This window comes from Paenibacillus sp. FSL W8-0919 (genome assembly GCF_038003785.1).
Taxonomy (GTDB): Bacteria; Bacillota; Bacilli; order Paenibacillales; family Paenibacillaceae; genus Paenibacillus_AQ; species Paenibacillus_AQ lactis.
This window is the reverse complement of sequence record NZ_JBBOPV010000001.1, coordinates 3,775,534-4,006,219: the sequence shown is the minus strand read 5'-3', so window position 1 is coordinate 4,006,219 and position 230,686 is coordinate 3,775,534. Positions and strand designations below refer to the sequence as shown.

At 52.6% G+C, this 230,686-nt stretch carries 199 protein-coding genes, 1 tRNA gene, 2 pseudogenes and 2 riboswitches (1 of these 204 cut by a window edge); of the genes and pseudogenes, 50 read left to right on the top strand and 152 right to left on the bottom strand.

Features of this window, described 5'->3' with window-relative positions; translation table 11 throughout:
* Positions 1–198 precede the first annotated feature (198 nt).
* Positions 199–1,365 carry a hypothetical protein gene (locus tag NST44_RS18245; protein WP_251537574.1) on the top strand — a complete coding sequence of 389 codons (1,167 nt, stop codon included), beginning with the start codon at positions 199–201 and terminating at the stop codon, positions 1,363–1,365.
* Positions 1,366–1,782: 417 nt separating this feature from the next.
* Here the strand turns inward: NST44_RS18245 and NST44_RS18240 are convergent, their stop codons facing one another.
* From NST44_RS18240 to NST44_RS18170, 15 genes are all read right to left on the bottom strand, one after another.
* Positions 1,783–2,328, bottom strand: coding sequence for a DUF1697 domain-containing protein (locus tag NST44_RS18240; RefSeq protein ID WP_251537575.1), 546 nt, complete (start codon positions 2,326–2,328; stop codon positions 1,783–1,785).
* A gap of 343 nt (positions 2,329–2,671) precedes the next feature.
* Positions 2,672–4,072, bottom strand: coding sequence for a protoporphyrinogen oxidase (locus NST44_RS18235; protein ID WP_210095211.1), 1,401 nt, complete (start codon positions 4,070–4,072; stop codon positions 2,672–2,674).
* Between the two features lie 471 nt (positions 4,073–4,543).
* Entirely contained in the window at positions 4,544–5,983 is a 1,440-nt protein-coding gene (locus NST44_RS18230) for an extracellular solute-binding protein (protein ID WP_210095212.1), read from the bottom strand.
* A 90-nt stretch (positions 5,984–6,073) separates the two neighbouring features.
* Positions 6,074–7,129, bottom strand: a complete 1,056-nt coding sequence (locus tag NST44_RS18225; protein ID WP_028407158.1) for an alpha/beta hydrolase family protein — start codon at positions 7,127–7,129, stop codon at positions 6,074–6,076.
* Positions 7,130–7,135: 6 nt separating this feature from the next.
* Positions 7,136–9,037, bottom strand: a complete 1,902-nt coding sequence (locus NST44_RS18220; RefSeq protein WP_340900333.1) for a hypothetical protein — start codon at positions 9,035–9,037, stop codon at positions 7,136–7,138.
* Positions 9,024–10,286, bottom strand: coding sequence for a DegT/DnrJ/EryC1/StrS family aminotransferase (locus NST44_RS18215; protein ID WP_028407160.1), 1,263 nt, complete (start codon positions 10,284–10,286; stop codon positions 9,024–9,026). The genes NST44_RS18220 and NST44_RS18215 overlap by 14 nt, the downstream gene beginning before the upstream one ends.
* A 17-nt stretch (positions 10,287–10,303) precedes the next feature.
* A complete protein-coding gene (locus tag NST44_RS18210) occupies positions 10,304–12,022 on the bottom strand; it encodes a hypothetical protein (protein WP_340901449.1) in 1,719 nt (572 codons plus the stop codon).
* 124 nt (positions 12,023–12,146) lie between these two features.
* Complete coding sequence (locus NST44_RS18205) at positions 12,147–13,748, bottom strand: extracellular solute-binding protein (RefSeq protein ID WP_340900330.1); 1,602 nt, start codon at positions 13,746–13,748, stop codon at positions 12,147–12,149.
* Between the two features lie 94 nt (positions 13,749–13,842).
* On the bottom strand, positions 13,843–14,718 hold the full coding sequence (locus tag NST44_RS18200; protein WP_007128386.1) for a carbohydrate ABC transporter permease: 876 nt from the start codon (positions 14,716–14,718) through the stop codon (positions 13,843–13,845).
* 34 nt (positions 14,719–14,752) lie between these two features.
* The gene (locus tag NST44_RS18195) at positions 14,753–15,724 is read right to left on the bottom strand and encodes an ABC transporter permease (protein WP_445669835.1); all 972 of its coding nucleotides are present in this window, start codon (positions 15,722–15,724) and stop codon (positions 14,753–14,755) included.
* Positions 15,672–18,305: a heparinase II/III domain-containing protein gene (locus tag NST44_RS18190; protein WP_340900326.1), complete on the bottom strand. Its 2,634-nt coding sequence runs from the start codon at positions 18,303–18,305 to the stop codon at positions 15,672–15,674. Before NST44_RS18190 ends, NST44_RS18195 begins: the two co-directional genes overlap by 53 nt.
* A 299-nt stretch (positions 18,306–18,604) precedes the next feature.
* Positions 18,605–19,741 (bottom strand): NAD(P)/FAD-dependent oxidoreductase, encoded by a 1,137-nt coding sequence (locus NST44_RS18185; protein ID WP_340900325.1) that lies wholly within the window; start codon positions 19,739–19,741, stop codon positions 18,605–18,607.
* A gap of 97 nt (positions 19,742–19,838) precedes the next feature.
* Positions 19,839–20,588: a GTP pyrophosphokinase gene (locus tag NST44_RS18180; RefSeq protein ID WP_007128391.1), complete on the bottom strand. Its 750-nt coding sequence runs from the start codon at positions 20,586–20,588 to the stop codon at positions 19,839–19,841.
* Between the two features lie 267 nt (positions 20,589–20,855).
* Positions 20,856–21,764: an EamA family transporter gene (locus tag NST44_RS18175; protein WP_007128392.1), complete on the bottom strand. Its 909-nt coding sequence runs from the start codon at positions 21,762–21,764 to the stop codon at positions 20,856–20,858.
* A 173-nt stretch (positions 21,765–21,937) separates the two neighbouring features.
* The gene (locus tag NST44_RS18170) at positions 21,938–23,683 is read right to left on the bottom strand and encodes an RNA polymerase sigma factor (RefSeq protein WP_007128393.1); all 1,746 of its coding nucleotides are present in this window, start codon (positions 23,681–23,683) and stop codon (positions 21,938–21,940) included.
* A gap of 352 nt (positions 23,684–24,035) precedes the next feature.
* On the opposite strand from NST44_RS18170, the pseudogene NST44_RS18165 reads away from it, so the two are divergent.
* The 6 genes and pseudogenes from NST44_RS18165 (at position 24,036) to NST44_RS18140 (ending at position 29,670) form a co-directional block, all read left to right on the top strand.
* Positions 24,036–26,154, top strand: a pseudogene (locus NST44_RS18165) (MMPL family transporter).
* 22 nt (positions 26,155–26,176) lie between these two features.
* The gene (locus NST44_RS18160; protein ID WP_213616585.1) at positions 26,177–26,848 is read left to right on the top strand and encodes a response regulator transcription factor; all 672 of its coding nucleotides are present in this window, start codon (positions 26,177–26,179) and stop codon (positions 26,846–26,848) included.
* Positions 26,845–28,233, top strand: a complete 1,389-nt coding sequence (locus tag NST44_RS18155) for a sensor histidine kinase (RefSeq protein ID WP_213616587.1) — start codon at positions 26,845–26,847, stop codon at positions 28,231–28,233. Before NST44_RS18160 ends, NST44_RS18155 begins: the two co-directional genes overlap by 4 nt.
* 4 nt (positions 28,234–28,237) lie before the next feature.
* On the top strand, positions 28,238–28,633 hold the full coding sequence (locus NST44_RS18150; RefSeq protein WP_213616589.1) for a hypothetical protein: 396 nt from the start codon (positions 28,238–28,240) through the stop codon (positions 28,631–28,633).
* A gap of 175 nt (positions 28,634–28,808) precedes the next feature.
* A complete protein-coding gene (locus tag NST44_RS18145; protein WP_007128398.1) occupies positions 28,809–29,387 on the top strand; it encodes a thymidine kinase in 579 nt (192 codons plus the stop codon).
* Positions 29,388–29,457: 70 nt separating this feature from the next.
* A complete protein-coding gene (locus NST44_RS18140) occupies positions 29,458–29,670 on the top strand; it encodes a hypothetical protein (RefSeq protein ID WP_028407171.1) in 213 nt (70 codons plus the stop codon).
* A 67-nt stretch (positions 29,671–29,737) separates the two neighbouring features.
* On the opposite strand, the gene NST44_RS18135 is transcribed toward NST44_RS18140, so the two are convergent.
* Complete coding sequence (locus NST44_RS18135) at positions 29,738–30,604, bottom strand: YitT family protein (RefSeq protein ID WP_007128400.1); 867 nt, start codon at positions 30,602–30,604, stop codon at positions 29,738–29,740.
* A gap of 358 nt (positions 30,605–30,962) precedes the next feature.
* Between NST44_RS18135 and NST44_RS18130 the strand changes: the two genes are divergently transcribed.
* Both NST44_RS18130 and NST44_RS18125 read left to right on the top strand, forming a co-directional pair.
* Positions 30,963–31,940, top strand: a complete 978-nt coding sequence (locus NST44_RS18130) for a type II CAAX endopeptidase family protein (protein ID WP_213616591.1) — start codon at positions 30,963–30,965, stop codon at positions 31,938–31,940.
* A gap of 335 nt (positions 31,941–32,275) precedes the next feature.
* Entirely contained in the window at positions 32,276–32,893 is a 618-nt protein-coding gene (locus NST44_RS18125; RefSeq protein WP_213616593.1) for a TVP38/TMEM64 family protein, read from the top strand.
* Positions 32,894–33,096: 203 nt separating this feature from the next.
* Here NST44_RS18125 and NST44_RS18120 read toward each other — a convergent pair whose 3' ends face one another.
* From NST44_RS18120 to NST44_RS18085, 8 genes are all read right to left on the bottom strand, one after another.
* Entirely contained in the window at positions 33,097–33,624 is a 528-nt protein-coding gene (locus NST44_RS18120; RefSeq protein WP_213616595.1) for a DUF402 domain-containing protein, read from the bottom strand.
* Positions 33,625–33,631: 7 nt separating this feature from the next.
* Complete coding sequence (locus tag NST44_RS18115; RefSeq protein WP_213616597.1) at positions 33,632–34,591, bottom strand: GNAT family N-acetyltransferase; 960 nt, start codon at positions 34,589–34,591, stop codon at positions 33,632–33,634.
* 286 nt (positions 34,592–34,877) lie between these two features.
* Positions 34,878–35,279, bottom strand: a complete 402-nt coding sequence (mnhG, locus tag NST44_RS18110; protein WP_040738260.1) for a monovalent cation/H(+) antiporter subunit G — start codon at positions 35,277–35,279, stop codon at positions 34,878–34,880.
* Between the two features lie 4 nt (positions 35,280–35,283).
* A complete protein-coding gene (locus tag NST44_RS18105; protein ID WP_007128406.1) occupies positions 35,284–35,556 on the bottom strand; it encodes a Na(+)/H(+) antiporter subunit F1 in 273 nt (90 codons plus the stop codon).
* Positions 35,553–36,032 carry a Na+/H+ antiporter subunit E gene (locus NST44_RS18100; protein WP_007128407.1) on the bottom strand — a complete coding sequence of 160 codons (480 nt, stop codon included), beginning with the start codon at positions 36,030–36,032 and terminating at the stop codon, positions 35,553–35,555. Before NST44_RS18100 ends, NST44_RS18105 begins: the two co-directional genes overlap by 4 nt.
* Positions 36,033–36,037: 5 nt before the next feature.
* On the bottom strand, positions 36,038–37,519 hold the full coding sequence (locus tag NST44_RS18095) for a Na+/H+ antiporter subunit D (RefSeq protein WP_213616599.1): 1,482 nt from the start codon (positions 37,517–37,519) through the stop codon (positions 36,038–36,040).
* Positions 37,512–37,850 carry a Na(+)/H(+) antiporter subunit C gene (locus NST44_RS18090; RefSeq protein WP_007128409.1) on the bottom strand — a complete coding sequence of 113 codons (339 nt, stop codon included), beginning with the start codon at positions 37,848–37,850 and terminating at the stop codon, positions 37,512–37,514. The genes NST44_RS18095 and NST44_RS18090 overlap by 8 nt, the downstream gene beginning before the upstream one ends.
* A gap of 2 nt (positions 37,851–37,852) precedes the next feature.
* Complete coding sequence (locus NST44_RS18085) at positions 37,853–40,714, bottom strand: Na+/H+ antiporter subunit A (protein ID WP_213616601.1); 2,862 nt, start codon at positions 40,712–40,714, stop codon at positions 37,853–37,855.
* Between the two features lie 245 nt (positions 40,715–40,959).
* On the opposite strand from NST44_RS18085, the gene NST44_RS18080 reads away from it, so the two are divergent.
* The gene (locus NST44_RS18080; protein ID WP_213616603.1) at positions 40,960–41,205 is read left to right on the top strand and encodes a hypothetical protein; all 246 of its coding nucleotides are present in this window, start codon (positions 40,960–40,962) and stop codon (positions 41,203–41,205) included.
* Positions 41,206–41,236: 31 nt separating this feature from the next.
* On the opposite strand, the gene NST44_RS18075 is transcribed toward NST44_RS18080, so the two are convergent.
* From NST44_RS18075 to NST44_RS18065, 3 genes are all read right to left on the bottom strand, one after another.
* Complete coding sequence (locus NST44_RS18075; RefSeq protein ID WP_028407180.1) at positions 41,237–41,863, bottom strand: DedA family protein; 627 nt, start codon at positions 41,861–41,863, stop codon at positions 41,237–41,239.
* Positions 41,864–41,988: 125 nt separating this feature from the next.
* Positions 41,989–42,264, bottom strand: coding sequence for a hypothetical protein (locus NST44_RS18070; protein WP_007128413.1), 276 nt, complete (start codon positions 42,262–42,264; stop codon positions 41,989–41,991).
* 27 nt (positions 42,265–42,291) lie between these two features.
* Complete coding sequence (locus NST44_RS18065) at positions 42,292–42,498, bottom strand: hypothetical protein (RefSeq protein WP_007128414.1); 207 nt, start codon at positions 42,496–42,498, stop codon at positions 42,292–42,294.
* A gap of 310 nt (positions 42,499–42,808) precedes the next feature.
* On the opposite strand from NST44_RS18065, the gene NST44_RS18060 reads away from it, so the two are divergent.
* The 4 genes from NST44_RS18060 to NST44_RS18045 all read left to right on the top strand — a co-directional run bounded on the left by NST44_RS18060 (position 42,809) and on the right by NST44_RS18045 (position 46,442).
* The gene (locus tag NST44_RS18060; RefSeq protein ID WP_007128415.1) at positions 42,809–43,219 is read left to right on the top strand and encodes a VOC family protein; all 411 of its coding nucleotides are present in this window, start codon (positions 42,809–42,811) and stop codon (positions 43,217–43,219) included.
* Positions 43,220–43,499: 280 nt separating this feature from the next.
* Positions 43,500–44,540, top strand: coding sequence for a hypothetical protein (locus NST44_RS18055; RefSeq protein ID WP_213616606.1), 1,041 nt, complete (start codon positions 43,500–43,502; stop codon positions 44,538–44,540).
* 281 nt (positions 44,541–44,821) lie between these two features.
* A complete protein-coding gene (locus NST44_RS18050) occupies positions 44,822–45,397 on the top strand; it encodes a sigma-70 family RNA polymerase sigma factor (RefSeq protein WP_007128417.1) in 576 nt (191 codons plus the stop codon).
* Positions 45,387–46,442 carry a hypothetical protein gene (locus tag NST44_RS18045; RefSeq protein ID WP_208604278.1) on the top strand — a complete coding sequence of 352 codons (1,056 nt, stop codon included), beginning with the start codon at positions 45,387–45,389 and terminating at the stop codon, positions 46,440–46,442. Before NST44_RS18050 ends, NST44_RS18045 begins: the two co-directional genes overlap by 11 nt.
* 120 nt (positions 46,443–46,562) lie before the next feature.
* On the opposite strand, the gene NST44_RS18040 is transcribed toward NST44_RS18045, so the two are convergent.
* From NST44_RS18040 to NST44_RS18000, 9 genes are all read right to left on the bottom strand, one after another.
* A complete protein-coding gene (locus NST44_RS18040; RefSeq protein WP_007128419.1) occupies positions 46,563–47,219 on the bottom strand; it encodes a GAP family protein in 657 nt (218 codons plus the stop codon).
* On the bottom strand, positions 47,216–47,992 hold the full coding sequence (locus NST44_RS18035) for a MerR family transcriptional regulator (protein ID WP_007128420.1): 777 nt from the start codon (positions 47,990–47,992) through the stop codon (positions 47,216–47,218). The genes NST44_RS18040 and NST44_RS18035 overlap by 4 nt, the downstream gene beginning before the upstream one ends.
* Before the next feature lie 374 nt (positions 47,993–48,366).
* A complete protein-coding gene (locus tag NST44_RS18030; protein ID WP_007128422.1) occupies positions 48,367–48,843 on the bottom strand; it encodes a hypothetical protein in 477 nt (158 codons plus the stop codon).
* Between the two features lie 249 nt (positions 48,844–49,092).
* Positions 49,093–50,115: a hypothetical protein gene (locus NST44_RS18025; protein ID WP_007128423.1), complete on the bottom strand. Its 1,023-nt coding sequence runs from the start codon at positions 50,113–50,115 to the stop codon at positions 49,093–49,095.
* Complete coding sequence (locus NST44_RS18020) at positions 50,112–50,468, bottom strand: PadR family transcriptional regulator (RefSeq protein ID WP_007128424.1); 357 nt, start codon at positions 50,466–50,468, stop codon at positions 50,112–50,114. The genes NST44_RS18025 and NST44_RS18020 overlap by 4 nt, the downstream gene beginning before the upstream one ends.
* Positions 50,469–50,746: 278 nt before the next feature.
* Entirely contained in the window at positions 50,747–51,784 is a 1,038-nt protein-coding gene (locus NST44_RS18015) for an NADH:flavin oxidoreductase/NADH oxidase (RefSeq protein WP_340900310.1), read from the bottom strand.
* A gap of 105 nt (positions 51,785–51,889) precedes the next feature.
* Complete coding sequence (locus tag NST44_RS18010) at positions 51,890–52,324, bottom strand: MarR family winged helix-turn-helix transcriptional regulator (RefSeq protein WP_007128426.1); 435 nt, start codon at positions 52,322–52,324, stop codon at positions 51,890–51,892.
* Between the two features lie 302 nt (positions 52,325–52,626).
* Positions 52,627–53,427 (bottom strand): Cof-type HAD-IIB family hydrolase, encoded by an 801-nt coding sequence (locus NST44_RS18005; RefSeq protein WP_213616608.1) that lies wholly within the window; start codon positions 53,425–53,427, stop codon positions 52,627–52,629.
* Positions 53,428–53,699: 272 nt separating this feature from the next.
* Complete coding sequence (locus NST44_RS18000) at positions 53,700–54,548, bottom strand: bifunctional 5,10-methylenetetrahydrofolate dehydrogenase/5,10-methenyltetrahydrofolate cyclohydrolase (RefSeq protein ID WP_007128428.1); 849 nt, start codon at positions 54,546–54,548, stop codon at positions 53,700–53,702.
* Positions 54,549–54,619: 71 nt separating this feature from the next.
* Positions 54,620–54,699, bottom strand: a riboswitch (ZMP/ZTP riboswitch).
* A gap of 149 nt (positions 54,700–54,848) precedes the next feature.
* Here NST44_RS18000 and NST44_RS17995 point away from each other — a divergent pair.
* From NST44_RS17995 to NST44_RS17975, 5 genes are all read left to right on the top strand, one after another.
* Complete coding sequence (locus tag NST44_RS17995; RefSeq protein ID WP_007128429.1) at positions 54,849–55,859, top strand: permease; 1,011 nt, start codon at positions 54,849–54,851, stop codon at positions 55,857–55,859.
* A 31-nt stretch (positions 55,860–55,890) separates the two neighbouring features.
* The gene (locus NST44_RS17990) at positions 55,891–56,841 is read left to right on the top strand and encodes a TIGR03943 family putative permease subunit (protein WP_007128430.1); all 951 of its coding nucleotides are present in this window, start codon (positions 55,891–55,893) and stop codon (positions 56,839–56,841) included.
* A 15-nt stretch (positions 56,842–56,856) separates the two neighbouring features.
* On the top strand, positions 56,857–58,050 hold the full coding sequence (locus NST44_RS17985) for a CobW family GTP-binding protein (protein WP_007128431.1): 1,194 nt from the start codon (positions 56,857–56,859) through the stop codon (positions 58,048–58,050).
* A gap of 398 nt (positions 58,051–58,448) precedes the next feature.
* On the top strand, positions 58,449–59,000 hold the full coding sequence (locus NST44_RS17980; RefSeq protein WP_007128432.1) for an AAA family ATPase: 552 nt from the start codon (positions 58,449–58,451) through the stop codon (positions 58,998–59,000).
* A 257-nt stretch (positions 59,001–59,257) separates the two neighbouring features.
* Positions 59,258–60,385 (top strand): hypothetical protein, encoded by a 1,128-nt coding sequence (locus NST44_RS17975; protein ID WP_007128433.1) that lies wholly within the window; start codon positions 59,258–59,260, stop codon positions 60,383–60,385.
* Between the two features lie 92 nt (positions 60,386–60,477).
* Here NST44_RS17975 and NST44_RS17970 read toward each other — a convergent pair whose 3' ends face one another.
* From NST44_RS17970 to NST44_RS17915, 12 genes are all read right to left on the bottom strand, one after another.
* Positions 60,478–60,927: a macro domain-containing protein gene (locus tag NST44_RS17970; RefSeq protein ID WP_340900305.1), complete on the bottom strand. Its 450-nt coding sequence runs from the start codon at positions 60,925–60,927 to the stop codon at positions 60,478–60,480.
* A 328-nt stretch (positions 60,928–61,255) separates the two neighbouring features.
* Positions 61,256–62,272 (bottom strand): ABC transporter substrate-binding protein, encoded by a 1,017-nt coding sequence (locus NST44_RS17965; protein WP_213616612.1) that lies wholly within the window; start codon positions 62,270–62,272, stop codon positions 61,256–61,258.
* 146 nt (positions 62,273–62,418) lie between these two features.
* Positions 62,419–63,387 carry an ABC transporter permease gene (locus NST44_RS17960; RefSeq protein WP_007128436.1) on the bottom strand — a complete coding sequence of 323 codons (969 nt, stop codon included), beginning with the start codon at positions 63,385–63,387 and terminating at the stop codon, positions 62,419–62,421.
* Positions 63,388–63,430: 43 nt separating this feature from the next.
* Positions 63,431–64,930 carry a sugar ABC transporter ATP-binding protein gene (locus tag NST44_RS17955; RefSeq protein ID WP_213616614.1) on the bottom strand — a complete coding sequence of 500 codons (1,500 nt, stop codon included), beginning with the start codon at positions 64,928–64,930 and terminating at the stop codon, positions 63,431–63,433.
* Between the two features lie 144 nt (positions 64,931–65,074).
* On the bottom strand, positions 65,075–66,058 hold the full coding sequence (locus tag NST44_RS17950; protein WP_213616616.1) for a substrate-binding domain-containing protein: 984 nt from the start codon (positions 66,056–66,058) through the stop codon (positions 65,075–65,077).
* Positions 66,055–67,851, bottom strand: a complete 1,797-nt coding sequence (locus NST44_RS17945; RefSeq protein ID WP_340900303.1) for a cache domain-containing sensor histidine kinase — start codon at positions 67,849–67,851, stop codon at positions 66,055–66,057. The genes NST44_RS17950 and NST44_RS17945 overlap by 4 nt, the downstream gene beginning before the upstream one ends.
* Positions 67,848–69,467, bottom strand: coding sequence for a response regulator transcription factor (locus NST44_RS17940; protein WP_213616618.1), 1,620 nt, complete (start codon positions 69,465–69,467; stop codon positions 67,848–67,850). Before NST44_RS17940 ends, NST44_RS17945 begins: the two co-directional genes overlap by 4 nt.
* A 118-nt stretch (positions 69,468–69,585) precedes the next feature.
* The gene (locus NST44_RS17935; protein ID WP_007128441.1) at positions 69,586–70,128 is read right to left on the bottom strand and encodes an NADPH-dependent FMN reductase; all 543 of its coding nucleotides are present in this window, start codon (positions 70,126–70,128) and stop codon (positions 69,586–69,588) included.
* 103 nt (positions 70,129–70,231) lie between these two features.
* On the bottom strand, positions 70,232–71,944 hold the full coding sequence (locus tag NST44_RS17930; protein ID WP_007128442.1) for a hypothetical protein: 1,713 nt from the start codon (positions 71,942–71,944) through the stop codon (positions 70,232–70,234).
* Positions 71,941–72,501 (bottom strand): NADPH-dependent FMN reductase, encoded by a 561-nt coding sequence (locus tag NST44_RS17925; RefSeq protein WP_007128443.1) that lies wholly within the window; start codon positions 72,499–72,501, stop codon positions 71,941–71,943. Before NST44_RS17925 ends, NST44_RS17930 begins: the two co-directional genes overlap by 4 nt.
* Positions 72,502–72,687: 186 nt before the next feature.
* Positions 72,688–73,356, bottom strand: coding sequence for a response regulator (locus NST44_RS17920; protein ID WP_007128444.1), 669 nt, complete (start codon positions 73,354–73,356; stop codon positions 72,688–72,690).
* Positions 73,353–75,050 (bottom strand): GAF domain-containing sensor histidine kinase, encoded by a 1,698-nt coding sequence (locus NST44_RS17915; RefSeq protein WP_007128445.1) that lies wholly within the window; start codon positions 75,048–75,050, stop codon positions 73,353–73,355. Before NST44_RS17915 ends, NST44_RS17920 begins: the two co-directional genes overlap by 4 nt.
* A 421-nt stretch (positions 75,051–75,471) precedes the next feature.
* Here NST44_RS17915 and NST44_RS17910 point away from each other — a divergent pair, with 421 nt between their 5' ends.
* A complete protein-coding gene (locus NST44_RS17910; protein ID WP_007128446.1) occupies positions 75,472–75,759 on the top strand; it encodes a CD3324 family protein in 288 nt (95 codons plus the stop codon).
* Between the two features lie 413 nt (positions 75,760–76,172).
* Here NST44_RS17910 and NST44_RS17905 read toward each other — a convergent pair whose 3' ends face one another.
* The 9 genes from NST44_RS17905 to NST44_RS17865 all read right to left on the bottom strand — a co-directional run bounded on the left by NST44_RS17905 (position 76,173) and on the right by NST44_RS17865 (position 92,191).
* On the bottom strand, positions 76,173–80,405 hold the full coding sequence (locus NST44_RS17905) for a glycoside hydrolase family 2 protein (protein ID WP_210095448.1): 4,233 nt from the start codon (positions 80,403–80,405) through the stop codon (positions 76,173–76,175).
* Positions 80,398–80,958 (bottom strand): hypothetical protein, encoded by a 561-nt coding sequence (locus NST44_RS17900; protein WP_244869272.1) that lies wholly within the window; start codon positions 80,956–80,958, stop codon positions 80,398–80,400. Before NST44_RS17900 ends, NST44_RS17905 begins: the two co-directional genes overlap by 8 nt.
* Positions 80,955–81,077: a hypothetical protein gene (locus NST44_RS17895; RefSeq protein ID WP_007128450.1), complete on the bottom strand. Its 123-nt coding sequence runs from the start codon at positions 81,075–81,077 to the stop codon at positions 80,955–80,957. Before NST44_RS17895 ends, NST44_RS17900 begins: the two co-directional genes overlap by 4 nt.
* Before the next feature lie 127 nt (positions 81,078–81,204).
* The gene (locus NST44_RS17890; RefSeq protein ID WP_244869273.1) at positions 81,205–84,981 is read right to left on the bottom strand and encodes an Ig-like domain-containing protein; all 3,777 of its coding nucleotides are present in this window, start codon (positions 84,979–84,981) and stop codon (positions 81,205–81,207) included.
* A gap of 126 nt (positions 84,982–85,107) precedes the next feature.
* The gene (locus tag NST44_RS17885) at positions 85,108–86,634 is read right to left on the bottom strand and encodes an ABC transporter substrate-binding protein (protein ID WP_213616622.1); all 1,527 of its coding nucleotides are present in this window, start codon (positions 86,632–86,634) and stop codon (positions 85,108–85,110) included.
* Positions 86,635–86,670: 36 nt separating this feature from the next.
* Entirely contained in the window at positions 86,671–87,555 is an 885-nt protein-coding gene (locus NST44_RS17880) for a carbohydrate ABC transporter permease (protein ID WP_213616624.1), read from the bottom strand.
* Positions 87,556–87,573: 18 nt separating this feature from the next.
* On the bottom strand, positions 87,574–88,593 hold the full coding sequence (locus NST44_RS17875) for an ABC transporter permease (protein ID WP_007128454.1): 1,020 nt from the start codon (positions 88,591–88,593) through the stop codon (positions 87,574–87,576).
* A 320-nt stretch (positions 88,594–88,913) separates the two neighbouring features.
* Positions 88,914–91,223 (bottom strand): helix-turn-helix domain-containing protein, encoded by a 2,310-nt coding sequence (locus NST44_RS17870; protein ID WP_213616626.1) that lies wholly within the window; start codon positions 91,221–91,223, stop codon positions 88,914–88,916.
* Positions 91,224–91,258: 35 nt separating this feature from the next.
* Complete coding sequence (locus NST44_RS17865; RefSeq protein ID WP_213616628.1) at positions 91,259–92,191, bottom strand: AraC family transcriptional regulator; 933 nt, start codon at positions 92,189–92,191, stop codon at positions 91,259–91,261.
* Positions 92,192–92,328: 137 nt separating this feature from the next.
* Between NST44_RS17865 and NST44_RS17860 the strand changes: the two genes are divergently transcribed.
* The gene (locus NST44_RS17860; RefSeq protein WP_213616630.1) at positions 92,329–94,314 is read left to right on the top strand and encodes an alpha-amylase family protein; all 1,986 of its coding nucleotides are present in this window, start codon (positions 92,329–92,331) and stop codon (positions 94,312–94,314) included.
* A 272-nt stretch (positions 94,315–94,586) separates the two neighbouring features.
* Here NST44_RS17860 and NST44_RS17855 read toward each other — a convergent pair whose 3' ends face one another.
* The 8 genes from NST44_RS17855 to NST44_RS17820 all read right to left on the bottom strand — a co-directional run bounded on the left by NST44_RS17855 (position 94,587) and on the right by NST44_RS17820 (position 105,185).
* On the bottom strand, positions 94,587–97,418 hold the full coding sequence (locus tag NST44_RS17855; protein ID WP_007128458.1) for a beta-galactosidase: 2,832 nt from the start codon (positions 97,416–97,418) through the stop codon (positions 94,587–94,589).
* 159 nt (positions 97,419–97,577) lie between these two features.
* Positions 97,578–98,474, bottom strand: a complete 897-nt coding sequence (locus NST44_RS17850) for a carbohydrate ABC transporter permease (RefSeq protein WP_213616632.1) — start codon at positions 98,472–98,474, stop codon at positions 97,578–97,580.
* Positions 98,461–99,423 (bottom strand): carbohydrate ABC transporter permease, encoded by a 963-nt coding sequence (locus NST44_RS17845; protein ID WP_213616633.1) that lies wholly within the window; start codon positions 99,421–99,423, stop codon positions 98,461–98,463. Before NST44_RS17845 ends, NST44_RS17850 begins: the two co-directional genes overlap by 14 nt.
* A 25-nt stretch (positions 99,424–99,448) precedes the next feature.
* Positions 99,449–100,738, bottom strand: a complete 1,290-nt coding sequence (locus tag NST44_RS17840) for an ABC transporter substrate-binding protein (protein WP_340900293.1) — start codon at positions 100,736–100,738, stop codon at positions 99,449–99,451.
* Between the two features lie 224 nt (positions 100,739–100,962).
* Complete coding sequence (locus tag NST44_RS17835) at positions 100,963–101,988, bottom strand: LacI family DNA-binding transcriptional regulator (RefSeq protein WP_007128462.1); 1,026 nt, start codon at positions 101,986–101,988, stop codon at positions 100,963–100,965.
* Between the two features lie 349 nt (positions 101,989–102,337).
* Complete coding sequence (locus NST44_RS17830) at positions 102,338–102,871, bottom strand: hypothetical protein (RefSeq protein ID WP_213616637.1); 534 nt, start codon at positions 102,869–102,871, stop codon at positions 102,338–102,340.
* A gap of 37 nt (positions 102,872–102,908) precedes the next feature.
* On the bottom strand, positions 102,909–104,387 hold the full coding sequence (locus NST44_RS17825; protein WP_213616639.1) for an amidase family protein: 1,479 nt from the start codon (positions 104,385–104,387) through the stop codon (positions 102,909–102,911).
* A 384-nt stretch (positions 104,388–104,771) separates the two neighbouring features.
* Positions 104,772–105,185, bottom strand: coding sequence for a DUF4183 domain-containing protein (locus NST44_RS17820; RefSeq protein ID WP_007128465.1), 414 nt, complete (start codon positions 105,183–105,185; stop codon positions 104,772–104,774).
* A 425-nt stretch (positions 105,186–105,610) separates the two neighbouring features.
* On the opposite strand from NST44_RS17820, the gene NST44_RS17815 reads away from it, so the two are divergent.
* Together NST44_RS17815 and NST44_RS17810 are read left to right on the top strand one after the other, a co-directional pair.
* Complete coding sequence (locus NST44_RS17815; protein ID WP_213616641.1) at positions 105,611–105,748, top strand: hypothetical protein; 138 nt, start codon at positions 105,611–105,613, stop codon at positions 105,746–105,748.
* Positions 105,749–105,849: 101 nt separating this feature from the next.
* Positions 105,850–106,215 carry a DUF4183 domain-containing protein gene (locus tag NST44_RS17810; protein WP_213616643.1) on the top strand — a complete coding sequence of 122 codons (366 nt, stop codon included), beginning with the start codon at positions 105,850–105,852 and terminating at the stop codon, positions 106,213–106,215.
* Positions 106,216–106,311: 96 nt separating this feature from the next.
* Here the strand turns inward: NST44_RS17810 and fucU are convergent, their stop codons facing one another.
* From fucU to NST44_RS17790, 4 genes are all read right to left on the bottom strand, one after another.
* Complete coding sequence (fucU, locus tag NST44_RS17805; protein WP_028407222.1) at positions 106,312–106,743, bottom strand: L-fucose mutarotase; 432 nt, start codon at positions 106,741–106,743, stop codon at positions 106,312–106,314.
* Positions 106,744–106,817: 74 nt separating this feature from the next.
* Positions 106,818–108,332, bottom strand: coding sequence for a rhamnulokinase (locus NST44_RS17800; protein WP_007128469.1), 1,515 nt, complete (start codon positions 108,330–108,332; stop codon positions 106,818–106,820).
* A 62-nt stretch (positions 108,333–108,394) separates the two neighbouring features.
* On the bottom strand, positions 108,395–109,054 hold the full coding sequence (locus tag NST44_RS17795; protein WP_007128470.1) for a class II aldolase/adducin family protein: 660 nt from the start codon (positions 109,052–109,054) through the stop codon (positions 108,395–108,397).
* 29 nt (positions 109,055–109,083) lie between these two features.
* Complete coding sequence (locus NST44_RS17790) at positions 109,084–110,877, bottom strand: L-fucose isomerase (protein ID WP_144878402.1); 1,794 nt, start codon at positions 110,875–110,877, stop codon at positions 109,084–109,086.
* Positions 110,878–111,078: 201 nt separating this feature from the next.
* Between NST44_RS17790 and NST44_RS17785 the strand changes: the two genes are divergently transcribed.
* Complete coding sequence (locus NST44_RS17785) at positions 111,079–111,945, top strand: AraC family transcriptional regulator (RefSeq protein WP_007128472.1); 867 nt, start codon at positions 111,079–111,081, stop codon at positions 111,943–111,945.
* Between the two features lie 219 nt (positions 111,946–112,164).
* Here the strand turns inward: NST44_RS17785 and NST44_RS17780 are convergent, their stop codons facing one another.
* A complete protein-coding gene (locus NST44_RS17780; RefSeq protein ID WP_007128473.1) occupies positions 112,165–112,554 on the bottom strand; it encodes a 2Fe-2S iron-sulfur cluster-binding protein in 390 nt (129 codons plus the stop codon).
* A gap of 234 nt (positions 112,555–112,788) precedes the next feature.
* On the opposite strand from NST44_RS17780, the gene NST44_RS17775 reads away from it, so the two are divergent.
* The gene (locus NST44_RS17775; protein WP_251537639.1) at positions 112,789–114,048 is read left to right on the top strand and encodes a stalk domain-containing protein; all 1,260 of its coding nucleotides are present in this window, start codon (positions 112,789–112,791) and stop codon (positions 114,046–114,048) included.
* A 342-nt stretch (positions 114,049–114,390) separates the two neighbouring features.
* On the opposite strand, the gene NST44_RS17770 is transcribed toward NST44_RS17775, so the two are convergent.
* Together NST44_RS17770 and NST44_RS17765 are read right to left on the bottom strand one after the other, a co-directional pair.
* Positions 114,391–114,867, bottom strand: coding sequence for a C40 family peptidase (locus NST44_RS17770; RefSeq protein WP_007128475.1), 477 nt, complete (start codon positions 114,865–114,867; stop codon positions 114,391–114,393).
* Positions 114,868–114,870: 3 nt separating this feature from the next.
* A riboswitch (cyclic di-AMP (ydaO/yuaA leader) is annotated at positions 114,871–115,004 on the bottom strand.
* Between the two features lie 371 nt (positions 115,005–115,375).
* On the bottom strand, positions 115,376–116,944 hold the full coding sequence (locus NST44_RS17765) for a glycoside hydrolase family 28 protein (protein ID WP_213616647.1): 1,569 nt from the start codon (positions 116,942–116,944) through the stop codon (positions 115,376–115,378).
* Positions 116,945–117,185: 241 nt separating this feature from the next.
* Between NST44_RS17765 and NST44_RS17760 the strand changes: the two genes are divergently transcribed.
* Complete coding sequence (locus tag NST44_RS17760) at positions 117,186–118,028, top strand: helix-turn-helix domain-containing protein (RefSeq protein WP_213616649.1); 843 nt, start codon at positions 117,186–117,188, stop codon at positions 118,026–118,028.
* Positions 118,029–118,091: 63 nt separating this feature from the next.
* Here NST44_RS17760 and NST44_RS17755 read toward each other — a convergent pair whose 3' ends face one another.
* Positions 118,092–119,675 carry a glycoside hydrolase family 43 protein gene (locus NST44_RS17755; RefSeq protein WP_373872064.1) on the bottom strand — a complete coding sequence of 528 codons (1,584 nt, stop codon included), beginning with the start codon at positions 119,673–119,675 and terminating at the stop codon, positions 118,092–118,094.
* Positions 119,676–119,688: 13 nt separating this feature from the next.
* Positions 119,689–120,801 carry a glycoside hydrolase family 88/105 protein gene (locus NST44_RS17750; protein ID WP_213616653.1) on the bottom strand — a complete coding sequence of 371 codons (1,113 nt, stop codon included), beginning with the start codon at positions 120,799–120,801 and terminating at the stop codon, positions 119,689–119,691.
* A 309-nt stretch (positions 120,802–121,110) separates the two neighbouring features.
* On the opposite strand from NST44_RS17750, the gene NST44_RS17745 reads away from it, so the two are divergent.
* On the top strand, positions 121,111–122,538 hold the full coding sequence (locus tag NST44_RS17745; protein ID WP_340900283.1) for a serine hydrolase domain-containing protein: 1,428 nt from the start codon (positions 121,111–121,113) through the stop codon (positions 122,536–122,538).
* Positions 122,539–122,922: 384 nt separating this feature from the next.
* Here NST44_RS17745 and NST44_RS17740 read toward each other — a convergent pair whose 3' ends face one another.
* From NST44_RS17740 to NST44_RS17725, 4 genes are all read right to left on the bottom strand, one after another.
* Positions 122,923–123,630 carry a hypothetical protein gene (locus NST44_RS17740; protein WP_245256164.1) on the bottom strand — a complete coding sequence of 236 codons (708 nt, stop codon included), beginning with the start codon at positions 123,628–123,630 and terminating at the stop codon, positions 122,923–122,925.
* Between the two features lie 134 nt (positions 123,631–123,764).
* Positions 123,765–124,781 (bottom strand): zinc-binding alcohol dehydrogenase family protein, encoded by a 1,017-nt coding sequence (locus tag NST44_RS17735; protein WP_210095452.1) that lies wholly within the window; start codon positions 124,779–124,781, stop codon positions 123,765–123,767.
* A 14-nt stretch (positions 124,782–124,795) separates the two neighbouring features.
* A complete protein-coding gene (locus NST44_RS17730) occupies positions 124,796–125,740 on the bottom strand; it encodes an aldo/keto reductase (RefSeq protein WP_210095453.1) in 945 nt (314 codons plus the stop codon).
* A 111-nt stretch (positions 125,741–125,851) separates the two neighbouring features.
* Positions 125,852–126,682 carry an amidohydrolase family protein gene (locus NST44_RS17725; protein ID WP_210095454.1) on the bottom strand — a complete coding sequence of 277 codons (831 nt, stop codon included), beginning with the start codon at positions 126,680–126,682 and terminating at the stop codon, positions 125,852–125,854.
* Positions 126,683–126,821: 139 nt separating this feature from the next.
* Here NST44_RS17725 and NST44_RS17720 point away from each other — a divergent pair, with 139 nt between their 5' ends.
* From NST44_RS17720 to NST44_RS17710, 3 genes are all read left to right on the top strand, one after another.
* The gene (locus NST44_RS17720; RefSeq protein ID WP_340900276.1) at positions 126,822–127,697 is read left to right on the top strand and encodes an AraC family transcriptional regulator; all 876 of its coding nucleotides are present in this window, start codon (positions 126,822–126,824) and stop codon (positions 127,695–127,697) included.
* Between the two features lie 250 nt (positions 127,698–127,947).
* Positions 127,948–128,475 carry a hypothetical protein gene (locus tag NST44_RS17715; protein ID WP_028407236.1) on the top strand — a complete coding sequence of 176 codons (528 nt, stop codon included), beginning with the start codon at positions 127,948–127,950 and terminating at the stop codon, positions 128,473–128,475.
* The gene (locus tag NST44_RS17710; RefSeq protein WP_167324088.1) at positions 128,453–128,605 is read left to right on the top strand and encodes a hypothetical protein; all 153 of its coding nucleotides are present in this window, start codon (positions 128,453–128,455) and stop codon (positions 128,603–128,605) included. Before NST44_RS17715 ends, NST44_RS17710 begins: the two co-directional genes overlap by 23 nt.
* A gap of 299 nt (positions 128,606–128,904) precedes the next feature.
* Here the strand turns inward: NST44_RS17710 and NST44_RS17705 are convergent, their stop codons facing one another.
* From NST44_RS17705 to NST44_RS17655, 11 genes are all read right to left on the bottom strand, one after another.
* Positions 128,905–129,858, bottom strand: a complete 954-nt coding sequence (locus NST44_RS17705; RefSeq protein ID WP_007128488.1) for an ROK family protein — start codon at positions 129,856–129,858, stop codon at positions 128,905–128,907.
* Positions 129,859–129,894: 36 nt separating this feature from the next.
* Complete coding sequence (locus tag NST44_RS17700; RefSeq protein WP_007128489.1) at positions 129,895–130,581, bottom strand: copper homeostasis protein CutC; 687 nt, start codon at positions 130,579–130,581, stop codon at positions 129,895–129,897.
* A 5-nt stretch (positions 130,582–130,586) separates the two neighbouring features.
* Positions 130,587–132,065 (bottom strand): M17 family metallopeptidase, encoded by a 1,479-nt coding sequence (locus NST44_RS17695; RefSeq protein ID WP_210095456.1) that lies wholly within the window; start codon positions 132,063–132,065, stop codon positions 130,587–130,589.
* A 50-nt stretch (positions 132,066–132,115) separates the two neighbouring features.
* A complete protein-coding gene (locus NST44_RS17690; RefSeq protein ID WP_007128491.1) occupies positions 132,116–133,105 on the bottom strand; it encodes an ABC transporter ATP-binding protein in 990 nt (329 codons plus the stop codon).
* Positions 133,102–134,106 (bottom strand): ABC transporter ATP-binding protein, encoded by a 1,005-nt coding sequence (locus tag NST44_RS17685; protein ID WP_007128492.1) that lies wholly within the window; start codon positions 134,104–134,106, stop codon positions 133,102–133,104. The genes NST44_RS17690 and NST44_RS17685 overlap by 4 nt, the downstream gene beginning before the upstream one ends.
* A 12-nt stretch (positions 134,107–134,118) precedes the next feature.
* The gene (locus tag NST44_RS17680) at positions 134,119–135,033 is read right to left on the bottom strand and encodes an ABC transporter permease (RefSeq protein ID WP_007128493.1); all 915 of its coding nucleotides are present in this window, start codon (positions 135,031–135,033) and stop codon (positions 134,119–134,121) included.
* Positions 135,034–135,045: 12 nt separating this feature from the next.
* Positions 135,046–135,972 carry an ABC transporter permease subunit gene (locus NST44_RS17675; protein WP_007128494.1) on the bottom strand — a complete coding sequence of 309 codons (927 nt, stop codon included), beginning with the start codon at positions 135,970–135,972 and terminating at the stop codon, positions 135,046–135,048.
* A gap of 113 nt (positions 135,973–136,085) precedes the next feature.
* A complete protein-coding gene (locus NST44_RS17670) occupies positions 136,086–137,678 on the bottom strand; it encodes a glutathione ABC transporter substrate-binding protein (RefSeq protein ID WP_007128495.1) in 1,593 nt (530 codons plus the stop codon).
* 118 nt (positions 137,679–137,796) lie between these two features.
* The gene (locus tag NST44_RS17665) at positions 137,797–138,801 is read right to left on the bottom strand and encodes an asparaginase (protein WP_210095457.1); all 1,005 of its coding nucleotides are present in this window, start codon (positions 138,799–138,801) and stop codon (positions 137,797–137,799) included.
* Positions 138,802–138,828: 27 nt separating this feature from the next.
* Positions 138,829–139,986, bottom strand: a complete 1,158-nt coding sequence (locus NST44_RS17660; protein ID WP_210095458.1) for an ROK family transcriptional regulator — start codon at positions 139,984–139,986, stop codon at positions 138,829–138,831.
* 1,787 nt (positions 139,987–141,773) lie between these two features.
* A complete protein-coding gene (locus tag NST44_RS17655) occupies positions 141,774–142,010 on the bottom strand; it encodes an indolepyruvate ferredoxin oxidoreductase subunit alpha (protein WP_007128499.1) in 237 nt (78 codons plus the stop codon).
* A 285-nt stretch (positions 142,011–142,295) separates the two neighbouring features.
* Between NST44_RS17655 and NST44_RS17650 the strand changes: the two genes are divergently transcribed.
* Positions 142,296–142,943 carry a helix-turn-helix transcriptional regulator gene (locus NST44_RS17650; protein WP_007128500.1) on the top strand — a complete coding sequence of 216 codons (648 nt, stop codon included), beginning with the start codon at positions 142,296–142,298 and terminating at the stop codon, positions 142,941–142,943.
* Between the two features lie 163 nt (positions 142,944–143,106).
* Here the strand turns inward: NST44_RS17650 and NST44_RS17645 are convergent, their stop codons facing one another.
* Together NST44_RS17645 and NST44_RS17640 are read right to left on the bottom strand one after the other, a co-directional pair.
* Entirely contained in the window at positions 143,107–144,207 is a 1,101-nt protein-coding gene (locus NST44_RS17645; protein WP_007128501.1) for a PQQ-dependent sugar dehydrogenase, read from the bottom strand.
* Between the two features lie 18 nt (positions 144,208–144,225).
* Positions 144,226–145,737: a UDP-N-acetylmuramoyl-L-alanyl-D-glutamate--2,6-diaminopimelate ligase gene (locus NST44_RS17640; protein ID WP_007128502.1), complete on the bottom strand. Its 1,512-nt coding sequence runs from the start codon at positions 145,735–145,737 to the stop codon at positions 144,226–144,228.
* Positions 145,738–145,978: 241 nt separating this feature from the next.
* Here NST44_RS17640 and NST44_RS17635 point away from each other — a divergent pair, with 241 nt between their 5' ends.
* A complete protein-coding gene (locus NST44_RS17635) occupies positions 145,979–146,833 on the top strand; it encodes an SDR family oxidoreductase (RefSeq protein ID WP_340900267.1) in 855 nt (284 codons plus the stop codon).
* Between the two features lie 210 nt (positions 146,834–147,043).
* Positions 147,044–147,844 carry an N-acetylmuramoyl-L-alanine amidase gene (locus NST44_RS17630; protein ID WP_007128504.1) on the top strand — a complete coding sequence of 267 codons (801 nt, stop codon included), beginning with the start codon at positions 147,044–147,046 and terminating at the stop codon, positions 147,842–147,844.
* 168 nt (positions 147,845–148,012) lie between these two features.
* Here the strand turns inward: NST44_RS17630 and NST44_RS17625 are convergent, their stop codons facing one another.
* From NST44_RS17625 to NST44_RS17580, 10 genes are all read right to left on the bottom strand, one after another.
* Positions 148,013–148,759 (bottom strand): LutC/YkgG family protein, encoded by a 747-nt coding sequence (locus NST44_RS17625; protein WP_007128505.1) that lies wholly within the window; start codon positions 148,757–148,759, stop codon positions 148,013–148,015.
* Positions 148,756–150,264 carry a LutB/LldF family L-lactate oxidation iron-sulfur protein gene (locus NST44_RS17620; RefSeq protein WP_007128506.1) on the bottom strand — a complete coding sequence of 503 codons (1,509 nt, stop codon included), beginning with the start codon at positions 150,262–150,264 and terminating at the stop codon, positions 148,756–148,758. Before NST44_RS17620 ends, NST44_RS17625 begins: the two co-directional genes overlap by 4 nt.
* Entirely contained in the window at positions 150,251–150,988 is a 738-nt protein-coding gene (locus NST44_RS17615) for a (Fe-S)-binding protein (protein ID WP_007128507.1), read from the bottom strand. Before NST44_RS17615 ends, NST44_RS17620 begins: the two co-directional genes overlap by 14 nt.
* A gap of 126 nt (positions 150,989–151,114) precedes the next feature.
* The gene (locus NST44_RS17610; protein ID WP_007128508.1) at positions 151,115–151,891 is read right to left on the bottom strand and encodes a DeoR/GlpR family DNA-binding transcription regulator; all 777 of its coding nucleotides are present in this window, start codon (positions 151,889–151,891) and stop codon (positions 151,115–151,117) included.
* Between the two features lie 19 nt (positions 151,892–151,910).
* Positions 151,911–153,392, bottom strand: coding sequence for a rhamnulokinase (locus tag NST44_RS17605; RefSeq protein WP_210095460.1), 1,482 nt, complete (start codon positions 153,390–153,392; stop codon positions 151,911–151,913).
* Between the two features lie 113 nt (positions 153,393–153,505).
* Positions 153,506–154,762, bottom strand: a complete 1,257-nt coding sequence (rhaA, locus tag NST44_RS17600) for an L-rhamnose isomerase (RefSeq protein ID WP_340900262.1) — start codon at positions 154,760–154,762, stop codon at positions 153,506–153,508.
* Between the two features lie 125 nt (positions 154,763–154,887).
* Entirely contained in the window at positions 154,888–156,957 is a 2,070-nt protein-coding gene (locus tag NST44_RS17595; protein WP_007128511.1) for a bifunctional rhamnulose-1-phosphate aldolase/short-chain dehydrogenase, read from the bottom strand.
* Between the two features lie 346 nt (positions 156,958–157,303).
* The gene (locus NST44_RS17590; protein ID WP_028407249.1) at positions 157,304–157,636 is read right to left on the bottom strand and encodes a DUF4176 domain-containing protein; all 333 of its coding nucleotides are present in this window, start codon (positions 157,634–157,636) and stop codon (positions 157,304–157,306) included.
* Between the two features lie 29 nt (positions 157,637–157,665).
* On the bottom strand, positions 157,666–157,866 hold the full coding sequence (locus tag NST44_RS17585; RefSeq protein ID WP_007128513.1) for a hypothetical protein: 201 nt from the start codon (positions 157,864–157,866) through the stop codon (positions 157,666–157,668).
* Positions 157,867–157,883: 17 nt separating this feature from the next.
* Positions 157,884–158,768, bottom strand: a complete 885-nt coding sequence (locus NST44_RS17580) for a WXG100 family type VII secretion target (protein WP_007128514.1) — start codon at positions 158,766–158,768, stop codon at positions 157,884–157,886.
* A 530-nt stretch (positions 158,769–159,298) separates the two neighbouring features.
* Here NST44_RS17580 and NST44_RS17575 point away from each other — a divergent pair.
* Positions 159,299–160,189: a hypothetical protein gene (locus NST44_RS17575; protein ID WP_007128515.1), complete on the top strand. Its 891-nt coding sequence runs from the start codon at positions 159,299–159,301 to the stop codon at positions 160,187–160,189.
* A gap of 114 nt (positions 160,190–160,303) precedes the next feature.
* On the opposite strand, the gene NST44_RS17570 is transcribed toward NST44_RS17575, so the two are convergent.
* From NST44_RS17570 to NST44_RS17550, 5 genes are all read right to left on the bottom strand, one after another.
* Entirely contained in the window at positions 160,304–160,633 is a 330-nt protein-coding gene (locus tag NST44_RS17570) for a hypothetical protein (RefSeq protein ID WP_007128516.1), read from the bottom strand.
* Between the two features lie 104 nt (positions 160,634–160,737).
* Positions 160,738–161,823, bottom strand: coding sequence for a peroxiredoxin family protein (locus NST44_RS17565; RefSeq protein WP_007128517.1), 1,086 nt, complete (start codon positions 161,821–161,823; stop codon positions 160,738–160,740).
* 430 nt (positions 161,824–162,253) lie between these two features.
* Positions 162,254–162,772, bottom strand: a complete 519-nt coding sequence (locus NST44_RS17560) for a GNAT family N-acetyltransferase (RefSeq protein WP_007128518.1) — start codon at positions 162,770–162,772, stop codon at positions 162,254–162,256.
* A 361-nt stretch (positions 162,773–163,133) separates the two neighbouring features.
* Complete coding sequence (locus NST44_RS17555) at positions 163,134–164,342, bottom strand: IS4 family transposase (RefSeq protein ID WP_213617303.1); 1,209 nt, start codon at positions 164,340–164,342, stop codon at positions 163,134–163,136.
* Between the two features lie 1,499 nt (positions 164,343–165,841).
* Complete coding sequence (locus NST44_RS17550; RefSeq protein WP_007128519.1) at positions 165,842–166,021, bottom strand: small acid-soluble spore protein H; 180 nt, start codon at positions 166,019–166,021, stop codon at positions 165,842–165,844.
* Between the two features lie 180 nt (positions 166,022–166,201).
* On the opposite strand from NST44_RS17550, the gene NST44_RS17545 reads away from it, so the two are divergent.
* Together NST44_RS17545 and NST44_RS17540 are read left to right on the top strand one after the other, a co-directional pair.
* Positions 166,202–168,046 carry a DUF2334 domain-containing protein gene (locus NST44_RS17545; RefSeq protein ID WP_007128520.1) on the top strand — a complete coding sequence of 615 codons (1,845 nt, stop codon included), beginning with the start codon at positions 166,202–166,204 and terminating at the stop codon, positions 168,044–168,046.
* Between the two features lie 127 nt (positions 168,047–168,173).
* The gene (locus NST44_RS17540; RefSeq protein WP_007128521.1) at positions 168,174–168,833 is read left to right on the top strand and encodes a pentapeptide repeat-containing protein; all 660 of its coding nucleotides are present in this window, start codon (positions 168,174–168,176) and stop codon (positions 168,831–168,833) included.
* 257 nt (positions 168,834–169,090) lie between these two features.
* Here the strand turns inward: NST44_RS17540 and NST44_RS17535 are convergent, their stop codons facing one another.
* The 4 genes from NST44_RS17535 to NST44_RS17520 form a co-directional block, all read right to left on the bottom strand.
* Complete coding sequence (locus NST44_RS17535; RefSeq protein ID WP_007128522.1) at positions 169,091–170,197, bottom strand: Gfo/Idh/MocA family protein; 1,107 nt, start codon at positions 170,195–170,197, stop codon at positions 169,091–169,093.
* A 23-nt stretch (positions 170,198–170,220) separates the two neighbouring features.
* The gene (locus NST44_RS17530) at positions 170,221–170,952 is read right to left on the bottom strand and encodes a ThuA domain-containing protein (protein ID WP_007128523.1); all 732 of its coding nucleotides are present in this window, start codon (positions 170,950–170,952) and stop codon (positions 170,221–170,223) included.
* 195 nt (positions 170,953–171,147) lie between these two features.
* Complete coding sequence (locus NST44_RS17525; RefSeq protein ID WP_007128524.1) at positions 171,148–172,308, bottom strand: Gfo/Idh/MocA family protein; 1,161 nt, start codon at positions 172,306–172,308, stop codon at positions 171,148–171,150.
* A 24-nt stretch (positions 172,309–172,332) separates the two neighbouring features.
* Positions 172,333–173,379 carry a LacI family DNA-binding transcriptional regulator gene (locus NST44_RS17520; protein WP_040738151.1) on the bottom strand — a complete coding sequence of 349 codons (1,047 nt, stop codon included), beginning with the start codon at positions 173,377–173,379 and terminating at the stop codon, positions 172,333–172,335.
* A 315-nt stretch (positions 173,380–173,694) separates the two neighbouring features.
* On the opposite strand from NST44_RS17520, the gene NST44_RS17515 reads away from it, so the two are divergent.
* Complete coding sequence (locus tag NST44_RS17515) at positions 173,695–174,948, top strand: MFS transporter (protein WP_028407261.1); 1,254 nt, start codon at positions 173,695–173,697, stop codon at positions 174,946–174,948.
* 138 nt (positions 174,949–175,086) lie between these two features.
* Here the strand turns inward: NST44_RS17515 and NST44_RS17510 are convergent, their stop codons facing one another.
* Complete coding sequence (locus NST44_RS17510) at positions 175,087–176,850, bottom strand: glycoside hydrolase family 35 protein (protein ID WP_007128527.1); 1,764 nt, start codon at positions 176,848–176,850, stop codon at positions 175,087–175,089.
* A 192-nt stretch (positions 176,851–177,042) separates the two neighbouring features.
* Here NST44_RS17510 and NST44_RS17505 point away from each other — a divergent pair, with 192 nt between their 5' ends.
* Together NST44_RS17505 and NST44_RS17500 are read left to right on the top strand one after the other, a co-directional pair.
* Entirely contained in the window at positions 177,043–177,957 is a 915-nt protein-coding gene (locus NST44_RS17505) for an AraC family transcriptional regulator (RefSeq protein ID WP_007128528.1), read from the top strand.
* Between the two features lie 321 nt (positions 177,958–178,278).
* Entirely contained in the window at positions 178,279–178,665 is a 387-nt protein-coding gene (locus NST44_RS17500) for a DoxX family protein (protein ID WP_007128529.1), read from the top strand.
* Here the strand turns inward: NST44_RS17500 and NST44_RS17495 are convergent.
* From NST44_RS17495 to NST44_RS17465, 7 genes are all read right to left on the bottom strand, one after another.
* On the bottom strand, positions 178,662–178,862 hold the full coding sequence (locus tag NST44_RS17495) for a hypothetical protein (RefSeq protein WP_210095062.1): 201 nt from the start codon (positions 178,860–178,862) through the stop codon (positions 178,662–178,664). The genes NST44_RS17500 and NST44_RS17495 overlap by 4 nt on opposite strands.
* Before the next feature lie 20 nt (positions 178,863–178,882).
* Positions 178,883–180,118 carry an MFS transporter gene (locus tag NST44_RS17490; RefSeq protein WP_007128530.1) on the bottom strand — a complete coding sequence of 412 codons (1,236 nt, stop codon included), beginning with the start codon at positions 180,116–180,118 and terminating at the stop codon, positions 178,883–178,885.
* Positions 180,119–180,285: 167 nt separating this feature from the next.
* Positions 180,286–180,561, bottom strand: a complete 276-nt coding sequence (locus tag NST44_RS17485) for a DUF6171 family protein (RefSeq protein ID WP_007128531.1) — start codon at positions 180,559–180,561, stop codon at positions 180,286–180,288.
* 5 nt (positions 180,562–180,566) lie between these two features.
* Complete coding sequence (locus NST44_RS17480) at positions 180,567–182,060, bottom strand: alpha-N-arabinofuranosidase (protein WP_007128532.1); 1,494 nt, start codon at positions 182,058–182,060, stop codon at positions 180,567–180,569.
* 204 nt (positions 182,061–182,264) lie between these two features.
* Positions 182,265–183,011: an amino acid ABC transporter ATP-binding protein gene (locus NST44_RS17475; protein ID WP_007128533.1), complete on the bottom strand. Its 747-nt coding sequence runs from the start codon at positions 183,009–183,011 to the stop codon at positions 182,265–182,267.
* Positions 183,012–183,025: 14 nt separating this feature from the next.
* A complete protein-coding gene (locus NST44_RS17470) occupies positions 183,026–183,685 on the bottom strand; it encodes an amino acid ABC transporter permease (RefSeq protein WP_007128534.1) in 660 nt (219 codons plus the stop codon).
* 144 nt (positions 183,686–183,829) lie between these two features.
* Positions 183,830–184,597 (bottom strand): amino acid ABC transporter substrate-binding protein, encoded by a 768-nt coding sequence (locus tag NST44_RS17465; protein ID WP_007128535.1) that lies wholly within the window; start codon positions 184,595–184,597, stop codon positions 183,830–183,832.
* 281 nt (positions 184,598–184,878) lie between these two features.
* Here NST44_RS17465 and NST44_RS17460 point away from each other — a divergent pair, with 281 nt between their 5' ends.
* Complete coding sequence (locus NST44_RS17460; protein ID WP_007128536.1) at positions 184,879–185,628, top strand: hypothetical protein; 750 nt, start codon at positions 184,879–184,881, stop codon at positions 185,626–185,628.
* A 293-nt stretch (positions 185,629–185,921) separates the two neighbouring features.
* Positions 185,922–186,950: an LCP family protein gene (locus NST44_RS17455; RefSeq protein ID WP_210095063.1), complete on the top strand. Its 1,029-nt coding sequence runs from the start codon at positions 185,922–185,924 to the stop codon at positions 186,948–186,950.
* 84 nt (positions 186,951–187,034) lie between these two features.
* Here NST44_RS17455 and NST44_RS17450 read toward each other — a convergent pair whose 3' ends face one another.
* The 10 genes and pseudogenes from NST44_RS17450 to NST44_RS17405 form a co-directional block, all read right to left on the bottom strand.
* Entirely contained in the window at positions 187,035–187,550 is a 516-nt protein-coding gene (locus NST44_RS17450) for a hypothetical protein (RefSeq protein ID WP_040738154.1), read from the bottom strand.
* 280 nt (positions 187,551–187,830) lie between these two features.
* Positions 187,831–188,760, bottom strand: coding sequence for a manganese-dependent inorganic pyrophosphatase (locus tag NST44_RS17445; RefSeq protein WP_028406260.1), 930 nt, complete (start codon positions 188,758–188,760; stop codon positions 187,831–187,833).
* Positions 188,761–188,885: 125 nt separating this feature from the next.
* Positions 188,886–189,908, bottom strand: a complete 1,023-nt coding sequence (locus NST44_RS17440; RefSeq protein ID WP_210095064.1) for a UDP-N-acetylmuramate dehydrogenase — start codon at positions 189,906–189,908, stop codon at positions 188,886–188,888.
* A 197-nt stretch (positions 189,909–190,105) separates the two neighbouring features.
* Positions 190,106–191,044, bottom strand: a pseudogene (rpoD, locus tag NST44_RS17435) (RNA polymerase sigma factor RpoD); the annotation flags it as partial.
* A gap of 369 nt (positions 191,045–191,413) precedes the next feature.
* Complete coding sequence (gene nagZ, locus NST44_RS17430; protein WP_340900234.1) at positions 191,414–192,778, bottom strand: beta-N-acetylhexosaminidase; 1,365 nt, start codon at positions 192,776–192,778, stop codon at positions 191,414–191,416.
* Positions 192,779–192,865: 87 nt separating this feature from the next.
* Entirely contained in the window at positions 192,866–193,021 is a 156-nt protein-coding gene (locus NST44_RS17425) for a hypothetical protein (protein WP_186311147.1), read from the bottom strand.
* Between the two features lie 320 nt (positions 193,022–193,341).
* On the bottom strand, positions 193,342–194,184 hold the full coding sequence (locus NST44_RS17420) for a DegV family protein (RefSeq protein WP_007128544.1): 843 nt from the start codon (positions 194,182–194,184) through the stop codon (positions 193,342–193,344).
* 182 nt (positions 194,185–194,366) lie between these two features.
* Positions 194,367–194,729: a GIY-YIG nuclease family protein gene (locus tag NST44_RS17415; protein WP_007128545.1), complete on the bottom strand. Its 363-nt coding sequence runs from the start codon at positions 194,727–194,729 to the stop codon at positions 194,367–194,369.
* Positions 194,730–194,873: 144 nt separating this feature from the next.
* Complete coding sequence (locus NST44_RS17410; protein WP_007128546.1) at positions 194,874–195,629, bottom strand: DUF2087 domain-containing protein; 756 nt, start codon at positions 195,627–195,629, stop codon at positions 194,874–194,876.
* A gap of 269 nt (positions 195,630–195,898) precedes the next feature.
* The gene (locus NST44_RS17405) at positions 195,899–197,218 is read right to left on the bottom strand and encodes a sulfatase-like hydrolase/transferase (RefSeq protein ID WP_340900232.1); all 1,320 of its coding nucleotides are present in this window, start codon (positions 197,216–197,218) and stop codon (positions 195,899–195,901) included.
* Between the two features lie 156 nt (positions 197,219–197,374).
* Between NST44_RS17405 and NST44_RS17400 the strand changes: the two genes are divergently transcribed.
* Together NST44_RS17400 and NST44_RS17395 are read left to right on the top strand one after the other, a co-directional pair.
* Positions 197,375–198,256 (top strand): AraC family transcriptional regulator, encoded by an 882-nt coding sequence (locus tag NST44_RS17400; RefSeq protein WP_340900231.1) that lies wholly within the window; start codon positions 197,375–197,377, stop codon positions 198,254–198,256.
* 293 nt (positions 198,257–198,549) lie between these two features.
* Positions 198,550–199,896, top strand: a complete 1,347-nt coding sequence (locus NST44_RS17395) for an MFS transporter (RefSeq protein WP_144869262.1) — start codon at positions 198,550–198,552, stop codon at positions 199,894–199,896.
* Here NST44_RS17395 and NST44_RS17390 read toward each other — a convergent pair.
* The 4 genes from NST44_RS17390 to NST44_RS17375 form a co-directional block, all read right to left on the bottom strand.
* Entirely contained in the window at positions 199,886–200,563 is a 678-nt protein-coding gene (locus tag NST44_RS17390; protein ID WP_210095072.1) for a DUF4166 domain-containing protein, read from the bottom strand. The genes NST44_RS17395 and NST44_RS17390 overlap by 11 nt on opposite strands.
* Entirely contained in the window at positions 200,547–201,509 is a 963-nt protein-coding gene (locus tag NST44_RS17385) for a DoxX-like family protein (protein ID WP_210095073.1), read from the bottom strand. Before NST44_RS17385 ends, NST44_RS17390 begins: the two co-directional genes overlap by 17 nt.
* A gap of 215 nt (positions 201,510–201,724) precedes the next feature.
* Positions 201,725–202,357 carry a response regulator transcription factor gene (locus NST44_RS17380; RefSeq protein ID WP_340900229.1) on the bottom strand — a complete coding sequence of 211 codons (633 nt, stop codon included), beginning with the start codon at positions 202,355–202,357 and terminating at the stop codon, positions 201,725–201,727.
* Positions 202,354–203,724, bottom strand: a complete 1,371-nt coding sequence (locus NST44_RS17375; RefSeq protein ID WP_340900228.1) for a sensor histidine kinase — start codon at positions 203,722–203,724, stop codon at positions 202,354–202,356. The genes NST44_RS17380 and NST44_RS17375 overlap by 4 nt, the downstream gene beginning before the upstream one ends.
* 161 nt (positions 203,725–203,885) lie before the next feature.
* Here NST44_RS17375 and NST44_RS17370 point away from each other — a divergent pair, with 161 nt between their 5' ends.
* From NST44_RS17370 to NST44_RS17360, 3 genes are read left to right on the top strand one after another with little or no spacing between them, the layout of a single operon-like run.
* Positions 203,886–204,599, top strand: coding sequence for a polyphosphate polymerase domain-containing protein (locus NST44_RS17370; protein ID WP_007128554.1), 714 nt, complete (start codon positions 203,886–203,888; stop codon positions 204,597–204,599).
* Between the two features lie 3 nt (positions 204,600–204,602).
* Positions 204,603–205,301 (top strand): DUF4956 domain-containing protein, encoded by a 699-nt coding sequence (locus NST44_RS17365; RefSeq protein ID WP_007128555.1) that lies wholly within the window; start codon positions 204,603–204,605, stop codon positions 205,299–205,301.
* An 18-nt stretch (positions 205,302–205,319) separates the two neighbouring features.
* On the top strand, positions 205,320–207,467 hold the full coding sequence (locus NST44_RS17360) for a CotH kinase family protein (RefSeq protein ID WP_340900226.1): 2,148 nt from the start codon (positions 205,320–205,322) through the stop codon (positions 207,465–207,467).
* A gap of 81 nt (positions 207,468–207,548) precedes the next feature.
* Here the strand turns inward: NST44_RS17360 and NST44_RS17355 are convergent, their stop codons facing one another.
* From NST44_RS17355 to NST44_RS17320, 8 genes are all read right to left on the bottom strand, one after another.
* Positions 207,549–207,872 (bottom strand): hypothetical protein, encoded by a 324-nt coding sequence (locus tag NST44_RS17355; protein WP_251537280.1) that lies wholly within the window; start codon positions 207,870–207,872, stop codon positions 207,549–207,551.
* A gap of 175 nt (positions 207,873–208,047) precedes the next feature.
* Positions 208,048–208,701, bottom strand: coding sequence for a TVP38/TMEM64 family protein (locus NST44_RS17350; protein WP_007128558.1), 654 nt, complete (start codon positions 208,699–208,701; stop codon positions 208,048–208,050).
* 119 nt (positions 208,702–208,820) lie between these two features.
* Positions 208,821–209,282 (bottom strand): DinB family protein, encoded by a 462-nt coding sequence (locus tag NST44_RS17345; RefSeq protein WP_210095077.1) that lies wholly within the window; start codon positions 209,280–209,282, stop codon positions 208,821–208,823.
* Positions 209,275–209,871, bottom strand: coding sequence for a DUF4269 domain-containing protein (locus NST44_RS17340; RefSeq protein ID WP_007128560.1), 597 nt, complete (start codon positions 209,869–209,871; stop codon positions 209,275–209,277). Before NST44_RS17340 ends, NST44_RS17345 begins: the two co-directional genes overlap by 8 nt.
* 131 nt (positions 209,872–210,002) lie before the next feature.
* Positions 210,003–210,809: a GNAT family N-acetyltransferase gene (locus NST44_RS17335; RefSeq protein WP_007128561.1), complete on the bottom strand. Its 807-nt coding sequence runs from the start codon at positions 210,807–210,809 to the stop codon at positions 210,003–210,005.
* Between the two features lie 95 nt (positions 210,810–210,904).
* On the bottom strand, positions 210,905–211,618 hold the full coding sequence (locus NST44_RS17330) for a DsbA family oxidoreductase (RefSeq protein ID WP_007128562.1): 714 nt from the start codon (positions 211,616–211,618) through the stop codon (positions 210,905–210,907).
* A gap of 143 nt (positions 211,619–211,761) precedes the next feature.
* A complete protein-coding gene (locus tag NST44_RS17325) occupies positions 211,762–212,022 on the bottom strand; it encodes a YqkE family protein (RefSeq protein ID WP_007128563.1) in 261 nt (86 codons plus the stop codon).
* A gap of 118 nt (positions 212,023–212,140) precedes the next feature.
* Positions 212,141–212,213 (bottom strand) — tRNA-His (locus tag NST44_RS17320).
* A 289-nt stretch (positions 212,214–212,502) separates the two neighbouring features.
* Between NST44_RS17320 and NST44_RS17315 the strand changes: the two genes are divergently transcribed.
* Positions 212,503–213,351 carry an alpha/beta hydrolase family protein gene (locus NST44_RS17315; protein WP_213616978.1) on the top strand — a complete coding sequence of 283 codons (849 nt, stop codon included), beginning with the start codon at positions 212,503–212,505 and terminating at the stop codon, positions 213,349–213,351.
* 52 nt (positions 213,352–213,403) lie between these two features.
* On the opposite strand, the gene NST44_RS17310 is transcribed toward NST44_RS17315, so the two are convergent.
* Positions 213,404–213,859, bottom strand: coding sequence for a RidA family protein (locus NST44_RS17310; protein WP_007128565.1), 456 nt, complete (start codon positions 213,857–213,859; stop codon positions 213,404–213,406).
* 247 nt (positions 213,860–214,106) lie between these two features.
* Between NST44_RS17310 and NST44_RS17305 the strand changes: the two genes are divergently transcribed.
* Positions 214,107–215,090, top strand: coding sequence for an iron-hydroxamate ABC transporter substrate-binding protein (locus NST44_RS17305; protein ID WP_007128566.1), 984 nt, complete (start codon positions 214,107–214,109; stop codon positions 215,088–215,090).
* Positions 215,091–215,315: 225 nt separating this feature from the next.
* Complete coding sequence (locus NST44_RS17300; RefSeq protein WP_007128567.1) at positions 215,316–215,552, top strand: WGxxGxxG family protein; 237 nt, start codon at positions 215,316–215,318, stop codon at positions 215,550–215,552.
* Between the two features lie 237 nt (positions 215,553–215,789).
* On the opposite strand, the gene NST44_RS17295 is transcribed toward NST44_RS17300, so the two are convergent.
* The 6 genes from NST44_RS17295 to NST44_RS17270 all read right to left on the bottom strand — a co-directional run bounded on the left by NST44_RS17295 (position 215,790) and on the right by NST44_RS17270 (position 223,350).
* Positions 215,790–217,397 (bottom strand): S-layer homology domain-containing protein, encoded by a 1,608-nt coding sequence (locus tag NST44_RS17295; protein WP_007128568.1) that lies wholly within the window; start codon positions 217,395–217,397, stop codon positions 215,790–215,792.
* A gap of 105 nt (positions 217,398–217,502) precedes the next feature.
* Complete coding sequence (gene pulA, locus NST44_RS17290) at positions 217,503–219,455, bottom strand: type I pullulanase (protein ID WP_007128569.1); 1,953 nt, start codon at positions 219,453–219,455, stop codon at positions 217,503–217,505.
* A 12-nt stretch (positions 219,456–219,467) separates the two neighbouring features.
* Entirely contained in the window at positions 219,468–220,769 is a 1,302-nt protein-coding gene (locus tag NST44_RS17285; protein WP_210095078.1) for a DUF4129 domain-containing protein, read from the bottom strand.
* Positions 220,766–221,875 carry a DUF58 domain-containing protein gene (locus tag NST44_RS17280; protein WP_210095079.1) on the bottom strand — a complete coding sequence of 370 codons (1,110 nt, stop codon included), beginning with the start codon at positions 221,873–221,875 and terminating at the stop codon, positions 220,766–220,768. Before NST44_RS17280 ends, NST44_RS17285 begins: the two co-directional genes overlap by 4 nt.
* Before the next feature lie 12 nt (positions 221,876–221,887).
* Positions 221,888–222,868, bottom strand: coding sequence for an AAA family ATPase (locus NST44_RS17275; protein WP_007128572.1), 981 nt, complete (start codon positions 222,866–222,868; stop codon positions 221,888–221,890).
* Positions 222,869–222,981: 113 nt separating this feature from the next.
* A complete protein-coding gene (locus tag NST44_RS17270; RefSeq protein WP_007128573.1) occupies positions 222,982–223,350 on the bottom strand; it encodes an antibiotic biosynthesis monooxygenase family protein in 369 nt (122 codons plus the stop codon).
* A gap of 151 nt (positions 223,351–223,501) precedes the next feature.
* Between NST44_RS17270 and NST44_RS17265 the strand changes: the two genes are divergently transcribed.
* Positions 223,502–223,804: a hypothetical protein gene (locus tag NST44_RS17265; protein WP_028406288.1), complete on the top strand. Its 303-nt coding sequence runs from the start codon at positions 223,502–223,504 to the stop codon at positions 223,802–223,804.
* Positions 223,805–223,904: 100 nt separating this feature from the next.
* On the opposite strand, the gene NST44_RS17260 is transcribed toward NST44_RS17265, so the two are convergent.
* From NST44_RS17260 to NST44_RS17240, 5 genes are all read right to left on the bottom strand, one after another.
* Positions 223,905–224,843, bottom strand: a complete 939-nt coding sequence (locus NST44_RS17260; RefSeq protein WP_210095080.1) for an NAD(P)/FAD-dependent oxidoreductase — start codon at positions 224,841–224,843, stop codon at positions 223,905–223,907.
* A 275-nt stretch (positions 224,844–225,118) separates the two neighbouring features.
* The gene (gene chrA / locus NST44_RS17255) at positions 225,119–226,348 is read right to left on the bottom strand and encodes a chromate efflux transporter (RefSeq protein WP_210095081.1); all 1,230 of its coding nucleotides are present in this window, start codon (positions 226,346–226,348) and stop codon (positions 225,119–225,121) included.
* A gap of 378 nt (positions 226,349–226,726) precedes the next feature.
* Positions 226,727–227,947, bottom strand: coding sequence for a CynX/NimT family MFS transporter (locus tag NST44_RS17250; RefSeq protein ID WP_340900220.1), 1,221 nt, complete (start codon positions 227,945–227,947; stop codon positions 226,727–226,729).
* A gap of 164 nt (positions 227,948–228,111) precedes the next feature.
* Complete coding sequence (locus NST44_RS17245) at positions 228,112–229,485, bottom strand: helix-turn-helix transcriptional regulator (protein WP_340900218.1); 1,374 nt, start codon at positions 229,483–229,485, stop codon at positions 228,112–228,114.
* Positions 229,486–229,631: 146 nt separating this feature from the next.
* Positions 229,632–230,686 carry the 3' portion of a helix-turn-helix domain-containing protein gene (locus NST44_RS17240; RefSeq protein WP_210095084.1) on the bottom strand. The gene runs 325 nt beyond the window's last position, so 1,055 of the gene's 1,380 nt are visible here — the last part of the coding sequence; its start codon lies off the right edge, out of view; its stop codon occupies positions 229,632–229,634.

The window sequence follows — 230,686 nt, the reverse complement described above, 5'->3', positions numbered from 1 at the left end:
TAGTTTTTCCGACTACTGTTAAGGGAGTGTTAAAGTATTTCTCGCGTTATATCGAAATTGTCTCATGCTAAATACATAAATTTCCCAAAGCTGCCTAACTATTGATCTGGTTTAGGTGTTTATATTTATAACTTAATTCCAAAACTACTTATTTTTTTGGAATAAGCCCCGTTCAATAAATACTAGGTGGGTGAATCCATGAAAAAATCCATTCTGCTTTCCATAGGAATAGCAGCTGCTCTGGGAGCAAGCACTTCCATTTATGCTTATAGCGCCGTAGAGCAATCGCTTGAAACCAAGGTACAGGATAGCAGCATATCTGAGACGATACCGGCTGAAATGGAGAGTAACGTTATAGAAAATACTTCCACTGCAAACGAACTTCCTGCACCGCTTAAGCCGGTTACTGTGAATATTGAGCATAGCTCATATGAAGACCTGCATATCCCTTTAGATTTGGCAGATCGAGCAATGTTTCACACCAATCGAATCACCTCGAGCAATCCTATTAAGGAATTGGTATTGGCTCGTGCAACGGATTGGGGCACAAATAATGAAATTCAAGTAATCTATGCTCTTGAAAGTGGGTCGGAAGTTCGGTTACTTCAAGCAGATCTTTCTCCAAATGTGTCTATTGACTATTTTAAAAATTTGAGCATTTACGATCCAACTGAACTGTCCGTCATTGATATCCATGGTTTCCAAGCTGTCATTGAGGATGGAAGCCCAAGAAAAACAGTCCACCTTGTAACGAATGAACACGTATATATCGTAGTTTCCGTTTACGAGGATGTGTCTCTGGAGTACTTGATTGAAGTAGCGAAAGAAATTAAGGTCACAGAAGACAATACGATACATCAAAATAAAGAAATTACCGCGACAAACGGTCAAGAAACAGTTGTTCCGCCAGATCCGGACGTGCAAGACAACAGGGTTGACCTTTCTCAGCTTCCAGAAGGTGTTGATGTGCGTATTCCTGAATCGTTTAAAGACACTGCTCCTGCAGATCTAAGTTCTGCACAGACCAGTGACACTCCTGATATGAAACAACTTACTCCTATCACTGCTCATAAAGTTGGTCCTGGCGAGTTTCATTTCTTCGCAAGATACCAATCGTTAAATGGTGCTGAGATTGTTGTAAATCAGGTGCCTATCAAGGGAAATACCATTGAAACCATACAGGGCTTCTATAAAGAACCGACAGAAGTTACCGATATCAATGGTCATACCGTTGTATATTTGGATGGTGAACATAGAAAAGCCGCACATTTATTGATGAACGATCATCTGTTCAATGTCTCTGCTACTATTGGAGATCTTGATGATCTAATGAATGTGCTCAAACAAATCCAAGAGTTTCAATAGTGAACCACCAGCCATCAATTTCGATTCCTTCAACCGTTCAACCCGTTCCGTATACACGCAAAAAAAGATCCTGCGACAATATGTGCAGGATCTTTATGTGGGAAGCGGTCAATATTCCTTAATTACTATGCAGCTACTTTCCAACTGCTAGGGTGCCTTGCCTGAGAAGTAACGAAGAAATCTCGCTCTTCTTCTCCTTTTACGAGTGTTCATGGCGAATCAACTTCCTTTCGGAATGACATTTCTGTTCTTCCGTCCGTCGATTGACATTTCCACTTCCCACTTGTTATAAATGTACCCGCTCCACCAGGAATGAATCAGGTCTATTCAATTTTTTTGACAATGCGACATGCCTAAATAAGAGATATTCAGTGCATCTGGTCACGCAAAGCGATCATCTCAAACTCCGGACATCCATTAAGGCTTCATCGCTGCCGCCAGCTGTGCCAGCTTGTTCGTTGTCTTCCAATTGCGCATCGTAACCGGCACGCTCAGCTTCTGCAGCTGATTGGTCAGCTTCGAATCTCTGGCGCTTTTCTTAATGCTGCCTATACAACGGATCGTTTCTTCCTCGTTCGCAGCTGCAACGAGCTTGTCCACTTCTTCCTGCGAAGGGACATCCGGCAGCATTCCTACATAAAAGCTGACGAAAGCCGAAGCTTCATCCGCTTCCTGTATCATCGCTTCCGAGAAAGGACAGCTCCGAATGATGTCCTCCATTTCCTCCCCTGTTCGAAATATGACCGAAATGGAGTAACCGAAGGCCTCGCGGATTCCATTCTCAAATAATTCCTTCAGCTGGGTCTTAGATTTGGGCGATTCAAACAATACATTACCGCTCTGCATATACGTCTGGACACGGGACAGACCGAGGCCCTCGAGCAGCGTTTTTAAATCGGCCATTTTGATTTTATGGTGTCCGCCGACGTTGATACCCCTCAGCAGTGCAATATAGATCGTCACTTGAAGCACTTCCTTTCGTGCAAGGCTGCAAAACTAGTTCGTATCGATGCTATTTTCCAGACTTCATTTGCTTTAACCATATTATAGATTTTATCCGCTCGATGTACACGCTTTTCGGGATCTGCTAATGTGATGTCCGACCGAGCCAATTCACTGATTATGGTAATAAACGTATCTAGCAGCCAAAAGGTTAGCTATGAGGGGAAAATTAGTCTGACGATAAATTTGAAGTTGATGCTCAAGCCTTCTTACTAACCAAGCTCAACCTGTACTTACATAAAAAAAGCCCCAGCGAACGATTTCTCACTGGGGTGTAAGAGCATGATGCTTGTGTCTAAAGATATTAACCTCGAAACGAGTCCTCCACCCGTTCCATAATTAGACCAGCCGTGCGCTCCCCGTTCGCAATGCAATCCGGGATGCCGACGCCGTAGTACGAACATCCGGCCAGCAGCACGTTAGGGTAATGCCTTGCCATTGCTTCCTCCAGCGACTTAACCACATGGCGGTGCTTCAAGTGATAGTTCGGCATATTACCCTGCCATTTGGTGACCTCGCATGTAACCGGGCTCGCATCAATCCCTAGGCTCCGCTTGATATCGTCTAATGCGACCTGCTTCAACTCGTCCTCGGACATGCGGATCAGTTCGTCGTAATGGAGACTGGAGCTCTTGTAGAACAGCCGCATCAGCAGGCGCTTTTGGCTTGAGGTATGCTCCCATTTCCGGCTCGTCCACGTGCAGGCATCGCATTTCAGATCCGTATCCTTAGCCGTAATAAAACCCGTCCCGTCATAAGGAAGCTCATTGTCTTCAATATCAAATCCGAGGTAAACGCTAATCAGCGACTTAGTAAGCAGCTGATCAAATTCTTCAGCCAGCTTCGGCTCCGGCAGCAGTTCTTTTGCCGACGAGCCCAGCGTGGCAAGTACAACGTAATCCGCCTCCAGATTCTGACCGTCCGCCAGAGAAACGGTATAGCCGCTCCCTTTCTTCTCCAGCTTCGATGCCTGAACGCCTTTAAGGATTTGCGCATCGGAAAGATGCGTTTCCAGTGCATCTATGATTTCGGAAGCTCCATTCTTAAAGGAAAGGAACTTCTTGCCGGAGCCTAAGTATTTGTGGCGATTTTCAGCCAGTCCTCCCATGATGCTTCCATAGGTATTTTTGTATTCCAGCAAATACGGGAAGGTTGAAGCGATCGTCAAGTCATGCAGCTCCCCGGAGTACACACCCGATATCACGGGAGCAATCTGGTTACGAACAAGCTCCTTGCCAAGAAACGCCTCCAAAAACTGTCCGAGCGAATCGTCCTTGCTGAAGGTCTCGTTCGGCATATAATAGTCCTTAAGAGCCTCTACCTTTCCCTCGGCGGACACAAGCTCGCTCTCGGCCAAGGACTTCAGGCTAAGCGGTATACCGAACACACTTTCATCCGGGATCTTCTTCAATCCCTTATTCGTATAAATAAACGACGTTCCCGTGGCATTGTATACCACTCGATCCGTCAAGCCGAGCTCTTCGAGGAGCGGAGCTACATTGGTTTTGCGGGCTACGATGGAATCCGCGCCGGTCTCCATAATAAATTCACCGTCATGGACCGTACGGATTTTGCCCCCCAGCGTATCGCCGGCCTCGACCAGCACCAGCTTCATGTCACGGCCGGCATGCTGCAGCTTTTTCTTCAAATAATATAATGTGGACAGACCGGTAATACCTCCGCCTATAACTACGGTAGTTGTCACTGAAATACACCTCGAAATATGTAAAGTTGAAATCGTTACCCCTGTCTCGCTTTGCTTCCACTTTCCCATTGTATCCAATTCACTAGTATATCATAGGAAATACCGGACGGACCTCGTGTATTCCCTCAATTGTGTGAACAGTTTGCCGGTCCCCATGCCCCTTATATCCCAGAAAAATACAAAAACTCCGCGAGGTCTCTCGCAGAGCTTTGTAAAGCGGGAAGCGGTTTTCCATCTCACGCAATATTAAAATTGCTACTCAAGGTGTTCCTTGGGAACGATTCAGGCGTGGCCTTCCTCATTCCCTACTCTGTTGTCCATGGGTATCAACATCCTTTCGGTTAGCTGACAATACGTCATGTTATCCGTCTGGTGATGATCAATTCCACTCCCCACTTAGGATATATATACCCGCGTGATCTATAATGAAACATTCACAGCGAATTCATAGTATGCCCGTAATTAGGTCATTCATGGTTTAACGGCGGATGCCTCAAGCCGCTCATTAAACAGGGACTCCATTCGGCTGCAGGTATCCGCAGGTGTCTCCATTCCCGCCCACAGCAGATTCAGCTCATCAAATAGCAATTCGATTTCGGACTGCGTCAAATTGAGCGTATGCAGCGGATAGGCATGTGGCAGCACATCCAGGTAGCAGTTGTAATGCTCGGGATGAATGGCCGGGTCAAGCAGTGCATCGTCCTCCGCAGCGGACCGAAGGACAGGAATCGTGCATCCGTATTGCTTGATCAGCCGCTGCCCCTCATCGCCTGTCATATAATCGACCAGCTTCTCGGCTACCTGCCGATGGCTGCTGCGCGCATTGATCGCAAGCCCCCCGCCGAGCAGAAGCGTAGCCGGCTGCTTGCCTCGCGGAAGCTCCATCACGTCCCAAGCGATGGAATGATCGCGGAACTCGTTCATGAAGTAATACGTCGACATGATCATGGCCACCCGTTCCTTCATGAAGAGTCCCTCCGCCAAATGACTGCTGCCATGCGCGTAGATCGGCGAAACATGCTCCTTATACATCAGGGACAGGCAATACTCCAATGCTTGAATGTTATTCTCATTCGCCATCGTGCTGCGGCTGCGGTCGCTCTTCATGATTTGTCCATTATTCTGGAGCAGGAAGACGGGCCAGCGGTTGGACGAGGCGGAGAAGCAGAAGCCGTAATGCTCCACCATCCCGTCCTCATCCGGTGCCTTCGTGCACAGCTTCGCCACGCGGAGCAGGTCGTCCCAGCTCTCGAGCGGCTGGTATTCCTTGATCCCGTATTTCTCGAAAATCGACCGGTTAAAGCAGATGACGACAGGCGAGAAGATGAATGGCGCCGCCAGCATCTGCTCCCCTTGCTGGAACAGCGGGAAAACTTCCGGATAGCTGACTCCTTCCTCAAGCAGATGAGGGGGAATATAGCCGGTCAGAAGGTCGGTACGGCGGCTCTCTACCCATTCTCTGGAGTGCATTTCGGACATGACGAATACGTCCGGTCCCTGCTCCTCATCCATCGAATGAATAAGCGTGCGGGTATAGTTCTCCTCCGAATACAGCATCAGCTCCACCTTAACGAACGGGTATTTCTTCTCGAAGGATGCAATGATTCGTTTCACGATTTCAATCTCATAGGAAGTGGAGAACCAGGCCAGCTTAATAACGACCGACGTTCGGTCCTCGTCCGGAAGCTTGACGCGATTGCCCTTGCCGGCAATCTTCTCGATTAGCCCCTCATGGACAAGCTCATCAAGCGCCTTACGGATGGAGACCCTGCTCATTTCGTATTTCTGGCTCAATGTGTTCTCCGGTAAAATAAACTCTCCCGGCGCAAGTGTCCCGCTTACGATCTCATTCCTGAGATCCTGCAAGAAACGCTCATAGCGTTCATGAAATTCATTTCTTCTACGTAACAATATATACCGCTCCTATACATGTCTATGAATATCAGTATAACATGCATGACATAAGGATTCCAATCATTGTCATTTCAGACTTGCAGCTCCTTAAATCAGCAAATGAGCGTCAAGAAAACGGTATGCTCTTTCACGTAGATCCGGCGGGAAATCATGTCCTTCCGTCCCCAGCCAGCATTCGAAATCAGCCTCGCGGCCCAAACCGCGGTATAGCTTCATGAGCTCGGCAAGCCCGAGCGTGTTGTCCAGCCAATGCGGGAAAATGGCATCTCTCATGCCGCACCACATAAACATCGGCACCGGAGCAGCCAGTGCTGCGATCTCATGCCATTCAAACGGCGGGTCCCCTTGCTTCATCACCTCGGTGAGGCCGGCAAAATGCGAGAACCAATCCCGCTGCCCCCATCGGTTCGGTTCCGGATCTCCTTGAAACATGGAGAAGCCGCAGCTGGAGGCAACCGCCCGGATCCGCGAATCCATGCCTGCCAGAAACCAGCCGTTATATCCGCCGAGGGAATGGCCAATAACACCGATCCGGTCGGGACGAACAAGCTTCATGGATGCGAGCACATCCACGCCCCGGATATGATCGGCCAGCATTTTGCCGACAACCGACCACGAAGGAAACCGTTTATAGAACGGAGCCGTTTGAAAGGGTCCTTCGCCCTCGTAGATTCTCTCGCCGAATGTTATGGAATCGGGAGCTAGCACGATATAGCCTCGAGACGCAAGCTCCAATCCGTACCTGCGATTGTCCCTTCCCGACGCAAGGGCAACATCCGACTTCCCGACTTCGGTCGTCGGATGCAGCGCCAGCACAGCCGGCCGCGGGGCGGAAGCGGTCACGCTGCGGGGAAGCAGAAGGTACGCGTGCACCAGATCCCGGTCCTTGGTTTCATACCGGATATACTGACAATAATGATCCTCTTCTTCCTTCTCGCTTAGTACCGTATATGCGCTCTCACCTAACACTTCGCTATCATACATATTCTCAAGCGGCGCATCGCCGAGCGTGCGCATCCAGACGGACTGAATTTGCTTCCGCTTAGCCTCCCAATCCGATTTTGTCGCCCCGCCGTCCAGCAGTGGAGCGACCTTGCTTACATCATGAAGCCCTTTATTTGATAATCGCTGAATCTCATTCATGGCAGCTTACACCTCCTTCTTCCAATGGAATCGCCACAGCTCGGCTCCGGCGCCGTAATAAATATCGTTTCCGATACGGGCAAGCCCACAGGTTGCCGGCTCGGGCAAAGCCGCAATGCGAACAGGCTCGTCGGACCCGGCAGTAATCATGAATAGGGTGCGGCTAAGCAGTCCTATAACAATCGGCATGCCGTTGCGGGAAGACTCCATCATGCCGTTTCGGACGACGGACCCCCACGGGGATAGATCATACAGGCTTACAACCTTACCTTGCTTAACATCGAAACGGAACAAGATACTGTCCGAGGTGATCCCGTACACATCTCCTCCCTGACCGGAGCACAATCCCGAAATTTCTCGGGCGCCGGCTATCGGCACCCAGGTTCCGGTAACGGAACGGGACGCCCAGTCCCAGGCATACAGGACCGCTTCCTTGGCCGAGGTCTGCCCCCCGCCCGGTGTCTCGATGCTGGTCCCCCCGATGACGCCCCATCGAGGGAGTACCGTTAGCGAAACCGTGCTCTGCTCGGGGATCACTTGCTCATGCCCCAGCATCGTGACGCTTTCTTCCTCCACGTTCACGATGCCCAGACCCCCGCCGACCGCTCCATAACCAGGAAACCCGCCGTACAAGACGTGAATGCCATCGTTCAAGGAAACCGCGCAGCGCGGACGATGAACTCGGTTGTCAGCATAGATCAGTCTGGGATTTCTCAAGCCTGGCGAAACCATATCGGTTCCTGGTGAAGCTGGCTGTCTAACCCCCTCCCAATCGCGGGACGTGTCTATTACATGGATCAGCCCGCCGGCATAAGCGGCTCCGATGATTTTGGAGCCTTGGGAAGCGTAAGCGGCAATATTGCCTCCGCCCCCCTTTTGAATCATGTCCGGGCCAAAGTTCATGATTCGGCGGCGGCCCGGTTCAAATCGATAGAAATGCAGCGGATGATTGGAGGTGCCGTACAGATTGCCATCCGGCCCGGCGAAGATCGGCGACAGCTCCGCGGCATTGCCTTCATGATGCAGCGGGATCTCCGATCGCGTGCCATCCGCGTGCTGAATGGAGATTCGCATCTCAGACAGCTCCCAGGACAGCAGGCTCCGGCCATTTCTCAGGTCCTGATGCACCTTTCGGTAACCTTCCCCGCGATACAGCGAAGGAGATACCGAAGCTTCAGGAATTGGACGTTCTTGGCCGTCCTCGATGATGTACCAATTCTCTGCGGCGGCAGCCGACGGATGTGAAGAATTCGGAATCCGGGCATACACCCTTCCGTCTTGCCCCCGGTGTACCTGTGCACTGCCCGGGGCCGCGTTCCCGTTCACCGTAATCGTCTTCACTTCGCCGCTGTCCGCATGAACGGCGGCAACCGCTGGAGAGGATGTGCCCAGTCCCGCATAGATCCATCCATCGCTTCCGGCAGCCAGCGTCATCGCATATGTCCGGTCGGAATCAAGCCGGGCAATGACCCGGCATTCTTGCATTGCAGCATCCATGCCCAGCAAATAGCTGCCCGGATACGTCGTGGCGTAGACCGTCCCGCGCTCATCTTCCGCGAATGCAAAACCCGCGTGTTCCTCACCTGACGGCGCTTCAAACCGGGCTATGTATTCAGATTTGAAGGGGTCAAGCACATACAAGCACATTCCGGCTCCCGTACAAAACAAGCCGCTCCTCGTGCTCATTGCCGCAAAAGGATACTCCCGGCACAAATCCGGAAACGGCAGCTGGCGGCAGCTGCCGTTATCCGGATCCACGATGAGCAAATAACCTCTTGCGGCAATGACGACGCGCTCTTCCCCGTTTTCGTTTCGGCATACCGCCGCCGACCGTGTTTCGTCGGCACGGACCGGATAGCCGAGGGACTCAAAGGGCTTCGTATCCGAATGCTCACTACTCTTCAACATGGCTGACCCGCCCCTTACTCTGCGTGCTGTATGCGCTCGCGACCTTTAAGACGCCCATCCCGATGTCGCGGATATCCTCATCCGAATAAAACTCGCTGATCGGAATTTGCACCGCCGTCTCCAGAATGCTCTCCGCAACGGGGCACAGGCCCTGTTCATAGGAAGTTTCCGTTAGATCAAACGGGAAGCTGCTCCCCAGATAAGCTTGCCGATTCTGAAAGAGCGGCTGCATATAGCACACCTGCGGAATATAGCCTGCCCGGTTCGGAATGCCTTCCGCTTCCAGCGCCATGCAAAATTGCTCTCTCGTGCAAGACAGCTCGTTCAGCTCCAGTCGAAACATATAAAACCAATACGTGCATTCGTCATCCGGCCGAACCTCGGGAATACGTATTCCCGGCGCGGTGGCCAGCATTTGATTCAAGCGGTCTCCAATCACCTTCCGCCTTTCGCAAATCCACGGAAGCTTGCGGACTTGGGCGATCCCGACAGCCCCTTGAAGCTCGGTCATCCGGTAATTCGGTGCAATGTACTTCGTTCCCCGGTCAAGCTGAGTGCCGAGTCGGCGATAGTTCTTGTCCGCAAAGGCATGCGTGGTCTCATAATCCGCTTCATTCCCTGAATTTACAACCACAATGCCTCCATCGCCGGTTGAAATATGCTTGAAGTCATTGGTGCTGAAACAGCCGTAATCGCCGATGGTTCCCGTTAGCCGTCCTTTATATTTTGTCAAATAGGCTTGGGCGCAGTCTTCAATCACCTTCAGACCGTATCGCTCGGCAATCTCCATGATCGGGTCCATATCGCACGGATTGCCCGCTAGATGAACGACAAGGATCGCCTTCGTCCTCGGCGTGATCCGCGACTCCACCGATTTCGGATCCAGATTGTAGGTGTGCGGCTCCAAATCGGCAAACACCGGGATCGCGTTCTGATACAGGATGCCGATCAAGCTGCCTTGATCCGTGATCGGGCTTGTGATCACTTCATCGCCTACCGAGATGCCGGCCGCTCCAAGCGCAACATGCAGTGCCGCCGTTCCGGATGAAGTCGCAACGCTGTACTTGACTCCATACAATTGATTGAAATCCGCCAGAAACTGTTTGACCTTTTGGCCGAAATGATAAAATAACGTATTTTGCTCAAGAGCCTCAAGCAGCTGCTCTGCTTCCTCCGCACCGAACCGCTTGCCCGAGGCAAACGGCGTGGATTTGGTTTTCGGCCCCCCGTCCAGCGCCAGTGGTTCCATGCTGTCCATCCCTCCTTTTACCGCGTCCGCTCGGCAGCGCCCTTGATCATTCCGCTCCATTCCGGGCAAGGGAGCCCATAGCGATCGCGCTTCGAATCTTCTTCTACATCCGAATATGAATGTCGGTAATATCGGATGACCGCTCCTTCCGGCAGATTGCCGGCCTCCAAGGCTCCGCTTGCATCCACGGAAAATCTCGCGTTCCGTCTGGCTTGCTCCCAGCTTGTTATTTCGGCACAGGTCCAAAACGTGTATCCCAGGTTCTTCGCTTGACCGACAACAGCCCGAAAGGCTTCCCGCACACCCTCGATGCGATGAATATGCTGCTGGTGAAACAGAAAGTGCGCAACGCCGCGCACGCCCTTGACAGCTTGAAGGAACGGCTCAATAACCGACATGTCCGGAAGCATTGGATGCTCCAGGTCCTGCGTCAAAAATCCGATTTGCAGCACATCATACAGCCGGTTGCGTTCATCCGCCCATGCGATCGGATAGTACGGCTGCGCCGTGCCGAACGGAAAGCCGACATTTCCTTTTTTGCTAGGACCCCGGGTTTGATCGGCCTGAATCCCCTCGGCCTCGCACCAACGGAACAATTCTCCCCAGCCCTCAAAGCGGGTGTAATGGTTCTTATTCGATACGATATCCGCTCCGCTTGCCTGTCGCAAATGCTGAAGCTGACGGGAGAATTCCTCCTGGGACCATATGCCGCCCTCCGCTTCAAGGGCGTTGAAGTGAAATGCCAGCTCATGCCCAGCAACGGCGATCATGTCGTACATTTCCCTGGAATATCCGGGTTCGATCATGCACCAAGTGGAACGGACGCCGCATTCCCTCAAAAGCTCCAGCGTCGTTCTTGCAGCCTCTTCGGAATTGAAGTCGCTGTCATGGGAGATCATCGCAACCTGCTCGATCCCGCGCGGCCAATAATCTAGAAACGGCAGGGTGAGCCCGAGACCCGCTGCTTCCCTCATCAGCTCGTGAACGATCACCTCGCGCCATAGGTCTCCATAAGGAATCGGAAAGTAAGGAATATTCGAATCGGTCTTGACCCGATCCTCCTTCCAGTCGACTTCCATGCCGTCATCCGCCTTCAAGATTCCCTCGTCTATGCCCCCGGTTCCATCCTCGGCAGGAATGCCGTCTTGATACACAGGCCCTCTTCCTTGCTGAAGATAAACGATCGTGCTCGGGATATCCACATTCCAGCGAATGAGCTTGCCGGTACCGACCCGAAAGGCCAAACAGGCTGCACCCAGCTCGCTCCCGGCTTTCCCCAAGCGGAGTTTTCCTTGAGCTTCTGTAAGAGGCGATGCAGTCTGCTCATGCCCGGCTAACGGCTTCCAAGGCTGGCTGCATAGTGCCCGCAGTAGCTTTCCTTGAAGGACCGCTTCCATCCCTTCGACCTCCGCATACACCGCTTCGCGGCAGCTGACTTCGACGCACCCCATCCTCGAAGCCAAACGGTTCAAGCCCCCGTAGGCGATCACGACGGCTCCCTCTTCCGCCCACTTCAGCAGACGGTCCAAATCCTCTTCTTGCTCGCCAGCAAGCACGTTCACGATAATATCAGGGCGGTATGCGCTCAATTGCTCCGCTTGATCGAATAACCGATACGGTATGCCGGCATGTGACAGAATTTCTTCGATATAGAGCTGAAATATATTTTGACCATGCTTCCAATGATATTCTGCTGCATTACGGTTACACCACAACCCGATTTTTACTGCCTGCATGCTCAATGCTGCCTACTCCCTTCTCAGCCGCCCTGGCGATTGAATACGTCTGCTCTCGCCAGCCTTCTTCGCGTGAGGACAGACGTATTCTGCAGGGACAAACTCTTAACGTTTCTCCTGGGCTTTATTTAAAAAGCGCCTTCGGGTCTTTCTCCGTAATGCCTGCATTATACTCGGCGATGATATCGGCTCCGCCTTTGCTCAGATATTCCTGAACAAGCTGATCCCATTCGGATACCGGACGCGTGCCGGCAATCATCTTCACCTGCTCATCCATGACGTATTTTTTAAGCTCTGCGCCTTTGGCATTGTCCGTAGCGGATTCCAGGCCGGTGATCGGGTTCGCATACAGCTTGATTTCCTTATACATCGCTTCGATGGACTCAACCAGATCGGACAATTGCTTCGTCTGATAGGTGATCGAGTAGTCGTTGTCGAAATCCTGCGGCGCCCATGCCGTATTGTCCACAAAATAAGTGGATGGCGCGAGTCCGTCGGATGCGAAGTTTTCCTTGTTTACCGGCACGCCGTCTTTCATCTCGTAGCCGACGCCGATTTTTCCGGACCACCAGTCGAAGTCTGCATTGCTCTCGTTCCGGCTGTCCTCCGGGTAGAAGGTGCGGCCGAAATCAATCATCGTAAGAATCCGCTTCAGCTTCTCCGGCTCGGACGCCAGCTTGGCGCTTAGCAGAGTAATGCCGTTAAATCCTGCACCCGAGGTAAGTCCTTGATTACCGTATGCATCTTTGAACGGTCCAAGGCTTACAAACTGTGCGTCCGGATGGATGGCCAGCAGTCCGTCCATATACTCCTGGGACATGCCGCGCGGCGTTCCGATGAAGATGCCCGCCTTGCCGGAATAGAACTCTTTATTCGTATCCGCCCAGTTCAGAATGGCGTAGTCTTTGGTCATCGCACCCGCTTTATACAGCTCGGACAGCATCGTGATAAATTCCTTCCGGCCGTTGCCGATCATTCCCGGAATATAATTGCCCGCTTCATCCTGATGATACCAGGCGTCCGGGTCCCAATACGGACCTTGGTTGAAGTTCGGGTTAATATCCTGACCGATGGCCAAACCGTACGTATCCTTCTTGCCGTTGCCGTCCGGATCGTTATTCGTGAATGCGATCGCGACCTCCTTCAATTGCTCGTAGTTGGTTGGAACCTCAAGGCCCAGCTTATCGAGCCAATCCTTGCGGATGACCGTAACGACCTGGTATTTCGGGGCATATTGCGGGATCGCGTAGATTTTCCCGTCGACCCTCACCGCATCCCATATAAAATCCGGAACCAGCTTCAGCGTCGGATATTCCTGGATATACGGTTCGATGTCAAGAAATGCACCCTGCTTGGCAAATTTGTTGTAGCGGTTCTTCACATCCGCCGACATCAATCCGATCATATCCGGTATTTTGCCTGATGCGAAGGTGGCGTTGATCTTCTCGTCAAACGCGGTATTCGGCACAAACGTCGGCTCATACTTGACATTGAATCTTTCGTTGATCATCGTCAGCCCCGGGCTGGATGACGGCGGCGGATCCCCATAGCGGTAATCGATTGCCGTAACGGTATAGGTCTGTTTCGCTTCGCCCTCGGTTGGTGCCTTTCCTCCTTCCTGCGGCTGTTCTGCACTCTTCGGTCCCGGACTGCTCTGACCGCAGGCGGCCAGGCTGACCGAGAGAAGTGCAGCCATCATCATGGTAATCATGCGCTTTTTCGACATTTACGTTCCCCCATTTTGGTTATGATTTTGGAGCTTGCGCCCCAGTTATGATGATCTCAGCGACAGCCCAGCTTCTTGCAGCAGCCCTGAGTTCTCACCCTTTAACAGCACCAAGCATGACACCCTTGGCAAAATGCTTCTGCAAGAATGGATACACGATGAGAATAGGCAGCGTAGCCATTAGAATCGCCGCCATCTGGATCGTCTCCGGAGGCGGAGGCTGGGCGGCAAACATGTTATCTCCTCCAAGCGTGCCGGTTGTCTCTCCCACCACCACGATCTGCCGAAGCACGACCTGGATGGTCCACTTCGAGGAATCATTGATGTACAGAATCGGAGCAAAGTAGTTGTTCCAATGGGTCACCGCGTAGAACAAGCTGAAGGCGGCCAGCGCCGGCTTGGACAGCGGAAGGATGATTTTATAGAAAATCTGCAGATCATTGGCACCGTCTACAATCCCGGCCTCAATCATTTCGCCCGGTATGTTAAGGAAAAATTGCCGGATGACGATCAGATTGAACGGAGCGATCGCGACAGGCAGAATTAAGGACCAGATCGAATCCAGCAGTCCCGTTGCCTGCACAACCAAATAAGTAGGGATCATCCCCGCCGAGAACAAGAGCGAGAACACCACCATAAACATGACGCTCCGCTGGCCGATGATCGGTCTTGACAAGGCGTAGGCCATCGTGCTGGTAAAGAACAAATTGACCAGCGTGCCAAGCACGGTTACAAGCGAGGTGGTCCATAGCGCCTGACGAAACGTGCGGGAGCTCCAGATGTACTCATACGCATCGGTCGTCCAGTTCGACGGCCATAACAGCAGCCGGCTTCCTAGGAAATCCTCATAGGACGAGAAGGAAACCGAGAATAAATATAAAAACGGAAACAGCATCAGCGCTGAAATCAGCAGCAGCAAACCGATATTCACCGAGTTGAACAAGCGTTCGGCGATGGATTTTTGATTCAAGGGTGTTTCTCCTTTCTGTGGGCTTCACAACGGATCAATAGACGCCCTGCTCGCCAAAGCGCTTGGATAATTTGTTCGCGCTCATGACCAGGATCAGCCCGACCAGCCCTTTAAACACGCCGACGGCGGTTGAGAAGCTGTAATCGGATTGTTGAATTCCCTTAAAGTACACATAGGTATCCAGCGTATTTCCGATATGCATATTGAATGCGTTCAGCTGGAGGAAGACCTGCTCGAACCCTACTTCTAGGACGTCCCCGAGCCGGATAATCAGCATGATGATGATCGTGCTTCGGATCGCCGGCAGCGTAATATGCCAGATTTGGCGGAACCGGCTTGCGCCGTCCATTACGGCAGCTTCATACAACGCCGGATTTACGCCGCTTAGTGCGGCAAGGAAGATGATCGTTCCCCATCCCGCTTCCTTCCAGATCACCTCTAAAATCAGAAACGGACGGAAATACTGCGGCTCGGTCAGAAAGCCGATCGTCTGCTGGGAGCCGAATGCTTCCCGCAGCAGGTCGTTAACCAGGCCCTCATTTCGGAAAAAGATCGTCACGATCCCAACCACAACGACCCACGAGAGGAAATGAGGCATGTATACCACCGACTGCATCACCCGTTTCAACAGCGGGTTCGCCACCTCGTTCAGCATGATTGCCAGGATGATCGGCGCAGGGAAAGCGAATATAATTTGCAGAAATGAAATGATCAGCGTATTCCAGATCACCTGAACGACTTCCGAGCTTTCGAATATGCGGCGGAAGTTATCGAGGCCGGTCCAAGGACTGTCGACGATGCCCATGAAGGGGCTGTAATCTTTAAATGCAATGGTGATGCCCAGCATCGGAACATACCGATAGACGATAAAATACAACAATCCCGGGAGCAGAAGCAGGTAGAGATAGCGGTCCTTCCACATTCGCGCACGAATCCGCTTGCCTCGGCTTGCCTTAGTCGCGGTCGGTTTTTTTCCTGGTTCCGTGCCCTGTACGAGCGTTTCCATTGGTTTCACCCCTTTCCTCGGCTGGAATGATCCATCCCTGTTTCAAATCCAGATCATGCTTACCGGGAGGAACGATCAGGTTTAGCCGAATACCGGACCAATCCAGGCACAATTCGCAGGACGCATCTCGCGAATTCCCGTTATAAACAGCCCCTCTCAAACTTCCGGTATCCAAATATAGGCTTAAAGGTTCTTCGGAACGGTAGCGGATTCCCGGGCCTGCAAAGCGTGTCGCACAGGACAGATCAAGTCTGCCGGAATTGCCGGAATCTAGAGGATCCTGCCCCATCATGCTTGAATTCAATCGTACGGCAGAACCACTGAATGAATAGCCTTCGTAATCCATCGTTTCTGTTGTATCGCAAAACATCATGTAATCCCTTCGCTCCCCTTCTTCTAGTACGGTAAAGCCGATTCCGCTAATACCGCTTGTTGTCACATGGTCTACGGTGATGTTCCTTGCATCGCCGGACTGCGGGATCAGCAACGTAACGAAACGAATGCTGCTCCCTGATGATGCTTTAACGCTGATAAAAGGTCCGTAGCTTTCCGCCCCCGGATAGTCCCGGACGGAAACCTGATGATGATCCGGAGCCAGAAACAGCAGCCGAACCGAAGCTTCATCCCCACGAATCATCAGGCTGGACTTCTCTACTGATTCTCCCGGACTGATCAGGGAATGATCAGGCCCGTAAATGGATGAAGTTGTGTGGAATAACAGCTCCGCCTCATCCCCTTCCCGGTTCAGCTCAGCATCGTCGACGATGACATAATAAGACGCGTCGATATGATACAGCGTCCGGCGATACGATCTTAGGCTTTCCCCATAACTTGCCGAAGCGTCCCCGCTTACGACTTCGAAGCAAGGGAACAGCGAACTGTCGCAAATGTACCCGCCGCCGAGCGATTGCTGCCCCTGTCCATTGACAAGCAGCGAATTATGCCCGATCGTGCCTGTTGTATAATCCGCTCTCGGGCCCGGCACATAGTCCTGATAGCCCGGGCCCGTCAGAAGCCATTCGCCGCCGACATTCAGCATGATCTGGTTCTGATCCCTATGATTGTGATCCTTGGCCGACGGGCTTGAGGTAAAGCATAAGAGGTGATCGCCTCTCCCCCAACCCGATCGCAGCGCAGCCCAGCCGACCGGCTGGAACACGGCGGAGACGGCTCCTTGGTAATAAGCTTCCGGATTGATTGAAAGCGTTTCCTCTTTAAGATATAAAAGTGCAGCCGGATGCTCCGCCTCATACCTTCGCATATACCAGCCCGCTGCAGGATGGGCATGATGCGAGGCCGTCATAGCCATGACATATGCGATATCCAGCTTGTAGAACGAATCCGAGAAGTTTGGAAACGTATTCACAACCGGGGATAAAAAATGCAGCAAACGCTCCGGCAGCTCTTCCGCCAAATAAGGATGATTGACCAGATCGGCATTTCCCGTCATTCTTCGGTACAGATCAGCCGCCATCCATACGTGCCTTGCAGCTACTTGATCATATAAAAAGCCTTCCGTTTCCCCCGAATTCAGCTTGAAATCCAAGTAACCCGTCAAATAATCAAGTGAAGCCTGCAAATATTTGGCTGCATACGGAACTTCATCCGCGATCGCTGCCGCTCCGAACATCATGGCAACATGCTTGGCGGCCACGATGTTATGCCGATCCCGGTTTCCGATATCCATGGCTAACGGCTGCAATCCTTTACTTAGGATGGATCCCCTTATATGGAGCCTTTCCTCTTCCGTAAGCATGCCGCGGATGGCGTCATAAGCAGCGGATACGCCGATCAGAAAGTGAGCATTGCTGAGATTGCCCTCGGCGCCCCGATGATCGAACTCATACCATTTTCCGTAAGAAGCCAATGCGAGCAAATAACGTCTTGCCTTCTCGGCATATTCGGTCATGCCCGTGATGATATAAACGGTTGATAACACGACAAGCCGTTCCTCGATTGCCCGAGCGTACATCGTCCAGTAAGGAAAGTCGGTGTAGCCCTCCGGATCTGCTGTCGGCTCCGGTTCCTCCAGCGGCAGCGATACATGCCACTCTTGGGAGATCGAAGGATAATGGACCGTAAAACCCGTCTCGTTCAAATAATCGGCTGCCCGCTCTAAGTAGCTGTGCCACAGCTTCGGGTATTGGATGGCTGACGCCGAATCGGGCTTAGCACCATCCCCTGCTGTTTCCTCCTTACCTCTAATCTGCCGACGGAATGCTTCAGCCTCTTCCCGAAGGAATAAAATTCGCGGGCTCCGGATTGTTATTCTATGTATGGGCTCGGAAGGCGGTATAACCGTAACACGCCAGCAGACGGCAGGGAATCGTTTATCACCAAAGTCCACCTTAACCTCTGCATCGCCTGGCTCCATCGCGCTCAGCGTCAACCCGTCCGCCTGAAGCACCTGTGACGGCTCACAGGTAACGATGCCCGCCGGGGTGCAGCCTTGCATGACGCTGCCGGAAGGATCGATGAACCTGAACGCCAGCGTATGGGTCTCGCCGGTCTCGAGGAGCGGAACTCTAATCATCTCTACCCGGTACAAATCAATAACGCCCCTCTCTTGATTCTTCACCATGTTCATCGCTTTATTGATCGGTCTCGTTGATCAGGCTTCATGCTGTCTTGATCAAGCTTGATATGGCTATCGCTAAATATACATGTATTTTACTTGTATTTATTAAATGCTGTCAATTTAAATTTTTCTTTTTCGTTAAACCTATTTGCTTAATCCTCAGCCAAGTTGAAGGTGCCGGTGTATGAACGCATGAAAAAGGGACTGTCCACAGTAGAAATCCAATCCATTTCTACTTCGGGACAACCCCTATCAGAGCTGACAGACACGCCAGTATTTATGGAATCATCATCGTTTCATCGCTATCCATCTTCGGTCTCATCCATCGCCTTCCGCACATCAGAATCCTGAATATCGATATCGATCGGCAGCCCCAGCGCCAGCTTTGCCAATTGGCTCCCGATAAAAGGCCCCATCGTCAAACCGGATGCTCCAAGCCCATTGGCGGTTAATAGACCCTCCCAGCCGGGAACAGCTCCGATCACCGGAAGAAAGCCCGGCGTGAATGGGCGAAAACCGACTCTTACCTCTTGGAAGGTGCTGTCGGCCAAGCCAGGCGCCAGCTCCAGCCCTTTATTCAGAATTTCCTGCATTCCGGCGGCGGTCACCCTGGTATCGTATCCCTCTACATCATTCTCGTGAGTCGCTCCGATGACGATCTTCTGCTGATCGAAAGCGAGCAAATATTGGTCAGAAGGCGGCATGACTACTGGCCAATGGCTTGTATCTTGCTGATTCTGAAGCTGCAGATGCATGATTTGCGCTTTTTGATAATGTACCTTAAAACGAATGCCTAAAGGCTTCAGCAGCTGATCCGCCCATGCGCCTGCACATACCACGACTTTGTCGGCAAGGAAGCTTTGCCCTTCGACAACAGCCCCGGTGACGCGTCCCGATTGATATTGCAGCCTCGCATCCCCGTTAATCAAAACCGCGCCGTTTCGCTGCGCCGATCGGAGCAGCGCATCTCGGAGTGCACGGCCATCTACCCGTGCGGCGCCGCTGATATGTACCGATTGATAGCCTTCTGCCAGCAGTGGAAATGCATCATGGGTTTGCTTTTCGTTTAGCCGGGTAATTTCACCAATCTCCGGTGCATCCGCTTTACGGCGTTGTGCACGCTCCTCCATCGCGGTGATTTTCTCCTGGTTATGATGGATGCTAATCGCACCAACTTGGGCATAGCCCGTCTCGGTCTCCCCCTCCCCGGTAAGCTCTTTGATCAAACCGGGGTAGAAGCGCGCGCCGGCCTTGGCCAGCCGGTACCATGCCTGATTGCGCCTTTGCGACAGCCAGGGGCAGATAATGCCTGCAGCTGCGTCGGTGGCTTGTCCTACATCTTTACGGTCAATGACAAGCACCTCTGCTCCTTGCTTGCCTAACGCGTAGGCTGTCGAGGCTCCGACGATTCCCGATCCAATGACGATGACTTTCTTCATGGTTACATCCTTTCAGAATCTGTCTATTAAAAAGCCGCGAACTTCGCGGCTTATCTTTGCATGTATTCGATTATACACGGTGAAGATTCACCTAGACTCAAGCTTCTTCACCCTCCGAGAAAATCTCCAGCAGCCCGGCCGGCAGCTGATACTTGTGGTTGTTGATCTGAATGCTCTTTAGCTCCTCCAGCAAGGAGTCTTCATCGTGCATATCCTTGATGGCTTGAACCTCACGGTTCAGCCGCTCCATCTGATGGTCCAGCGCATTAGCTGTATCCGCCGCGGCTTTCAGCTCCTCAAGGAGCCGCTGTGGGACCGACTTATTATATTTATAGAAGATTTTATGCTCCAGGCTTGCCCAGAAATCCATCGCGATGGTCCGGATTTGCACTTCCACGCATACCTTCTCCACCCGATCGGAGAAAAACACCGGCACCTCTACGAGCAGATGCAAGCTCTGATATCCGTTCGGCTTCGGATGCTTGATGTAATCCTTGACGTTCAAGACGGTCAGATCGCTTTGCTTCTGCAGCATCTCGCTGATTTTATAAATATCGGAAATGAAGGAGCACGTGATCCGCAGTCCTGCAATATCCTTGATGTTCTCCTCGATCGAGGCCAAGGAGATTTCTCCTCCCTTGCGGAGCAGCTTCTTCATCATGCTTTCCGGCGATTTCAGGCGGGATTTCGTATGCTCGATCGGGCTGTAGTCATGCAGAGCCTGAAACTCTTCCTTCAGAATCTCGATTTTGGTTTCGATTTCGTCCAGCGCGAATTTATATTTCAGCATAAACCTGGTGATTTCCGTACGGATCAGCTTCAATTGTTCCATTTGCATTACATTCATGAATAACTTCCTTTCGGCCGAATGGACATAAACGCTAGGCGCTCACGGCTTGCCGCCCCTTCCATTCTCGAGTGGTTATATTTAGAAACAGGGATTCGTTTTCGCCCTCTCTAAATTTTAGTTGATCTTCGGGTACCACTGCAACTTCATCACGTTGACGTAAAAAAGAACCGATCGTTTGACTGCCGGATTCTCACTCGTCTATGCGCTCCCCTGCCGATATGTAAGTGCACCAAGCCGGGACATCAGCCCCGGCCAAAGAATCGCTTAATCCTTGGCCAATTGAATGCCCGGGCTTCGCTGCGCCGCCCATTGCGGATAGGCGATGCCAAGCAGGATGAAAGATACGCCCATCCACTGAACGGCAGTTACCTGTTCGTTCAACACCATCACCGATGCGATGACGGCCACCGGAAGCTCCCCCGCTCCTAGAATCGTAGCCAGGCCGGTGCTGATTTTCGGTGCACCAAGCGCAAACATGAGCACCGGAAGCACGACCCCGAACGTTCCCAGGATCAAGCCGTAGATCCATAAGCCGTTACCGCTATCCATTTGGACATTCCCCGTAAATACGTTGGGCGCTAACAGAACCGTCAGCAGGACAAGACCGCCGGTCGATGTATAGAAGCTGCGGGTGATCGCCGGCATGCCGGTCTCAACCCTCCCGCTGAAGAAGACGAATAATGCCATCATGACGGCAGCCGCAAGAGCAAGCAGCGTTCCTTTCAGGTTAAGCTGAAGCTCGCCCGTACCGAGAATGCCTCCAGCCATCAGCGTCCCGAGAAACAGAATGGCGATCGAAATGACGGTCGCTTTGTCCGGGAGCCTGCGGTATACAATCGATTCGATGATCACCCCGATCCAGGTAAATTGAAACAGCAGCACAACGGCGATGGAGGCCGGAATGCTTTGCAGCGAGAGATAATATGTAACGCCGGTCAGACAGGTGCATAAGCCGACGCCGGCAAGACGCACCGCCTGCTTCCAGGTCACCCTTCGTCTCGCGAACAGCAGCATGAGGACCAGCAAAATAAGCCACCCTGTTCCGAATTGGCTCAGCATCACTTGTTCAAACTGGAATCCGTCCCGGTATGCCAGCTTTACGACCGTAGATAAAATCCCGAAGCAGCACGCCCCTAAAAAAACATACAACGAGTTCTTCAGCAATTGATACAATGTTTCGTTCCTCCTCCACACGTCAAAAAAACCCCATTTCTCATTGTTTTGGATCCAGAAAACAATAAAAAATGGGGTTCGTCTTATAAAATTCTATTTCATTATGCTTCCATTCTAAAATAGATTTCGCGGAAAGTAAACAACCCGTTTTACCCGCTAGGACGTCATCGTTCTTAGTCTCCGATCAACGCCAGGATCTCCTTCATGCACTCCAGCACTTGGGACTCTAGCGGCTTAATCCCTTCAACCAAGCCTCTTGCCTCTCTAACGGCGAGAGGGTCGTTCGGCTGGCCCCCTTGCGGGAACGGGAACAGCCGGTGCAGCTCATCGAGCTTCTCATGCATCCCTTGGTACAAGGCCGACGCTTCATCAAAATGCCGGGTCAGCTCTTCCGACTTCTCCTCAAGCGGCCAAGCCTGCTTCAGCTCTTTAAAGAACTCCGCCCCATAATAACGCGCGTCCCTCAGCACTGCAATATTATAGGCATGGCCGTTCGGCTCAATCGCACCGCCCTCCAGCGCTTCGAGCCACGCATCATAGGCCGCCAATCCTTTGACGCAGTTAGCCGGAATTGCGCTCTCCCTGCCTTCGTAATGCTCAATCGCTGATTCCAGCGACAGCCTGAGCTGCTGTTTCAGCGTCAGATCCACTTTGCCGTCAATGGCAAGAACAAAAATCTCCTCGAGCACGCTTCTGCCCAGATGATCGAATGGCAGCGTCTCCACTTTTCCGCATTCCTCGGCATATAACAGCCGGGTCTCATCATCATAGCCATACACGGTGCCGAATTCCGGGAAGAACAGATCCCATGCCAGGACCGGGATCCCCTGATCCAGTGAGCGGTGGATCAAATCCAGCGCTCGCGGGAGCTCACGATGAATGCTGCGTTTGCCCATCGCATCCTTCCCCGTCAATGAAGGGTCAAGCAGATTGCTGTTTTCGCCGATATTCGGAGACATCCCGTCAATTACCTTAGCGTGAAAACCAATATTGTGCAGCCCCCTAGGAAGCACTTCACTGAAATTATAGCCGGTCGGTCCCGCAATATGGACGCTCTTCGGTACGATATTGATGCGGAAGGCATGACCGGTCAGTCCCATCACCATCGGCAGCGAGAGCTTGCGGTCCGTATATCGCAGCATTTTGTAAATCACATCCGCTGCTGTCGTCCATGTGCCTGTTTCGTGAAACTCCTTGCCGTAGTCCAAAATCCGTTTGCTCATAATTCCCATATCCCTTCTTGTTTTCATATAGGAGTCAACGGTAACGCGGATTTTTTCCTGGATCACCTTTTTGCGAGATCTGGAAATAATCTGGTATACATTGGCCGAAGAGAGCTGAAACAGCTTGGCGATTTCCTGCGGCGACAGCTGGTCGAAGAAATGGGACTCGAAGATCATCCGCTCTCGCGGCTTCAGGCAATGAATGATGTCGGTTAACGAATGCAGCGTTTCCTTCTGAAGCAGCTTCTCCTCGGGAGCATTGGCAGAAGCAGCCGCTTCATTCGCGGTCCGGTTCAGCCTGAACAGAATGCGGTCCAGATCGTTCCATTCGCCGTCCTCCTGGCCGCTCAAGCGACCTCCCCCTTCCAGCTCCGTGAACGTTTGCTCCTGAAGCGTGGGTCTCGCCTTGAGCCTGGTGTACGCCTGGTTCCGTACGATCCGCTGCATCCAGGGGAGGAACCGCTCCGCATCGACCAGCTTGCTGAGGTGCAGGAAAGCGCGCAACAGCGCATCCTGAACGATGTCCTCCGCCAGATAGGACTCCTGGGTAATGGCTCTGGCATAGCCGTATACCTTTGCTCGGTGTCTGCGTACCAGCTCGCCGAAAGCCTCCCGTTCCCCTGCCTGGGCGCGAATGACCAACTCGCTGTCTTCCATTTCATCCCAATCTGTCCGTTTGTCTGCTGTCGCTTCCAATGTCTATACCCTCTTTCATTTCGTTGACTGCTTATATGACTCGGGGATTGAGGCATTTCTGACAATTTTGCAAAAAAACTTTGCATCCTCTTTACCGCAATTTTGTTTCAGGCTCCGGTGATCTCTGCTTTTGACTATATTACCATAGGTTCTTGTCAGTCAGATCTACCGGCTCCTTAGCTCAGCATCTTCCGAAGATATTTGTCCACTTCGGTTGCCGGCATCCATCTGTCCCTCTTGCTTATAGCCATTCCGCGGATTTGCCCCAAGCCCATGGTGAGGGACGAGTTTATATTAAATTTATTGAGCTGTGCTAGAGTAAGTGCGACAAAACAAGGAGGGGGAATAACCTTTGAGAAGGGTATTAAGACCCATAACCGATTGGGTCTCAACCAAAAGAGGCATGTGGATATCGATCCTGATCTGGCTGATCGTTATGATCGGTTTAAGCGCCGGTCCGAGGCTTGGTGATTACAAAGCGACCAGCTTCCAATCACTCCCGGATGAAGCGCAATCCATCATTGCCGAGAACAAATTGGAGAAGACGTTTCCGAGCGACCAGGGAACGCCAGGGATTCTGGTTTTTCATAATGCATTCGGAGATATTAATCTGGATGAAGTCAAGCGCATCACGAATGGAATCATCTCAGCCGATATTCAGGGGGTTAAATCCATTGTAAATATCGGCACTTTGCCGCCTCATGCCCTAAAAGGGTTCATTTCAGCGGATAACTCTACCATTATCGTTCCCATGAGCCTGGAACCGGGCCTTGGAAACCATGAGTACGCGGAAATCAATGATGAAGCCTTCAGGCTTGGCAATGATATTGCTAAGGTTCTGAACACTGACTTTTATATTACTGGCCCGGCGGGGATCGCTGGCGACACGGTCAAACTTTTCGAGCAGGCGGACTTTGTTCTGCTTCTTGCCACCATTATCATCATTCTCGTATTATTGATCGTTATTTACCGTTCGCCGCTGCTTGCCCTCATACCGCTGCTTGCCACGGTCATCGTATATCAGGTGGTCAATCAATCCGTTGCCTTGATGGGCGCAGCCGGACTTGAAATCAACAATTCGACCACCTCAATCATGAGCATCCTGCTGTTTGCCGCCGTGATCGATTATTCATTGTTCGTGTTCTCGCGATACCGCGAGGAATTGAATAAACACGAAAGCAAATATGCGGCGATGCAGCACGCTATGCGCGCTACCGGTGAGCCGGTGTTTTTTGCTGGCGGCACCGTGCTTGCTGCTATGCTTATTTTGTTCTTTACGGATTTCCGTGATTATCAAAACTTCGCTCCGGTCTTCGGCGTGGCCATGCTCATCATTATGCTGGCTTCCGTCACCCTTGTCCCTGCCCTGTTCACCCTGTTTGGACGGAGAGCATTCTGGCCTAAGGTTCCCAATTTCGGCCAGAAACAACAAATCAAACACGGTTTCTGGGGAACAGTCGCTAAAGTTGTGGTGAATCAGCCGCTATTGATCAGCGGAATCGTGGCCTTCTTCATGGTCGTTTCCGCCTTGAACGTCTTTAACCTGAAATACGAATTCGACACCGTCAAGAAATTTCCGGAGGATCTGCCTTCCCGCGTTGGTTATGAAATCATAGAGTCCAAATATAACAAAGGCGAGCTTGCGCCTTCCACGATTCTTCTGGAATCCGAGAATGCGCTAACCGAGGAGCAGACCGATCAGTTTCTGATGAAGCTGGAAAGTTACGAAGAGATCGAGTCCGTCCGCCTGACTGGCATTACTGAAGATTCCAAAGCGGCAAAATTCAGTGCAGCCTTGACGCTGAATCCATATTCAACCGAGGCGATCGACTTTGTGGAAGAGCTCCAAAAGGAGTCTGACGCCATCCTTCACGAGTTGTCTCTTCAGGGCGATGTTTACTATAGCGGCGTGACAGCCAAACTAGTCGATGAACGGACGACAAACAACAATGACATCGTCAAAGTAGTTGTCTTGGAAACGGTTCTGATTCTCATTCTTCTTATCTTCTTGACTCGTTCGTTAAAAATGCCGGTGTACATGATGGCCACGATCCTGATTTCTTATGTATCGGCTCTAGGTCTTGGATTATTCCTGGTAGATGTTCTGTTCGGTTATGAGTCCATCAGCACGCGGGTTCCTGTCTATGCGTTTATATTCCTGGTGGCTCTTGGAATTGATTATAATATTATTCTAATCTCCCGCTTTCTTGAGGAGAGAGCAGCATTAAAAGGACGCGCTTGAAGTGGCTATCCTCAATACGGGTGGGATCATCTCCTCGGCAGGCGTTATTTTGGCTGCAACCTTTGCAGCGCTGACCACCATGCCGATTGCCGACCTCTTTGTGTTCGGCTTTATGGTTGCCATTGGCACATTGATCGATACATTCCTGGTGAGAGGCGTCCTGCTTCCTTCCTTAATTTTATTATTTGAAAAGGATACGGAGCAGAAAAAGCACACAGCCCAGGCTTAATGCAAGGTAGGAGGGGACTTTCATGAAGATTTTAGTTGTGGACGATGACTACGATATTCTGCAGCTTGTGACAATCCATTTATCGCGGGAAGGCTATGAGGTTTTACAGGCCAATAACGGACAGCATGCGCTTGAGCTTCTGGAGGAGACAGAGGTGAGTCTAGCCATAGTGGATGTCATGATGCCCGGAATGGACGGCTTCTCCCTGACTAGAATATTAACGAAAGAGCTGGACATCCCCGTCATTCTGTTGACAGCAAAGGGGCAAATATCCGACAAGGAGCAGGGATTCAAATCAGGCTCCGAGGATTATCTCGTGAAGCCCTTCGAGCCGAAGGAATTACTGTTTAGGGTTGCCGTAGTCCTTCGCCGCTATGGCCGCGCGATGGAAAGTGTCGTAAAGGTCGGCAATGTGAAAATTAACCGAAACGATTTTGAAGTGATCATCAATGATGAAACCATTCTCTTTCCTCTAAAAGAGTTTGAGCTGCTGACGTTGCTGGCTGCCAGAGCCAACAAGGTCACTCCCCGTTCCGTTCTTCTGGAGCAGGCATGGGGCGAGGATTACGATGGCAGCAAGCTAACGTTAAATACGCATATGAACCGGATTCGCGACCGCCTCAAACGTTACAACGCTTCAATCGAAATCCAAACCGTCCGGGGTATTGGTTACAAGCTAGAGGCTGCCGAATGAGAACTTTATACCGGGAGTTTATATCAGCTACACTGCTCATTCTGGGGATCAGCGTCCTGATCGGATTTGTTCTGGTCAACGTCGTCTATCTGGCGTTTACCAAAGACGAAATCACCCAGCAAAACGTGGAGGTCGCCAAGCAAATCGTCCATGTCCTAGAGGAAATGCATGTATCAAGCCATTCCCTGCAGCCCTTCCTGGAGTCAGTCGGACGATTAGGATATCAGATGTATTTGGCCAACGGTTCCGGGGATGAGTATTTCTTCGGTGAGCCCTTTGAGCACGGCCCGCTGCCGGCACGCACGTTGGACCAGGTATTAAACGGCACTCCGTATATGGGCAAAGACGACATATGGGATCAATTCTGGATGATGGGCCATTTCTCCAATGATATAAGAAATACCGTCGGGATTCCCCTGCAAATCGGTCAAGAGTCATATGCACTGTTTGTTAAACCTGACAGCAAAACCCTATTTTCCGATATTCATATGATGCTCGCGGGATTTATTCTGGCAGTTGCCGTGGTGAGCCTGCTGGGCGTAATCAAAATGACCAAGCGGCTCATCTATCCCATTTCCGAGCTTTCTGAGGCAACCAAAGCGATTACCAATGATGATTTTACGTATTCGCTGGAAATCCGACGCAAGGATGAGCTGGGCCAGCTGGCCCAAAACTTCCTGCAGATGCAGCAGCAGCTGCGACACAACGACGTCGCGCGTAAGTCCTTCATCAGCAATGTATCCCACGACTTCCAGTCACCATTGATGAATATCCAGGGCTATGCAGACCTCCTCATCAACCCGGATCTGCCAGCGAAGGAGCGGATTCAGTATGCCGGCATCGTCAACGACGAGGCCAAGAGATTGTCCAATTTGACCAAGCAGCTGCTGCTGATTACATCTCTCGACCAATCCGGTTATCCGGTTAGAAAAAGCCTGGTCCGCCTGGATTTACAGATCAAGGAGTCCGTCAAAAAGCATCTCTGGACCCTGCAGGATCGGAACCTGACCATCTCTTACAAAATGGATGAAGCCAAGCTATTCTCCGACCGCGAGCTGCTCGGGATCGTCTGGGATAACCTGATTACAAATGCCATTAAGTATAATCGGCCGAACGGCCACATCTATATATCATGCAGCAACAAAAAAGACAAAATCATCCTCGCATTCGAGGACACCGGGATCGGCCTATCGGAAGCTTCGGCTGAGCAAGTCTTCGATCGCTTCTACAGGGTAGACGCGACCCGCAAGAAAGATGGGACAGGGCTTGGCCTGTCCATTGTAAAGGAAATCGTCACTTTATTAAACGGAACCATAACGCTCGACAGCGAGCTCGGGAAAGGAACAACCTTTACCGTTACGTTTCCGAAGGAAGGAAAGGATTAAATTGATGGAACAAAAATGGAGTTTGCGATTAATAAGATATGCGGCGCTATTCGGCATCCTCGGAACTTACGTCGGATCCAAAATGTCAGGCGAAATCGATTATTCCCTGCGTCCGATCCATGCCCACATATTACTGGTTGGCTGGCTGTCGGTATTTGCTTGGGGCATTTTTTACAGAGCTTTTAAGGTAAAATATAAAAAGCTGGTAGCGGTCCATGGCTGGATGGCCATATGGGGCTCCTTCGGACTAACCTTCGGGATGTGGATGTACAATCTGAATCCGTTTGAGTTGAACGAAACTTTGGTCATGATTTTATTTATTGTTGGCGGTTCGGTGCTGCTGCTTGCTTTTCTGCTGTTTGTTTTCATTACATTTTTTACAGAAAAGGAACCAACGTAAGCCATAAAACCTTCTATATTGCAAAACAGAAACAGCCAAGCACTCCCGCGTGGAGACTTGGCTTTGTTCGTGAGAAGGTCATGGACAACGCGCCTCTATAATGCGACAATAGACACTGCGCGTCATACTTTAGGGATGAACGACATCAAGCGTAAACGGGGAAAGGAACGAAGGCATGGCTCAATTATTTTTCAAATACGGATCAATGAACAGCGGCAAATCCATCGAGATTTTGAAGGTCGCCCATAACTACGAGGAGCAGAACAAGCCTGTCCTCCTCTTTACATCAGCCATAGACGACCGGGATGCGATCGGATACGTATCCTCGCGGATCGGCCTGCGCCGGGAGGCGATTCCTATATTCGAGGACACCGATATTTACAGCATCGTGAAGAATCACGAACCAAAGCCTTATTGTGTTCTGGTGGATGAATGCCAGTTCCTGAGTAAAGGGAGCATTCTGCAGCTTGTCAAAATCGTAGATGAGCTGAACGTGCCGGTTATGGGCTTTGGGCTCAAGAACGATTTCCGGAACGAGCTGTTTGAAGGCAGCCGCTGGATGCTGATCTATGCGGATAAAATCGAGGAAATGAAGACGATCTGCTGGTTCTGCGAGCGCAAGGCAACGATGAATCTTAGGGTAATAGACGGTAAGCCGGTCTATACCGGCGAACAGATATTGATCGGGGGAAATGACACGTATTTTCCCGTCTGCCGGAAATGCCATGCAAATCCGCCGCTGCCTCAGCCGTAATGGATCCATTGCATTTAGCATTTAATCACCCGTCAGCTACTGAGTTCTAACCGAAAGGAGTAGAATGGTTATGCCGATTGTCAGGCCGTTGGTGACCGATGCGGATTTCAAGGAAGTATTGGAGAAGCAGATCCCCATTCGCATCTTCAAGGATAACCACCTCGTCGAATCGGGAGGCATCGTGATCCGGTTTACCGAAGACACAATCATCACGCAGTCCGGCGTGAGCTCACTCGGTTACCACGGGAGAGACAACTGCGAGTTTTTCGAAGTGAAGGGTTAGTGCGGCTGCCGCCAAAAACAGGGTGTTTCAAGGACCGATGGCATGAGTCCGTGAAACACCCTGTTTTTTAGTGAATATTGTTCTTCGCCATGCTTCCGCCGAGCACGTCGGCCACATTCTGGATCGATATGAAGGCATTCTTGTCGATCTCCTGAACCACGGTCTTCAGCTTGGCGATTTCCAATCGGGTGATCACGCAATAAATCATCTGCGTGTCCTCTTGGGAATACCCGCCCTTCGCATAAATCATGGTCGTGCTGCGGCCCAGCCGCTGCATAATGGCACTGGAGATTTCCTCATACTCGTTCGAGATTATCGTGACAGACTTGGATTCATCCAGTCCTTCTACGACGATATCCATGACCTTGGCAGCGATGTAGTAGGAGAAGATCGAATACATGGCCGAGTCCGCTCCAAACACAAAGCCCGCCGTGATAAAGATGAATACATTAATGATCATGATGATCTGCCCGACAGGGAGACGAAGCTTCTTCGATAGAAGAATCGCCACGATTTCGGTTCCGTCCAGGGCTCCGCCGTAACGGATCACGAGCCCGACCCCAAGACCCAGAATCAAGCCGCCGAAGAGCACGGCCAAAATTTTCTCGTTAGTGAACGGTTCGAAATGATGCAGAAATGTAGTCGCCACCGACAGCATCACGATTCCGTACAAGGTCGAAAAAGCGAATGTCTTGCCGATCTGCTTATACCCGATAAACAGGAACGGCAGGTTAATCACGAAGAGATACAAACCTAGCTTAATTGGCGTAATTTCGGATAATACGATGGAAATACCCGTAATGCCCCCGTCGATAATTTCATTCGGCACCAGGAATATCTCAAGCGCCACCGCCATCAGGATGGCACCGATCGTAATGAAGATAAACCTCTTGACGATCTCGCCCATCGTCAGCTTCTTATGATTTTTGACCATATCCAACTCCTTTTGTCTCTTTTTTCACACGTAAAGCCTGTCGAAATAACATTTTATTAAAAGTTTCAAGGTCATGTCAATGCTGATGCTGCTAGAAACCCAAGCTGATCAAGCATTTACTAAGAGCTTAGGGAGGCCGAAATATCCATGGTCAGCGAATATCTATCAAGTAAATGCTGCTATTTTTATCCTATACAATAGTGATCTCTTCCGCTTCGTTTAACAGCATACCGGCAGCCCCTCTGAGAAAAATAGGTTCTCTTGAAAGGAACACAATACTAGAGTCATCACTATACATATAAAGATCGGTTTGGAAGTTTTACAAACCGGCAATTCATAGAGGAAAGGAGAATCCGCCATGTCATTAGCAGCGGAAAACAACGATCAGCAGCTCGGCAATCCTCGGTCCTCGCGTCGCGATGACGGACGGCTCCATTTGTTCTGGCGCATCCTGTTTGGCTGGCTCGCGTTCGTTGCCGGACTAGGGCTGGCCGTTGTGGCGGCTACCGTGGGCGGCTCCTACGGCTTGTCGACGCTCGGGCAGCAGATTCTGCTTGCCGTGGTTACGACATCCGTATCGGTTCCGCTGATCTACCTGCTCAGACGTTATGCCGACCGGCGGCCATGGCGCGGGATCGGACTCGCTTCCCCGCCGTCCGGATTCCCTTATTTCTTGCTCGGGATCGGCTTTATCGTGTTGGTCATGGCCGCCTCCCTGCTGCTCGGCAGCACGCTTGGCTGGCTGCGGGTCGTCGATGTTCATCTCCCTGTACCTACACTCCTCGTGATTCTGATCAATTCGATGATCGCCTTTTTCTATGAAACCTTCCCCGAGGAGATAACCTTCAGGGGATATTTGTACCGCAATCTGAACACCCGGTTTCCCCGCTGGCTCGCGCTGCTCTTTCAAATTGTATTGTTCGTTATGGCCCCGATTGCGATAACCGCTTGGATGGTTGCCATCGGTATCGGCACTTGGGATCTCATCACCACAGAATATATCATCAGCTTGATAGTCTTCAGTGCAGCGCTTCAGCTGTCCCGCATCGTAACAAACCATCTATGGATGAGCATCGGCTTCCATCTTGCTTGGCTGGAAATGGTCCGTTATGTAATCGTACCCTCCAGCTCCGCCATCGTAGAGGTAGAATACCTGTCTCCACTCGGCAGCTACCTCATCTCCATCGGCTCGGTCATTATCGGGGTGATCTTCCTGCTGATCTGGTCGATTCGAAAAGGCATCGATTGGAGTGCCATTGATCCGGATCCGGACCCTGATCAAATAGCCGCCCTGCCTGTGGAAGCCTCGCACGGAGGCAATGAACGGACGAGATAAAACTACGGCAAAGCTCCCATCCGACCAGCGGGTGGGAGCTTTACGTTTGAGTTCCTTAAGGATATCGGTCCACCGTCAGGACAGACGAACATGTCAAATTTTAATATATCCGAATCCGTATGATATAATATGGAACAACCGCCAGTGCTCACTGGTTACATAAGGAAACTGCCTTTATTACAATGCTGACAATTACATACTTCAGGGATGCCGCTTGGCCGGATGCTTCGTAAGACATTGCCGTTTATGCGCTTATCAACGTATATCCGTCAGCTCCCTACGAACCGTATGTTAGTTTGTCTTAGTTTGGATGCAGGGAGAGGATTGTACTCAACATGGATTGGCTTCAATACATATGGACCTATTTAAAAGATTTGGACATGGAGCAGGTGCAGCGTTGGCTTAAGGAATACTCCGAGCTGGGACCGCTGCCCGGGATCCTGCTGCCCTTCTTCGAGGCGTTCCTTCCGTTTCTTCCTTTGATCGTGCTGGTTATGGGGAACGCCGCGGCGTATGGATTATGGTGGGGGTTCTTGTTATCATGGATCGGGGTTTGCCTCGGATCCATCACGGTTTTCTGGATTGCGCGCAAGCTTGGCGGTAAGCTGGGGCTGCTTATTCAGAAGCGGATGCCGGGAACACAGCGCTTCTTTCATTGGATTGAGGAAAAGGGCTTTACCCCGATCTTCATTCTGTACTGCTTCCCGTTCACCCCGTCCTCGCTGATTAATATTGCCTCAGGGATCAGCACCGTATCGGCAAGCACCTTTACCATCGCCGTCATGGCCGGGAAGTCCGTCATGATCTTCATGGTCGCCTTTATCGGGCACGACTGGCAGGGATTCGTCCAGCAGCCTTGGCGGATTCTGGTCGCAGCTATTGTGCTGTGGCTGCTGTGGCTGGCAGGCAAGAAGATGGAGAACCGGTATCACCACTCGGACGAGCAGACTTAAGCCCGGTCCGAGATTCTAACCATGAGATCGATGCTCAAATGACCTATCAAGGCAGAAACTCCCGTCAGGGATGTTTAAAAGCCCGTCATGTCCCTGCATGGGATGACGGGCTTTTAAACATATCAAAGTACAACCAACGAGATACGGATCGTTTCCTGTACTCACCTATTCCTACAACGAGGCTGCCATCCACCTGCATGCTTCTAGCTTAGCCCCTTCATTTCCTGCCACAGCCGCTCGGTTTCCACGGCTGCTTCCCGAAGGATGTGCTCTTTACGGTCGAGCAGCATTTGCAGGGCTTTCTGTACGAACCCGTCCTCAAATTGATGCAGCGGTTCAGGCAGCTCGTCTTCATCCAAAATATAATAATCCCCGCCAGGAAGCACCAGCAGATCGATAATCAAATCCTCAAAGGATACCGCCTCTTCGGATACATGCGTATTTCTGACGATGTTGAAATACGCGCCAAGCTCGTTCCCGTTCGAATCCTTCCAATAATACAGGTTATAGGGCTGATCTATCCAATAGTAGGCAAAGGTGAGCACCCCTTTGGATATCGTAAGCTCCCTCACGCCGGCCTTCATCGAGAACGATCGCTCGTTTTGATGCGCTAGGATGACGGTGCTGCCCTCAGCTTTCAAGAGCTTGCAGTGGTGATCAACAACGGTGGCATCATAGCGAATTTTTCGCTCAAGGATGCTGCTTCCTTGAGCCATTGACCCTATCGGCATGATTTCTTCAACTCCTCTCGGACGGTGGACCAAACCGGCCCTGTTCCTGAACCAGGGGTGTTCCTGCTACCCTAAGGACAAATGCCGCAAGCTGATGCTCCGTTTCGAAGCCCATGCTTTCGTATAACCGGATGGCACCGATATTGTCCCGGCTTACGCACAGCGAAATCTCCTCCGCGCCTACGTTCTCGAACAAATAACGGAGCGCCTTCGCCAGCAGCTTTTTACCATACCCTCTTCGCTGGAAATCACCCGAAACGGCGATGTATTCAATACTGCCTTCCCTAAAATCAGGTTCCGCTTCCACATAGACGTATCCTGCAAGCTCCCCATGATCCACCGCTGCGAACAGCCTTCGGTCACCGTCCAACCGTTCCAAGATCTGCTTCGCTCCATAATAGGTGTTTGGAAAGGTCATCTCATGCAGTTCAAGGAAAGCAGCCTCATATTCCGGCGTGATGTCCTGCACCCCGGTTGATTCGGCTAAGGTCGAATCCGAAATCCAAATCTCGCGCGAATTACTTCTTGATTTCAGGATGGTGTGAATCCCTGAACGTTCAGCGCCCAATTCCGCCATAAACTGCGCACAATAAGTATTCTCCATATTATAAAAACCGTACATCGTATCCACGGCTGCATCCAGCTTGGATAATCCCTCGCTCCATAACTGATTCGCGAGTGGAGCCCATTCGGCCTCTCCAGCATCGATGAAGGGTCCCCATATCTCTGCGGACCGGCCCTCTTCATCCACTTGGAAACCGAGCGCTCCAATCATCCGGCTTTCGCGCGCAATAACCGTAAATCTCCGTACGCGGTTGGCTTCCTCAGCAAAGTCCTCCATCAACGTACCGTAAATTTCCTCTTCTTGTTCGCCGCAATAGCCGACGTGATGCTGTTTGAGTCGATTCATCCGGGCAAGAAATTCCGATAACTGCCTCCAATCGATCTTTTCGTGAATGACGCTCATCTTTCCAACTCCCTCCTTCGCGAGCGAATGTAACCCTGCTATCAATCGCGCCTGCAGGCGGCCTCCTAATCCGATTGCAGCACGCTGGATTAAACTCCGCACACCTTTGGTTTATTCTACCATATCACGAAGCTTCTATAGATAATCGGATATGGAATCAAGAAAGAAGCCGCCAGGGTCGGCAGCTTGCAGAACATGCTTATTTATATCGTTTAAAACATTCCGTTTCTGGCGTTCCAATTTTAGCGTTCCGTCTTTTCCTTCGACGGGCAAGATCTTGCAGAGGCTACACATCCTTGATCTTCTCACCGGATTCGGCTTTCCCGGCTTGCAGCTGCTCCCGCTCGCGCCGGAGCACAGGCTTCAGATCATCATGGACGCTCCCCTCCCACAGGGACACGCCTGAACGATAGGCTGCCCGTCCGTTCAGATGGCCCGCCACAGGGCCGGTAATGAATACGAACACGATCCCAAGAAGAAGCTTAACGCTGATATGGTCCAGATAGAAAGCGAAATACAGGAAGGCTCCGGCCAAAATCATCAGAACACCGAGCGTAGCGCTCTTGGTAGCGGCATGGGAACGCATATACACGTCCGGCAGCCGGACGAGGCCAAAGGCGCTTAAAGCGCCTAGAAGCGCACCGAGAAGCACGATAATAGCAATCAGAAACTCACCGATCCGGCTCATCATTTCAGCGGTCAATGACATCACCCCTCTCAATGTATCTGGCCAGCGCTGTCGTTCCGATAAACGTTAATATCCCGATCAGCAGGATAATGTCAACATATACCGAGGTCCTGAACAGCATGCAGAGCACAGCGATGATCGAGAGCAGCAGAATGCCGATGGTGTCCAGCGACATGATCCGGTCATTCATGGACGGTCCCTTGATCAGCCGGTACAGACAGGCGAGAATCGCCAGCGACAATATGATGAGCGAAGCAATCAGTATCCCGTTAATCATGTCCGGGTCACCTCCTTAATCGCGCGCTCGAATGTTCCCCGGATCTGTTCCGACAGCTCGTCGGTATCTTCGATATCCATCGCGTGTATATACAGGGTCTGGCCGTCCGGGGATACTTCCAGTGTAAGGGTTCCCGGCGTCAAGCATATGAGGCATGAGAGCACGGTAATTTCCCAATCCGTCTTCAGCTCGGTCCTATACGCGAAGATGCCGGGCCGCACATTTAGCTTCGGCTGCAAAATCTGGCCAATCACGGTGACGCTCGACTTGAACAGCTCTTTGAAGAACAGGAGCAGCAGCAGCAAAATCGACCACAGCCTCCGCATATAAAAGCCATCCGGCCAGAATCTCCGCAGCAAGAAAATCATCAGCATGCCTATGATATAGCCGACAATGAATTGCTGCGGGGTCGGCTCGTCTTTCAAAAACATCCAAATCATCGCAATGACGATATTCAAAAGGATTTGTTGTCCCATAACCACTACTCCTTTAATACGGCGTTAATGTACAGGGACGGATCCGTCAGCACCGCTCCTGCCTGCGAGGTATACGAGTATACCCACTCGGAGCCGACACCCATCAGAATGACGATCAGCGTTAAGCCGATCGCCGCACCGTATGCCGTGCGAGGAATTTTGACCGGCTGCTGCTCCCGGCGGGCCGGTGAATCGCCCCAGAACGCGCCCATGAACACCTTGATGAGTGAATACAGCACGAGCAGACTGGATAGAAGCCCAATGCCGCTGAGCCAATAGTGTCCTTCCTGCAACCCGCCCTGGAGAATCAATACTTTCCCCAAAAATCCGCTGAGCGGCGGAATGCCGACGAGTGCAAGCAAGACGATGAAGAACATCCAGCCGATCCAAGGATATCGCTTCATTAAACCGCCCATCTCACCCAGCTTGGCCGTGCCGGCGCTCGTAATGATCATGCCTCCCAGAATGAACAGCAGCGCCTTGGCAGCCATGTCATGCAGCAGGTAGAATACCGCGCCGTTCAGCGATGCTTCGCTGGCCGAGGCGATACCAAATGCGATAAATCCGACGCTGATCACGATGTTATAGTTCAAGACGCGGCCGATGTCTTTGTACGCTACAGCCCCGAGTCCTCCAAGAATCATCGTCGCAGCCGCCATCCATCCGATGATCGTATGGATGCCGCCGGTTTCGTGATAGAAGATCAAGGTGAAGGTCCGGATAATGGCATATAGACCGACCTTCGTCAGAAGGGCACCGAACAGCGCCGTTACCGCGGCCGGAGGGGCATTATACGAGCCCGGCAGCCAGAAGAACAGAAACAATCCGGCTTTTAATGCGAACACGATCAGGAACAGAATGCCGATCACCGACAGAATGCCCTCCTGCTGCACCTCGGCTACGCGCAGGGAGAGATGGGCCATGTTCAACGTGCCGACCGTGCCGTACAAATACGCAACAGCAGCTACGAATAGTGTGGATGAAATAATGTTGATCAGCATGTATTTGAGCGTTTCCCGCAGCTGTCGCTTGGTGCCCCCGAGGACGATCAGTGCATAGGAAGAGATCAGCATCACCTCGAAGCAGACGAACAAGTTGAACAGATCTCCGGTCAGAAACGAACCGATAACACCGGCAAGCAAAAACTGAAAAAACGTATAAAAATAATGCTTTTCCCTTTCCTCCCCGATGCTGCGAAAGGCGTAGAACAGACAGGCTGCCGCTACGAGAAGCGTCATGAGCACCAGCAAAGCCGCAAGCATATCCGCCACGAACACGATGCCGTGCGGCGGAAGCCATCCGCCCATATGAAGCGTCTGGATGCCTTCACTGTCCACCTGATATACGATAAACAGGGCAACAAGAACATTCAGTGCAACGCTGATTGCACTCATCCAGCGCTGAAGCCTAATATTCTTCGCACAGAAGATAAGAAGAACGGCGGTAACCAGCGGGATCAGCAGCGGAAGGACAATTACATTATTCATCGTCCTTCCCCCTTAGCTCTTCCATATTGTCCGTGCCGAGGCGCTGATACGCCTTGTAGGCTAGAACGAAGAAGAATGAAGTGACCCCGAAGCTGATTACGATGGATGTCAGAATGAGCGCCTGCGGCACGGGATCCACATAAGAGGATGCCTCCTCGCCCAGCAAGGGAGCGGCGCCGGTCTTCAAACGCGACATCGTCAGCAGAAGCAGATGGACTCCATGGGTCAGCAGGTTCGTGCCGAGTATGATGCGCAGGAGGCTTTTGGACAAGATCTGATACACACCGACCGCAAAGAGAATGCCAATGGCCAGCGACATGTATAATTCCACGGTTATTGATCCCTCCCGATTGAATTGATGATGGTCATGGTGACGCCTACAACCGCAAGATAGACCCCGAGATCAAACAGAACGGCAGTCGCTAGCTCGGTATCTCCTAGCAAAGGCAGATCGAAGTGCCCGAAGGCATGGCTCAGGAACGGCACACCGAGCACCAGCGAGCCGATGCCTGTAAGAAGCGCGATGAGCAGTCCCACGGCCGTCACCTTCCGGAATTGAACCGGAATGACATTGCGCGTCACGTCCATGCCGAACGCCATGGACAGCAGGACAAGCGCCGCCGCTGTCATTAATCCGCCGATAAATCCGCCTCCCGGCTCGTTGTGCCCGGCACTGAAGAGATACCAGGAGAAAGTGACCACGATGAAAATAACGACCTTCGACACCGTGCGCAGGATGACGTCGTTTCTGCTAGGCAGGTAAACCTCTTGGTATGGATCACGCTGTCCAAGTAATTGCTCACCCAAATCTACCCTGATCAACGCATAGATGCCTAGCGAAGCGATGCCGAGCACCATGATTTCGAGCAGCGTATCGAATCCGCGGAAGTCCACAAGAATAACGTTGACGATGTTCTTGCCGCCTGCGGATGGATAGCTTTCCTTAATGAAGAAATCAGCGATGGAATCGAACGAGCGTCCAGTGCTCGCCGCCAGCGCAATCAGTGTGACGACGACCCCGACGCCGGCTGATATCAGCAGATTCCTCCATTTCAATCCCATCGGAACCTTCTCCCGCTTCAGCTTCGGCAAATGATAGAAACACAGCAGGAACAGCATGACCGATACCGTCTCGACAATCATCTGCGTAAGCGCCAGGTCCGGTGCGCGAAACAGCACGAAGAACAACGTAACCATATAACCGGCCGCCCCCGTCAGGATGATGGCCATCAGTCGCGTTCGAACGAAAGGCAGCACCAGCACAGGGATAACCAGCGCGATGATGGCCACGGCTTCATAGAAAGAGATCGGCGCGTACGAGCCGTTGCCTCCGAAATGGATATCTCCGATCAGCAGCAGTCCTCCCCCCAGAGCCAGGATGAAGAAAGCGAAAATATAAATCACATAATGACGAACCGATCCGGTCATATACGTCGACGTTATCGATTTCCCTCCTCCCTCCAGCGCGCGCAGCCCCCGGTCGTATAGACGATTCAAGGTAAAATTCTTGGTCAAGGCTTGGTTCAGCACGCCGACGGAACCATGCAGCTTATAGAGCAAGGAACCAATGACGATGATGCCGATCGTCATGAAAATTTCCGTCGTCCAGCCATGCCACATTTCGATCTTGACGTGGAAGGTGTCGCCGGGTTCGAGCAATGCGGGATGGATTGCCGTCATCGCCGGCTCGATCAACGAGTAGGACAGCAGATTCGGGAACAGCCCGAAGATAATCGCTAGCGAAGCCAGTACAACCGGCGGAATGAGCATGCCGATCGGGGCTTCGTGCGGCTTCTTCTCAAGCTTTTCAGGCTGATACTTCCCGGTGAAGGTTTTGAACACCAATATCATGCTGTACAAGAACGTGAATACGCTCGCTGTCCAAGCGACCACCGGAATAAGAATTCCCCAGGTTTCGGCATCCCAGAAGTTCATCTGTGACGCTTGAAGGACAGCTGTAAAGAACATCTCCTTACTAAGAAACCCGTTAAACGGCGGCAATCCCGCCATAGAAAATGCGCCAATCAACGCGACGGTGAACGTAATCGGCATGAGATTCAGCAGGCCGCCAAGCTTGCGCAGGTCGCGCGTTCCCGTCTCATGGTCCACAATGCCGACCACCATGAACAGCGCACCTTTAAAGATGGCATGGTTCATCAAGTGAAAGATCGCGGCCGTTGTCGCTTTGGCATAGATGACGGAGTCCGGTCCTGCGCCGAAGTAGGCGGCAGCCGAGCCCAGTCCGAGCAAGCTCATGATCAGTCCAAGCTGGCTGACGGTCGAGAAGGCAAGCAGCGCCTTCAGATCCGTCTGCTTGATGGCTCTCAGTGACGCATACATCAAAGTGGTCAAGCCGGTGATCGTGATGATCCAGAACCACCATGAATGGCCTGCAAATACCGGGCTGAAGCGGGCAACCAAATAAATGCCCGCCTTGACCATCGTTGCCGAATGAAGATAGGCGCTGACCGGGGTCGGCGCCTCCATGGCATCCGGAAGCCAGATATGGAACGGGAACTGGGCCGATTTCGTGAACGCCCCCAGCAAAATCAGAAGCATGGCCGGAAGGAACAGCGGTTCTCCCGTTATGGTTCCAATGGAAGCGACGATCTCCCGAATGCTGAAAGTTCCGGTCATCACGTAGAGCACGATGAAGCCTGCCAGCATGGCCAGCCCGCCGAACACCGTGATGAGCATGGATTTCAGCGCTCCATATCTTGAACGATCCCGGTGATGCCAGAAGGCGATCAGAAGAAACGACGAGATGCTCGTCAATTCCCAGAATCCGTACAAGACAAGCAGATTATCAGACAATACGACGCCGAGCATAGCTCCCATGAACAAGAGCAGATAAACATAGAAGCGCTGGACGGCCTCTTTGGTGCGATCCATATAAAAGATAGAATACAAGACCACAAGGGAACCGATCCCCGATATTAATAGTGCAAATATTAAGCTGAGACCATCCAGGTACAACGTTATGTCGATACCGAGCGATGGAATCCACGCTGCCCGTACATGCTGCGGTTCACCTCCCTGAATGGTCGGTATTCGCCCCAGAAAGTACGCGAATAAGATGACGGGCGCCGGCAGGACCGCCCAGCCGGCATGGATTCGACTCAAGGGCTTACGCAGCAGCATAACCCCAAGGGCGACGATAAAAGGTGCCAGAACGGCGATGTGCAGCAATGACAAAATCTACTCCTCCTATAGTCTGAATTTTTCCTGCATTTAGTATTTCCCCAAATATCCGGTTCAAAGACCAGAAAAACACAAAAAGAGCCCGCTGTTGGCAGGCTCCTCCGGGTAAAACATATCGTATTGTCTCGCGTCACACTGATGAAAAGTATATATGCAGATCGCTGCTTTGTCAAAGATTTCTTCGGGAATGAAAATCATGGAATGGGGACAACACTGTAGGGAAAGGAGTGAGATGTATCATGGTAAAAAAAGCCATTCTATGCGTCTTGGTTTTCATCGTGCTGCTCGCCGCGGCATATTTGGCGGATTCCGCCTCGCGCACCCGATACCGGCCGGGAAGCTCCCAGATGATGGAGCAGCCGGGAGGAACCTTGGAAATCTATCAATCCGAAGATATCCGGAATACATCATCCGGCTTCTCGCCGCGTGAATATATTAAGATCCTCCGGGGCATGCCCGAACCCTCTTCCGACGACACTCCGTAATGAAGCCTATGAACCGTTGGATCGTCATGACTTAACCGTGGATCTGAACCTCCTTGTCGCACTTTAAGCGTTTGCTTCTTCTTCTGGACAAGATCAGGATGAGGGCCACTGCGAGTACGGCCACTGCCCCTGCCAGATAATATCCGTATCGGTTAATGAGCGCACCGATATGGTCAACCACTTGATCGCCGACGTACATGCCCAAGGAAAAATAGCCCACGGTCCATAACAATGATGCCGAATAGGAAAAAAGCGCAAATTTCCGGTAAGGCATCCCTTTCATGCCAACCGCATAGGGAGTCACGTTACGAAGAATCGGCAGAAACGCGCTGATGCAGATCGCATAATTGCCGTATTGGCGGGTCAGCCGTTCGGAGACGTCAAGGAATTGCCGGATACTCTTTTTGTCCCCAAAACGGTCCAACAGACGGCTAGCCGTAAAGCGGCTAAGCATAAAGCCTACGGTAGCTCCGGAGCATACCCCGAGATATAACATCACAAACGAAGGGAACGGCGCTAATATTTCGGATGCGGCCAGCGCCCCGCCCGTCATGGCAACGACCTCGTTGGGCACAGGCAGACCGATAACCCCAAGGCATAAGACGAGAAATAAAGCGTAATGCCCGATTTGTTCAATAAAATTAAGCAGCGTGTCCACGCGCCGGCCCCCTAATCCGTCCAAAAGTATATAACCAGCTTACTGAATGCTCGGCATTCGGAAAACGTGCTCAAGACGAGGTTCATAACTAGACCTGAGACTAGGAATTGTTGGGTGCGGGACGATTAAAGTTGTTTGAAAGCCTCGATGAATGTCCGGGGATCCTCTTTCACCGTATAGGAATATACGCCCTGCTGGGTATGCAAATACAAGAATCCCCCCTCCCCGCCAATCGTACGATACGAGAGATCAAACACCTGACCCAGCGGAAAAACCCGATACTTTGTAACGATTCTGTCTTCGTACAGGTACATCTTCCGCCTTTGCTCTTCGGTTCTTTGTTCGATGCCGTCCACGACGCGATTGATTTTGTAATAAGGCTGTACTGCGATCCAATTCATGGTCTCCCTCCTATTGGGCTGGGCTCCTCATTTGGAAGAAGGTTTTCGGTTGTTCTTGCTCCTCCCTCGCCTCTTGATCCATTCCATGAGCTCAAGGCACCCGATAAATAACACAAACACTGCAAATAACGCGCCTGCCCGCATGGGTTCAATGAGTCCCGCTGAAGAAGCGGCAATCCCGGCGATGCCTACGATAACGATCCCGAGCACGGATAGCTTCCATCCTGTAAACATATGTATGCTCCTATTAATTACGTAATTAGTGCATCTTATGAATCTTCAATGTGCCAATATATCGCTCGCGCCAGATTCAATGCACTTTAAAATTGTTTTCCATTTCAGTTATAGGGCCTATAAGCAACCATGTCAAATCTGCATTTGAATCTGGCTGCTGCACGATGCTCAGCGTCGACGCTCGGATCACAAGCCCTGCAGGCATGATCCGTAGGCACGAATAGCAATTGAGAAGAAATGCGATGCCGTCAGGTATGATAGATTAACATTGATCGATGCGATATCAAGTTGAAAGGATTGAGGAGAGCAAATGGGTACGCTGAAGCCATATCTTATTTCCGTAAATGCTAGGGAACAGGCGGATTTCTATTTAAAGTCGCTCAGCGGGAAGATCATATCCATCATGACGCATGAGGAGGCAATGGGCACGCAATCCGAACTGAAAGACAAGGTTATGCATATGTGTCTGAATCTTGCCGGTGATAATTACATTTTCATGGCGGATGCCATCGAGCCCTCGTCCCCCGGTAACGATATCTATCTGTCTATCGATTATGATAATATAACCGAGGCCGAAGAAGCTTTTCAGAAGCTTGCCGAGGGGGGAAAGGTGAACTATCCGTTTGAGCTCCAGCCGTTCGGCATCTATTTAGGCGAGGTTCGGGATAAGTATGGCGTACAATGGATGATTACCGCCGAGACGAAGGCGGACGCGACATAGATCCTTGTACGAAGCATCGGCTTTGCCTCAGTGCTTTGACGGGATAATTTGTGGGAGCGTTAAAGCAGCATTTCCATCCGGGAGGAGGAGCTGTCTCGGGAAATTTTCGCGATGTCCTGAGGCAGCGCCTCCTTTTTTATGCTGTATTTCACCTCGGCTCTTACGCTTAAGCTGCCCGGCAAACTTTGAATTGCCAATATCGTGCTTCATTTGCCATAATTAAGGAAGGAGAGAACCTTTCTGCCTCCCGACCAACAAACAGAAACAGGAGGAATATGCGATGAATACGACGGGCTGGATCATTCTCATTTTGTTTATCATTGCGGATGTTTTCATCATATCTTACCTTGTGAGGCGATCGTCGCGGAAAGAGCGGGCAATAAGCCCAGTACGCCGGAGAAATCCTTTCCGGAATGCACCCGAACCGCCTCAAGTGGCCGAGCCCGGGAGTCCCGCTTACGCACTTTCCAAGCGTCTGGAAGCTTCCCTGCCCTCCGCCTTGACGGATGCCGTTAAGCAGCGGGTGATGACCGAATATCCCGAATTAACGGAGCGGGAATATGAATGGCGGTGGGTTGAGCTCAAGCGATTTTTTATCATGTGTGCCGTCATGGACCGCGTACCGATGTTCAGCAAAGCGGTCGACGAAGTATGGCATGAGATGCTGATGTATACATACGAGTATCAACAATTTTCGGACCGTTTCCTCGGACGGATGCTGCATCATGCGCCCAATACCGGCAGCGAGCAGGTATCCATGAAGAACGAGCGGGCATGGTTCGATGTTATATACGTGCAATTATTCGGGTGGAATGAATATAGCGCTGTCTTGTGGGGACCCTTCTTCCGTGTTCCCCTGTCGCGCGAAGAGCTGGAGGAGTTTCGTCACACCCATTCTTTCATCGAAAATGAGCGTTTCAATTCGTGGACGTATGAGCGACTGCCCGAAGCCGCCGAGGCCATCGACCAGGTTGTCGGCGGACTCAAGGAGCGGCTGTCGGAAGCCGAGAACGGCTCCCCGCCGGCAAGCCGTAAGGTGGATTACGGAAATAATGAGGTGCTCCTTGCCTCGGCAGTCTTCTTTGCCTGGCATTATTCCGATGATTTCATGCATCGGATGGAACCTGAAGAGAAGTATACGGAGAAGACTGCCGGAGCAACCGGCAGCAGCTGCACCTACGCCTCCGCCTGCGGTTCAGGGGGACATGATGACTCAGGTGACGGAGGCGGCAGCGGCAGCGATGCATCCTGCAGCAGCGGATCTTCCTGCAGCGGCGGCTCCTCTTGCAGCAGCTGCGGTGGAGGCGGCTGCAGCAGCTAATAACGCTTCGGTGAACAGAAAAGATGCCCCGTTGTGGGGTCTGCGTGGGTTGATTGGAAATACGTGTTTATTTACTAAACATGTTAAAAAGATTTATGGGAATGGAGACTGTTCAATTTTTTAAAGGCCGGATTTTCCTACTTCTAAGGAATCCGGCTTTTGTTTTTTCTCTGATCGTGGTCGTGACGAATGTTTTGTAATGATCTGTATATCGGACCGAACCTTTTTTTCAAAGCGAGACAATATAGGGTGTAAGCTGCTTACTCAGGAGGGCCCTCTGAATGCAAAGTGATGATATGTACCAGTTACTCACAAAAATGAAAGATGGTGATCAACAGGCATTTCATTCGATCTATGATGCCACCTATCAGGACGTGTACCGTACAGTCTCGTTTCTGGTCGATCATCCGCAGGACCGGGAAGATGTCATGAACGAAATCTACATGCAAATGTGGACGTCCCTTGCAAATTACGATGCCAACCGGCCATTCCGCTTCTGGCTGCACGGCTTGGTCATCCGTCAGGTGCAGAGATTCCGGGTTAAACGCTGGCGGAGATTCCGGATTTTTGAACGCATTCGTGCCTTCTCGCGGGAAGAGTCTCATTGGGATCAGCCTGCCGTGTTGATGGATGGGACGAACCAGATGATATCACAAGCCATTCAAAAGCTGACCGACAAACAGCGAACCGTGATCATCCTCCGCTTTTTTCACGACTATACGCTTGAGGAAATCGCGACATTGCTCGATATTCCGCTCGGTACCGTCAAGTCCAGATATCATGCCGGCCTTCAGGCGCTTCGAAAACACATAGGGAATCTCCCCCCAGAGAGGATGGAAAAGATCTATGACTATTGAACACAAAATCCGTGAACATCTGCATCATGAAGCAGAAAAAATGGATTGCCCCCCGGCAATTTCCAAACGAATCGAACAATCCTATTCAAAATATTTGCTGAGAAAAAGGAGCCAAAAACCTATGAAAAAACGTATGATTGCCGGCATCGTTGCCACCGCGATTTTGATTCCCACCGCAGCGTTTGCTGCCCCTACCCTGATTGACATGCTGACGAGAACACCGATGACTGCTGAACAAATCAAGACAGATAAGGTTGGCAAAGCTACGCTCGAGAAGCTGTATCGCGCATTTCCCGAAACGAAATCGTTCGAGATCATCGAGGCAAGCGCCGTACAAGGTGTCCAAACCAGCATAATCCTCCAGGAAAAAGGTGGGGGCGGCAAGAAAATTACCCTTCATACAAACAGTGCTACCGGTGAGATTGAACACATAATTCAAGAGAATTGGGAGTCTAGGGAAAAGCCTCTTACGGATTTAACCGATCTTGAACTCAAGTCGAAGGTTGATCATCTCATCAGTACATTATATGGCAGCATCGAAGCGTATGAGTTTACTATGGAGCAAATGGAGAACCCGGATCAAAAAACGTTGATGTTGAATTACGCCCAAAAGGGATCAGAGAGACCGGTCTATCAGGTTATGGTTCAGGATAATACAATCAGCGTTTCTGTAATTGGAGGTGAGACTGCATCTTCGAATAGTAAAGTAGAAGGTTTCTTCTCTACAGATGGTCTGCCTGATTACTTTGCCGATGCCTATTTGAATGATGAAAAACTCTTTTCTCTGCTAAACATGAGTCCGTCCGAATTAAAACAAGAATTAGCCAAAGGAAAATCTGTAGTGGAGATTGCTGCAGCTAAAAATGTCTCAAAGCAGCAAGTGATCGATGTTATTTCGAAAACTCAGGTTGATGTACAACTTGAAGCTGAACATAATGGCGAAATTCCTAATAACAATCTTTCATATGAACAACTGTTAAAAGAGATTGAGCCCAAAGTGCTGCAAGTTATTGAATACAAAGCTGAAGCACCTTCGAACAAATAAGAAGCACTAAAGACGCCAGTCGTATGGACCCAGTCCATTCATAATTCAAATCAAGAGCGCAAAAACCCTGCGGGTTAATGCGCTCTTGTCGTTCCATGGCCAAACGAGAGTATCGGTTCATTACAAGTAATCCAGGCTATTTAGTATCAGCAGCAATCCAACGATACACATGATCCAGGATAGTGCGGAACTCGAATTATTGGAGACCTGCTTCTGGATATAATTGAGCGGTCTTTGCATTGACCTGCCCAGAAGCTTATGCAAGGCGTACAGAATCAATGGCGGGAGCACCATCACCACATTATATGCGATCAATAGAGGAAGCCATTGATAGAACGCCAACCCGGCATTCGTCATTAAACCGATCGCCGCGAAATAAGGAAAAGCCGTGCCGACCTCGATCAGCGATGTCGTAACGCCAAGCGCCACCATAGCGGCAATGCTTTTTGACCGGGGATTCGTTAAACTGGGTTGTTTCCTCTTGGGAACATAAAAGCTCCATACAAACAAAATGACGCCGATGATAAACAGAAGCCAACTAACTGCGCGGCTTTGGAAAAAGCCTGAGAATATTTCAAACACAACGCCCAGTCCGAGCTTGAGCGCGATGCCAACGGCAAAATAGAATCCGGCGACCGTCAGAAGATAAACCACTAATCTTGACCCTAATCTTCGCTTCTCGGTAAGCAGCAAGTAGACTGTTACGCCGAGTGTAGCCGGACTAAGGGTATCCAATAAGGATAGTCCGCCGATCATTAAGATTAACTCGGTACTCATGCTTCCCCTCCCTGTCTGAAGTCTCCTTCGGCCGTGTTTGAGATGTAAATCTCATACGCTCGCTCCAAGTATTCGAGTACCTCAGGCTCGATTGGATACATCCCCAGCTGCTCCGATGCGGAGGGGGATTTCCTCAGCTCCCATAGTTTATCGATAAACTCATCTTCCAGCGGAAATTCTTCGGCTTGTTTTTCCAGCATGCGCCTGATCACATTTTGCACATTAGGCGAGGAAGGTACTTCACTTGCATGGTATTTGATAATAAGGCCAATAAGCGCAATCCATTCCATGGATTCGGGATGCTCGCCATTCATATTCGGCAATTTGGTCCATAGCTTTAGCTCGGTATCACTGAACATCTTTTCCCTAAAGTGCATGGGTCTTTTCTTATCCTGCATGGATAGCTTGATCAGTTTTTGTACCGCCTGCTCTTGATTCCCCGCCTCAACCGCAATGCCGTTTAACAACGTGCGCAGGGACAGCTCCATTTCCTTTAATCTCGCCTGCTCCTCCTGAATATAGGTTAATTGATTCACGAGTCCGGTTGTCCAATTCCAATTCGGATCGGTAAGCATCTCCTGAATTTCTTGCAGTCGATACCCCATGCTTTTATAAAATTGGATCTGCTGAAGCTTCTGAAGATCCTCATCCGAATACAGACGATGGCCTCCCTCTGTTTTCGAAGAACATTCGAGCAAGCCGATTTGATCATAATATCGCAGCGTTCGGACGGTAATATGGGTCTGCTTCGCCACTTCGTTAATATGGATCATGCATTATTTCCTCCACGCCCTGATTTCTTTGATCATTCCTTATACAAAGCATACTTTAAGAGATAGCCCACTCCAAGGCCAACGCATACAGCCGGTAGAGGCTTATCGACCATCAGACCGATCCCCCCTCCTATAATGACGCATCCGTATATAATCATGTCGCCTTTTTTCAAACAATCGTCTCCTTTTCACATCATTTAGCATCCAGAGGATCCTCAGCAAGGCCATTATAATAAATGACGTAACGTCAGTTTCAAGCTTTTATTAAAATAAACTTGCTTACTGAGAGGAATTTTCCGTCCTCAACAAAAAAAGCACCTGCCCATCAATGATGGTTCAGATGCTTTCACATTAGTTATTGATAATCATGCGCATTACAAGTTTGACGAGAGGACCATATCGGACCGGGTTTGCGGGCCGATCTTGCGGACAGCGATACCATTGCGCTCCGCCCATTTTGTCAATTGGCGGATCCCTTCGCAGTTCTTATCTTCGAATTTAAAGCTGCAGAACAGCGGGGTTACATTCTTGTCTTTCAGGCTCAGATGGAATGCTGCTTTGTGACATCCGGAAACCTTGATCTCCCGGATCTGCTCAGCCTTCACCAAAGCACCGTTAATGGTAATGGTATCGGAATTCTCTTGAATCCGGATTTCCCGTTTGATCAACCGCGCATATCCCTCAATCGCGAGGGCTACCAGCATAACCGCATTCACTGCCATCTGCATATAGAATAAAACAGGATAGGAGTACTCCGTCAGGGTTGCGACTTGAAACATAATAATGCTGATGACCAGCGAAAAAATTAAAATGTCCTTCATTCTTGTGGAGTAATGGATGGCAAACTTCATTTTGATCAGCTCCGTTCCGTCTGTAAGGGTTTACATGTGCTTCTTCTCTTATTATAACACCATTGTACATAATTTTGACACATTTAATTCATATTTTCGTCAAAAATATGCTGTGCACCACGCTCCATTCTATGCTTACCCCGATCATTTTGGCGGAGAGGATCGGCAGTTCCCGCAAAAAAAAGAAGATACCGGCCTACTCCTTAGGCTGGTATCTCCTTATGATTCTCTTGTATTCGGATGTCCTGTTTACTTGCTTAGTACTCTTGGCCCGTCTTTGTGACGGAACCATTTCATCCCAACAGAAACGGTATCCATTAGGTTGATGATTATGATGATGTAAATGAGCCCTTCCCTGGACTGATTCCAAATCCGATTTACGGTATTATACGATTCTTCGCCCGTGGTCAGCAGGTTGGCATCCACGAGCTGGTTCATAAACGTCGGGTTCATGATGGCCGGATCCGAAAGTATGACGATGGCAGCAATCGTAAATACGACATTGAAAATGAGATGTACAGCCACCAGCTGAGAGGTCCATTTTCGCAAGATGAGTTTCATTGTGTCCTTCAAAATGCCGATCGCCGTCACGGCCCAGATGAAAGGTAAATAGATCGCGAACGCTTCTTTATCAAACACCGGTATGTTAAAGGATTGCTCGCCCGAAAAACGGATCACCCCGATCCAATCGATTGAGAACGTGAACACGACAAAGAACAGGATCGATGCCAAAAAACCGATCATTGGCTCAATGGGCTTAATGCGCGTAGCAGAATCGGGGACGGGCTCCAGGTGCGACGGCTCCCAATCCTTCGCCTTGTCGGTTCGTGCTCCAAGGTATTCGATAAAGGCAAAAATCCCCGTTACCCATGCGAACCCTTGAATGCTAACACTCAATATCGTCACAAAATATTCAAGCAGCGTCTCCCCCGAGCTGTCTGTGCTCGAAAAATATTCAATAATATACGAAATGCTGAGGAAGATCACCAGAGAATATATGACAATCTTCAGCACTGACCAATATCCGTCGATCAATCCCGGACCGATCAAATACCTTTCCTTGACCCTATATCGAGCCGCCATTTCGTTTGGCGGGCCGAGCTTCAGCAGCACCTGTTCTACATCCTCACGGCTGGCTGCGTCACCTGGAGCCCCGCGGTCCTCCAACATGTCCTCTATAAGTCCCCGCAATTCCATTTCGATATCAGCCCTTTGCGGCACGGGCAGCTTTTGGGTTACGGCATATACATACCTGTTTATCAGATCCGTCATGGGTCTCTCTTCTCCTCCTTGGCGTCGACGAGTCCCTCGAGGCTCGTCATCATATCCTTCCATTCCCTGTACAGCTGGCTGTAGATTTCCTTGCCCATCTTACTAATGATGTAGTACTTTCTAGGTCTTGCCTCGTTCGTATCCCACTGACTTTCAAGCAGGCCTTGCTTCTCCAATCTTCGCAACAGCGGGTATAGCGTGCCCGCCTCGACGCCGATTCCCTTCTCCTGCAATATGGCAACGAGGGAGTAACCATACTGCGGTTCTGACAACTGGCTGAGCACGCCAATAATGATCGTGCCTCTTCGAAGCTCCTGTACCAGTCCATGCAATATCTCTTGATCTTCAGACATGTCATCAACTCCTGGAAATAATTATAGTGTACGTCACACAATGTTGTAAAGATGACAATAATGAATTCTTAAAATATTTTTTTCGATTACACGCCATTCCACCCAGACGACAAACAAAAAAAGGTTATCGAAGGGTCGTCGTGACCCATCGATAACCTTTCATATCCAATAAATGAATGGAATCGGAATGGAGCATTGCTCATTTTGATATTATTTCGAGATCTCGTGTTACTTCCCGCTAGTTAACGCAGGCAAACCGTTCCATGCATTCTTCATGATTATTGCGCCTGTTTAGGAAATCCGTTGAGGTATTGTCTTGGAATGGATGTATCCTTCTTGAGAACGGCTGCCGCTTCCAACGTCCAATACGGGTTGCGCAGCATCCCTCTGCCAACGGCAACAAGATCCGCCTCTTCATTGCCGATGACTGCATTCGCCAGAGTCGGCTCATCCAGCCGGCCGACAGCAATCACCGGTACGCCCAGGGCTTCTTTGATTTGTCGAGCCAGCGGAACCTGGTATGCCGCATGGGTACCCGGTCTTCCCTCTGCAGCGATTGGGCCTTCGCCGCCAGCGCTGATATGGAACATATCCACCCCTGCAGCATGATATGCCTTGGAGAACGCAATGCTTTCCTCGATACCGTAGCCGCCATCCACGTATTCCCTTGCAGAGATACGCATGATCAGCGGCATATCGTCAGGCATTTCGCTCTTGGCCGCTTGAATCACCTCGACGCCGAATCTCGTTAAATCCTGGCCATATGCATCGGTTCTTGTATTCGTTAATGGTGAATGGAACTGGTGAATTAAGTATCCGTGAGCTCCATGCAGCTCGATGGCATCAAAGCCGGCTTGCACGGCACGGCGTACGGCCAACCGGAACTTCTCCACCATCTCTTGTACTTCTTCGGTCGTCAGGGCTCTCGGCGTTTTGGAATTATTGTCAAAAGGAATGGCCGACGGCGCGACAGGCGTCTGCGCGTCCTCCGCCTTCCGGCCGGCATGGGCAATTTGGATCGCAGCCTTCGCGCCATGCTGGTGGATTCCGTCAACGATGCGCGCAAGCGGCGCAATTTGTTCATCGGACCATAAACCAAGGTCGTAGTCCGAGATTCGTCCGTCAGGCTCTACGTCCGTCATCTCAACAATGACGAGCCCGGTTCCGCCGACCGCGCGGCTCACATAATGCAGATAATGCCAATCCGTTGCGATACCGTCCTTGTTCGTAACGGAATATTGACACATCGGCGGCATCACGATCCGGTTTTTCAGTTTCAAAGCTTTCAACGTAAAGGGGCTGAATAAATGTTCCATATGGTTTCCTTCACTCTCCTGATGTCATGTAATCCTCTAAATTAAATGCATGCGCATGCATTTAAAATAACAGACGAAGGAGCATTCGTCAATATTTCGATACAATCAGGACTTCATAATCTCCATCATATTCTGGACGCCTTGGCGGAATTTCGGAGAAGAGAATTGCTGCTCCAGCACATTCAGCACGGTAGCTCTTGCCCGTTGAAGTTTGTCTTCACCAATGGAGGTGAGCGACGTATATATCCCCCTGCGGTCATTCTCGCAGATCGCCCGCTGCATTGCACCGCAGCCCTTGGCTTCAAAGCGGCTGACCAGCCTCGAGATCGCGCTTTGACTGAGGCCGACCATCGCTTGCAATTGCTGCAGCCGCAGCTTTTTCTCAGGAGCCTCGAACAAGAATAACAGCACGTAAAACTCGTTCAGCGACAAGTCGTGCTGCTGCTGAAGCGTCTGTTCCAGTTCATTTGTGATCATCGCCTGTGTTTGCGTCAAGGACAGCCAGCTTGTAATGAGATCTTGTTTGTGATTGGTTGACATCGTTCCCACCTGCTCTAGGTTAATGGCCCTCAGATGGCAGGTCTCTCCCACCCGAAAGGCAGCTGTTGTTAACTTATCATATCAAGCTCACATTTCAGCCGTCAAACGGCTTTTCCTGTTGCATCGCATGATATCTCGCAAAAAGGCCCGCTCCTTATCATTTAAGGAACGAGCCTTTCGTGTGTTGATCGGAACGATAAGAAATGATGCGACGCCAAGCACCGTCTAAGCACGTCGTGCATGCAGCAGGCAATATCATACTGCGAGCCGGTCGGGAGAGGCACGCGCTTATAAAAGCTTGCTTATGCCATCACCTGCGGTTTTGGATCCAGCAGGCCCAGCATTTGAAGCCCGTGCCGGATGCCGTCCTCGCCTACATCCTTGGTAACGTGCCGGGCTGCGCGCTTGACGACGTCGGGCGCGTTCCCCATGGCTACGCCATGGCCGACATACGACAGCATTTCCAGATCATTCAGATAATCGCCAAAGGCGATGGTATCGGCTACGTCCATGCCCAGCGCTTGGATAAACTGCCGGATGCCTTCGGCTTTGGAACCGCCGACCGGAAGCACATCGGTGCCGTACGGACCCCAGCGGACCAGATCAAGCCTTCCTCCAAAGCTGGACCGATATGCCTCCTCTTCCTCCTCGGTGCAAAACACAATGGCCTGGAAAATATCCCGTCCAAGATAGTACTCCGGATCATATTCCGGGATCGTCAGCTTCAGCTCGCCCCAGCTGGAATCGATGTGCTCGTGGTGAGTCACGTTCATTTTCATTGCATCGCTTCCTGCATAGATGATCGGATGGTCCATCCGCACCGCCAGCTCGGTCAGCTGCTGCAGCTGCTCGGGAGGCATCGGGTTCCCGTAGATCGGCTTGCCCTGGTGAACGACATATTGCCCGTTCAAGGACACATAGGAATCGATGCCGAGCTGCTCGCGGATTTCCTCGAAATGATAGGGAGCGCGACCGGTCGCAATCGCGACTTCATGCCCGTTGTCTTTTAATTGTTCAATGGACTCCAGCGTCGACTCCGGGATCCGCTTGTCGTGATCGAGCAGCGTTCCGTCGATGTCAAAGAAAATTAATTTTTTATTCAATAGCCCTCGCCCCTCTTTTCATAGCTGATGGGTGTATTGTAAATGATGAAAAGCATTTCAGAGCAAGCAACAATTTATACCTCATGATCTTCCAACAACACGAATCCATCATGCTTTTTAACTTATCCTAGGTGACCCAACCTTGGTGAAAGACAATCCGCACAAGGGCTCTCCGCATATAGCCGGAACGGGAAGTCTTCTCTCGGCATCCTATTCAAAAGAAAACCGAGCCTTCAAAAGGACCCGGTTCATTTGCATTGCATTATCCACGATTAGGACTTCAGTGTTCTTTCGGCCGCCTCAACCGTATGCTTCAGCAGCGTGGCAATCGTTACCGGCCCGACGCCTGCCGGAACCGGCGTGATGGCCGACGCGCGCTCCGCACACGCCTCATAATCGACATCTCCGACATTGCCTTTGTTGTAGCCGGCGTCAAGCACTACCGCCCCCGGCTTGATCCACTCGCCTTGAATGAACTTTGGCTTGCCGACCGCAGCAACGACAATATCCCCTTGCGCGACGATGTCGCCTAGATTGTTCGTTTTGGAGTGGCAGATCGTCACCGTAGCGTTGCGGTTTAGCAGCATCATCGAGACCGGCTTGCCGAGAATCGGGCTGCGGCCGATAACCACGGCATGCTTGCCTTCGATCGGAAGCTTGTAATAATCCATGATCGCGATAATCGCTGCCGGGGTGCAGGACGGATAGTCCGCGAAACCGAACGCATTTTGCGAGAAGCCGAGCGTGGTCACGCCGTCCACATCCTTTTCGATCGCGATCGCATCGAATGCCGCTCTTTCATCAATATGATGCGGAACCGGATGCTGGAGCAGAATGCCATGCACTGCCGAGTCCTCATTCAGCTGCCGAATGGCCGCGATGAGCTCCTCGGTGGTCGTCGACGCCTTCAGCTCGATTTTCCGGGATTCGATCCCCAGGCGCTGGCATGCATTCCCCTTCATTCGCACATAGGTTGCCGAAGCCGGATCATCCCCGACGAGGATCGTAGCCAAGCAAGGAGTGACTCCCTTGGCTTTAAGCTGCTCGACCTTGACGGCCAACTTAACCTTTAGATCATCCGATACCGCTTTCCCATCCAAAATCAACGTTTCTGTACTCATGTTCAACCCGCTCCTTCGCCATTGTTAGTCAATAAAAACATAAAGAGGCAAGGCGACATGATCGTCTCCTTACCTCTTGCCCAGGCGTACGGCATATGAAACTATGCGCTCCCTCTTGGTACCCCAAGCTACGCCAGTAACGCATAGTCTACGTACTACTACTATACCATGAGCTTGCGGGAATACGCCATAGCTTCGGTGGAAAGAGTTATTCGTAATTCTTTTGATTAAATTGGAAAGTTGTCTTTCGTCCAAGCATAGAATGTCCTCGTAGATGATTTTTTTCGTCAGGAGGCCTTCATGAAAATTCCGGCTTTTTTCAAATGGCTGCCGTTCTTCCTGCCGCTGCTCTTTCTGTTCCCGGCTCTCATGACGATGCCCCGGAGCGGGCTCGCCCTGCTTGGCAGCACCGAAGTGCAGCAGCTTAAAACTGTATTCATCGGCATTTTCCTTGAGGCCCTGCCGTTCGTGCTGCTCGGGGTGCTGATTTCTTCGCTGCTGCAAATCTTTGTCAAGGAAGAATGGGTTCGCCGCCTAACGCCGAAGCATCCAGTTCCCGGCGTCCTGTTCGCATCCCTGCTCGGGATGATCCTTCCCGTCTGCGAGTGCGGCATGATCCCTGTTGTGCGCCGGCTCATGTTAAAAGGCATGCCGGCTTATGTCGGGATCACCTTTCTTCTCAGCGGCCCGATTCTGAATCCGGTGGTGCTTGCCGCAACGATGATGGCATTCCGTTCGCATCCCGAGATCACGATCGGACGAATGGGACTGGCCTTCATGATTGCCGTTACGATCGGCTTGCTCGTATTTGCTTTCGTGAAGAATAACCCGCTAAAGCGCTCCTTCCATGATTTCACCGCCGAGGTCGAAGCCGCCGGAAGCCGGCCATCCCACGCACACAGCAAAACTTGGCGCAGCCTTTTTGTTCATGCTGGTGACGAAATGGTGGATATGGGCAAATATTTAGTGCTCGGTGCGTTTGTCACGGCCTGCATTCAAGCATTTATTCCGCGGGAGGAGCTGCTCTCTCTTGCGAGCGGTCCGATGTCCTCCTATCTGTTCATGATGGGTCTGGCGTTTGTCCTTTCGCTCTGCTCAACGTCGGATGCATTCGTCGCTTCGGCTTTTACGCATACCTTTACCGTGGGCCCTCTCGTGTCCTTTCTCGTGCTTGGCCCGATGCTCGATTTCAAAACGCTGCTCATGCTATCCGCCGCATTTAAGACGAGATTCGTCATTGCGCTAAGTGTCGTCATCGTCACGCTCGTGTTTGTCGGTTCCCTGATCGCGAACATACTGCTTGGCGGATAATCCGTGAACAAGAAGGAGGTGAGCTCTTTCCATGAACCATTCATCGGCAGGTGCGCGGTTTCATTATGTTGTTCGTGCGCTGCTGCTGGCTGCTCTTGCTATTTATGTCATGCACTTAAATGAATCGAATCTCCTTGAATACTACCTGGCTCCGCAGATGCAGACGCTTCTGCTGCTCTGTCCGGTACCGCTTTTGTTCATTGCCTTCGGCATGGTATATCATGCCGTAATGGGCGACGCCGGCGACGTATGCGATTGCGAGCACCCTCATCCCCGAGGCGTTGTCCGAAATTTAACGGTCTACGGATTGTTCGCCTTACCCCTGCTCTTCGGATTGCTGGTGCCCGATCAGCCTCTCGCGAGCAGCATGGCAGCCAAGAAGGGCATGGTGTACACCTATCCGAATCCGGATGTGCGGACCGGTTCTGAGAATGTACCCGGAGATTCCGATGCCGCTGGCAGCGCCCGCGCACCGAACCCAACCGGAAATGAAAGCAGCCCGGTCGATCCGTTCGCACCGAGGGATAAGTATAGCGTGGAGTTTGCGGAGCTGGCCAAGCGGCTGTACGCCATGCCCTCCGTCACGGTAAGGCCCGAAATATTTTCCGAGACCGTCGGCGCGATCGAGATGTATAAGCCTGTCTTTGCCGGCAAGCCCATCTCGGTCCAAGGCTTTGTGTTCAGGGATGACAGCATGGATAAGAACATGTTTGCCGTCAGCCGGTTCTTGCTGATGTGCTGCACGGCCGATGCCGTTCCGTTCGGCATTCTCGTGAGCGGAGAGCAAGCATCCCGTTTCGAGAATGATACCTGGGTATCGATTGAAGGCACGGTCCAGACCGTGAAAATCGAAGGCGAGGAGCGCCTGCTGATTCAAGCCGAATCGATCGAGGCGATTGAAGAGCCGGCTTCGCCGTATATTTTTACCAATCCTGACTCTGTAGCTGCGTTTGATGAGCTGTATCCGGCAGCTCAACCCTAACCGGAGGTGAAGAAGATGAACAAGACACCTGTCATCATCATCAGCGGCTTTCTTGGCAGCGGCAAAACAACCCTGCTCCTCAGACTGCTCGCCTACGCAAAGACTCAGCGGTGGAACACGGCCGTTATCATGAATGAAATGGGCGAAATGGACGTAGACGGAGCGGTTATTTCCGGTGACATGCCCGACGTTCCGGTGGAGAAGCTGCTCGATGGCTGCATCTGCTGCACGAAGCGCGGCGAGCTCGAACTGGCGATGGATGTGCAGCTCAAGCGGCGTCCCGATCTCATCCTGATCGAAACAACCGGCGTAGCGAACCCGCAGCTAATTCTTGAAGATTTGGCCGAACCATCATTGGCTGAACGCATATCTATAGCGCGCAAGGTGGCCGTCGTCGATGCCGGCAAAATGCTCGAATACAACAGCTTCTTCGCGTCGGATCGCAGTCTGGTGCGTACGCTCCGGGGGCAGATCGCTTTCGCCGATACCATTCTGCTGAACAAGGCAGGCGATTGCGATGCCAAGATGCTGAGAAAAGTGACGGCGGCGGTTCGGAACATCAACGGCACCGCCAAGCTACGTCTGACAGACTATGCCCACATTAACGAAGCCGAAGTTTTCGGAGTCATCTCGCTCCCCCCTCGAAACCAAGGCGGGATGGCGTCCGGCAGCGCCGCCGGAACAAGCTTCTCCCCTGTCCATATGGAAACCGCTGAGCCTGGAACTACTGCGGCTCCAAACAGTACGCATGCAGTTCCGCCCGGCTTGGCGGAAAATGCGGCTGGATTAGCGCCGGAGCCATCGGCTCCACAGGATCGGCTCCAAGGAAGACACTGGCATCAACATGAAGACGGCAGCATCAGACACCCTATCCATACTCATCGGGATCCCAACGAGCCGACCTCGTACGCCGGCCTGGATTCGTTAACCTTGTCCTTTCCGGACTCGTTTTTGTCGCCGGACTCGTTAACCGCCGGAAAACAGGAGCTAGAGGCCTTCTTCCAGGGCGTAACGGGTCTCCTTCGGGCCAAAGGCTATGTCCGCCTGGATTCAGGCTCTATGCTGGTGCAGTGGGCGGCGGGCAGGCTGGAGCACAAATCCAGCTCCCTGCCGCTGCAGCGGGGGTATCTCACGCTAATCGGAAGCGGGCTCGACAAGTCCCGCATCATCGAGGAATGGGACAGAAGGATGCGGAGCATCACCCGGTAAAGCATGCTCTAGAGTCACTTGAACAAAACACGGGTACTGGGTGATTCCCCCAGTACCCGTGTTTAATATGCAGTTATGCCGGAACATGAAACGCCATATACCCTGCTTCACAATCTCAATCCATATTCATATTTCAAGCACTTGTTTATCGTAATAACGACTAGTTTAGTTGTGAAGATTTAGCTCCCTTTTATCTATTAATAATCGTCGGTAAAAAATGTTTTGAACGATGCTCTCCCCTCCTCCGATGCGGTTTCTATGCTATCGTTGAAGACAGAAATGCATCAAGTCGACACGCGAGGGCACAAACAACCTTTTCTTTGGCGGACCAAAATGACCAAAAATTAGAATTGATTTATCGAATGCGAATCCAATGCATCAATAAGGAGGTTTTACGAATGTCTGATATACAAAATCCTGGCGTCATCATAGTGACAGGGGCCATGGCTTCCGGCAAATCCACCATCGCCCAGCTATTGGCGGAAAAATTTGATCGTGCCGTTCATTTACGGGGAGATACCTTTCGAAGGATGATTGTCAAAGGAAGGGAAGAACTGCTACCTGTCGCCTCAGAGGAAGCGTTAGCCCAGCTTGAGCTGCGGTATCGTCTTTCCGCTTCCGCCGCGGCCGCCTATGTCGCTGCCGGGTTCCAGGTCGTGCTTCAGGATATCATCATCGGGGCTCACTTGCAGACTATGGGCAACCACTTAAAGGGCGTCCCGGTATATATCGTCGTTTTGACGCCTAACCCCGAAGTCCTCCTTCAGAGGGAAGCGCAGCGGAATAAGAAAGGATACGGCATTTGGGAAGCCGAAGAGCTGGACCGGCGGCTGCGTGAGGAAACGCCAAAAATCGGTTTATGGCTCGATACGTCGGATTTGACCATTGAACAGACGGTAGATGCCATCTGGGAGCGGGTTTGGAGCGAGGGAAAGCTTGAACGGCTATAAGCTGTATGCGCGTGTGAAACTCCGAGCGAATCGCGTTGAATCAGTTCCTCGGCAGTTCTTCGTCCCAACGAATATGACGCATTCCATTGATCTATCATCCTTTGGTATATACGTATTGGTTGATGTACGCTCGATTCTGGCTAAAGACCGGGAAAGAATGGACAAGCGGTACTCACTTTACTTTTATTTCCTACTAACCGTTAACCATTTATGGTACTTTACTCATAGACCATAATGACTATAATCTTGGAGGCCGTATGAAAAAACTACTAAAAGCAAAAGTGCTTATCATTTTTTTGTTTACCTCATTCTTTTCCATATTCTTATCACCTGAATCAAACGCAACGTCAAACGTTGTACCTGGCAATGCTTATTTATCAGAAGAAAAGGCCATTTTCTTAGACGGCGAAATTCTTATAACGCGTGAAAAAGCCTATTCCATCGATAAAATAAAAAATCCGGGTACGTATGTTCCTGTGAAATTATTATCCAAACTTAAAAACATTTCAATCGACTACTCTAAACCAATCACAGTAAAGTCAAATAAGGGTACATACAAAATTAATGAAAGTAATTCCGTTTTATTAGACGGGACCACTTATATAAAATTAGACTACTTTTATAAGATATCAGGTCTGTCCGGTAAGGAGTTTTACGAATCTCATACTATTTTTCTGTGGAGCAACAAAGAAGGTAAAGCCAAATCAGAGAAATTAATGTCCCAGATCAAAAGGGTATCCGATGACTATCTTAAGACCTATATGGGGAAAAAGGTATACATCTATGAAGGAGAAAAGGTTGGGCGGGTCATTGAGATGGCAGTAATCAGCAAACAAACAACGAGTTTTAAAATATTGCTGAATAATGGAGTAGTCGTTGAAGAGCTGGTAAGTGGTTCTACACCTGATACATTCTGTACCTATTTTTATTATGAAAATGTTAACGGCTTTTATTCCGGCAAGTATTACTGGGCAAATAAAAACCTATTACCTTCATCCAATCCTCTTTTAAATATTGAAAAGGTCTACTTTAAATCTGTGAAGATGAAGGGAAATAAGCTCATTGTAACTGCAAAGAGATCAAACGGCGCTAATGTTACTTTTAAGCTTCCCTTTTATGATGACCCCAGCACGGTAATACAACAAGGTTTCTACACCGTTAATCCCAAGAGCGTATTCCCTAAGTGGGACTCTGCTACCTGGAATCGGATCGTTCAGCAAAAGATAGCTATAGGCATGAATCAGGAACAGGTGCTGCTATCCTGGGGGGCCCCCGATGATCATAGTTCGTACACGGGCAGCTATTTAACTATGGATCAATGGATTTATGGCGACACTTACTTGCACTTCTATAATGGTATACTTGATTCTTGGTCGGATTATTAAACTCGATCTCTAGGGCAGCAACGGACTGCCCTTTTTTTCGTCCATTCTTAAAAAACTTCTGACGTTCCGGCTGGCCCTAGCGAACAAATCATTCATTCTAACTTGTACAAAGTTACCTCGTAATCATGAAAAACATCCTCAATGATTCCATATACAACGCTCCAATCCCCATTTGCCAGGCCGCAGCCAATGTTGAACGGTAAAGCTACGCTAAGACCGTCTTTTTGTGCTTCCGTCTTAAGTGCGGCTAGGGACTCCTTCAGAGCTTCATAATCCGTGTACCTCACTTTTTGTCTTCCATAATTGAGCTGACCAAACAGATTGGCAACGGATTTGTTATCGGTTTTGACGATCAGGCACTTGCCTAATACATCATGTGGATCGTGGTTTTGGCAAAATTCTTTATAAGCAGGAAATAAGCTCGGATACTTGTTTCGCAGCAGCTTAGCGATTCCGGACCCCATAACCCCTTGACAATTTACTTGGTGCCCAAGGATATCCTCAGCAGCTTCAAGCAAGCTCCCTTCAACCATTTTAATCATCCCGACTCCTCCATGCTTCATGCATTCATTCATGCTTGTATTCCCCAAGCATTAGTACCTTATTGTATCCCTCTTCCGGAAGTTGGTAAAGGGCCCCAAGACTAGGGTCGCTGGTAAAAAACAATTAAGCCTATTTATTCACTACAACCTGCTCCAGGGCTATGGTTTAATATAGATGTCCGGCCGGACGGAATTCACCGGAAAGGAGGCTGAACGAATTGATTCAGAATACGGAGGTGGCATTCGCGTAAAGCGGATGCTGCACGAACAAGGGGAGCCTCTAGGGCTCCCCTTTTGTATGATTGACACCCTGGTTTGCTTACGGTGCCTATTCGTAAATTACCGCCTTGATCTCCTCGCTGTCGATGTTGTTCTTGTCGTACCAGTAGAAGCCTGTGTCAATCTGCGGCTCCAGCTTCTCGCCTTTGATGGCAGCCACGGCGGCTTTCACGGTTTCATAGCCGATGCCAACCGGATTTTGCGTAATGGCTCCAGCCATCGTACCATTCTTGATCGCATCGATCTGGGCTTTGCCCGAATCAAAGCCGATCACGACAATCTGGCCATCCTTCTTCATTTCGGTCACGGCGTTAATGACGCCGACGGCCGAGCCTTCATTCGCACCGAATATGCCTTTCAGATCCGGATGCGCCTGCATCATCGCCTTGGCCAGGTCCGTCGATTTCAGATGGTCCCCGCCGCCGTACTGGATATCGACGATCTGGATATTCGGATACTTCTCCTCAATCTGCTTCTTGAAGCCGTCGCGGCGGCTGACGCCCGTGACACTCGTCTGATCATGAACAACCATGGCGATTTTGCCTTCGCCACCGATCAGCTCCGCCATTTTATCGGCTGCCAGTGCCGATGCTGCCATATTATCGGTCGACGCCGTTGTCACCGGAATATCGCTTTCCACCCCGGAGTCAAATGCGATGACCGGAATGTTGTTCTCCTGGGCTTTCTTCAGCAGTGGGATCGAAGCCTGGCTGTCCAGCGCGGCGAATCCGATCGCGCTTGGCTTTTTGTCCAGCGCAGCCTGCAGCATCTCAATCTGCTTATCCACTTGGGATTCCGTCTCCGGCCCTTCGAAGGTAATGCGCACGCCAAGCTCTTGGCCGGCTTGCTCAGCCCCTGACTTTACGGCTTGCCAGAACTGGTGCTGGAACCCTTTGGAAATGATCGGAATGTAGATTTCTCCTTCTGCGGCTGAACCTCCGCTGCCCGAGCCCCCTTCGCTTGGACTGTCACCGCCGGATGCTCCATTGCCTGCATTGCCGCAGGCGGACAGCAGACTCGCTGCGAGCATGAGCACGAGCGCAAATACCGATAGCTTTTTTCCCATCTTCAATCTCCCCTTGTTCTTTGAATGAAAATGTCCATCTATAGAACTTCCTGAAGGAAGGTCTACAAACATGTGATTCGCTGCAATCCGCCCGTCGGATGAGGGCGCTGATCCCTCCGCATGAGTTTCCTCCCGAACGAAGCTTCCTACGCTTTCCTTCTGCGGAGCATATCCGCATACACGGCCAAAATAATGACGAATCCGACGACGACCGTCTGCCACTCCTGCGGTACGGACAAGATGCGCAATCCGTTCGTCAGCACGCTCATGATCAGCGCGCCGATAACCGTACCCATGATCGTGCCCTTTCCTCCGCTGAGCGAGGTGCCTCCAAGCACGACGGCCGCGATCGCCTCCAGCTCATATCCGGCGCCTAGGGCCGGGTTCGCCGAATTCAGCCGGGAAGCCATCATAACGCCGGCAAGTCCAGTGAACGCACCCGTCAGGGTGTATATGACAATTTTCCAGTAACCGACGTTGACCCCCGACAACCGCGTTGCTTCCTCGTTGCTGCCGAGCGCGACATTGTACCGGCCGATAATGGTTTTTGACAAAATCAGAAAGCCGAGAATCGCGGCAATGAAGAATATAAGCACCGCATTCGGAATATCGAAGCCCGGAATCAGCGAGCCCAGCACGCTTCCCTGGGAAATGTTCGCAAAGCTTTCCGCTTCGGTAAAATAAATTGGCTTCGCGCCCGAGATGATCAATGCCAGCCCTTTCGCGATCATCATCATGGCCAAGGTGGCGATGAACGGCGGTATCTTCATCTTAGCAACCGCCGTTCCCGACAGCAGCCCGCACAGCGCGCCCGTCAGGATGCCGCCGAGAATGCCGACCGGGACGGGCAGCCCCCAGAACGTAATGAATACGCCGGTCATGACCGCACTTAAGGTCATGACCGTGCCAACAGACAGGTCGATGCCTCCCGTTATGATCACGAAGGTCGAGCCAAGGGCCAGAACGCCGATGACCGCCGTGGACAACAGAATGCCGATCAGATTGGAGAATTGAAAAAAGTTGCCTGACGAAATCGAAAAAGTGACGAGAAGCACAACCAAGCTTGCAAGAGCGAGCACCTGCTGCAGTGCGCCTGATTTCAGCTGTAGATTCATGGCTTGTATCTTTCCTTTCGTATGGTTAGATTCCGTAAATCGCTCACATCGCTGCCGTGGCCAATTGCATGATGTTCTCCTGCGTTGCTTCCTCATGCCCAAGCTCGCCGGTTATTCTGCCTTCGCACATCACGATGATCCGGTGGCTCATCCGAAGAATCTCCGGCAGCTCCGACGAGATCATGATGATCGATTTGCCTTGAGCAGCCAGCTCGTTCAGCAATTTGTAGATCTCGCTCTTCGCGCCTACGTCAATGCCGCGCGTCGGCTCGTCGAAGATGAGAATATCGCAGTCACGGGTCAGCCACTTTCCGATGACGACCTTCTGTTGATTCCCGCCGGAGAGAAACTTGACTTCCTGGTCAACATGCGGCGTTTTCACCCTTAGCCGATCTACGATCCGCTCCGCTTCTTGCCGGATTCGGCCGGTGTCCATCCATCCCGCCGGCTTCAGAAAGCGCCGGTAGGAAGCGATCGCAACGTTGCTCTTCACGTCCAGATCAACGATACAGCCGAAGCGCTTCCGGTCCTCGGATAAATAACCGATGCCGTGGCGCACCGCATCATGCGGTCCCTTCATTCGCACAGGCTGTCCGTGAACGCGGATCTCCCCCGCATCCGGCCGGTCTGCCCCGAAGATCACCCGGGCCAATTCAGTGCGCCCAGCGCCGACCAGCCCGGCAACGCCCAGAATTTCTCCTTTTTTCAAGGTGAAGCTGACGTCGCTCAGGACCCTTCCGCGGCTCACTCCCTGGACCTCAAGCACGGTCTCCCGATCACGGGAGACGCCCTCGGGCTTGGACGTATCGTAAATCTGGCGCCCGACCATCATGGAGATGATGTCCTGCGTGGAGACTTCCGCGGTCGGGACGGTGGCGATGTATTGACCGTCGCGCATCACGGTGATGCGATCCGTAATCCGTTTGATTTCATCCATCCGGTGCGAGATGTAAACGATTCCAACTCCTTCGGCGCGAAGCTGCCGGATGATGCGGAACAAATCCTCGATCTCCGCTTCGCTCAATGCTGCTGTCGGCTCATCCATCACCAGCACATCGGCGTTGTAAGACAACGCCTTCGCGATTTCGACCATCTGCTGCCTCGCAACCGTTAAATCCGCCACCAGCGCGGAAGGGTCCATAACGAGTCCCATGCGCTCGAACAGCGCCTCCACTTGGCGGTTGAGCGCCTTTTCGTCGAGGAACAGCCCGAGCTTCCGCCGCGGCTCCCGTCCGATGTAAATATTTTGAGCGACGGTCAGATCGGGTGCGAGGTTCAATTCTTGGTGAATCATGCTGATCCCCGCATCCTGAGCCGTTTTCGGGTGGTTGATTTCGACGGTCCTGCCTTTGTACGTGATGCTGCCCTCATCCTTCTGGTATACGCCCGTCAATATCTTCATCATCGTGGACTTGCCGGCCCCGTTTTCGCCCATAAGCGCATGAACCTCGCCTTTCCTCAGCTCGAAGCGGCATCCGTTCAGCGCCATCACGCCGGGAAATTGCTTGGTGATTCCTTCCATATGCACAAGTATTTCGCTCACAGTCATTCACCTCTCTAGCAGTGGAGCCTTTTACGATCATTCTACCTGTGGAGTGCAGCCCGCCGGAATGGAATATTCTCTTCGCGATGTTGAAAAATCTATGATTTTTCTCTCATTGAAAAACCCACTCGATAAAGGAAAAAGCTACTCCTCCACAAAGGGGAAGAGCAGCTTCTGATTTTCTTCGGTATACATATTGCTTTTGTGAATGACGACCGAGTCGGTATACACCTTGTCTGGAACCTTATCGCCTTCCAGTACGGAAAGGGCGGTTTTTACACCCAAATAGCCGATGTTAAACGGCTTTTGCACGATAATCGATTGAATGACCCCCTCCTCGAGCAGCTTGACCTCCTTGATTGAGCTGTCGAAGCCGACCAGCTTGACTTGTCCCGTGAGACCCAGCTTACGAATGGCTCTTCCGGCGCCAACGGTGGACGGTTCGTTCAAGCCAACGATCCCATCCAGGTCCGGACGCTCCTGCAGCAGCTTCATCGTGATCTCGTAAGCGCGCTCTTCCATGCCTTCGCTGAAATAGGTGCCGACAATCTCCGTCCCGGCTCTCCCTTCAAGGATGCTGCGAACGCCCTGCTCCCTCTCAATTTGAGTCGAGGCGCCTTGTACAAAGCTTACAATCGCAACTTGCGCATTCCCAGGAAGCAGAGCGGCAAGTTCTTTGCCGGCTTTCTGCCCGGCACCGAAATTATCGGTTGCAATCAGGGTTTCCGCGTAGCTTCCCTGCACGGCCGAGTCGATCATGACTAAGGGAATCCCCGCCTGGTGAATTTTCTCTGCCACCGGAACAAGGCGATGATAGTCGCCTGCAGCCATGACGATAGCGTCCGGTTTCTCCGGTATCGCCGCCTCGATCAGCTCGATCTGCCGGTCGACGTCGACCTCCTTCGGCGGACCAATGACGGATACCTCCACATTGAACTCCCGCGAAGCCGTATGAACGCCGTCTATCAAGACGCGCCAAAATTCGATTTCGTCCATCGCTTTAACGGCTACGGTTATTTTAGGGGGGGCCTGACGTCCCCCGCCGATCAGCTGATACACGGCAACTCCGAAGACCAAAGCCGCGACGGCGGCCAGCAGAACATATCGCAAACGAATCGTTGATCTCACGACAGCTTCTCCCCCCTTCCTGCAAGCTCCTCGACTCGGATGGCCGGAATGGTGACAGTAACGGTCGTTCCGGCACCTGGCTCGCTTTCATAGGACAAGCCGTATTCGGGACCAAAATACAGCTGGATCCGCTGATGCACATTCGCGATGCCTACGCTCGTCTTGGATCGCTCCTTCCCCGGAGCGGTCAACAGCTTGGAAAGCTTGTCCGGGGCCATCCCGATCCCGTCATCCGCCACCCGCAGCATAATGCGGTCGCCTTGCAGCTCGCCGCTGATGACGATGCTGCCGGGTCCCTGCTTGTTCTTGATGCCGTGGTAAATCGCGTTCTCCACGAGGGGCTGAAGGAGCACCTTCAGCGTCACGTACGGGTAAAGGCTCGGATCAACACTCTGCGTGAACCGGATTTTATCCTGATACCGCATCTGCTGGATGTTTAAATAACTCGTAATATGCTCGATCTCCGTAGCAATCGGGATCATTTCCCTGCCCTTGCTGAGCGACGCCCGGAACAGTCTGGCTAGCGCCGATGTCATTAGAATCACCTCGTCATGCTTTTTGCTCTCCGCCATCCAAATGATGGAATCCAGCGTGTTATACAGAAAATGCGGGTTAATCTGCGCTTGCAGCGCATTCAGCTCGCTTTTTCGTTTGACCTCCTGCTCGACGACGATCTGGTTCATGAGCTCCTTGATCTTGAGCACCATGACATTAAAGCTGCGGGCCAAGCTGGAAATTTCCTTGGAATGGCCGACCGGAACCCGGATATCGAAATTCCCCTTCTCAACCTCCGCCATCGTTTCCTGCAGGCGTTTGATCGGGCGCGTCAAGTTACGGGAAAGAAGGAATGATAACAACACCCCGACGCCGAGGCAGAGCATCCCCGCAATGGCAAATGAGCGCTGCATCTGCCTTTTGTTGTCAACAAGCTCATTCTCGTAGAACACGCCGACGATTTTCCACCCGAAATCCGTGTCTTTGATGCTGTAAATCCGACTGCCTCCGTCTTCCTTCACTACAAATCCGCCCCGGGTATCTTGCAGCACTTGCTCCAACCGTTCAGTCTTCAAATTGCTGTAGAGCAGCTGCTGCTGCGGATGGTAGACGATACGGCCTTCCTTGTCGATTACAAATACGTACCCCCGGTTGCCAAGGTCCAGCTTGCTGAGCATGTCGTTGATGACTTTGAAGTTCAAGTCGATCAAAAGAATGCCGATCCCCTTGTCCGGATCCGATCCGCTCAGCTCCCGGCTAAGCGAGACGACCCATCGGTACTCGTCCTTAACGACAGGCTGCACATGCGAGGAGGAGATGACCGCCTGTCCTTTATGCTCTTGCGCCTGCCGGTACCAGTCCTGTTCCTGCAGCGAGATGTTCGGATTCAGCTCCATATCCATGCGGTCCGAGATGAAGGTCCCGTTGTATCCGAAGATATGGATGGAGGCGATATCCTTACGGGAGACGAGGATGGAGTGGAAGTAGCCGGAGATCTTCCTCTTCAGCTTGGCCAGCTCTTCCGGCTCAAGCCCGCCGCCGGAAACGAGATATTCACGTACATTCGGATTGTTCATGGCCGCCAAAGACATGTCCTTCATGCCGGTGATATAGGTCTCAATATTCGCATTCACTTGGTTAATCAGCTCGGAGGTGTAATTTTCCGCTGTCTCCCGGACCGCCGATTCCGACAACGGGTAGGAGATAAAAATCAGCAGCAGCGCCGTGAACAGAACGAGCATGACGAAGGAGCCGGCGATGCGGGACTGAATGCTTTTGATGCGGGTGGACGGTCTCATCGCCGCTCTCCCCCAGCCGTGATCCGGTTTCGATATTCCGTCGGCGTATCGCCCGTATGCTTCTTGAACAGGACGCTAAAATACTGCGGATCCTGGTACCCCGTGCTCGCAGCAATCTCGTACGTCTTCATTCCCGAATGCTTGAGCAGCTCCTTCGCCTTATCCATCCGGATATCGGTCACGTATTCCACGAAGGTCCGGCCGGTATGCGCCTTAAAGAGCGCGCTGAAATAGCTGGTACTCATGAAGATGCGGCTGCTGACCGTCTTTACGGACAGATCCGGATCGCTATAGTGGGAATGTATGTAATCCACAGCCTCCATCATTTGACTGCGGGTTAGATCCTTACGGGTCTGCGCCACGCCTTGCAGCGCCTCCCCGCATACGCCTTTCAGCCACACCTCGATCTGCTCCAGCGATCGGAAGGAATACAAGTCGGACAGCAGCCTCTTCTCCATCCCGAACAGATCATGATCGTTGCTTCCTATCTCCATCAAGGTCTGCAGCACGGCCAGCATCACGCGCAGAATCCGCACATGGCATAATTCAATCGGCATTGAAGCGCTTCCAATTTCCTGGATCAGCCGCTGGATGCAATGGTCGACCTCGGAAGCGGTCCCCGCACGGATCGCCGACACAAGCGCCGCCTCAGCTTCGAAGCCGTCTTGAAGAGGCTTCCCCCCGCGCACCTCCAGGTCCGTAATGTTCACGACCTGATCAGGCCCCATCAGCAGCCGGTACTCCAGGGCGGCTTCGGAAGCGCGGCAGGAATGCCGGATCTCGGCTACATCGCTGCATACGGTCCCAATACCGACCGTTACCGTGAACTTCATATATTCCTTCACGGAATTGCGAAGTTCTTCGGCCAGCTTATATGCCTGTGCATGCAGCTCTTCCGCATTTGATCCTGACAGCACTGCCATGACCTTATGTTCTTTGAAACGAAAAACCGCCGATTCTTGCGCGCTCCCTGCAATCTCTTGAACAATGTTGTAAAGGGCAAAGGCATACAGCTCCACATCAGCCGTCTCCCCATACAGCGACGGCTCGTCCATCTCAGCTGTCATGGCGATATATAACGGCCCGTTTAGCGGAATATTGAAGTACGCCAGCTTGGCCGCGATATCCGCTCTTCGCATCGGCGATGAAGCCAGGCGTTCCAGAAAGCGCTCCGAGAGCAGCGCCATGCTGTTCTTCAGCTCCTGCTTCATCCTTAGAAGATGCTCGTTGCGGCCGCTCTCCTCGTCCATTTCCAGTTTGATTTTGTCCAGCAGCTCGCGCAGTTCTGCGGATGTAATCGGTTTCAAAATAAAGTCTGTTACCTGCAGCTTCACCGCCTGCTGCGCGTAATCGAAATCATCAAAGCCGGTCAAAATAATAATCCGCGTCTTCGGATACTTCTCCACGATTTGACGGGACAGCTCCAGCCCGTCCATGTATGGCATGCAGATGTCCGTCAGCACCACGTCCGGCCGTTCTTGGGCCATTACCTCCAGCGCTTCGCGTCCGTTCTCGCAGGCTCCGATGCATTCATATCCATGTTTGGCCCATTGAATCCGCTCTCTAATGCCTTCCCTTACGATCGGTTCATCATCCACGATCAGGATTTTGTACACGCAGCATCTCCCCCATCCGAAGCAATTCACATTTTTGTTGATTTTGTCGTGTTATGAGGTGAATATACAGGAAAAGCCCTTCGGCAGGCAACTGCCAAAGGGCTCCATGATCTGTTATCTACTTGCGGGTATTCATCCATGTGATGAAATTGTTGACCACGAGATCGAGGAAACGGATCGTCGGTTCATGAATCAGCTTACCGGATTCATCCATCTTCTCATGGACGGCGCCGATATAAACCTCATTGTTCGGCAGCAGCGGAGATGTGATGCCCACGGAAAAAAGGATATCCCGCAGATGCTCTTGTGCGCGAACCGTTCCCAGCTGACCCATCGATGCGCCCATGATCCATGACGGCTTTCCGTTCATAACCTTATCGACGCGCGATAACCAATCCAGCGCGTTCTTGAGCACGCCCGGTATGGAATAATTATACTCCGGCGTGATCCATAATACCGCGTCCGCGGCAGCAATCTGCTCTTTAAACTCCTTGACGGCCTTAGGCGGGTCCAGCTCAATGTCTTCATCGTAAAAAGGAAGCGGGCGAATATCCGCAATTTCAAATGTGATCTGATCCGCATACCGCTTTTTCAAATATTCCGCCAGCTTCCGGTTGTACGACTCTTTTCTAATGCTTCCTACAACGATTGCAACTTTCATGATTCCCTCCAGTTCCGTGCTTTTTTAGCACATAAATGTTCCATTGACGATACCCTGCTTGATATGATTACCATATCTTCCGACGTTTAAAATAACTTTTATCCTACTTCATTAACGACAGCAGCCTACACACACCGCGTTCCATATCTGATCTTCTCTCCGGCGGCACATATTGGAGCAGGGACAATGCAGCATAAGGCACTTTGATGGCATGTGGATCTTCATATTGTCTGTTCCAATAGCTTGCTTCCGTAATCGAGGCTTCCTCGGCGATGTTTACCCCCTGGTTCGATAGCGCTTCAGGCCTTAGGCGGTTAAGCTTCATTTGCAGCCGATGATTGCCTTGACCGAGCTTTGCCAGCTCGGCGTATCCGAGCCGTTCCAGTTCAATCAGCGCATGGGCATGGGTAACGCCATGCTCCAGTTCACCGGCAAAAAAGTAAAACTCGCCTTCAACATGTTGATCCGGCAGGACGAGTTCCAGCTCGGAAAGGGCACGAACTGCCAGATCCGATGCATCCCGGTAAGGCGGGATGTCCGAGAGCAAATTTTCCGATCGATTCAGCTGCGTATAATCATCGATTCCGTAATAGCGTGCAAGTTTATGTTCTCCGCCTGCATCTTCCATCAGCTTTAGGATGCCTCGAACGATGGACGGAGTCAGCAAGTCCGGACGGTCCCGCAGCGCCTTTAGCGCGAGTACGCCTAAGGTTACCCCATGTCCGGAGGTGCTCAGATTTGTCAGGTTAGGCAGCAAGCCTTCAATCAATCGTTCCATCAGCTCTGGCTGCGCAGTTTCGGGAGGATAGGGCTTAAACCAATCTTCATGCCGACTGCGCAAGTGGCGGCAATTGGCAGCCAGCCCCTGCAATACCTCCTGCGGAAGGTCATGCTCTTTTTGCATATAATAAGCTGCCAAATAAGCTCCGCCGACATGCCCTTCAAACCATCCGACCTCGCCGCCCCGGCTCAAAGCCGTCAGACCTTCCTCAAGAAATTCGTCGCCAATGACCGAATTCACCTCCTCCCCTTCGGCTGCGTGCGGCAAATTCAGCCTGACCGCAATATCCTTGGGGAAGCTAGTGACCTTCAATCGGATGCTGTACCCGTACATTCTGAAATGAAGACCTGCTTCGGTATCCGATATAATCATCCGGCGATCCAAGGATGACCGAACCCGATCCAGAAAGCGTTCGTCTGTCACGCCATATGTTATTTCCAGTGAAGGCGCCAGCGCATACATCGCGATTGGGATCCATTTGCGCATGGTTGATACAACAACGGCGTGGGCCGTTCCGCCAATAACAAAAGCAAATTGATCAGACTCCTTGGCAATCGTTAACCCGAGCGTCTGTTTCATCCATAATCTTGCAGCTACCGGGTCTTCCACGGGCAGCCCTACCTCCCGCAAATACAGGACACCGTAAGTGCCATACGGAACGAGCACATCTTCCTTCAAATACGGATGGGCAAGAAATTCGAGCAAATTCCCGTCTCCATCCCTGAAGTACACGTTCACACTGGAATCGATTGAAGCAACAATTTTTCCGTCCGGCCCTTTTAATAAGGGCATCTGCTCCCCAAGCTTCTGAACAATGAATTCAAACTGGGAATAAGCCACCTCAAACGCCATGTGGACAGGGGTTATCGGTTCACCAGCTTCCTCAAATTTCAGCGTAAAATCAGGCGTTGGCTGAAACTCGATCTCGTTCTCGCTTTCCCTTGCGACAGGGAAATGAAGCAGATCATGGTAGAATTGCTTCACCCCCTGGATCGAAACCGTCTTTAATTTCAAACAGGCGAAATGGGTAATCATAAGGCTTCGACCTCCTCTTTGCTGCTGATCTTCTTGACCAGCTCCATGAAGATAGCGAGGGCTTCCTTGGCTCGATAATCCAGGACGATCGTTCCTTCTGCCGCTTCCGATTCGTAAAGATTGCGCTGAGACCCCCCGATGGAAATCCACTCCGGACTGTTAATTCCGTGCAGATTGCGTACCGTAGCCTGCATCTGCTGCAACGAACTCACACCGACCGCGCCGCCCGCCGAGCTTACGGATAGAACCGGCTTACCCGAGAAATGCATCTGCCCCATATGATCCAAGGCGTTCTTCAGCACTCCGCTCATCCCTCCGTGATACTCCGGTGTAGTCAAAATAATGCCGTCGGCCTCCATTAACAGACGCTGCAGCTCACGAACGCCCTCATGACGGTTAAATATCTCGTCTGGGGAATAGAAGGGAAGCGGAGTTTCATACAAGTTAAACAGCTCCGTTTCCACGGACCCCAGGTTCATTTGTGCTTGAAGGGCTTTCGCCAAAATGGTGCTTGTTGCTTCCTTGCGGTTGCTGCCCGCGATGATCACGATCTTCATTTGTACTGCCTCCCCTGCTCGTATTTGAAAGCTTGTTATGTACATTGTAGAGGAGGCAAGCGATCGAAATCGTCAGCATATGGAGTGATTTTACAAGCAAAAGCTCTCATGCCTTCGGCTGAGAGCTTCTACAACTTTAGTCTTAGAAAAGTTGGCGTTCATCAGATCCAATTCATTCCCGACACCTTATACAATTCCATGCTTTAGCGCGTAAATGGCTGCCTGCGTCCGGTCGGCAACCCCCAGCTTATCGAGCAGATGACTGACATGGGTTTTGACCGTTTTCTCCGTAATGTGAAGAGCGTCACTGATTTCCCTATTATTCATGCCTGATGCTATCAGCTGCAGGACCTCTTGCTCGCGCCGGGTGAGCTTATCCAGCTCCTGTGCAGCCTTTCCCGAATGAGCGGGTCCGCTGGCTTCTTCAGCTCCTGCCGGCGAAGTCACATGCGTCATAAGCAGACCTGCAGCATCAGGATGCAGCTCGACCTGCCCTTGGAACACCCGTCTGATCGCGGCTACAAGCTCCTCCGGCTCAATATCCTTCAAGAGATATCCGCGGGCTCCCGCCCGAATGGCGGGCAGAACGTGGTCATAATCGACAAACGAGGTCAGCACAATGACTTTAATGTCAGGCTGTTCTTTTTTTAATCGTGCCGTCGTATCGATGCCATTGAGAACAGGCATATTCAAGTCCATTAACACGATATCGGGATTTACTTGTTTGGCCGTCTCCAGCGTCTCCTCGCCATTCGCGGCTTCACCGACCATTTCGATATCCGGCTGCGTTGCCAGAAAAACCTGAAGCCCCCGGCGAACCATGGCATGATCGTCAGCGATCATCAATCGAATCATCGGTCCCCCTCCTTCTCTGTTAATCTCTCCCTCAAGGGCAGCATAACCTCAATGATGGTTCCCTCCCTGTGTACACTGTATAACCGGAATCGTCCTCCTAGCGTTTCAGCGCGCTCGCGCATGCTGGACAGCCCGATGGAATGCTTTGTCAGCTCGTTCAATCGCTGCTTGGTAATCCCTCGCCCACGGTCCTCAATCCGAAGCTCGACTTCATCCTCCTGGAGGGATAAAGCTATCGTTACTTCCTTGGTATCCGCATGCTTGCTCACATTGTTCAGCGCCTCTTGGCCGATCCTCCACAAAGCTTCTTCCACGATACGAGGAAGCTCCTGTATCCCGCTGATATGCGAACGCACATGAAGCCTCAATCGTTCCCCGTATTGCTTAAGCCCTGTCATAAGCCCTTCCTCGAGTCCGGGCGGACGAAGCTGCATGATCAGCTCCCGCATTTCCTTCAGAGCGCTTTGCGATAACGACTGAATATCATGGATCGTGTCCTGCAGCATACTGTTTGTTTCGTTCGGCTCCCCGGCAAGCATACCGCCTACCCCCTTGGACATCATCACCAGGGAGAAGAGGGTTTGACTTACCGAGTCGTGCAGGTCCCGGGCTAGACGATTTCGCTCATCCATCCTTGCGAGCTCCCGTCGGTTCTCCTCCAGACGGAACCGCTGAAGCGTCATCCCGATATGTTCAGCCAGAGCCTCAATCACCCCGAGGTCCGCCCGGTACGAATCCCGGTAGGGGTTATACGCTACCAGAAGCAGTCCCTTTTCGGAATCACCTGCTGCCGCCAGCGGGACAGCAACCGCTCGGGTAACGGATGAGATCCATCCCTCTTTAGCCAAGTGATCCGCAAGCCGCTGGGCGTCTTCGGCACTTATCGGATCCGTCGTGACACTCCCCTTCCGGGAGCGGGTTCGTGCGGTATCGGCAAGTGGAAATTTGGCATGGGGCAGCGTGGTTTGCCCTCCGCTGTATAGGGCTCTGAGCGTCACTTCGTTGCCGGCGGGTTCCAGCAATGCGGCCACAGGCCAATCAAAATAACGGCCGATTAAGCTCATGACCTGCTTCGTTAATTCGGCCCGATCCACCGCTTGGGAAGCATAAGCACCGAGTGCGCCGCTATACTCTCCGAGCCGGGCGAACAAATCCGCGCGACGCTGCTCGGCTGTGTATAGACGCATGCGTTCGATAGCGCTGCCGATTTGGTAAGCCACCGACTCCAAGAGCGCCAGCTCCTCTTTGGAGAAGTGCAGCTTCCCGGGGGCAGCTACATTCAACACGCCGAACCTGCGGCTGCCGGATCGCAAAGGAACGGTTGCATGGTGGGTAATGCCTTCCGTATCGCCCCACTGGTACCGGACGGCGTTATCCAGACGTTTGCAATTCAAAATGTTTACGGCATTCCTCAAACGGCCGTCGTCATAACGCTCCAGGCACCAACAGCTGCCGCAGCGCATGGGCTTGTCGTCCTCCCTGCGGAGGGCAGGCGGCAAATTCCGGCCGGCAATGAATTCATGCGTTCCCGGATCCTCCACTAAGAACAGCCAACCGGTCGTAAGTCCTGTCAGCTCCAGCAGCTTCCCAATCACCACATCCAGCATGGGGATTAACTCATTCGATTCGTTCAACGTTTCGGCAATGGTCTTCAGCGTGATTAACTCCTGAACATGCGTATCGTGTGTGGACATACGCGAAAGCTCCTTTTATTTTGCATTCTGAAGTAACTATATTATATAATCCAGTCACGCACCACCTTCCCTCGGCTCCCTTGACCAGAATCCAACGTTCACCTTACGAATGTCTGGTAAAAAACAATTATTATTGTTTTATCTATTGCAAATTTCCACCAATCTATGGCTTAATATAGAGGTCGGGCCGACGAAATGAGCGGAAAGGAGGCTGAAGCGCAATGATTCAGATCCACGAGGTGGTATTCGCTTAAAGCGAATACCCGTTCCCATGGGAGCCCCCGGGGCTCCCTATATCTGTTTTCCAATTCGTAAACACAACAAATTATAAATTCGAAAGGAGGAGGGCAAGCATGATCAATACAATTGTTTTGACACTCAGCGATAGCTTGAACATTCATACAGAAAGAGGAGGGCATCGATGGGCCATTACAAAAACGGTAGAGAAGTGCTTCCCCCCGAGCTGCTGCAGCAAATTCAACAGTATATAGACGGAGAACTTCTCTACATACCGAAACAAAGCGAGCAAAGAGCCGGCTGGGGTGAATTAAGCGGTTCCCGAGAACGCATCGAACGTCGCAATAAGGAAATGTACCGGGCCTACTGCAAGGGCCGGACCATTGAAGAATTAGAACGGACCTACTTCCTGTCCGGAGAAAGCGTCCGCAAAATCATCAGTAAACTTACCCGCGTTGGGACTGGAACCTAAATCTATGAGACTTCCAAATGGCTCACGCGGATTACGATAGGACTGTTCCCCAGAGGGAGCAGTCCCTTTCAATTTACATAGCTATGATCGGCAATGGCCAAGATCGAGAGGGTGCCAAAGGCAGCTCAATATGTCCTATCGCACCGTTGCTCATGTTGGCTCGTATCCGCCCTGTCGAACAGATCAACATCTTTTCAAAAAAAAAACGAAAAACAATCAGCCCTTTCGCTTCCCTTAAGGAAGTCGGAAGGGCTGTGTTGTTCCTGTCCACGTTACCTAGTGCCTCTATTCGATTCACACGCAAGAAGCCGCTTGATTTTGAAGATGGGTATTCGGCACCATCACGGTCAGGATCCTAAGCGGCCGTCGTTCGCCGGGGCAACCTCAAACTTCAGCCCCCGTAAAGACCCCCGTCATTTCGGCTCAACCTCGTTCAGCGTCATTCGGTATTCCAAATCCTTCATGTACGTCCCATCCGCATGCCGGAAGATCATTCCGATCGCCAAATCTCCGCCCGTTCCGCGAACAATCGCGATCAGCCGGTTAAGTCCTCCCGCCAGGGTAATCTCGCGTTCCGGATTCGGGACCCGTTCGCCGTTCAAATAGATAACGTACGGCGCGCCGGTCTGAATCTGCAGTCGTCCCGCGCGAGGCGCTGCGGATTCACCCGGCACCCATACGAAGCAGCTCAAAAACCACGGATCCTTGCCCGCATCCCGGATGAGCAAAGCTCCATCCGCTCTCCTGCGCTCTTTTTTCTGCATCCAGCCGTAAAGGCCCTCTCCTAAATTGTTCAGCGAAAAATCAGGATCGGTATAATATGCCTTCATCGCTTCGTAGTCGGCATAGGTCGGGCAGGGCAGCGCCATGACCGCCTCCACGGACCATGCCCCGTCATCCTTCTCGCTCTCAAGGAAGCCGTCGTCAAAGTCCGCGCCAAGATTGGCCAACAAACGTGCGTACAGCCTTCGTGCCTTGTCGCTGTCAGCGTCAAGCGACAGCTGTGAGCACAGGATGGAGCCGCCGCCCGCCTTGACCTCGATCAGGAATGCCCCGGATCCGCGCGCCTTGCTGCGATTCAGCTCAACCAGCGCGAGGCGGCTGTACTCCGAAGTGTAGCCGTTCACGAAGTAATCCTTCCAGGCGGTCCCTTCGGCGCTGGCCAACAATGTCGTTGCTTCCTGCACCTCCAGCCGGTGCGAGGCTAGCGGCCGGTTGGCGGCGTCCCGCGGCGACAGAAACACTTTGTCAAAGCCGAACAGATCAACCGGACTGAAGCCGCTCACCAGCTCCCCGGCGTCGCCCGCAGCCAGATGGAACGTTTCATGCGGCTCCACAAGCACCGGCCGGCCCAGCAGCCGGGCAAGCGCCTCCTGGTCGCAAGGCTCCGCCGGCAGGACAAGCACCCGTCCACCGGCTTCGGCATAATGCCTGATTGCCTCGGCGAGACCAGGGGCATCGAGCAGGCAAGCCTCTACAACCAGCATGCGGAGATCTTTTGCAGATTGGGCAAAGCCGTCACCTTCACCAGCCGGTGCAGATTCCATGAGCGCCTCGGCATCAAGCAAAGCGCAGCGCAGCTGCAGCTTGTCGAGAAATGCCGCAGCCTCTCCGCCAGGCCGAACCAACGCGCCTGAGGGCCCAGCGTCATCCCCGGTTAATCCATCTGCGCGGCCCGCGTAAGCAAGCAGGTTGCGAAGCAGCAAGCAGGCTTGCGGAGCACGAGCGATATTGGCCATCAGCTCCAGCTGGTTCGCCAGCAACAAGCCGCGGCCGTTTCGGTATTCCAAGAGCGGGGTCCATAGATCCCCGCCGTCGCCGAAATCGCCTGCGCCGCATTCCAGAAGCATGGTGAAATCCCCGGCTGCCGGCTTCTCGAATGCTGCGCGAATGATCGGCAGCGGTCCTTCCTCGCATAGCTCCTCCTGCCAGAACATTAAGTCCTCGTCTCCGATTCCCGACAGAACCGGATGGCGGTAATCGCCGGCATGGGCACGAAGGAACGGTCTTCGCGACAGCGTTAGCCGTCCCAGCGACAGCCCGGTCTGCTCCAGCATCACCAGATGTCCGCCTCGAGCAACGAAGTCTTTCAGCAAATCCTCGAGCGAGCCGTCCGGGTCCACCGTCCTGCTGCCGATGATGAGCAAGCCAGCGGCCGGCAGCTGGGCGATCGCCTCCCGATCCACCCGTTCGCAGCCGGGAACGAGCCTGCGGAGGATGTCGTAATCCTCTTCCGATCCCCAGTAGGCGGCCGGACGTTCGACGTCGACGGGATCGTGGAGCAAACTGGCTGACACGAGCCGGAACTCTACGCGAAGCTCATGCATCCGCCGCCCGCCATGGAGCAGCACTGCCGAAAGCACGGCCACCCCTTCTCTCTTGACGGGTGCGGGAGTCCAGGTTATCCCGATTGTTCTAGATTCGGCAGGCTCTTGACGGAAGGCGAAGACCTGCTCATGAACGACCGCCTCTCCCTGTATGATCTTGCATTCAATCCGTACCTCTTGCTCCGAGAGCGTATCATTGAAGACGTCAAAATGTCGGGTGATGGGCGCATCATCATAGAAGCAGCGATTATATTCAGACGCGAACATCGTGACCGGCTTAAACGCCTCGGCCATGATGGCGAACGCCGGATTGGGCGCGTACATCGGATGATCAGGCAGCAGTCCGTTGTTGATCGTCAGCGAATAAGCCGGGATCCTTCGGGGCATTACACCGGGCAAGCCCGGTACCGATGGCGGAACCGCAGCATCGCGCTCCGGCATCGCCCTCATGAAGTAATGCGCGAAATTGAACGTCGATATGCCGGAGACGCCTTGCCGCCGCGCATACTCTACGAATAAGCGCTCCTTCTGAGCCAGTCCTGCCGCACTCTCGTCTGTATCCCGGTATGCCCTCAGCCCAACATACTGGCTGCTGTTCTGCGGACAGATGTACCACCATCCTCCGTGTTCGCCGTAGGTCAGCGGAACGGACCGGTCCCACTGAGCTATCGTGCCGTCGATGTTGTAATGTCGGCTTTCCACCTCCGTATGCGCTTTGGGCAGCAGCCGGTTGTCTCCTTCGGCGACGATCGGTCGCGTTGCGTCCAGTTCCCGGATCGCTTGGATGAAGCAGGGCATATGCAGCTTGTAACCGTCCCGTCCGTCCACCCAGCGCATTTCGTTCTGGAGGCTCCACATGATGACCGACGGGTGATTCTTGTCCCGGCGAACGAGCCGCAAAACATGCATGCGGCAGTTGGCTATATAGTCGGGATGGTCGGCAAGCATCGATTTGGCCGATCCATATATTGCCGTTTCGTCGACGATCAGCATCCCTTCTTCGTCGGCGATCCGCACGTAATCCTCCGGATACGGCTCGGCATGCAGACGAACGCTGTTGATCCCGATGGAACGGCACATCCGGTACCAATTACGGATGTACGCTTCCGTCTGCTGCAGCCCACCTTGAAAATGCCATGAATCGCCGCGAAGCCGGATCGGGATGCCATTCAGCATAAACCGCGGGCCTTCGCACCAAAACTCGCGGAAGCCAAACACTTCAACACGTTGATCGACAACCTGCCCGCCATCCAGCAATTCAACTTCGGCCGCATACAGAAACGGCGTATCCGGGTCCCACAGCTTGGCATCCCGCCAATCCAGGCTGAAAGCGGCACGGTAAACAGCTCCGCCGCGATCGTTTACGCACAGCCGGAGATGTGAAGCCGCTTCAAAAACGAAGTGCTCCGCCGGCCGCTCCGCTTGAAGGACCGGCGGTCCCCCTTGGGCGAGCCCTCTTCGAGCCGTGCCGCTTCCGTGTTCGAGCATCTCACGCTCCGTGCCCGTTCCTCCGAGCGTGCAAACCTGCAGCGGTTTGCCATCATCAGCCGCTTGCCGGCCGCTCCCGCTGCCAGGGAAATCTCGATGATTCAGCAGCTGATCATCCCGCTGCGATATCACTCCGATTTTCCGGATATTCACTCTGACGCGGAGCGAGTCTGAGGCCGCCTCCGGATCGGTTGTTCCGGCCAACACATCCAGCTCAAACCGGCCTTTCCGGACGGATGTACGGATCGTAACATCCTCTATGGATAGGGGAGGATAGCTCTCCAAATATATATCCTGCCATATCCCCCGGGCGACATTGCCAAACCAGGAGCCCGTCAGACCTGTCACCTTCTCCATGCCAGACGGGAGCGTCACTTTGTCGAAGCTTCCGCATACGACATGGAGATGATGCTCACTCCCCTGGCCGACCTTAGGCGTAATATCTAATCGCAGCGGCAGATAGCCGTCTTCCCATACGGCAACTTCTTCCCGATCGAGAAAGATGACGGCCTTTTGCATAATGCCGTCCAGGCGCAGCACGATTCGCTGCCCGGCCATGTCCTCGGGAATCCGAAAGCTTCGATGCAGCACGCCAGCCTCCGCTTCGTCCCATTCTTTCGGGTAGCCGTAAAGGTCCATCGGAGCATATCCGTGCTCGGGAATTTCACCGAACGTTTTGCCATTCGCCTGCCTGTAGGAGCGCCGCCAGCTGGACGGGACTTGCACCCGCCGCGATTCGTATACAAGCTCATCCGGCAGCCGCCTCCACTGCGTCTGGCCATACAACGGCATAAAATCCCATTCCCCGTTCAGACACACCCGATTACGCATCGTTCATTTCCTTCCTTTCATCATAAACTCGCAAGTCCAGCACCAGCTCCAGCTCCCGCCAAATCTCCTGTCCAGCTGGAACATCCCCCCATTTGATGAAATGCGGCTCCATCACCTCTGCCCAATTGTCCGGTCGAAGCTTCGTGTTCAGCTTTCCTTCGTACGGGGCGGGCTCGATCGTGGCCGGGAGCTCGGAATAGAAGAAGAGCACCGTCTCGTGCATGCCGATGATCCCATACTTGTCGCCGTCGCCCGGCCGCTCTTCCTGGTATTGATAATGGTAATACACGTAGCTTGCAGCCTCTTTCGGCTTTAAACGAGCGATCCTTCCGTACGGCAAGCTGTTTTCGTTCCTGCGCTTCCAGTGCAGCTCCGAAACGGGGGATTGATAATGAAAAATATCGATCATCGGCGCCCACCTCCGTCCCGGTTCTGCGCCGGGCCATGCCGCCAGCCAGGCATCGGCTTCCGGCAGCAAGCTTTCCGGGCGTACCGGCCCGCGTAGGCATTCGTAATATAGGAACAATCCGCTTCCGTTCGCAAACAAGCTCATTCTGGATCATGCTGACGTTCCATGGCTTTCTCGGCCGCGAACCTAATCCGCTCCTCGCGTAAACCGGAAACGGCGTCCATATTGCCGATTCCTTCGGCTCTATATAAGCAGCGCTTCATAACACACCTCCAAACGTGAAATTATGAGTTAGCCACTGTCACAGGAATTGTGTCTGCTACAAACTTCACTTGCCCGATTCCGGATATAAAAGGCGCTGCCCCCCGATCGCGGGAGGAAGCGCCGCATTTAAGAGACCACGGTGAAGCGAATGTTGTCAAACAGCATATAATCGAAACCGCTCACGTAAAAGCCCACTTTCCCGGATGGCCTGTGATTCGGATCAGTGCCGGCCAGTCTTGACTCGCCGTCGACGTAAACCGCAACGTCTCCGTCCTTCACGATAATCTTGACTGCATATTCCGTGTCCGGCTGAAGGTCCCGATGCGGCAAGGCGGACTCGGCGATCTTCTGCCAAGCCGTATCATACAGGATCCAGGCGGATGTTCCGTCCGGACGCGTACGATAGCCGATTCGAGTCGAGCCGGTGGCATCCTGCCGATCAAAGACATACATCGTGCCGTCGTCCGGCATGACAGCCGGGGTCTTCAGGGTGAAATCAAGCTCATACGATTGGAAAGCCCTGTCCAGCAGCCCCGTTGCCCCGTTCAAGATTTTGTAGCGCCGATTGCCGTCCGGATCCACAGCGATGCTCCGGTTCGGGTCTACCGGCCATCCATTGCCCCCTGTCTCAAAATCGGTTTCATGCATGATGCTCGAAACGGTTACCTTGATATCCGCTTTGACGAGCGGATTGGCAACGGATACGGCCGTGACGGTCGTCTCGCCTTCATATACGGCGCTGACGACCCCCGTATCGCTCACCTCCGCTACGGCCGGATCGGCGGATTGCCAGATCACGCCGGTGTCCGGGGTGCCGGCGGGGTCGAACGTCAGCTCAAGCTGCCGCTGCTCCCCGGCGGCAAGCCGCACTTCGCGTTCCGAAGGAATAATGCCGGCCAGCTCCGTCGTCAGCGCTTTGAACCGGATGTCGTCAAACAGCATGTGGGTGACGTTGTTCACGTAGAATCCGACCTTGCCCGCCTCGTTATGGCCGGGATCGGCAGCCTTCAGGCGGAATTGGCCGTCCACGTACACGCTGATCTCGCCGCCATGCACAAGGATTTTGATCTCGTACTCCGTATTCGGCTTTAAATCGTGGCCGGGCAGCTTCAGTTCGTGAAGAATCGTCCAAGCGGCGTTATACAGCAGCCAGGATGATGTGCCGTCCGGGCGGGTTTTGTAGCCGACGCGGGTAGAGCCGCTGCCGGCCTGGCGGTTGAACACGTACAGGGTCGCGTTTTCCCCGATCGACTCCGGCGTCTTCAGCTTGAAGCTCAGCTCATAATCGGAAAAGGTTTTGGCGCTTAGAGCGGTAGCGCCATTAAGAATTTTGTACCAGCGGTTGTCCCCTTCCTTGACGATGCTGCGGTTCGCATCCTGCGGCCAGCCGTTAGCCCCTGACTCGAAATCGGTGAAATCCATGATGCCGTCTCCGGCCTCGACCGTAACGTCCACCGTTGCCGTGAGCTGCGGATTCTCCGCCGATGCCACCGTAATGACCGTCTGGCCGACCTCCTGACCTGTAACGATGCCGTTATCGTCGACCGCAGCGATGGCGGGATCCGTCGATGTGAAGACCAGCTTCGGATTATCGGCGTTCCATGGCAGAACCGCCGTCCGCAGCTTTACCGTTTTCCACCGGTCCACCGTAACCTCGTCGTCATAAACCACGACGCCTTCGACCGGGTATCCGTCCGGGCTGTTGGTCGTGCCCGCTTTCCCGTGGATGCCGATCTCATGGAACGGGATATCGGGAAAGCCGGGTATCGCCTCGAATACTTGAGCATCCGGTCGAAGCGACAGGTCGCCTCCCGCCAAGTTGACGAAGCCGGGATCCTCGTCGGTTACCCAGTTATCCGCATATTGGACAAGATTGAATTTGTCGTACGCGCCTTCCTCGTTCGTCGTCGAACTGCGTGGTACCGTCGGATTGTAGACGACGTTGCCGTGGAATGTATTCGTATCCGGATAATAGCGGTTTTCCGTGAAAAAGTTCGCGAGCTCCGGATACTTGGCCAGGTACGGCGTGCCGACAAAGTCGTTGTTGGCTTCGAACAGCGCCCTCCATTTCGGCATGTAATTCAGCGGCACCTGATCGTCCGGCTCGTCGCCGAGGAACAAGTCGGCATAGTCGTACGGAACCTTGCTGTCTACGAAAATATTGTTGCGGGTCAAGATATGGGCCCCGCCGTTATTTTTGATCGCCGAGTTGCCCATTTTGTAGAATATATTCTCGTCGATCTTCAGCCCCATCGTAAAGTTGTCGGGATAGACGCCTTCAACGCCAGGCTTGCTCTCCCCGATATGGTGGAAGTAATTGCGGCGGATGACGGTGCCGCGCTGCTGCGGCGTCTCGCCGGCGTTCATATAAATGGCGCCGAGATCGGAGAACGTTTTGCATACGTCGTAAATGTTGTTGTACTCCACCAGATGATCATTGCCGAATATCAGCACGCCGGGATGCGGTGCGTCATGCAGCTCGTTGTTCGACATGCGGTTGCCCACTCCGGACAAGAGCACGCCGGGGTTGTAAGCTTTATGATAATAAGCGAAGTCATGAATGTGCGAATTCTCCACCGCGTTGTTGCCCGGAGCGAGGGTAGTCTTGTCGCCACCGGTGAGCGTAACGGCAGTGCCCCCGATATGATGGATGTGGGTGTTCTCGATTTTATGGTCTGTTCCCGGCACTCCGGCAAAGTCGTTATAATGGAATCGGCTCTGGGTGTTCACCAGCACGCCGCTGTTGGTGAAATTGCGGATTTCGCTTTGCAGAATGCGCATGTGGCTTCCGCCCATGAACACAACCGCCGAATCGCGCCCGTTCTCCAGAATAAGCTCGGAGAAATCAATATAGGATGCATCGATCGCATTGATCATCGGTGTTTTCAGCATCGTTACTTCAATGGATGGATCGGCGGTCATAAATTCGGCGTTCGGCAGAAAATACAGCTTCCCGGTTTGGCGGTCGATATAATACTCGCCTGGCATATCGATCTCCTCGAGCAGGTTTTGCGCAAAATGGAAATCCGGGTACCAATTCTTGAAGATGCCGCTCATCTCGCCGTAACGGAGCGTTATGCTCTTGGCTTCCGTGTCGATGGCGGCGATTTGGTTGTAGGACCATTCCCAGCTATACCCGAAAATGCCGTCGAGCCAAATATCATCCGCCTGCGTCCAATATTGCGGCCTGTCATACGTGTAAGTGAAAGTGCCGCCCTGCTTATGAACCTCCCCGTCCGGACTTTTTCGAGTCGGTCCGGGATCGAGGATTTCGTCCATTTGCACCGTTCCCTCGTTCGGCCAGCGCGCCAATGTCATCCCTTGCCCACCGACGTACAGCTCCATCGGCGGAACCTTGCTCAAATCGTTGGCCAAATAATATCCGTGCCGGCTCATCTCTCCGTAATCCGTGATGCCGAGTGAAGCCAGGTCGGCGACCAGGACTTTGCTTCTGGCCTCCTCGCTAATGATGCGATTCAAAATGGCCGTGTCGGTAACCGGAACGAACGCGGATTTCTCAAGCCTCCTTGAGCCGGACAATATGACCGTCTCACCCGGATAAGCCGTGTACGTGATCGGCTTGCCGGCTTCCCCCGAATCCTGGGCGTTCAGCTCGAAGCTTGCCGTCCGCTCGTAACGCCCTTCGCGAAGATAGACCGTGACGCCTCCCCTCGGCAGCCCTTTCTTTGCTTTCAGCGCACGGATGGTATCCCGCGCTTTTTCCAACGTTCGAAACGGTTTGTTCTTCGTCCCTTTGTTCGAATCACTTCCGTCCGGAGCGACGTAATAGGCCGTCCCGTGCGGATTGCCGTAGGCCGATGCCGTGTCGGTCATCAGTGCAAACGGATGCAGCGCGAATAGCAGGCTTGCAGCCAGCGCAGCAAGCAAAAGCTTTTTCATCATTTGCTCTCCTTCCTCCAAGTGGGGTACGGACAGCCATACCGCGAAGCACGGCATAGTCGTCCCAGGACAGCAGGTTTCTCTCGGGCGCTTAGGTGCCTATCCTTTAACGTTTGTCCGGGCCGACGATTATTTCAAGCCCTTCTCTTTCAGGAATTGCTCGAATTGTCGCGTCACCTCCTCCACATACCGATCTTCACCCGCTTCCTTCAGCTTGCCGTACAGCACGGGCCAAGTCTCCTCGAAATCAAGCGTGCCGGTCACGAGCCCCCGCTTGTATTCGCCCCATACGGCGTTCAGGTTGGCGATCTCCGTGCTGACCGGCTCCGAATTGAACTTGAAAGCACCCACCGGGTTAATTTCGGAGCTCGTGTTGATTTTTTTCGTTTCCTCCCAAATGTTTTCCGGCTGTCCTTCCTTCAGGTAGGAATTGAAGACGCTGCCGAACACCCAATCCATGTTCGGGCGGTATCTGGAATCCGCCATCGGCTTGATGTACTCGCCGCTCAGCTTCTCGTAATGTACGCCCTCCAAGCCGTTGCACAGCAGATTGTAAAGCTCCTTGTCGGTGTTGATCAGATTCAGCAGCATCATGGCCCGTTCCGGATTTGGCGAAGTGCGGCTGATCGACTGATTGGTCGTCGCCGAATAGCCGTTGGAGAACCAATCGCTAAGCGGGATGATGACGACGTCGTTGCCGCCGTTCTTCGCTTTCACTTCCGCCTCGACGCCCGGCTTTAACGTGACGTCGAACTCTACCGCAATCTGGCCTTTGGATTGATAGTCGGTCATTTTTTCCGTAGCGGCGTCCTTGTGGATGTAGCCAAACTTATACCACTTGCTGGCCAAACGGAAATTATCCAGCTCCTCCTCGGGGTAGCGGTAAAGCGTATAGGTCGGGTCATCTGTTTTGATGTAGAAGTGATCGTCCAGTCCCGGAACGACCCAATACTCATCATCATGCGCCTGAGGGTTGACGAATGAGCCGCCGAACAGGCCGATCGGAATGATGCCCGGCTCGTTTTGCTTGATTTGTTCGAGGAACGGCTCGATATCCGCTATGCTTTTAATTGTCGAAGGATCCAGGCCGTATTTATCGGCAAACCGCTTTTGTACGATGAACCCGTAACGCGAACCGTTGATCTGCTGATTCGGGACGCCGTAAATTTCCCCGTCAACCGAAAGGCCCTCCCACATGACCTGCGGAACGTCCGCTTTCAGCTCCGGCGCGTATTGGTCCAAGAGCCCGTTCAGCGGCTGAATGGCACCCTTGCGTACCAGCTCCTCCGGTTTCAGCATGTAGCCGGTCCACAGGATATCGAACTTCTCGCCCGCAGCCAGAACGGTGTTCATCTTCTGCACGTAATCCCCCAGGGCGACCGGCATCAGCTTGACGGTGGCGTTCAGCTTTTCTTTGACGATTTTGTTGATCTCCTCTTCGACCTTCTTCTGGTCCGGCTGAAGCTGAAGCAGCGGATAATACCATGTGAGCTCGACGGGCTCAAGCCCGCTTGTTCCGCCTGCCTCCGGCGTTGTTCCTTGCGCTTCCGGCGTTCCTCCGCCGTCCGTGCCGCTTCCGCCATTCCCGCCGCAGCCGGCGAGCGCGGTCATCGCGATCAAGGCGATCGCCAGCAGCCCTAACAGTCTTTTTTTCATGACATGACCTCCTACACGTTTATTGGTTGTTCTATGTTAACCCTTGAGGGAGCCAACCGTAAGCCCTTTCACGAAAAATCGCTGGAAAAACGGAAAGATGACCAGCATCGGCCCGCCGGCCAGCACCGCAATCGCCATTCTTGCCGAATTGTTCGGAAAGCTGGATAGATCGATCCCCAGCTGCTGCGTAAATTCCGAATTGGAGGTGATGAACTCGATGCTGGACAACGTCCGCACGAGCAGCAGCTGCAGCGGCACCTTGTTCGGATCGTCGATGTACAGCATGGCGTTAAACCACTCGTTCCAGTACGTAAACGATATCAGCAACCCGAGCGTGGCCAGGGCCGGTGTGGACAGAGGCAGAATAATCCCGAAAAAGATGCGGAGCTCCCGCGCGCCGTCGATTTTCGCGGATTCCACGATTTCCAGCGGAATTTTGGACATGAAGCCTTTCATGACCATAATGTTGAACGGGGACAGCAGCACCGGAAGAATCAGAGCAAGCAAGCTGTCTTTCAAATGCAGGTACTGCGTGATCAGAATGTAGGAAGGAACGAGGCCTCCGCTGAACAGCATCGTGAAAAAGACGTAAAACGTTGTCGCCCGGTTGTAGCGGTAATCCGGCCTGGAAATGACGTATGCGGTCATCGCGGTAAGCAGCAGACCCGCCAGCGCTCCGATCACGGTCACCGTGACCGTTACCCCGTATGACCGCAGCAGAATGTCGGGTGCATCCAGAAGGTAGCGGTACGCCTCCAAGCTGAAGGATTTGGGCAAAAACTGATACCCGTTTTCGGTGAGCGACGCTTCGTCGGTGAAAGACACGGCGATAACAAGCAGGAACGGAAGGACAACCGCCAAGGAAAGCAGGGCAAACAGCAAGTGAATGATCATTTTGGAAAGCTCGAACTTTTTAGGCACCGGGTGTCTCCTCCTTTCTTACCACAGGGAATGGTCGGGATTGATTTTGCGCACGATTCCGTTCGCGACAAGCACAAGCACGAAGCCGACCACCGACTGGTAAAAGCCCGTAGCCGCCGACATGCTGACATTGCCGATCTCGCGCAGCGCCCGGTACACGTACGTGTCGATAATATCCGTGGAGCCGTACAGGAACCCGGAGTTGTTCGGAATGAAGTAATGCAGACCGAAATCGCCGCGGAACATGCTGCCGATTGAGAGAATCAATAGGATGATGACCAGCGGGGCCAGCAGCGGGACGGTAATTTTGGCAGCCATCTGCCACTTCGTCGCCCCGTCGATGCGGGCCGCTTCGTAATACTCGCTGTTAATGCCGATAATGCCGGCGAAATAGATGAGCGTGTTGAACCCGACCGCTTTCCATAAATGGACAAGGATGAGGATTGCCGGCCACGCCTCGGCCGTCTGGTACCAGCTGACCGGATCGATGCCGAACATCTGCAGGGTCCGGTTGATGAAGCCGTCGGAATGGTTCAGGAAGGCGTAGGCCACGTATCCGACGAGCACCCATGACAAGAAGTGCGGCAGGAATAAAGCGGTCTGATAAAATTTGCTCCATTTCGCCCGGATCTCGTTCATAAAGATCGCCAGCAGCAGCGCGGCCACGGTCGTCACAACGATGTAAGCGGCATTGTACAGCACGGTGTTGCGTGTGATACGCCAAGCCGTATCGGTCGAGAACAGATAGCGGAAGTTCTCCAATCCTACCCATTCGCTGCCAAATATGCCGAGATCGTAGCGGTAATGCTTGAAGGCAATGATCAAGCCGACCATCGGAATATAAGCAAAAATCAACTTATACAAAATCCCCGGCAGGGAGAGCAGGAACAGCTCCCGATTGTTCCGAAAATGCTGCAGCTCCCTGCGTATCACCGACTTTCGCTTACGTGCCCCTGGGGGCGCGGGCGTCCGTTCGGGTTCCGGAACCGACCGGTGAGCCGTCCCGGTCTCGACCGATCGTGAAACATTGTTCAACATAGCCAAAGCCCCTCTCTTTCGTTATGCGCTTCTCGCCTGCATCCCAGGCTTTGCATGTTTAACGATAGCGCAAGCCTCGGCCTTGCGTTACTGTACATTTTTTGGATAGCTGTACGGGCGGACTGTAGGGATTCCCGATTGCTGTACAGCTGCCTGTAAGGATTCAGGTTTACTGTACAGATGTCCTCTCCCTTCGAAAGGGTGCAGGACGAACCGGGCTAAGGCACAGAAGACGGCCGAATTGAAGACAAGGGCATGCCAAAAACCCGCAAACGGTCATCTTCATTTGCGGGTCGTATGGAAAGCTGCCGATTCTCGGATTAAGTGCTGCGGTCGATGGCCGACTTCAGGCGGTACTCCTTCGGTGTCGTGCCATAACGGCGCTTGAACAGCCGATAGAAATAGCTTTCATTGCCGAAGCCCACCTTCTCCATAATTTCGGCTACGGTCAAATGCTGCTGTTCCAAATAATGCTGAGCCCGGGCCAGGCGGGTAGCGTTAATCTGGTCGACGACAGTCGTTCCCTCCTGGGCTTTGAACACCTGTCCCAAGTAGACGGCGCTCATCTTCAGCATGTCGGCAATCTTCTGAACGTTGAGGTCCGGGTCGGCGTAATGCTTGTCGATCATCTCTTTGACAGTGTCAGCCAGCAGACGGTTCTTATCTTCGCGGGCGCTGCGCCGCTGCTCGAACACATCCCGAACGACGTCAAGAAGAACGCCCTCGATCTCGTCCAGCGTCTCTTTCTCGAGAATGCGCCGATTGATGGCCTGCAGATCGACCGATACCGGGTTCAGATTATGGTTATTCATTTCGCTCAGCGTATGGCTCAGGGTCATCGTAAGATGGAGCAGCGCCGAGAACATGTTGTCAAAGCTGAGCTCGCCAAGCAGCTCCCGCAAGCTTCGGATGGCTTGCTCCGTCTCGTCGGGATTCCCGCCTTTCAGCCCTTCGGTCAACCGGCGCTCCAGCTCCTTCGGAATGCCGAACGACGGGTTCCGTTCGTTTCGGATGATCATCTCAGGCCGAATCACCGCTCCTTTGCCAAAAATCATACGGTAGCTGGCATGCTTCTGGGCTAGATGGTAATGCTTCGTCAGCTGACGGTAATCCTCGAACGTTTCGCTCAGCGTTACGGTAAACGTGATCCGATAATAGCGGAGGATCGTTTGCTGTAGCTCCCTGAACCGTTCATGCAGCGATTCGAGCGTCGCTTGTTCGCCGCCTGCGATAAAGACAAGATGGCCGCTCTTCATATCCGCAGCTTCACACGTTCCGCCGCGCGAGAGCAGCTCCTGGCCGATGTTCGCTATGGCGAAGTAATACAGCGACTCGGACTGCGAGCCCGGCTGCCGCGCCAAGCCCTGCAGATCGTCAATCTGCACGAGCGCTAACCGCAGCGGCGAAGGAAACGCGATATCCATTCCGTACTGATCCTTGATGCGCAGGAAGGCAGCTTCGTCCATGCTCTCGCTGTGACTGATCAAACTCCGCATATGATATGCCTTGGCGATATTCCACTGTGAGAGGCGCTCCTGCTCCAGCCCCTTGAGCTTGCCGATCATTTCCGTAACATTCTCCGTGATGAGCGACAGCTCATCCTTCGCTTTGGCGTGACCGCGTCCGTCGTGGGGAACGAGTGTGAGCAGCCGACCGACCGGCTTATACAGCCGCAGCGAAATGAATACCGACAGGAGTATTGCCAATAGGGACACGGAGAAGGTGACGGTTATTTCCGTCCACCTCATTTGCCGGACGCTCCCGAGCACGTCATCATAGTCCTGCAGGCTGATGATCTGCCAGTGGTTCAAGCCTTTGCTCAAATAGGTGACCTTGTACTTTTTCTCCCCCTGCTCGTGGATAAAGGAGCCCGGCATGTTTTCCGCTGCGCCCATGCGCCCGAGCAGATCGTTCTTGATGTCCAGTCCGTCCGGCAGTGTGCGATCCCCCGCCATCAGCACTTGCCCTTCGCCGTCGGTGACGAACAGAACGTCGTCTTCCCGTTCAGCCACACGATTAAGCGCTTTCACATTGTCAAGCATCCACCCCGGCTTCACCGTCAAGATGAGCGCGTTGCGATTGACCGAACCGAGACTCGGTCCGTCGTAGACAAAAAAAGCAAACACATCGACGCCTTCCTGCTCCCCATCAAGATCGAGCGGGATGAGCTGCAGCTTCGGCAAATCGGCACGGGAAGCCATATACGCTTCCAGTGCTCCGTACAGGACGCTCGTGTCCATGTCGTGGCTTAGCGACGAGAAGAACCGGCTCTGCTTGCCGTTGTAAAAAACGGCTGCATGCAAATACGGCGATGCGGCAACCGTCCGGTTGAGCCGCTCAATCTTTAAGATGCTTTGCTTATAGTCCGACCCGGATTTGAGCGCGATCAGCTCCTCGTCATTGTACAACGAGACCGCCAAATCCTTCACGATGCCGTTCATGTTCTCGATATTGTAATCGATTTGGGTAAGCAGCTTGCGATCGGCTTCATTCTGCAGGCTTAACACCTTATCGCGTGCAGATGCATTCAGAAGTAAGGAAGCCACGGCCAGCATCGCGACAACGAGCATAAAACTTAACAAGATCCGCTGCAAATATTTGCGAGAGCGGAGCGTCTGCAGCATGTTCATTGGACCACTCTCCATGCATAAGTTGGGTGGCTTTACTATAAGCCTGCGGGAAAATCGTTGTCAATCGGGATTTTTGGCCCCGCCTCCCCTTCACCCCGCTGCCGTTGCAGCATCCGCCGATACGCCCCCGGCGTCACACCATGCTTGGCGGTAAACAGGCGAGTCATGTAATTGGCATCTCGAATCCCCACCCTGTACGCGATCTCGGAAATGCCAAGCACCGTGCCGCCCAGCAGTTTCTTGGCCTCCTCCAGGCGCAAATGCAGCACGTATTGAAGCGGCGTTTTACCGATATGCTTTTTCATGCATCTCGCAATATAGCCTGCCTGGAAATGCAGCTCCTCCTCGAGCGACGCTCTGTCGAACGGCTCCTTCCAATTTTCATTCAAATATGCAACGGCAGCCCTGGCCAGCCGTTCGGAGGGCTCGGGTGCTGTCGTCCGCGCGCATTCCGCCTGCAATGCGGCGAACAGTTTGGCGAGCAGAAGATGGAGCAGAATCGCGTTTTCCCCGTTCAGTCTGTTATGGGTATCGTTCAACCCGCGGAGGATCGGCTCGATCGCCTGCACGTCCACAGCGGCAAACTTCGGCAAATACATGCGCTGCTGCGCTGGGGGCTCGACGTCCTCGACCGTGCCTTTGGACAGCAGCACGGACCAGGGAATGTCTTCTTGCCGGATGCGCGTCGCAGCATGCCCATGGATGAAATGCACCCAGTAAATCTCCGTATCCTCTTCGCAGGATCGATGCCCGATATGAGGCAGGCCCGCCTCCAGCACAAGCAGCTTGCCCGGGCTGATCTCGTATTCGGTTCCCTCTTCGGTCATATAGAACGTTCCCCTCGTAACCAACAGCAGGTCATAGACGCCGAAGGTGCGGGCGAAGTGCCGGTCTCCCGGCTTCCATACGGCATGTCCCGCCGTCACGAATTGCGGCAGCGGCGGAATCGCGAATTCAAGGCATAGCAAAACAGCAGGCTCCTCTCTCGCATAAGTTCATTTTGTGCTATTCAAAGTCTATATTATCACTGGTTCGAAGGCTGGAAAAGAGTTACATTGGAGCACAAGAAACCGTTCTCATGAATATGCAAAGGGGCTGACCACGCATGCGATTCCGTCAGGTTCATCTCGATTTTCATACGTCAGAGGCCATTCCGGGCATCGGAAGCCGCTTCTCCAAATCCCAGTTCCAGAACATGCTTCGATTGGGGCACGTCGACTCCATCACGGTCTTTTCAAAATGCCATCATGGCTGGGCATATCACCCCAGCGAAGCCAACGAAATGCACCCTCATCTAGCCTTCGATTTGCTGGGCGAGATGATTGCAGCCGCGCATGAAATCGGCGTCAAAACGCCGGTATACCTATCGGCCGGCCTCGATGAAAAGCTGGCTCGCCGCCATCCCGAATGGCTGATTCGGGATGCGGAAGACCGGACGCGCTGGGTGAAGGATTTCATGACACCAGGCTATCACGAGTTCTGCTTCAATACACCTTACCTGGACATTCTGCTGGCGCAGATCCGAGAGGTTGTCACCCGCTATGATGCCGATGGCATATTCCTTGACATCGTCGGCATCCGTAAATGCAGATGCCAATACTGCGTCGCTTCGCTGCGGAATGCCGGTCAAGATCCGCGGGACGAAGCAGCCGTAGCTGCCTTGGGCGAGTCGATCTACCTGAATTATACCCGGCTTGTGCGGGAAACGGTGGACGCTGTGAAGCCCGGTCTTCCCGTCTTTCATAACAGCGGCCATCAACGCCGGGGCCGCCGCGACCTCGCCCATGTCAACAGCCATCTGGAGCTGGAATCGCTGCCGACCGGAGGCTGGGGGTACGACCACTTCCCCCTGTCGGCGCGTTATGCCCAGACGCTCGGCATGGAGTATCTAGGCATGACGGGAAAATTCCATACCTCCTGGGGCGAATTCGGCGGCTACAAGCATCCGAATGCGCTTCGGTTCGAAACGGCGCTAAGTCTCGCTCACGGCGCCAAATGCTCGATCGGCGACCAGCTCCATCCGTCAGGCTTCATGGATGAAGCAACGTATGCCCTGATCGGCGCCGCCTACTCGGAGGTGAAAGCCAGAGAACCGTGGTGCAGCGGCGTTGCATCCGTGGCGGACATCGCGGTCCTGTCGCTGGAAGCCGCTTGGGAAGCTTGCCCGGATGTCCGGAAGTCGGAGGACCGGACGAATCTGGCCGATGCCGGAGCTGTGCGCATGCTGAATGAGGGCCATTATTTATACGACATCGTGGATGCTGAAGCAGATTTCGGGCGCTACAAGGTGCTTATTTTGCCCGATGAAGTTCCGGTATGGCCGCAACTAGCAGAGGCCATCCGCTCATTTACCGATAACGGCGGCAAAATTCTGGCAACGGGACGTTCGGGCCTGAACCCGGCCGGCAACGCGTATATGCTGGACCTGGGGCTGGATTGGAAGGGAGCAAGTCCCTACCGCCCTTCCTATTTCCGTCCGGATTTTACGCCGGGTTCCCTGCTCCCCGCTTCGTATGTTATGTATGGCGAAGGACAGCAGGTCGAATTGAACGGCGGGCGGGCACTTGGTAGCCGGGAGCATCCATATTTCAACCGCGACGTTTTCACATTTTGCTCGCATATGCACACTCCAAGCGCTGGGGAGGACAACGGACCGGGTATGATCGAAAGTTCAAACGGGATCTACATGGCCTGGAATGTGTTCAGCGAGTATGCCGATAACGGTCACCTCATCCTGAAAGAGATGGTGCTCCATGCACTCGGCCGCCTGCTCCCCCAGCCTTCCCTGCGATGTGATTTACCTGCCCGGGGCATTGCGATCCTCCAGTACCAAGGGACGGAGAACCGATATGTCAACCACCTGTTGTATGCATCGCCGGTACTGAAAGGGCGGGTTGAGGTTATCGAGGACATCGTGCCGCTGCGGAACGTTTCGGTCGCCCTGCGTCTCCCCTCCTCCGCATTGGTCAAACGGGTGTATATCGCCCCTTCGATGGAGGAACTCCCTTTTGATACAGAAGCTAACGGTGAAATCAGCTACACCGTTCCGGTCTTGGAAAATCACCAGATGGTTATCTTGGAGTTAGCCTAACCACTTTCCTTCATTGTAAAAATCATATCAACACAATCCAGCCGCAGTCCCGAACACTGCGGCTGGATTCCGTATTGACTAATCCGGATATATTGAAAAAGAGTTAAGGTAAGCGGCTGTACACCATTTGCATTGGTACCTATGGCACATAGAAATAGCAAGCCGGTCCGACGTTAGGTACGGACCGGCAAATGAATAAGCAGGATACAGCGGTTATCTCAACAGAATCAGGAAAGAGCTTACCCAGCCAGATGGATGCTAGCTCTGCCCTCCTATGATTGGACCGGGAAGAATTCCAGCAGCCGGAGGATCCCGTCGCTCTCCCTTTCCACGGCTTCCGCATATATAGCAAGCCGATTCTCCGCTCCCTTGGCAAACCAGCTTCCCGGAAGCAAAAACGATGTCTGGTCCCCGCCGGAAAATACGGGCCGTTCCGAGGAATCCGGGGTCCACAGCCGTCCGGCCACCCGGCCGTTAAAGAACACCGTCAGCTTCAGGTTTTTTCCGTCTACACGCACACGCCATCCGCGGCCATGATTGGAATCCGGCACCACTGCATGCAGCCATGACGTCCCGCCGGACCTCAAAGGATACGGGAGCAGGATGGTGGAAGCTTCCTTCATGGAGGCCATAGCATGCTCCCAGAAAGCTTGCTCTTCCCCCCCTGTCAACGTCCACTCCTCCGCGCGGGTTCCTTCATACAGCAGAATCTCGCCCGCTGAGGAAGCATAGTGGCGATTCACTTCGCAGGCGATGGTGAGCGATCGTTCTCCGGTATCCAACCGGAGGAAGGGATTGCGTGGATTGATCACCCCGTGCTCGCGCCCATTGATATATACCTTGACCGTGCACTGGAGATCGCGGAAATGCAGGATGGCTGCATCGGCATCCTCGGATATTGCAATCGTTTTGCGGTACCAGCCTCGTGCATGAACCGCAGTATCCATCCATGCGCCCCAGCCGATGACCGTCCACGAAGCATCGTCGGTCCCTTCTGCAAATGCCCGATCTCCCTTCTCCGCTTCTGACAATAGAGCATCCGTGCTTTCCGCCTTGAACCTCCAGTTGTCGGTTAGCCTGCGAATTCGGCGGACAGCCGTCACTCCCTTGATCCCTTTCGTGCTATGAAGTCGGATGGAAGGAATGCGGTTGTCGTCGAAATTGGTATGCCCCCAAATTTCCGCGCGAACGGTCAGCGCAAGCGGATCCTGACCGGTCCATTTTCCCGGCAAATAGCATATGCCTCCCGCCGGCACATGCGTTCCTTCATAACGTCCGTTTACATAAACCGACACAATGTCGCTCGCTTCCTCCAGCATCAAACCGCAGTACCCGTCTCCCGTCGGAGCCGCCAACACGGCTTCATACCAGCCAAATCCCCTGTAGATCCCGTAATACTCCAGATGGTCCGGCGCTTTCCCGAGAACGGTGGTCTGATCGAACAAAGGTGCATCGGGTGGCAGCTCCGAAGCAGTCCAAGCGATGTCGACGGGAGCTGCAGCAGGCTGCAGCCAAGCGATCCTATCCTCCAGCAGCAGCCGGCCTTGCCTGATTCCGGTTAGTCGAAGCGCTTCATCTCTGGTACACACCGCTACGAATAATCGACGGCCATCCTCATAGGTCAGGCAAGCAATGCGGCTGCCGTCCTGATGTATGAATCGCAAGCGGCAGCCTTCGTTCATCATGTCGACTTCAGAGCCATCGCTAGTGACCTCCACTTTCGACCCTCGCTCAAACCGGAAACAAACTTCCGTTTGATGATCGCTTTGAAAGATCATATATCGTTCGGATGTCGTTTGGTCCAAGGTCACCCATACCAGCTCGGCATTGGCATATTCGAGCACGCCGCTGTATCCCCATGTCTCCATTGGAACGCCCAGCGGGAAGAACGGGCATTCGCGGGCACCGATCCGAAACGGCAAAGTGCGCCGGAGGGAACCGGTGTCGAAGGATACCGTTGTTTCCGCTTCCACACCGGTCAAGTTGGCCAAAGCAAACACGATGCCGCCTTGGGGAAAACGAATAACGTGCGGCCCGGCAAGTACGCCGGGTTGAATCCCGGAGGTGCGTATCTCTTGCGCAGTTGCTTCATCCGGTGTTCCTGACGCCAATCCGGTGCCGTAGGTCGATATGAGGCGTCCCAGCATCCGCCCTTCATGGATTTCGGGGCGGAGATGCCCCTCGGGGGATATCATGCCGCCGAAATCATAATCCGAGGTCAGCATTGCCAGCGGATCGCCCCAGTTATTGGCCGCATTGGTGAATCCAAAGTCGGTGCCCGATACCTGCAGATACGGACCCAACAGCTTCGCGCCGCTGACGAGCAGCCGGCGGAGCAAATAATGAGATCGATTCGTTTCGGTCACGAGCAGCGGATAGTCCAACTTGCTTAGCCGCTGCTGGTACACCCTCACCTTCTCTTCGAAATCCGGCTGCACATCGTCCGGATAAAAATTACAGGTCGGAACGATGCCTTCCGCATAGCCGGAGGCGCGAAAAAGGTCGCCCTGACCGGCGCAGGCGATCAGCGGCACGCCGATGCCTTCGGCCCGTGCCAGATCCCGCAAGGCGGACATATACCCTTTCGGATCTTCGCAAGCATAGAAATCCAGCTCGTTATCCAGCTGTACGCAGATCACCGTTCCCTCCCGGCCATACTCATACCGCCTCAGGATGGGCATGATCCGGCCGTACCATTTCGCCGTTTCGGCCAAGAACTGCGGGTCGTTGTCGCGCAGCTTCATCCCGCTTCGCGTGAACAGGTAAGCGGGCAATGCCCCTCCGTCCCATTCCGAGCAGATATACGGACCCGGCCGGGCGATTACGTACAGCCCTTCTTCCGCTGCCATTCGCAGGAAAGCCCCGGCATCCTTGTCCTCTTCAAACTCCCATTGACCCGGTTCGGGCTCGTGAAAATTCCAGGGGAAATACACATCGATCGCATGGTAGCCCGCCTCTCTTACCTTCCTCATCCGATCGCGCCATTCCGCCCGCGGTAGCCGGAAATAAAACAAGGATGCGCTTAGGAGGACAACCGCATGGCCGTCAATATAGATTCCCTCTTTGCTTAATTCGATCCGTGGTATCGTCTCCGTGTGTTTCATAATGCCTCCATTTCTGCATGAAGCCTCTGCGGCATCTTCGGTGCCCGCCATTGCCTGATCCGAGTTGCCGCAAAGGGCTGTTATTCCTCGCTGTTATTCTTTGGTCTTCGTTCTTGGTTCTTCGTTCTTGGTTCTACGTTTCACATCAACACACCGTACTCAACCCTTAAGCGCTCCGCCGATCTTAATGCCGCTCATGAAATATTTCTGGCCGAAGGCGAAGAGCAGAAGGCTCGGAAGCAGCGTAACCAGCGACGCGGCGAACATCAGCCCGTAATCGGTCAGCCCCTGCCGGCCTGCATTCAGATTGTAAATGCCCATCTGAAGCGTATATTTCTCCGGGGTACTCAAGTAAATCAAAGGCCCCATAAAATCGTTCCAGTTGCTGTTGATCGTCCAAATGCCGATGGTGACGAGAATCGGCAGGCACATCGGCATAATGATCCGGAACAGGATTCCGAAGGAATTCGCGCCGTCGATCTTCGCCGACTCATCCAGCTCTTTCGGGATGGTCAGCATGAATTGGCGCAGCAGAAAGATGTTAATCGCAGCCGCAAAATAGTTCGGAACGATGAGCGGCAGGTATGTGTCGATCCAGCTGAGCTCTTTGTAGATCAAATATTGCGGTATCATCGTCACCTGGCCAGGAATCATCATCGTCGACAGGACGAGGATGAACAACGGGCCGTTCAGCCGGTGCCGGAATCGGGCGAAACCGTAAGCCACCAGCACGGAGGATGCCAATTGGCCGATCAAGGCAAATGCTACGATAATCAGCGTATTTTTGACGTAAATCCAGAACGGGAACACGCTGAACAGCCGTACATAAGTATCCCATTGAAAATCCGAAGGGATCCAGCGAATCGGAACCGTGAATATTTCCCCGGGAGGCTTCAGCGAACCTGAGATGGTCCATATCAAAGGCAGCAGGAATAATATCGCTCCCATCGTGAGGACCGCATATCGCAGCATCAGCCGTACATTACGCATGAGCTTCGTGCTCTGCCGGCGGACCGGAGTGCCTTTTTCCGTTGCGGCCGCGTTATTTCGACTCATAATAGACCCACCTTCTTGAAAAATACAGGTTCACCAAGGTCACGAGCATAATCATGATGAATATGACCCAGGCGATCGCCGAAGCGTACCCCATCTTATAGAACCGGAATGCGTTGTCGAACAGAACGACCATCAGGCTGTCTGTCCATGTCTTGGAAGATCCCGGCATGATGACGGGCTCCATGAAAATTTGGAATGAACCGATAATGCCCATGGTAAGCTGGAAAAAGATCGCCGGCGTGATCAGCGGAACCGTAATGCGCCAAAACCGCTGGAACCGGTTGGCTCCGTCGATTTCGCCCGCCTCGAGCAAATCTTTCGGAACCGAGGCAAGCGCCGGCAGCCAGATCATCATGCTGCCCCCGACGCCCCATAAACCGACCAGCAATACGGCCGGCTTGGCCCAGTGCGGATCCTGGGACCAGCCGGGACCCTGTATGCCGAACCAGCCGAGCATCGCATTGATCAGCCCGGGATTCATGCCGTCGCCCGTTCCCGGCGAGAGCAGGTAAGTCCAGAGCTTCAAAACCGCGACTCCGCCGAATACGGCAGGCAAATAAAAGACGATGCGATAGAAGTTAATGCCGCGGATCGGTTTGGACAACAGCACGGACACCGCTAGTCCCAGAATGATCGTCAGCGGAACACCGATCAGCGCATAATACAGCGTATTGTTGAGGTCTTTCCAGAAGTATGTTTTGTCTTGCGAGAGCTGCACATAGTTATCGATCCCGACGAACTTCGGCGGCGAGAGGACGTCCCATTGCATGAAGCTGAGGATGAACGAGGAAAGGAACGGAAACGCCGTAAACGCCACAAACCCGATGATCCAGGGAGATGTATACAACCAGAAATTTCTCGATTCCCGTTTAGCTAGCGAGCGTGCCCGCCGCGTCTTGCCCATGATGCTTCCCTCCAAATCATTGGTTTTATGAAGGAAGCGGGGCATCCCCCGCCCTCCTTCGGCACGTTCGCTACTGTTCAAGCTGCTTGGCTTCTTCAAGCAATCGGTCAACTTCGATTTTCATCTCGGCCAAAGCATCGTCCACGCTTCGTTGTTCATTAAAGATCTGCCCAAGGTACGTATCGGCGGCCCGGTTGATCTCATCCCATTTGACGGTTGCCTGTGGAGCGAAGGCCCGCTGGGCGGAGGTCAGCTGGGATTTGAAGTTTGCCGGGGGGTTGTCGCCGATATTCAGGTAAGCATCGGATTCCGCCACCGATTTCAGCGGCGGAATTTCGCCGTGCTCCGCAGCCAGGATCTTCTGTCCGGTCTCGCCGGTCCAGAATTTAACGACTTCCCATGCCGCCTCCTTGTTCTTGGACAGCTTAGGAATAGCGAACGCGTTGGAGAACAGTGGGGATGCTTCCTTTGCTCCCTTCGGCACAGGTGCGATATCCCAGTCGAAGTCTTTGATGTTCGCCTGGCTGCTGAGAATATGCCACGGTCCGTCAATGATCATGCCGACCTTTCCGCTGGTCCACATATCAACGCCCTGCAGCAGCTGACTCGCCTGGGGTGCTATGTTGTCCTTCCATATCATGTCTTGAATCGTTTGGATCGCTTTCTTCGCTTCCGGCGAATCGAGCGTAAATTGCGTGCGGTCTTCGCTGAGCAGACTGCCTCCGTAAGAATAAACCCAGGTTTGGTAGCTTGCCCACCACGATCCGACGCCACCGAGGCCAAAGATGCTGTTTTTAGGATCGGTGATCGTTTTCGCAGCGGCATAAAAATCGTCCCAAGTCCACTCGTCCGACGGGTATTGCAGTCCATGCTGATCGAACAGGTTTTTGTTGTAAAGCAATATCATGGTTCCCATCCGCATCGGCATTGCCATTACTTTGTCTTGGTAGCTGTATGCACGGATGGCGGCATCGTAATAATCGGAGGTATCGATGCCGTCTCGTTCAAGATAAGGGGTAAGATCTTCCAATGTCCCCTTTGAAGCATAGCTGTAGAAGGATTCGGCAAGCTGAACGACATCATAAGGATTGCCCGCAGCCATCGTTGCCAGCTGCTTCTGTTCATATCCGTCGCTCGGGATTTGGATCAGGTTTACCTTGATTTCGGGATGCACCTTCTTGAATTCTTCGTAGATTTTCTCCATTCGCGCTTTATCGAAGTCCCCTCCCCAATAGGAAAAGCTGACTTCCGCCGCCTTGCCCGCCTCCCCGCCGGAATCTGCCCCTCCTCCGGTGTCTGCGCTTCCCCCGCAGCCTGCTGAAAACATCATTGCGGTCACCAACAACATTGCCAACAACATACGCCAAGACTTCTTCATCACCCAATAACCCCTCCGATCGCAATTTAGCATTCACCCGAGTAATGAAACCCATTTCATGAAACGGGTTTCATTACAGTCCAAAAAAAGAAAGCGGTCAGCATCCGCCGTGTCCTCACTTGATTGTAAGGGCTTTCTTTTTCCACATTTTATTCGATGCCTTATCGGGTGTCAACTCATTTTTGCGAATGGAAGGACGGATTCGGTCAACGCAAACTCCGAGTGCTGTTCCGTACGATCAGCTCAGGCTCGATGACGGTTAGCATCCTAACCTTTTCCTTGAGAATCATTTTGTGCAGCACTTGCACGCCGGTACCGCCGAGCAGATCCATGCGCTGGGAAACGGTTGTCAATTCAGGATAGATTGCCGACGCGAGCGGAATGTCATCGAATCCGACGATCGATACCTCGTCAGGGACCGAAACGCCTGCCTTCATGGCTGCCTTCAACGCCCCGACGGCCGTGAGATCGTTCACGCAGAATACGGCTGTCGGCCGTTCCCGCCGCGCAAGAATCTTCTCCATCGAGCTCTCTCCCGATGCCATTGAATAATCCCCGTAAAGAACGTTCTCCTTCGCGGTCTCCAAACCGTTCTTCTTCATCACGCGTCGAAAAGCCCGTACCTTCTGTGCCGTTGTCGTCATTTCTTCGTTCCCTGCAATGAAAGCTATGCTTCGATGTCCGGCATCAATAAGAAATTGGGTCGCCAGCTCCGCGCCCTTGGCTTCATTCAGAATGACACGATGAAGCGAGGTGCCCGGAAGATTGCCGTTAATGAGCACCGTAGGAATGCGCGATGCCGTCTCAACGACCTCTTCGGCCAGCTCCGGATCGCACTTGGACAAATTAATGCGTCCACCCAGAAATAAAATTCCGTCTACCTGTTTCTCCCGCAGCATATGCAAATACTGCGACTCTTTCCGAGTGTCGCCCAGCGTATCGCACAGAAAAAACGTGTAGCCCATCTCACTGGCCGCCCGATCGATGCCGCTGAATACTTCCGGAAAGAAAGGGTTCGTGATATCGGGCATGATGACGCCGATCGTCCCTGTTTCTTTCTTCAGTAAGCTTCGGGCCAGGGCGTTCGGCTGGAACTGATATTTATGGATGATCTGCATGATCTTGGAACGCGTGCTTTCTTTGACAGGCGCCGTGTTATTCAGCACTCTCGAGACCGTGGCGGCAGAGACCTTGGCCTCCTTGGCTATATCGTAGATCGTCACTTGCTTCATGCACACGCACCCTACCTTTACGATGTCGTTTCATTTAAATGTATCAAATAAAGCACGAAATGGAAATGCTTTTACGCTAACACGTGCTTTACCATTGACCTGCAATTGTCGATTCAGGAAGGTATTTCCGTTTTTTTGAGACCACTTAAGCAAACGTCTGAAGACTAGAGGGCATATTTTTATAGACATGATGATGCTCTTTGGCCCTTAAATATCGCGTCCTTCCGATTTGGCGATCTGAGCTCTATTTCTGAAAAAGATTCCGGATCAATCACCGAACAAGCCTTTTCCATAGCGGAAAAGGCTTGTTCTAAGCGTATACCTTTTGTTTCTAATCCGTCTTTCGGGATTAAGACTCGCTGTCCGTCTCCAGGAACTCCCACCGGTGGCGGAACTTCTCCAGCCTCGGATGCGGATGTCTCGGTTCAGACACAAGTAACAGTCTCAGCCGGACGATCCATTCCTCAAATGAAGAATAGGATGCGAACGCATTGGCAATCTCGGGGGTCATCAGCACGAAATGAGGACCGCCGTACTTTTCGACCAGATGCCGCAGAGCCGTATCTATCGGCGTATATTTTTTTCGTTTCGCTTCGAAAGACTCTACGACGACGGAGGAAGCGCCGCTCTCATCCAGCCATTCCTGCAGCCCCTGCTCCCTCTTGTAAAATGGGCTGACCTGGACCTTGAACATCCGCTTCATCGTCTCCTCATGCAGCGGATACAGAACCAGCTTCGAAAATGCTCTCTTCTGTTTCGTCTGAACCGCCCGCTCCACAAGCTCCTGCACCTGCTCGAAGGGATCATAGAAGATCAACGTTCCCTTTGTCGCCGGAGTGGGCGGTTCATAACCAAACGGGACATATTCCGTTTTTCGCGGCATTGCATTGCACCTCTTTTCCACCTTGTATGACGGATTCCTAAAGCGCGGGAGGCACCCTGTGGCGTGTGGCCTGCTCAAAGGCATAGGCAAGCTTGATTAATTGGGGTTCGCTAAATGCCGTGCCAACAAACGTGATTCCCTGCGGCCCTTTTGTAATGTATCCTCCCGGAGCAATGATGCCTCGCTGCGCATAACCGCCGGGAACGGTTATCGACGGATAGCCTGCGCGGGCAGCCAGATCCGCCCCAAACTCATTACCCAGAAACAACAAGGCATCCAGCTTGTGCTCCTTCAAGGCATGGTCAATCCCATTGGTCCCGGCCATTTCCTTGTTCTTCCTTAGGCTCTTCAGGTAGTCCGTTTCCGTCAGCGTACCGCTTGTTTCATTTGCCCAGATCAGCGTATCCTGTCCATACTTCAGTGCTGTTTCGGCATGCGTTTCATTAAATGCGATCACTTCCGCCAGTGAATGCACCGGCTGCTCTGGGCCCAGCGTGGCCAAATAATCATTCACATATTTCTTGAACTCGTATCGCAGCACATTCGCATCCCAGTGAGTCCCTTGGCAAGGAAGATTCACGGGATCGACGATTTCCGCACCCAGTTCGCGCAGCACCCGGATCGCCGACTCGACTATGTCTATTCTGTCCGAATCGAGATGCTTATAGTAGTATCTTGGTATACCGATCCTCGCATGTCTCGCTCCGTCAATGACAAGCGCATCCGTATAATCCGGTCGGTGCTGCCGTGGATCGATCTTCGTGGCGCCGTCGCGCTCATCCCTTCCGACAATGGCGCCAAGGAGGATGGCCGCATCCGTGACCGTTTTAGCCATAGGTCCGGCCGTGTCTTGGGTGTTGGTTATCGGAATGATGCCGCTCCGGCTTACAAGTCCAATCGTCGGCTTGATTCCCACGAGGCTGTTCTGGCTGGACGGGCTGATAATCGAACCTGATGTTTCCGTTCCGATCGCTGCAGCAGCTAAATTGGCTGCGACGGCAGCAGCGGAGCCCGAGCTCGATCCGCCAACAAACAGCTCGCCGGGACCGTATGGATTTAGCGTCAGCCCGTTCCTTGCGCTATACCCCGCCCACATCGTCGGCGACATAAAATTTGCCCATTCGGTCATATTCGCTTTTCCCAACAGAACGGCGCCGGCCTCCCGCAGCCTCGCCGCAATGAAGGCATCGTCTTTCGCAAAAGATTCCGCCAGTGCGAGCGAACCGGCACTTGTATGCATCCGGTCCCCTGTATCGATATTGTCCTTCAGAATAATCGGAATCCCGTAAAGAGGCCCTCTAGCCCCCTTCTCACGCCGCTCTTGGTCCAGCTTCCGTGCAATTGCCAGCGCATCGGGATTCACCTCGATTATGGAGCGGAGCCGACCGTCATGCCGGCCGATCCGGTCCAAATACAGTTCAACGAGCTCGAATGAAGTGATCAAGCCTTCATCCATCGCCCGCTGCATATCGGATATGGTTGCTTCCACAACCCAGTTTTCTTTGTCCAAAGACATCCAAAGTCCCCCTCGTTCTGTACTCCACTTACCGCAGCCGGGGATTAACGCTTCATGTTATGGCCTCCAATCGGTTCATATCCATAGAGAATTCGTTGTATTTGGTGAAATACCTTTTTTTATTTCTTGCGCAGCCGCTGCTCGATAACCTTCTGGATGGAGGCTACCAGTACCGTTTGTTCGTAATAACAAGAGTCAGTCGAAAAAATCATATCTTGATAGCTGGGTGTTGAACAACCTTGAGCGCAGGCGAGGTGCATTGCTTCCTGGCGTTATTCACCCCTGTGGTTCCGCGCAAAGAAATTAGGCGATATGTATCTGAATCCACAAACAACGGGGGAGCTCCCGACCGATCCGCTAGGAGCTCCCCATCCGCTGTCTTCGTTACATGATGATCGTTATCGTTGGCGCAGAAATCGTTGGCTGCGTCGTAATCGCGGATGCCGTATTAGTAAAGCTCGCGATCTCAAGCAGTACCGGAATCCCTTCGGGGACATCCGTGGCATCGAGCACCAAATCCGCGGTCGACAGCGTAAAGAGGGAGCTTTGCTGCAGCATGCCGTTGATATACACATTGACATATTCCGTCCCCGTCAGAGCTGGAAAAGCCGTGATCGCAGCCCCTGCATCATCAACAAAGCTCGTCGCCGGCATCGTGGTCGCAGCCGCTCCGATCATGGCTGCCGTTACTACCGCGAAATAGCGCGAGACAACGGGCGTGACCGTCGTCGTAACGACGCCTCCCGTTGCCACCGGGGGCGTAGCGATCGCCGTAATGACCGGTTTAATAACAGGCATAACATCTTCCTCCTCTCAGGTCTATGAAATTCGTCATAGACTAGCAGCACTAGCTGCTATCTTATTAGATGCTATTTTCATAGATTTTGATTCCGGCATCCCACCATTTTCTGTCGAAGCGTCTCTAACGATCATTCAGATTTGCAAGCGTCTACCCATTACTAGACAATCGTCCATTCCCAAAATGACATTCGCACATATACTGCATCAATGAAAGGGTGGAGGTGATATTCTGAAGAGGTCCCTTCAACTGTATAAAAAGCGCTGCCGCGATAAAGGACACCCTTACAGGGGCAAGAGACGCCGCCACCGAAGAACTAGCGTCCGGAAATGCCGAAGGAAATGTCCCGCGGGGAGGGTCTGCCCGCCTCAGAATATCGTTATCCCTCCTGTACAACAAGGATCTCGAGGGCCTCAGGAAGTCCATGGCGGGCACGGGTTACCGGGAGCTGAAGGACCGGGAGGCGCACCCGGACTGCAGGGACCCTGGGGAGCTGCCGGAGTACCGGGTCCAGCCGGACCTCCTGGCGAACAAGGGCATGCGGGCAATCCGGGACCTTTAGAGCCTCAGGGACCGCCTGGTCCACCAGCCCCCGCTGGTCCACCAGCCCCCGCTGGTCTTCCTGGTCCGCCAGGCATTCAAGGGCCTCCGGGGCCGCAAGGCTTGCAAGGAGCTCCCGGACCTCAGGGCCCGCGAGGCGAACCGGGTGAGGTCATCCTCCCGGGTGTCGTGGTGACGCCTGACGTCATGCGCTATTTTTATACAACCGACGCCTTGGTCGCACTCGACCCGCCGCTGATCATCCCGGCAAACCAGTTTACGGATGATAACGGTAATGCCGTTTCCGAAATCATGGAGATTTCCCAAAGCGGTTATGCAAACCTGTACATTAACGGCATGATGCAGGAGGGCCGAATCTTTAGCGTTACTCCCGAAGCGCTGACACTCTATTCCCCGGGCGACGTTCTCCTCGAGGGGACGCCGGTTATCCTTCAGGTCTTTCAATTTAATGCCGAAGTGGTCGTATAATGCGGCTTCCGTGCTGGTTTGAAAGACCGCTGATTAAAAGAAGTCCGCCCAAGCATACCTTGGGCGGACGTAACATTGCATTGTGACATCAAGGGTTTACTCCCCGATGACGCCTTTTTTAAGAATGATATTGGCGTACAGCGCCTTCTCCCCTGTCGAGACGATGGCATACGCTTGCTTCGCCCGCTCGTAGAAAGCCGAGCGCTCCATTTCTTCAAGCTCTACCTTTGCGTGATGAAACGTGGCAATCATACTCCGATATTCATCCCAAATCGGGGTCTGCACGGGATCGCCGGGAGTAACCGCCATAAGTGCCGCCGGGGACGGTACGTACGTATCCAGCGGGAACAGCGGCAGGATCGCCTGCAACAGCTCCGGAATCCCATGGCCGTCCGCCCGGACCAATCGCCGGGCATGGCTGGCTGCCGGGAAATTGCCATCGCCGAATACGATTTCATCGCCGTGGCCCATTTCCATCAGAATTTTCAACAGCTCGGGTGATATCAGATTGGATATTCCTTTTAACATAGACAACCCCCTGATCTATTCGGATTTCCCCAAGATTCGGTACAGCACGGCAGTTTGCGGATCGATCCCGCGAATTAACCGCTGACCTGGCGTTCCCTGGTAGCCGCTTGGTATTTGGAGAACATCGCATTCCATTCGGAATCCGCTTCCGGATCGTACACCGCAAGCGGGAACGAACGTTTGACGAGCTCGATTCCTTCCTCCCGGCTTGCCAAGGCTCCGTTCGCAATGAATTGCACGAGCATATTGCCGATCGCGCTTGCTTCGACCGGACCGGCCCATACGGTTCTTCCCAGCGCATTTGCCGTGAACCGGCAGAGCAGCTCGTTCTGAATCCCACCGCCGACCATATGCAAGCCTTCATATCGAGTCCCGGTCAAACGCTCCATGCTCTCCAGCACTTCGCGGTATCGGAAGGCAAGGCTTTCAAGAATGCAGCGAACCATCGCTCCCGTGCTCTCCGGCACAGGCTGCCCCGTTTCCCTGCAATACGTCTGGATTTCCGAAATCATATCCGCCGGATTCATAAAGCGAAGATCGTCCGGCTGGATAAAGCTGCGAAACGCCTCCTCCTCCTCCGCCAACCGGACCAAATCGCCGTACCCATAGTCCAGGCCTTGCTGATCCCACTGCCGCTTGCATTCCTGGAGGATCCACAATCCCATAATGTTCTTCAGCAGCTGAAAGGTATCGAAGGCTCCGCCTTCATTCGAGAAGTCCTCCTTCAATACGTCCGGGTGGAGCAGCGGTTCCTTCATCTCGGTTCCCAGAAGCGACCATGTGCCGCATACGAGATAGGCAAAAGACGATGAGCTTGCCGGAACGGCTACGACGGCGGATTCCGTATCATGCGATGCCACCGCGATCGCCCGGATCGGCGGAACGCCGAGCTCCTTCGCGGTTGAACCGGACAGATTGCCGATCCACGTGCCCGGCTCCACCGGTTCGATGAACATGGAAGGATTGAGCCCGAGCTCTTCAATGAGCGGTTCGTTCCACTTCCGCTGCCGTACATGATACAGCTGCGTCGTGGTGGCCATCGTAAATTCACATGCCTTCACGCCTGTCAAAAAATAATTGATCAGATCCGGCGTCAGCAGCAGGGCATCCGCGATATCCAGCATCGGAGAGCTTGCCTTCCGCATGGCGTTCAATTGGAAGATCGTGTTAAACGGCATAAACTGAAGACCGCTCTCCTGAAACAACCGCTCCCGGCCGACTTGGCTGCAGGTTTCCTCCACCATGCCTTCCGTCCTCGGATCCCGGTAATGATAGGGAATCCCGATTAGCTCCCCGTTACGGTCAATCAGCCCATAATCGACGCCCCACGAATCAATCCCGTAGCTGACCGGGGCATAGCCGGCTTGAAAGGCTTTGCGAATGCCGTTCTTTACCTCCTGCAGCAGCATGGGGGTGTTCCAGTGCATATGCTCTCCGAACTGCACGGGGACATTGGCGAAACGGTGGATCTCCGTAATTTTTAGAATCCCCTGCGAGCCGCCGTCCGGGGAGGCGGCGATCTCCCCTAGCAGCGCCCGGCCGCTGCTAGCCCCCATATCGAACGCCAGCACGGCAGATGAATGGCTCATATGATTTCACCTCTTCCCACAAAAATGCTCAAGCACGAAACAGGCTGCCATGAATGTTTAGATTATTTCATTTTCTGAAGCAGCTGAATCCGGTAGTCCTCGCTCTCCAGCGCCGCGATGTCATCGACCTCCTGGTCCGTCAGCGGCACCGGTTGACCGGCAGCCTTGGCGCTCAAGTAAATTTTGGCGCTTTCCTCGACCACCTGTGTCCGGTAGTAAGCCTCGCGCAAATTTCTCCCTGTAGTTACTAGGCCATGGTTGCCGAGCAGGATCGAGCTCGCCTCCGTCACCTTGGCCGCAACCGCTTCGGCGAGTAAATCCGTTGTCGGAATAATATAGGGCACATAAGCGGTCCGGCCCACAAGAGCGGCCTGATCCGGAAACATGACCGGCAGCTCCTTCTCGATTAACGTAAAGGCGATGCAGTGGGACGGATGGGTATGCACCATCGCTCCGATATCCGGGTTGCTGCGGTAGCCATACAAGTGCATTAGCACCTCGGAGGACGGTCTCAACCCGATATCCGTGATCTCACCTGTCGGTATATGAACCTCGATCCATTGCTCCGGCTCGATTTCCTCCAGTGCGAAGCCGCTCGGGGACAGGTACATCATCTCTCCCGACTTAGCGCTGATATTCCCGCCGGGTCCGACGACTAGGCCGTTGTCCACGATTTTTGTCGCATATTTACACAGCTCCTGCCGTGTCTCCATATTTTGCATGGTCTCGTCTCCTCTCCCTGGAATGCTTTTTACTTATACAGCGGACCGAAGTTCTGACAAGCGCGGAAGTCGGCGCTTTCCGGATCGGCTGTGCCGAATAAGCCCCAAGCACGCGGACGGAATACCTGCTCAGCCGGTACATTATGCATGTTGACCGGTATGCGGAGCACCGAAGCCAGCGTGATCAGGTCTGCGCCGATATGTCCGTAGCTGATGACCCCGTGATTGGCTCCCCACTGATTCATGACTTCGTACACGCTTGTGAACGCGCCTTCGCCCGTAATATTCGGAACGAACCAGGTGGTCGGCCATGTCGGATCCGTACGCTTATCGAGCGTATCATGAACCTCGGCCGGCAAGTCCACCGAATATCCCTCCGCGATCTGCAGCACCGGCCCTATGCCCTTGACCAAATTCAGACGGAACATCGTCATCGGCATTCCGCCGCGTGTCAGATAGTCCGTGGAGAAGCCGCCGCCGCGAAAATACTCAAGGGAAGCAGGTCTGAACTGCGTTGCCTTCAGGGTCCGTTCCACTTCTTCGTCGGTAATCTCCCAGAACGGCTTCATGACCGGCTTTCCGTCCCGCTGCTGTTCACCTGTGCCGTCAAGCGCCGCGGAGCCGGAGTTGATCAAATGCAGAATGCCGCCCGCTGCTTTCCCTTCAAGCTTGTAGCCGGTCACCCGTTCAACCGAAGCCGGGCTCCAGTATGTCCGTACGTCCGCGAAAATCTGAGCCGTATTGGTAAGAAGATAACCGAACAGCATGCCGACCCCGTTCAAGCTGTCATTTTCCGTCGCCACAATATACGGCGAACGCTTGCCGTTCCAGTCGAAGGAGGAGTTCAGAATGGTTTCAAGGAAGTCCCCGTTCGGGAAGTGATCGGTCCATTGACGCTGCCCCTGGAAGCCTGATGCGATCGCATGATGTCCTTGTGCTTCCTCCTCGAAGCCCAGCTCCGCAAGGCGTGGATTACCGATCATTAGATCGCGCGTAATCAGCGTCATTTTTACGACCGTTTCCCACTCGTAGTCCTTGCGTTCACGGGACGTCTGAAGCTTCTGTGGGTTGTTGTCCGGTCCTTCGACGCAATTCTCCTTCACCCACGCAAGCGCCAGCTTGTACTCCTCAGGGTCGTAGATTTCCTCTTCCAACCGGCGGGTAAATTCACTCATATCGACATATTCATTCCGCATGCCGAGGTATTCCTGGAAGAAGCTGTCGTCCACAATCGAGCCGGCGATCCCCATCGACACCGAGCCCATGGACAGATACGCTTGGCCGCGCATGATGGCAGCAGCCAGCCCGCTACGTGCAAAACGCAGCAGCTTCTCCTGCACGTCATCCGGAATCCGGGTGTCTCCTTCATCCTGCACATCCTCGCCGTAAATACCGAATGCAGGCAATCCTTTTTGCGCATGAGCGGACAGCACCGCAGCCAGATAGACCGCACCTGGACGGCCCGTGCCGTTAAAGCCCCAGACCGCCTTCGGTCTGGAAGGATCCGTATCCATCGTTTCCGTTCCGTAGCACCAGCAAGGCGTCACCGTGATCGTAAGACCGACATCGGCATGCTTGAATTTTTTCTCGGCCGCCGCCGCCTCGGCCACTCCGCCGATACAGGTATCGGCAATGACGCATTCCACCGGCTCGCCGTTCGGATAATGGAGCTGCTCCGACAGCAGCGCCGCAACCGCCTTGGCCAGGTTCATCGTTTGTTCCTCGAGGGATTCCCGCACGCCTCTTCGCCGCCCGTCGATCGTCGGCCGGATTCCGATCTTCGGAAATCCGTCTCTCCATCTGTAATCGTTTTCAATCGTCATAATGCCACGCCTCCCAAATCATTGATTATATCCACATTGTAAATAGATTCGATATGCGGGATAACCCACTATATTGCTTTGTTGCCATGGATATTCAGCAAAACAGTGAACCGCCGGCCTTGAACTGAAAACGATTTCGAGATAACGCAATTATGCAGTATAATAATGACAGGAAGTTTCGCTTTGGGGAGGGACAACGACGTGCCGAAGATTGAAATATCACACAGCAGAAGCGATCAATTCCGATTCAAGAAAAATCCACAGCTGCTCTTTGCCGGACAGGTCGTGGATGAAGACTTCTTTTACGGTCCGCCGCAGATCCATGATTTTTGCGAAATTTTGTATGTCGTGGAAGGCCGCGGCGAATTCAGGATCGCGGGCAAGGTGTACGAACTCCGGAAAGGAGATGTGGCCATCTACAATCCGGGTGTGCCGCATGAGGAGAAGTCGGCAGGAAGCAGTCCCTTTAAAGTCATCTATTGCGGAGTCGATTCCCTGCATATCGAGGGCGTTCCTCAGGGAATGCTGCTGCCTCCGTACGTGGAGCCGGTTATTTCATGCGAGAAGTACGCATACAAGGTAGAGAGCTATCTTTCGGACATCATTCGAGAATGCGATTCTCAAATTCTTGGCTATGAAACGCTGAGCACGAATTTGCTTATGTCGCTGATTACGGTCATTTACCGGATTATCGACGTAAAGCACCAATTCCAGGCGTTGAAAGGAAAGCATGAAATTGCGCTGAGAACCAAGCAATTCATTGATGCCAACTACACCCAGAGCATCAGTCTGAAGGACATCGCCGACACGCTGTATGTCAGTCAGCACTATTTATCCCATCTATTCAAAAAGGAGCTCGGCGATTCGCCCTTCAACTACTTAATCTCCAAGCGGATTGAAGAAGCGAAGCGTCTGCTGTCGGATTCCGATGCCCCCGTGCACGAGATTGCGTCGCAGGTCGGATATGGGAATGATAAGTATTTCTCCATGCTGTTCAAAAAAATAACCGGGCAGACGCCATCCTCCTATCGGGAAAGTCAGCGGCGGCAAGCCCAGTTGACGGAATAACGCCGGCAGGCAGCCGCTAAGATGCGGCTGCCTGCTTGACGTTTATGCGGCGAATGCGGCCGCCAAGCGCAATCCCGTGACGAGGATTGCCGGCTTCCCCCGCCGACAACGGACTCGTGCCGAGGCACGAATGGTCCTTGTAAGCGAGTCTCGAGCAATCATTAAAATTTATTAGACGAGGGACGGTCACTTTTGAACCCAAAAGGTACAAATATTCTACTAAAAATAAGGGGCATGCTTAATCTTGATCGGGCCGACCGATTCGATCCGGCTTTGGCAGCCAAGCCGGTACCCTTCCTCGAGCTCTTCGGGGTCCAGCCTCTGTTCCTCCGCCTGATTCGGTGACGACAAATGCTGGACACCAACGCTTACATGGCATCGGCAGCGTGCGCACGTGCCTCTTTTGCAAAAAGAGTTCCAATCCACATCGTTCCGCTCGGCCAGATCCAGCACCGTCATCCCAAGCACGGGAGCAACGCTCTTGTGAACCTCCCGACCGGAAAGCTCGATGAGCTTGTCGGGAACAGCCTCCTCCAGCTCCTGTCCACCGGATGCAGACGGATGACCGGCCGAATGGCTATTCTTTTTACTCCTCCAGAATTTAAACACGATATATCCTCCTAAAATGCCTGGAACTATTCACTCCATTTACGCTTACCATTATACTCGAAAGCCGGGCTATTCTCACACCGTCTATACGCAGACATCATTTGAAAACCGCTCTATTTATTTATTTTGTATTCTACCAATATTTTGCTATACTATCATTGCTGTAAACCGTTTCATAGATTCATTTATCTTTCATAGAATGTGGGGGAGATTATTATCGGATACTCAAAACGATTGGGAAAGCTGGCCGCCGCCTCCCTGCTCTCTTTGTCGCTGCTCGGAACCGCGGCTGATCATCATCCAGCCCATGCGGCACCAACCATTTCCGTTCTGTTGGATGATGTTCCGCTTGCGTTCGATGCGGCTCCGCGAATTGAGAAAGGCGTAACCTACGTGCCTTTCCGGGCTGTGGGCGAGGCACTGGGCATCGACATCAAATGGAACAGCAAGACCCAAACCGTGCAGGCGGTAAAGACCGGCAACGATAACACAACCGAGGTTCAGCTCAGAGTCGGCAGCACCACCGCCGTGGTGAATAAGAAGAACGTCAAGCTGCCCGCAGCGCCGATCATGCGCGAAGGACGCGTGCTGATTCCGCTCAGCTCGTTCAGCAGCCAATTCGGGGCTTCCGTAAGGTGGAATCAGGCAACGCGCACCGTATCGCTCAAATCACCAAAAAGCAAAATGCATCTGCGGGCCTTCTATGCCATTGAATCCTTCAAGGAGCGGGATATTATTCAATGGATGAATTCCGTCGCCTTTGGCTGGAGCCGAATTGACCGTAACGGCGAATTCACCCTTCAAGGGGTTGAATACCGCATGCCGGAAGCCGCCGGAGACATTACGCCCCAGACACTTGTGGCCGATGCGGAAGGACAGGGCATTAAGCCCTATTTGATGGTATATGCACTGGACGGTAACGGCGAACTGACAAAAATGATGAGCGACGCCTCACTGCGGATGAAATCGATCGACGGGATTACCGCCGCCGTTACGGACAATGGGTTCGGCGGGGTCGTGCTGGATTTCGAAGGATTGGGCTTCAAGCTGGATGCCGCCTCCCAGCAGAAGCTGCTGAACCAATACGTGAAGGACCTTAGAGCTGCCTTGCCGAAAGGGACTGCCCTGTCCTTGGCCGTACCTCCGTTAAACAGCGCCTATAAAGGCTATGATTACAAAACGCTTGCATCGATTGCCGACGATCTGATTATCATGGCATACCAGTATCACCCGGTTGGCACCAAAGACCGGAAGCCGGAACCGAACACGCAAGTGCAGCAGGCTATTCAGCTTGCACTTGATGCCGGAGCCCCTAAGGACAAGCTTCTGCTTGGAATTAGCCTGGGCAGCGAAACGGAGAACTCCATCGACGACAAGCTTGGTCTGGCCAAGCGCTATCAGCTGAAAGGTGCGGCATTGTGGCGGCTCGGTATATTCAGAGTCTACGGTGATGATATCGAAGGCGCCATGAACGAAGCGGTGATCAAAGAGTGATCCGTAATTAAAGGTTGAAGCGTGGATGAGTCCATCCTTCCGATCATCACTACACAGGCTGCCGGTCGCTATGGACCTGCAGCCTGTTCGCTTGTTCAATGCTTCCGTGATAACCGAGCATCTCTGACAGCCATTGAAACGACACAGGCTATGAATTAGCCGATGCCAATCTTCCACATGGCCGGCACAAAAAAAGATGACCTCTGTCGTATACAGAGGTCATCATCAAGACTTATGTATGTATTCGGTGCAATCACTGAAAATCGATCATAGAATTCCTTACCAGGACTTGCAAGACGATCATTGTGCAGAGAGCTGGATCAAGACCAAAGATGAGCTGATCTAGCTAACACTTCCTACCAGCTTCGCATATTCCTCTTGGCTTAACACCCGGCGTGCGGTAACATAACGTGGCTTATAGTAAGAGTCGCTAAGCTTGCTGATTCGAACACCCTTGCTGCTTGAAGCATGTGCGAATTGCCCGTCTCCAATATAAACGCCAGCATGTGAAATTCCCTTGCCGTTCGTGTTGAAGAATACCAGATCACCGACACGCAGCTCTTCCTGGTCTACATGCACGCCTACTTGGGCTTGTCCTTGGGAAGTGCGCGGAAGGTCAAGATCAAAGTTACGGAACATATACAGAATAAATCCGGAGCAATCAAATCCGCTTGTGGTTGTTCCGCCCCACTTGTACGGTGTTCCTACTAACTGCTTCACTTGCTGCTGAAAGTTAGGCTGCTGATCGGCAAATGCTGTCACGGCACCGGAAGAAAAAATGATTGCGGATCCTAGCAAAGAAATGACCAATTTCTTCAAAATATATTCTCTCCTTCGATGCCTACGGAGTTAGCTAAGGGTTCGGCTGAAGGTCACCTATATTCCCTCTACTACAAGAATAATTCACCCAGGACGGTTCCCCCGTTTTCTCTAGCGAAATTCGGCAAAATTCATTAACATTTTGTAACCCTTTCTTAATATAGTATACAAGCTAGCAAACTGTCAATAATATCCGATAAATCTATCGTTTTTTAGATATCGCCGTCGAATCGAAAGAGTTTTAACAGTGTTTTTACTATATGAAAGGTCACATAGTCATGACATTTATGTTAAAATTGTTTCCGTTTTCTAAGTGCGGCGAAAAAACCTCCATGCAAGAAGCCGACACCTAGGGGGCCGGCTCTTGTTCTAGCAAATTCATCGATAGAACAAGCATTTGCTTCAGCCATTTTGCAGCTTTCAATGCGTACCTCCTTATCATATTGAGATTGCAACGGTTATAATTCGATCACCTCCCTTCTAAACCTTAATGCATCCAACAGCAAAGCTACTTGATCACGACCTCCTCCGGTTCCACTTCAGAAGAAATCATAATCTGTCCTGCCCTATCGGCATGCAGCCCCGAGCATTCGATTTGCCCGGACCGTTCCCCGGTAACCACAAGCAAGCGGTCATCCAGCGAGTCGCTTTCCCCCTTGACGTTCACCACCTGTACATTTCGGCTCTGGTGAAAGAGAAGGAGCGGATTTTCCTGATTGCGAAGGACCATGTCCTGAATCGTCAGGTTCTTTCCATTGCGGCATACAATGCCTTCCCGACTTGTGATGGCCGACCGCATCACCGTCACGTTCTCCACCGGCATCTCCGGCAGGCCGTTGATGAGGAGCGCAGTATGCGCGCCGCTGCAGACGATATCCTGAATAACAATATTGCGGAACACGGGGGTTTCCTCGGTAACGGGGAGCATCGCTTCCGCTTGGTATTCGCCGGAGCCGGCTTTCCCTTCGTAATATAAATTGAAGGAGATGGCATCCCCGTCGATCTCCCGCATCCGTATCCGTTCGATGAAGATATTTTCGACCACGCCGCCGCGTCCGCGGCAGCTTTTAAACCGGATGCCGATATCGGTGCCGATGAAGGTGCAATCGGATACGTGCACATCCTTGATGCCTCCGGACATTTCACTGCCGACAACGATCCCGCCGTGGCCGTGATAAACGGTGCAGTTCCGGATGCTGATGCGCTCACTCGGCTTTCCCAGCAGGCGCCCGGCTTCATTTTTTCCGGACTTCAGACAGATCGCGTCATCTCCTACATCAAACGAGCTGTTTTCCACGGTCACGTATTTGCACGAATCGATGTCCAGTCCGTCCCCGTTCTGGGCATACCATGGATTGCGGACGGTAATGTTCTGAATGGTAATTTGCTCCGATGCCCAAGGATGCAGGCACCAGGCTGCGGAGTTTTGAAAGGTAGGGCCGCTGAGCAGAATCCGCTTGCAGTTTCTCAAGCTGAGCAGATTGGGTCTCAGATAGTCTCTGACAGACTCATAATCCTGGGGATTCCGGCTGCCTGTTTGTTCGATCCGGGCCAGGTTCTCCATCCCGTCCCGGGCAGCCGGCGTTGGCCACCACAGTCCCCCGTCATCCACGACGCCGCCGGGATGAATTAATCGATCCCACTGGCTTTCCGTCAGCTTCCCTTGCTTAACGGGCCTCCAGGCTTCGCCGCCTCCGTCAAAGATGCCGCTGCCGGTGATTGCGATATCCTCCAACCCTTCTCCATCGAGCGGAGACTGGCAGCGGAACATCTGCCGGCCCTCATAAGCAGACATCCGGATCGGATAAGCTTCGAATTGCTTGCTGAACATGACAAGCGCGCCGGCAGAAGCGTGAAGCTCAATCCGGCTCTGCAGGGTTAACGGACCGGTGTGCCAGATCCCCGGAGGGATGACCACCTTCCCCCCTCCTGCCTTTGCGCAAGCTTCGATTGCTTGATGAAATGCCAGGGTATTGTCGTAAACGCCGTCTCCTACTGCGCCATAGTCTGTGATCATTACTGTGTATTCCGGGATTACAGGCAAGTCGGGACATATTGCTTCTTCTGTTTGTTTCATGCTTACCTCCGCTTTAGTAAGTTTCAAGTTTGCTTATTCGATTGATACCGCATGAAGATGTAAGCGCTTATAAAAAATGCTGCCGATTGCAGCCAAAGCCCTTGAAGATCGGCTGCAGCCATGATATATAAATTTCTACGAACCCAACTAGCCGTATCCGTTGTCTCCGACCTGTTCAGGTATATCAGGCTTCACGAATGACAATAGAATCGGATCCGCGTGTGCAAAGGAGTTAGAGAGAATGAATGACCGGCTGCAGCCCAAGTACCACATAGGAGAAGATGATTTCTCCATCCAATACATGTCACGAAACGGTTCCAGCAGCATGCCCCGTCCGCATGAGCATCCCTACTTCGAGCTGTATTACTTGCTTAATGGAGAGCGGGTATACTTCATGGACCATAATGTGTTTACCGTCAAAAAAGGGGATATGATGATCGTGAACCCGCATGATCTGCATTCGACGGCAAGCTCCGATAAGCTGATCTTCGAGCGGGTGCTGATCGGCTTCTCCCGAAGCTTCATCGAAGAGGGCGATGCCGGCGTCGCCAAGCTGCTCGATCACGGGACATCCAGGCTGGTTCGCATTCCGTTGAAGCATCAGCCCGACATCGAACGGCTGCTCCTCTCGATGCTCGCAGAATGTCAATCCGGGCAGGCACATTACGGCTCGTTGGTTCGCTCGTGGATGAACGAGCTGCTCATCCGCCTGCACCGGATCGAGACCTCGCTCCAATCGCTGCCCCCAGAATATGAGCATCCGATGCACCAGAAAATTTCGGAGATCGCCCAGTATATCAAATCCAACTATCATGAAAGGCTTACGCTCGATCAGATCGCCAAGCAGTTTTACATCAGCCCTTCCTATCTCAGCAGAGTGTTCACCAAGCTGACAGGCTTTCACTTTCGCGAGTACCTGCAGGTGGTACGGATTCGTGAAGCCCAGAAGATGCTTGTGAGCAGCCGGGATTCCGTACAATTCATCTCCGAGCAAACCGGATTTGAGCATATTGCCCACTTTAATAAAACCTTTAAAAAAATCGCAGGCACGACGCCCCTTCAATACCGTAAGCGCCATGGATAGCCTCAGGGCCGTTCGGGTTGATCCAATGCCGGGTTCCCCGTCTAGGAGCAGCCCTTCCAGCTTCTATTTCTCTCCTCTTCCAACCCGGAACCAGTCGATATCCGCATACCCTCTGTCTAAGTGATCCTCTCGGCTCGCCGCAAACAATCCGACCTTCGCTCCGACCCAGTGACCCTTCTCCGCTTGGAACTCCTTATTCCCGCACGGGATGAAAGGACTGTCAGCAGCGGCATAATCGAAGCGGCATTTAGCGCCAGGATGAACCGTCACCCGCAACGTTACCTTCCCTTCGCTCAATCCACCGGACCACACAATATGTTCCGCCTGGTCGTTTCCTTCGGCACGGAGGAGTTCCATGCCGGATCCGTCCTCCTTCATCCGAACGGCTGCATAAGCAAAGGTTCGCCCGAATATGATCAGGCCCGCATATTCACCGGGCTTGAGTGCCGTTCCGTCCACCCTCGCTTCAGCTTGAAATACTTCTGCCGGGAATTTCTGCATCAGCAAGTGAGGGGCAGCGTAGATCGTGCGGGTGGACTGGTTATCCGGCACCGAGAAGGCAAATAATCGCAAATGGCTCTCCCTCTCGAATGCGTACCAGGCCGGATTGGGATTGGCCTGCCATTGCCACTGGAGGCCAAGCTCAGCTCCTTCGAAATCGTCCGAGTCATCCGGCGCCTGAATCGCATGCTCCCCGCCGACGTTTGGCTTCGGATAACGAAGAACCGGTTCGCCGATCCCGTCCCCATTCGCATCGATACCGATCTGCGGCCAATCATCGACCCAGCGCATCGGCTGCAGATGAGTGATTCGCCCGTATGCCCCTTTGTCTTGAAAATGCATGAACCAGCATTCGCCCGAAGCGAGCTCTACCCAGCCGCCCTGATGCGGGCCGTTAATCGGGCTATCGCCTTGATGCAGTACGATTTTATCCTCGTAGGGGCCAAAGACCGCAGTCGATCGAAGCACGGTCTGCCAGCCCGTAGATACACCCCCGGCGGGAGCAAATATATAATAATAGCCATTCCGTTTATACATCTTCGGACCTTCCATCGTTGGATGGCGCTCGGTACCGTCGAAAACGATCTGACCTTCATCCAAGAGACGCATTCCGTCCGGGGACATCCGGCACATTCTTAATAGGTGCTTGATGCCGCATCTGCTTTTGGCGAACGCGTGAACCAGGTAGGCCTGGCCGTCATCGTCCCAGAACGGACACGGGTCGATCAGGCCTTTCCCCTCTTGAACCAGATGCAGAGGCGTCCAGCTGCCTGCCGGGTCCCTTGCTGTGCTCATCATAATGCCGACATCCGGATCTCCATAGAACACCCAGTACTTGCCGTCATGGAACCGAAGGGCCGGAGCCCACACGCCGTTCCCGTGCTGAGGGACGTCATAGCCCGGCAGCTCCATTCGGGGCAGCACATGATTAATAATCCTCCAGTTAATCAGATCCTTCGAGTGCAGAATCGGCAGTCCCGGCAGATGGCCGAAGCTGGAAGCCGTCATATAGAAATCTTCCCCGACCCGGATCACATCCGGATCCGAATAATCCGCATGAAGCACCGGGTTCACGAACGTCCCGTCCCCCTGATCCGACAGCCAAGGCTTGTTCTGTAGTGCTTGCAGTGTTGACGATGAGTGCATCATCGCGCTCCTCCTATAACGAATCTAGTAACCGCTCCATTTCCAGACTGGCAAGGATGAAAGGCGCCACGCCAATCTGGGCATCGGATACCACTTGTTCACTGATGTAATATTCATACGAGCCGTTGCGGTCATCGCTCAGCCCTGCTCCATGGCATATGGAATGAAGATGCACGCCGGTTGCGCCGGCCTCAACAAACCGCTGAATCAAACCGGCGTACGCCCGCTCCGCAACAGGCATTGAAGGCTGCTCCAGGTACTGGAGCCGAACGCCCTTGGCCAAAGCGTAAATAAACATGGAGGAGCCGGAGGTTTCAAGATAATTGCCTTCCCGGAAGCCCTGATCGAGCACCTGGAACCACAGCCCGCTCTCTTTCTCCTGCCATCGTGCCAGCGCTCGGCTTAGGCGCTCGAATATGCCAATGATCGTACCGCGCTGCGGATGATCTATCGGGAAAAACTCCAGACTGTCCACAAGCGCCATCGCATACCAGCCCAAAGCCCGGCTCCAAAAGTTCGGGGACCGCCCGCTTTCCGGATCGGCCCAAACCTGTTCCTTCGCTTCATCCCATCCGTGATACAGAAGACCCGTCTTGGGATCCCGGGTTCTGCGCTCCACCAGCAGAAGCTGATGTGCCACCTCGTCAAACAATTCGGGGCGGTTGTAGGTTTTGGCATACTGAGCCAGGAACGGCGAAGACATATAGAGCCCATCCAGCCACATCTGAAATGGATATACTTTTTTGTGCCAAAAACCGCCGTCCGTCGTCCTGGGCTGGCTGATGAGCTGGGCGGCCAGCGTATGGGAAGCCTTTTCATATCGGGAGTCTGGAAATTTGGCCCTCAGGGCAAACAAATTTTTCCCCTGGTTGATTTGGTCCAGATTGTACTCCTCAATGCGGTACCCCCGAATGCTTCCATCCTCTTGAACAAACAGATCCATATGCCGTTTCATGAAGTCGAAATAAGCTTCCTTGTTATAAAAATCCCCTGTACGGGCGATCGCCATGAGCATCATCCCGGGTACATACGCCCACCGGCGGGCAATTTCCGGGTGAACTCCCTCGCCGTCCGCTTGACGGAGGATCGTATCCACCGTCCGGACGGACCATGGGTTCCCTTCCATCCAAATCCCCCCTCAATCTTCTTGGAAGTATAATTTTCAAGCTTCATTATAATGAAACATAAACGATAAAAATTCCGGGTTTGATGCTGAATCCCCCGCATTTTTTGCATTTTATGCTCTCTTTCCCCGCTCTCGCTTCCTTCATGAAGCTAAAAATGCCGCTAGGATTCAAATCCGGCAAAAAAGGCAAAGAATGACCCGAATTAAACATCGGAGACCGTTTTAATAGGAGTATGCCATTCGGTAACATAGATGGAAACGAAGAATAACAAGCCGCAAAAATAAGAAACAGCTGAAAGGTTGATGATCATGACTGCACTGCCTCGAGTCCGTCCGGAGGAGGTCGGCATTCCTCCATCCGCCATCCTCCGCTTTATGGAGGACATGACGGACAAAAATATGAACCTGCACAGCTTTATGCTCCTTCGGCATGGCAAAGTGGCAGCCGAAGGCTATTACTTCCCGTTCCACAAAGATTTAAGGCATCCGATATTCTCGGTCAGCAAGAGCCTGACATCGGCCGCTGTCGGCATTGCCATCGGAGAAGGGCGGATCTCCCTGGATGACAAGGTCATTCATTTTTTCCCGGATAAACAGCCGGAGAACGTACATCCGTACACAGCCAGTATGACCATCCGGCATCTCTTGAGCATGCAAACCGTCCACAGGAAATCAACCAATAAGGAGGCCCGGGATATCGTATTCGAATACCTTCATACGCCGCCGAGCCATCCCCCGGGAACCGTCTTTGCCTACGATACGACAGGTACGCATACGCTGTGCGCCATTCTCCAACGGGTCACGGGGACTACCGTACATGACTATCTCGATGCCCGCTTGTTCCAGCCTCTCGGGATGCAGGATATCGAGTGGGAGACCTGTCCGCTCGGAATTAACCTGGGCGGCAGCGGGGCCTATTGCACCACGGAGGATCTGGCCAAATTCGGTCAGCTCTATCTGCAGGACGGGGTGTGGAATGGGACGAGGATCCTCCCTGAGGGCTGGGTAGAGCAAAGCACGTCCAAGGTCGTTGATAATTCCAGTGCCGGAATTTTGCTGGAAGGGCGAAGCGGTTACGGGTACCAGTTCTGGCGGGCCAGGCGTCAAGCCTACTGCGCATTCGGAGCCGGAGGGCAATTCGTTCTCGTCAGCCCGCACCATGACGCCGTGTTCGTGTCGACGGCCAACACCATGCTGAACCGGGATGAGCACCAAGGGATTCTTGACAGCGTCTGGACCCATCTGATTTCTTCCATGCAGGAGCCCTGCCCCTTCGATGTTGCCGGTTATGACCGGATGAAGCAGCGTCTGAGCGCCTTGAAGCTCCATCTGCCGAAAGGAAGCTCCTTCTCCCATGCAGCCGCACAAGTCTCGGGACACCCTTATCGCCTATCAGCTAACGAGCCGGGATGGACAGACTGCCAATTTACGTTCAGTGATCAAGCCTGCGAGCTCATCTTCATTCATGAAACCGGTCGTTCCCGTGTTGTATGCTCCATGAATGATTGGCATATCGGTCCCGATCCTTTTTTCGGCCTTCCCTCCGCTTGCTGTGCAGTATGGGCAGATTCGTCGACATGCTTGATTCACATTCAGCTGCTGGAACAGCAGCAGATGTTTATCCTTACCTGCCGCTTTGACCGCGATGGTCTAGTGCTGCAAATCAAGCCGGCCGGCGCGCTTAAAACGAATCATCTTGATCTCGTGCTCATCGGAACGCCAATCAACAAGCCTTGAACCTTATGTTCATCACTTGCCTCTCCAGATAACTTGCATTGATTAAATTTGCATGTTAACCAGCCGCAATGAAATGCTCTTTCGATCATGAATACCGTTTATACGCGAGCGAGAGACAATGCAGTCAAGTACGTCAAAGGCACTTCCTTTTACTTGCCCGCTTTGTCTCCCGTTTGCATGATCAATGACCGTTATTGCTGATTCGCATAGGACTCTTTATATTCTGCGGCCATTTGATCGCCGCCGCTCTTTCTCCATCTCTCCACCTCAGCCTTCCAGCCGGCCTCGTCAATCTGCCCCATAATAAACTTGGTTTGCGCATCGGTGATGATCTGCGTATACCGAAACGATCGATGCGGATAAGGATGCTCAGGAGGTTAAGCCTTACCGTGACACGCTGCCGCAGCGGGGCGATTTGTACAACATGGAGAAGAAGCCGAAAGGAACGGAGCTGTTTAACAAGAACAAAAAAATCGTGTTCGAGAACGAGAAATACATTGTGCCGAATCCGGCACTGACCCACGCGTTCTTCGACAGCAGCGGTATTTTATGCACCAGCCGAAGGGTTGTTGCCGTTCGTTCCGCGCTGTTCCAATAATCCGCCTCCACCGGATTCGCGGTTTGCGAGATTTCCCCCGATCCCGCTGCCCAGAATATGCTTTCATTGGTATCCAGATACCGCTCGAACTCGGCCTTGTTCAAGCCCTCCAGCGGCTTGAGGGAATTTAAATCCACGACCCATTCATGCTTCAGATTAACGACGTACACCTGGTTTAATATGGTCTGCGTCTGCAGATTAAACATTTCCTTCATCAGTTCCCGGACCTTAATAAAGTCCTGTCCGCTTAACTTGCTGTCCATCACAGACTTGAGCAGCGAAGAGTTCTCAAACTGCAGGGCGGTTCGTTGCATGGAATCGAGCACCTGCTCCACCCTCATCCGGGTCTGGTTAAGCAGATGCATATTCCCCTCGTTCACCTTTTCCTCCACGTCTTTGGCGGCAATGAAATAAGAGAAGAATCCGATAAGAATCGTCGGAAAGGATCCCAACAGCAAACTATATATGAGTATTTTGGATTTGAATGTTCCCAATATCATTTGCTCCCTTGTTATGATAACGCTTACAGACATTATCCTAAGATCATAACATAGAAGCACATGATTTCTATCATGATCGATGCTCATTTGCCAATATTTTTAATGTTTTTGTCCGTGTGTTCGATCGTTCAGAGCTCCACAACGGCTTTAATCACCTTGGAAGAAGGATTCAACCACTGCTTAAATTCGCCGATCATTTCATCAAATCCGCATCGATGCGTGACATAACGCTCCAAATCAAGGCCGCTTTCCGTCATCGCCTTGATAACATGATTGAAGTCGGCTTTGGTCGCATTCCGGCTGCCCATCAATGTCAGCTCCCGTTTATGGAAATCGGAATCCTCGAAAGAAATGTCTCCGTTGATTAACCCGACGTACACCAGGGTTCCTCCGTGCCCAACCAACTTGAACGCATGGGTCATGGAACGCTGATTTCCAGTTGCATCAAAAACAATGGGGGGAAGCTCTCCACCCGTTAACGCAGCAAGCTCATTTGACGATTCTTGCCCGGCCCGGATGATATGATCAGCCTTGGCCCACGACTTGCTGAAGGCTAGCCGCTCAGCGATCATGTCCATTGCGATAACGGTTGCTCCCTTCTCCTTAGCAAACACCATGACTCCAAGTCCGATAGGACCGGCACCGATCACCAAAACCGTATCCCCGCGGGTGACATTCGCCCTTTGGACACTATGGGCCCCTATCGCTAACGGTTCTACCAGGGCCGCCTGATCCATTGATAATCCGTCTGCTCGAACCAAATGGGTGATCGGAACCGAAATGCGCTCCCGCATGCCTCCGTCTGTATGCACGCCGATGACATTCATCGATCTGCAGCAATTGGTCTTGCCTCTGAGACAAGCCATGCATTGTCCACAGTGCATGTAAGGAATGACACAGACGATGTCGCCTGCCTTCAACCCCGCTTCATTGTCCCCGATCTGTTCAATCATCCCGGATAGCTCATGACCGAGAATTCGCGGGTAGGTAAAGAACGGCTGATTGCCGTTAAAGGCATGAAGATCCGTACCGCAAATCCCGATTCGTTTAACGCTGATGATAGCCTCGCCATCAAGCAATTGCGGCTCCGGCAAATCCTCGCGGAATTGAAACTCCCCAATCCTACTGCACACGATTCCCTTCATTATGCCCGCCCCCTTTATGGTCTGATCCCTTCATTGTATTCCGGGCGTCCGCTTATCCAAGTCCGGCCTTGAATCGGCTCCAGGATCCTTAAAACCTCGGCCGCCAACCTTTGATCCAGAGGTTCTTCGGTCCATTCGGCATTGCGCACGATGTTATCCGGGTTGGCCGTACTGACCAGCGTCGTCGGAATCTGCTCATGCGAGGTCGAGAACTGCACGGCCAGCTTGGCAATATCGATTCCTTCCTTCGCGCAATATTCAGCCGCTTGTCTGCACGCTTCCTTGATTTCCGCCGAAGCCGGATGCCATGACGGCGCTCCTCGACGGCTAAGAAGCCCCATTGACAATGGAGATGCGTTAATGAGACCGATTCCTTCTTGATGAAGCAACGGCAGCAAATCTGTCAAGGTATGATCATTTAAAGAATAGTGGCAATACGAAATGATTGCATCCACCTTCGTCTGAGGCAGCAGCTGTTCAAACAGCTGTAACGGCAAACCGCAAATTCCGCTAAAGCGGATTTTACCTTGTTCTTTTAAATGCTGGAGTGCAGGGATACCCTCCTCCAAAATGATCTGTGCGGGCACGAACTCAATATCATGCAGGAAGAGGAAATCCACATAGTCGGTATTCAACCGTTTCAAGCTCTCATCTGCACTGGCAATGATCCGCTTAAATGTGAAATCAAAATCCTGCTCGCCATAGCGGCCGGCTTTGGTGGACAGGTAAAATTTGTCCCGGGGGATCTGCCGGATGGCTTGACCAAGCACCGTTTCCGCCTTCGTCAGTCCATAATAGGGCGAAACATCAATCAGATTAATTCCTGCATCAATGGCTGCGTGAACGGTTCGGATTCCCTCGCTGTCGTCCGTCTCCCGAAAGACGGAGCCCAGCGAGGATGCGCCGAAGCTTAATACGGAAACCTCCAGTCCGGTACGACCCAGCTTGCGGTATTTCATAGTCTTAACCCACCTTATTTATTGAGATTACGTTTTATAGCAATGAGGATTACTAGCATCTTAGCGAAAAGGAGTAGAGGAATTTCCTCAACCCCGTCGTTGTTGGGATATTCAGAGCCTGTAGAACTCCACGGCATTCAACCCGAACAATCGGGCCCGCTCCTGCTCTCCCCATGCCTTGGGCAGCGCTGCTTCTAACACGTGCACGACTTGGCTATATTCAGCGGACAGCAGACATACCGGCCAGTCGCTTCCGAACATGACCCGCTCGGAACCGAACAGGGCAATGGCTTTATGTACATAATCTGTGAAGTCCTCCTGGTTCCACCGCCGATGCTCGGCCTCGGTGACCATGCCGGACAGCTTGCAGTAAATTCCCGGAAAGCGTGCGATTCCTTTCATGAAGCTCTCCCAGGTCTCAATTTCCCCGCTTCTTATCGGTGGTTTGCCCAGATGGTCCACCACGCCCCGCATGTCCGGGACTTGCTGGATGAGCTTCAGTAAGTGCTCCAGCTGATGGCTTCGAACAAGAAGATCGATCGGAACCTCTTCCTGGATATACATACTCAAGGCTTCGATAAACGCCGGCTCCAGAATGGCACTGGAATCAGGCATATCCTGTATCATAATCCGGAAACCGATAAACTTTGGATGCTTTGAAAATCGTTCATATTGGCGGCGATGCTCCGGATCGAAGAGATCGATCCACCCCACCACGCCGAGAATGGAAGGATCGCGATCGGCCAGAGATAAGAGATAGTCCGTTTCTTCAAGGGTCGGGGCCGCCTGAACCGCAATCGTGCCGTCAAGCTGATGCGCATCCAAATGCGGTTTTAAATCGGATGGCAGGAAGTCCCGGTAAAGCACGGGAAGCTCAGGTGTGATCCATCCGTAATCCCCCCGTTCAATCCGCCAATAATGCTGGTGGGCATCTACTTTCATGTACTTCCCCCGCCTTTCTGCATCGCTTTTCATATCCCCATTGTATGTTCAATATCCGTGTATAAAAATAGCGTATTCTTGCAGATTCATAACGTATTTTGATATTGTGAACGTATCAGAGTGAAGGAGGACGATCATCATGACTCCCTTGCGCAAAGCCTTTAACGGAGACCCCTTGTTTCCTATGGAGCTGGTTTATCGGACGCAAAAAAGCCCCCGCATGGAGCTGCCCCACCATCTGCACGATCTTTACGAATTGGTATACATACATCAGGGGAAAGGCACTTTTTTTATTGAAAACAAATTAGTTGAGAAAAAAGAAGGCGACCTGTTTATCATTCCCGGGAACACGATCCACAGCTCTTTCCCTGACCCGGAAGATCCGATTATTTCAAGCGCGTTATTCTTCGCGCCATCGCTCGTCCAAGGTGATCCTATCAGCGATTTACAATACGCTGCCCTTCATTGCTTCGAAATTTCCCGGAAATCGGGAGCTTATCGTTATGAACTGTCAGCGACCGATCAAATGTATATCGAGGACAGACTGAAAGCGATGTCGGACGAGATTGGGCAGACCCGGTTAGGATCCCGGGAGGCGCTTGTGCTTCAGCTGCGCTCCATCCTGCTGTATATCAATCGTTATATCAGCGTCTCATCTGCAGAGAAGCCGGCCCCTGCGGCGCTTGGACCCGCTTGGCTGATCGAATCCATTCAATGGATTCACGAGCATCTGGATCAACCTATTGGACTAGCCGTACTGTCGGCGCATGCGTCGGTAGATCCCGCCCATTACTCCAGAATGTTCAAGAAGTACACCGGCCTAACGGTTATCGATTATATCAATGCGAAGCGGATCGCGCATGCCAAAGATCTTATGCTCACGAACGAGATGCCCATAGGCCGCATCGCGGAAATTTGCGGGTACGACACCCTGACGCATTTTCATCGAAAATTCAAAAGCTTGACGGGAATGACGCCTGGAGCTTACAGGAGGCAGGCGCTGTCAAACGGCTAGGATTATCGGGAAGATAACCATGAGATATAGGATCTCCCCAACATGCCGTCGACCGATGTTTAGATCCCGCGAATCCCATCAAATGATAATTTTATTGCAAAAATCATGAACGCGTAAGCAACCTTTTCCATTTGGAAGCGTCTATTCCTATATATAGGAACTTTGCGTTCGTAGGAGCGTGCTCCACGCAAGCCCACATTCATTTGTTAATCCATACGAATGTATCAAATCGAGAGGTGATTGCGTACATATGAGTCATATTACAATGGCGGAAGCTTTGGCTGTCCGGGCAGCCATGAATCGACTGATTAATCAATTGATGCAGGAGCGATTGAACAACAGCAGCACTATTATTGAAAAAGGGGAGACCGCCGAGGTGCCTGCGCGCAGTGTCGATGTCATCACGGAAGAAATCGATGCCGTCTCCGCCGATTTCAGAAAGCTGGACCTTTTAATGGCGATTTCAAATACCACCGAGACGATCCCGTGGAACGGCAGCAACATAACCGTCATGGAAGCGATCGAGCTGGCCAAGCAGATGCGCAATGAAATCGGACAGCTCGCGCATCTCGGCACCCGCAAGAAGCTGGAGCGCCAGAGCAGCCGGGGTCTCGAGGGCGGCGCCGTAACGCTCTTCAATGTGGCGTTATATGATCCGGAAGCCTATCATGCAGCCGCCCGCAAGAAGGAACGCGAGGTAACAAAGCTTTCCTCCCTGATCGAGCATGCGAACCATCATTCGAAGATTCCCTTCGATGCTACGAAGTACATGGAGTAACGGAAGCCGCCGGCTTCAAGCCTACAACGTTATGCCGCGTGCAGGTTTGGAGCCGGCGGTTACCGCCGGCTGGCGGGAAAGTGCGGGCAGCCGCTTGTTGTTTGTCGGATACAAACAAATGAATAAGTAAACCTACAATCGACTCCAATTGTGAAAACGGATGACGGTTGACGGATTACGCACTTCACTCGATTACGTTTAACGGACTTTCGAACGCGAATATGAATCGCCCCGTTTCCCGCCGTCCCACATAACAACCATCGGAACAGCCTCAACCTATGACGCCGATGGAGCCATGCCAAATCTGGAATCTGCAACGAACAAAAAGCCTCCAGCCCGCTATGAAACGGGTTGGAGGCTTTTATTATGCACGGGAGTCACAACAGAATAATTTATTTCAATTCATCACATGCCTGTGATTCTTGCATTCTATTGAAACAAGGCGGCCGCTCCGACGAGACCGACATCATCCCGCAGACCGGCGGGAACGATCTCATAGGTTCCTAGATAAGCCGGCATAACCAGCTTGTCCGTCATTTCACGGAGCGCCGGGAATAGAAGCTCACCGGCTCTGCTGACTCCCCCTCCGATTACGATCCGGTCCGGATTAAAGCTGTGAATGACGTTGACCAGACCAAGAGCCATATAGTAGACCGCGCGATCGATGACCTCGATCGCGACAGCATCGCCCAGCCTCTTCGCTTCAAAGACATGCCGGGCATTGACGCTGCCGTCGGCTGCTGCCAGCTCGGCGATCATACTTGTCCGCTCCTGAATCTTCAGGGCAGCTTCCTGGCCGATCGCCGTCCCGGATGCAAATACCTCCCAGCAGCCGCGGCTTCCGCAGTTGCACTGCGGTCCACTTGGATCGATGATGTGATGCCCCAGCTCGCCCGCATAGGAATTGCTTCCAAGGAACAGTTTCCCGTCCAGCACGATGCCCGAACCGATTCCCGTGCTGAACGTGACGTACACCATGTTCGTAGAGCCTGCGCCGGCCCCGCGTACATATTCCCCCCACGCAGCGGCATTGGCATCGTTCAATACCTGGACTTCGGTATTCAGCTCCCGTTCCATCCATGCTTTCAAGGGGACATTCGTCCATTCCGGCAAGTTCGTGCCGTAAATGACGATGCCCTCCCTGCTGTTCACCGCTCCCGGCGAAGCCATCCCGACACCCCGCAGCGGGTGGCCGCCCGAAACGCTTCGGATCATCGCCGTAATTCTCCCGACAACCTCCTCAGCCGTTCGGGCGCCTGCCGTCTCCACTTGCTCGCGGTTCAGCAGCCGACCTTCGGAATCAAAGAGCGCAGCCGCGATCTTCGTACCCCCGAGATCAACGCCAACTACAAATTCTTGTTGTTTATTAAGAATGGTTTGCAATTTGTGTTCACCTGTTTTCCGATATGTTTGCTACATCTATTGATGAATGCTGTCTGCCAGCGACCGAAGCTCAACCGGATCAATCGGCTTCAGTCCGGATCGGCCGTAGCGGACCGCCGAGCCGAAATGCACTTCTGTTACACCGGTCTGATCGATGAAGTCCCGAATGATCTCCCACGTTAAGCCATTGCCCGCCAAAATCTTAAGATGACTGCCGCGCGCCTCTTCGACCAGCCGTCGAATTTGCGGAATGGCTTGCGGTGCCGGCTGGGGTCCGCCCGATGTCAATACACGGGTAACCGCCGGATATTTCATTAACGTGCGCAGACCTTCGAACTGATCATCCAACTCGTCAAAGGCGCGGTGATACGTCACCTGCATATCCCCGGTCCACGCCAGGAGAGCACCCAGCGTTTCTTCGTCGATCTTCCCGTCCGGAGTCAGCGCGCCGAGGACGACCCCGGCTGCTCCGGCGCTGCGAATCGCCTGAATCTCGGCGATCATGGTGGCTACGTCGGTCTCGCTGTACACGAAGGAACGGCTGTGAGGCCGGACCATCACATGGACAGGAATGTTTACTGCCTTGATGACCTGCTGGACAAGTCCAATTCCCGGTGTCAGTCCGCCTTCCGTGATCGCCGTGATCAGCTCCAGCCGATCTGCCCCGTTATTTTCAGCGGTCATGGCGTCATCTACGGTCGTGGCTATAACCTCTAGGATCATCGAGCTCACCCCTTCCCGGAAGCCGGTTTCTTATGAAACTGCTTCTCTACATAATCCGCCAGCAGCCTGGCGCCGTAGCCGGTTGCTCCCGCAGCAGCATGCGGAAACTCCCGCTTGTACTGAACCGTTCCCGCCATGTCGATGTGGACCCACTTCATCGATTCCGGAACAAAATGCCGGATAAACAGGGCGGCCGTAATTGCGCCGGCCAAGGTCGACGTGCCGACATTGCGCAAATCCGCGTAGTCGCTCCGCAGCTCGGACTCGTATTCGTCCACAAGCGGCATTGGCCAGAGCCGTTCGCCGTTGCGTTCGCCGATTTCGACCAGGTGACGGGTCATCGCTTCATCGCCCCAGATCCCTGCCAGCTCGAGCCCGAGCGCAGCGCCGACATTGCCTGTCAGCGTCGCGATGTCGATCACTTGATCCGCCTGAAGGGTTGCCGCATGAAGCAGCGCATCCGCAATGATCAGTCTGCCTTCACCGTCCGTATTCGCGACCTGGACGCTGATGCCGTTCGGATAGTGGATGACGGAGGACGGCAGCATCGCATGCTGGTCCGGGAGATTATCGGCAACCGCGATAAGAGCTGTTACCTTCACCGGCGCTTTCCGGGAGATCAGAATCTCCATAGCGCCGGCTACGGCAGCCGCGCCGCCCATATCCATGCGCGCATCGCTTATATCCCTGCCGGTCTTGACGTTCATGCCGCCCATGTCAAAGGTAATGCCTTTGCCGATTAGCACGACATGAGGGCCCTTCTGTCCAGCCGGCAAGCCGTCATACGAAATTTCAACCAGGGATGGCTCGAATCGGCTGCCCTTCCCGACCGCAAGCAGTCCATTCATCTGGCGCTCATGGAGCTCGTGGCCGCGGTATACATGAAGCTTGGCCTTCGTGTTCTTGAAGTGTTCCTCCAATACAGCAGCGAACGCTTCCGGATTCAGCGTCTCCGGCGACTCATTGACCAAGTCCCTGGCAAGCCTCGTTCCCCGTTCGCGGATCGCGGCGATGGACAGCAGGGTATCCAGCTCTTCCCTCGGGATTCCTTCCCAATCCTTCGATCGGATATGAAGCTTAATCGTGGCTTCCGTTGCCGTAATGCCTCGATGCTTATTGAACCGATACAATCCGTATAACCAGCCTTCCATCCAGGCCTGGAATTCCTCTGCCTCCGTCAGCTTGGTTTTCTCCGAACCCGTATCAAGCGGTTTACGGATGAGAACAGCGCTTGTTTTATGCTCCTTCAGCAGAGCCCGCGCAACTGAAGCCGCTGCTTTACGCACTTTCTCTACGGTTAGCTGCTCTCTTGAACCCATGCCTGCGATTAAATAATCCGCCTCATCCCGGGAACGTGCATACAGCCATGTTAAGCTTCCGCTTCGTTTTCGGGAATCAGGGAGGCGAAACGGCGGCTCGTCTCCCTCATATATCGCATAGACCCGGCTATCGGCAACATGCGATTCATCAAATATGATATTCATCGGCGTATTTCCCTCCTCTGGCTCTATTACAACCGAGCGTTTCGATCCGGTTAAGCTTGCTTCATGATCTCCTCATCATACAAATGGCAGGCCACCTGATGGCCCGGTTCCACTTCCCGGAAGACCGGCGCCTTCTGCTTGCACACCTCCATGCAGGCAGGGCAGCGGGTATGGAAACGGCATCCCGTCGGCGGATTAACCGGGCTTGGCAGATCCCCCTTCAGAATAATCCGTTCTTTCTTCAGCTTAGGATCCGGTACCGGCACCGAGGACAGCAGCGCCTGGGTATAAGGATGCAGCGGACGGTCATAGAGCGTATCCTTATCGGCTGATTCGACCAGCGTTCCCAAATACATAACGCCGATCCGATCGCTGATATGCTCGACGACGCTTAAATCGTGAGAGATGAACAGATACGTCAGGCCGTACTCTTCCTGCAAATCCTGGAGCAAATTCAGCACTTGCGACTGGATCGATACGTCGAGAGCCGAAACGGGCTCATCCGCTACGATCAGGCTCGGCCGTACCGACAGCGCACGTGCAATGCCGATCCGCTGGCGCTGCCCGCCGCTGAACTCATGGGCGTAGCGCTCGGCATGAAAGCTGTTCAGACCCACCGTTTCAAGCAGCTCTCCGGCCAGCTTGTCACGTTCCTTGGCGCTTAGCTTCGTGTGGATCAGCAGCGGCTCCGCTACGAGCTCTTTCACCTTCATCCGCGGATTCAACGAGGCGTAAGGATCCTGAAACACCATCTGCATGTCTTTTCGCAGCGGGCGCATCTGGTTCTCGTTGAAACGGCTGATATCGGTTCCGTTGAAAATAACCTCGCCGTCGTTTGGCGTTAACAGGCGCGTAACAAGCCGGCCGGTGGTCGACTTGCCGCAGCCGCTTTCTCCGACGAGACTGAAGGTTTCGCCTTTCCGAATCGCGAAGGAGATTCCGTCAACAGCGCGAAGCTGCTTGGAGCTGCCGAAGAAGCCTTTTTTGACCGTAAATGATTTCTGCAGGTTCCGTACTTCTAATAGCGGTGATTCATTCATGCCGTTTCTCCCCCTTTCGCATGCCCATCCTGCGTCAGCCAGCACCGGCTCTTGCGATCCGCTTCGTTCACGACCGGGAGCAGCTGCGGCTCCTGCGACAAGCAGCGCTCCATCACATAAGGACACCGGGGAGCAAATTTGCAGCCCGGAGGCATGTTGCGCAGATCGGGAACGTTCCCCGGAATGGATTCCAGCCGACGAACCTTCTGTCTAAGCTTCGGCACCGAGGCGATGAGTCCCTTGGTATACGGATGCTGCGGATTCTCGAACAGCTCGGTCACGCTCGCCTCTTCCACGACCCGGCCAGCATACATGACGACCACCCGGTCGCACATCTCCGCCACAACGCCGAGGTCATGCGTAATAAGCAGCATGCCCATGTTCTGTTCCTTCTTCAGGCGGTTCATCAGTTCGAGAATTTGCGCCTGGATCGTCACGTCAAGCGCCGTCGTCGGCTCGTCCGCGATCAAGAGCTTCGGATTGCAGGCCATCGCCATCGCGATCATGACCCGCTGCCGCATGCCCCCGGACAATTGGTGCGGATAATCGTCAACCACTTCATCGGCCCTTGGAATCCCGACGAGCTTCAGCGATTCGATCGCATGCTCGCGCGCTTTCTTCCGGCCGTATCCAAGATGGAGCATGATCGACTCCTCAAGCTGCTTTCCGATGCGGAGCACGGGATTAAGCGAGGTCATCGGCTCCTGGAAGATCATCGCAAGCTCATTGCCGCGGTAGCGGCGCATGTCCTTTTCCGGCAGCTGCACGAGGTCCTTGCCCTCAAACAAGACCGATCCGCCGGCGATTCGGCCGGGCGTATCCTTGAGCAGTCTCATGATAGACAGGGAGGTCACGCTTTTTCCACAGCCGGATTCGCCCACGAGCCCAAGCACTTCGCCTTTGTTAATGTGAAAGTCCACGCCCGCCACGGCGAGCACCGAGGAACCGTCCCGCTTGAATTCGGTTTTGAGTCCTTTGACTTCTAGCAATGTTTGCGTCACGTTCAATCCCCCCTATTCGTTCTTCGACTTCGGATCCAGCGCATCGTTAAGTCCATCGCCGATCAGGTTGAACGCGAGAACCGTCAAGAAGATGAGCAGACCCGGAAAATATACGATGTGCGGTGCGATGCTTAAATAATCGCGTCCCATACTGAGCATCGCGCCCCAGTCCGGCTCCGTCGGCTTGGCGCCAAGCCCGAGGAAGCTGAGGGAGGACGCCGCGAGAATGGCTCCGCCGATCTTCATCGAAACGTTGACGATGATACTCGGAACCGTTTCAGGGAAGATATGCTTCCAGATGATCCGGTTGTTTTTCGCGCCCATCGAGCGGGCAGCTTCGACGTACAGCGATTCTTTCGCGGACAGCGTCACGCTTCGGATAATTCGGGCGAAGGAAGGCGTTCCGAATACCGCTACCGCAATGACCACATTGGACAAGCCCGGACCGAGAATCGCCACGATGCCGATTGCCAGAAGCAGATCCGGGAAGGAGAACATAACGTCGCTTCCGCGCATGATCAGGCGGTCAATCCAGCCGCCGTAATAGCCGCTGATAAGCCCCAAAATCGTACCGGCAATAGCCGAAATAAATACGGCGCTCAGGCTGACCGACATCGTCAGCCGGGTTCCGTCGATCAGACGGCTGAGAATATCCCGTCCGTATTCATCGGTCCCTGCCCAGTGCGCAGCCGAAGGGCCTTGCATCATTGCATCATAGTTCGGCTCATTCGGAGGATATGGAACAATATGCGGGCCGATGACGGCCAGCACCAGCAATATCAAGATGAACACGCCGGATACGACGGCAAGCTTTTGCTTCATAAACTTGGATACAAACGTGCTGAACTTCCCTTTGACCGGGCTGTTCACCACAGCCTCCCCCGGTACGGAGGATGAATGGACCGTTACTGAAGAATTGTCGCTCATGAGCTCCCCCTCCTATTTCGATGCATACCGGATTTTTGGATTCAGTACACCGTATAATAAATCGACAATCAGGTTAATCAGAATAAATTCGGTCGCAAACATCAGGAGCAGCGCCTGAATGACCGTATAATCCCGGAACGCGATCGAATCGACCAGCAGCCGGCCCATTCCCGGAATACTGAATACGGTCTCGACCATGACCGAGCCCCCGAGCAAAAAGCCGAATTGAAGCCCGGCTACCGTAACGACCTGAATCAAGGAATTGCGCAGCGCGTGTCTTCCGACAACGACGAATTCCCGCAGACCCTTCGCCCGTCCGGTCCGGACATAATCCTCACGCATCGATTCAAGCATCGACGTGCGGGAGTACCGTGCGAGCATGGACATAATTCCCGCACCGAGCGTGAACGAAGGAAGAATATACGATTGCCAGCTGTCAACGCCGCCGGTTGGGAACCAGCCCAGCTCGACGGAGAAGATTTGAATCAGAACGAGACCCAGCCAGAAGCCCGGCAGGGAGATTCCCGAAATGGCAGTGAGCATCCCGAGGTAATCCGGCCATTTGCCGCGATTGACGGCGGACACGATCCCGATCAAGAGTCCGATGACCAGCGCCCAGCCAAGACTCGTAAACGTTAGCACGATCGTCGGAAAAAACCGGCTTTCCAGCATATCCACGACCGGCAGTCCGGAGGTAATGGAAACACCCAGGTCACCCTTCAACAGATCACCCATATAGTTAACATATTGCTGCCACAGCGGCAGATTTAGTCCCAGCTGCTCCCGTATCCCGTTGATCTCCTCAAGGGTGGCTTCCTTACCTGCGACAAGCCGTGCCGGGTCTCCGGGAATCAGGTGAATAAACATGAACACAAGTATCGACACAATGAATAACAGAGGGATGACACCCAGCAGCCTCTGAATTGCATATCTTCCCAAAGGATAAGCCTCCTTTCAACATGCCAGCCTTAAAAATAAATGGGCCGCTTCCTTATCATCAAAAGAGGCGGCCCACCCTAGTTCAACATTTCAGCAAACCCGTGCTGCCAGAATTACTTCACTTCGGCATTCAATACATTGATCGAGCCGTCAGGGAATACTTTCACGCCGTCCAGATAAGCGCGTTTACCTGTAATGACTTGGTCAACGCCCAGGAACACCCATGGAGCGTCTTCCCAGATTTGCTTCTGGATATTGGCATAGATTTCTTTAGCTTCGTCCGGATTAACCGATGCGTTTGCATCCTTGATCCATTGATCGACATTATCATTTTTGTAATATGCGGTGTTGGAGCCTGCAGGCGGGAAGAACTCGCTGCTGAACAGACCTTTCGTCGCACCGTCCGCATCGCCGGAAGAAGGAGACCAGCTCACGTACCACATTTGGATTTTCGCATTTTCCGGCGTAGCCGAGTTGATCTGATCGGACAAGGTCGCGCCTTCCATCGATTTCACTTCAACCTTAATGCCGACAAGCGCAAGCTGCTGCTGAATAAACTGCATGCCCTTCATCGTCTCGGAATCGTTCTCGCCCCAGATCTCGGCTTCGAATCCGTCCGGATATCCCGCTTCCGCGAGCAGCGCCTTTGCTTTCTCCGGATCATAGTCATAACCGGATTGCTCCGAATAGTACTGGGTCATGGAGGACATGGAAGACTTCAGCTTAGATCCAAGACCGGATTTAACAACCTTGATATAGGCATCCTTATCGATTGCATAGTTGATCGCTTGACGAACCTTCAGATCGTCATACGGCTTCTTCATCGTGTTCAGCGTGATATAGCGAACGATCGTCGAATCGATTTTATCCACCACAATGTTGGAATCGCCTTCGACCTCGGATACTTGCTCCGTCGGCATCGGGTAGATGAAGTCCGCTTCGCCGGTCTTCAGCATGGCAATTCGGGAACCGTTCTCCGGTACAGGCTTGAACGTGATGCTGTCCACCTTCGGAAGCCCTTCCTGCCAGTATTCTTCATTCTTCACGACAACCAAACGATCGCCTTGAACCCATTCCTTGAACTTGTATGCGCCTGTTCCTACCGCATTCTTCGTTACATCCACGCCGTCTTTAAGCGCTTTAGGGCTGATCATGAGCGCCATGGCGGTTTTGTTCAGGAATGCGCTGTACGGCTGGCTAAGCGTTATGACAACCGTATTCTCATCCGGTGTTTTCACGTCGGATACCGTCGAGAAGCTACGGCGCATTCTGAGATTGTTCTTTTCGTCCAGTATGCGATCCAGGTTAGCTTTTACAGCTTCGGCATTGAAGTCGGTGCCGTCATGGAATTTCACGTTTTTACGAAGATTAAACGTATAAGTCAGACCGTCTTCGCTGACTTTGTAATCTTCAGCCAAGACCGGAACGAGTTCCATCTTTTCATTGAAACCCATCAAGCCTTCGTACATCGTGCGCGCACCGGAGATCGAGTGCGTATCGCCGGCATTATGCGGATCCATCGTGAGGAAATTGGCGTTGATCGCGATGGTGATATCCTTGTTGTTTTTCGTCACCGGTTTGCTTTCCCCGCCGGCGTTGCTGGCCCCTTCACTGCTTCCGCTGCCTTTGCCGCCGCAAGCTGATGCTACGATTGTAAATGCAAGCAACAGCATGAGCAGTGACCATGTTCTACTCTTGAATCTCATTGTTTACTCCCCCTTTGATGTAGTAAAGAATCTATAGATTCACTCGGCATGCCCTGGAATGGATCGAGGAGCACCCGAATTCCTCACCCTTTATTTGCTGCATTCAAATACGCACCCTTTATTTGTTCCATTCAAATACGGCGCGGCGCTCACCTACAAGCGTTCCACCATCGTTGAAAATTTCGTTCGGCACGAGCTCGTACAGCCGGTCGATCGTGGCTTGGTTGCTATAACCCAGCCGCTCCAAAATGGTCGCGATGATGCATGGCCATACCTGCTCGGAACCGTCGGATACCTTAAGGGAAATCGCCAATCGTTCCTTCCGAAGCCCGATGCCGTATACTCCTTTAGCACCGCCCTTGGCAGTCAGGTTGTCATCCTTCAAAAGTGCAGAGCATACGAATTTCGTGTCTGCGATGATATCGGGGTATTCGTTCATCACCTTCGCGATCCTTGCTGCAGCTTCTGCCGTCTCCGGGTCCCGGATCAAATCCGGACAAGCGAGCTTCAAGAATGAATAGGCGATCCGGTCCAGCGGAATCGCGAAGATCGGCAGGCCGCAGCCGTCAATCCCTTGCGGGATGGAGGATACCGGAACTTCCGCGATATCGGCGAGCGTTTCAAGGATTTCCTTTTGCAGCGGGTGCTCGGGTTGGTAATACGTCGCTTCATCCCAGCCCATATGCTTGCACAATGCAATCATTCCGCTATGCTTGCCGGAGCAGTTGTGGAAAATCCGGCGCTTCGCCTCATGGTTCTGATGGCGCTCGGCCTTCGCATCCTCGTTCAAGGGGTATGTAGCGCAGCAGTGGAGCGCGTCCTCCTGGATGCCAATTTTGCCCATGAGCGATTCAAGGGCATCAATGTGGAAGCTCTCTCCCCGGTGGGAAGCCGCAAACAGAGCCGTCTCCTCGCCGGTCAGTCCGTATACTTCGTCAATGCGGCGCTTCATAGCCGGCAGTGCTTGAAAAGGCTTTGCAGCAGAGCGCAAAAACGTCATATGATGGGGATCGCCTGCCGCATAGAGCACCTTCCCGCTTTCATCGACGACGCTCACCGCGCCGTAATGGACATTTTCCAGCACATTGCCGCGGTATTCCTCTACCAATGGAACAAATCTCATGATTATTTCCCCCGATCTCCTGATGAATTAATTCAATTGAAAATAACGATCCTGCGCCACCATACCCGAGCCGATCATGACGCCTTCCTCATGCAGCTTGGAACGGACGATGGAAAAGCTGCCCTGAAGCGGCTCCCACACATACCTCGAGCAAAGGTTGACGATCTCTTCATGCACCTCCGGGAACTTGTCCAGGATTTCGCCGCTCAGGATGACGCTGTCCGGGTTGTACATGCTGACCACGTTATTGACCGTGATGGCCATATACGCAAGGGCGCGATCGATTAAGTAGCAGGCCCAGTGAGTACCCGCACGCCGCTCGGCAAACAGCTCCTCGATCGTGCGGACCGGCTTGATTTTACTCGCTTCGGACAATAGGGACGGGATGTTGATATACGTCTGCAAACAACCGGCCTTTCCGCAGTCGCACATCATGCCCTCCGGGTCCACCGTCGTATGCCCGATTTCCCCCGCGCTGTTCGTCACCCCGCGATAGATTTCGCCTTCAAGAATCAAGGCAGAGCCGACGCCATTACCAAAGCCGAGGAGAACCGTCCGATTCGAACCATAGGCGGAGCCCTTCAACTGTTCGGCTAGGGCCTTTACCTTCAACTCATTGTCCACGACAGCCTGAAACCCGGTCACGTCCTGAAGCAGGTCGGCGAGGCCGATATTCTTCCAGCCCAGCTGTACGGAGAATTTAACAATCCCCTCCTGGACCTCGATGATGCCGGGAAGCCCGACGCCGATGCCCACGATGCGCTTGCGGTCGATGCCGCCAGTCGCAATCAGATCCTCGATCGTGCTTCCAATCCTCGCTACGGTCGTGCTCGCCTCCTCGTTCGGCGGTCTGCTGAAACTCTCGCTGCACAGAACGTTTCCTTGGATATCGACGAATCCGATATTCGCCCGATCACGGTCCAGTTCCACGCCAATCGAAATAACCGCGGTATCCAGCAGTCGGATGAGCGAGGATTTTCTTCCGCGCCCGGCGGAAACCTGCTCCTCCGTTTCGTGCACATATCCCTCATCCGTCAGTTCGGCTACAATCCGGCTGACGGTCGTCGGGCTCATGCCCGTCTGCTTCGCAATGGCTGCTCTTGAAATCGGCTGTTCATTCTTGATGATCTGGAACACCGTAAGTCTGTTCTGCCGCTTCATAAAATCCTGGTCATGCTTTTTCATGAAGACATCCCCTATTTAATTTCATCAATAGATTAATTAGCGCATTCTTCCAACTTATTAGGTGGTTAATCATCAAAAATCTGTGTTAAATATCATATTTTTCATTTTTATTCTCCAGTGATGATATTAATAATAAAATGTCATTTGTGAATGTGTCAATATATATGACACATTTAATTTTCCTCAAATTTTTATTACCAATGTAAGCATTTCAATTTTACTCTGAAAAAACACAGCTCTCCTGTACGGATACATTTGGTTTTTACAGGCGTACAATATGACATGTACCTAACATAACGATTTTCAAAAAAGCGAAGGTCACTATCGGAAATATCAAAATTAATCCACTGAAGAAATGAATTCTAAGAACAGCGGTCTGATCCAGCGGCGGGGAACTCCAGCTGCTTTCCGTTGAGCCTTGTCCATTAAGTGTTATGGTGTGAGTTGGCTTGCGTGTCTAATTGCGGTGGCGTCGGGGAAGTGAGTGGGTCGTTTTTTGGGTTGGCGCATATTGGGCTTGTTGTTTGGGTTGTTGTTTGGGTTGTTGTTTTAGTTATTGAATATGGGGCTGGTGTTTTGATACTGCTGTTTAGGGAGCGGTTATACGGGGCATTAGATGGGTATTGAAGGGAATTTCTGAAATAACACGTTGGAACACACAAAGCAGGGACGCAGTAGATGTCCAATACCGTGCGATTAGGACGATCTATTGCTAATCTATGTCTTTCTTCATCATCCTCGCTCCTCCTTGAACGATTATGATTGATACCGTTCCTTCTGAACCGTATCAACCAGTGTTGGCTATAAGTCAAACAAACCCTGAGCTGAGCATGAAATCCATAAATATCGCAATTTTGTTTGCTTATGTATATAGAAACACCAGATAGCGTTCCCTTATGCGAAACGTTAATCGTTTATCAAAAAAACCTATTTAAGCGAAAAAAAAGGCATAGAAGACTCTTTTCCATGTTTTTTTCTATGAAGGGGCCACCCCATACTAATGGGCGGCCTTCGCTTTTCAACAAGCTAGCCCAACCGAAGGTCAGGGCGAGCCCCCACACCCCCAGCGAAGGTTTGAGGATAGCCGATCCTTTGGAAGTCCGTTTCTACTGCTTTACTTTTCCATTCCGGAAACGGACGTACAATAAAGCAGATATCTCCAAGCCTGAGCCCAAAAAATGGCCACCCATTCAAGGGTGGCCTGTCTCGCACTTGCCTTTGGTTTGTGCGCCCTACCGAAGGTCAGGACGCGGTCCCGAACCCTCCAGCGGAGGTTTGAGAATAGCCGATCCTTTGGGAGTCCGTTTCTACTGCTTACTATTCCATTCCGGAAACGGACGAACAACAGAGCGGATATCTCCAAGCCTCAGCGCCAAAAATGGCCACCTCATTCAAGGTGGCCTGTCTCGCACTTGCCTTTGGTTTGCTCGCCCTACCGAAGGTCAGGGCGCGGTCCCAACCCCCCAGCGAAGGTTTGAGGATAGCCGATCCTTTGGGAGTCCGATTCTACTGCTTACTATTCCATTCCGGAAACGGACGAACAACAGAGCGGATAGCCTCAAACCGGAGCGCAAAAAATGGCCACCTCATTCAAGGTGGCCTGTCTCGCACTTGCCTTTGGTTTGCTCGCCCTACCGAAGGTCAGGGCGAGGTCCCACACCCCCAGCGAAGGTTTGAGGATAGCCGATCCTTTGGAAGTCCGTTTCTTCTGCTTACTATTCCAATCCGGAAACGGACGGACAACAGAGCGGGTAGCCTCAAACCGGAGCACTGCAAACCGGAGCACTCTACTTGCTCCTATAATACTCAACCGCTTTATCAAAATAATGCTTCTGATCCTCGGGCAAATCCTCGAAATAATAGATCGCCGCCACCGGGCAGGCAGCCTCGCAGGCGCCGCAGGAGATGCAAATGTCCGTATCGATATAGAATTGGTCGTCGCCTTCCTCGATACAGTCTACAGGGCACACATCAACGCATTCTCCCGCCTTCTCTTCAATACAAGCCGATCCAATGACATACATCGGTTATTCCACCTTCCCATGTGTGATCATTCATCCATGATTCGTCCGGTCGAAATCTGCTGCAAAATCATAAATCTACAATTTCCATACTTTGTATACTAAAATATATCATAATTATGTAGGGAGCATAGCCGAATGTCAATCGGCCCGCACCCGACGGATGCCGAAAATCCAGGCGAATCGGTTGACTTCTATCCACCAAAGACATAAGATGAGACATATTGCTTTCATCTCAATCAACACAGCTGTGGAAGCTACTCATCGAGAATCAAGGCGGTGATTATTATGGAACAAGAAGTCGCTTACAGCACACGCGAATATATCATGCAATTATTAAAAATAAACGGCGAGCTGAGCACAAAGTCCATTACCGAGGCGCTCGGAATTACCGGAATGGCGGTTCGGCGCCATCTGGAGAGCTTAAAGAATGAAGGCTATATTACATTTCGAACGGTGAAGCAGCCCATGGGCAGACCCGTTTCCCTATACAGTCTTACCGAATCTGCGGAGGATTTCTTCCCTAGAAACTATCATTCCCTCGCCCTGGACCTGCTCCAAGAGCTGCAGGATGAGGCAGGAGATGAGATGATCTCTCTGCTGTTCGATAAGCGGAAAGAGACGCTGCGAAGCAAATATTCGCCTACCGTCGCTGCGGACGCATTAGAGGAACGGGTCGCGGCGCTTGCGCAAATTCAGAATGACAACGGGTACATGGTTGAATATAAAAAGGTCGCCGAAGAAGAGTTCATTCTCGAGGAATTAAACTGCCCCATCTCTCAGGTCGCAAGCCGCTATCAGCATGCCTGCCGCTGCGAGCTGGACTTATTCCGGTCACTGCTCGGGGCAGATGTGGAGCGTACCGAATGCCTGGCCAAAGGCGGCAAAAAATGCGTGTACCACATACGCAACAAGCAGCATGAAGCGCAAACGTAATATCCATTCTTGCCACGAGGCGACCCGTCCATACAGGATGGGTCGTTCTTTTTTTATATCGCCCTGTACGCGAATCCTCTCACCCCGATAGAGCCCTTAACCCAAGGCTCGTACATCTTCTTGCTTTATTTTATTCCCGAAATAACCGATTATGAATCAGCATCTACAATTCCAGTACAAGCAGCCGGTCATCCCGTTCACCAGGCACGCCCCGTCCATCCGTATTATTGGTAATCACATAGATTCGGCCGTCCTGCACCTTCACATCCCGAAGTCTTCCCTCGCCCGCCAGCACCGTTTCAAGCTCGGCCTTATCCGGATCAAACCGGTACAGCTTGCTGCCTCGCAGAGTAGCGACATACAGTAAATCCTGCTTGTCGAACGCCACACCTGAAGGGGCTAATGCAGTTTCGCCAGTGTGGTATACCGGCTGTTCCATGCCGCTCTCCCTCGCGTCGCCTATCATCGCAGGCCATCCGTAATTGGCGCCGGCGGCGATTTTATTGATTTCATCGTGCCCACCAGGGGTCCCAGAAGGTCCGTGCTCGGAACTATACAGCTCTCCGTCGGAATTCCAGTCAAGGCCCTGTGCATTACGATGCCCGAACGAGTATACATAGGAATCCGGCATAGGATTATCGGCTGGAACCGAGCCGTCCGGCGAGATTCGGAGGATTTTCCCCGCCAGGCTCTCCGGATCCTGCGCCAGCTCGCCATTACCTGCATCTCCGGTCGTGATGTAGAGGAAGCCGTCCGGACCGATCGCGATTCTTCCGCCATTATGCACATTGGATCCCGGGATGTCCTCGATGAGAGCATCCGTCTCCTTCCACGCCGCTGCATTCTCTTGAAGAAGCACCAACCGATTCTTGACCGCCCCATCCTGTTCATACGTATGATAGGCATAGGCCGCGTTGGATTCCTCGTAATCGGGTGCAAGGACGAAACCAAGCAGACCGCCTTCGCCAATGGAGGCAATCGGCTTGCTCGTGACTACAGGCAGTCTCGATAAATCGCCATCCCGGATTTGAACGATATTCCCTTCCCGTTCGCTAAGAAAGATGACCTCCCCATGAAAATCGATGGCCCACGGCGTTTCCAAATACTCGGCAAGCACTTTGTAAGAAACGTCAGTACCACGCTCAACGTTTCCCCTACGTTCTTCCCCTCCCGAAGACGGGGGAGCGGAACTGCCCGAGCATGCCGTCATCAGCAGCATAATCGCCGTAATCAAGACATACGGTATGAAAACATATCGTTTCATCGCACCACTCCTCTGCTCTTATAAGTCTGGGACGATCGCAGTCTGAATGCCTCCTTCAGATTCGGCAATCGAGTGGAGCACAATCTCCTCATCGCTGAACAACTCGGTTGTTCCGCCCGCGACGTAACGTCGTTCATGACCGCGGCCGGTAATGATGATGCGGTCCTCATCCCCTGCCATCTCCACCGCTCGCTGGATCGCTTCTTTACGGTTCAGAACGACTTCCCAATTGATCGATTCCCGGGCATTCAGACCGTCCAGCATCTCCGCCAGGATGACCTCCGGATCCTCTGAAAACGGATTATCTGTCGTAAAAAACACATAGTCACTATGCGAGGCGGCGATATCGGCCATGATGGGCCGCTTCAGCCGGTCTCGCTCCCCTCTGCACCCGAGGACACAGATCATTTTGCCCGAGGTAATGGATCTTGCCGACTGCAGAGCGGCCTTGAGCCCGTCGGGATTATGGGCATAGTCGACCACGACCCGAAAGCTCTTATTGGTTTGTATTTCTTGAAAACGGCCCTGAACTCCTGCAAATTGCTCAAGACTGTGCCGAATGTCCTCCAAATGAATCCCTTCCACTAAACTGACGGCGATCGCTGCCAGCGCGTTATAGACATTGTACATTCCTTGGACCTTCAGAGAAAAACGCCCGTCTCCCCAAGGAGAACGGACCATAAAGCTGCATCCCTCCGAAGCGTGGCGGATATCCTCGGCGCGTATATGTGCAGGCTGCTTTATGCCGTAGGTCACGACCTGCGCCGATGTTCGCTTCGCATAATACGCAGATGCCTCGTCGTCGGCGTTCAGCACGGCTTTCTTCTGCATATCCCGGCTGCTGTTGCCCAATTGGGAGAAGAGGAGCTCCTTCGTGTTGCGGTAGCTGTCCATATTCAAATGATAGTCCAGATGATCATGGGACAAATTCGTAAACACGACGGTTTGAAAATCAGATCCCCGCACCCGCCCCAGATCCAAACCGTGCGAGGACACTTCCAGGACGGCATATTCCGCTCCACGCGCAGCCATGGCATGGAAATACCGCTGGAGCTGGATCGTATCCGGCGTCGTATTGAGAGTGGGCTCAGCATGCTCGCCTATCCGCATATACAACGTGCCGATAATGCCTGTTTTTCGCCCACAGTCATTCAATACCTTTTCCACCATATGGGTGGTCGTCGTCTTGCCGTTTGTCCCTGTAATGCCGATTAGTTTAAGTCTTCCGGTAGGATTGCCAAAAAAAGCGTTCGCGAGAATCGGCAGCGCACGGCGCACATCCGGGACCTTGATACAGGTCACATCCGCAGGGAGATCCGGCAGGTCCTGCTCCGCAACGACAGCAACCGCCCCATTCGTAACGGCATCGCGAGCATAGTCATGTCCGTCGACACGAAATCCGGGCACGCAAATGAACAGACCTCCCGGCTTTATATTGCGGGAGTCGGTATCCAGATTCGTTATCTCTAGCGAAGTAGTGCCGGTAATCGTCTTCAGAATCAGCCCGTCCGTCAATGATTTCAGATTCATGCAAGGCTCCTCGTCTCGTGATGGTATCGTGTCCTATAGGATGTAGAATTAGCGACGAGATATGCGTTTAGTCTAACATTTCTAAATAACCTAACCTTCCGCATAGAAATTGAAACATCATCCGTAAGCGTTTCCAATGGTTAAGAGGGTTATCGCGCATTCGTACAGAACTTTTTAGGTATGAACGAATACATCAACAAACACGGTCATATCCAGAATTCAATACGAAAGGAAGATGAGCATGGGGTTGTTCGCAGGTGATTTGCTTAAGGAAAAGGTTGTTTTGATTACAGGCGGAGCTACCGGACTGGGCCGTTCAATGGGAGAGACCTTCGCGAAGCTCGGGGCCCGGCTCGCCCTATGCGGACGCCGCGAAGAACGGTTAAAGCAGACTGCCGAGGATTTCAGAGGCCAAGGGCTCGAGGTATGGTATAAGACCTGTGACGTGAGGGATCCCGCCCAAATCGCCGAGCTTGTGGACGCTGCCGAAGCGCATTACGGGAGGATCGACGTGCTCGTCAACAATGCGGCCGGCAATTTCATCAGTCCGACCGAACGCTTGTCGCCGCGGGCCGTCGATGCCGTGTTTAATATCGTCCTGCACGGTACCTTCTATGCTACGCTCGAAGTTGGCAAACGTTGGATCGATCAAGGCCATCCGGGAACAATGCTTAACATTGTAACCACCTACGCATCGACCGGATCAGGCTATGTCGTTCCTTCCGCCGCCGCGAAGGCAGGCGTCCTTGCGCTCACCCGTTCACTGGCAGTGGAATGGGCCCCATACGGAATACGACAGGTCGCAGTCGCACCGGGACCTTTTCCGACGGAGGGGGCTTGGTCCAGGCTTTCCCCCACGCCCGAGCTTGAGCAGAAGCTGGTGGATCGCGTTCCTCTCCGCAGGGTCGGCCGTCCGAAGGAGCTCGCCGATCTGGCCGCTTATCTGATCTCGGACCATGCGTCCTATATCAACGGTGAGGTCATAACCATCGATGGCGGTGAGTGGCTGCAGGGTGCCGGGCAGTTCAACGCGTTGTCCGAGGTTACGAGCGAGCAATGGGATAAGCTGGCCGAGCTGACGCGGAAAGGAAAGTAATCCACTTCTTTTTCTGCCTCGGATGGACAGGAGCAAACACCAAATGTACCGAATCGGCGTACCCTAATATATGATCCTTGTCCTTGCGGCGGGTAAATCGTATCGGCCAGCACACAACCGTCCCGCGGCCAGAAATCCTTGGCCCTCCCGCTCGCCGCATCGGCTGATCGGTTATCAGGACCTCACAATCCTTAAAGGCGGTGAAACATCTTGAAGAAGGTTTGGATCGATGCCGGACACGGAGGTAAGGATCCGGGCGCCACTGCCAACGGGTTGCAGGAGAAGGATATTGTGCTTGCATTATCTCTTGCCGTCAAAAAAAGACTGGAATCCGAATATGACGGCGTGAAGGTATTCCTCTCCCGCTCTACCGATGTTTTTGTTGAACTGCCGGACCGGACCGCTGCAGCCAATCGGGAGAAAGCGGATATTCTCGTGTCCATTCACTGCAATGCCGGCGGCGGCTCCGGAGGATTTGAAAGCTATCGGTACCCTCATGCTTCCGCAGCTTCAACCGCATTTCATAATGTGCTTCATTCAGAAATCATGTCGGCATTGAAGCCGCTGGGGATAACGGATCGCGGGCAAAAGACCAAAAACCTCCACATGCTTCGCGAAAGCGCTATGCCTGCAGTCCTCACGGAGAATCTGTTTGTAGACGTTGCAGCGGATGCTGCCCTATTGAAACGGCAGGAGGTTATGAGCGCTTTGGCGGCCGGCCATACGGCTGGGATTGCTAAGGCTTTGGGACTTCAGCGAAAAGGAGGGAATCAGGTGGATCAACCGGGACGCGATATTCATGTGGTAAGTCCCTGGGCAGCCGCGGCTTGGGATGAGATGACCAAGAACGGTTATTTTGACGGAAGCCGGCCGGGCGCACCGATTACGCGGGAGGAATGCGCCATTGTGTTCAACCGATTACGCAAAGATATCCTGTCCATGATGTCTGGAAGTCAGGAGCAGCTTAAGGCGCTGGAGAAACGTCTGCAAGACCTGGAGGACGAAAAATAAACGATTGGACTGCAAAGAGGCTGTCCCGGGTTCATTCTTCCGGGAACAGCCTCTTGTCAATGAGTCGATTTGAATCGATTGCTTGCGTTGGTTGAACCACGCACAACCTAAGACCATGTGTCATCCATCTAGAAGCTGGCCAACGGCATGGGCGCCTCAAACGGCCGCCTATGCATCGGAATCATCATCCACCAATATCGCAAACACGATTCCAGGGCCGTGAACGCCGATCGTGAGATCATTCTCGATGTCGGCGGATCGGCTCGGTCCGGATATAAAATGAATGCCTGCAGGCAGCTGCTCCCGCCCCGCTTCATCAAAACGCACCAGAATCTCGCCTAACCGGGTAACCATCCGGTCAACCGGTACGATCGCCATCAGGACGGTAGGCAGCAAACTGACGGATCTCCCCTTGGCCGGCGAAGACGTAACGACGAGCGAACCGGTATAAGCGGCCGCATAATCCGCCATGACGATTCCGATATCGGAGCGGGATGCAACGGCCCGCCAATTCTCATCTTGATCCTCGTTCCAGCTGCGTACGATAGCATCCGGAAGCGACGACGCAAGGTTTAATGTGGAGAGCTCCACTTCGTCGTTGATCAGGATCGATCCCGCGCTCATCTCGGAAGCTTTATCCACGATAAACGTTGACGCCTCCGCCCGGTTTTTCACCCTCACTACATGACCGCCGGCGGCTTCAAAATTCGCCGTAAACTGGCGAATGCGGTCCTCAATCGGCAATTGGAATTCCTTCCAGAAATCCGGCGCGCCCCGGAACGGATGCTTCGGCCTTGTCCGAACCCGCTCCCGGCCCAATTTAGCGGCGATGCCGTCCATAAAAGTCTCCTGCTTCGCCCGCGACCGGGCTTCCAGTCGCTTCAGCCACTCGTCAGGCTGTACTGGATTCGTCATTGACCATGCCCTCCGTTCTTTCGCTGGTCCATCAGCTTACTGAGCCTGTCGGCCACTTCAGGGTTCATCGGTGCGGACTCGCTGTACAGCTCCTGTTCAACCTTCGACCAGCGGTCCCGGAATGAATCCTTCGGCAGCTCCGGGGTCACCCGGTACGTATTCCATCCCTTCAACGGCCCGATTCGGGCACGAATCTCACCGTTGCGAACGACGAGCTTCTGACCGAGCTTACCCAGCCGGACGACATTTCGGTACCGCTTCGCATTCCCCATCACGACCGAGAAGCCTTTCATTCCCAGCGTCTCCGCCTTGTTCCCGCGCCCGGCCTCGACCTTCCTTCTGCGCAGGTAGACAAGCATATCATGCAGCGGGATCTTGACCGGACACGCCTCATAGCAGGCTCCGCACAGACTTGAAGCATTGGCGATATCGTCCCATTCCGCGACGTTCTTCTTCAATGCCGGCGTCAGCACGGCGCCGATCGGACCGCTGTAAGTGCCGCCATAAGCATGACCGCCAATATGCCGGTATACCGGACAAGCATTCAGGCAGGCTCCGCACCGGATGCAATTCAGCAGCTCCTGAAATTCCGGATCGCCCAGCTGAAGGGATCGGCCGTTATCGATAATGATGATGTGCATCTGATCCGGTCCGTCCGCATCCTGCTCCCTCCGCGGTCCCGTAATCCCCGACATATAGACGGTCAGCTTCTGGCCCGTCGCCGATCTTGGCAGCAATGTCGCCATCACTTCAAGGTCTGACCAGGAAGGAATGATCCGCTCCATCCCCATCAGGGTGATCTGCGTTTTCGGAACGGTCGTGACCATCCTTGCATTCCCTTCATTCTCGAACAGCACCATCGAACCGGTCTCCGCGATCGCGAAATTGCAGCCGGTCATACCGATATCCGCCGCCAAAAACTTCTCGCGCAGCTTCGTTCTGACAAAGCCGGCCAATACCGCCGTGTCCGCAGGCAAATCCTCTCCCGCTTCCCGGGACAGCAGTCCTGCGATTTGATGCCGATTTTTATGAATGGCCGGGATAATGATATGGGAAGGCGTTTCATTCGCCAGCTGGATAATGTACTCTCCAAGGTCTGTTTCAATCGCCTCCACGCCGATGGAATCGAGCGCCTGATTGAGATGCAGCTCCTCCGAAACCATTGACTTCGATTTCACTACCGACTTCGCGGATGCATGCTTAGCGATTTCAAGAGAGATCGCAACGGCTTCCTCGGCCGTATCGGCAAAATGGACATGAGCGCCGTTCGCCCGGGCGTTCTCCGCAAACTCATTCAAGTAGTAATCCAGATGAGCGATCGTATGCAGTCGGATCTGCCGCCCACGCTCACGCCAATCGTCCCAGTTGCCATGCTCCTCCGCTGCCAGCTTCTTGCCTAGCCGGAGCCGCTCGGTCGTAAACCGGACCGCGCTGCGCAGAAAATCGTTTCCTAAAGCATCGCGGGCACGCTCCTTTACCGTCTGACCTTTCTCAGCCGCGCTCATGGACGCTCACCCCCTCATACAGCAGCTCCGCCAGATGCATCACCCGAACCTTTTCTCCCCGATGCCGCAGATTGCCTGCAATATTCAGCAGGCAGGCCATATCCAGGCCGACAAGCACTTCGGCTTCCGTTTCCAGCACGTGGTCGCTCTTCTCGGTTACCATCGCACCGGAAATGTCGGCCATCTTCACGGCAAAGGTGCCTCCGAAGCCGCAGCAATCTTCAGCATAGGGCAGCGGAACCAGCTCTAAGCCCTTAACGCCGTTTAAGAGGCGAATCGGCTCATCCTTGATGCCTAACAAGCGGCTGCCGTGACAGGAAGGATGATACGTAACTTTATACGGAAAATAAGCGCCTACATCCGAGATGCCCATGACGTCGACCAGGAACTGCGAAAATTCATAGACTTTGGATTGAAGCGCTTTCGCTTTCTCCAGGTATTCGGCATCTCCCTTGAACAGCTCCGAATAATGGTGGATCATATACGTGCACGAGCCCGAAGGGGCAACCACAAAATCGCTGTCTTCAAAAGCATCGAGTATGGTGCGCGCAGAAGTTCGCGCATCGTCCCAATACCCGCTGTTAAAGGCCGGTTGACCGCAGCAGGTCTGAATATCCGGAAATTCCAGCTTAACGCCGTATTTCGCCAGCAGCCGGGTCATGGACTCAGCCGCCCGCGGGAACAAAGCGTCGCTGAGGCATGTGACAAATAATGATATTTTCAACTTCCTCCACCCCGCTTAGCACACATTATGATGTATAAAAAATGACTCTGCCGAGTCGAATGATCGAGAAAGCCCCCCTTGCGGGGGACTGTATGACATGGGCCGTACGGAACAAGCCGATCAAGACTAAACCGATCGAAACGAGATGCCCAGCGCTTGATAGGGCTCTGCCTCGTGATCCGGCAGCCGGCGGTCCGTGATGATCATGTGCACCTGCGACAGATCGGCAACCTGGGTAAAAGCCTGAACGCCGAATTTGCTGGCATCGGCCAAGACAATGGCCTGATCGGTCATGCCCATCATTTTATGCTTGATTCTGGCCTGAAGCTCGTTGGATTCGCTGAGCCCCCGTTCCAAATGAACGCCTTTGCAGGAGAGAAACGCTTTATCCACGTAATACGCATCCAGCGACCGTTCCGCAAGCGGCCCTACAAATGACAGCGAACGATGGGCCAAAATGCCGCCGGTCGAGATGACCTGCACCTTCTCCTTGGCGCTAAGCTCAGCCGCCACCTTGATGGAGTTGGTCAGCACGGTCAGCGGGATATCCGGAATAATCCGGGCCATATACCACGCGGTCGAGCTCGCATCCAGCAGGATCCGGTCGTTCGGCGAAATCAAGGTTACCGCTTCCTCCGCGATCCGCTGCTTCTCCGCCGCATTCATAATTTCCCGTTCCGCGTACGGCACCTCCGGTTGCGACCGATGAATTTCCGGTTGATCCTTCACGCTGACCGCGCCCCCGTGCGAACGGCGCAGGCGTCCCGATTCCTCCAGCCGGTCCAAATCCCGGCGAATCGTCTCCTCCGTCACGCCGCATATCCGGCTAAGTTCCGCAACACGGATGCTTCCTCTCTCGTTGACCAACTGTACAATTTTCTCATATCGTTCAGCAACCAGCATGATACCGCCCTCATCCTTACTATTGTTGTATTGTGTTCCCTCCGGTTCTTTGCTTGAACAAACCGTAGGCTTCTTCCCATAACGGGACATCCGCAGGCTCATATACGCGAACCTCGAAGGAGTCTCTAATTACGGCACGAGCCTCCCAAATATCCGAAAGCTCGCCAAGCGAAATCCATTGCACCGCCATATTGCCGGCGGCGCTCCCTTCCGCAGGACCGGCCCATACCGGCTTGCCGATCGCATTCGCCGTCCACTGGCACAACGATTCGTTGTGAATGCCGCCGCCGACCATATGCAGCCCCTTGAAGGCTTGACCGGACAGCGCCTCGGTCAATTCCAGCACCTGCCGGTAACGCAGCGCCAAACTCTCCATAATGCATCGTACGATTGCGCCTGGGGTTTGCGGCGGCTTCTGGTTGGTTCGAGCCGCATATTCCCTGATCCGTTTCGGCATGTCTCCGGCCGGCAGAAACACCGGGTCGTCCGGATCGATAAAGCAGGCGAATGCAGGCTCCGCTTCTGCCATCATAACCAATTCGGAATACGAGTACAATACGCCCTCGAGCTCCCAAGAACGCTTCGCTTCCTGCAAAATCCACAGCCCCATGATATTTTTGAGCAGGCGGAATGTGCCGTAGACGCCCCCTTCGTTCGTAAAGTTCAGCTCCCTTGCCCTTTCGGTCAGGACCGGTCTCTCAACCTCCGTCCCCATCAGGGACCAGGTTCCGCAGCTCAGATACGCGAAGGAACGTTCCAGCGCCGGAACGGCTGCGACGGCAGAGGCGGTATCATGCTCCGCAACCGCGTAGACCGGTATCGAAGGAAGCCCGAGCTCGCCGGTTACGGATTCGCGCAGCTTGCCGGCCATCGTCCCCGGCTGAAGCACGGATTGAAAGATGTTTGAAGGCAGGTGCAGCTTCCTGAGTAATTCGTCGTCCCATCCGCGGGCTACGGGATTATACAGCTGGGTCGTCGTGGCGTTCGTAAACTCGCTGACCATCTCTCCGGTAAGGAAATACCGGAGGAGATCGGGAATCATCAGGAAGCTGCCGGCTTCCTGAAGCAGAAATGGCCTTAACTGCTGAATGGAAACGAGCTGGTAAATGGAATTGAACGGGAGAAATTGAATTCCTGTCCGGCTGAAGATCTCGGCAGGCGGGATTTCGCGGAACACCCGCTCCATGACCCCTTCCGTGGCCGGATCCCGATAGTGGTAAGGGTTCATGAGCAGCTCGCCCCGGGCATCAAGGAGGCCGAAGTCGACCGCCCATGAATCGACGCCGATGCTGGCAGGCAGTTCCTGTTCCCCTTTTGCCCGGAGCAGTCCCTGCTTAATCTCGTGATAAAGCCTTAGAATATCCCACTGAAACCGGTCACCGACGCGAACCGGATCATTCGGAAACCGGTGGATCTCCTTCATTTCGATGGTCCGGCTATTCAGCCGCCCGAGCATCGCTCTGCCGCTGCTTGCTCCTAAGTCAAACGCAAGAACGCTCACCTATCCCAAGCCTCCTTCTGGTCCCGTTGTAGACTTTTTCTTGAGAACGCTATCACTATTTCGGTCCATAGCTGTTTAATTATACTGATTTCACTGCAGCATGCCGCATCCCTTTATCGCTTCAGCAGCACATCCTGCTCATAACGCTTGACTTCGGCAAGCCATTCCTCCCGAACAGGTACGCCCATCTTCTCGCAGTAATAATCCCAGACGGCTCCGAACGGATACGATTTGAACTCTTCCATTAAAGCCAGGCGTGTGGTGTAATCGCCATCCAGCTCCGCCTGCTTCAGCTTCTCGGTCGGCTCCAGCTTTGCTCTCAGCAGCGCTTTGATCGTATTGCGCGTTCCGATCACCCAGGCAGCAATTCGATTGATGCTTCCATCGAAGAAATCCAAGCCGATATGCGTCGTTGGCAGCAAATGATTCCGCACGAGCTCTCTTCCAATCTCCAGCAGCTCGTCGTCCATAATGACGACATGATCGCTGTCCCAGCGCATCGGGCGGCTAACATGAAGCAGAATGCCGTCCGTGAACAGCGCTAAAGATGACAGCTTCCCGGCGATTCCTTCCGTCGGGTGGAAATGGCCTGCATCCAGGCAGATCAGCTTGTTATTGCGCATTCCGTACCCCATGTAAAACTCATGGGATCCGACGACATACGCCTCTGAGCCGATACCGAACAGCTTGCTCTCCACCGCATCCAGATTCCAGGCCGGATTCAGCTCTTCGGCGAAAATCTCGTCCAGCGCATCCTTGAGCCGCTGTCTTGGAGCCATCCTATCAAACGGAACATCCTTGTAACCGTCCGGAACCCAGATGTTCGTGACGCAGGTCTGCCCCAGCTGCTCGCCGAAATAGGCGCCGATCCGCCGGGAAGCCTTGCAATGGTCAATCCAGAATTGACGGATTTCCGGATCCGGGTGACTTAGCGTAAAGCCGTCCTTGGACTTGTCGTGGGAGAAGCACGTTGGGTTAAAGTCCAGACCGATGCCCTGTTCCTTCGCCCAATCCACCCATTTTTGAAAATGTCTGGGCTCCAATTGATCCAAGTCAACGCTTTCATCCGTGTCCGCATAAATGGCGTGCAAATTGACCTTGTGCGTCCCCGGTATCATGGACATCGCCTTGGTCAGATCGGCCCGCAGCTCTTCCGGCGTGCTTGCGGCGCCCGGATACTCGCCCGTAACGGAGATGCCGCCCGACAATTCCTGGTCGCGGAACAAAAAGCCGCGCACATCGTCTCCCTGCCAGCAGTGAATGGATATTTTGATGTCCGAGAGCTCGGCAAGCGCCTGGTCCACATCGATGCCGTGGGATGCGTACTGCTTCTTCGCCTCTTCATAATTCCGTGCAATATCCTGCCTCATCTTGGTACCTCCCGCCTCATAAAAAGATAAGGTCAGCAGGGGACAAGCCCCTGCTTCCTTTCATGGCCGTGCCTGAACGGCCTGGATGCTTCACCAAGGAGTCCAGCTTGTTGCCTTCTGTCTGATCAGCGAGTAAATGCGGCAGGAACCCCGCCATCGATCGTCAGCATGCATCCGGTAGTCTTTAAGGATTTCGACGAAGCGAAGAAGGCGATGCCTTCAGCGATGTCCTGCGGATAAATATTAACCAGCAGCGTGGTGCGCTTGCGGTAATGCTCCTCGAGCTGATCCGGCTCGATGCCGTAAGCGGCCGCCCGCTCGTTTCTCCAGTTCGAGTTCCAGATCGCCGAGCCCTGCAGGATGGCATCCGGCAAAATGGTATTTACCCGGATGCCGTACTCTCCGCCCTCGGCCGCGATGCAGCGTGCCAAGTGCGCCTCCAGCGCTTTCGCGGAGCTGTAGGCAGTCACGTTCTTGCCGGCATAGATGGAGTTCTTGGAGCCGATGAACACCATGCTGCCTCCGATGCCTTGTACCTTCATAAGCTTGAAGGCCTCTCTGGCTACGAGGAAATATCCGGTCCCAAGTACATTCATATTCAGGTTCCATTCCTTCAACGACGTCTCATCGAGCGGACTTGATGTCGCAAGACCTGCATTGTTCACGATGATATCCACACCGCCGTACGTCAAGGAAGTTTCATGATAGGCCTGCTGCACCGCGGATTCGTCGGTTACGTCCATTTTTACGGCAATGGCACGGCCATCGCCGTATGCCGCATTAATCTCTTCCGCAACCTTCTGCGCGCCTTCCAGATTCAAATCGGCCAGCACGACATGCGCCCCCTCGGCGACGAGCCTGCGAGCCGCTGCGCTGCCGATGCCGCCGGCACCGCCGGTAATGAATGCCACTTGCCGGGAGAATTCCGCCTCGGCCGGAGCAAGGGTCAGCTTGTAAAGCTCCAGCGGCCAATATTCCACGTTGTAGGATTCATTTTCGCTCAGGGAGACGAATTCACCCAGCGCTGTCGCCCCGCGCATCACCGCAATGGCACGGTGGTAAAGCGCGCCGCTGACCTGGGACATCGCCCAGCTCTTGCCGGTATTAATCATGCCGAGCCCCGGGATGAGGATAACGCGTGGGGCGGCTTCGAACATGACGTCCCCTTCGTGCCGGTTCCGTTCAAAATAAGCCTGATACTGCTCCTTGTACGCCGCAATTCCAGCTACAAGCTTCTCTTGCAGCCCTTGGGCGTCATCCGCATCCGGCGTCCAATCGATAAAGAGCGGAACCACCTTCGTATGAACCAGATGATCGGGACAAGCTGCACCGACCTGAGACAGCTTCGGCGAATCGCTGCCGCATACGAAATCCAGCACATCATCCTGGTCGTCGAAGGTCAGGATCATCTTCTTGCTGTCGCTCACCGCGCCGCGAATAGCTGGCATGATCTCGCCGGCAATGCGTCTGCGGACGTCCTGAGGCAGAGGAGCAAACTTCCGTCCGCCGAACAGCTTGCTGTCATCGATCCGCGCCTCGATATACGCCTCCGCCTCGCTTATAATCCGTATTGTTTGGGCGTAGCATGCTTCGGATGTATCTCCCCAGGTAACGAGGCCGTGCTTCTCCATCAATACGAGCTCGGCTTTCGGATTGGCGAGCACGCCCTCGGCAATCATCTTGGAGAGGGTGAAGCCAGGACGTACATACGGCACCCACACAAACCGGTCTCCGAAAATTTCCTGCGCGATTTCTTTGCCGTTATGTGCGCAGCACAAGCTGATAATGGCGTCCGGATGGGTATGATCCACATGCGGAAACGGAAGGAAAGCATGCAGCAGCGTTTCGATGGAAGGCCGAGGGTCCTTGGCATCGACCATGCAGTGACCAAGATATGCGACCATTTCTTCATCCGTCATCGACTCGCGTTCAAACAGCGGCCGGATGTCTTCCATTCGCAGACCTGTGAAATTGCCCGCTTTCATCGTGGCAAGGTCGGAACCGCTTCCCTTGACATACATAACTTCAACGTCTTTGCCGCGGAAATCCTTAATCGTTGTTTTGCTTGACGTGTTACCACCGCCCCAATTACAGACACGGCGGTCGGCGCCGATCAGATTCGAGCGGTAAACAAGCTCCTCACGCGTATTCTGCGCCTGCTGCGCCTTCGAATGTTCCCATAAGCTCTGTACCATGAAAACTTCCCCTCCGATTCATGTCTTCGATTGCTTTGTATTTGCCCTCATCTTATCATGTTTGTTTGTTTTTGAATAGTTTGTTTTCAAAAATAAACAAAGATTCTTGTTTTGTTTTTTTGTGAAATTTTCTGAAAAAGCAATAAACCCAAATCCACACCTGCCTAATCCACCTGCCCCCTAAGTCAACATTCAGCACCCATTCAAAAATCAATCCGAATATGCGGAACAGCCGCTTTATAAAAAGACGCAACTTATAAAAACGGAGCTTTAAAAAAAATTGAAAAAGCTGCCCGCACGCATCCTTTATGCGCACAGACAGCTCTTCGTCGGGCCGATTCGATTCTTATTTATCCTGCCCCGCCGCCGCAGCTGCAGCAGCTTGGTCCGCCTTCTCGATCCCCTCCAGCAAAGCGTCCCGGAAGGCAATTTCCTCATCATTGATATAGCCCGTAAAGACGACTTCGGAAATATCCTTATGGTTAAAAAAGATATTGGAATCCTTCGTCAGATTGCCATGCGGGTAGAAGCAGGCAACATAATCCCAACGCTTCAGCGTCTTCGAGTCGTTCTGCATTCTTCCGTAAATCATCAGCGTCTGATCCCAATCTTTGAATTTGACAACCGATCCGATCGGAAGCAAATGTTTCTCTCCTTGCCCCTGATGCTCTTGATTCATTCGCTGATCCATTTGCGTTTCCATGATCATCAACCCTTCATTAATCTACTGCCTATTTTATATACGACAAATACGACAAGAGGAACTCCTAGGAGATAGGAAATACAGATTACGGCTTTCTCTGCTGCCGCATAATCGGTCTCGAGCAGGTTCGGAATCACCGTGCCCAATATGCCGACAATGGCAATGACGATCATTATGTATTTAAAACGCTGCTGTTTACCGCTCATTGTACGGCACTCCTCCCTTACTTGACGGATATGGAACCCCCGACTCCGACGAGGCTGGCTCCCGGACCCAGCGGTATATGGAATTTCAAGCCGCTTTTCCCGACCTCTGCCGACGCTCCGACCGTACCGAGCGAAGCGGACCCGCCGATATGGAGCTCTCTGTCCGTGAAAGGCAGCGGAATTTTGAACCCGCCTTCGTATTTGTTCAGCGTTGCTTCGGCACCTAGACTCAGCGTGCCGTCCTTCACCGATGCCTCCAGCTCGCCCTTCACCAGGCTGACGGAGCCTTGCACGTAATCGTTCTCATAACCGGCTTCCACCACGGCGCCGCTGGCACTTGCGCCTTCGGTTAAATTCGCGCTTGCGCTGCCGGTAATCGCTTTGGTATACAGACCATTCTCTTCATTTTTAACGACGCTGCCTTCCGCCTCTACGCCTTTGAGCGCCTTATCCAGTAAGTCCTCTGCACTGGCAGTCTGGACGCCTGCCGGTTTGCTGTTCGCAGCTGCCGTCATGCCGAGAGCTCCAGATCCTGCCGATCCCGCTAACGCTGCGGCCCCGGCTGCCCCTGCTGTGCCTGCCAGGATTCCTGCTCCAACTCCTCCAGCAGGAACAGCTCCCGCTCCGTTGATCATTTCGTCCGTTGTCCGGAACTTCACCGAGATTTGCTTCAGATCCGAAGAGATCGTCTGAAGGCATTCGAGATATTTATTCATGGTAGCTCTAGCCTGTTGATAATCCCCGTAGAACCGTTCCCGGGTCATTCCTTCCCACTGGCTCTCCATCTCAAGAATGCTTCGCGATAGACGATCGACAATCTCCCGACTCTGTTGTCCGGACTGCGCGAACTGGGTTGAGACCTGCTCCAGCTGTTCGGGTGTAATCAAAATTCGATTGGACATAAACGATATAACGCCCCTTCTGTCTGTCATTTCATTCAAGTTTGGTGTTCCTATTCTACCGGCATGATTGGAACCCGCGGGATACCCCCATCAACCATTAACCGATTCCCCAAACGATTAACCACATTTTTCAATTTTAGTCTGAAATCAGGGGATGGGCAATAAAACAAAGGGGCCAATTATACCATTTTCAAATCTAGGAAACTCGGTCCTAGCCGCTAGGGCCTCCTTCTGCTATTCCCCTACGCATGTCCTTAATCCTATGCGAAAAATCGTGCCCTAGGAAAGGTTCTCTGCTAACTGCCTATGACGTTACAGCCTCAAGTCCTAGGATGTGATGTGGCCCGGGTACATCCTGCTATTGCTTGTGCGTTAGAGCCTGCCGGTTTAGTTGATCAAGGAGCTCCCCATCCAAAGTCGGGGATGAAATCCGCCCTGCGAACGGCAGAACATCCCTCTCCGGACGGTTAAAGAACAGGTCTCTTCTCTTGTAAATTTGAGAAAGTCTAATGGAGAGGGTGTTGCTGAACATGAATCAAAGGATTCAAGAAGGGCCGACGCATATTGCAGATATTTTTAAACAGGAAAAATCGTTGATCGTCGCAGGACTGCTCGGATTTCTGCTGGCGGGGATATGCGGGATCTGGGTACTGATATACGGGGGACCGGTCGCACCGGAGGGGAATATTGGAAAAGCATTCTCGTTTAATGCCGCGCTCGGGATATTTCTGTTCTCGACCGCAGCGATCCTCCCTTTCTCGGGTATGGGAACCAGGTCCAAGGCTTGGTTTCGCTGGAGTTATATTGTGCTCGCGCTGTATTCCTATTTCGCGGAAACCGTTCAAAACTTCAGGGGCGTCGATCCCCGGTTCGTTCGGAACGGGACGGTCTTCGATGAGGCCGTTTCCAATATATTCGTACTGGTTGCGCTGCTGCTTGTCCTCTTTTATGTCATCATCGCCGTTCAATATTTTCGCAGACGGGTGCTCAACGCCAATCCGGAAATCGTGCTCGGCATACGCTATGCCATGATCGCCGTCATCATCTCGTTTGCTGCAGGAATCTGGATCTCCGTCAACACCGGACGCTTCACCGGAGCAGGCGGCAATATTATCTGGCTCCACGGATTCGGGTTTCACGCCCTGCAGGTCGTTCCGTTTGCAGCATGGCTGTCCATGATTACACTCAATCCGGCATCAAGGCTCATCGTTATCCATCTGACCGGAATTTCCTACCTGCTCGGCCTCATGGCAATCGGATGGCAAACGCTTCTCGGTTACACGCTGTTCGAGTGGTCGGCACTTCCCATTGGGGCAGCATTCTTCTTCCTGGTAGCATTCATTCTTTCGGCCTGGATGGTAGGCCAAGCTTATGTACAGCACGCCAATCAACGAATCAACCGTTCATCGCATGGCCGGTGATCTTTCGCCGGGATACGAAAGAAGACAGGGCAAGCCGCGCTTACGCCCCGTCTTCTTCCATCTCCGTTGTTTAGGAGATCATTATTTTTCCAACCGAACTCCTGCTGCAGCCTGCTAGATGAACAAAAACGGGATCAGGAACAACAGGGCTATCGCTTCCCATGCAAGAACGTTGCCGAAGCCATAGCCGTAGCCGCCGTAACCCCACGGCCCAAACGCAGACGTTTGTGCGCCAGCCTTCTTGGATTTCGCAGCTTTCTTTCCTTTTTTCCCTTTTACAGACAAAATCGAAGCTGAAGGATTCGAGGCATACTCAAGCTCAAGTCCGTGATCATGAACGCCTCGGATCGTGCCTACAACTTCAGTTCCGTCATACAGGACCGCGCATACTTGTTTACCAATGTATCCCCGGCATACATCAGCCGAAACCGGTATTTGCTGCACTCGACTTTCCCCCTCCCCAGCGTTTGTGTATTATATTCTTCCTGGAGAGTGTGCGGCAGTGATAGGTGTCCTGGACGTTAAAAATCCGCGATTTGCCCCTCGGTTCAAGACCCGCTTGCACGCCGGTAAGCCTTGACCATGAGCTCCTCGTTTATGGCTCCTTGGTACCTCCCCGAAACAACGCCGTTCGGCGTCAGCACATAGGTTGTCGGATAAGCAGTGATCTCGTACGTTCCGGTTACCGTTCCGTCTCGATCATACAACACGGGAAATGTGAGACCATTCGAGTCCACGAAGGATGCAGCGTCCTCCATGCTGCCTTCAAGATGCGTCATATTTACGGCTAGAATAACGACGTCTTCTGCTTTATGCCGATTATAAAAATCCTCCATGTAGGGCATTTCCGCTTTACACGGCGGGCACCAGGAAGCCCAGAAATTAAGGAGGACCGTACGGCCGCGGTAATCCGACAGCCGGACCTCCTGTCCGTCTACTGTCCGCAACGCAAAATCAGGCGCACGTTTCCCCGGCTTGAGGCCTTTGGCGATTCCATCGGCATCGTCCGTTAGTGCAGGACGGTCACCCGTCGAGCCGTTGCCGGAGTTGTTCAGGTGATTATATACCGCCCACACAAGCAAAGATCCGATCACAAGCATAACCGCTCCGTTCCTGCCTAGACCGAATGTCAACCATTGCGGTAAGGGAGTATCAAATTTCAACCAGGCGGAGCTCAACAGAACGATAAGCAGAAGCATCACCAGTAGCTGCCCGGCCCCGATCGGACGGTCCGTGATCAGCCCATCGAGCAGTATATAAACAAAGCCGCCAGCCAGTGCGGCCATGAGGAAGGACTTGATTAACAGCGACCCCAGTGATCTCATCTTATTCCACCGAACGAGGACGTAGATGCCGGCTGCAAGGCTCCCAAGCCCTATTCCGCGCACTCCGCCGGTCATATAAATTAGAGACAAGGGGTGGCGGAGCGTACGCACCGGGTCCCAAATGAGCATACCGAATTTCCATACGGCGAAGCCGATCAGCAGCGAATAAACGTAAGTGTCAAGCAGCCAATCCCTATGCTCAAGACGATGTAACCGGACGCGGAGCGTCATATACCCTGCCATGGCAACGATCAGGAATACGGCAATATCCGCCCGGATCATAAACGGGCCAATCGGAATGACAGTCACTGGGGAACCTCCTTGCAATGTTCTGAGATGATAGCTGTTGCGTAGGGCAAATCATTTATGTAGAGGAACTTTTTATATACAGCAACCATTTATGAAGGGCAGTAATTGATCAAAGTGACCCATTTTAGAGTAACCAATTAAGAGTAATCATGAAAAGAGTAACCGTGAAAAAAGTACCATGAAAAGAGTGACCGTGAAAATGACCGTGCAATGACCGTGTAGAGTGTATCCGTGAAAATGAAAAGAGTGGCCGTGAATAGAGAATCGTTAGTTGACCGTTCCATGGATAAAGCGCTCACTCGGCGCTAGATGACTCGATCCAAGGAGCATATTGACGTATCTTTCAACTCATTACCCCGTGGGGTATATCATCTATCTTATTGCATCCATGCTTAGATGTAAACACTCCGACATCGGGTCAGACCTTCCCTTACGGTAGCTGCTCGATAGAATCCCATTTTAAAGCAAATTCCGTATACGTCTTTCCGCCAATTTCGATCTCCTTCCGCTTGATTTCACGCCCGCCCATACGCTGATAGAATGCCAAAGCAGAATTTCCCTCAAGAACCCATACCATCAAGGAAGTAAATCCTTTGGAGCGCAAAAATTCCTTCATTCTTGCGAACAGTCGTCTCCCCCATCCCTGACCTTGAATCTCCTTCAGTAAATAGACCGCATAGACCTCGCCTTCATGCGGCAGCTTGTCCTCACGCTCCCTCCCATACGTCAGGAAGCCGTAGATGGTTCCCTGATCATCGGCAACAACCAAGAGCTCCTCGTCATCCCGAAGGTTGCCGATTTTCCAGCGCCATCTCTCCTCCCTTTCCGAGACCGACAGCGAATTCAGATACGCGTCTTCAACAATCCCCCGGTATGTCGTCTTCCAGCTGTTCACATGCACGCTTGCGATGCCTTCTGCATCGGCTTCAACTGCAGTTCTGATATACATTGAATTACCTCCCCATACTTAAGCAAGTCCCTTATTGGGACTTGCTGCGCTCCCGGAGCTCCTTTTGGCTCGCACAAGTAAGTCCCTTTTGGGGACTTGCTCCGCTCCTGGAGCTCCTTTTGGCCCGCACTAAGTCCCTTTTGGGGACTTGCTCCGCGCTTGAGCTCCCTTTGGCTCACACAAGTCCCTTTTAGGCATGAGCGTTGCATAAATCTTTACATCAGCAATCACTTGGATGAAATCTGAATAAGAACAATTAATTTACAGTTGTTTTTTCGAGAATTACACCAAAAGATCCAACACTTTCTTAAATGTAGCTACGTTTTCCTATAAAATGTATTTTGTGCAAGATTTTTGTTTCCTAAGTCACTTTGCTTGTTTTAAAAATGCCAATGCTCGTTCGTAATTCAGGTACCTTCCTTGGTGCACCGCGTGGCTTTCCAGAAGTTGTTCGCGTAGGTGCTCGAAACAGAGCATTCAAGAACTGGGACCACGGATGATACATGTGAATTCGAAACAATTCAAGGACACGCCAAACGCTTTTCTTGGTTTCTAGACGTAGCTGCATATACTGTGCCAGCACGTAAGCGATCAGCGCAAGGTAAATCTGGTTCCATATCGCTTGCGGCTTATAGCTGTGCAGTTTTTTTAGGCGCAGATGCTGCTTTATCCATTTAAAGAAAAGTTCAATAAGCCATCGGCATTTGTAGATATGAGCTACTTCTTCGGCCGTTATGTCCTGTCGAGAGGTAAGTAGGCGATAAAAGCGCCCCTGCTCATCATAAAACTCTACGAGCCGGACTCGTTCCTTCATCTTGCGCCAACCGCTACCTACGTTCACAAGAGCATCTCGTGTGATCGGACTTCCTGGAGGGATTTCTCGTTCCTCCACAACATGGATTGAGGTGCGATCTCTCATTCGCATGACAAATTGAATGCCGCGCTCCATCCAGTTATCCATGTTTTTGTAGCTATCATAACCACGGTCCATGACATAAGTTGCCGCCTGCTCGGTGACCAGTTCGACCGCCCCGGCTCGGTCGCCTACGTTTAAAGTCGATGGGATGACAGCGTCCGGATATACCACTTCGGGTGAAGCGGCTACGAGCCGCACATGCAGCTTTACCCCGCTGGAGGTATGCGAAACTCTGGCCCAATCCCCAAGTACCAAGGGGAGTGTGATTTTCGACGAATCAATGAGTGCCAGAGGTCCAATGGTTGAAGAAATGCCCTGCTGGTGAGCCGTCAGCTTCTGGACACGGGCAACGCTATGGAGAAAAAGCATGTGCAAGATTTCCGTCGGGATTTCGCTGAGTTTCCGTGACAATTGGGCTGCGCTGATGCTGGGCAGATCGAGGATGGACCGAATGTCAGAATGTGCATAAATTTGTTCTTCCATCTCGATATAGCTTTGCCAATGGTTGAGCTGAGCCAGAATGAAAATGAGAATGCTTTTGTTGATGGTGAGCTTCTTGGCGTAGCGATCGGCATGAAGGAGTCGATCGTGTACATCCAAAGGCAGTAAAGAAAGCAGTTGACGAACGACAGTGTTTTGGGTTACGTTATCCATGGTTTGGACTCCTTTTTAGAGGTCGTGGACAACGTGCTACGTCTTCTAAATTAGGAGCCTTTTTTTGTTTTGTCCATGAAAAAGATACAGGTAGTTACAGAAATAGTAACTTCAGCAAAAGTTGTGATAGGTTTTATGCAACGCTCATGCCTTTTAGGGACTTGCTCCGCGCTTGGAGCTCCTTTTGGCTCGCACAAGTCCCTTTTAGGGACTTGCTCCGCGCTTGGAGCTCCCTTTGGCTCACACAAGTCCCTTTTAGGGACTTGCTCCGCTCCTGGAGCTCCTTTTGGCCCGCACTAAGTCCCTTTTGGGGACTTGCTCCGCGCTTGAGCTCCTTTTGGCCCGCACTAAGTCCCTTTTGGAGACTTGCTCCGCTCCTGGAGCTCATTTTAGCTCACACAAGTCCCTTTCGGGGACTTGCTCGGCGCTTGGAGCTCCCTTTGGCCAGGACAAGTCCTTTTTTGGGACTTGCTCCGCTCCTGGAGCTCCTTTTGGTCCGCACAAGTCCCTTTTGGGGACTTGCTCCGCTCCTGGAGCTCTTTTTGGCCAGCACAAGTCCCTTTTTGGGACTTGCTCGGCTCTTGGAGCTCCCTTTGCCCGGACAAGTCCCTAAAGGAACATTCTCGAATGACTGCCATCATTCCTGTTCTTTCTTTTCAGAACATTCTATAGTAAACCGTTACATCTCTCAATTCTTCTATTGTCGAGTCTTCAAAAAGATTCATAGTCTGTAGGGATCCCCAACCTATTTTACAAAGCGTTTCATGTATACGGTACTATCTCCATCTCAGGTATGAGTCAGTCACAGACTACTTAAGTTACAAAGGCTCTATTCCAATCACGGTTTTCGATTTACGGTGATCAGGTTTGAGTTACGATACTATATTGAAATCACAGGTAACTGCTTTGAGTTACGGTGCTATTTTGAAATCACAGGTATCTGTTTTGAGTTACGGTACTATTTTGAAATTGCAGGTATCTTTTTTTGAGTTACAGAAATCCATTTTGAGTTATAGACCTCTATAGCAATAGGTAGCTTTATAAGTTTGTGAATCTATACGGTATGAATCACTATGAGTCACTGAGAATGTTCTAGTTACAGAATCGTATAAGTAAAGAATCTTTTATATGTACAAGTATATTATTGAGTTACAAGTATTTTTTTGTGTTACAAGTATATTATTGAGTTACAAAGTATTTTTTTGTGTTACAAAGTAACGATAAAAGTTACGAGTTTTTATGCAATCACAGATATCGTGCAGATCATAGCTGTCTGCGTATATCGACATTTATGTGGTATCCCAGCTATCTGCGTGACAGTCAGCAATCGTGGATAACATAAAAATGTCGGTGCACGGTAGTCAAGTCCGGGCACCGACATCTTTTTGGTTGCTGCATTTCTTTAACGAGGCAGCTCCTCCATCGAGTATGCAGTCCTGATAATTTATAAACTTCGCGCTTGAAAACGCTGCTGCTCTCCTGGTTGCGAAGCCTCACAGCTATTGCTCGATCAACAGATCCAACGGAACCTCCTGCTCATTCTCCGGCTGATCGAGCGGGAATACGCGGGCGGTCTCACGATCCTCGTCCACATGCTGGATATAGATCGGGGTTCCGTTGAGCAGCACATTCGCCATGACCGGCGAAGCGGCAATTTCCTGGGCACGGTGTATATTCATGCTTGTACCTCCATATCAAGATTGGCAATACTTAGTATTCTTCAATTCTCCTTGATTATTCTCAAAGTTATCTACAGCATTCCCGTAGCATTCTCCGTTATAAGGGACCAATGGCGCCAGCCCATGTGCTGCATACATATATTTAAGATGAACTCACTTTAAAACAAAGGAGTCTGCTCCATGTCAAAAGCATTAGTCCGGCTTGAGGACATCAGCCCCGGCGGATGGTACGAAGCGGAAGAACAGCAAGCCAAGCTGCTCGTGATTGCAAACGAGCTTCACACCCAATCCATACCGTTCCATCTTGCCGTCATTCCTCGGTATATCGACCCGGCCCGAGGGATCGACAGGTCGTTGACCGATCCTGACGACCCCGTATCCGTCCGTTTCCTCCGTCTCCTTCATAAAATGGTGCATTTTGGCGCATCATTCGGAGTACATGGATATACCCACCAATATGCGAATGCCACCACCGGGGACGGGTTCGAATTCGCCTATGACGGCTGCTTGCAGGACTGCCCTCCGGACGATGCCCCTTTCGCCGCCAGCTCACGCCGTGAACTGACCCGATCCTATGCTTACCGGCGTTTGAAGCTCGCCCGGAGCTTAATGGAGCAGGCCGGGCTTACTGCGGTCTGGTTCGAAACGCCGCATTATACAGTTTCTCCGGCGCAGCGGCGAATTCTTGAAAGCTGCTGTGGACTGATGTACGAAACTCCTCCTCATGCACCAAGCCTAAATGCCGCAGCCCTTTTCAGCCCATCTGGACATAGCTTGAGTAACGGAACCTATTACGTGCCCACCCCGCTATACTATGTGGCGGGTGACAACATCGAGGGGGATGTCCGGCGGATCCAGCAAACGGTGCGGGAGCTTCGGCTAACCGAGCTGGCTTCATTCTTTTACCATCCCTATCTAGAGTTTCCTTATATAGAGCTTCAAGTAGACGGCACCGCTCAATATGATCCGTCCTCCCCGTTAAAAAGAATTATAAGCGCGATCAAGAGCACTGGCCGCACATTTGTCTCTGTAACCTCCTTCATGCCCTTTATCCCGGACTTCAGGGAGAGCAGTCTTCCTTGGAGTAACGGCGACCGGGTCCATGCGATTGCAGGCCGTCCCGGCTCACAAGCCCGCCAAGAAGCGGCATTGCTTATCCGCAAGCTTGATTCCGACACTTGGTACCGTGCTTCGCTAAACGCCAACAGCTTGATTAAAATCGATAATGGCCTCTGCAGCATGCGGCCTATTCTGGCTGGCTGGCCCGATCGTGCCGGCGGCAAGGAAATGGTGGGGGATTTCAACGGTGACGGCATCGATGATATTACTGTGTGGTATTCTCAGCTCGGGCAATGTCATGTAGCACTCGGTACGGCCGAAGGCGGCATGCATCCATCTGGAGTATGGCTTCATTCGCCGGATTATGCGGATTGGGATGCACACACCGGCGACTTTAACGGAAATGGACGGGACGATTTGCTGTTATGGAACCGTGCCTCAGGCCTAGTCGCTCTTGCCTTTTCGGACCTGCACGGTTTTAGACAACCTTTGCTTCAAACGGAGCGGATCCAATATGATCCCGGAACAACCCCGACTCTAGACATCGGCGACGTAAACGGCGACGGGCTGGATGACCTCGTCCTGTGGCATCCATCCAGCGGAATCTTCGAGGTTTGGGTTAGCCAAGGAGGTCGCTTCAACTATGAGGGAGTTTGGTTTAGAACGGATGCATCCCAGCTCGACAGCATCACGTCGTTTCGTGTAACGGATATGGATGGGGACGGGTGTGATGACCTGTTGCTCATGGATCGGGTCCAGGGATATTGGTACATTATGTACAGCAGCGGAAAAACATTCGGACCGGAGGCTAGTCGGTTTGGGCCATGGCTTCCGGGGAAGGAAATCCTCCCGCTGACTTTGGATCTTGCCGGCTCCGGCCGGGCGAGCTTGCTCGCCTGGTCTCCGGATCAGTCTGGCGGAATCCTCGATGTTGCGATCAACACGCTGGACCGGACAAGAATTTAAGGACATGGTATACTGCATTTGCCAAAGGAATTTTAACTTCATCACATTCCATAGATCGAGACTTTCATAGAAGCCGTCATGGATTTCATCAACCTTTGGCTCTAATACCTTATGTGGAGGAAGTACCATGTCCCATGCAGAAGCGCCACCCTTAAAGATTATCAAGCCCAAACTCCCGAGACAGCTTGAGCCAATCCGACTGTCCGATGCAGGGATTGATGACGAAGCATCTTTCCAGCAGTTCTCCTGCAAGGACGAGACGCTCTCCGATATTACGGCACATAAAGTGCTATTCGATCGAATGACGTTTGATAGTGTGGCCTTCGAACGGGCTTCGCTTCGGCACGCCGAGCTCACCGATATCGTATTTCGGCAATGCGATCTATCCAACGTCGATTTCAGCGAAGCCATCCTGCATCGCGTAGAGTTCCATCATTGTAAGCTGATAGGCATCGATCTGGCGGCAGCCACCATTCGAAACGTCCGGTTCGAGCAGTGCGCAGGCGATTATGCCACCTTTCGATTTGCCAATATGAAGGGCGTATCCTTTCAGTCGACGACGCTGATCCAATCGGATTTTTATCATTCGGAGCTTTCGAAGGTGGAATTTGCCGAATGCCAGATCGATAAGACGCAGTTCTCCGGGACGAAGCTTGCCGGTATCGATCTGAGCCGGACGGATTTCCATAATTTAGGCGTTACGCTGGAGGACCTTCAGGGCTGCATCATATCCCCTGCGCAGGCTATTTTGTTTACCAGAATCTTCGGCCTTGTCGTCAAGGAATAGATTCCGGTACACAGCTTCACGAAGCTTAGAGGACTTTAGCAGATTCATAAAACGGAGATCACCGAGCTGCTTTACCAAGCACAAAGTCTTCATGAACCGCGGGAGTAACGTGGGAGTCAAGTTCTGGGAGTCACTTTAGTTCTAGGCCGAAAAAGGGCCCCTTGCGAAGTGTCATCAGACCTTCGCCAGAGGAGCCCCTTGTTTAAGCATTATTCATCATGATTCAAAATACTAAATTACGCTTATAAAATTCGCTTCTATTGATCCAACGTGTATAACGGCAGATCGAGCGGAAGCGGCGCCGGCATTTCGCAAGTGCTCTTCATCTCGTACTGCTTGCCCGAATCGGAGGAATCATGGAATGCCCACATGGCTTCCAGCACGTGATAAGCCAATTCGCCGCTTGCGCGGTGGGATCGTCCGTTTCGGATGGCGTACGCCATGTCCGCAGGTCCGATGCCTCTTGTGTTCTGATCGTAACCCGGCAGAAGCGGCTCCTCGGTCCATTCGCTTTCTCCGGTCAAGCGGTATTTCACGGAACCGCCGAACGTATTCGGGTCCGGTACAAGCATTGTTCCTTGGGTGCCGTAAATTTCGATATTCGGAAGCGTGCTGCCGCCGAACACGTCAAAGCTGGTAATGAGCGTCCCGATGGCGCCGTTATCGAACCGGAGCAGTCCGGCCACATGCGTCGGAATGTCCACCTGAATCTTCTGCCCATACTTCTTCTCGCTCGTAATAGTCCGCTCGGTCAATGCTTTGCCAGTCATGCCGCTGACGCTGCGAATCGGGCCGAGGAGCTGAACAAGCGCCGTCAAATAGTATGGTCCCATATCAAACATCGGTCCTCCGCCTGCGGCATAATAAAATTCAGGGTCCGGATGCCAAAATTCGTGTCCCCGGCTCATCATAAATGCCGTAGCCGCGATCGGCGTGCCGATCTTGCCGTCCCTGACGAGCTTTAATGCCGTCTGGATCCCCGCTCCGAGGAAGGTCTCCGGGGCACAGCCGACCAGCAGCCCCTTCTCTCTCGCAGTCTCCAGCACGACCAGCCCTTCCTCCCGGGTGACGGCCAAGGGCTTTTCCACGTATACATGCTTCCCGGCTTGCAGCGCATCGAGCGTTATCTTGGCATGCAGCGCCGGAATGGTGAGATTGATGACAATTTCGATTTCGGGGTCGGCCAACAGCTCTTCCGTCGTGTATACGTGGGGGATGCCGTAATGGGCAGCCTGCTCCTCTGCGCGGGAACGGTCAATATCCGAGCATGCCTTCAGCTCCAGAATATCGAATTTTTGACAGTTTTCCATATAGATGCCGCTGATTTTTCCGCAGCCAATGATCCCTGCTTTAACCTTGTTCATGACTTCGTCTCCTTTTGTGCAGCCTACTGGCTGTCTCCCATCCCGGTATACCCTTGCTCGCCGTTGAACAGCTTGAGATCGCCGCCGCCGTACAAGGTCTTGCCTTCAGCCGCCCATAGCAGGCCCCTGCGCATCAATTCCTTGACCTGCGGCATATCCACGATATCCGCATGATGTCCCAAGGAGTTGTAGTACACGCGACCGTATCCCCATCGCTTGGTCCAGACAACCGGCATGTCAACAGCCTTGTTCAGCACATGCGGTCCGGATACGACCGGAAAACGGGTCGTCGCCAGCACTTCAACCGCCGGATCGACATGCAGATAGTATTGTTCGGATACCACCGTGAAGTCCTGAATGCCTTCAACCAGCGGGCTGGAGCTTTGCTTGATTTCTACCAGATATTCAACGCCGTCGTTGCCGGGGTGCGCGACCCACTGGCCGCCGGTCATAAACTGCCAATCGACATTGTTACGGAACGAGTCGCACATTCCGCCGTGGCATCCGGCGATGCCGGTTCCTCCTTGCACCGCTTCGGATACATTCGCAACCTGCTCCTTGGATATGTCGCCCATCGTCCATACCGGGACGATCAGATCCAATTCTTTCAGCTTCTCTCCGTCGTTGAACGCATCCAAGGTATCTGAAACCTCAACGTCAAACTTCGCCTCGCGCAGCAGTCCGGCGAAGATGCCTGCCACCTGCTCCGGCTCATGGCCATCCCATCCGCCCCATACGATTAATGCCTTTTTCATACTCCGCACTTCCTTTATATGATCTGTATAATAAAAGCTCGATAACGTCCGGTTCAAAGTCTTCGTTCGGCTAACGCTCTCACGCTCTCGCGCATCCGCTTCCACCGGCTGCCGTCACAATGATACCTCTAACATCGCAATCTCAATTACACCACACGCTTTCGCGAGTCACCGAATTCTTCTGTATGGTCTTGCTTACATCTCCGACAGTGACACCCACCGGCGTTCTTCAATGGACTTATCCACGGCTTCCAGAACAGCTTGGCACTTCACGCCGTCCTCAAAGCTAGGGACAGGCTGTCTGCCTTCCGCAATCGCTTGGGACAGCTCCAGGACTTCATGGATGAAGGTATGCTCGAAACCGATCGTATGCCCCGGCGGCCACCAAGCCTCCATATAATCATGGACAGGGTCCGTTGCAAGCACCCGCCGGAAGCCCTGTACATCCTCCTCGTCGGATGTGAAATAAACCTCCAGCTCGTTCATCCGTTCAAAATCGAATTTGACGCTGCCCAGGCTTCCGTTGATTTCGAAGGCGTTCGTACTGCGATGGCCTGCAGCAAAACGCGTGGCCTCGAAGCTGCCAAGGGCGCCGTTCTCAAACCGGGTCAGGAACAACGTAGCGTCGTCCACCGTCACCTTGCCTTTAGGCCCATCCCCGCTGCCTTTGGCGCTCAGCCCCGTCATCTCGCTGGCAATCGGACGCTCCTTGATGAAGGTCTCGCTCATCCCAATAACCTCCTGCATGTCGCCGACCAGATAATGAGCCAGGTCGATCAGATGGGCGCCGAGATCGCCATGGGAGCCTGAGCCGGCCACTTCCTTCTGCAGCCGCCATACGAGCGGGAACTGCGGATCCATGATCCAGTCCTGCAGAAACCATGCGCGGAAATGATAGATTTGTCCGAGTCTGCCGCTGTCAACCAGCTTCTTCGCAAGCCGGACCGCCGGCGAGAACCGGTAGTTGAACCCGACCATGTGCCGGACGCCTGCGTCCTCGGCTGCCTGAAGCATTTCTCTTGCGTCGGCGAGCGTTAACGCCAGGGGCTTTTCGCAGAAAATATGCTTGCCGGCCTTCGCAGCCGCAATCGCAATTTCTTTATGGGCATCGCTAGGAGCATTGATATCAATCAGATCGATGTCCTCCCGCTGGATCAGCTCGCGCCAATCGGTAATGCTTTCATTCCATCCAAGCTGATCCGCCGCCTCCTGAACCGCCGAAGCATTGCGGCCGCAGATCGCCTTCATTTCCGGCTTCAGGGCATTCGGGAAAAACATCGGAAGGCTCCGGTACGCGTTGCTGTGCGCCTTGCCCATAAATTTGTAGCCAATCATTCCGACTCGCAGTTGATTCATTGTTCATTCCTCCTTTGTTATTCATTACTTTCGTTTCAACGATGAAGCACGGATAACCAGACGGGTAGGCAGTTTCCGGTGAAGCGGGATACGGCTCACAGCGGAAGACGGCGTTTGCTCCAGCATGCCGAGAACATGCTCAGCGGCCAAGCAGCCCAGTTCATAGAAGGGAACCCTTACACTCGTTAACGGCGGGGCTCCGAGCTCGGCGGCATCCGAATCATCATAGCCGACGAAGGCTGGCATCTCCTCCTCCGGGACACCCATCGAGCGCAGGCCCTGCTGAAGCCCGATCGCCATCCGGTCATTCGCCGCAAATACGGCGTCGATGCCCTTCAAACGGGCAGCAACCTTCTCCGCTGCTGCAAATCCGCTTTTCCGGCTGAAGTTACCTTCGAACAGCAGCGATTCATCAAGCTCGATTCCCGCCTCTTCCAATGCCCGGCAGTACCCGGACATACGATCCCGGCTGTTGGAATATTCCGGAGGGCCGTTGAGAAAGGCGATCCTCCGAAAGCCCTGCTCAATAAGATGTTTCACGGCTTCGTAGCTGCCCTCCACATGATCGGCGTCCATCACGTGAAAGCTCTCCCCTTCAAAGTGCTGATTAATCAAGCAATAGGGGTGTCTTCCTTCGCTCAGCTGCCGGATAGCCGCTCGTTCGCCCTCCTCGTCCTTGGCTCCAAGGATGATGCAGGCGTCGACCTTCTGAGTCCGGAACAAATTCAAATAGTCCATGGTGCCGCCCGGTTCGCGAAACAGCATCAATAAATCATATTTGCCCTCCAGCGCTTTACTGCCAATGCCGCTTAAAATTTCCGAGAAATAATACGCGGAGAAGATCCGTGCTTTCGGCAGATACGGCATGACAACGCCGAGGTTGCCGCTCCGGCGGCGCGCAAAGCTTTGGGCCAGCGCGTTCGGGGTATATCCGAGCCGTTCTGCGGCTTCCATCACCCGCTGCCGGGTCTCCTCCCGGATCGGACCAACCCCGTTTAATACCCGGGATACGGTGGCTTCCGATACACCGGCAAGCTGTGCGACTTCCTTACGACTAGCGATAATCACCATGCCTCCTGCAATTTTATGTACGCGCGTACATTTTCTCATGGAGTCCAGCCGATGTCAACAGATACATGGCCTATTGTTCCTGATTTCTTCTTGTTTCAGTTGTATATCCGGCATTGACGTTATAAACTTTATGAGTTCTTTCTTTTTAAGCTCGGCCGGATGTTTGTCCAAATGTTGTATAATGGACGGGCTGGACGCAGAACCCCAACTCAATATGAAAGAGAAAGCTGCACGATTATTACTTGGGAAGATGTCGGGGTGACGCCAATCATGCTATTTAGCTAACATATGAACATAAAGGATAGGGGATTACGAATGAACACTCAACTGCAAACAACCGTAAGCAACCCGCAGAAAAAAAGCTACATTCTCCATTTGGCAACGATCTTCCTCGGCTTTATCATTTTTGGAATTTCGGAAAATATTAAAGGACCGGCCATTCCCCGGATTCAGCTGGATTTTCGGCTGGATGAAATGCAGATCGGCACCTTGCTGTCGCTCAATGCGCTCGGTTATTTGATCGCCTGCTCATTTACGGCCATCCTGACCCGCAAGATCGGCATCAAATGGGTGAGCATGCTTGCCTTTGGTTCGATGGCGGTCTCAGGCATTTTCATCTTCCTGTCCCACAGCTACCCGATGTTCACTGCTTCGTACTTCCTGATGTACATCGGGAACGGGATGCTGGAGATTGGCCTCGCCATTCTGGCTGCAAGAATATTCGTCCGGAATACGGGAACGATGATGAACCTGTCGCATTTTTTCTATGGCATCAGCTCTACCGTCGCTCCGATGCTCGCCTCGGGATTGATGACCGTCACCGTTCTCGGCTACACCATTGATTGGCGGGGCATGTATTTGGCGATGCTGATGCTCTCCGTACTGCCGATGATCCCTGCGCTGATGAGCAAATTTCCGGGCGACGATCATCCTGAATCCGAGCGGACGCCTCTGAAGCAGTTAATCAAGGATCGGGCGCTGTGGCTGATCGTCATCATCCTGTCCTTCGGCGTCGTATCGGAAATGGCAGTCGGCGGCTGGCTCGTTAATTTTCTTGAAAAATCGTACAACTGGGATCCGGCTGCGGCAGCCGGCATGCTATCCGCATTTTTCCTGTGCTTCTCCGCGGCGCGCCTGCTGCTAGGGCCGATTACGGACCGGATCGGATTCACCTTGTCGATTATCATCCTCTCGGGATTCACGGGCATCTGCACCTTTATCGCCATTTTCGGCGGGGAATCCTATGCCTTTCTATTCGCAGCGGCAGGAATCGGCATCGCTCCGATTTATCCGACGGTGATGGCCCTGATTGCCAAGCGATACCCGAAGGAGAGCGATACGGCGATTACCTTCACGGTCACGATGATGGGCATCGGCAGCGTAATCGGCAACTACGCCATCGGAGCCATCACGAGCGGCTTCAAACAATTGTACGGCAGCGGAACCGAACTGGGGCTGCTGCGGGGTCTTCAGGCCGGTTACGGTTTTATCGGCTTATGCGCCCTGATATGCTCGCTGTTCGGCATTGTGCTGTACCGATACTTGAAGAACCGTAAGCAGCTGGTTTAAACAGGCTTTCACCGCCGAGTTATCGCCCCATGCCGGGCGCACACAAGAAAGAGGACGTCCACCAGGGGACATCCTCTTTTTTTCGATTGACCGTTTCATGGCATTACGCGTAAGCTCCTGCTGCCATTTCCGCTCGTATTAGCCCAAATCCGGCTTGTCGACCAGTTCGATGCTTGCCTTATCCGTGTGATGCAGCTCGAATACGATGATTTCATTGCTTCCCTTCTTCAGCAGCGGACCGGGCAGGTAAAGCGTCGCTTGAGGTCCTTGCTCCCAGTATCGCCCAAGATTGAACCCATTGATCCAGACGACGCCCTTCACCCAGCCGTCCAGTCGAACGAACGTGTCCATCCGATCTTCCACATGGAATTCTCCCTTATAAAATGCCGGACGGTCCTTCCGCCCTGCATTAGGCGCCGGCAACGGCCCGAACGGCACTGCCTCCAGATGATCCATCGGCAGGCAGGAAATGCTCCAATCGTACAGAAATTGGTTATTCATCCGCACGCCTTCGGTAATCCCTTTGTAATCCTTCAAGCGGGGACCATAATTGACGCGCCCCATGTTCTCCACAACGATGTCCAGCTTGGCGCCTGCTGCTGGAATGTCCAAAGAAATAGGCGCATTATTCCAGCGTTCCACGGTCCCCTGGTATACGCCATCGAGAAACACCTGGGCTCGGTCATGCACTTCTTGCAGATGCAGGGATTCGCCTTGCCGCGGACCGGAAATTTTTGTGGAGTATACGATAAAACCGTAGTTTTGACCAAGCAGCTCCATCGGCACCGGTGTTCGGTGCTTCTCGCTGGAGGCCAATACCGGCAAATTCTCAAGCAGATCGGCATAGGAAGTCATGCTGACCGTCCCGTATGCCTTCTTCCGCACCGGATCAGGCAGCGCCGGCAAGTCCCCGAGCTCCACACCTTGGTGCTTTGCAATCACCTGCCGGACCGCCTCATACTTCGTTGTAACATCGCCGCACTCCGATAGAGGCGCATCATAATCATAGCTTGTAATGGTCGGCTCGTATTTGTCATGATAATTCGCGCCATTGTAAAATCCGAAATTCGTCCCGCCATGGAACATGTAAAAATTAACGGATGCCCCAAGGGCCAGCATTTCGGCAAACACCGACGCTGCGTCCTCCGAATCACGCGTATGGTGCGGCTTCATCCAATGATCAAACCAGCCGTTCCAATACTCCATGCACATCAGCGGATCTTCGGACCGGTACTCCCGCAGCTTGGCGAACGCTTCGGAGGGCCTGGAACCGAAATTGACGGTGGCCGTTACACCCGGAACGGTTCCTCCCTGCAGCATGCCGTCAGTTGGACCGTCCGAAGTGAACAGCAGCACATCCACGCCCCTTGCGATCAATGCCTCCTGAAGATATTGCAAGTATGCCGTATCATTGCCATAGCTGCCGTATTCATTCTCGATTTGGACGGCAATGATCGGTCCGCCGTTCGTGGACAAGAGCGGCACCAGACGCGGGATTAACTCGTCATAATAGGCATCGACCTTCTTCAGGAACTTCGGATCCAAGCAGCGAAGCTGCATATGCGGATCCTGCAGCAGCCATGCCGGCAGCCCGCCGAATTCCCACTCTGCGCAGATGTAGGGGCTCGGTCTGACGATAACGTGCAGCCCCAGCTTCCCCGCAAGCGTGATGAAGGCTTCGATATCCGCCATGCCGGAGAAATTGAACCTTCCTTCATCCGGCTCATGCCAATTCCATGGTATATAAGTCTCGACCGTATTCAAGCCGCATGCTTTCAGCTTCAGCAGCCGATCCTCCCAATATTCAGGCACAACACGGAAGTAATGAATCGCGCCCGATAAGATTTGAATCGCTTCCTCGCCAAGAACAAACTGCTGGTTAACCGCTTTCAATTGTGTCATGGAAACATCCCCTCCGTTTTCCAATACATGATTCTACATACGTATCATCTATGAAAAGAACGGCTCACTCAATCTCCAAATGGAGCATCTTCTATACCATTTGTGCCATTTTCTCGCATGGATCCGCCTATCCATATGATATGATAGATTACACGATACGCTGATTCATTCGATAAAGGAGTCCCGGTTCCCATGGATATTAAATTCCGATTCCCCAATATGATCAATACCTTGCAGGTAACAGGCTGCCATTTCGATCATCAACCGCCGGGGTGGCACTATCCGAGACATCATCACCATCTGTTCGAGCTTCTCTATTGCATGGAGGGCGAGGTTGAACAGGAAATCCACCGGGATCGCTTCACGCTGCGGGAAGGCGAATGGCTGCTGATCAAATCGGGGGTGCGTCATCAATCTTCGAACCGTTCGAGCAGGCCGTACGGTTATTTCAATGTACATTTTGATCTGGACGATACCGACATTCGGAGCAGATTGTCCTCTGCGCCGTTCCGCCATTTTCCGAGATCCGTGGGAGAACGGACCAAGCTCGGCGAATATGTAAAAAAGCTGGAGGGAATTATCCCGCGGAGTCTGAACATCAAGGAAGGGATCTCCGACCAGACCGGTCAGCTCCAGCACGAGCTTTCGTTCGAAGAGCGGCTGCTTCTGCAATCCTACACCCTGCTGATCATACATGAGGTGCTTATGCTTCTAAATTCCCCCGTGCTGGGTCCTGCGCTTCCTTCCCAAGCCCCTTCATCGGCGGCTCCTCGCCCAGCATCAGCGATGACGGCCGATGTAGCACATGCCATCGAAGAGAAGCTGCTGTCGGGATTATCCGGGGATGCTTCGGTCAGCCGCGTTGCTCGGGAGCTTAATCTGAGCCGCAGCCAGTGCAGCAAGCAGTTCACCAAGATTTATGGTATGTCCCCAAGGCAGTATGTCAGCAGGCAGAAGCTCAACCTGGCTAAGGAACTCCTGGTAACGACTAACCTGCCGGTCTATGCCATCGCCGACAAGCTCGGTTTCCGTTCAGCAAGCCATTTCTCGAGACAGTTTCGCCGCTGGACCGGACAATCGCCGACCGATTATAAGCCCCGTACCTAACATTGACACTGCCCCCGCATTACCCGGGAGATCGGCAGCGCGGTACCGTCCCTTCATGACGCTTCACGGGCAGAGCGGCTATTCGTTATTAGGATGTGTCTTCCAAATCAAGCAAGCCAAAAACTCTGGATTTGAGCCGCTTCAAGCTGAACATTTCTCCTTTAAGTGATTTTTAGTTAGTTACTTGACAATGAATAGATGAGTCTGTATGATACAACGTATTGTTATTCCTATACGAAAAGTTAGCTAATAACATTACTAGGGTTTGACGCCGTCATAGTCACGGTTAAAACATCTAAAAAAAGGAGTGAACGACTCAAAATGAAAAGCTATGCTTCTGCAGGCACTTTGATCATAAGGGTTGTCCTAGGGATTATCTTCTTGGCCCATGGGCTGGATAAATTCGGGAGTGGCATCGGCAATATCGAGGGCTTCTTCGAGAGCCTTGGCATTCCGGCATTCATGGCTTCGGTTGTCGCCATAATCGAAATCGTCGGCGGAATTGCTCTCATTCTGGGCTTCGCCACCCGCATCGCTTCCGTTGTTCTAGGAATCGTGCTGATTGTTGCCATCGTACAGGCCAAGCTCGGGATGGGATTCCTGAACGGCTACGAGCTCGACATTGCGCTTCTTGCCATGGCGGCCCATCTTGCGCTGAGCGGCAGCAGCCTGCTATCCGTCGATTCATTATTTACCAAGAAGCGCTAGGTGTAAGCCGGCGTTTCAACCGAGCAGCCAACGGCCGATTGCCCGATGATCGGCAGCGACAGCATTCCAAGCATACTCCGGCCATCGTGCCCCTCATGATAGGAAATCAACATTAAGAAAGCTGCACCGATCTTCCGGTTTGTCCGGATATCAGGTGCAGCTTTCTTGTTCTTGATAATGGATTTCCACAGCGCCAAAATAAACTTCAATCTTCTTGCTAAGCCGTTCTCCCGCTTGAGTCCACCGCTTGGGTCTGCTTCTTTTGCAAGCTTACGATGACGAAGGACAGTCCCGCCGAAACCGCAATACAAGCGGCACCGATGATGTAGACCATCCGAATGCCGAGCGTATCCGCAATCAGACCGATGACGGCGATTGAAATGCTCGTAATCGTTGAAAGCAGAATGCCGCGCGATGCGTATACCTTCGGCAGCATGGATGGCTCGATGCTCGTCTGGAAAGCCGTTTGCTGTGCAACGTCCCTCAGCTGATACGCCGGTCCCATTCCGATACACAGCACGAGTGCAACCATCGGAATGCTGTTCAGCCCGTACCACAGCGTCAGCAGGCTGAACTCGGCGGAGCCTGCAGCCATACAAGCGATCAAATGCTTCTGGATAAACGATGAGAACAGAACCGTCAGCAGACCGCCCAGAATCGCGCCCGCATAATAGCTTGCATTAATAAAGCCCCACCATGCTTCTCCTTGATGCAGCACTTCCTTCACGTAAACCAAGGTAATGGCACCGACCCAGATCGTTCCGGCAACGCCTTCAATCATATCCATGATTGTTACGATGCGAAGCGTCGGGATACGCCATAAATACGACCACCCCTCAAGAATCGCCTTACGATTCGGCTTCACACGCCGCGGGCCCGAATCGTCACCTGGCATTACCCGTGCGACAAGCAGCAGGCTGATCACCGATACCCAGATCAGGATGGCCGTAATGATTAACGTCGGTTGATGCCCGATCTGGGTCACCAGGAAGCCTGTGAAGGTGTAGCCCGCAATTTGCAGCGATTGCTCCGTCACCGACAGGGAGCTGTTCGCCTTTACAAGCCGGTCCGACGGCACGATTCGCGGCACGATCGACTGCAGGAGCGGAGTCCCCCAGCCGTGAGCGCAGGCGATCAGCAGGATCAAGATGCACAGCAGATAAACGTGCGGAGCGATGTATGGAAAAAACACCACAAGCGCGGTAACGAGCAACGCTTTTACAAGCTGCAGCCTAGTGAGAAGCTTGGCAAACGGGTACCTTTCCATAAGAAGCGGCACCGTGAATCCCGCCACGAATTTGGCTGCTGCATTGAGCAGCGGAAACAGCGCGGCGATGAATGCAGAGCCCGATTCCTGGTACATATAGGTAGTGATCACCATGATATATACCACATCAGCCAGCGAAGTGCCGGAATGAGCGGTCCAGTAACAGGCGAAGATTCCTCTATTCATTGCAGCCTCCATTCCTAAGCCCTAAGTCTCAATATGTATCTTAAAATCATATCATCGGCCGTCAGAATTTGTAAACCTCGGGTCCCTTGTGACGAGGAAATCCTCCATTAAAAAAACCTGCTTCCCGTGTTTAATACACGGGAAGCAGGCTAATGTACCGGGAAGCGTCAAGATACGGCCTCAGCCGACCATCGGTCTTCTCCGGGATATGGACAACGCTTCTCCTTCAGCTTTGCCGTGATCTGCACGATACAGCCGCATACCAGGCATGTGGTGCCGCCTTGCAGCTTCGGGCATGACATGCAGGCATGCAGGCGAGTTTCATACTCGCTGTCGGAGACGCAGCGGTCCGAGCGGAACATCGGGGACGCCAGCACACGCTCAATCTGTTTGCTGTCGACGACATAATCGTCGCGGCAGCCCTTGCATCGGTTATCCGCCATGCGGATTACCCCGCCGTAATTTCGAAGACGGTCACCGACATCGGAGCCAGCTTCGCGTGGAGGACGCCTTCCTCCACCTCATAAGCGCTGAAGGTCGACGGCGTAAGCGCGTCCGGTTCCTCAAAGGTGTTATGGGCGTCCAGCGAATCTGCGGCCAGCTGCTCTGCCTTGATTTTGGAGATCGGTCCGCCAAGACCGCGGAGGGCAACAGACACATCCGCCTGCGAATCATGGCTTACATTACACAGGCTGACATGGATTTTCCCTTCGGCATCCTTGGATGCAGAGACGGAGACTTGCGGAATCTTTTCGCCGTCCATTTCATATTCGGAGCCGCTGATGTGGGCATCCAGACGTTCCGCGTCTTGATGCACCTTATACATATTGAACACATGGTAAGTCGGCGTCAGCAGCATTTTCTCTCCTTCCGTCAAGATGACGGACTGAAGCACGTTGACGATCTGGGCGATATTCGCCATGACGACACGGTCATTATGCTCATGGAAGATGTTCAGCGTCAAGCCGGCAACGAGAGCGTCCCGAATCGTGTTTTGCTGATACAGGAAGCCGGGATTCGTTCCAGGCTCCACATCATACCAGGTTCCCCATTCATCGACGATCAAACCGATCCGCTTGTTCGGATCATATTGATCCATAATCGCGGAATGTCTCGTAATCAACTCATCCATATGGAGCGCCTTTTTCATGGTCGTAAACCATTCCTGCTCCGTAAATCCGGTCGCAGGGCCCTTGCCTGTCCAGAATTCGCCCGGAATCGTGTAATAATGGAGGCTGATCGCATTCATAAACGGATGGGCTTCCCTCATGACCGTCTCCATCCAGCGGTAATCGTCCACGTTCGGGCCGCAGGCGATCTTGTACACCTTATTCTCACCGTAATTCCGGACATAGGTCTGGTACTGGCGATACAGGTCCGCATAATATTCCGGACGCATATTGCCGCCGCATCCCCAGTTCTCGTTGCCCACGCCGAAATATTTGAGCTTCCAAGGCTTCTCCCGGCCATTCTCCTTACGCCATTCAGCCATCGGAGACACCCCGTCGAACGTCATATACTCGACCCATTCCGACATTTCCTGAACCGTGCCGCTTCCGACGTTGCCCGATATGTATGGTTCGCATTCCAGCAGCTCGCACAGCCGCATAAACTCATGGGTACCGAAATGATTATTCTCGACCACGCCGCCCCAGTGCGTATTGATCATCCGCTTGCGGTTCTCCAGCGGTCCGATGCCGTCCTTCCAATGATATTCATCCGCGAAGCAGCCGCCCGGCCAACGCAGTACCGGAATCTTGAGCTTCTTCAGAGCTTCCAATACATCATTTCGGATTCCTTCCGTGTTAGGAATCTTCGAATCTTCGCCGACCCAGATCCCTTCATAAATGCAGCGTCCCAAGTGCTCGGAGAAATGCCCGTAAATATTGCGGTTAATCGTTCCATGCGACACATCGGCGTTAATCGTAATAACATGACTCATTGGTTACTCGCTCCTCGCTGTACTTTTATAAATATTTATATGAATCAATTCATATTTCTTTAAAACAATGATATCGGGCATTTCTCCATTCGTCAACCCGGAAATTAAACGCTTTCACTAAAAATACATATTTTTCGCCCAAAAAATAAACCTGCTTCACCTGCAGGACGATGTGGTCCTGTAAGTGCAGCAGGTCTATATTGGTTAACGCATCGCCCGGTTAAGAAACTCCCGGGTTCGATCGACTTTCGGATGATAAAAGATTTGCTCCGGCGTTCCCGACTCGATCACTTGTCCGTGATCCATGAAGAGGATCCGGTCCGCTACATCCCGTGCAAATCCCATCTCATGGGTAACGATAATCATCGTCATATTCTCCCTGGCCAATTGCCGGATCACCTCAAGCACTTCCCCCGTCAGTTCGGGATCGAGCGCCGACGTCGGCTCGTCGAACAGCAGGATGTCGGGGCTCATCATGAGCGCCCTCGCAATGGCGACACGCTGTTTCTGCCCCCCGGACAGGTTCGCCGGGTAGACTCCCGCTTTATCCGCAAGGCCGACCTTTTGCAGCAATGCAGCACTCCTTCTTGCCACTTCATCCCTCGATTCCTTCTTCACGTATTTCGGTGCGAGCGCCAAATTCTCTTGAACGGTGAGATGCGGAAACAGATTAAAGTGCTGGAACACCATCCCCATGCGGGAAGTGATCGTCTTGATTTGTTTTTGAGCGGAATATGCGCCGTCCTTCACCAGATATTGGTCCTGGACCTTGATCGATCCGCCATTGATCTCTTCCAGATGGACAAGGCTCCGAAGCATTGTACTCTTTCCCGAGCCGGAGGGGCCGATAACGGCCACGACTTCGTTCCGTTGTATATCGAAGCTGACGTCTTTCAGCACGTCCAGCTGTCCGAATGATTTCTTCATGTGGGATACTTCAATAATCGCCATAGCAGCCATTCCTTCTATTGAAATTTAAATCGTCGTTCGAGGTATCTGAACAGCAGCGTAAGTACGAGCGTCATCAGCAAATAAATGGCGCCGGCTAACACGAACGGCATGATCGTAAAGTCGCGGTTGACGGCTGTATGCGCGAAATGAAGCAGCTCCGGTACCGCCACCGCATACAGCAGCGCGGTGTCTTTAATCAGCGTAATGGATTCGTTGGATACGGCCGGCAGAGCCACGCGGAACATTTGCGGCAGGATGACTCTGACCATCGTCTGCCATCTGCTAAGGCCGAGCACCTGTGCGGCTTCATACTGTCCCTTATCTATGGACAGCAGGCCGCCTCTGAAAATTTCGGCAAAATAGGCGGCATAGTTCAGCACGAAGGCCAAGCATGCCGCAACAAAACGATCAAAAACGAGATACTCCCCGATGACCGGCAGCACAGGCAGGCCGAAGCAGATGAACAGCATCTGCAGCAGCAGCGGCGTGCCCCGCATGACGTAGATATAAACTCCCGCAAACCAGGCGAGCGGCTTCACCGAACTTCTCGCCATTAATGTTAAGGCAAAGCCGAGCGGGATGGATGCAATGATGGCGATGAAGAACAGCAGTATCGTTGTCTGTGCGCCCTCCAGCATCGGCTTGCCGATCTGAATGATATAATCCAAATTCATGTTGATCACTATACTCCCGTTATGAAAACTCAAATTCAGAGTTTTTCATTAATGTCGTCAACAAAACCGGAGCCTTGGGTCAAAGTCCGGTTTCTTGATCATTAGCTATGGAAAGACTGCGTTCGTAACCTTTGGTTCTGCAAATTATTTCAGTACCTTGTCTTCGCCAAACCATTTTTCAGATATGGATGCTGCTGTTCCATCGGCATTCAGCTCATCCAAAGCCTTCTGCAGCTTGTTCAGCAGCTCCTCGTTGCCCTTCTTCACTCCGATGCCATATTGTTCAGGCGCCAAAGATTCGTCCAAAATCTTGAAGGTGCCTTCTTCCTTGGACATGTAGTATTTCATAACGACTTCGTCAATCACGACGGCATCCACCCGGCCATTCTTCAAATCGCTTAAGGCAAGCACGTTGTCCGGAAATTCGGAAATGTCCTTCACTTGGCTATGGATAGCATTCGCACTGAGCGCATCGGCTGCGGACGAAAGCGACTGCAGGCCGATATTCTTGCCGGCCAGGTCACTAATGGTACTGATATCTGAACCTTCAAGCACAACCACTACCTGGCTGTTCTCAAGGTAAGGCTTCGTAAACAGAACCTTCTCCTTGCGCTCATCCGTAATCGTGTAACCATTCCAGATCAGGTCGATCCGTCCGCTGCTAAGCTCCGATTCCTTCGCTTTCCAGTCGATCGGCTGGAACTTTACCTCCATCCCCATCTTCTCTGCAGCGGCACGCGCATAATCAATATCGAAACCGACGATTTCGTTGTTCTCATCCCGGAAGCCCATCGGAGCAAATTTGTCGTCGATGCCGATCACCAGCTCATTCGAGCTGCCGCCTGTGCTTGAACACCCGATCACAGTCATTAGGATAACCAATCCTGCCAATAATGACGCCAATTTTTTCATGTATAAATCCCCCTTGTGACAATTCATGCAGCCATATTCAGGATATCGGTGATCCGTGCAATATGAAAATTTCTGCGTTTTGCTTTAGTGCGTTATCAGGACACCATAATACCATATTAGCAGAAAAGAGTCGATAGGTTCACAGAAGCTTCATCAACATTGTCGAAATAATGTAATTTATGTATTTTCATCCTATATTAAGGTTATTTTAATGATGAACTCAGCAAAACGGGAAACAATGACGAACGTTACACCAAACATCCAGAAAGGCGGTAACCCATATGAACCGTAAATATTTGAATTTCACCAGAAGACTTGTCTTGATGACGATCGCCATCGTCATGGGACTCGCTTATCTGCCCGGCACGACATGGGCGCAGGAGCCTGCAGGTAATGAGAATCAGGCCTCTTCTCCTTCTCGCCCTGCCGCGCAAGACGGCCACGGTCAGCATAAACCCGGCCGCATGTTCAAAGCCATCTCCGATTATCTCAAGCTAGAGCCAGAGGTTCTGCGGGACAAGCTCAAGACCTCCTCGCTCGCTGAAATTGCCAAAGAGCAAGGGGTTTCCAGAGAGGATATAAAAGCGAAGCTCGTCGAGATGTTGAAGGAGAAAGTAGCGGCACACCCGAAGCAGCTCGGTAAATCCATTGATTACTCCGCGGCTGCCGACAGACTTCTCGATGCCAAAGGCGGGTGGAAGAAGCAGCGGGTACATCATCGCCAAGGAAGAATGATTGCCGCCGAGCATGAGCTTGCCCAAATGCTGAAGCTGTCGGATGACCAATTGAAGGAATCCCTCCGGTCCGGTAAAACCCTTGCCCAGCTGGCGAAGGAGCAAGGAGTAGCCGTGCAGTCCGTGATCGATCAGCAGGTTCAGGCATTTACAAAGCGTCTTGACCGAAAACTGTCGGAAGGGAAAATTTCCAAGGAAGAATATTCGGAGCATAAGGCGAAGCTTCCGCAGTTCGTCAGCGATGTCGTTAATGGAAAGCTGGCGCCGCCCGCACATCCAGGCCGCAAGGACTCTTAGTCCATGCCGGCGATCCGAGTCAAAAACAAATAATATAACAAAGAAGTGTCGCTATGCATGCAGCGGCACTTCTTGTCATTGAGAGACAGCATTGCAAATCTACCAAGAAGTTTGTTGATTTTTCTGGAAATTAAACTAGAATAGGGATATAATGCCGAGATTTACTTCTCTCAAATCGATCGAATGATATATTGGCAAACCCTTCGACCCCTTCTTCACGGGATCAACTTCTACTCGGCATCCGTTAACCATTTTCATTTTCAAAACTATTTATTGAGGAGTTGTAACGTTATATGGAACTGGAACCTAGAACGGTGTCAAGGAGGAGGCTTAAGGGCCGCAGCAGAATCAATATCAAGAAACGGATCGGGATATCGCTCATCATACTCATCCTGCTTGTCGGCGCTGGATATCTGTTCAGAAAAGAATTATCGTTGCTTGCCTTTAATACACTGCTCAAAAAAGATATCAAAGAAACGTTAGACAATTCCTACAAACCGTTTGGGTACGAGATTAGAAATACTCACGCCTATGAAGGTAAACCCTTTTCCTTGCTCCTAATGGGGATTGATCAGCGTGATCAAGAGCCCAGCAGATCAGATACGATCATATATTCCGTAATTCGACCTAAAGATAACAAAATCCTATTAGTCTCGATCCCCCGGGATTCATATACTGAAATAATAGGCAGGGATGTAAAATCAAAAATCAACTCTGCGTATGCTCATGGCGGAGAAAAAATGAGTATGGACACAGTTGCGTCCTTACTCAAGAACCGAGTCGATTATTACGCTACAGTGAATTTTAAAGGAGTTATAGACATTGTGGACGCAATTGGAGGTGTAAAGCTTCCGATAACCAAAGTAATTGAAAATAAGAACCCGAAGCATGAAAAATTAAGGATAGAGCCTAACCAACCGATGTATGACGGTCTTGATGCTTTAAGTTACGTTCGTTACCGAGAGGACTCCGATTTTAAACGTACCGAGCGGCAGCGAATATTTATTAGAGCCGTTACGAACAAAATTTTAGATTTCAAGAACGTCGCTAAAGTTCCTGAATTAATCGATATTGCGGGGTCCAATTTCACCACTAACATGGACCCTGATCTGATCCTGAAATTGGCTGAAACTGTTTATTTAAATGATACGCCGCCTGATTTTGAGAACCACATGTTACAAGGCCGGGGAAAAACGAGAGGAACCACCTGGTACTATGACCTTGATGCAGAAGATTTAGAATACACTCAAAAGCTTATCTCAAATTGGTTAAATAGCGATATTAATAAACAAGACCTTATTCACCCTCAAGATATGGACTAGGCAAAAGGTTCAGTGCAGCGCTGATCTGATCCCAGGACGAGCCGGATGTACTCATAAAGCCTTCTTGGGCCTTCAAGGCCCAAGTTACGGCACATATTGCTGGATGATCTTCACGACCTCGCCGTCTTCCACCGTGATGTGGAACGGGAACCATTTCATATCCACAATATCGTCTTTTCGATAGATATCGGTGAACTTGTCGAGGCTGACCTGCTGATTCCACACGACCTGGGCATCCTCATACCGTCCGGTATGATCATACAGCTGCAGGCGAACCTCAGCGTTTCCCGCTACGGGCAATGTAATCCGCTCTTCCGTATCATTAACAATATAATAGCCGTCCGGGGCTTCGGTCATTTCCGGGTCTTGCTCCCGCTCTCGGAAGATCGCGTTTGCTTCCTCGCCTTCGTACCATTCAATCGGATCGATTTCCAGATAGACCTGTCCGTCTTTCACCTCAAGCGCATTGATATAGGCAGCCTCCTGATTCGAAGCTTTCGGAACCGGCTCATAATTGTTGCTCGAGGCTACGCCAACCGAATGGATCATGAACAAACCAAGCAGCATCAACGCTCCCAATCTCCAAGCCGTCTTCTTCATACTTCTCATCGCTCCCTCAACATTACTAAGTGTGAAAGATCGTTTTCTCACCGTATATTACCCGAATTCCGTGAGATTGAAACAATCCTCTATTTATGATTCATACTACGATTATACGGAGCATCGCGCCAAAAAGGATGTCAAAGCGGTGTAAATTCATTACAATATCTCAACCTTCGCATTTCAATGACGGTGAATGCACATCCGCCGCGCTGTCCGCAACAAAAAAAGCCTGTCTGCCGAACCAATGGTTCAGCAGGGACAGGCCTTAACATAAGTATTATTGATTGAAAGCTTCGGTAAGCACGGGAACAATTTGCGATTTACGGGATACAACGCCCTTGAGCAGCGCTTTATTATCCGAAAGCGACACATTGTAGGCTCTTTCAACCGCCTTGGCATCCTTGCCAAGCGCGAGCGCAATCGAGTCGTTATTCAGAATGTCTGTAACAACGAACACGAACAGATCCAGGTTTTTCTTAGCGATAATCCCTTGAATGGCCTCTTCAAGCTCTGCTTGACGGGACAGAACGTCGTTTGTGTCAACCGCATTCACTTGGGCGATTTCAACCTTCGCTGCGCCCATGCTGAATTCCTTCGCGTCAAGGGAAATAAGCTGCTCGATCGTTTTGTCGCTCAGATCGGCACCGGCCTTCAGCATGTCGAGTCCGTAGCTTTCCGCATCGACGCCTGCAATCTCCGCGAGCTCGCGGGCAGCAGCAACATCTTCCTCTGTGCAGGTTGGAGATTTGAACAGCAACGAATCGGATATAATGGCGGACAGCATCAGCCCTGCGATTTCCTTACGGACTGCAATGCCCTTCTCTTTGTAGATCTTGTTCAGGATCGTAGCGGTGCAGCCGACAGGCTCAGCGCGGTAGTACAGCGGCTGGCTTGTCTCAAAATTGGCGATCCGATGATGGTCGATAACTTCAACCACCCGAACTTGTTCGATGTCGCTAGCGCTTTGCTGGCGTTCATTATGATCGACAAGAATGACGTCCTGAGCCTCATTCGCAACGGTCTCTACCAGACGCGGTGCTTCGACGTTGAAGTATTTCAACGCATAAGCGGTCTCTCCGTTCACTTCGCCGAGACGTACCGGTTCAGCGTCGAGTCCGAGCTGTTTCTTCAAATCGGCATAAGCGATTGCCGAGCAAATCGTATCCGTATCCGGATTTTTGTGTCCAAAGATCAATGTTTTAGCCATAGGTTATTCCCCTTTCACATCCTAGATTAACCGTTTAAATCCATAAACAGATGTCACCTATCTGATTATAGCGTTAAATGCTCCTTATTCCAATGACTTTACAGAGAATTTTTGAATGGTCCCTTTTACACCAAGACAATCTCAGGCTCTGGAATAAAACCGAACCGTTGATGAATCGCCTCTGTAATGACATTCATCAAATATAATATATCCGTCGCTTTGGCATGATTCTGATTCAGGATCATATTGCCGTGATGCGGGGAAATGATCGCCCCGCCGTATTCCGTCCCCTTCAAATTCAGCTGATCCACCAAGGAGCCGATGGCAACTCCATAATCATAGTTATTTTTAAATACGGAGCCGCAGGAAGGGTAATCGAAATGCCGTTTACTTGTCCGGTACTTGATAATGTCGAGCATCGACTGCGGGGTCGGTATGCCTCTTCCCGCGAGCGCATGAACCTCGCCAAGGAAGAAGGAGAAGAACGACGGCAACGAGGATGGGTGACTTCCTCTCGTCTTCCACTCCTGCAACAGCAGCGCGGTAGAGCTGATCTGCTCCTCGGAGCTGACCGGCGTGTTCAGATCTGCCCCGATAATAATCCATGGATGGTGCTGGAATATCGACTGTTTGTAAGCGAATTGGCATTCCGAAGCCGGGATTGAACGGACGCTGAGCCCCGGATCCATCGTGTCGATATAATAAACCGTATCAAGAATGTCGCATACTTGGCTGGCATTATACTTAGCGTTCATATAGATGCCTGCCCCGACGCAGCCCGGCAGCAGGAACGTAAAGTCCAGCGAATCGCCCCCGCCAATCAAGCCCATAAGCGACAAGAGCGACATCGGCGTTCCAGACGCCACATACCATTTGTCATCCCTGACCGCCAGCTCGACAAGCCGCTTCAAGGAAATATACACCATGTCCTTATTCGGTTCGTCCGGAAACAGGATGTTGGAGCCCATGCCGAATATATACCACGGCATTCCGAGCCGCTTGCAATCCTGCAGCAGCTCCGCAAGATCTGCTGAAGTCTCCGGCATAGCCAAATAATTCGCCAAGCCGCCGACCCCGTAAGTTGAATAATCGGATAACGGAACATGGCGCTTGCACAATCGATCAATTGCAGATTTATGTAAAGTCATCTTAGACACTCCCTATCATTTCACTTTCACACAGCGGATAATCGCCTGCCTGTGGGGATGCTACATAATTATGATGCAACTCGTCGGTTGGTGTCAATCGGAGGGGTCACAAGCATGAGTCCATAAAAAAACCCTTGACTGCAGCGCGCGCACTGCAATCAAGGGGTGTTGATCCACTTCGTGAACGAAACGATCGATTACTCCAGGAAATCCTTGAGACGCTTGCTGCGGCTCGGATGACGAAGCTTACGGAGCGCCTTCGCTTCAATCTGTCGAATCCGCTCGCGCGTAACGCCGAATACCTGACCGACCTCTTCAAGCGTTCGGGTCCGCCCGTCCTCTAGTCCGAAGCGAAGCCGAAGCACGTTCTCTTCACGATCCGTCAAGGTATCGAGCACTTCCTCAAGCTGCTCCTTAAGCAGCTCGAAGGCGGCAGCGTCAGCTGGCGCCAGCGCATCCTGATCCTCGATGAAATCCCCCAGGTTCGAATCGCTCTCCTCGCCAACCGGCGTCTCGAGCGATACAGGCTCCTGTGAAACTTTGAGGATCTCCCGGACCTTCTCCGGCGTAATATCCATCTCCTTGGCAATTTCCTCCGGCGTCGGTTCCCGCCCAAGCTCTTGCAGAAGCTGTCTGGATACACGGACGAGCTTATTGATCGTCTCTACCATGTGAACCGGAATTCGAATCGTTCTCGCTTGGTCGGCAATCGAGCGGGTAATCGCCTGCCGGATCCACCATGTCGCATAGGTGCTGAACTTGAAGCCTTTGGAGTAGTCAAACTTCTCCACCGCTTTGATCAATCCCATATTGCCTTCCTGTATCAGATCAAGGAACTGCATGCCCCGACCTGCATAACGTCTGGCAATGCTGACGACTAGACGAAGATTGGCTTCCGCCAGACGTCGCTTCGCATCCTCATCGCCTTCCTCGATACGCTTGGACAGCTCCACTTCCTCATCGGCTGAGAGGAGGGGAACACGGCCGATTTCCTTCAGGTACATGCGAACCGGATCGCTAATCTTGATGCCTGGCGGAAGGGAGAGGTCATCATGAACTGCAAAATCCTCCGCGGGAGAATTAGCCGCTTTTTCCGCATCCACTACCTCACGATCCAATGCAAAATCCGCACTCTGACGGTTCTCCATTCTATGCCCCCCTGTTGACAATCCTATAATTTTGTGCTAATCTATCATTAGGTCATTATGACATCTACCCAATAATTATTTATCCTTCATTCTATCATATTACGCCTATTTTTTCAACTTCTAATATATTCTAGTTCCAGCACGGCAATCTCTTTTGAAGAGGTTGCCTTTTTTGATTGAAATACGTACCGGGAGATCCAAAGGGGCATTCTTTGCTCAATCCCGGGAATGCCTGTTGTAGTATATGTTCACGGATGTTCTTCAAGTACATAAGGATGGCGAGAACGGGCCAAGACCGGATCATTACGAAATCAGTCACCCTGTCCTGCCTTGGCTCGACGATGAAGGAGAAAAGGCTTACTTTATCTCCTTCAGCACTGCCCTCGTATCCTCATTTAACCGTTCGATGTCCGGCATGTCCGCCGGCTCGTCGTTCAATTGGTACCGCTGCTTGAGCGCCAGGGTTGCCAGCACGCGTTCATCCAGCACCTCCCCGGAAATCACGCCCGATTCCACGGCCTCCGTGATGGCTTGAATGACAGCCTCCTCCTGTGCATAATCGTGTCCGATCATGACGATATTGGTTCCGGCCAAGATCGACTTTACCGCGGCCTCGCCGGCATCGATATTCTTCGTAATGGCACCCATTGTCATGTCGTCCGTTATGACGACACCATCAAAGCCCAGCTCTTGCCTTAACAGATCCGTGATGACCGCCTTAGAATAGGAGGACGGCGTTGTCTCATCAATCGCCGTCATAAGCAGATGCCCGACCATCACAACGTCTGCGCCTTGCTCGATCGCTTTACGGAACGGCGCAATCTCCAGTTCATGCAGCCGCTTTATATCATGAGTTACGACAGGAAGCCCAAGATGGGAATCGACTGAGGTATCGCCATGGCCCGGGAAGTGCTTCACGACCGGCACGACGCCCGCTTCCTGAATCCCTTTCATGGAAGCAATGCCCTGCCTGCCCACCTCTTCTGCCGTCTCACCGAAGGAACGGTCCCCGATCACCGGGTTGTCCGGGTTGCTGTTCACATCGAGCACCGGCGCATAGACCATGTTTATACCGATCGAGCCTACTTTCTGCCCGATAAGCTCGCCGACCTGACGGGTGACGTCGGGGTCATTCCCGCTCCCCACCTTTCCGCTTGACGGCAGCTTGACATATTCCTCCGGGAAGCGGGTGACCCGCCCTCCTTCCTCATCAATGCTCAGCCATAGCGGCACCGGATTATACGCATTCGACTTTTTCAGCTCGTTAAGCAGCGTCACGGCTTGGCTGGTGCTAGCGATATTATCCTTAAAGAAAATAAACCCGCCAACGTGGTAGGAATCTAGCATCTTGCGGGCGACGTCGTCCATGCGCGTACCCTCGATCCCGACCATGACAAGCTGGCCAATCTTCTCTTTGTCTGTCATTTTGGAGAGCTGTGCGGCTGCGGCAGCCATTGCAGGGTCTGAAGCTGCCCCGTTTCCCTTGGACGGATCCCCTTCCTCTTCAGAATCCGAAGCCCCCGTGTTACTTGCGGGCCCACCCTGCTCCTCGTGTTCAGCAGGCGGCTTGGCGGCGTCGCCTTCCTGCTGCTGTCCATTCCCGGATGCCGAATCCGCAGATCCGCTTCCCGGCATATTGGTTCCTGCTCCGCCTTGACAAGCCGGCAGCATCAAGATCATGACCAGAATGATCGCCCATATCCCTGCTTGCTTATGTTTCATTAACTGCTTCATCTTCTTAGAGCCACCACCCTTTTTATTAACCTTGCTACGTATTTATTCGGCCCCGAAACTTCAATTTCCTTTTTCCTAACCGATCAGGTTCAGCTGCCTGGCCTGTTCCTCCGTCAAGATGAATTGTTCCGTGTCGGCGATTTTGTCGTCCTCATTTAGACCGAACATCAGCATAACGTCATCCCATATTTTCCGTTCCATCGCTTCGGCTTGCGTAATGATAATCTTCACAATGGGTCACTCCTTCCTGTTTCGCTCATTGATCTTCTTCTTCACATCCGGCTCAAACTTGGCCTATTACCTATACAACCTGTTCCACGGATTCGAATCTCTCGGCCCTCCAAAGCCATTACCCACCCTAGTATGGATGCATGCTCGGCGTACGGATTCGAACCGCTGACAGCTTCCTGCAGGCGGTATCGCTCTTTCCATGTCGGAGGAGATCCGCCATATGCCCACTTTCGCATGAACAGCAGCAACAAGCTGCGGCCGTGAACCAGGAAAGAGCCTGCAGTTAACTTCTGCAGGCTCTACCAATAATATGTCAATGATTATGCAGGATAATGCCGAATCCAGGACATCGCGATCGTTCCTTCGCCGGCATGAACGCCGACGACCGGGATGAACGTCATGACTTCCGTCTTCACGCTCGGATGCGCGCCGCTGATTTCCTTCCGAAGCTCCTCCGCTTCCTCCTCGTTGTTCGCATGCATAATGCAGACCTTTTTAATCATTTGAATCTCATGCTTCAACGTCTCCAGCATTCGCTGTCTAGCCTTCTTGAACGTGCGGATCTTATCCTCCACAATCACTTTGCCCTCTTCGAACCGAAGCAACAGATGGATCCGGAGCAGATTGCTCAGAAGCAGCTGCGTCCCGGATACTCTGCCGCTGCTGTGCAGCCGGTGAAGACTGGCGGGGATCAGATAGAAAGACATATTATGGACCAAGGCCTGGATTTTCTCCTTGATCATCTGTACGGTATCGCCCTGCTTGTGCCACTCAATGCCGGATTGTATCATCTCGCGGAGCGGAAAGGCTCCTGCTCTCGAATCTATTCCTACCACGGGTACCTCAGCTATTTCGGCAGCCTGGATCGACGAATGCAATGTCCCGCTCAGCTCGGACGAGCAATGGATCGCAATGACATCATCATATTTTCCCTTCAGGGATTCGTATAACTCGATGAATTCCCCGATCGGAGGCTGTGAGCTGCTGACTTTGGGTTCATCCTTCATTTTCTCGTAAAAGGCTTCAGCCGTCACATCAATGCCTTCCCGATACGTTTCTTGTCCAAGAATCAATCGCAAGGGCACAATATAGATATGATGGTCCCGGGCGAACGCGGGATCGATCGTGCTTGTGCTGTCGGTAACCCATGCTATGGATCTCATTATGTTGTTCACGTCTCGCTTTCGTATTTATGAAATAGTTATGGAAGCGATTTAAGCCGCTGAACCCATCATATCTCACCATAGCTGCGCATGCAAATGGAAGGAATATCTCCACTGTATTCGTATTTTTGCAAAATCGACATTCGCGGTTTTGCAGGATTGTCGTGGAATGGTCCCTATTCTTATCCGTTATTTTTAGGCGGCGGGTTGTATCCTTTTTCGCCAAACGGCTCAAGCTTCCGAATCCAATGCTCTTCCCGCTTATTCACCGCGTCCTTCATATCGAAGAAGACGCCCGGCTTAGGCTCGATCTGCTCCAAAATTTCAAATTCAAACGCATCCTCGCCAAATTCGTTCCACTCCTGCTGCAGCGTTTTGTTATAGCTGGTTCCCATCTGCAGTTCAAAGCGCTTGCCGTTCATCGTTTTCAAGTTCGGCGTGCCCGCGACAAACACCTTTCCATTCACCTTGTTCCGGATTTGGTAGACACCGGCGATGATCTTGATTTCCTTGTACATCTGCGTCAATTCCGCTCTACGGTTCATTGTTACCTTGCCTCCTCTTGTATTACTGCACTGCCTCTAACAACCCGGGCTCTAAGCTTCCCGATGCTACAGCCTTAGACCATAAGTACAAGCTGGCTGTTCGGCTCTTGATTGTTCCTGTTAACTGCCCACCAACGTGACCAGCTATGTCGTCAGCCAATATTCACTGCCATCATCCTTCCGGTCGATAAAGCCGTATTCGACCAAATAACGACGAATCGTAACGTAATCGGGATTATCGCGGCCGATCAAATCATTAACCTCCGTCTCAGTGTATACCCTGCCGGGCTCAAAGCGAGTCGCGATTTCCCGAAGCACGACATACTTCTGCTTCTCCCTAAGCTTGAAGGTCTTCAGCGGGCCTTGAGTTCCGTGCGGAAACACCTTTGCCAAAATCGCCTGCCGCTCCTCCTCCGTTACGTTATAGCGTTCATCGACCATTCGGGCTTGCTTCGGAATTTCCACGATCGCCGGCGCATGATTATCCTTCTCTTTAAGCAGCTCCATCATGGTCAACAGCACCTTCGACTGGCGTTCCTTCTCCTTCAGCGCAAACCGGTGATTTCGGATCGTGGACGCGCTGCCGATCCCCATCTCCTGCTGGACTTCCTTATCGCTCTTCCCTTGATAAAACAGCTGCAGCAGCCGGTTTTGATGCTCAGTCAGCCCTGTCAATTTTTTATCCAAGCCCGACAAATATTGAAATACCGAGCCATGCTCACGCTGAATGTGAACCTTCATGTATCGTTCAGCTTCATACAGCTTGTCATGATCGGGGTAAATGATCCCCTTCTCGACGGATTTACCGCATAACAGGCACATGAAGCCTGCCTCGTCCTCAACATAGCCCCGCTTCAATTCATCGACCGACGCATTCCAAAATCGTTCCGTATGATCCAATTCAACCACCACTTTTCATATATTGAGCATCATGTTAATCATATATTGATTATATAGACATTTTGTTATTATGTCTATTATTTCAACGAAATACAATGGATCAGCCTATATTGCCAGATCGGAGGATTTATACTTACCTTTGCCCCATTTCGCTCTATTAAAAAATATTCGGAAAATAAAACCTGCTGTCGTCAAAATTGAAAAAGCCCCGTTACCGGGGCTTCATTGCACGACCACTAGGACTTCATTGATACACTTTACAGCCAAGCTTATGATCTACTTGCTTCTACTTCCTCATACCAAGCTTGAACGTCCCGGCTTAGCCGCTCCACGATCTCAGGGTGAAGATCCGCCAGATTGGAGCGCTCCCCGGGATCCTTCGACAGATCGGACAGATGAACCTTATCCGGCACCAGGCGCTCGAAATCAAGCTTCCCGTTCAGCACCAGCTTCCAATCGCCTTCCCGAACGGCCAGTTGGCCTTGGTACTCCCAGAACAATTGCTTATGCGGCGACGGCTCGCCCATTAGCAGCATTTCCTTCAGGCTGCTTCCATCCAGCTCTGCGCCTTCAAGCGGTCTTGTCGCTGGATCGACGCCAGCCAGATCCAGAAAGGTCGGTACGATGTCCATCATAACTCCAACCTCATCGCGTACTTGTCCGCCTTCCAATCCGTTCGGCCAGCTCAGTATGGCAGGTTCACGGATTCCGCCCTCGAACAGGCTTGCTTTATGTCCCCGAAAGATTCCCGCGGTCCCGCCGTAATACACGTCTTCCGTTCCGTCGAGCCAGTTCCGGCTCTCGGAGGACGGTCCGTTATCGCTGGAGAAGAAGATGACCGTATTCTCGTAACAACCGGCAGCCTTCAGGGCCTTCACGATCTCCCCCACGCCGTCATCCACCGCGGCAATCATGGCAGCCATGACCTGCCGATCCCAAGGCAAATGAGCAAACCGGTCCATGTATTCCTTCGGGGCATGCATCGGATAGTGCGGCGCATTGTACGATACGAACAAAAAGAACGGATCCTCCTGCTCTCGAGATCGCTTGATGAAATCAACCGAACGTTCCGTGATCAATTCTGTCATATACCGGCCGTTCTCCCAAACCTCCGTTTCGTTTTCCCATAGATCATGCAGAGGATTGACGCCATGGCCTTGGCCCCAGTAAAAAATATGCGAGTAAAAATCGATGCAGCCCGCCTTAAATCCGAAAAACTCATCAAACCCATGCGCGTTCGGACTGGTTTCCTCGGATACGCCAAGATGCCATTTTCCATACAATGCCGTTCGATACCCCGCGGGCTTGAGCGCCTTCGCCAGTGTCACTTCGGTGGAGGGAAGTCCATCCAATCCGCGCTTTGCCCCCAGGATTTCGCCTACTCCCGCTCGGGCCGGATATTTGCCTGTCAATAAAGAGGCTCTTGACGGAGAGCAGACCGGAGAGTTGGAATACCAATTCGTAAAACGAATGCCTTCACCCGCCAAACTATCCAGATTTGGGGTTGTCACAGTATCGGATCCATAACATCCAAGGTCCCCATAACCTAGATCATCACAATAAATAACGATAAAATTCGGTTGTTTCATGTCTCCATTCACCTCTACCATGCATGACTTGTACCTCATCATCGTAACCTTTGGCAGGACTGCGCGGAATGCTCAATTCTTGCAATCGTTATACAATATGTTGCATAGTTTGAAATAACAAAAGAAATGGCTGAGGCATAGCCGGCAGGAGGAACCATGACATTTAATAACCTTCACTCATCCAGAGAAGAATACTTTAACAACCCGGCTTCATTTGAAACTCAATTGGGTTTATGGATATACAAATCCGGTTCTCAACCCTTTTTCACTGAAAAAGTCGGTCCCCGGTCCGTCGAGTTCTATAGTATACATTTCGTTGCCAGCGGCAAGGTAAGATTCGGTTGGGACGGCAGCAGCGTCTCCCTCTCGGAAGGGGATCTGTTCTGCCTCTTCCCCGGTTCGGTCTATACGTACGTCAAGGATTGCGACCAGCCGTCTACCACGATCACCTGGACGGCTTTTATGGGCGAGCAAATGCCATCCATATTGAAGCATGTCGAGTTATGCGCGGAGCGGCCCTATCGTCAACATGTATTCGGGGACAACGCCTTGGCTGTCATCAAGGAGATTCAACGATTGCTCCGGCAGCCCCAGCTGGACCATAGCCTTCAGCTGATGTCGCTGGGCTTCCAATTGATCCACAGCATCGATCCGAACCGGCACCGGAACCCAGCCTCTTCTTCGGCTGCGTCCGACTGGCTTGAATCCATCCCCGGGTATATGCAGCTTCATTGCACGGAGAATTTGTCCGTGGAACAGCTCGCAGCTTGGGCCGGCGTTCATCGCAGTCATTTCACCCGAGCGTTTACCCGCAGGTACGGCATCTCCCCGTCCCGCTACATGCAGCAGTTGATCATGGAAAAAGCAACCCGCCTGTTATCCGCCGAGGGCACCAGCATTACGCATACCGCCTTATCCCTGGGGTATTCGGATTTGTTTACCTTCTCCCGTGCTTTCACACGGTATTTCGGAATAACCCCGAGTGCTTTCATGAAGACACAACGCCTTTTAACTCCAGCACGAGAAGAGCATCCTTGATTTACGGCGATTCATCTGGATGATATCGAGATCCGCCCGGATACTATTGCGATCCATCTGGATATCCCTGGGATATATCTGGATGCCATCGGGATTCATCTGATGTTGTTTTAGCCTCCAGGCGGCCCGGATGGATTTTCGACTCTGCCTTCCGTCAGCAGCGCCCTGAGCGGCTTCGCTTTTTCCATAATATGGGCACTGTTTTCTGACTCTCCTACAATCTCTTCTTCCTCCTATGAAGCGAACCTGCTAAAATATAGAGGTTGCTGCTGTCAAAATTAGGGGGTATCATCATGGGAATTATACAACGGTCAGCAAATGAGCTGCGAACCTGGCCGCGTAATATTAAGCTTTTTTTCCTTGCCAATGTGCTGTACCAGTTCGGTACAGGCATGTTCAGCGTGCTCTACAATCTGTACATACAAAGCCTCGGCTATAATGATTCCATGAACGGTACCGTAGTCAGCGTTCAATCCCTGGCTACCGCGCTGATGTTTATCCCGATCGGCTTGATCGGAGACCGCACCAGCCGCAAACGGATCCTGGTGCTCGGCGCTTTGCTCAGCGGTGCAGGATTGATCGCCCGCTCCCTCTTTGAAAGCGAATTCAGCTTAATGGGTCTGGCGATATACACCGGATTGTTCGCTTCGTTCTTCCAGGTGCTCGCCATTCCTTTTCTGGCGGAAAACACGCCGAAGCAGGCGCGCATGCGCATCTTCAGCATTCACGCCTCCCTAGTGCTCGCTTCCCAGGTGCTTGGCAGCATGGGAGGGGGATTCCTGGCCGATGCCCTGCAGGCGCTGGGCATGAACAAAGTCGGCAGCTTGAAGTTCGCACTGCTCATCGGGGGCGTTGCCACCTTCGCTGCCTTCGTTCCGCTACTATTTACAACCGACAAGCGGGAATCACTCGAACCGCAGGAACCGCAGCCTGTCCATCCCGACCAGGAAACGGTACCGAAGCAGCAGCCGTCCTTCACGAAAGACAAGCCTTCACTGCAGCCTGCAGCGGCCGGTCCCGGTAAGACATCACACCGCGAAGATTATAGAATCATCGGCCAATTCGCCTTGGCCCAGCTGCTGATCGGGCTGGGCTCGGGCCTCGTCGTGCCGTATCTGAATCTGTATTTCACGAATCGGTTCTCGGTATCGCTCTCGGCGGTCGGCATTCTGATCTCCCTGGGACAAGTGATGACGATCGTATCCATGCTGATCGGGCCTACGCTGGTTAACCGGGTCGGCGCCGTTCGGGCCGTCGTCTATTTCCAGGTCATGTCCCTGCCTTTCCTGGTGCTGACCGGCTTTACCAACATCCTGATCGTGGCGTCCATCGGATTCCTGTTCCGTCAAGCACTGATGAACGCGGCCAACCCGATCCAATCCTCCATTCTGATCGACCGGGTACCGGACGACAAACGCGGAATCGCAAATTCCGTGACCCAGACGGCGTTCATGATGGGCTGGGCGACGATGGGCCCGGTGCAGTCCGCTTTGGTTACCACCTACGGCAGCTATTGGGGTTATGCGATCACCTTTTGCATCACCGGCACGCTTTACGTCTTCTCGTCGTTTCTGTATTACCGCATGTTCCGGGAGCCTAAGCGTAAGAAGGTGCCTGAATCCGCCGCGTCTACGCTCTAGCTTCTTCGCGCAGCGGCTTGACATGCGAAGGAACGCCGCTGCCCCGCGTCGATATGAATCGGGCCTGAAAGCTTCCGCGATAGCGGAAAACAGGCCCGAACAGCGGGTTAAACACATCCACCCGAATCCGGTAGGTTTGATGCCGGTCATCATACCATTCGCACACATCGGCCGTTCCCGTGAGTCCCGCCGGAAAGCGAAACCCAAGCCACCCCTCGTAGAACCGCTGCTCGCCTGAGCGAATACATATTCCGCCATTGCCGCTGACCGACACTTCAAGGTCTACCGCTAAATGCTGCTTGCTTCCCAGATAATCCACAATGCCGTTTCGCTCTTGGCTGTAAATCATCGTCGCGTCAAATCTTCTAATGCCCGATGGAAATTGAAAGCTTCTGCACCAAGTCACCGTCTCTCGTCCGTAACGATCCAAATAGGCGTAGTTCTCAATCCGAAACGGGATATGGAGTCCCCGTTCAGGGAACATAATGTGGCGCACCGTTCCGATGTAGAGCGGGAGCTTTGCCCAGCGCGCATACCAAATCTCATCCATAGTCCCTTCGCCGATCGAGGCCACCATATCCTTGCTGCCGAACCCGAACCTCTCCTGGATTTTGGGATGAAGCTTCCGAAATTCCCGGCCTAGCGCCTTCTCATAAATGGATATCATGGGCTCTCTCCTCCTTCTGCCGCACCTTGCTTGTCCTTGGAGTGCCCGGCTCCCGCAAGCATCGGGAATCACTTGGCAAATCTGTCGAAGACCAGGAGGCAAGCAGACATAGAACGAGCATCGTGCCGCTCAGAAGCAGCGGATTGAACGGTGCTTTAAGCCAGGCAGGCTCCGGGATGAGCGCTCCCAGCATCAGTCCCGCCAGCAGGACGGACTCGAGCCTGTACCACCATCGGCTCTTATGAAATGTAAGGCTGATCAAGCCAATACATATCTCAAAAACGCCCAGCATTCCAAGGATTGCGCGTTCCTGACCGCTCCACCAGCCGATGTGCTGCAGCATCTCCAGCTCCCCGCCCTCCGGGAACAGCAGCTTCGGCACCAATCCTTCGTAGATCCACAGCAGTGCCAGCGTCAATACGCTGCAAGCATGGATCCATGTTTGCCGGATCGACACGGCAGGCGGAATGCTCCTCTCCAGCCACAGCCGCAGCACGTCAAAGCTCCAGGCTGCAGCCTTCCCGAACATCGGACGAAACACCAGCCGGTCAAACCAAGCGCCGATCAGGCCAAATCGTGTCTTGTAATCGTATTGGGTCGAGAAGGTTATGACCCCTCTCCCTCCATCCCGGTATCGCCAGTATCCGCTGCCTTCGCGGATCAAAGATATGTTCTGATCAGAGCCAAAACGCAGCACTGACATCCGATCCCCGTCTTCCCGTCGCGAAAACGCATGGGTCACCCCAATTCCGGTGATCGTAAGACCGAATCCGATTCGGGTCTTATATAGAAACCGCTGATGCTTGGAATCGCCTTTAGGCAAGTAATGGATGCTCGAGAACCGCACGTCCCACTGCTGATGCAGCTCCGGACGCTGCGTATGCTTCCACAGCGTATCGAGATCCGACTCGATATCAATCTCCACATAGATCGGCTTTCTCTTCATGCTCAGACTCCTCCATACCAGCTTCATTACCGGCGTAACAGCATTTTCGTTCACCGGGTATTCATGCATTCAGCATACAGCCGAATCCACTTTCCCGTTAGTTCCGACTTTCATAGAACCACAACCAAAAAAGGTACTACGTTTCGTAGTACCCCCCACAATAAATACGCTATGTTTTTGGCTCAAAACCTTGCACCGGGCGTTCGCCCTAACCGCTAACGATCCTTTATGATCCCTTTTCGCCGCACCTTTTCAACGGCTTCTTTGCCGCTCTTTACGCCGAGCTTTTTCAGGATTTTATTAATTTGATTCTTTAACGTGCTTTCCGATTTGAACAGCTTATGCTCGATCTGCGCATGGGTGTATCCTTTCTCCATCAGCTCGAATACCTCCCGTTCCGCATGTGTTAAGCCCCGCAGCTGCTCCTCCCGCTTCAACCGGGAAAATTCCTTCAGCAGCGCCTCCATCGGACCGGCATGCAGCAAGGCACCGCGGATCGCCCCCGGCAGCTCCTTGAACCTCGCCTTTTCGATATATTGCACGGCTCCTGCCGTAAAGGCCTGTGTGATCGTCTGCTCGTCATCCATGGAGGTTAACATGATCACCTTGGCCTGCGGCCTGATTTCCAAAATGTCGGCGGCCGTGTAAATGCCGTCCAGCTGTCCCGGGGTGAGCTGTATGTCCATCAACACAACATCAAACGAAAGGACGCGTGCCATGGCGGCTGCCTGCTCCGGCGTCTGGGCGGCCCCCGCTACCAGCATGTCCTCCTGTCCGTTCAGAAAAACAGTCATCGCCTTGATCCAATCGGGATCGTCTTCAACCAGAAAAATTTGTATCGTGCTCATTCCTCTCCCCTTCCTGCCAGTCGTACCAACACCCGGCGGGGGAAATACAGGGACACTTCGGTTCCTTCCCCCTGGCGGCTCTCCATGCCTATCGATCCCCCGCTTTTTTTCATCACATGGTATGCGTAGGAAAGACCTAATCCGTAATTGTTTCGTCGATCCTTCTTGGTGCTGTAAAAAGGTTCAAATACCCGCGCCTGGAGCCCATCCGGAATACCGTTGCCATAATCCTTGACCGAGACCACCGCGCCCCGTCGTCCGGCATCGACCGTCAATTCGATCACCCCGGCCCCGGGCGTAGCCTCGACTGCATTTTGCAGCAGGTTGCCCGCCGCCTCGGTAACATGAACCGGATCGATCAGCAGCCACGGGCGCTGCCGGATGTGGAGCTTGACCTCAACCCCATGACTGCGCAGCATTTCGTGCTCGCGCTGCAAGAGCTCCTTGACCAGATGATCCAGCCGAACCGGCTGCGCCTTCAGGACGAGCTCCTTCGTTTGCTGCTGAATCCTCTCCGTCATGGCAAGGAGATGCTCCGACGCCTGTGTGATGATCCCGAGCTGCTCAAGCGCAGCCCCTTGGTTCGGCTGCAACATTTGCTTCACATTTTCCGTGCTCAGAGCGATTTTTCCGATTTCATTCTTGAGGGTGTGGTTCAGCAAGGAGGTTCCCGTCGAAACCGCCTGCATCGTACGGTCTATCGGATCCCGTTCAACCTTCAGCCGCATGCCGAGCACACCATAAACGAACAGGCAGATCAACCCGACGACGAACGAATATACGATCAGCAGCGATACATATTGAAAGAAATCGTAACCGGGGTACAAGAGGCTCCCGACATTAATCAGTAGCATCACACCCAGCAGCGTAGGGACCATAATCATGGCCGTGATCAGCAGACTTCTGCGTCTGTTCGGATTCATTTCTTGTACATAGGCCCGAATTAATAAATAGCACGATATGAAATAGTACGGAGCTGTCCAGACAAGCAGCAGCCCGAAATCGATCCGATGCTCAGGAGAAACGATGACTTGGAGTACCGTTACAAGCGGGGGCAACAGCAGCCCGAGCTTGAAGTACCTCAGCTTGACCGGATCGATCTGCTGCCGGGTGTACACGATGCAAAATACGAGCACCCCGTAAGGCGACATCGCATGATTGAAGCTTTGAATGATCGGCTCAAATGAAGCCGGTATAAAGCCGTCCGGCTCAAGGAGTGCGGTTAAGCCGCCTACGCCTGAGCTGAATAAGAAGAAAGCCGCCCAGCGATTCACCTCTTGCCGCGGCTGGTTCGCCAGCAGCACGATTGCCGCGATCCATAAGGCCGCCACATAGTATAGCATTTCACATCGCCCTATCTCTTTCATTTTCTAGTTTCATCCTACCATACCTGTTCGACAAATGGAGCACGCTTTACATCACGAAAACACTCAGTTTACATTCAGCTGGATTTAAGCCAGAAATCAGAAACGATTGATAGCATGGTTTCAGAAGCAAATAAGCGAACTGACAGAAATGAGGTGGAAGCATGAACAAAGGATTGAAATACCGGAATGAACTGAAGTTTTTTGTCAACATGCATCAATACCGGATCATCCGGCAGCGGTTGAACCATTTGATCCGTCACGATAACCATGCGGGACCGTCCGGAGAATACCATATTCGAAGCCTGTATTTCGACGATATCAATAATAAGGCGCTGCACGAGAAGCTGGCCGGCGTCCGGGACCGCGTAAAATACCGGATTCGCATCTATAACGTGAAGGACGACGTGATCCATTTTGAGAAAAAGATAAAGTTCCGCGACTACATCGCGAAGCTGAAAGAGCCCCTTACCCGGGAGATGACGGACCGGATTATGGCGGGGGATTACGAATGTCTGTACCAGCCGGACAAGCCTCTGATGATGGAGCTCTATCACGAGATGAAGCATAACCTGCTGCGCCCGAAGGTCATCGTCGATTATGTCCGTGAACCGTATGTATGCGCAAACGGCAATGTCCGGATCACGTTCGACAAGGAGCTGCGCACAGGGCTCCACTCGGTGGATCTGTTCAACCGGGAGCTGCTGCCGATCCAGGCTATTGATGAGAATCTGATCATTCTTGAAGTCAAGTATGACGAGTATATACCGGATTACATCAAGATTGCCCTGCAGCTGGAGGGACTTCAGCGACAGTCCGCATCGAAATACGTTATTTGCCGAAAATTTTTAAAATATAACGCTTGGGAGGATCAATAATTCATGAATGCAACGTCTAACGAAACGACCAACTTTTCTAATATTATCAAAAAATCCGTCCTCGAGAACTTCGCATCCGATATCAGCATCGCCAAAATATTGATTACGCTTGCCATCGCTTTTGTCATCGGATTGTTTATATATCTGCTGTATAAACGGGTTTTCAGCGGGGTGCTCTATTCGAAGAGCTTCAACGTGTCCCTGATCGGAATGACCATGATTACGGCGGTTGTGATCATCGCCATCAACTCCAATCTCGTGCTCTCGCTCGGTATGGTCGGCGCGCTGTCCATCGTTCGTTTCCGGACCCCGATCAAAGACCCGACCGATTTGATCTTTCTGTTCTGGGCAGCTGTTGCAGGCATCGTAACCGGCGCAGGTTTCTATACGCTGGCGGCAATCGGTTCCGTGGTCGTAGGCCTCATTCTGTTCTTCTTCATAAAAAAAGCGTCAGTCGACACCCCCTATCTTCTTGTCGTCCATTGCCAAGACGAGCAGAGTGAGCAGGCGGTTCGCACTCGCATCGCCGAAGCGGTAAAACGTTACAATCTGAAGCAAAAAACCGTTTCAAACGGGAACATCGAGCTGACGGTGGAAGTCAGACTGAAGGATGCCGAGGGCGAATTCGTCAACAAGCTGTCCGGACTCCCCGGCGTCCATAACGCGGTCCTGATCAGTTACAGCGGCGATTATGTATCCTAAGACAGGTGGTGTCTCGATATGAAAACAAAATATGCCGCAGCTCCCCTGTCCCTTCTGCTGGCCTTGATGCTCATCTTATCCGGCTGTCAGGATTGGCTGGCACCCCGTGCAAGCCAAGCAAATGAGGCGGAGGATGGGAGCGCAACCGCGCAGGAGAGCGTGTCCACGGTGTTCCCGAAGGAGCAGGTCATCGATGTGAAGATTACGATCGATGAAGCGGATTTTGCGGATATGATCGACAATGCCGAAGCGGAGGAGTATAAAGAGGCGTCGGTTGATTATAACGGGCAGAAGTTCGAACATGTCGGCATCCGGACCAAAGGCAACTTGAGCTTGCGGAGCGTGGTCAACTCCGACTCCGATCGTTATAGCTTCAAGCTGTCCTTCAATGAATATGTGAATCAAACGCTGGACGGGATCAGCAAAATCAATCTCAACAACAACTACAGCGACGCAACGTACATGAGAGAATTTCTCGCCTACGAGCTGGCGGCATCCGCTGGCCTGCCAACGCCTGGCTTCTCGTACGTAAATGTCTATATTAACGGCGAGCTTTGGGGATTCTACCTTGCCGTCGAGCAGATCGGTGATTCTTATCTGGAGCGCCACTTCGGGAATGCATACGGCGCCTTGTATAAGGGCGTCATGACCGGCGCCGGCAGCGATCTGACCTGGCTCGGTCAGGATCCGGATTCGTACACGGGCCTAGAAATGAAGTCCAAATCCTCCAATGACGACGTTCTGATCGACATGCTGGATGAGCTGAATAACGGTTCCGATTACGAGCAGGTTCTTGATGTGGACCAGGCACTGAGGTATATCGCCCTAAATGTGGCCGCATCGAATATGGACAGCTATCTCGGCATGAACAAACAGAATTATTATTTATATGAGAATAAGGGCGTCTTCTCCATTCTCCCTTGGGACTATAACATGGCCTTTGGAGGGTTCGGCGGTTCCGGCATCCTGATCGACGAACCGACCCAAGGGGCCGTAGCCGAGCGGCCGCTCGTTGCGAAGCTCCTGGAGGTGGATGAATACAAGGAGGGCTATCACGCCATCCTTCAGGACATGCTGGATGGATACCTCAAGCAGGAAACGTTCGCGAAGCGCGTGGAACAGCTCAAGGCGCTGATATCCGAGCACGTGCAGCAGGATCCGCGGCCTTTCTATACGTACGAGCAGTACGAGGAAGCCGTGCCTGCCCTGCTCACATTCGTCCAGCAATCAACGGAGAATATCCAGCAGCAGCTGGACGGCACGCTCCCTTCTTCCGGAGACGGCAGCGGCAGCGGTGGCGGCATGGGTCCCGGAGGCTTGGGCGGCATGCGCCAGGGCGGTGCGGGCGGCATGCGGCCGGGCGATGCAGATCCTGCAGGCAGCATGCCGCAGGGTGAAGCAGGTCCTGCTGGCGGTATCGGCGGTATGCCCGAGGATGCCGCTGGCACTGCAAACAGAGCCAGCGGTAATATGGAGCAGGATAATGCGGGGGCTGCTAAGAGCGATACTGGCCTGGGCGCTGCTGACGATACCAACGGCGGTATACCGCAGAATGGCCCGGGCGCTGCTGAAGGTGCCAACGGCGGACAGGACGTGACACCGCAAGTGGATCGCGGGATAACCGCTAACAGCTCCGGCAACACGGCGACAAACACGGTGGCCGATAGCGCAGCCGCAGCAAATCGCACGGCCGATAACAAGAACACCGTTCCCGCATCGCAGGCGCAGGCTGGTGAACAAACACCGGAGCTGTCGCAGCAGCAATCACAGCAAGAAGCCCAGCAGGAGTCCTCGCTGGTAACGCCACAGCAATCCCAACAAGGAGCTCAGCAACTTCAGCAGTCGCAGCAAGGAGCCCAGCAACCATTCCAACAGGACGCAGCTGCCCAAGGAGCGGTGCCCGGGAATGCGTCAGCCCCGGACACCAACGCTCAAACCGGGCAGCCGAATGCCAATCAGGAGCAGCAAACGAATCGCTTTGGCGAATTCGGCGGCGGGATGGGCGGCGGAATGCCGGGCGGCCGGGGCATGGGACTGCAGGATTGGAACAGCAGTCAAGACCAGGAGCAAGGGAATATGCAAGAGCTGGTCTATACCGTGATCTCCATCCTCCTTCTCATTGCGGCCTGTCTTATCGTTACGCTGTATAAACGCAAAAAGCTGTAACTCACATCTCATCAACACATAACAAGCTCCATTCATTCCAAAGCGAATGAATGGAGCTTGTTGGTTACATACCATATTCCTTTATGCTAAACGCCCAAGTAAATCCAGAATGACAGGCAGCGCAATCATAACGGCTGCGGCGGTAATCGTCACAGCTGTCATCTGGCGGGACATTCTCCGCTGCGTGGCCTTGGAGCGGTACCATCCGCCAAACTGCAGACGATTACGGTACAGAACCATAAACCCAAGCACATTCCCTAAGAACAGGAACAGGATATAATAGTCTTTCCATAACACCCATGACTGCAAAACAGCCAGTTCGATATTCGTTACGATCGCAGTACCGAGCATGAATAAGACCATCATTCGGACGATTTCCAGCATGGCGCTTCCCAGCTTGGCCATCACGCACCCCTCCCCTCATACTATGATCAGCGTGGACAGTTCCGGACCAGCCGGAAGCCTTCTAACACTTCTATGATATCCCGTAATCGCACACCATCGACGTAGGTTATCTCATCTCTGGGCCGTGCATGCACCGATCACGATGGTTCAATCCCCTGCTAACCGCATGACAACATCAAGGTGCTTCGCTGTTCAGGTCGGTAACGGGAGAATGCTCCGCTTTCTTCGCATGACTGTTTACATAATAGCTTTCCAGCCGCCGGCTCCCCCATAAGGATAGAGCGATAAAGGCCAGAACGCCGACAAGCTTATACGGCTCGGCTGCAATGTCGGACAGGTTCGCACCTATATAGGATACGCAGAATACCATAATGCCTTTTCCTAATGTTACGGCCAGCAGGTAGGATAGGATATGCATTCTCGCCAGACCGGCGGCAATATTAACGGCGACAAACGGACCGACCGGTAAAATGCCGAGCAAGAACACGTAACTGAACCCGTTCTTCTGAATCCATCGCATTCCCCGCTGTACCTTGGGCTTGGCTGCCCAGCGCGCGAGAAAGCGGCTGTCGGATATTTTCCTCACCAGGAGAAAGGTTGTCAGGCAGCCTGCGATCATGCCGATCCAAGAATACAGGAACCCTTCCCATAACCCGTATACGGCGGCATTCACCCCTACGATCACAATCGTCGGCATTGGCGGAACGAAGGATTTCATGAAGGTCAGCAGGATCCCCGGCAAAGGGCCAAGCGCTCTGAACTGCTCCAGAAACCACTCCAGGTTGCTCTCCGTAAAATAAGACGTGATATCCAAATAACCCGTCGGCATTGCGTTCACTCATTTCTATCGTCAGTTGCCTATAGTATAAATCAATACCGACCCTGAATCTATATAAGGATTAGCTTGCTTTTCAGGGAGCCGGTGTCAGTCCAGCAATCAGCTTACACTTATCCGATCAGCTCCAGCTGTCTTAGGTGATGTTTGTCATGCCAAATAAAATCCTTCATAAACTGCGCGACCTTAAACGGATGACCGTCTTTATCCGTGTAATCCCCGTCGTACACATCCTCCGGCATGGACCGGATCGCTTCGATCAGCTGCTCCCGCGCTGCAATCGTCTGGCGGACCAAATCCTCGGTTGTGCTTGCTTTCGCATAATCTCTGGCATTTTCATTAAACTCGTCATAGTTCAAGTGTTCAGAGGTCGGAGCTTCCCCGCGCGCAATCTTCTCAATCGCCTCTGCGAAAAAGTATTCGTCCCATCTGAAAATATGACAGACAACCTCGCGAACCGTCCACTTGCCTTCGGCCAGCGGGGTGCTCCACAACGTTTCATCCCGATCTGCAAGCTCCTTTACCCGATCGATCCATTCCCCATATTCGCTGAGCAGCTGTTCTTTCTCACTCATCTTCGTTCCTCTCCCTCGCTAATAATTTATGATAAAATCCGTTTAGTCTATCATCCGACCAGTTATACATGTCCAGCAGAGCTGCATAAGGATCGCCTGGAATTCCCAGCAGCTCCGCAAAAGCCGGCTCCGTCTTGATTCCCGCTTGCTTCAGTTCGATAATCCGTTCTCTTCCGGCTTCGCCTATCAGCTGAAGCAGCCGATACTCTACGACCATATGCCGGTATCCGTTCTGCTGTTTCGTCGGCACAGGCTGGCCGAATATTTCGAACATCCAGCCTTTGTACCGGAAGCGGACCACGATGCGATCCATGCCATTAACGTTTCGGCTATCGACCGACAGATCCGGCAGATGTCCGAAAACCTCGTGGATGGTCTGTTCAAATGCAGCGAAGTCCGTAACGCGGCAGGCGATATCGAGGTCACTTCCCGGGATGTCGATGCCAATAGGGATCGTGCCAACGAGAATCGGATCATACGGTGCCAGATGGGCAAACAGCCTCAGGTCATCCATGACGAGCGCGGCCTGCCTCTGCTTCTCCGTACCCTGATACAAATAATCGATATTCAGAAACTTTATGTCCTGCATGCTCAATCTTTTTCCTTTCCCGGCCTGCTGCACGCCATCGAACCAACCAACAAACTAACAAACAAAACCTCCCCGCAAATTAGGCTGCCGGTCTGGAAGAAGGATCGTATCCTGTAGCTATCCCCCAGGTCCTACCTTTCCGTCCACGTCGTCCGGACATATCCGAGCCGCATACCGACCGCTTCCATATTGCGGTGGCTTTGTGACAAGAACCCGCACTGGCCGACGACTAAGCTGCAGCCCGTTTGCTGGGCGATCCGAATCCGATGGCGAAGGAGCAGCCGATGCAGTCCGTGCCTGCGATATTCGGGCAGCGTCGCCCCGAAAGTTAGAGAGGCTATGCCTTCATTTATGTACATCACACCAGCCGCGGCAGGCTCATCCTGCACATAGGCAAGATAAAATCTCCAGCCTTTCCGCGCTGCGAGCACCCGGTTATTTGCGGCCACGGACGGAATCCCCTGATCAGGAAGTCCGGTTCCCCGGCAATGGATCGTCGCATACCGCTCGAACTCATGCTCGGTGACATGCCGGATCTCGATAGCCGAATCCGCCTCTTCTTCCATGTTGACCGGATGCATATACATCGAATTATGAAACCCTGACTGGTACAGCCCTCGTTCCGCAAGCGCCTTCAAAAGTTCCTCATTTGCCGTGGAGGGCACGATCTCGATCTGAAATCTCCGATCCCTCGACCGGTAGAAATCAACTATGGCATCCAGATGGCCGATGTCCTCCGATTGAATGCCTTTTACGGTGTTAAAGGAAAGCCACGGCATGGTCTTGCTGTACAGGCACAACGCATGGCCGAACCGTTCGATCAGGACGCCCTCCGGGTTGCCCGGCCGCTTTGCAATGGCATCCATCCGATCGTGCATGTACTCCGTTTCGGAGCGCTGAATATGTAAGATTACCTCTTTCGTTGGGAGCTCGTCCATGATAACCTCCATCGATCTGTGATAGGACGGCGATAAGAGAACAGCCTGAAGATCATACGAGCTATGCATCCTCAGGCTGTTTGTCTATCACCTATTTATTTCGTGCTGCCGGGCAGATCGCAGGATCCGTCGGCACATATCCCCGCATCCTTCTCGTTCACCATCACAAGCGGATGGGCTTCACGGTAGGCTTTCTCCAAAGCGTCCGTAAATACCTCAAGCGGCTGTGCGCCGGATACGCCGTACTTGCCTCCGAGCACGAAGAAAGGCACCCCGCGAATACCCAGCTGGTGGGCAGCCGCTTCATCAGCGCGTACTTCCGAGCTATATGCGTCTCCATCAAGCACCGCATCTGCCTCTTCCCGCGACAAACCAACCTCGGCGGCCAGATCGGCCAGCAAGGAGCGGTCCTGCAGATTGCCGCCCTCTGTAAAGTGAGCGTAGAACAACCGCTCTGTCATCTCTTTCATTTTTCCATGCTGACTTGCAAAATGAACCAGTCGATGGGCATCGAAGGAATTCGCTGGAATGATGCGGTCCATGTGATACGTGAGGCCGACGCTTGCCGCCTGCTGCGTAACGTTGGCGTTCGCCGCCCGGGCTTGCTCAATGCTCATCCCGTATTTTGAAGCCAGCAATTCATCCATCGACACGCCCGGCTCATACGAAGCGTCCGGATCAAGCTCGAAGCTCCGGTAAACCACCTCGACCTGATCCTTATTCGGAAATAAGGCCAGTGCATTCTCGAAACGACGCTTTCCTATATAACAGAACGGACACATAAAATCCGACCAAATCTCAACCTTCATCGTCTTACCCCCTGCAAGCATGTATTTTACTTACTTATTGTAACTTTCTTTCTGGATTACTGCAAGAAAAGTCCTGTATCACCACATAAGGGAAAGGCAAATTCGGTCTTCTGATCGTAAAAAAGATGGCTATCGTCCACCTGTCATTTATATCGTTTCCAGTCCATATCACTGTTCTCCAGCAAATACTCAAAATCGTTATCACGGCGCTTCTGCTCCGCTGCGCGGGCGGCCTCGCGCTCCTGTCTTTCTTTCTCCAAACGCTCAGCCTCCGAGGCCTTTAATGTTTCGGAGGTTTCCTTCAATTTCTGAAGCAGCTCTGGGTTCAGAAGATCCTTCAACGTTGCCGGCTTGTCGGCCTGCGAAGCACTTGGAGCGGGCATGTTCCGTTTCTTTTTAGCCATATTCACTCACCTCGGTTTCCTCATCATTATACCATCTTCCATGCGGACTGACAGCACTGGAGGATGCAAAAAAAGAGGGCCTGGCGGCCCTCTCTTCTCTTTTATGTATAATATAAAGGGCGATCGATGGGACTTGAACCCACGAATGCCGGAGCCACAATCCGGTGCGTTAACCCCTTCGCCACGACCGCCATCTTATAAATGGACTAGCTGTCCGGATAATTAATATAGCATAGGATTCAAGATTGTGCAAATTGTAAAAGTTGCCATCCAGATCCATGCATCTTCATCAAAACCCTGCTCTCGCGGATTGCCGGCCACTGCCGGATTGGATCGAAACATATTGATTTCTTTCTGCGGTAAATACTATACTAACGAGAATGTTGAAGAAACGGTTATTCGAAAAAAAACGTAAGCACGGGTGTACGAAAAATTACTAAAAACCGTTTGTATTGTGTTGCAGCTGGAGGTCGATTCATCATGATTTATCATATTGATTATCTTTCCGAAGCGCTTCATGTTAAGGGTTACCTGGGTCTTCCGCCTCAGCTTCCCCATGCGATTAGCCAGTCTATGGCTGACATAGCCGGTACTCAGCCCGGCGTTTCGGTCAAAGGCACACTGGCTTGCTCATGGCGCCCGGATAAACAATTTCAACATCCTGGCGGATCAACCCGCAAGCTTCCCCTCCTGATCTATTGCAGGGGCGGAATCGGCCGCGTCGGAGCGGTGCGCCTGAAGTGGATCGAAGAGTTCGCGATGCACGGCTTCGCGGTCTTCGCCCCTGCATATCGCGGAAACGAAGGCAGCGAGGGGCGGGATGAGTTCGGCGGAGCCGATACGATGGACGTCGTAAACGCAATCGATTGGCTCAGGAACATACCTTGGATCGACCCGGCCCGGATTTATCTGCTCGGCTTCTCCCGGGGTGCGATCAATGCCGCCAAGGCAGCGGTTATCTCGCCAGTGGTTGCGAAGCTCATTCTATGGAGCGGGGTATCGGACCTGGCCCAAACATATGAGGAACGGATCGACCTCAGACGGATGATGAAACGGGTTATCGGCGGCTCTCCGAACAAAGTGCCGGAGCGATATCTCGCTAGGTCTCCGCTGCATTACGCGGAGCAGCTTGAGATCCCGGTGCTAATCGTCCACGGGACCCTCGACGAGCAGGTCCTTATCGGGCACAGCTATCGAATGGCGGACAGGCTCGCGGAGCTTGGCCGGCAGGTGGAGACCCATTTCTACCGGGATCTGAAGCATCATTTTCCCCCGCCGCAGCATGAAGCGGCGGTTCATCGCATGTGCGATTGGCTGATGAAAGTTTAACGGCTCCCGGGTTTAGGCTCTCGGGATGCCATCAGTTTGACCGCCGTCCCAATCAGACCTCCACCTGAAACATGGAATCAACAATCACCGGTAGTTGGTCCCTAAGGGATATCGCACCAAAGACGGACCGTGCATGACTCCCGTTATCCCCGAACACTTCAACCATTAGATCAGAGAAGCCGTTCAGCACCTTGTGATGCTCCTCATAATCCGGAGAAGCATGGATAAACCCTTGGACCTTGACTACGCGCTTCACATGATCGAGAGAGCCCAAAGCTTCCTTCAATACGGCCAGCACTTCGATGCCGGCGGAACGGGCGAAGGCATATCCCTGCTCGGTCGTATAATCTACCCCCAGCTTGCCTCTCGGATGACCCGCAGGACCTTTCCCGGACACATACATTATTCCGTCTACGATTACGTAATTGGCGTATTTCGCTGCAGGTACGCTAGCCGCAGGCAAAACGATCCCCATCTCCGCCAACCGCTGCTCCACATTCCCTCCCATGTCCGTCTACTCCCCTTTATCATATTTTCCATTGAATTTCGATTATTGTATCATGGAAAATTCCCTTTGCAAGCAAAATGCTGTTCCCCCTGCCTAAAGATTTCTTACTCGCTTAATTGTTGTTACCCTGATTTGAAAATTATGGATTGACAGTCGGCAAACGATCCTTTACAGTATCTCATATATGAAAATGATAATCATTATCGTTTAGTTTGCTGTTATTATTCTACATACAAGGAGAATCGAAATGAAGAACAAGCTGTTCATTCCCTTTATCGTTTTGCTTTTAGTGATCCTCAGCGCTTGCGGCTCTGATTCAGGAACGCCAGCCTCATCGACTCAAAATAATCAGGACACTCATAACACTCAGAATGCGGACACGACGACGGTCGCCAATCCATCCGAGGAGACGATCACGTACCAATCTGAGAAAGGTCCCGTGAAGGTTCCTGCCCATCCCAAACGGATCGTAGCGTTGACGTATGCACCGAACGTGCTCTCGCTCGACGTACCGCTGGTTGGCGTCGATCAGTGGACGAATGCGAATCCGTTGTTCAAGGACAAGTTGGAGGGCGTAACCGTCGTTTCGGAGGAGGACCTCGAGACGATTATCGAACAGGATCCGGATCTGATCATTGCCGGCACCGAAATGAAGAATCTCGATAAGCTGGGCCAAATCGCTCCTACCGTTGCTTTTACCTGGGGAAAGCTGGACTATTTATCCCAGCAGCTTGAGATCGGAAAACTCCTCAACAAGGAGCAGGAAGCTCAGGCATGGATCGATGATTTCAAGCAGCGTGCGGAAGCAATCGGCAGCGAAATCAAAGCGACGGAAGGCGATGATGTCTCCGTTTCCGTGTTTGAAACCGATTCGGCCAAGAACTTCTACGTATTCGGCAATAACTGGGCGCGAGGCACCGAAATCCTGTATCAGGCCATGGGATTGAAAATGCCTGAAAAAGTCGAGAAGGATGCCCTCGGCCCCGGATATTTTGCGTTGTCGCAAGAGGTGCTCTCCGATTATGCGGGAGATTATATTGTGCTTAGCCGAAACTCGCAAGCCGATACCGCGTTCATGAAGACCGATATTTGGAAGGGCATCCCGGCCGTCAAAAACGGACATGTCATTGAAATCGATACGGAGGCTGCCACTTATAGCGATCCGATTACGCTTGAATATTTGCTGAATATTTTCAAGACCGGATTCCTTGGCGACGGCTCGACCGATTAATGAATTACAATGATCGAAACCAGACTCCCCCGAATCAAGTTCTTTCCCGAGCTTGGTTCGGTTTTTTTTTTACGTTATTCCTGATTATTTCGGGCTTGCTCTGATATTTGAAAATATTTTTCTTGTTTCTAAGCAAAGAATAATCCCCTTTGTAAAGGGCAACATAATTCTGGTACCTGTCCTCCACTAAATAAATCAACTTTAACGGAAAGGAGTTGCACCTCAATGAAGAAAATCCTCGCTTCATTCTTAGCCGGATTAAGCTTGGCTCTCGTTCTTGCGGTTCCAGCTTTTGCGAATAATAACAACATGAACACAAACGATGTGAATGCCAACAACGTGAACACCAACAGTTATAACGCAAATGCTACACGTGACAACGATACAGACTGGGGCTGGCTGGGATTAATCGGTCTTGCTGGCCTCGCCGGTCTGAGACGCCGCAATCCTGAACGTCAATAGTCAAAAAGTTCAAAAGCATACGTGATTTTGTTCTTTTTGACCGCCTTTTTGCCGGCAGTTTGGTAAGATTATGAATACGTTTGTGTAGTGAGCCGCATCTCGTTAAACATCAAAAAGGCTGTATCTTAGCAGGCATTGGCTTGCCAAGATACAGCCTTTTGTCGCAAAGTGAACCTTAACCGGCTTACCCGGACGACTATTCATTTAACTTCCAGCCATTGCTTAAGAAGTGCACACCTATTGAATATAGAAAGAATAGGAAGCATAGCGCTGGGCGTTCGGGATCGCCTTCCAGACGTCAACGGTCTCCGCTCCCGGATACCAGTAGGCGAAGCCGGCAACTTGATACGCCGAAGCCATCAGGTGCTTCACGGACAAGGAACGGGCGTCCTCTGTCCAGATCCGATGCTGAACGCCGCCAGAGCGGTATTCCGCTTCATATTGTCCCGCTTCCGCATTCCACGATATCGGAGCCTGAAAGCTTCGAATTCGCCGGCCCTGCTCCACCAAGGTGATATCCTCGGAGGAAACGCTGGAGGCCAGCTTCCAGTCCCTCGTATACAACGGAAAGGCGACAATCGCTTGATTCGCCCTAATCTGGGTCAGGAGCCGCTGTAATGCAGATTCCGACCAAGAAATGGACGATACGGAGCCTGCTTTGGGCGAGCCGCCCCAATGCTCGTCGTAGCTCATCAGCACGAGATAATCCAGCTGCCTGCCGAGTGCCGCATAATCGAACGCCGCCGTCCAATCCGTGTTTAGATCCGGGGATACGTCAATCGACAGCTTGGCACCCAGGCGCTTCATCTCAGCAGATAATAACGTAACGAACAGCGTCAGATTCTCACGATCCTGGGGCATCACATTCTCAAAATCAATGTTGATTCCATCCAGTTCATACTTCACGGTATTGGCAGCGATGCTGCTGATCACCGATTGCCGGAGCGTGGCGCTGCTAAGGATTTGATGCGTCATCTCGGCGTTGCTCCGGTTTCCTATCATCGCCCACACTTCACGGCCGTTCTTATGCGCCCAATTCAGCAGCGCCGTATCCGTATTATCCGACAGCTTACCAGAGGCGTTCAGGTAATACCATCGCGGCACGAGAACGTTCAGTCCAGCCCTCTTAGCATAGCTTATATACTGGCTGGTCGTTCCGTTATACAGCCATCCCATTCGTACGCTTGCTCCTTCTTGGCGGTCCAGCACGGATTGGACGTTGCCCGTACGAAGGACGCGGTCCAGCAGCATGGCGGTCTCTTCGCGGGTAATCGGATCCAGCGGTCTGAACCGGCCCTCGCCTCCCTGCAGCCATCCCGTTTCCGTTGCTCGTCCTACGGCGCTCCGGGCCCAACCGGCAATGGAGCCCGAGTCCGAGTATCTCCAGGCACTGCTCCCGCTGCCTTTACCGCTCTCCTTCATCGCCCGGACCATCATGACGGCAGCCTCCTGCCGGGTAATCTGCGCATTCGGATAGAAATATGCACCGCTCCCCTGCACGATCGATACGTTCAGTCCAGCATGCACATAGCCGTAATACCAGGCAGCAGGCCGTACATCCCGGAACGCGGACAGGTCATTGTTCACGGGTGACAGCTTCAGCAGCCTTGTCAGCATCGCCGTGAATTCGGCTCGGGAGATGTGGTTTTTCGGCAAAAAAGCTCCATTGCCGTCCCCGCTTATGATCCCCCGCTTCGCCAAACGCAAGATCGCTTCCTTTGCGTAGCTTCCGGAGATATCATGAAACGCGGGCTGGCTTGGAGCCCCAAGTCCCGATACCTGAACAGGATGAATCACGCCTGCCAGTAACAGCAAAACACATAACGTCAGGAAATACTTCTTCAAGTGGTACGCCTCGATTCTATCATCTGATTATCTCAGCATATCAGATGATCGTAGAATCGGGCATTGCTCATTTATTGGTAATATCGCTTAAGCTCTTTCCGTACTTCAGCAGGAAAGAATAACGGCCCCGATCCCATCCACAGTCAATGTTGTCGGGGACAGCTGTTTGATCGTCTCTTCCCCTAAGAGGACGGTCCATTCTCCAAGCTCCGGCAGACTTAAGGTAGCCTCGTTTCGGCCGGCATAATAGAGAACATAGAGATGCCGGGCCTGATCGCCGCCGGCGTGATCTCGCAGCGTGAAGGCGATCGCCTGCTCCGGACAAGCCTCGAAACGCAGATGCTTACGAATCGTTTCCGCATCCCGCAGCCGGAATGCCGGACGCTCCTTGCGCAGCTGGATGAGCCGCTGAATATACTTGACGCCGTCCTGATGCTCCGCTGCTTGCCGCCAATCCAGGCGGTTCACCTCATCCGGCTCATTATAGCTGTTCTCGACCCCGCCTTTGGACCGGTAATATTCCTGACCGGCATGAATGAACGGAATCCCTTGGCTGGTGAGCGTGATGGCCGATGCCAGCCGGTGCATGTCCCGGCGAATATCATCGCTCTCGCCAGCCGTGGAGAGCTGGATTTTGTCCCAGAGCGTATGGTTATCGTGACACTCTACATAATTCACATTCTGGTCAGGCTCGGATGCAAATGACCGTATATCCGCCGAATACGAAATACCACCGGCAACACCCTGCTTCACCCGGTCCTTGAGCCCAGTTCCTCCGCTAATAAAGCCTTTGTATTGATATTTAAAAATATCGCCCTTAACCGCATCGCGGAACCCATCGTTAAAATGTCCGATTCTCGGCATCCGGTCAGCCTGCTGCTGATTGGCGCGCAGCTGCGGCGCAAGCTCGGTGTCCATGACCCAGCCTTCCCCGATCATGATGATCGACGGATCGATCTCATCAAGCGCTCCGCGGATTGCATTCATCGTCTCTACATCCATTAGGCCCATCAGATCGAAGCGGAAGCCGTCAATGCGGTATTCCTTGACCCAGTGCAGGACGGATTCCACAATGAATTTGCGCATCATCGGCCGCTCGGTTGCCGTATCGTTGCCGCAGCCCGAGCCGTTCGAAAACTTGCCGTCCTTCTTATAACGTAGATAATAACCTGGCACAAGCTTCGTGAAGTTGATTAAGTAACCATCGTACACATGGTTATACACCACATCCATGATGACCCGGAGTCCGCGATCATGCAGCGCTTGGACCAATTGCTTGAACTCGCGAATCCGAACTTCCGGCACATAAGGATCCGAGGCATAAGAACCTTCGGGCACATTGTAATTTTTCGGATCGTAGCCCCAATTATATTGCGGCTCATCAAGCCGAGTCTCGTCCACGCTTTCCGTTGCGTAATCGAATACGGGAAGCAGCTGCACATGGGTAACCCCGAGCTCCACAATGTGATCAAGTCCCGTCCGGATTCCTTCGGGTCCTTTTGTGCCCGCTTCGGTCAGCCCTGCGAACTTTCCCTTAAGATGAACTCCGCTGTCTGGATGGATCGTGTAATCCCGAACATGCAGTTCATAAATGACGGCATCCACAGCGCTTTCAAGCTTAGGCTTCGCTTCGGTCCAGCGCTCCGGATTGGTTGTCGACATGTCTAGAATATAAGCGCGGTCGCCGTTAACGCCTACGGCCTTGGCATAAGGGTCAATGGCTTCATTCCATTGCTCACCAATGCGAACCTGATAGGTATAGAATCGGCCCTTCAGGTCCTCTTTCACCCGCAGGAGCCATGTTCCCGATACATCGCGGGTCATCGCATAACGGTCCGCCTCCGTTGTCTTCCAATCGGAATAGACTAACACATAGGCCTCGCTTGCCGTCGGCGCCCAGAGGCGGAATAGGCTCTCCTGCGGACGATAGGTCAGGCCGAGATCGTCACCGTCATAATAAAATAATTGATCAAATTCCTTGGAGAACACCGATACGCCGCCGGTTACTGACAGATCTCCATAATCGATAACAGCATTGCTCTCTTTCTGTACGGACAAGCTCTTCACTCCTCATCTCTTCCTGCTGTGCTGCAGCCGCTGCACCTCTTCTTCCGTTAAGGACCGATTACCATAACGGGCCTTCTCATAGAGCTCGACCAAGGTCTCGGGCATCCGCTCCCGCGAATGTTCCTGCCAATCCTTAAGATCGTTCTCCGTTTCCCGGGGCGTTAAGGCTGCCTTCCAATTATACCCTTCCCGGATGCTTTGCAAAAGTATCCTGCGGTACATTTGGCGGATGATCTGATTCGGATCATGTCGCTCTTCGCCGCGATCCTTCTTGGACAAACGCATGCTGCCGAGAGCCCGCCGCAGCCGCTGCCCGGCTCGTTCATGCTCGATATCCTCGACCTCATCCTCATACCCCAGCGACGTTTGGGCTTCTTGCCGGGACATCATCCGATTCATCCACTTGGAGAGGATCCCGAGGAGCTTTGGCAGATGCTTCCCAAATCTCAAAAGAAGCAGCATAAGGCCGATTCCAATCGCGATAAATACGCCGTAAACCAGCGCCGATTCCAACCATTTCATGAACCGGCTCGGTCTCTTCTGCTCGCTGTCGGGCAGCTGGAGTTCAGGCGGCGGTTGAGGCGTCGCCTGCGATTCCGGAGGTGTCTCCGGACCTGCACTAAACAGTCCCGATAACCAAGAGGTCAGCCCCCGGGCCATCTCCTCGAACCAATGACGGAGCTGGGGAAGAAAAGCGATCGCTGCGATGATCAGAAGCAGCACCACGACGAATGAGCGGTTATATCGAAGCACGCGTCGTTCCAGCACAGGCTGATCCTTGCCCGGAAGCGTTTCGTCCAGCACCAGCTGCTGATTTACGATAAGCAGCGTAAGTGCCAATGCTCCTGCTCCGAACCAAGTAAGAACCGGTATTCCCGTCCGGAATGAATCCATGAAGGCCAGCACGAAGCTGCTGGCGCCGTATAGGATCAGGCCGACCAGGTAATAGGTTCCGGGAAACATGCTGCTCCAATCGATCTGCTCCATCCGGCTTCCGCGATAGCTGGCTGTAAATAGTACCGGAATCGCATAAGCCAGAAGGATGTCTATGCCTAATATCCAGCCCCCCAAGGCGATGGATACTACAGCGGCCCACATCACTGCTTTGAACTGCCGGTTCAAGCGAAGATAGGCACTGCCGGCATAGCCGATCAGATATGCTCCCCATGCTGCAGCCGGCCAAAGCCATGTCAAGGAATCGGGGAACAGGTAATAGGCGGGAATGAAAAGCACAGGGAAATAAAGGATGCACTCTACCAGGCTGTTAAAGAAAGCCCGCAGCAACCCGAATCCGCGGATCCTCATGCGGACACCTCCTTGCCTGCCACGATCATCCCGTCCTCGAGGAGCGCAACCTCGACGGAGTGGCCTTTCATCCTAAAGCGCTCAAGCAATGCTTCCAGCCGGGGACTTACATACGTCGTGAGCAAGATCATATCCACCGATTCCTCCTGGCGATCCAGCATGGACAGGAGATAATCATGGAACGACAGCTTACGGGTGAGCTCAAGCTTCGCAAGAAGTTCAAGGATCAAATCCTGCTGGGCTTCGCCGCCGGCTGCAGGGAGAAGCATGTCCTGCTCCTCTCCATCCACCACGGCCCCGTTCGTACCGAATCCAACCTCGATGCCTTGCGAGAGCAAGTGTGCGCTAATACCGGCCGCCAGACGAATTCCGTATTCAATCGGCTCCGGCCGCGTTACCTTGGTCCACATCCCCTCATGGTCTTCAATATTCAAGTAGATCATAAGGCGGCAATCCGCGGTCGTGTCCCGCCGGTATACCTGAAGGCTGCCCGTCCTGGCGGTGGCTTTCCATTGAATGTCCTTCATCGGATCGCCGCTGCGGTACTCGCGCACGCCGGAGATATGGAACGGATCCTCCATAATCCAACGCCGGACCAGCAGCTCGCCGATCCATGTTCGTACCGGGAGCTCCATCTCTGAGACGTCGAGCGGCCTCGGATACACCGTAATCCCGCCGGGAAGCGTCATGCTCTGCACGACGGACTGGATCCCCAGCAGATCGCCCGTCGTCATGGAGACGGTTCCAAGCCGGTACACGCCGCGCTGCTTTGCCGTGATGCGGTGCCTGCGCACGATTTTGGTCCAGGGAAGAAGGCTGAAGAAGCTCTTATGATTCTGGTTGTACTGTCCTTCGCTAATATTCAGATTCAGCTGGCTCTCAAAGGCAAGGCCTGTCCGAAATTGCGATTCAACCCGCAGCCAGGGAACCGGCAGCGCTTTCCGGTTTTCAATCGTCTCAATCAGCTCGATCGAATCTCCCTCATAGCAGGATGACGCCTTAAATGATCGGCTGTAGGTCAATTTTTTCAGCGCCGTTCGCTTGAAGAGCATGCCCTGCAAAAAAATGATCACAGCGGCGATCAGCAAAATCCAGTAAGCTCCCATCCGCGAGCCCCCTTAAGGCGCGATGCCGGCTTCCGTCGGTACCGGTACCTGTGTCAGCAAGCGCTTGATGACATCCTCCGCCGCCTCCGTCAAGCTCCGGCCTCTGACGCCGCCGCGCAGCTGCAAACGATGGGCCCACGCCGGCACAGCGAGCGTCTTCACATCGTCCGGCGTTACGAACGCTCTGCCCTCAAGAACGGCCTGAACCTGGACGGCCTTAAGCAGTGCCTGGCAGCCCCTTGGGCTTACGCCTGCGACTACGGCTTCGTCGGCTCTGGATTGCTCGGCCAGCTTTACGATATAAGATAACAGCTCGTCGCTCACATGCACCTTGTTGACGACTTGCCGTGCTTGAATCAGGCTGCTTGAAGCGGCAACCGCCGTCAGCGATTCCAGCGGCTGCTGTTCCTTGAACCGTTTTAGAATATCGACGCTCTCCTCGGCGGAGGGATATCCCATGCTCAGCTTAAACAGGAAACGGTCCAGCTGCGCTTCCGGCAGCGGGAAGGTTCCCTGCTGCTCCAGCGGATTTTGGGTCGCGATAACCAGAAACGGCTCCTGCAGCGCATGCGTCACGCCGTCAATGCTGATCTGGCGCTCCTCCATGCATTCCAGCAGACTGGCCTGCGTGCGGGGCGTAGCCCGGTTGATCTCATCCGCAAGCAGGATATTGGTAAACAGCGGGCCTGGTCGAAATTCAAATTCAGATATTTTTTGATTATAGAAGTAGATGCCGCTCAAATCCGAAGGGAGCAGGTCCGGCGTAAATTGTACTCGCTTGAACGTGCAGTCGACAGATCTTGATAAGGATTTGGCCAGCAGTGTTTTCCCCGTGCCCGGAACATCCTCGAGAAGCACATGGCCTGCGGTCACCATCGCGATGAACAGCCTGTCAATGAGCTGCTCCTTGCCTACAATAACCTTGGTTACGTTGGCACGGATCTCGTCTCTTAAGCGTCGAACGGAATCAAAATCGGTAATGATGGTAATCACTCCTTATGTTATAAGCATATCCATCAAAGTTCGTCATCAGCTACCTGGATTCCTGTTCGAGCCCTAAAATTAGCCGAAGTTCCTAAACTCGTATTAGCTGGACTTCGTGAACCTTATGAACCATATACCGTCTGATCATCGCCGGTTTCCGCGAGCTCGGCCAATTCCTGCTCCGCCTGCTCCCTGCCGTCCACGCGGATATCGATATAGTGCTTAATCTGCGGCGGATCCGCATAATAAGGCTCTAAAGCCTGAACCCACGTCTTGTAATCCGGATGGCCCCGGAAGCCGATCAGATGGTCCTTGATCCCCGTCCAACGGATCAGGAGTATATATTCGTCCCGATTCTCCACGCATTTGTGAAGCTCATGATCGACATATCCCTTTTTGGTCAACAGAACGGCTGAAGCCGTCCGGAAGGTACTCTCGAATTCACTAGCCAACCCCGGCTTGATATGCAGAACAGCGGTTTCCAGAATCATGGCGCTTCCCCCTCTTCACATCCGTCATTTTCGCGGCTTGCATCGCGTTTTGCCGGATCATGTTCAATACAGCCATAGAATGCATTAGGTGCAGTGAAGTATATGCTGGTATAATGGGAAGCATGAATACTCTTACAAGGATGAGACCATCATGGCATTCGGCATTACCAAACAAGAATTGCAGCAATGGAAGCAAAAGGTGTCTCGGGGAGAAATCGCATTTTTGACGCATTTCTGGTATGATCAGCGCTTCCCTGAGTTTCATACCGTGACGAAGGTGGGATGTTCGGACCTCCGCCGTCTTGAAGACTGGTGCTTGACCAACGGTCTGAACCCGCAATATATTCATGATCGCCAGCCTTACCCGCATTTCGACTTAATCGGTCCGAAGCAGACGGAGCTGCTGCGAAAATATGAGCTGGAGGACCATATCACCCGTTTCGGCTTGACCTAATAAACCCGCCTCTTGGCGGGAGTTCGTCGGAGATTCCCATTTCAAGAGGCGGGTTTATGGGCAAATTACTTGAACAAGCAAGGTAATTCACCGAATTCGTTTAATGTTCATTTCCACTCGGGTCGGCTATTTTTCGAAGCTCCTTATTGATCCAAATCGCCGCCGTAGCGCCCTCTCCCATTGCTACGGTGGACAATTCGGAATGAACCCCGATATCCCCTGCGGCCCACAGATGGTTGACATTGGTCATCTTGGACCTCGGATCCGTCTTGACATGCTGATTGTGCTCCAGCTCGGCCCCTAGCTGCCTTGCCAGATCGGAATGGATCCGGTTTCCGCCAAAGGCGATAAAGCCGCGTTCGGCCGGGATGGATTGCCCGTTCGCCAGCTCAATGGACGAGATTACTCCATCCGCTTTGCACTTCACCTCCGTTACACGCTCCTCGATATAAGAGATCCCTCGTTTCGATAGCCGCTCCATAAGTTCTGCGGAAGCTGGCTTACCTTCATGATTGACGTACGTCATATCGCCGGTTCTCTCGGACAGCAAAAGCGCCATGTTAGCTCCCGGTTCGCCCGTTCCCAGTACGACGGTCTTCCGGTCCTGAATTTCATATCCGTCACAGTCCGGACATACATAGACGGTACTGCCCAGCGTCTCCAGCAGTCCGGGAACGTCGGGGAAGCGGTCCGACAGGCCGGTTGCTAGCAGGAGCGTCTTCGCCCTGTATACAGTCCCGTCTTTTCCGGTTAACTCGAAATAATCGCCAAGCCTGTTCGCCTGCCGAATATCATCTTCAATAAAATTCACGCCGTACGATTCGGCCTGCGCTCGGCCAAGCTCCCTAAGCTTCCGACCGGATACGCCTTTTGGCCAGCCAAGAATATTATGATAGCTCCTGCAGATGACCGACCGTCCTGTTCCGCGGTCAATGACCGCAACCGAATAGACGGAATACCGCCCAAGCTGGATCGCAGCCTGTAATCCTGCAATGCCGCCTCCAACAATGATGCAATCCTTCACGTCCGTGCTGTTCATCGTATCCATCCACTCTTTTCTATACCGGATTCAGATTTGCTTCGTTTCTTCCATCAAGCTGCGGGGGAAGTTGTTGGCCCTTAATTCTTACTGATACACCCTACATATTTAACCAATCCGGCAAGAAATACTCCTGCAACGGCAAATAGGCTCCCGACTTAGGTCCAGAGCCTACAATGTAACAGCAAATAGGCTCCGGACTTACGTCCAGAGCTTGCGATGATATTCCGCTGAATGAAGCCGTGAGGATATTTACCGGAGCGAACCGATTGGGGTTACAGCAGCAGCTGCCCGGCTGCCGCGCCGGCAAGCACGACCACCCAAGGCGGGCACTTCCAAAACATCAGCATGGCGAACAAACCTGCACCGATGACAAATTCAATCGATCCGTCAATCGAGGATGTCCAGATCGGGTGGTATAGTGCAGCCAATAAGATGCCTACAACCGCCGCATTCATCCCCGTCAGCATCCCCTGGAGCTTCGCATGGGTTCGGATCGCGTTCCAGAAAGGCATGACGCCGACGATGAGCAGAAATCCCGGCAAAAAGATAGCGAGCGTAGCCAGTATGCCTCCAGGCACGCCTTGAATCAGCATCCCCAGGTAACCCGCAAATGTAAACAGGGGTCCCGGAACCGCCTGCGTTGCCCCATACCCGGTCAGAAATTCCTCTTTGGTCATCCATCCGTTCGCTACCGTCTCGCTCTCAAGAAGCGGCAGCACGACATGCCCGCCGCCAAATACCAGCGATCCGGAGCGGTAGAAGCTGTCAACAACAGCAATCCCGGTGCTGCCGGACAAGCTGGCCAGGACCGGCAAGCCGAGCAGCAGGATTAGAAACAGACCAAGGCATACCAGCCCTGTCGTCCGGCTGATCGGAATTCCCGCCTGTTTCGGTGCCGCCTCTTCCTCCCCTTGCTTCTTCCTGAAGATCCACCAGCCTAGGACTCCCGCAGCGGCAATCACTGATACCTGGGCGACGGGAGAGGTCCAGAGCAGCACAACGGACATGGCGGCAAAAGCAACCGCAGCGCGGATCGGACCGGAGGCCAGCTTTCCGGCCATTCCGAGCACGGCCTGTGCGACAATCGCAACCGCCACGATTTTGAGACCTTGGATCCAGCCTGCCGCGCCGGGATCGAAAGCCTCCATTAAATAAGCAAAGAGCATCAGCATGACAACCGATGGGAGCGTGAATCCAAGCCAGGCAATGATTCCCCCCCATAGCCCGGCACGCATGACGCCCACGCCGATACCTACCTGGCTGCTGGCAGGGCCGGGCAGAAATTGCGCCAGCGCGACCAGGTCTGCATAGGATTTCTCGTCCAGCCATTGCTTCCGTCTTACATAGGTTGTATGAAAATAGCCAAGATGGGCAATCGGACCTCCGAATGAGGTTAATCCAAGCTGCAGCGCGGTCCACCAGGTTTCGCGAATTGCGCGCCATCGGCCCTGCTGCGTGTCATAGGCAAGCCGGTTCTCCGTCTGCTGCTTCTCCATGTTCATCGCACTTCTCTCCCCTTGGTCAACGGTCATATAACAGATCCTTGGCTGTCCCATCCCAGGACGTTCCAAGCTCTTTCAATGCCTCTTTTTTGTTGGTCAACCTTTAGGATATATCAGATGCGGCGTTACCATCTACAGATTTATGTAAACGCTGTGTAAAATGTATTTTTCATGGGGGGTTATATCCGTGGGATTGGATGCTCCAACGATCATACGAAATAAATAGGTCAGCCAGAAATGTCTGGCTGACCTATTTATTGCAAGGGCTTATGGAGCAGATGAACATGCTTTGTCGTGAAGCTTTTTACTCCTGAAGTCTCGTTTTACATGTGCACAGAAAAATCTATCTTTTTCGCACCAAACCCAATCGATTCCGCTCTATTCTTGCTCTCCCCGCACCTTCAGGTATCCCGGCTTGGCGGCGCCCATTCCAAACAAGAACAGAAGAACAACAACGGCGGACAAAATCATAAGCGGCACCTTCCAGCCGGTGGTCATATCATGCAGGAAGCCGATGAGCATCGGCCCGACCGCTGCGAGCAAATAACCAAGGGACTGAGCCACGCCCGACAGGGCAGCCGCCTCCTGAGCGGTTCGTGTGCGGAGGGTGAAGAACATGAGCGACAGACTGAAGTTCGCACCGCCCGAAATACCGACCAGAATCACCCACAGCACATTCAACGACGTTAATCCGAACAATAAGCCGAGATACCCCGCCAGCATGCAAATCGCCGAAATCGAGACCAGCAAGCGCTGATTCGGGTTGCGGCCGGCCAGTACCGGAATAATGAATGAGAACGGTATGCTGACGAACTGAAGAATCGAGAGCATCCACCCGGCACCGCTGTAATCCATGCCTTGGCTTCGCAAAATTTCCGGCATCCAGGAGACGTTGACATAAAACGTAAACGACTGCAATCCCATGAAAAAGGTGACATACCAAGTCAGCGAAGAACGCAGCACATTCGGTGCTTTCCCCTGTTCGGAACGAATCTCTGCCTTCCGGTCACTGCTTCGCCATTCGATGACCCACACCGCTGTAGCGATCACCGCCAGGATTCCCCATACCAGCAAGGCGCCTTGCCATCCGAGTCCGGCCTGGGTAGCAAGCGGAATGCTGACACCGGATGCTACGGCGGCCAGCAGGTTCATGGATGCCGAATAGGTACCGGTCATCAATCCGATCTGACGCGGGAAATCGCGTTTGACCAGGCTAGGCAGCAGCACATTCCCCACCGCTATGGCCATACCGAGAAAGGCAGTGCCGAGCAGCAATGTAACCGGTGAGGATAAAGAGCGGATTCCGATGCCGAACATGAGCAGCACCATGCTCAGGAGCAGGGTTGTCTCCAATCCCCATTTTCTAGCCATAGCCGGCGCCATCGGAGACAGCAGCGCAAATGCCAACAGCGGCAGCGTGGTCAGCATGCCGGCCAATGTATTCGAAATCCCGGTATCATCCCGGATGATGCCGATTAACGGCCCTACGGACGTGATCGCTGCACGGAGGTTAATTGCAATCAGAATAATGCCTGCAAAAATCAACCAACGGCGTCCTGAGGACACGGAGTTCTTTTCGACCAATGATGTAGTAGACATGATAAGACTCCTCACTCCAACGATATGTAAAAATAAACTTATCCGATTTTATCACAAACCCTTCCTTTCGGCTACCGATCATAACAAACTTCTGCATCCATCGGATGGGCAGCCCGTCTGTCACAATGAATGAAGAGCAAGGTTCCAAGTCATTTTTACACGGGTTACACGACCGGCATCCAGGCATAAACCGATAATTTCTGAACCTCACGTATCAGCTCCTGATAACGCTGCTGGATCTCTGCTGAAGCATATGAACGGAATTGCTCGAATAGCCCCATGCACCTTAGCATGCCCTTATCGCTCCGAATCCGAATCGAATACTCGAAACTGTCCACGATGTAGGCTAACCCGCGATCGTACTGCTTGGCATTCAGGTAATAGATGCCTAGTTCGGCTAATAGGCGGGTGTAGTTATTTAGTGTCATCTGTTCATTTATCTTTGTAATTTTATTTCGCTGTTCTTTATACACAATATAATCCTTAAATTGCTCAAGCACATGATCAATCTGCATTTTATGACGATTCGCAGCCAGTACAATATTGCATAGTGCAATGAAAATCTCGTCCTCTCTTGTTGAGATGTACTCAACGTATTCGGGGAGCACTTCCCGATCCCCACTTAATAGCCTGTACAAGTATCGATTAGCTGTCGCCCACTCATGGAATTGGTTTAAGATTTTTTGTTCTTGTTCGGAAGGATTAATGACCCAGTCAGGGTAATCATATTGCGATACATGATGTAGAGCGCCGTCATAATCATCTATTGCCGCACAACAATTTTCTAGAACTAGATAAGAATAAAGCACATAAAAAATGACTGGTTGATTAGGTGTATTCGTATCCAAATAATTGCCGTTATCATATTGAACTCGAGCCTTTTTCCCCATTCTCTCCGCGAGACTTCTGACATTATCCCATCTGTCGAGGGAGAAGCTTACATTGATGACACGGACATAATCATCCAACTGATACGCCTCATTCAGGCGTTCTAAATAAGGTTCGAAGAGTACAACAGCTCGCCCATTTGATTCCTGATTGTTCTCAATGCGATGTTTAAATAGTCTATATTGACATAAGGCTAAGCGTTCGGAATGCTGATACTTCTCGCTTTCGGCTACGCATTCATAGAGCAATATTGCTGCTTTATATTTCGCTTCTTGAACAAACCTTTCTGCCAGCTCATATAGCATCGGCAAATAGGCGGTATTATCCAAGGTCATTCGGACGGCCGTATCAAGGCTATCCAATCTATCAAGCTCCGCACAGCGGTATAAAAACGGACCTAAGCGACGCCAATCCGGCGTGGAATGGAAGATACATTCATAAATGTACATTTCATAGAAATGTCCGTCTTCCAATCCCATGATTGAGGTAATCTGGTCTAACTGCTTCATTGATAATGGACGACGACCATTTATAATGCTGCTTAACGTTCCGCTGTTTATACCTGCAGCTTTGGCAAATTGGTTGATCGTCATTCCGTGCTCATCAATGAAACGTTCAATCTCTCCGCGAATCGTGGCTGTCGTTTTCACGCAACAACACCCCCAAGCTCCACCCAAAATATACATTACATTCTATTATTTAATATACCCCAGGCCAATAGTAAGGTTTATAAATGGATTGATTAAAATACATTTTATTTTAATATTGCCCTTCTATAGCTTTTCAAACTGGTAGACTATATCACCGGCATCCATGCATAAACCGATAATTTTTGAATATCGCTAATCAGATTCTGATAGCGTTGCTGGATTTCGGACGAAGCAAAGGGGCGGAATTGCTCGAACAGCCCCATACATCTCAGCATGCCCTTATCGCTGTGAATCCGAATTGAATACTCCAGACTGTTGACGATGTAAACTAAGCCCTGTTCGTATCGTTTAGCATTCAAATAATAAATGCCAAGTTCAGCTAAGAGGCGGGTATAGTTATTAATATTTACTTGCTCATCAATGGTGCCGATCCTGCTTTTTCGAGGCTGGTAAGCGATATAATTCTTGAAACGGTCCAAAATATGATCCACTTGAAGATGATACCGATTGACGGCCACCATGATATGAGTCAGAGCATGAAATATCTCATCTTCATTTGAACTTATAAACTCTACGTACACGTCCAGACTGTCAGGCTCTCCACTTAGTAATCGATACAAATACCTATTGGCTTTTGCCCATTCTGAAAACTGATCCGTTATAATAAGTTCTTCTTGACTGGGATTATCCACCCAATCTGGTTTTTCATAATACGATATCAATTCCAATGCTTTATCAAATTTTCCTCGCTCTTTGTAAGTATGGGATTCCATAAGATAAGAATATAAAATATAAAAAATGACTGGCTTATTGGGATAATCTTGCACCTGGTGTGCATTCCTGTTCTCAGAATAAAGCATTTTAGCTGCTTGTCTCATTCTCCTGCTTAAACGCTCAACTTCTCCCCATCGATGCAATGCCGAATAGGTATTTAATAGATTCTTGTATGCATCAAGTTGATAGCGTTCGTCCAATTTCTCTATATAGGGTTCAAATTGCACGGCTGCCTGTAAATTTTTCTCCTGGTCATCACTTAATTTGAGTGTGAATATTCGGTATTGGCAAAGAGCCAAGCGTTCAGAATGTTGGGACTTCTCACTCTCGGCCACACATTCAAATAGCAGCATTGATGCTTCGTTTCTTCCTGAATGATAAAAAGATTCTGCCAACTCAAATAGCATGGGTGCATAAGAGACATTAT

What these genes read in the sequence shown, in the direction of transcription:
- NST44_RS18245 (WP_251537574.1), top strand. Translation starts at nt 199, where the DNA reads ATGAAAAAATCCATTCTGCTTTCCATAGGAATAGCAGCTGCTCTGGGA.
- NST44_RS18225 (WP_028407158.1), bottom strand. Translation starts at nt 7,129, where the DNA reads ATGAATGAGATTCAGCGATTATCAAATAAAGGGCTTCATGATGTAAGC.
- NST44_RS18220 (WP_340900333.1), bottom strand. Translation starts at nt 9,037, where the DNA reads ATGTTGAAGAGTAGTGAGCATTCGGATACGAAGCCCTTTGAGTCCCTC.
- NST44_RS18215 (WP_028407160.1), bottom strand. Translation starts at nt 10,286, where the DNA reads ATGGAACCACTGGCGCTGGACGGGGGGCCGAAAACCAAATCCACGCCG.
- NST44_RS18210 (WP_340901449.1), bottom strand. Translation starts at nt 12,022, where the DNA reads ATGCAGGCAGTAAAAATCGGGTTGTGGTGTAACCGTAATGCAGCAGAA.
- NST44_RS18205 (WP_340900330.1), bottom strand. Translation starts at nt 13,748, where the DNA reads ATGTCGAAAAAGCGCATGATTACCATGATGATGGCTGCACTTCTCTCG.
- NST44_RS18195 (WP_445669835.1), bottom strand. Translation starts at nt 15,724, where the DNA reads ATGGAAACGCTCGTACAGGGCACGGAACCAGGAAAAAAACCGACCGCG.
- NST44_RS18190 (WP_340900326.1), bottom strand. Translation starts at nt 18,305, where the DNA reads ATGGTGAAGAATCAAGAGAGGGGCGTTATTGATTTGTACCGGGTAGAG.
- NST44_RS18185 (WP_340900325.1), bottom strand. Translation starts at nt 19,741, where the DNA reads ATGAAGAAAGTCATCGTCATTGGATCGGGAATCGTCGGAGCCTCGACA.
- NST44_RS18180 (WP_007128391.1), bottom strand. Translation starts at nt 20,588, where the DNA reads ATGAATGTAATGCAAATGGAACAATTGAAGCTGATCCGTACGGAAATC.
- NST44_RS18160 (WP_213616585.1), top strand. Translation starts at nt 26,177, where the DNA reads ATGAAGATTTTAGTTGTGGACGATGACTACGATATTCTGCAGCTTGTG.
- NST44_RS18155 (WP_213616587.1), top strand. Translation starts at nt 26,845, where the DNA reads ATGAGAACTTTATACCGGGAGTTTATATCAGCTACACTGCTCATTCTG.
- NST44_RS18150 (WP_213616589.1), top strand. Translation starts at nt 28,238, where the DNA reads ATGGAACAAAAATGGAGTTTGCGATTAATAAGATATGCGGCGCTATTC.
- NST44_RS18145 (WP_007128398.1), top strand. Translation starts at nt 28,809, where the DNA reads ATGGCTCAATTATTTTTCAAATACGGATCAATGAACAGCGGCAAATCC.
- NST44_RS18140 (WP_028407171.1), top strand. Translation starts at nt 29,458, where the DNA reads ATGCCGATTGTCAGGCCGTTGGTGACCGATGCGGATTTCAAGGAAGTA.
- NST44_RS18135 (WP_007128400.1), bottom strand. Translation starts at nt 30,604, where the DNA reads ATGGTCAAAAATCATAAGAAGCTGACGATGGGCGAGATCGTCAAGAGG.
- NST44_RS18130 (WP_213616591.1), top strand. Translation starts at nt 30,963, where the DNA reads ATGTCATTAGCAGCGGAAAACAACGATCAGCAGCTCGGCAATCCTCGG.
- NST44_RS18125 (WP_213616593.1), top strand. Translation starts at nt 32,276, where the DNA reads ATGGATTGGCTTCAATACATATGGACCTATTTAAAAGATTTGGACATG.
- NST44_RS18120 (WP_213616595.1), bottom strand. Translation starts at nt 33,624, where the DNA reads ATGCCGATAGGGTCAATGGCTCAAGGAAGCAGCATCCTTGAGCGAAAA.
- NST44_RS18115 (WP_213616597.1), bottom strand. Translation starts at nt 34,591, where the DNA reads ATGAGCGTCATTCACGAAAAGATCGATTGGAGGCAGTTATCGGAATTT.
- mnhG (WP_040738260.1), bottom strand. Translation starts at nt 35,279, where the DNA reads ATGAGCCGGATCGGTGAGTTTCTGATTGCTATTATCGTGCTTCTCGGT.
- NST44_RS18105 (WP_007128406.1), bottom strand. Translation starts at nt 35,556, where the DNA reads ATGATTAACGGGATACTGATTGCTTCGCTCATCATATTGTCGCTGGCG.
- NST44_RS18100 (WP_007128407.1), bottom strand. Translation starts at nt 36,032, where the DNA reads ATGGGACAACAAATCCTTTTGAATATCGTCATTGCGATGATTTGGATG.
- NST44_RS18095 (WP_213616599.1), bottom strand. Translation starts at nt 37,519, where the DNA reads ATGAATAATGTAATTGTCCTTCCGCTGCTGATCCCGCTGGTTACCGCC.
- NST44_RS18080 (WP_213616603.1), top strand. Translation starts at nt 40,960, where the DNA reads ATGGTAAAAAAAGCCATTCTATGCGTCTTGGTTTTCATCGTGCTGCTC.
- NST44_RS18070 (WP_007128413.1), bottom strand. Translation starts at nt 42,264, where the DNA reads ATGAATTGGATCGCAGTACAGCCTTATTACAAAATCAATCGCGTCGTG.
- NST44_RS18065 (WP_007128414.1), bottom strand. Translation starts at nt 42,498, where the DNA reads ATGTTTACAGGATGGAAGCTATCCGTGCTCGGGATCGTTATCGTAGGC.
- NST44_RS18060 (WP_007128415.1), top strand. Translation starts at nt 42,809, where the DNA reads ATGGGTACGCTGAAGCCATATCTTATTTCCGTAAATGCTAGGGAACAG.
- NST44_RS18055 (WP_213616606.1), top strand. Translation starts at nt 43,500, where the DNA reads ATGAATACGACGGGCTGGATCATTCTCATTTTGTTTATCATTGCGGAT.
- NST44_RS18050 (WP_007128417.1), top strand. Translation starts at nt 44,822, where the DNA reads ATGCAAAGTGATGATATGTACCAGTTACTCACAAAAATGAAAGATGGT.
- NST44_RS18045 (WP_208604278.1), top strand. Translation starts at nt 45,387, where the DNA reads ATGACTATTGAACACAAAATCCGTGAACATCTGCATCATGAAGCAGAA.
- NST44_RS18040 (WP_007128419.1), bottom strand. Translation starts at nt 47,219, where the DNA reads ATGAGTACCGAGTTAATCTTAATGATCGGCGGACTATCCTTATTGGAT.
- NST44_RS18035 (WP_007128420.1), bottom strand. Translation starts at nt 47,992, where the DNA reads ATGATCCATATTAACGAAGTGGCGAAGCAGACCCATATTACCGTCCGA.
- NST44_RS18030 (WP_007128422.1), bottom strand. Translation starts at nt 48,843, where the DNA reads ATGAAGTTTGCCATCCATTACTCCACAAGAATGAAGGACATTTTAATT.
- NST44_RS18025 (WP_007128423.1), bottom strand. Translation starts at nt 50,115, where the DNA reads ATGACGGATCTGATAAACAGGTATGTATATGCCGTAACCCAAAAGCTG.
- NST44_RS18020 (WP_007128424.1), bottom strand. Translation starts at nt 50,468, where the DNA reads ATGTCTGAAGATCAAGAGATATTGCATGGACTGGTACAGGAGCTTCGA.
- NST44_RS18015 (WP_340900310.1), bottom strand. Translation starts at nt 51,784, where the DNA reads ATGGAACATTTATTCAGCCCCTTTACGTTGAAAGCTTTGAAACTGAAA.
- NST44_RS18010 (WP_007128426.1), bottom strand. Translation starts at nt 52,324, where the DNA reads ATGTCAACCAATCACAAACAAGATCTCATTACAAGCTGGCTGTCCTTG.
- NST44_RS18000 (WP_007128428.1), bottom strand. Translation starts at nt 54,548, where the DNA reads ATGAGTACAGAAACGTTGATTTTGGATGGGAAAGCGGTATCGGATGAT.
- NST44_RS17995 (WP_007128429.1), top strand. Translation starts at nt 54,849, where the DNA reads ATGAAAATTCCGGCTTTTTTCAAATGGCTGCCGTTCTTCCTGCCGCTG.
- NST44_RS17990 (WP_007128430.1), top strand. Translation starts at nt 55,891, where the DNA reads ATGAACCATTCATCGGCAGGTGCGCGGTTTCATTATGTTGTTCGTGCG.
- NST44_RS17985 (WP_007128431.1), top strand. Translation starts at nt 56,857, where the DNA reads ATGAACAAGACACCTGTCATCATCATCAGCGGCTTTCTTGGCAGCGGC.
- NST44_RS17980 (WP_007128432.1), top strand. Translation starts at nt 58,449, where the DNA reads ATGTCTGATATACAAAATCCTGGCGTCATCATAGTGACAGGGGCCATG.
- NST44_RS17975 (WP_007128433.1), top strand. Translation starts at nt 59,258, where the DNA reads ATGAAAAAACTACTAAAAGCAAAAGTGCTTATCATTTTTTTGTTTACC.
- NST44_RS17970 (WP_340900305.1), bottom strand. Translation starts at nt 60,927, where the DNA reads ATGATTAAAATGGTTGAAGGGAGCTTGCTTGAAGCTGCTGAGGATATC.
- NST44_RS17965 (WP_213616612.1), bottom strand. Translation starts at nt 62,272, where the DNA reads ATGGGAAAAAAGCTATCGGTATTTGCGCTCGTGCTCATGCTCGCAGCG.
- NST44_RS17960 (WP_007128436.1), bottom strand. Translation starts at nt 63,387, where the DNA reads ATGAATCTACAGCTGAAATCAGGCGCACTGCAGCAGGTGCTCGCTCTT.
- NST44_RS17945 (WP_340900303.1), bottom strand. Translation starts at nt 67,851, where the DNA reads ATGAGACCGTCCACCCGCATCAAAAGCATTCAGTCCCGCATCGCCGGC.
- NST44_RS17935 (WP_007128441.1), bottom strand. Translation starts at nt 70,128, where the DNA reads ATGAAAGTTGCAATCGTTGTAGGAAGCATTAGAAAAGAGTCGTACAAC.
- NST44_RS17930 (WP_007128442.1), bottom strand. Translation starts at nt 71,944, where the DNA reads ATGATTACCCATTTCGCCTGTTTGAAATTAAAGACGGTTTCGATCCAG.
- NST44_RS17925 (WP_007128443.1), bottom strand. Translation starts at nt 72,501, where the DNA reads ATGAAGATCGTGATCATCGCGGGCAGCAACCGCAAGGAAGCAACAAGC.
- NST44_RS17920 (WP_007128444.1), bottom strand. Translation starts at nt 73,356, where the DNA reads ATGATTCGATTGATGATCGCTGACGATCATGCCATGGTTCGCCGGGGG.
- NST44_RS17915 (WP_007128445.1), bottom strand. Translation starts at nt 75,050, where the DNA reads ATGTCCACACACGATACGCATGTTCAGGAGTTAATCACGCTGAAGACC.
- NST44_RS17910 (WP_007128446.1), top strand. Translation starts at nt 75,472, where the DNA reads ATGGGCCATTACAAAAACGGTAGAGAAGTGCTTCCCCCCGAGCTGCTG.
- NST44_RS17905 (WP_210095448.1), bottom strand. Translation starts at nt 80,405, where the DNA reads ATGCGTAATCGGGTGTGTCTGAACGGGGAATGGGATTTTATGCCGTTG.
- NST44_RS17900 (WP_244869272.1), bottom strand. Translation starts at nt 80,958, where the DNA reads ATGAGCTTGTTTGCGAACGGAAGCGGATTGTTCCTATATTACGAATGC.
- NST44_RS17895 (WP_007128450.1), bottom strand. Translation starts at nt 81,077, where the DNA reads ATGAAGCGCTGCTTATATAGAGCCGAAGGAATCGGCAATATGGACGCC.
- NST44_RS17890 (WP_244869273.1), bottom strand. Translation starts at nt 84,981, where the DNA reads ATGATGAAAAAGCTTTTGCTTGCTGCGCTGGCTGCAAGCCTGCTATTC.
- NST44_RS17885 (WP_213616622.1), bottom strand. Translation starts at nt 86,634, where the DNA reads ATGAAAAAAAGACTGTTAGGGCTGCTGGCGATCGCCTTGATCGCGATG.
- NST44_RS17875 (WP_007128454.1), bottom strand. Translation starts at nt 88,593, where the DNA reads ATGTTGAACAATGTTTCACGATCGGTCGAGACCGGGACGGCTCACCGG.
- NST44_RS17870 (WP_213616626.1), bottom strand. Translation starts at nt 91,223, where the DNA reads ATGAACATGCTGCAGACGCTCCGCTCTCGCAAATATTTGCAGCGGATC.
- NST44_RS17860 (WP_213616630.1), top strand. Translation starts at nt 92,329, where the DNA reads ATGCGATTCCGTCAGGTTCATCTCGATTTTCATACGTCAGAGGCCATT.
- NST44_RS17855 (WP_007128458.1), bottom strand. Translation starts at nt 97,418, where the DNA reads ATGAAACACACGGAGACGATACCACGGATCGAATTAAGCAAAGAGGGA.
- NST44_RS17850 (WP_213616632.1), bottom strand. Translation starts at nt 98,474, where the DNA reads ATGAGTCGAAATAACGCGGCCGCAACGGAAAAAGGCACTCCGGTCCGC.
- NST44_RS17845 (WP_213616633.1), bottom strand. Translation starts at nt 99,423, where the DNA reads ATGCCCCGCTTCCTTCATAAAACCAATGATTTGGAGGGAAGCATCATG.
- NST44_RS17840 (WP_340900293.1), bottom strand. Translation starts at nt 100,738, where the DNA reads ATGTTGTTGGCAATGTTGTTGGTGACCGCAATGATGTTTTCAGCAGGC.
- NST44_RS17835 (WP_007128462.1), bottom strand. Translation starts at nt 101,988, where the DNA reads ATGAAGCAAGTGACGATCTACGATATAGCCAAGGAGGCCAAGGTCTCT.
- NST44_RS17830 (WP_213616637.1), bottom strand. Translation starts at nt 102,871, where the DNA reads ATGCCGCGAAAAACGGAATATGTCCCGTTTGGTTATGAACCGCCCACT.
- NST44_RS17825 (WP_213616639.1), bottom strand. Translation starts at nt 104,387, where the DNA reads ATGTCTTTGGACAAAGAAAACTGGGTTGTGGAAGCAACCATATCCGAT.
- NST44_RS17820 (WP_007128465.1), bottom strand. Translation starts at nt 105,185, where the DNA reads ATGCCTGTTATTAAACCGGTCATTACGGCGATCGCTACGCCCCCGGTG.
- NST44_RS17815 (WP_213616641.1), top strand. Translation starts at nt 105,611, where the DNA reads ATGGCGGGCACGGGTTACCGGGAGCTGAAGGACCGGGAGGCGCACCCG.
- fucU (WP_028407222.1), bottom strand. Translation starts at nt 106,743, where the DNA reads ATGTTAAAAGGAATATCCAATCTGATATCACCCGAGCTGTTGAAAATT.
- NST44_RS17800 (WP_007128469.1), bottom strand. Translation starts at nt 108,332, where the DNA reads ATGAGCCATTCATCTGCCGTGCTGGCGTTCGATATGGGGGCTAGCAGC.
- NST44_RS17795 (WP_007128470.1), bottom strand. Translation starts at nt 109,054, where the DNA reads ATGCAAAATATGGAGACACGGCAGGAGCTGTGTAAATATGCGACAAAA.
- NST44_RS17790 (WP_144878402.1), bottom strand. Translation starts at nt 110,877, where the DNA reads ATGACGATTGAAAACGATTACAGATGGAGAGACGGATTTCCGAAGATC.
- NST44_RS17765 (WP_213616647.1), bottom strand. Translation starts at nt 116,944, where the DNA reads ATGAAACAAACAGAAGAAGCAATATGTCCCGACTTGCCTGTAATCCCG.
- NST44_RS17760 (WP_213616649.1), top strand. Translation starts at nt 117,186, where the DNA reads ATGAATGACCGGCTGCAGCCCAAGTACCACATAGGAGAAGATGATTTC.
- NST44_RS17755 (WP_373872064.1), bottom strand. Translation starts at nt 119,675, where the DNA reads ATGCACTCATCGTCAACACTGCAAGCACTACAGAACAAGCCTTGGCTG.
- NST44_RS17750 (WP_213616653.1), bottom strand. Translation starts at nt 120,801, where the DNA reads ATGGAAGGGAACCCATGGTCCGTCCGGACGGTGGATACGATCCTCCGT.
- NST44_RS17745 (WP_340900283.1), top strand. Translation starts at nt 121,111, where the DNA reads ATGACTGCACTGCCTCGAGTCCGTCCGGAGGAGGTCGGCATTCCTCCA.
- NST44_RS17735 (WP_210095452.1), bottom strand. Translation starts at nt 124,781, where the DNA reads ATGAAGGGAATCGTGTGCAGTAGGATTGGGGAGTTTCAATTCCGCGAG.
- NST44_RS17730 (WP_210095453.1), bottom strand. Translation starts at nt 125,740, where the DNA reads ATGAAATACCGCAAGCTGGGTCGTACCGGACTGGAGGTTTCCGTATTA.
- NST44_RS17725 (WP_210095454.1), bottom strand. Translation starts at nt 126,682, where the DNA reads ATGAAAGTAGATGCCCACCAGCATTATTGGCGGATTGAACGGGGGGAT.
- NST44_RS17720 (WP_340900276.1), top strand. Translation starts at nt 126,822, where the DNA reads ATGACTCCCTTGCGCAAAGCCTTTAACGGAGACCCCTTGTTTCCTATG.
- NST44_RS17715 (WP_028407236.1), top strand. Translation starts at nt 127,948, where the DNA reads ATGAGTCATATTACAATGGCGGAAGCTTTGGCTGTCCGGGCAGCCATG.
- NST44_RS17710 (WP_167324088.1), top strand. Translation starts at nt 128,453, where the DNA reads ATGCTACGAAGTACATGGAGTAACGGAAGCCGCCGGCTTCAAGCCTAC.
- NST44_RS17700 (WP_007128489.1), bottom strand. Translation starts at nt 130,581, where the DNA reads ATGATCCTAGAGGTTATAGCCACGACCGTAGATGACGCCATGACCGCT.
- NST44_RS17695 (WP_210095456.1), bottom strand. Translation starts at nt 132,065, where the DNA reads ATGAATATCATATTTGATGAATCGCATGTTGCCGATAGCCGGGTCTAT.
- NST44_RS17690 (WP_007128491.1), bottom strand. Translation starts at nt 133,105, where the DNA reads ATGAATGAATCACCGCTATTAGAAGTACGGAACCTGCAGAAATCATTT.
- NST44_RS17680 (WP_007128493.1), bottom strand. Translation starts at nt 135,033, where the DNA reads ATGAGCGACAATTCTTCAGTAACGGTCCATTCATCCTCCGTACCGGGG.
- NST44_RS17670 (WP_007128495.1), bottom strand. Translation starts at nt 137,678, where the DNA reads ATGAGATTCAAGAGTAGAACATGGTCACTGCTCATGCTGTTGCTTGCA.
- NST44_RS17665 (WP_210095457.1), bottom strand. Translation starts at nt 138,801, where the DNA reads ATGAGATTTGTTCCATTGGTAGAGGAATACCGCGGCAATGTGCTGGAA.
- NST44_RS17660 (WP_210095458.1), bottom strand. Translation starts at nt 139,986, where the DNA reads ATGAAAAAGCATGACCAGGATTTTATGAAGCGGCAGAACAGACTTACG.
- NST44_RS17655 (WP_007128499.1), bottom strand. Translation starts at nt 142,010, where the DNA reads ATGTATGTCATTGGATCGGCTTGTATTGAAGAGAAGGCGGGAGAATGC.
- NST44_RS17650 (WP_007128500.1), top strand. Translation starts at nt 142,296, where the DNA reads ATGGAACAAGAAGTCGCTTACAGCACACGCGAATATATCATGCAATTA.
- NST44_RS17645 (WP_007128501.1), bottom strand. Translation starts at nt 144,207, where the DNA reads ATGAAACGATATGTTTTCATACCGTATGTCTTGATTACGGCGATTATG.
- NST44_RS17640 (WP_007128502.1), bottom strand. Translation starts at nt 145,737, where the DNA reads ATGAATCTGAAATCATTGACGGACGGGCTGATTCTGAAGACGATTACC.
- NST44_RS17635 (WP_340900267.1), top strand. Translation starts at nt 145,979, where the DNA reads ATGGGGTTGTTCGCAGGTGATTTGCTTAAGGAAAAGGTTGTTTTGATT.
- NST44_RS17625 (WP_007128505.1), bottom strand. Translation starts at nt 148,759, where the DNA reads ATGACGAATCCAGTACAGCCTGACGAGTGGCTGAAGCGACTGGAAGCC.
- NST44_RS17620 (WP_007128506.1), bottom strand. Translation starts at nt 150,264, where the DNA reads ATGAGCGCGGCTGAGAAAGGTCAGACGGTAAAGGAGCGTGCCCGCGAT.
- NST44_RS17610 (WP_007128508.1), bottom strand. Translation starts at nt 151,891, where the DNA reads ATGCTGGTTGCTGAACGATATGAGAAAATTGTACAGTTGGTCAACGAG.
- rhaA (WP_340900262.1), bottom strand. Translation starts at nt 154,762, where the DNA reads ATGAGGCAGGATATTGCACGGAATTATGAAGAGGCGAAGAAGCAGTAC.
- NST44_RS17595 (WP_007128511.1), bottom strand. Translation starts at nt 156,957, where the DNA reads ATGGTACAGAGCTTATGGGAACATTCGAAGGCGCAGCAGGCGCAGAAT.
- NST44_RS17590 (WP_028407249.1), bottom strand. Translation starts at nt 157,636, where the DNA reads ATGAATCAAGAGCATCAGGGGCAAGGAGAGAAACATTTGCTTCCGATC.
- NST44_RS17585 (WP_007128513.1), bottom strand. Translation starts at nt 157,866, where the DNA reads ATGAGCGGTAAACAGCAGCGTTTTAAATACATAATGATCGTCATTGCC.
- NST44_RS17580 (WP_007128514.1), bottom strand. Translation starts at nt 158,768, where the DNA reads ATGTCCAATCGAATTTTGATTACACCCGAACAGCTGGAGCAGGTCTCA.
- NST44_RS17575 (WP_007128515.1), top strand. Translation starts at nt 159,299, where the DNA reads ATGAATCAAAGGATTCAAGAAGGGCCGACGCATATTGCAGATATTTTT.
- NST44_RS17560 (WP_007128518.1), bottom strand. Translation starts at nt 162,772, where the DNA reads ATGTATATCAGAACTGCAGTTGAAGCCGATGCAGAAGGCATCGCAAGC.
- NST44_RS17555 (WP_213617303.1), bottom strand. Translation starts at nt 164,342, where the DNA reads ATGGATAACGTAACCCAAAACACTGTCGTTCGTCAACTGCTTTCTTTA.
- NST44_RS17550 (WP_007128519.1), bottom strand. Translation starts at nt 166,021, where the DNA reads ATGAATATACACCGTGCCCAGGAAATTGCCGCTTCGCCGGTCATGGCG.
- NST44_RS17545 (WP_007128520.1), top strand. Translation starts at nt 166,202, where the DNA reads ATGTCAAAAGCATTAGTCCGGCTTGAGGACATCAGCCCCGGCGGATGG.
- NST44_RS17540 (WP_007128521.1), top strand. Translation starts at nt 168,174, where the DNA reads ATGTCCCATGCAGAAGCGCCACCCTTAAAGATTATCAAGCCCAAACTC.
- NST44_RS17535 (WP_007128522.1), bottom strand. Translation starts at nt 170,197, where the DNA reads ATGAACAAGGTTAAAGCAGGGATCATTGGCTGCGGAAAAATCAGCGGC.
- NST44_RS17530 (WP_007128523.1), bottom strand. Translation starts at nt 170,952, where the DNA reads ATGAAAAAGGCATTAATCGTATGGGGCGGATGGGATGGCCATGAGCCG.
- NST44_RS17525 (WP_007128524.1), bottom strand. Translation starts at nt 172,308, where the DNA reads ATGAATCAACTGCGAGTCGGAATGATTGGCTACAAATTTATGGGCAAG.
- NST44_RS17520 (WP_040738151.1), bottom strand. Translation starts at nt 173,379, where the DNA reads ATGGTGATTATCGCTAGTCGTAAGGAAGTCGCACAGCTTGCCGGTGTA.
- NST44_RS17515 (WP_028407261.1), top strand. Translation starts at nt 173,695, where the DNA reads ATGAACACTCAACTGCAAACAACCGTAAGCAACCCGCAGAAAAAAAGC.
- NST44_RS17510 (WP_007128527.1), bottom strand. Translation starts at nt 176,850, where the DNA reads ATGACACAATTGAAAGCGGTTAACCAGCAGTTTGTTCTTGGCGAGGAA.
- NST44_RS17505 (WP_007128528.1), top strand. Translation starts at nt 177,043, where the DNA reads ATGGATATTAAATTCCGATTCCCCAATATGATCAATACCTTGCAGGTA.
- NST44_RS17500 (WP_007128529.1), top strand. Translation starts at nt 178,279, where the DNA reads ATGAAAAGCTATGCTTCTGCAGGCACTTTGATCATAAGGGTTGTCCTA.
- NST44_RS17490 (WP_007128530.1), bottom strand. Translation starts at nt 180,118, where the DNA reads ATGAATAGAGGAATCTTCGCCTGTTACTGGACCGCTCATTCCGGCACT.
- NST44_RS17485 (WP_007128531.1), bottom strand. Translation starts at nt 180,561, where the DNA reads ATGGCGGATAACCGATGCAAGGGCTGCCGCGACGATTATGTCGTCGAC.
- NST44_RS17480 (WP_007128532.1), bottom strand. Translation starts at nt 182,060, where the DNA reads ATGAGTCATGTTATTACGATTAACGCCGATGTGTCGCATGGAACGATT.
- NST44_RS17475 (WP_007128533.1), bottom strand. Translation starts at nt 183,011, where the DNA reads ATGGCGATTATTGAAGTATCCCACATGAAGAAATCATTCGGACAGCTG.
- NST44_RS17470 (WP_007128534.1), bottom strand. Translation starts at nt 183,685, where the DNA reads ATGAATTTGGATTATATCATTCAGATCGGCAAGCCGATGCTGGAGGGC.
- NST44_RS17465 (WP_007128535.1), bottom strand. Translation starts at nt 184,597, where the DNA reads ATGAAAAAATTGGCGTCATTATTGGCAGGATTGGTTATCCTAATGACT.
- NST44_RS17460 (WP_007128536.1), top strand. Translation starts at nt 184,879, where the DNA reads ATGAACCGTAAATATTTGAATTTCACCAGAAGACTTGTCTTGATGACG.
- NST44_RS17455 (WP_210095063.1), top strand. Translation starts at nt 185,922, where the DNA reads ATGGAACTGGAACCTAGAACGGTGTCAAGGAGGAGGCTTAAGGGCCGC.
- NST44_RS17450 (WP_040738154.1), bottom strand. Translation starts at nt 187,550, where the DNA reads ATGAAGAAGACGGCTTGGAGATTGGGAGCGTTGATGCTGCTTGGTTTG.
- NST44_RS17445 (WP_028406260.1), bottom strand. Translation starts at nt 188,760, where the DNA reads ATGGCTAAAACATTGATCTTTGGACACAAAAATCCGGATACGGATACG.
- NST44_RS17440 (WP_210095064.1), bottom strand. Translation starts at nt 189,908, where the DNA reads ATGACTTTACATAAATCTGCAATTGATCGATTGTGCAAGCGCCATGTT.
- nagZ (WP_340900234.1), bottom strand. Translation starts at nt 192,778, where the DNA reads ATGAAACATAAGCAAGCAGGGATATGGGCGATCATTCTGGTCATGATC.
- NST44_RS17420 (WP_007128544.1), bottom strand. Translation starts at nt 194,184, where the DNA reads ATGAGATCCATAGCATGGGTTACCGACAGCACAAGCACGATCGATCCC.
- NST44_RS17415 (WP_007128545.1), bottom strand. Translation starts at nt 194,729, where the DNA reads ATGAACCGTAGAGCGGAATTGACGCAGATGTACAAGGAAATCAAGATC.
- NST44_RS17405 (WP_340900232.1), bottom strand. Translation starts at nt 197,218, where the DNA reads ATGAAACAACCGAATTTTATCGTTATTTATTGTGATGATCTAGGTTAT.
- NST44_RS17400 (WP_340900231.1), top strand. Translation starts at nt 197,375, where the DNA reads ATGACATTTAATAACCTTCACTCATCCAGAGAAGAATACTTTAACAAC.
- NST44_RS17395 (WP_144869262.1), top strand. Translation starts at nt 198,550, where the DNA reads ATGGGAATTATACAACGGTCAGCAAATGAGCTGCGAACCTGGCCGCGT.
- NST44_RS17390 (WP_210095072.1), bottom strand. Translation starts at nt 200,563, where the DNA reads ATGATATCCATTTATGAGAAGGCGCTAGGCCGGGAATTTCGGAAGCTT.
- NST44_RS17385 (WP_210095073.1), bottom strand. Translation starts at nt 201,509, where the DNA reads ATGAAGAGAAAGCCGATCTATGTGGAGATTGATATCGAGTCGGATCTC.
- NST44_RS17380 (WP_340900229.1), bottom strand. Translation starts at nt 202,357, where the DNA reads ATGAGCACGATACAAATTTTTCTGGTTGAAGACGATCCCGATTGGATC.
- NST44_RS17375 (WP_340900228.1), bottom strand. Translation starts at nt 203,724, where the DNA reads ATGAAAGAGATAGGGCGATGTGAAATGCTATACTATGTGGCGGCCTTA.
- NST44_RS17370 (WP_007128554.1), top strand. Translation starts at nt 203,886, where the DNA reads ATGAACAAAGGATTGAAATACCGGAATGAACTGAAGTTTTTTGTCAAC.
- NST44_RS17365 (WP_007128555.1), top strand. Translation starts at nt 204,603, where the DNA reads ATGAATGCAACGTCTAACGAAACGACCAACTTTTCTAATATTATCAAA.
- NST44_RS17360 (WP_340900226.1), top strand. Translation starts at nt 205,320, where the DNA reads ATGAAAACAAAATATGCCGCAGCTCCCCTGTCCCTTCTGCTGGCCTTG.
- NST44_RS17355 (WP_251537280.1), bottom strand. Translation starts at nt 207,872, where the DNA reads ATGGCCAAGCTGGGAAGCGCCATGCTGGAAATCGTCCGAATGATGGTC.
- NST44_RS17350 (WP_007128558.1), bottom strand. Translation starts at nt 208,701, where the DNA reads ATGCCGACGGGTTATTTGGATATCACGTCTTATTTTACGGAGAGCAAC.
- NST44_RS17345 (WP_210095077.1), bottom strand. Translation starts at nt 209,282, where the DNA reads ATGAGTGAGAAAGAACAGCTGCTCAGCGAATATGGGGAATGGATCGAT.
- NST44_RS17340 (WP_007128560.1), bottom strand. Translation starts at nt 209,871, where the DNA reads ATGCAGGACATAAAGTTTCTGAATATCGATTATTTGTATCAGGGTACG.
- NST44_RS17335 (WP_007128561.1), bottom strand. Translation starts at nt 210,809, where the DNA reads ATGGACGAGCTCCCAACGAAAGAGGTAATCTTACATATTCAGCGCTCC.
- NST44_RS17330 (WP_007128562.1), bottom strand. Translation starts at nt 211,618, where the DNA reads ATGAAGGTTGAGATTTGGTCGGATTTTATGTGTCCGTTCTGTTATATA.
- NST44_RS17325 (WP_007128563.1), bottom strand. Translation starts at nt 212,022, where the DNA reads ATGGCTAAAAAGAAACGGAACATGCCCGCTCCAAGTGCTTCGCAGGCC.
- NST44_RS17315 (WP_213616978.1), top strand. Translation starts at nt 212,503, where the DNA reads ATGATTTATCATATTGATTATCTTTCCGAAGCGCTTCATGTTAAGGGT.
- NST44_RS17310 (WP_007128565.1), bottom strand. Translation starts at nt 213,859, where the DNA reads ATGGGAGGGAATGTGGAGCAGCGGTTGGCGGAGATGGGGATCGTTTTG.
- NST44_RS17305 (WP_007128566.1), top strand. Translation starts at nt 214,107, where the DNA reads ATGAAGAACAAGCTGTTCATTCCCTTTATCGTTTTGCTTTTAGTGATC.
- NST44_RS17300 (WP_007128567.1), top strand. Translation starts at nt 215,316, where the DNA reads ATGAAGAAAATCCTCGCTTCATTCTTAGCCGGATTAAGCTTGGCTCTC.
- NST44_RS17285 (WP_210095078.1), bottom strand. Translation starts at nt 220,769, where the DNA reads ATGAGGATCCGCGGATTCGGGTTGCTGCGGGCTTTCTTTAACAGCCTG.
- NST44_RS17280 (WP_210095079.1), bottom strand. Translation starts at nt 221,875, where the DNA reads ATGGGAGCTTACTGGATTTTGCTGATCGCCGCTGTGATCATTTTTTTG.
- NST44_RS17270 (WP_007128573.1), bottom strand. Translation starts at nt 223,350, where the DNA reads ATGATTCTGGAAACCGCTGTTCTGCATATCAAGCCGGGGTTGGCTAGT.
- NST44_RS17265 (WP_028406288.1), top strand. Translation starts at nt 223,502, where the DNA reads ATGGCATTCGGCATTACCAAACAAGAATTGCAGCAATGGAAGCAAAAG.
- NST44_RS17260 (WP_210095080.1), bottom strand. Translation starts at nt 224,843, where the DNA reads ATGAACAGCACGGACGTGAAGGATTGCATCATTGTTGGAGGCGGCATT.
- chrA (WP_210095081.1), bottom strand. Translation starts at nt 226,348, where the DNA reads ATGAACATGGAGAAGCAGCAGACGGAGAACCGGCTTGCCTATGACACG.
- NST44_RS17250 (WP_340900220.1), bottom strand. Translation starts at nt 227,947, where the DNA reads ATGTCTACTACATCATTGGTCGAAAAGAACTCCGTGTCCTCAGGACGC.